General features: G+C 55.7%; 239 protein-coding genes, 10 tRNA genes, 3 rRNA genes, 3 pseudogenes and 2 CRISPR repeat arrays (2 of these 257 running past the window's edge). Of the genes and pseudogenes, 135 read left to right on the top strand and 120 right to left on the bottom strand.

The window, feature by feature from the left end:
- The 10 genes in view from A3L12_RS04520 to A3L12_RS04475 are tightly spaced (at most 4 nt apart) and all read right to left on the bottom strand, a layout consistent with a single transcriptional unit that may run on beyond the window.
- On the bottom strand, positions 1 to 321 hold the 5' portion of the coding sequence (locus tag A3L12_RS04520) for an NADH-quinone oxidoreductase subunit B family protein (RefSeq protein ID WP_088882506.1). The gene continues 192 nt to the left of window position 1, outside the view; 321 of the gene's 513 nt are visible here — the first part of the coding sequence; it begins with the start codon at positions 319 to 321; its stop codon lies off the left edge, out of view.
- A 4-nt stretch (positions 322 to 325) separates the two neighbouring features.
- Positions 326 to 673, bottom strand: a complete 348-nt coding sequence (locus A3L12_RS04515; RefSeq protein ID WP_088882505.1) for a hydrogenase — start codon at positions 671 to 673, stop codon at positions 326 to 328.
- Between the two features lies 1 nt (position 674).
- On the bottom strand, positions 675 to 2,204 hold the full coding sequence (locus A3L12_RS04510; protein WP_088882504.1) for a proton-conducting transporter membrane subunit: 1,530 nt from the start codon (positions 2,202 to 2,204) through the stop codon (positions 675 to 677).
- Positions 2,201 to 2,560, bottom strand: coding sequence for an NADH-quinone oxidoreductase subunit K (locus A3L12_RS04505; protein WP_088882503.1), 360 nt, complete (start codon positions 2,558 to 2,560; stop codon positions 2,201 to 2,203). Before A3L12_RS04505 ends, A3L12_RS04510 begins: the two co-directional genes overlap by 4 nt.
- Complete coding sequence (locus tag A3L12_RS04500; protein ID WP_088882502.1) at positions 2,557 to 3,009, bottom strand: Na(+)/H(+) antiporter subunit B; 453 nt, start codon at positions 3,007 to 3,009, stop codon at positions 2,557 to 2,559. Before A3L12_RS04500 ends, A3L12_RS04505 begins: the two co-directional genes overlap by 4 nt.
- Complete coding sequence (gene mbhE, locus A3L12_RS04495; protein ID WP_088882501.1) at positions 3,002 to 3,301, bottom strand: hydrogen gas-evolving membrane-bound hydrogenase subunit E; 300 nt, start codon at positions 3,299 to 3,301, stop codon at positions 3,002 to 3,004. The genes A3L12_RS04500 and mbhE overlap by 8 nt, the downstream gene beginning before the upstream one ends.
- The gene (locus A3L12_RS04490; protein WP_088882500.1) at positions 3,298 to 3,564 is read right to left on the bottom strand and encodes a DUF4040 domain-containing protein; all 267 of its coding nucleotides are present in this window, start codon (positions 3,562 to 3,564) and stop codon (positions 3,298 to 3,300) included. The genes mbhE and A3L12_RS04490 overlap by 4 nt, the downstream gene beginning before the upstream one ends.
- Positions 3,561 to 3,929, bottom strand: a complete 369-nt coding sequence (gene mnhG / locus A3L12_RS04485) for a monovalent cation/H(+) antiporter subunit G (protein WP_088882499.1) — start codon at positions 3,927 to 3,929, stop codon at positions 3,561 to 3,563. The genes A3L12_RS04490 and mnhG (A3L12_RS04485) overlap by 4 nt, the downstream gene beginning before the upstream one ends.
- A complete protein-coding gene (locus tag A3L12_RS04480; RefSeq protein WP_088882498.1) occupies positions 3,926 to 4,189 on the bottom strand; it encodes a cation:proton antiporter in 264 nt (87 codons plus the stop codon). Before A3L12_RS04480 ends, mnhG (A3L12_RS04485) begins: the two co-directional genes overlap by 4 nt.
- Positions 4,186 to 4,686: a monovalent cation/H+ antiporter subunit E gene (locus tag A3L12_RS04475; RefSeq protein WP_088882497.1), complete on the bottom strand. Its 501-nt coding sequence runs from the start codon at positions 4,684 to 4,686 to the stop codon at positions 4,186 to 4,188. The genes A3L12_RS04480 and A3L12_RS04475 overlap by 4 nt, the downstream gene beginning before the upstream one ends.
- 254 nt (positions 4,687 to 4,940) lie before the next feature.
- Here A3L12_RS04475 and A3L12_RS04470 point away from each other — a divergent pair, with 254 nt between their 5' ends.
- Both A3L12_RS04470 and A3L12_RS04465 read left to right on the top strand, forming a co-directional pair.
- Positions 4,941 to 5,153, top strand: a complete 213-nt coding sequence (locus A3L12_RS04470; protein ID WP_088882496.1) for a TRAM domain-containing protein — start codon at positions 4,941 to 4,943, stop codon at positions 5,151 to 5,153.
- Positions 5,154 to 5,247: 94 nt separating this feature from the next.
- A complete protein-coding gene (locus A3L12_RS04465; protein WP_088882495.1) occupies positions 5,248 to 6,522 on the top strand; it encodes a tRNA (N(6)-L-threonylcarbamoyladenosine(37)-C(2))-methylthiotransferase in 1,275 nt (424 codons plus the stop codon).
- A 48-nt stretch (positions 6,523 to 6,570) separates the two neighbouring features.
- Here the strand turns inward: A3L12_RS04465 and A3L12_RS04460 are convergent, their stop codons facing one another.
- Positions 6,571 to 6,936 carry a cupin domain-containing protein gene (locus A3L12_RS04460; protein WP_088882494.1) on the bottom strand — a complete coding sequence of 122 codons (366 nt, stop codon included), beginning with the start codon at positions 6,934 to 6,936 and terminating at the stop codon, positions 6,571 to 6,573.
- 93 nt (positions 6,937 to 7,029) lie between these two features.
- On the opposite strand from A3L12_RS04460, the gene A3L12_RS04455 reads away from it, so the two are divergent.
- From A3L12_RS04455 to A3L12_RS04445, 3 genes and pseudogenes are all read left to right on the top strand, one after another.
- Positions 7,030 to 8,643, top strand: a complete 1,614-nt coding sequence (locus A3L12_RS04455) for a metallophosphoesterase (protein WP_088882493.1) — start codon at positions 7,030 to 7,032, stop codon at positions 8,641 to 8,643.
- Between the two features lie 99 nt (positions 8,644 to 8,742).
- Positions 8,743 to 9,956, top strand: a pseudogene (locus A3L12_RS04450) (inorganic phosphate transporter).
- Positions 9,957 to 9,960: 4 nt separating this feature from the next.
- A complete protein-coding gene (locus tag A3L12_RS04445; protein ID WP_088882492.1) occupies positions 9,961 to 10,635 on the top strand; it encodes a TIGR00153 family protein in 675 nt (224 codons plus the stop codon).
- Positions 10,636 to 10,676: 41 nt separating this feature from the next.
- Here the strand turns inward: A3L12_RS04445 and A3L12_RS04440 are convergent, their stop codons facing one another.
- Positions 10,677 to 10,904 carry an Lrp/AsnC family transcriptional regulator gene (locus A3L12_RS04440; protein ID WP_088883217.1) on the bottom strand — a complete coding sequence of 76 codons (228 nt, stop codon included), beginning with the start codon at positions 10,902 to 10,904 and terminating at the stop codon, positions 10,677 to 10,679.
- A 52-nt stretch (positions 10,905 to 10,956) separates the two neighbouring features.
- On the opposite strand from A3L12_RS04440, the gene A3L12_RS04435 reads away from it, so the two are divergent.
- Positions 10,957 to 11,604: a phosphotransferase gene (locus A3L12_RS04435; RefSeq protein ID WP_088882491.1), complete on the top strand. Its 648-nt coding sequence runs from the start codon at positions 10,957 to 10,959 to the stop codon at positions 11,602 to 11,604.
- Here A3L12_RS04435 and A3L12_RS04430 read toward each other — a convergent pair.
- Positions 11,569 to 11,898 carry a hypothetical protein gene (locus tag A3L12_RS04430; RefSeq protein WP_088882490.1) on the bottom strand — a complete coding sequence of 110 codons (330 nt, stop codon included), beginning with the start codon at positions 11,896 to 11,898 and terminating at the stop codon, positions 11,569 to 11,571. The two genes, A3L12_RS04435 and A3L12_RS04430, sit on opposite strands and share 36 nt — an antisense overlap.
- A 72-nt stretch (positions 11,899 to 11,970) precedes the next feature.
- Between A3L12_RS04430 and A3L12_RS04425 the strand changes: the two genes are divergently transcribed.
- Complete coding sequence (locus tag A3L12_RS04425; protein WP_088882489.1) at positions 11,971 to 13,860, top strand: S9 family peptidase; 1,890 nt, start codon at positions 11,971 to 11,973, stop codon at positions 13,858 to 13,860.
- Positions 13,861 to 13,869: 9 nt separating this feature from the next.
- On the opposite strand, the gene A3L12_RS04420 is transcribed toward A3L12_RS04425, so the two are convergent.
- Genes A3L12_RS04420 through A3L12_RS04410 form a run of 3 tightly spaced genes read right to left on the bottom strand, consistent with a single transcriptional unit; the run spans position 13,870 to position 16,756 of the window.
- A complete protein-coding gene (locus A3L12_RS04420; RefSeq protein WP_088882488.1) occupies positions 13,870 to 14,718 on the bottom strand; it encodes a methyltransferase domain-containing protein in 849 nt (282 codons plus the stop codon).
- 20 nt (positions 14,719 to 14,738) lie between these two features.
- Positions 14,739 to 15,674 (bottom strand): dipeptidase, encoded by a 936-nt coding sequence (locus A3L12_RS04415; protein WP_088882487.1) that lies wholly within the window; start codon positions 15,672 to 15,674, stop codon positions 14,739 to 14,741.
- Between the two features lie 5 nt (positions 15,675 to 15,679).
- The gene (locus tag A3L12_RS04410; RefSeq protein WP_088882486.1) at positions 15,680 to 16,756 is read right to left on the bottom strand and encodes a hypothetical protein; all 1,077 of its coding nucleotides are present in this window, start codon (positions 16,754 to 16,756) and stop codon (positions 15,680 to 15,682) included.
- Positions 16,757 to 16,811: 55 nt separating this feature from the next.
- On the opposite strand from A3L12_RS04410, the gene A3L12_RS04405 reads away from it, so the two are divergent.
- From A3L12_RS04405 to A3L12_RS04395, 3 genes are read left to right on the top strand one after another with little or no spacing between them, the layout of a single operon-like run.
- The gene (locus A3L12_RS04405; protein ID WP_088882485.1) at positions 16,812 to 17,363 is read left to right on the top strand and encodes a DUF531 domain-containing protein; all 552 of its coding nucleotides are present in this window, start codon (positions 16,812 to 16,814) and stop codon (positions 17,361 to 17,363) included.
- Positions 17,336 to 17,812: a signal peptidase I gene (locus A3L12_RS04400; protein WP_088882484.1), complete on the top strand. Its 477-nt coding sequence runs from the start codon at positions 17,336 to 17,338 to the stop codon at positions 17,810 to 17,812. The genes A3L12_RS04405 and A3L12_RS04400 overlap by 28 nt, the downstream gene beginning before the upstream one ends.
- A gap of 46 nt (positions 17,813 to 17,858) precedes the next feature.
- Complete coding sequence (locus A3L12_RS04395) at positions 17,859 to 18,608, top strand: biotin/lipoate A/B protein ligase family protein (protein ID WP_088882483.1); 750 nt, start codon at positions 17,859 to 17,861, stop codon at positions 18,606 to 18,608.
- On the opposite strand, the gene A3L12_RS04390 is transcribed toward A3L12_RS04395, so the two are convergent.
- Positions 18,605 to 19,228 (bottom strand): hypothetical protein, encoded by a 624-nt coding sequence (locus A3L12_RS04390; RefSeq protein ID WP_088882482.1) that lies wholly within the window; start codon positions 19,226 to 19,228, stop codon positions 18,605 to 18,607. The genes A3L12_RS04395 and A3L12_RS04390 overlap by 4 nt on opposite strands.
- A gap of 138 nt (positions 19,229 to 19,366) precedes the next feature.
- On the opposite strand from A3L12_RS04390, the gene A3L12_RS04385 reads away from it, so the two are divergent.
- The 3 genes from A3L12_RS04385 to A3L12_RS04375 all read left to right on the top strand — a co-directional run bounded on the left by A3L12_RS04385 (position 19,367) and on the right by A3L12_RS04375 (position 20,380).
- A tRNA-His gene (locus A3L12_RS04385) sits at positions 19,367 to 19,443 on the top strand.
- A 72-nt stretch (positions 19,444 to 19,515) separates the two neighbouring features.
- Positions 19,516 to 20,043, top strand: a complete 528-nt coding sequence (gene cobO, locus A3L12_RS04380; protein ID WP_088882481.1) for a cob(I)yrinic acid a,c-diamide adenosyltransferase — start codon at positions 19,516 to 19,518, stop codon at positions 20,041 to 20,043.
- An 85-nt stretch (positions 20,044 to 20,128) separates the two neighbouring features.
- The gene (locus A3L12_RS04375; protein WP_088882480.1) at positions 20,129 to 20,380 is read left to right on the top strand and encodes a UPF0147 family protein; all 252 of its coding nucleotides are present in this window, start codon (positions 20,129 to 20,131) and stop codon (positions 20,378 to 20,380) included.
- 62 nt (positions 20,381 to 20,442) lie between these two features.
- Here the strand turns inward: A3L12_RS04375 and A3L12_RS04370 are convergent, their stop codons facing one another.
- Positions 20,443 to 21,003, bottom strand: coding sequence for an aldolase (locus A3L12_RS04370; RefSeq protein WP_088882479.1), 561 nt, complete (start codon positions 21,001 to 21,003; stop codon positions 20,443 to 20,445).
- Between the two features lie 72 nt (positions 21,004 to 21,075).
- On the opposite strand from A3L12_RS04370, the gene A3L12_RS04365 reads away from it, so the two are divergent.
- The 3 genes from A3L12_RS04365 to A3L12_RS04355 all read left to right on the top strand — a co-directional run bounded on the left by A3L12_RS04365 (position 21,076) and on the right by A3L12_RS04355 (position 23,186).
- Positions 21,076 to 21,153 (top strand) — tRNA-Tyr (locus tag A3L12_RS04365).
- Between the two features lie 118 nt (positions 21,154 to 21,271).
- Positions 21,272 to 21,709 (top strand): Tfx family DNA-binding protein, encoded by a 438-nt coding sequence (locus A3L12_RS04360; RefSeq protein ID WP_088882478.1) that lies wholly within the window; start codon positions 21,272 to 21,274, stop codon positions 21,707 to 21,709.
- A 31-nt stretch (positions 21,710 to 21,740) separates the two neighbouring features.
- Positions 21,741 to 23,186 carry a DUF2139 domain-containing protein gene (locus tag A3L12_RS04355; protein ID WP_088882477.1) on the top strand — a complete coding sequence of 482 codons (1,446 nt, stop codon included), beginning with the start codon at positions 21,741 to 21,743 and terminating at the stop codon, positions 23,184 to 23,186.
- 9 nt (positions 23,187 to 23,195) lie between these two features.
- Here the strand turns inward: A3L12_RS04355 and A3L12_RS04350 are convergent, their stop codons facing one another.
- Positions 23,196 to 23,498, bottom strand: coding sequence for a DUF3213 domain-containing protein (locus tag A3L12_RS04350; protein WP_088882476.1), 303 nt, complete (start codon positions 23,496 to 23,498; stop codon positions 23,196 to 23,198).
- Complete coding sequence (tes-int, locus tag A3L12_RS04345; RefSeq protein ID WP_232462863.1) at positions 23,491 to 26,628, bottom strand: tetraether lipid synthase Tes, intein-containing; 3,138 nt, start codon at positions 26,626 to 26,628, stop codon at positions 23,491 to 23,493. The genes A3L12_RS04350 and tes-int overlap by 8 nt, the downstream gene beginning before the upstream one ends.
- A 166-nt stretch (positions 26,629 to 26,794) precedes the next feature.
- On the opposite strand from tes-int, the gene A3L12_RS04340 reads away from it, so the two are divergent.
- The 10 genes from A3L12_RS04340 (at position 26,795) to A3L12_RS04295 (ending at position 31,753) form a co-directional block, all read left to right on the top strand.
- Positions 26,795 to 27,154, top strand: coding sequence for a hypothetical protein (locus tag A3L12_RS04340; protein ID WP_088882475.1), 360 nt, complete (start codon positions 26,795 to 26,797; stop codon positions 27,152 to 27,154).
- Positions 27,155 to 27,163: 9 nt separating this feature from the next.
- Positions 27,164 to 27,751 carry a type-4 uracil-DNA glycosylase gene (gene udg / locus A3L12_RS04335; RefSeq protein ID WP_088882474.1) on the top strand — a complete coding sequence of 196 codons (588 nt, stop codon included), beginning with the start codon at positions 27,164 to 27,166 and terminating at the stop codon, positions 27,749 to 27,751.
- 156 nt (positions 27,752 to 27,907) lie between these two features.
- Positions 27,908 to 28,513, top strand: a complete 606-nt coding sequence (locus A3L12_RS04330) for a Na+/H+ antiporter subunit E (protein ID WP_088882473.1) — start codon at positions 27,908 to 27,910, stop codon at positions 28,511 to 28,513.
- The gene (locus A3L12_RS04325) at positions 28,489 to 28,764 is read left to right on the top strand and encodes a monovalent cation/H+ antiporter complex subunit F (RefSeq protein WP_088882472.1); all 276 of its coding nucleotides are present in this window, start codon (positions 28,489 to 28,491) and stop codon (positions 28,762 to 28,764) included. The genes A3L12_RS04330 and A3L12_RS04325 overlap by 25 nt, the downstream gene beginning before the upstream one ends.
- The gene (gene mnhG, locus A3L12_RS04320; protein WP_088882471.1) at positions 28,761 to 29,075 is read left to right on the top strand and encodes a monovalent cation/H(+) antiporter subunit G; all 315 of its coding nucleotides are present in this window, start codon (positions 28,761 to 28,763) and stop codon (positions 29,073 to 29,075) included. The genes A3L12_RS04325 and mnhG (A3L12_RS04320) overlap by 4 nt, the downstream gene beginning before the upstream one ends.
- Positions 29,056 to 29,286, top strand: coding sequence for a hydrogenase subunit MbhD domain-containing protein (locus A3L12_RS04315; RefSeq protein WP_088882470.1), 231 nt, complete (start codon positions 29,056 to 29,058; stop codon positions 29,284 to 29,286). The genes mnhG (A3L12_RS04320) and A3L12_RS04315 overlap by 20 nt, the downstream gene beginning before the upstream one ends.
- Positions 29,283 to 29,528 (top strand): hypothetical protein, encoded by a 246-nt coding sequence (locus A3L12_RS04310; RefSeq protein WP_088882469.1) that lies wholly within the window; start codon positions 29,283 to 29,285, stop codon positions 29,526 to 29,528. Before A3L12_RS04315 ends, A3L12_RS04310 begins: the two co-directional genes overlap by 4 nt.
- Positions 29,525 to 29,947, top strand: coding sequence for a Na(+)/H(+) antiporter subunit B (locus A3L12_RS04305; RefSeq protein WP_088882468.1), 423 nt, complete (start codon positions 29,525 to 29,527; stop codon positions 29,945 to 29,947). The genes A3L12_RS04310 and A3L12_RS04305 overlap by 4 nt, the downstream gene beginning before the upstream one ends.
- Entirely contained in the window at positions 29,940 to 30,233 is a 294-nt protein-coding gene (locus A3L12_RS04300) for a cation:proton antiporter subunit C (RefSeq protein ID WP_088882467.1), read from the top strand. Before A3L12_RS04305 ends, A3L12_RS04300 begins: the two co-directional genes overlap by 8 nt.
- Positions 30,230 to 31,753, top strand: coding sequence for a proton-conducting transporter membrane subunit (locus A3L12_RS04295; RefSeq protein ID WP_088882466.1), 1,524 nt, complete (start codon positions 30,230 to 30,232; stop codon positions 31,751 to 31,753). The genes A3L12_RS04300 and A3L12_RS04295 overlap by 4 nt, the downstream gene beginning before the upstream one ends.
- Here the strand turns inward: A3L12_RS04295 and A3L12_RS04290 are convergent.
- Positions 31,736 to 32,143 carry an ACT domain-containing protein gene (locus tag A3L12_RS04290; protein WP_088883215.1) on the bottom strand — a complete coding sequence of 136 codons (408 nt, stop codon included), beginning with the start codon at positions 32,141 to 32,143 and terminating at the stop codon, positions 31,736 to 31,738. The two genes, A3L12_RS04295 and A3L12_RS04290, sit on opposite strands and share 18 nt — an antisense overlap.
- Positions 32,144 to 32,557: 414 nt before the next feature.
- Between A3L12_RS04290 and A3L12_RS04285 the strand changes: the two genes are divergently transcribed.
- The 5 genes from A3L12_RS04285 to A3L12_RS04265 all read left to right on the top strand — a co-directional run bounded on the left by A3L12_RS04285 (position 32,558) and on the right by A3L12_RS04265 (position 38,375).
- On the top strand, positions 32,558 to 34,153 hold the full coding sequence (locus A3L12_RS04285) for a Na+/H+ antiporter NhaC family protein (RefSeq protein WP_088882465.1): 1,596 nt from the start codon (positions 32,558 to 32,560) through the stop codon (positions 34,151 to 34,153).
- A 194-nt stretch (positions 34,154 to 34,347) separates the two neighbouring features.
- Entirely contained in the window at positions 34,348 to 35,040 is a 693-nt protein-coding gene (locus A3L12_RS04280; protein ID WP_157726697.1) for an ABC transporter ATP-binding protein, read from the top strand.
- Positions 35,037 to 35,711, top strand: coding sequence for a hypothetical protein (locus tag A3L12_RS04275; protein ID WP_088882463.1), 675 nt, complete (start codon positions 35,037 to 35,039; stop codon positions 35,709 to 35,711). The genes A3L12_RS04280 and A3L12_RS04275 overlap by 4 nt, the downstream gene beginning before the upstream one ends.
- A gap of 41 nt (positions 35,712 to 35,752) precedes the next feature.
- Positions 35,753 to 36,655 carry a pantoate kinase gene (locus A3L12_RS04270; RefSeq protein ID WP_088882462.1) on the top strand — a complete coding sequence of 301 codons (903 nt, stop codon included), beginning with the start codon at positions 35,753 to 35,755 and terminating at the stop codon, positions 36,653 to 36,655.
- 40 nt (positions 36,656 to 36,695) lie between these two features.
- Complete coding sequence (locus A3L12_RS04265) at positions 36,696 to 38,375, top strand: ATP-dependent DNA ligase (RefSeq protein ID WP_088882461.1); 1,680 nt, start codon at positions 36,696 to 36,698, stop codon at positions 38,373 to 38,375.
- Here the strand turns inward: A3L12_RS04265 and A3L12_RS04260 are convergent.
- Complete coding sequence (locus A3L12_RS04260; RefSeq protein ID WP_088882460.1) at positions 38,359 to 39,054, bottom strand: hypothetical protein; 696 nt, start codon at positions 39,052 to 39,054, stop codon at positions 38,359 to 38,361. The genes A3L12_RS04265 and A3L12_RS04260 overlap by 17 nt on opposite strands.
- Before the next feature lie 82 nt (positions 39,055 to 39,136).
- Between A3L12_RS04260 and pyrE the strand changes: the two genes are divergently transcribed.
- Positions 39,137 to 39,682 carry an orotate phosphoribosyltransferase gene (gene pyrE / locus A3L12_RS04255; protein WP_088882459.1) on the top strand — a complete coding sequence of 182 codons (546 nt, stop codon included), beginning with the start codon at positions 39,137 to 39,139 and terminating at the stop codon, positions 39,680 to 39,682.
- A 32-nt stretch (positions 39,683 to 39,714) separates the two neighbouring features.
- Here the strand turns inward: pyrE and A3L12_RS04250 are convergent, their stop codons facing one another.
- Entirely contained in the window at positions 39,715 to 39,930 is a 216-nt protein-coding gene (locus tag A3L12_RS04250; RefSeq protein ID WP_088882458.1) for an Rrf2 family transcriptional regulator, read from the bottom strand.
- A gap of 105 nt (positions 39,931 to 40,035) precedes the next feature.
- Between A3L12_RS04250 and rlmD the strand changes: the two genes are divergently transcribed.
- Entirely contained in the window at positions 40,036 to 41,289 is a 1,254-nt protein-coding gene (gene rlmD, locus A3L12_RS04245) for a 23S rRNA (uracil(1939)-C(5))-methyltransferase RlmD (protein WP_088882457.1), read from the top strand.
- Between the two features lie 67 nt (positions 41,290 to 41,356).
- Positions 41,357 to 41,782 (top strand): HTH-type transcriptional regulator LrpA, encoded by a 426-nt coding sequence (lrpA, locus tag A3L12_RS04240; RefSeq protein WP_088882456.1) that lies wholly within the window; start codon positions 41,357 to 41,359, stop codon positions 41,780 to 41,782.
- 52 nt (positions 41,783 to 41,834) lie between these two features.
- Here the strand turns inward: lrpA and A3L12_RS04235 are convergent.
- Positions 41,835 to 41,912 (bottom strand) — tRNA-Gly (locus A3L12_RS04235).
- 24 nt (positions 41,913 to 41,936) lie between these two features.
- On the bottom strand, positions 41,937 to 42,554 hold the full coding sequence (locus A3L12_RS04230; RefSeq protein WP_088883214.1) for a class I SAM-dependent methyltransferase: 618 nt from the start codon (positions 42,552 to 42,554) through the stop codon (positions 41,937 to 41,939).
- Positions 42,555 to 42,638: 84 nt separating this feature from the next.
- On the opposite strand from A3L12_RS04230, the gene A3L12_RS04225 reads away from it, so the two are divergent.
- A complete protein-coding gene (locus A3L12_RS04225) occupies positions 42,639 to 43,268 on the top strand; it encodes a hypothetical protein (RefSeq protein WP_088882455.1) in 630 nt (209 codons plus the stop codon).
- On the opposite strand, the gene A3L12_RS04220 is transcribed toward A3L12_RS04225, so the two are convergent.
- Together A3L12_RS04220 and A3L12_RS04215 are read right to left on the bottom strand one after the other, a co-directional pair.
- Entirely contained in the window at positions 43,265 to 43,555 is a 291-nt protein-coding gene (locus tag A3L12_RS04220; RefSeq protein WP_088882454.1) for a DUF2103 domain-containing protein, read from the bottom strand. The genes A3L12_RS04225 and A3L12_RS04220 overlap by 4 nt on opposite strands.
- Before the next feature lie 211 nt (positions 43,556 to 43,766).
- Positions 43,767 to 43,928, bottom strand: a pseudogene (locus A3L12_RS04215) (IS6 family transposase); the annotation flags it as partial.
- Positions 43,929 to 43,996: 68 nt separating this feature from the next.
- Between A3L12_RS04215 and A3L12_RS04210 the strand changes: the two are divergent.
- A pseudogene (locus tag A3L12_RS04210) lies at positions 43,997 to 44,104 on the top strand (Lrp/AsnC ligand binding domain-containing protein); the annotation flags it as partial.
- On the opposite strand, the gene A3L12_RS04205 reads toward A3L12_RS04210, so the two are convergent.
- Positions 44,084 to 45,451: a DUF2079 domain-containing protein gene (locus A3L12_RS04205; RefSeq protein WP_157726696.1), complete on the bottom strand. Its 1,368-nt coding sequence runs from the start codon at positions 45,449 to 45,451 to the stop codon at positions 44,084 to 44,086. The pseudogene A3L12_RS04210 and the gene A3L12_RS04205 sit on opposite strands and share 21 nt — an antisense overlap.
- Before the next feature lie 299 nt (positions 45,452 to 45,750).
- Here A3L12_RS04205 and A3L12_RS04200 point away from each other — a divergent pair, with 299 nt between their 5' ends.
- Genes A3L12_RS04200 through A3L12_RS04175 form a run of 6 tightly spaced genes read left to right on the top strand, consistent with a single transcriptional unit; the run spans position 45,751 to position 50,591 of the window.
- The gene (locus A3L12_RS04200) at positions 45,751 to 46,119 is read left to right on the top strand and encodes a hypothetical protein (protein WP_088882452.1); all 369 of its coding nucleotides are present in this window, start codon (positions 45,751 to 45,753) and stop codon (positions 46,117 to 46,119) included.
- Positions 46,120 to 46,138: 19 nt separating this feature from the next.
- On the top strand, positions 46,139 to 47,167 hold the full coding sequence (locus tag A3L12_RS04195; RefSeq protein ID WP_088882451.1) for a hypothetical protein: 1,029 nt from the start codon (positions 46,139 to 46,141) through the stop codon (positions 47,165 to 47,167).
- Positions 47,160 to 48,728 (top strand): PEGA domain-containing protein, encoded by a 1,569-nt coding sequence (locus A3L12_RS04190; RefSeq protein ID WP_232462862.1) that lies wholly within the window; start codon positions 47,160 to 47,162, stop codon positions 48,726 to 48,728. The genes A3L12_RS04195 and A3L12_RS04190 overlap by 8 nt, the downstream gene beginning before the upstream one ends.
- Positions 48,728 to 49,498, top strand: coding sequence for an ABC transporter permease (locus tag A3L12_RS04185; RefSeq protein WP_088883213.1), 771 nt, complete (start codon positions 48,728 to 48,730; stop codon positions 49,496 to 49,498). The genes A3L12_RS04190 and A3L12_RS04185 overlap by 1 nt, the downstream gene beginning before the upstream one ends.
- The gene (locus A3L12_RS04180) at positions 49,495 to 49,932 is read left to right on the top strand and encodes a hypothetical protein (RefSeq protein WP_088882450.1); all 438 of its coding nucleotides are present in this window, start codon (positions 49,495 to 49,497) and stop codon (positions 49,930 to 49,932) included. Before A3L12_RS04185 ends, A3L12_RS04180 begins: the two co-directional genes overlap by 4 nt.
- The gene (locus A3L12_RS04175; RefSeq protein ID WP_088882449.1) at positions 49,929 to 50,591 is read left to right on the top strand and encodes an ABC transporter ATP-binding protein; all 663 of its coding nucleotides are present in this window, start codon (positions 49,929 to 49,931) and stop codon (positions 50,589 to 50,591) included. Before A3L12_RS04180 ends, A3L12_RS04175 begins: the two co-directional genes overlap by 4 nt.
- A 94-nt stretch (positions 50,592 to 50,685) precedes the next feature.
- Here A3L12_RS04175 and arcS read toward each other — a convergent pair whose 3' ends face one another.
- From arcS to gcvT, 15 genes are all read right to left on the bottom strand, one after another.
- Positions 50,686 to 52,389 carry an archaeosine synthase subunit alpha gene (gene arcS, locus A3L12_RS04170; RefSeq protein WP_088882448.1) on the bottom strand — a complete coding sequence of 568 codons (1,704 nt, stop codon included), beginning with the start codon at positions 52,387 to 52,389 and terminating at the stop codon, positions 50,686 to 50,688.
- Positions 52,390 to 52,398: 9 nt separating this feature from the next.
- Positions 52,399 to 53,301 carry a coiled-coil protein gene (locus tag A3L12_RS04165; protein ID WP_088882447.1) on the bottom strand — a complete coding sequence of 301 codons (903 nt, stop codon included), beginning with the start codon at positions 53,299 to 53,301 and terminating at the stop codon, positions 52,399 to 52,401.
- Between the two features lie 120 nt (positions 53,302 to 53,421).
- Positions 53,422 to 54,258, bottom strand: a complete 837-nt coding sequence (locus A3L12_RS04160; protein ID WP_088882446.1) for an ATP-dependent Clp protease proteolytic subunit — start codon at positions 54,256 to 54,258, stop codon at positions 53,422 to 53,424.
- A 46-nt stretch (positions 54,259 to 54,304) separates the two neighbouring features.
- Positions 54,305 to 55,252: a carbamate kinase gene (gene arcC, locus A3L12_RS04155; RefSeq protein WP_088882445.1), complete on the bottom strand. Its 948-nt coding sequence runs from the start codon at positions 55,250 to 55,252 to the stop codon at positions 54,305 to 54,307.
- A gap of 124 nt (positions 55,253 to 55,376) precedes the next feature.
- Positions 55,377 to 56,639, bottom strand: a complete 1,263-nt coding sequence (locus tag A3L12_RS04150; protein WP_088882444.1) for an NAD(P)/FAD-dependent oxidoreductase — start codon at positions 56,637 to 56,639, stop codon at positions 55,377 to 55,379.
- A gap of 54 nt (positions 56,640 to 56,693) precedes the next feature.
- On the bottom strand, positions 56,694 to 58,652 hold the full coding sequence (gene gor, locus A3L12_RS04145; protein ID WP_088882443.1) for a glyceraldehyde-3-phosphate:ferredoxin oxidoreductase: 1,959 nt from the start codon (positions 58,650 to 58,652) through the stop codon (positions 56,694 to 56,696).
- 71 nt (positions 58,653 to 58,723) lie between these two features.
- Entirely contained in the window at positions 58,724 to 59,086 is a 363-nt protein-coding gene (locus A3L12_RS04140; protein ID WP_088882442.1) for a DUF1667 domain-containing protein, read from the bottom strand.
- Positions 59,079 to 60,329 (bottom strand): NAD(P)/FAD-dependent oxidoreductase, encoded by a 1,251-nt coding sequence (locus A3L12_RS04135; RefSeq protein ID WP_088882441.1) that lies wholly within the window; start codon positions 60,327 to 60,329, stop codon positions 59,079 to 59,081. Before A3L12_RS04135 ends, A3L12_RS04140 begins: the two co-directional genes overlap by 8 nt.
- The gene (locus tag A3L12_RS04130) at positions 60,319 to 61,836 is read right to left on the bottom strand and encodes an NAD(P)/FAD-dependent oxidoreductase (protein ID WP_088882440.1); all 1,518 of its coding nucleotides are present in this window, start codon (positions 61,834 to 61,836) and stop codon (positions 60,319 to 60,321) included. The genes A3L12_RS04135 and A3L12_RS04130 overlap by 11 nt, the downstream gene beginning before the upstream one ends.
- Positions 61,837 to 61,974: 138 nt before the next feature.
- A complete protein-coding gene (gene glpK, locus A3L12_RS04125) occupies positions 61,975 to 63,480 on the bottom strand; it encodes a glycerol kinase GlpK (protein ID WP_088882439.1) in 1,506 nt (501 codons plus the stop codon).
- An 83-nt stretch (positions 63,481 to 63,563) separates the two neighbouring features.
- Complete coding sequence (fbp, locus tag A3L12_RS04120) at positions 63,564 to 64,691, bottom strand: fructose-1,6-bisphosphate aldolase/phosphatase (RefSeq protein WP_088882438.1); 1,128 nt, start codon at positions 64,689 to 64,691, stop codon at positions 63,564 to 63,566.
- An 89-nt stretch (positions 64,692 to 64,780) separates the two neighbouring features.
- Positions 64,781 to 65,017, bottom strand: coding sequence for a hypothetical protein (locus A3L12_RS04115; RefSeq protein WP_088882437.1), 237 nt, complete (start codon positions 65,015 to 65,017; stop codon positions 64,781 to 64,783).
- A gap of 74 nt (positions 65,018 to 65,091) precedes the next feature.
- A tRNA-Trp gene (locus A3L12_RS08290) sits at positions 65,092 to 65,231 on the bottom strand.
- A gap of 38 nt (positions 65,232 to 65,269) precedes the next feature.
- Positions 65,270 to 66,094 (bottom strand): DMT family transporter, encoded by an 825-nt coding sequence (locus A3L12_RS04110; protein WP_088883212.1) that lies wholly within the window; start codon positions 66,092 to 66,094, stop codon positions 65,270 to 65,272.
- Positions 66,095 to 66,135: 41 nt separating this feature from the next.
- Positions 66,136 to 67,332: a glycine cleavage system aminomethyltransferase GcvT gene (gene gcvT, locus A3L12_RS04105; protein WP_088882436.1), complete on the bottom strand. Its 1,197-nt coding sequence runs from the start codon at positions 67,330 to 67,332 to the stop codon at positions 66,136 to 66,138.
- A 102-nt stretch (positions 67,333 to 67,434) separates the two neighbouring features.
- On the opposite strand from gcvT, the gene A3L12_RS04100 reads away from it, so the two are divergent.
- Positions 67,435 to 68,271 carry a universal stress protein gene (locus A3L12_RS04100; protein ID WP_088882435.1) on the top strand — a complete coding sequence of 279 codons (837 nt, stop codon included), beginning with the start codon at positions 67,435 to 67,437 and terminating at the stop codon, positions 68,269 to 68,271.
- A 91-nt stretch (positions 68,272 to 68,362) separates the two neighbouring features.
- Here A3L12_RS04100 and A3L12_RS04095 read toward each other — a convergent pair whose 3' ends face one another.
- A complete protein-coding gene (locus A3L12_RS04095; protein WP_088882434.1) occupies positions 68,363 to 68,950 on the bottom strand; it encodes a DUF99 family protein in 588 nt (195 codons plus the stop codon).
- An 89-nt stretch (positions 68,951 to 69,039) separates the two neighbouring features.
- On the opposite strand from A3L12_RS04095, the gene A3L12_RS04090 reads away from it, so the two are divergent.
- Positions 69,040 to 69,315 carry an acylphosphatase gene (locus tag A3L12_RS04090; RefSeq protein ID WP_088882433.1) on the top strand — a complete coding sequence of 92 codons (276 nt, stop codon included), beginning with the start codon at positions 69,040 to 69,042 and terminating at the stop codon, positions 69,313 to 69,315.
- Here the strand turns inward: A3L12_RS04090 and A3L12_RS04085 are convergent.
- Positions 69,299 to 69,895 carry a regulator of amino acid metabolism, contains ACT domain protein gene (locus A3L12_RS04085; protein WP_088882432.1) on the bottom strand — a complete coding sequence of 199 codons (597 nt, stop codon included), beginning with the start codon at positions 69,893 to 69,895 and terminating at the stop codon, positions 69,299 to 69,301. The genes A3L12_RS04090 and A3L12_RS04085 overlap by 17 nt on opposite strands.
- A gap of 104 nt (positions 69,896 to 69,999) precedes the next feature.
- Between A3L12_RS04085 and A3L12_RS04080 the strand changes: the two genes are divergently transcribed.
- From A3L12_RS04080 to A3L12_RS04065, 4 genes are all read left to right on the top strand, one after another.
- A complete protein-coding gene (locus tag A3L12_RS04080; RefSeq protein WP_088882431.1) occupies positions 70,000 to 70,890 on the top strand; it encodes an ADP-dependent ribose-1-phosphate kinase in 891 nt (296 codons plus the stop codon).
- A gap of 135 nt (positions 70,891 to 71,025) precedes the next feature.
- Positions 71,026 to 71,313, top strand: a complete 288-nt coding sequence (locus tag A3L12_RS04075; RefSeq protein WP_088882430.1) for a hypothetical protein — start codon at positions 71,026 to 71,028, stop codon at positions 71,311 to 71,313.
- Positions 71,314 to 71,445: 132 nt separating this feature from the next.
- Positions 71,446 to 71,967, top strand: a complete 522-nt coding sequence (tfe, locus tag A3L12_RS04070; RefSeq protein ID WP_088882429.1) for a transcription factor E — start codon at positions 71,446 to 71,448, stop codon at positions 71,965 to 71,967.
- Positions 71,968 to 72,005: 38 nt separating this feature from the next.
- Positions 72,006 to 72,740: a DUF2110 family protein gene (locus tag A3L12_RS04065; protein ID WP_088883210.1), complete on the top strand. Its 735-nt coding sequence runs from the start codon at positions 72,006 to 72,008 to the stop codon at positions 72,738 to 72,740.
- Here A3L12_RS04065 and A3L12_RS04060 read toward each other — a convergent pair.
- The 9 genes from A3L12_RS04060 to A3L12_RS04020 all read right to left on the bottom strand — a co-directional run bounded on the left by A3L12_RS04060 (position 72,724) and on the right by A3L12_RS04020 (position 80,748).
- A complete protein-coding gene (locus A3L12_RS04060; RefSeq protein WP_088883211.1) occupies positions 72,724 to 74,079 on the bottom strand; it encodes a hypothetical protein in 1,356 nt (451 codons plus the stop codon). The genes A3L12_RS04065 and A3L12_RS04060 overlap by 17 nt on opposite strands.
- Positions 74,080 to 74,144: 65 nt before the next feature.
- Positions 74,145 to 75,026, bottom strand: a complete 882-nt coding sequence (locus tag A3L12_RS04055) for an Mrp/NBP35 family ATP-binding protein (protein WP_088882428.1) — start codon at positions 75,024 to 75,026, stop codon at positions 74,145 to 74,147.
- 108 nt (positions 75,027 to 75,134) lie between these two features.
- Complete coding sequence (gene porB / locus A3L12_RS04050) at positions 75,135 to 76,130, bottom strand: pyruvate synthase subunit PorB (RefSeq protein ID WP_088882427.1); 996 nt, start codon at positions 76,128 to 76,130, stop codon at positions 75,135 to 75,137.
- Between the two features lie 10 nt (positions 76,131 to 76,140).
- Complete coding sequence (gene porA / locus A3L12_RS04045; RefSeq protein ID WP_088882426.1) at positions 76,141 to 77,325, bottom strand: pyruvate synthase subunit PorA; 1,185 nt, start codon at positions 77,323 to 77,325, stop codon at positions 76,141 to 76,143.
- 10 nt (positions 77,326 to 77,335) lie between these two features.
- On the bottom strand, positions 77,336 to 77,653 hold the full coding sequence (porD, locus tag A3L12_RS04040; protein ID WP_088882425.1) for a pyruvate synthase subunit PorD: 318 nt from the start codon (positions 77,651 to 77,653) through the stop codon (positions 77,336 to 77,338).
- A gap of 48 nt (positions 77,654 to 77,701) precedes the next feature.
- Complete coding sequence (locus A3L12_RS04035) at positions 77,702 to 78,637, bottom strand: 3-methyl-2-oxobutanoate dehydrogenase subunit beta (RefSeq protein WP_088882424.1); 936 nt, start codon at positions 78,635 to 78,637, stop codon at positions 77,702 to 77,704.
- 5 nt (positions 78,638 to 78,642) lie between these two features.
- Positions 78,643 to 79,833, bottom strand: a complete 1,191-nt coding sequence (gene porA / locus A3L12_RS04030; RefSeq protein ID WP_088882423.1) for a pyruvate ferredoxin oxidoreductase — start codon at positions 79,831 to 79,833, stop codon at positions 78,643 to 78,645.
- 1 nt (position 79,834) lies between these two features.
- Positions 79,835 to 80,152: a 3-methyl-2-oxobutanoate dehydrogenase subunit delta gene (locus A3L12_RS04025; RefSeq protein ID WP_088882422.1), complete on the bottom strand. Its 318-nt coding sequence runs from the start codon at positions 80,150 to 80,152 to the stop codon at positions 79,835 to 79,837.
- 38 nt (positions 80,153 to 80,190) lie between these two features.
- Complete coding sequence (locus A3L12_RS04020) at positions 80,191 to 80,748, bottom strand: pyruvate/ketoisovalerate ferredoxin oxidoreductase subunit gamma (RefSeq protein ID WP_088882421.1); 558 nt, start codon at positions 80,746 to 80,748, stop codon at positions 80,191 to 80,193.
- A 219-nt stretch (positions 80,749 to 80,967) separates the two neighbouring features.
- Between A3L12_RS04020 and A3L12_RS04015 the strand changes: the two genes are divergently transcribed.
- Complete coding sequence (locus tag A3L12_RS04015; protein ID WP_088882420.1) at positions 80,968 to 81,930, top strand: inorganic phosphate transporter; 963 nt, start codon at positions 80,968 to 80,970, stop codon at positions 81,928 to 81,930.
- On the opposite strand, the gene hflX is transcribed toward A3L12_RS04015, so the two are convergent.
- Positions 81,868 to 83,196: a GTPase HflX gene (gene hflX / locus A3L12_RS04010; RefSeq protein WP_088882419.1), complete on the bottom strand. Its 1,329-nt coding sequence runs from the start codon at positions 83,194 to 83,196 to the stop codon at positions 81,868 to 81,870. The genes A3L12_RS04015 and hflX overlap by 63 nt on opposite strands.
- Before the next feature lie 146 nt (positions 83,197 to 83,342).
- On the opposite strand from hflX, the gene A3L12_RS04005 reads away from it, so the two are divergent.
- Entirely contained in the window at positions 83,343 to 83,798 is a 456-nt protein-coding gene (locus A3L12_RS04005) for a hypothetical protein (RefSeq protein ID WP_088882418.1), read from the top strand.
- A gap of 8 nt (positions 83,799 to 83,806) precedes the next feature.
- On the opposite strand, the gene A3L12_RS04000 is transcribed toward A3L12_RS04005, so the two are convergent.
- The 3 genes from A3L12_RS04000 to otg are packed head-to-tail and all read right to left on the bottom strand — an operon-like array spanning position 83,807 to position 85,738.
- Positions 83,807 to 84,139 carry a nascent polypeptide-associated complex protein gene (locus tag A3L12_RS04000; protein ID WP_088882417.1) on the bottom strand — a complete coding sequence of 111 codons (333 nt, stop codon included), beginning with the start codon at positions 84,137 to 84,139 and terminating at the stop codon, positions 83,807 to 83,809.
- A gap of 58 nt (positions 84,140 to 84,197) precedes the next feature.
- The gene (locus A3L12_RS03995) at positions 84,198 to 85,226 is read right to left on the bottom strand and encodes an ABC transporter permease (RefSeq protein ID WP_088882416.1); all 1,029 of its coding nucleotides are present in this window, start codon (positions 85,224 to 85,226) and stop codon (positions 84,198 to 84,200) included.
- On the bottom strand, positions 85,202 to 85,738 hold the full coding sequence (gene otg / locus A3L12_RS03990; RefSeq protein WP_088882415.1) for a methylated-DNA--protein-cysteine methyltransferase: 537 nt from the start codon (positions 85,736 to 85,738) through the stop codon (positions 85,202 to 85,204). The genes A3L12_RS03995 and otg overlap by 25 nt, the downstream gene beginning before the upstream one ends.
- A 53-nt stretch (positions 85,739 to 85,791) precedes the next feature.
- Here otg and A3L12_RS03985 point away from each other — a divergent pair, with 53 nt between their 5' ends.
- The 5 genes from A3L12_RS03985 to A3L12_RS03965 all read left to right on the top strand — a co-directional run bounded on the left by A3L12_RS03985 (position 85,792) and on the right by A3L12_RS03965 (position 89,729).
- A complete protein-coding gene (locus tag A3L12_RS03985) occupies positions 85,792 to 86,712 on the top strand; it encodes a 2-dehydropantoate 2-reductase (RefSeq protein WP_088882414.1) in 921 nt (306 codons plus the stop codon).
- 33 nt (positions 86,713 to 86,745) lie between these two features.
- Complete coding sequence (locus tag A3L12_RS03980; RefSeq protein WP_088882413.1) at positions 86,746 to 87,393, top strand: TIGR00153 family protein; 648 nt, start codon at positions 86,746 to 86,748, stop codon at positions 87,391 to 87,393.
- A gap of 11 nt (positions 87,394 to 87,404) precedes the next feature.
- The gene (locus tag A3L12_RS03975) at positions 87,405 to 88,319 is read left to right on the top strand and encodes a D-2-hydroxyacid dehydrogenase (protein WP_088882412.1); all 915 of its coding nucleotides are present in this window, start codon (positions 87,405 to 87,407) and stop codon (positions 88,317 to 88,319) included.
- A gap of 104 nt (positions 88,320 to 88,423) precedes the next feature.
- A tRNA-Ala gene (locus A3L12_RS03970) sits at positions 88,424 to 88,501 on the top strand.
- A gap of 106 nt (positions 88,502 to 88,607) precedes the next feature.
- On the top strand, positions 88,608 to 89,729 hold the full coding sequence (locus A3L12_RS03965; RefSeq protein WP_088882411.1) for a M20 family metallopeptidase: 1,122 nt from the start codon (positions 88,608 to 88,610) through the stop codon (positions 89,727 to 89,729).
- A gap of 5 nt (positions 89,730 to 89,734) precedes the next feature.
- Here the strand turns inward: A3L12_RS03965 and A3L12_RS03960 are convergent, their stop codons facing one another.
- Positions 89,735 to 91,636 carry a S16 family serine protease gene (locus A3L12_RS03960; protein WP_088882410.1) on the bottom strand — a complete coding sequence of 634 codons (1,902 nt, stop codon included), beginning with the start codon at positions 91,634 to 91,636 and terminating at the stop codon, positions 89,735 to 89,737.
- Between the two features lie 106 nt (positions 91,637 to 91,742).
- Here A3L12_RS03960 and A3L12_RS03955 point away from each other — a divergent pair, with 106 nt between their 5' ends.
- From A3L12_RS03955 to A3L12_RS03940, 4 genes are all read left to right on the top strand, one after another.
- Positions 91,743 to 92,294 carry a universal stress protein gene (locus A3L12_RS03955; RefSeq protein WP_232462910.1) on the top strand — a complete coding sequence of 184 codons (552 nt, stop codon included), beginning with the start codon at positions 91,743 to 91,745 and terminating at the stop codon, positions 92,292 to 92,294.
- A gap of 9 nt (positions 92,295 to 92,303) precedes the next feature.
- Positions 92,304 to 93,590 carry an SLC13 family permease gene (locus tag A3L12_RS03950; RefSeq protein ID WP_088882408.1) on the top strand — a complete coding sequence of 429 codons (1,287 nt, stop codon included), beginning with the start codon at positions 92,304 to 92,306 and terminating at the stop codon, positions 93,588 to 93,590.
- A gap of 3 nt (positions 93,591 to 93,593) precedes the next feature.
- The gene (locus tag A3L12_RS03945) at positions 93,594 to 94,043 is read left to right on the top strand and encodes a universal stress protein (RefSeq protein ID WP_088882407.1); all 450 of its coding nucleotides are present in this window, start codon (positions 93,594 to 93,596) and stop codon (positions 94,041 to 94,043) included.
- Between the two features lie 90 nt (positions 94,044 to 94,133).
- Complete coding sequence (locus tag A3L12_RS03940; protein ID WP_232462909.1) at positions 94,134 to 94,799, top strand: DUF257 family protein; 666 nt, start codon at positions 94,134 to 94,136, stop codon at positions 94,797 to 94,799.
- Here A3L12_RS03940 and A3L12_RS03935 read toward each other — a convergent pair.
- From A3L12_RS03935 to A3L12_RS03915, 5 genes are read right to left on the bottom strand one after another with little or no spacing between them, the layout of a single operon-like run.
- Complete coding sequence (locus A3L12_RS03935; protein WP_088882405.1) at positions 94,796 to 95,623, bottom strand: hypothetical protein; 828 nt, start codon at positions 95,621 to 95,623, stop codon at positions 94,796 to 94,798. The genes A3L12_RS03940 and A3L12_RS03935 overlap by 4 nt on opposite strands.
- Positions 95,620 to 96,867, bottom strand: coding sequence for a DUF58 domain-containing protein (locus A3L12_RS03930; RefSeq protein ID WP_088882404.1), 1,248 nt, complete (start codon positions 96,865 to 96,867; stop codon positions 95,620 to 95,622). Before A3L12_RS03930 ends, A3L12_RS03935 begins: the two co-directional genes overlap by 4 nt.
- On the bottom strand, positions 96,864 to 97,835 hold the full coding sequence (locus tag A3L12_RS03925; protein WP_088883209.1) for a MoxR family ATPase: 972 nt from the start codon (positions 97,833 to 97,835) through the stop codon (positions 96,864 to 96,866). The genes A3L12_RS03930 and A3L12_RS03925 overlap by 4 nt, the downstream gene beginning before the upstream one ends.
- On the bottom strand, positions 97,835 to 98,824 hold the full coding sequence (locus A3L12_RS03920) for a hypothetical protein (protein WP_088883208.1): 990 nt from the start codon (positions 98,822 to 98,824) through the stop codon (positions 97,835 to 97,837). The genes A3L12_RS03925 and A3L12_RS03920 overlap by 1 nt, the downstream gene beginning before the upstream one ends.
- On the bottom strand, positions 98,817 to 101,990 hold the full coding sequence (locus tag A3L12_RS03915; RefSeq protein WP_088882403.1) for a transglutaminase domain-containing protein: 3,174 nt from the start codon (positions 101,988 to 101,990) through the stop codon (positions 98,817 to 98,819). The genes A3L12_RS03920 and A3L12_RS03915 overlap by 8 nt, the downstream gene beginning before the upstream one ends.
- Positions 101,991 to 102,103: 113 nt before the next feature.
- Between A3L12_RS03915 and A3L12_RS03910 the strand changes: the two genes are divergently transcribed.
- Both A3L12_RS03910 and glmM read left to right on the top strand, forming a co-directional pair.
- Complete coding sequence (locus tag A3L12_RS03910; RefSeq protein ID WP_088882402.1) at positions 102,104 to 102,889, top strand: BtpA/SgcQ family protein; 786 nt, start codon at positions 102,104 to 102,106, stop codon at positions 102,887 to 102,889.
- Positions 102,890 to 102,940: 51 nt separating this feature from the next.
- Positions 102,941 to 104,290, top strand: coding sequence for a phosphoglucosamine mutase (gene glmM / locus A3L12_RS03905; protein ID WP_088882401.1), 1,350 nt, complete (start codon positions 102,941 to 102,943; stop codon positions 104,288 to 104,290).
- Positions 104,291 to 104,292: 2 nt separating this feature from the next.
- Here glmM and A3L12_RS03900 read toward each other — a convergent pair whose 3' ends face one another.
- From A3L12_RS03900 to A3L12_RS03890, 3 genes are read right to left on the bottom strand one after another with little or no spacing between them, the layout of a single operon-like run.
- On the bottom strand, positions 104,293 to 104,862 hold the full coding sequence (locus tag A3L12_RS03900; protein ID WP_088882400.1) for a hypothetical protein: 570 nt from the start codon (positions 104,860 to 104,862) through the stop codon (positions 104,293 to 104,295).
- Positions 104,863 to 104,867: 5 nt separating this feature from the next.
- Positions 104,868 to 105,446: an AAA family ATPase gene (locus A3L12_RS03895; protein WP_088882399.1), complete on the bottom strand. Its 579-nt coding sequence runs from the start codon at positions 105,444 to 105,446 to the stop codon at positions 104,868 to 104,870.
- A complete protein-coding gene (locus A3L12_RS03890; RefSeq protein ID WP_088882398.1) occupies positions 105,443 to 106,240 on the bottom strand; it encodes a hypothetical protein in 798 nt (265 codons plus the stop codon). The genes A3L12_RS03895 and A3L12_RS03890 overlap by 4 nt, the downstream gene beginning before the upstream one ends.
- A gap of 117 nt (positions 106,241 to 106,357) precedes the next feature.
- Here A3L12_RS03890 and A3L12_RS03885 point away from each other — a divergent pair, with 117 nt between their 5' ends.
- Positions 106,358 to 106,942, top strand: coding sequence for a hypothetical protein (locus A3L12_RS03885; RefSeq protein ID WP_088882397.1), 585 nt, complete (start codon positions 106,358 to 106,360; stop codon positions 106,940 to 106,942).
- A gap of 2 nt (positions 106,943 to 106,944) precedes the next feature.
- Here the strand turns inward: A3L12_RS03885 and pyrI are convergent, their stop codons facing one another.
- Both pyrI and pyrB read right to left on the bottom strand, forming a co-directional pair.
- Positions 106,945 to 107,397, bottom strand: coding sequence for an aspartate carbamoyltransferase regulatory subunit (gene pyrI, locus A3L12_RS03880; protein WP_088882396.1), 453 nt, complete (start codon positions 107,395 to 107,397; stop codon positions 106,945 to 106,947).
- Complete coding sequence (pyrB, locus tag A3L12_RS03875; protein WP_088882395.1) at positions 107,394 to 108,320, bottom strand: aspartate carbamoyltransferase; 927 nt, start codon at positions 108,318 to 108,320, stop codon at positions 107,394 to 107,396. The genes pyrI and pyrB overlap by 4 nt, the downstream gene beginning before the upstream one ends.
- Positions 108,321 to 108,438: 118 nt before the next feature.
- On the opposite strand from pyrB, the gene A3L12_RS03870 reads away from it, so the two are divergent.
- Complete coding sequence (locus tag A3L12_RS03870; RefSeq protein WP_088882394.1) at positions 108,439 to 109,329, top strand: thiamine-phosphate synthase family protein; 891 nt, start codon at positions 108,439 to 108,441, stop codon at positions 109,327 to 109,329.
- 51 nt (positions 109,330 to 109,380) lie between these two features.
- Complete coding sequence (locus A3L12_RS03865; RefSeq protein WP_088882393.1) at positions 109,381 to 109,794, top strand: secondary thiamine-phosphate synthase enzyme YjbQ; 414 nt, start codon at positions 109,381 to 109,383, stop codon at positions 109,792 to 109,794.
- 121 nt (positions 109,795 to 109,915) lie between these two features.
- Here the strand turns inward: A3L12_RS03865 and A3L12_RS03860 are convergent, their stop codons facing one another.
- From A3L12_RS03860 to A3L12_RS03810, 11 genes are all read right to left on the bottom strand, one after another.
- Positions 109,916 to 111,265, bottom strand: a complete 1,350-nt coding sequence (locus tag A3L12_RS03860; RefSeq protein WP_088882392.1) for a cyclic 2,3-diphosphoglycerate synthase — start codon at positions 111,263 to 111,265, stop codon at positions 109,916 to 109,918.
- A gap of 210 nt (positions 111,266 to 111,475) precedes the next feature.
- On the bottom strand, positions 111,476 to 112,267 hold the full coding sequence (locus A3L12_RS03855) for an extradiol dioxygenase (RefSeq protein WP_088882391.1): 792 nt from the start codon (positions 112,265 to 112,267) through the stop codon (positions 111,476 to 111,478).
- A gap of 37 nt (positions 112,268 to 112,304) precedes the next feature.
- On the bottom strand, positions 112,305 to 113,405 hold the full coding sequence (locus A3L12_RS03850) for a hypothetical protein (RefSeq protein WP_088882390.1): 1,101 nt from the start codon (positions 113,403 to 113,405) through the stop codon (positions 112,305 to 112,307).
- 32 nt (positions 113,406 to 113,437) lie between these two features.
- Entirely contained in the window at positions 113,438 to 114,040 is a 603-nt protein-coding gene (psmB, locus tag A3L12_RS03845; protein ID WP_088882389.1) for an archaeal proteasome endopeptidase complex subunit beta, read from the bottom strand.
- 33 nt (positions 114,041 to 114,073) lie between these two features.
- Positions 114,074 to 114,805: an ABC transporter ATP-binding protein gene (locus A3L12_RS03840; RefSeq protein WP_088882388.1), complete on the bottom strand. Its 732-nt coding sequence runs from the start codon at positions 114,803 to 114,805 to the stop codon at positions 114,074 to 114,076.
- Complete coding sequence (locus tag A3L12_RS03835; RefSeq protein ID WP_088883207.1) at positions 114,802 to 115,818, bottom strand: iron ABC transporter permease; 1,017 nt, start codon at positions 115,816 to 115,818, stop codon at positions 114,802 to 114,804. Before A3L12_RS03835 ends, A3L12_RS03840 begins: the two co-directional genes overlap by 4 nt.
- 99 nt (positions 115,819 to 115,917) lie before the next feature.
- Positions 115,918 to 116,334 carry a hypothetical protein gene (locus A3L12_RS03830; RefSeq protein WP_157726695.1) on the bottom strand — a complete coding sequence of 139 codons (417 nt, stop codon included), beginning with the start codon at positions 116,332 to 116,334 and terminating at the stop codon, positions 115,918 to 115,920.
- 114 nt (positions 116,335 to 116,448) lie between these two features.
- A complete protein-coding gene (gene nurA / locus A3L12_RS03825) occupies positions 116,449 to 117,771 on the bottom strand; it encodes a DNA double-strand break repair nuclease NurA (protein ID WP_088882386.1) in 1,323 nt (440 codons plus the stop codon).
- Between the two features lie 2 nt (positions 117,772 to 117,773).
- On the bottom strand, positions 117,774 to 120,431 hold the full coding sequence (rad50, locus tag A3L12_RS03820) for a DNA double-strand break repair ATPase Rad50 (protein ID WP_088882385.1): 2,658 nt from the start codon (positions 120,429 to 120,431) through the stop codon (positions 117,774 to 117,776).
- The gene (mre11, locus tag A3L12_RS03815; RefSeq protein ID WP_088882384.1) at positions 120,421 to 121,725 is read right to left on the bottom strand and encodes a DNA double-strand break repair protein Mre11; all 1,305 of its coding nucleotides are present in this window, start codon (positions 121,723 to 121,725) and stop codon (positions 120,421 to 120,423) included. The genes rad50 and mre11 overlap by 11 nt, the downstream gene beginning before the upstream one ends.
- The gene (locus A3L12_RS03810) at positions 121,725 to 123,476 is read right to left on the bottom strand and encodes an ATP-binding protein (protein WP_088882383.1); all 1,752 of its coding nucleotides are present in this window, start codon (positions 123,474 to 123,476) and stop codon (positions 121,725 to 121,727) included. Before A3L12_RS03810 ends, mre11 begins: the two co-directional genes overlap by 1 nt.
- Before the next feature lie 109 nt (positions 123,477 to 123,585).
- On the opposite strand from A3L12_RS03810, the gene rimI reads away from it, so the two are divergent.
- Together rimI and endA are read left to right on the top strand one after the other, a co-directional pair.
- Complete coding sequence (gene rimI / locus A3L12_RS03805) at positions 123,586 to 124,086, top strand: ribosomal protein S18-alanine N-acetyltransferase (protein WP_088882382.1); 501 nt, start codon at positions 123,586 to 123,588, stop codon at positions 124,084 to 124,086.
- Complete coding sequence (gene endA / locus A3L12_RS03800; protein ID WP_088882381.1) at positions 124,083 to 124,598, top strand: tRNA-intron lyase; 516 nt, start codon at positions 124,083 to 124,085, stop codon at positions 124,596 to 124,598. Before rimI ends, endA begins: the two co-directional genes overlap by 4 nt.
- Positions 124,599 to 124,684: 86 nt before the next feature.
- Here the strand turns inward: endA and A3L12_RS03795 are convergent, their stop codons facing one another.
- From A3L12_RS03795 to A3L12_RS03785, 3 genes are all read right to left on the bottom strand, one after another.
- The gene (locus tag A3L12_RS03795; RefSeq protein WP_232462908.1) at positions 124,685 to 126,619 is read right to left on the bottom strand and encodes a molybdopterin-dependent oxidoreductase; all 1,935 of its coding nucleotides are present in this window, start codon (positions 126,617 to 126,619) and stop codon (positions 124,685 to 124,687) included.
- Between the two features lie 129 nt (positions 126,620 to 126,748).
- Complete coding sequence (locus A3L12_RS03790; RefSeq protein WP_232462907.1) at positions 126,749 to 128,254, bottom strand: hypothetical protein; 1,506 nt, start codon at positions 128,252 to 128,254, stop codon at positions 126,749 to 126,751.
- A 73-nt stretch (positions 128,255 to 128,327) separates the two neighbouring features.
- Positions 128,328 to 129,515: a glycine C-acetyltransferase gene (locus A3L12_RS03785; protein ID WP_088882379.1), complete on the bottom strand. Its 1,188-nt coding sequence runs from the start codon at positions 129,513 to 129,515 to the stop codon at positions 128,328 to 128,330.
- A gap of 98 nt (positions 129,516 to 129,613) precedes the next feature.
- Here A3L12_RS03785 and A3L12_RS03780 point away from each other — a divergent pair, with 98 nt between their 5' ends.
- Positions 129,614 to 130,594 carry a replication factor C small subunit gene (locus A3L12_RS03780; protein ID WP_088882378.1) on the top strand — a complete coding sequence of 327 codons (981 nt, stop codon included), beginning with the start codon at positions 129,614 to 129,616 and terminating at the stop codon, positions 130,592 to 130,594.
- A gap of 5 nt (positions 130,595 to 130,599) precedes the next feature.
- Positions 130,600 to 132,030 carry a replication factor C large subunit gene (locus A3L12_RS03775; protein ID WP_088882377.1) on the top strand — a complete coding sequence of 477 codons (1,431 nt, stop codon included), beginning with the start codon at positions 130,600 to 130,602 and terminating at the stop codon, positions 132,028 to 132,030.
- A gap of 8 nt (positions 132,031 to 132,038) precedes the next feature.
- Here A3L12_RS03775 and A3L12_RS03770 read toward each other — a convergent pair whose 3' ends face one another.
- Both A3L12_RS03770 and moaA read right to left on the bottom strand, forming a co-directional pair.
- On the bottom strand, positions 132,039 to 133,046 hold the full coding sequence (locus tag A3L12_RS03770; RefSeq protein WP_088882376.1) for a class I SAM-dependent methyltransferase family protein: 1,008 nt from the start codon (positions 133,044 to 133,046) through the stop codon (positions 132,039 to 132,041).
- A 39-nt stretch (positions 133,047 to 133,085) separates the two neighbouring features.
- A complete protein-coding gene (gene moaA / locus A3L12_RS03765; protein WP_088882375.1) occupies positions 133,086 to 134,012 on the bottom strand; it encodes a GTP 3',8-cyclase MoaA in 927 nt (308 codons plus the stop codon).
- 124 nt (positions 134,013 to 134,136) lie between these two features.
- On the opposite strand from moaA, the gene A3L12_RS03760 reads away from it, so the two are divergent.
- Entirely contained in the window at positions 134,137 to 134,883 is a 747-nt protein-coding gene (locus tag A3L12_RS03760) for a hypothetical protein (RefSeq protein WP_088882374.1), read from the top strand.
- A complete protein-coding gene (locus A3L12_RS03755; protein WP_088882373.1) occupies positions 134,849 to 136,264 on the top strand; it encodes a ribonuclease E/G in 1,416 nt (471 codons plus the stop codon). Before A3L12_RS03760 ends, A3L12_RS03755 begins: the two co-directional genes overlap by 35 nt.
- Here the strand turns inward: A3L12_RS03755 and radB are convergent.
- Together radB and A3L12_RS03745 are read right to left on the bottom strand one after the other, a co-directional pair.
- A complete protein-coding gene (radB, locus tag A3L12_RS03750) occupies positions 136,249 to 136,926 on the bottom strand; it encodes a DNA repair and recombination protein RadB (RefSeq protein ID WP_088882372.1) in 678 nt (225 codons plus the stop codon). The genes A3L12_RS03755 and radB overlap by 16 nt on opposite strands.
- Positions 136,927 to 136,937: 11 nt before the next feature.
- Entirely contained in the window at positions 136,938 to 137,573 is a 636-nt protein-coding gene (locus tag A3L12_RS03745; RefSeq protein ID WP_088882371.1) for an MBL fold metallo-hydrolase, read from the bottom strand.
- Between the two features lie 169 nt (positions 137,574 to 137,742).
- Between A3L12_RS03745 and A3L12_RS03740 the strand changes: the two genes are divergently transcribed.
- The 12 genes from A3L12_RS03740 to A3L12_RS03685 all read left to right on the top strand — a co-directional run bounded on the left by A3L12_RS03740 (position 137,743) and on the right by A3L12_RS03685 (position 151,684).
- A complete protein-coding gene (locus A3L12_RS03740) occupies positions 137,743 to 138,393 on the top strand; it encodes a DUF1614 domain-containing protein (RefSeq protein WP_198300074.1) in 651 nt (216 codons plus the stop codon).
- 53 nt (positions 138,394 to 138,446) lie between these two features.
- Positions 138,447 to 139,298, top strand: coding sequence for a ribose-phosphate diphosphokinase (locus A3L12_RS03735; protein ID WP_088882369.1), 852 nt, complete (start codon positions 138,447 to 138,449; stop codon positions 139,296 to 139,298).
- A 383-nt stretch (positions 139,299 to 139,681) separates the two neighbouring features.
- Positions 139,682 to 141,164 (top strand): 16S ribosomal RNA (locus A3L12_RS03730).
- A 53-nt stretch (positions 141,165 to 141,217) separates the two neighbouring features.
- Positions 141,218 to 141,294, top strand: a tRNA-Ala gene (locus tag A3L12_RS03725).
- Positions 141,295 to 141,423: 129 nt separating this feature from the next.
- Positions 141,424 to 144,449, top strand: a 23S ribosomal RNA gene (locus A3L12_RS03720).
- A gap of 100 nt (positions 144,450 to 144,549) precedes the next feature.
- Entirely contained in the window at positions 144,550 to 145,113 is a 564-nt protein-coding gene (locus tag A3L12_RS03715; RefSeq protein WP_088882368.1) for a DUF366 family protein, read from the top strand.
- A gap of 115 nt (positions 145,114 to 145,228) precedes the next feature.
- On the top strand, positions 145,229 to 146,809 hold the full coding sequence (gene lysS / locus A3L12_RS03710; protein WP_088882367.1) for a lysine--tRNA ligase: 1,581 nt from the start codon (positions 145,229 to 145,231) through the stop codon (positions 146,807 to 146,809).
- Positions 146,810 to 146,925: 116 nt separating this feature from the next.
- A complete protein-coding gene (locus tag A3L12_RS03705) occupies positions 146,926 to 147,510 on the top strand; it encodes an indolepyruvate oxidoreductase subunit beta (RefSeq protein ID WP_088882366.1) in 585 nt (194 codons plus the stop codon).
- A gap of 81 nt (positions 147,511 to 147,591) precedes the next feature.
- The gene (locus A3L12_RS03700) at positions 147,592 to 148,506 is read left to right on the top strand and encodes a phosphate uptake regulator PhoU (RefSeq protein WP_088882365.1); all 915 of its coding nucleotides are present in this window, start codon (positions 147,592 to 147,594) and stop codon (positions 148,504 to 148,506) included.
- A 123-nt stretch (positions 148,507 to 148,629) separates the two neighbouring features.
- Positions 148,630 to 149,550, top strand: coding sequence for an isoaspartyl peptidase/L-asparaginase family protein (locus A3L12_RS03695; protein WP_088882364.1), 921 nt, complete (start codon positions 148,630 to 148,632; stop codon positions 149,548 to 149,550).
- Positions 149,551 to 149,553: 3 nt separating this feature from the next.
- Entirely contained in the window at positions 149,554 to 150,735 is a 1,182-nt protein-coding gene (locus A3L12_RS03690) for an MFS transporter (protein ID WP_088882363.1), read from the top strand.
- Positions 150,725 to 151,684, top strand: a complete 960-nt coding sequence (locus tag A3L12_RS03685; protein ID WP_088882362.1) for a radical SAM protein — start codon at positions 150,725 to 150,727, stop codon at positions 151,682 to 151,684. The genes A3L12_RS03690 and A3L12_RS03685 overlap by 11 nt, the downstream gene beginning before the upstream one ends.
- On the opposite strand, the gene A3L12_RS03680 is transcribed toward A3L12_RS03685, so the two are convergent.
- The 3 genes from A3L12_RS03680 to A3L12_RS03670 form a co-directional block, all read right to left on the bottom strand.
- On the bottom strand, positions 151,653 to 152,132 hold the full coding sequence (locus A3L12_RS03680; RefSeq protein WP_088882361.1) for a M48 family metallopeptidase: 480 nt from the start codon (positions 152,130 to 152,132) through the stop codon (positions 151,653 to 151,655). The genes A3L12_RS03685 and A3L12_RS03680 overlap by 32 nt on opposite strands.
- Positions 152,119 to 153,057: a serine/threonine-protein kinase RIO2 gene (locus A3L12_RS03675; protein WP_088882360.1), complete on the bottom strand. Its 939-nt coding sequence runs from the start codon at positions 153,055 to 153,057 to the stop codon at positions 152,119 to 152,121. The genes A3L12_RS03680 and A3L12_RS03675 overlap by 14 nt, the downstream gene beginning before the upstream one ends.
- Before the next feature lie 109 nt (positions 153,058 to 153,166).
- Positions 153,167 to 154,363 carry a proteasome-activating nucleotidase gene (locus A3L12_RS03670; protein WP_088882359.1) on the bottom strand — a complete coding sequence of 399 codons (1,197 nt, stop codon included), beginning with the start codon at positions 154,361 to 154,363 and terminating at the stop codon, positions 153,167 to 153,169.
- A 198-nt stretch (positions 154,364 to 154,561) separates the two neighbouring features.
- Here A3L12_RS03670 and cas6 point away from each other — a divergent pair, with 198 nt between their 5' ends.
- A complete protein-coding gene (gene cas6, locus A3L12_RS03665) occupies positions 154,562 to 155,311 on the top strand; it encodes a CRISPR-associated endoribonuclease Cas6 (protein ID WP_088882358.1) in 750 nt (249 codons plus the stop codon).
- Here cas6 and A3L12_RS03660 read toward each other — a convergent pair.
- Complete coding sequence (locus A3L12_RS03660; protein ID WP_088882357.1) at positions 155,268 to 156,176, bottom strand: glycosyltransferase 4 family protein; 909 nt, start codon at positions 156,174 to 156,176, stop codon at positions 155,268 to 155,270. The two genes, cas6 and A3L12_RS03660, sit on opposite strands and share 44 nt — an antisense overlap.
- Positions 156,177 to 156,231: 55 nt before the next feature.
- On the opposite strand from A3L12_RS03660, the gene A3L12_RS03655 reads away from it, so the two are divergent.
- The gene (locus A3L12_RS03655) at positions 156,232 to 157,554 is read left to right on the top strand and encodes a glycosyltransferase (protein WP_088882356.1); all 1,323 of its coding nucleotides are present in this window, start codon (positions 156,232 to 156,234) and stop codon (positions 157,552 to 157,554) included.
- A gap of 5 nt (positions 157,555 to 157,559) precedes the next feature.
- Entirely contained in the window at positions 157,560 to 157,922 is a 363-nt protein-coding gene (locus A3L12_RS03650) for a DUF2304 domain-containing protein (protein ID WP_088882355.1), read from the top strand.
- On the opposite strand, the gene A3L12_RS03645 is transcribed toward A3L12_RS03650, so the two are convergent.
- Genes A3L12_RS03645 through A3L12_RS03635 form a run of 3 tightly spaced genes read right to left on the bottom strand, consistent with a single transcriptional unit; the run spans position 157,919 to position 159,601 of the window.
- The gene (locus A3L12_RS03645; RefSeq protein WP_088882354.1) at positions 157,919 to 158,449 is read right to left on the bottom strand and encodes a cytidine/deoxycytidylate deaminase family protein; all 531 of its coding nucleotides are present in this window, start codon (positions 158,447 to 158,449) and stop codon (positions 157,919 to 157,921) included. The genes A3L12_RS03650 and A3L12_RS03645 overlap by 4 nt on opposite strands.
- A 1-nt stretch (position 158,450) precedes the next feature.
- Positions 158,451 to 159,236 (bottom strand): M48 family metalloprotease, encoded by a 786-nt coding sequence (locus tag A3L12_RS03640; RefSeq protein ID WP_335755179.1) that lies wholly within the window; start codon positions 159,234 to 159,236, stop codon positions 158,451 to 158,453.
- Positions 159,236 to 159,601 (bottom strand): BlaI/MecI/CopY family transcriptional regulator, encoded by a 366-nt coding sequence (locus A3L12_RS03635; RefSeq protein WP_088882352.1) that lies wholly within the window; start codon positions 159,599 to 159,601, stop codon positions 159,236 to 159,238. Before A3L12_RS03635 ends, A3L12_RS03640 begins: the two co-directional genes overlap by 1 nt.
- A gap of 131 nt (positions 159,602 to 159,732) precedes the next feature.
- On the opposite strand from A3L12_RS03635, the gene A3L12_RS03630 reads away from it, so the two are divergent.
- A tRNA-Arg gene (locus tag A3L12_RS03630) sits at positions 159,733 to 159,810 on the top strand.
- 72 nt (positions 159,811 to 159,882) lie between these two features.
- Here the strand turns inward: A3L12_RS03630 and A3L12_RS03625 are convergent.
- Positions 159,883 to 159,970 (bottom strand) — tRNA-Leu (locus A3L12_RS03625).
- An 84-nt stretch (positions 159,971 to 160,054) separates the two neighbouring features.
- Between A3L12_RS03625 and A3L12_RS03620 the strand changes: the two genes are divergently transcribed.
- The 4 genes from A3L12_RS03620 (at position 160,055) to A3L12_RS03610 (ending at position 164,283) form a co-directional block, all read left to right on the top strand.
- Positions 160,055 to 160,813: an ABC transporter ATP-binding protein gene (locus tag A3L12_RS03620; protein ID WP_088882351.1), complete on the top strand. Its 759-nt coding sequence runs from the start codon at positions 160,055 to 160,057 to the stop codon at positions 160,811 to 160,813.
- Complete coding sequence (locus A3L12_RS03615; RefSeq protein WP_088882350.1) at positions 160,810 to 162,084, top strand: ABC transporter permease; 1,275 nt, start codon at positions 160,810 to 160,812, stop codon at positions 162,082 to 162,084. Before A3L12_RS03620 ends, A3L12_RS03615 begins: the two co-directional genes overlap by 4 nt.
- 84 nt (positions 162,085 to 162,168) lie before the next feature.
- A CRISPR array of direct repeats spans positions 162,169 to 163,136; the repeat unit is 30 nt; unit sequence CTTTCAATTCTCTTGGAGTCTTATTGGAAC.
- Positions 163,137 to 163,815: 679 nt separating this feature from the next.
- On the top strand, positions 163,816 to 164,007 hold the full coding sequence (locus tag A3L12_RS08285; RefSeq protein ID WP_198300065.1) for a hypothetical protein: 192 nt from the start codon (positions 163,816 to 163,818) through the stop codon (positions 164,005 to 164,007).
- 96 nt (positions 164,008 to 164,103) lie between these two features.
- Positions 164,104 to 164,283 carry a hypothetical protein gene (locus A3L12_RS03610; RefSeq protein ID WP_088882349.1) on the top strand — a complete coding sequence of 60 codons (180 nt, stop codon included), beginning with the start codon at positions 164,104 to 164,106 and terminating at the stop codon, positions 164,281 to 164,283.
- 31 nt (positions 164,284 to 164,314) lie between these two features.
- Here A3L12_RS03610 and A3L12_RS03605 read toward each other — a convergent pair whose 3' ends face one another.
- From A3L12_RS03605 to A3L12_RS03580, 5 genes are all read right to left on the bottom strand, one after another.
- The gene (locus A3L12_RS03605) at positions 164,315 to 164,638 is read right to left on the bottom strand and encodes a hypothetical protein (RefSeq protein WP_088882348.1); all 324 of its coding nucleotides are present in this window, start codon (positions 164,636 to 164,638) and stop codon (positions 164,315 to 164,317) included.
- A 609-nt stretch (positions 164,639 to 165,247) separates the two neighbouring features.
- Complete coding sequence (locus A3L12_RS03595) at positions 165,248 to 166,984, bottom strand: ABC transporter ATP-binding protein (RefSeq protein WP_088882347.1); 1,737 nt, start codon at positions 166,982 to 166,984, stop codon at positions 165,248 to 165,250.
- Positions 166,974 to 168,710, bottom strand: a complete 1,737-nt coding sequence (locus A3L12_RS03590; RefSeq protein WP_088882346.1) for an ABC transporter ATP-binding protein — start codon at positions 168,708 to 168,710, stop codon at positions 166,974 to 166,976. Before A3L12_RS03590 ends, A3L12_RS03595 begins: the two co-directional genes overlap by 11 nt.
- A gap of 70 nt (positions 168,711 to 168,780) precedes the next feature.
- Positions 168,781 to 169,341 carry a nicotinamide-nucleotide adenylyltransferase gene (locus A3L12_RS03585; RefSeq protein ID WP_088882345.1) on the bottom strand — a complete coding sequence of 187 codons (561 nt, stop codon included), beginning with the start codon at positions 169,339 to 169,341 and terminating at the stop codon, positions 168,781 to 168,783.
- Positions 169,342 to 169,353: 12 nt separating this feature from the next.
- A complete protein-coding gene (locus A3L12_RS03580) occupies positions 169,354 to 170,127 on the bottom strand; it encodes an S-adenosyl-l-methionine hydroxide adenosyltransferase family protein (RefSeq protein WP_088882344.1) in 774 nt (257 codons plus the stop codon).
- Positions 170,128 to 170,176: 49 nt separating this feature from the next.
- Between A3L12_RS03580 and A3L12_RS03575 the strand changes: the two genes are divergently transcribed.
- Genes A3L12_RS03575 through pgsA form a run of 3 tightly spaced genes read left to right on the top strand, consistent with a single transcriptional unit; the run spans position 170,177 to position 172,880 of the window.
- Positions 170,177 to 171,781 (top strand): transglutaminase domain-containing protein, encoded by a 1,605-nt coding sequence (locus tag A3L12_RS03575; RefSeq protein WP_088882343.1) that lies wholly within the window; start codon positions 170,177 to 170,179, stop codon positions 171,779 to 171,781.
- A complete protein-coding gene (locus A3L12_RS03570) occupies positions 171,781 to 172,308 on the top strand; it encodes a tRNA (cytidine(56)-2'-O)-methyltransferase (protein ID WP_088882342.1) in 528 nt (175 codons plus the stop codon). Before A3L12_RS03575 ends, A3L12_RS03570 begins: the two co-directional genes overlap by 1 nt.
- Before the next feature lie 5 nt (positions 172,309 to 172,313).
- A complete protein-coding gene (gene pgsA / locus A3L12_RS03565) occupies positions 172,314 to 172,880 on the top strand; it encodes an archaetidylinositol phosphate synthase (RefSeq protein ID WP_088883205.1) in 567 nt (188 codons plus the stop codon).
- A gap of 21 nt (positions 172,881 to 172,901) precedes the next feature.
- On the opposite strand, the gene A3L12_RS03560 is transcribed toward pgsA, so the two are convergent.
- A complete protein-coding gene (locus tag A3L12_RS03560; RefSeq protein ID WP_088882341.1) occupies positions 172,902 to 173,645 on the bottom strand; it encodes a TIGR02253 family HAD-type hydrolase in 744 nt (247 codons plus the stop codon).
- A gap of 212 nt (positions 173,646 to 173,857) precedes the next feature.
- On the opposite strand from A3L12_RS03560, the gene A3L12_RS03555 reads away from it, so the two are divergent.
- The gene (locus A3L12_RS03555; protein WP_232462906.1) at positions 173,858 to 174,061 is read left to right on the top strand and encodes a hypothetical protein; all 204 of its coding nucleotides are present in this window, start codon (positions 173,858 to 173,860) and stop codon (positions 174,059 to 174,061) included.
- Here A3L12_RS03555 and A3L12_RS03550 read toward each other — a convergent pair.
- Both A3L12_RS03550 and A3L12_RS03545 read right to left on the bottom strand, forming a co-directional pair.
- A complete protein-coding gene (locus A3L12_RS03550) occupies positions 174,042 to 174,611 on the bottom strand; it encodes an ASCH domain-containing protein (protein ID WP_088882339.1) in 570 nt (189 codons plus the stop codon). The two genes, A3L12_RS03555 and A3L12_RS03550, sit on opposite strands and share 20 nt — an antisense overlap.
- On the bottom strand, positions 174,608 to 174,946 hold the full coding sequence (locus tag A3L12_RS03545) for an ASCH domain-containing protein (protein WP_088882338.1): 339 nt from the start codon (positions 174,944 to 174,946) through the stop codon (positions 174,608 to 174,610). The genes A3L12_RS03550 and A3L12_RS03545 overlap by 4 nt, the downstream gene beginning before the upstream one ends.
- Positions 174,947 to 175,033: 87 nt before the next feature.
- Here A3L12_RS03545 and A3L12_RS03540 point away from each other — a divergent pair, with 87 nt between their 5' ends.
- Entirely contained in the window at positions 175,034 to 175,198 is a 165-nt protein-coding gene (locus A3L12_RS03540) for a class III signal peptide-containing protein (RefSeq protein WP_088882337.1), read from the top strand.
- A 9-nt stretch (positions 175,199 to 175,207) separates the two neighbouring features.
- The gene (locus A3L12_RS03535; RefSeq protein WP_088882336.1) at positions 175,208 to 176,404 is read left to right on the top strand and encodes an A24 family peptidase C-terminal domain-containing protein; all 1,197 of its coding nucleotides are present in this window, start codon (positions 175,208 to 175,210) and stop codon (positions 176,402 to 176,404) included.
- Here the strand turns inward: A3L12_RS03535 and A3L12_RS03530 are convergent.
- The 3 genes from A3L12_RS03530 to rrf all read right to left on the bottom strand — a co-directional run bounded on the left by A3L12_RS03530 (position 176,401) and on the right by rrf (position 177,904).
- Positions 176,401 to 177,024 carry an HAD-IB family phosphatase gene (locus A3L12_RS03530; protein WP_088882335.1) on the bottom strand — a complete coding sequence of 208 codons (624 nt, stop codon included), beginning with the start codon at positions 177,022 to 177,024 and terminating at the stop codon, positions 176,401 to 176,403. The two genes, A3L12_RS03535 and A3L12_RS03530, sit on opposite strands and share 4 nt — an antisense overlap.
- Before the next feature lie 39 nt (positions 177,025 to 177,063).
- Complete coding sequence (locus tag A3L12_RS03525; protein WP_394335081.1) at positions 177,064 to 177,735, bottom strand: protein-L-isoaspartate(D-aspartate) O-methyltransferase; 672 nt, start codon at positions 177,733 to 177,735, stop codon at positions 177,064 to 177,066.
- Between the two features lie 47 nt (positions 177,736 to 177,782).
- Positions 177,783 to 177,904: ribosomal RNA gene (rrf, locus tag A3L12_RS03520) — 5S ribosomal RNA — on the bottom strand.
- 104 nt (positions 177,905 to 178,008) lie between these two features.
- On the opposite strand from rrf, the gene A3L12_RS03515 reads away from it, so the two are divergent.
- Positions 178,009 to 178,830, top strand: a complete 822-nt coding sequence (locus A3L12_RS03515) for an MBL fold metallo-hydrolase (protein WP_088882333.1) — start codon at positions 178,009 to 178,011, stop codon at positions 178,828 to 178,830.
- Positions 178,831 to 178,852: 22 nt separating this feature from the next.
- The gene (corA, locus tag A3L12_RS03510; RefSeq protein WP_088882332.1) at positions 178,853 to 179,821 is read left to right on the top strand and encodes a magnesium/cobalt transporter CorA; all 969 of its coding nucleotides are present in this window, start codon (positions 178,853 to 178,855) and stop codon (positions 179,819 to 179,821) included.
- A 91-nt stretch (positions 179,822 to 179,912) separates the two neighbouring features.
- On the opposite strand, the gene A3L12_RS03505 is transcribed toward corA, so the two are convergent.
- Both A3L12_RS03505 and A3L12_RS08280 read right to left on the bottom strand, forming a co-directional pair.
- Positions 179,913 to 181,196, bottom strand: coding sequence for an MFS transporter (locus A3L12_RS03505; protein ID WP_088882331.1), 1,284 nt, complete (start codon positions 181,194 to 181,196; stop codon positions 179,913 to 179,915).
- Positions 181,197 to 181,261: 65 nt separating this feature from the next.
- Complete coding sequence (locus A3L12_RS08280) at positions 181,262 to 181,465, bottom strand: hypothetical protein (RefSeq protein WP_157726693.1); 204 nt, start codon at positions 181,463 to 181,465, stop codon at positions 181,262 to 181,264.
- 183 nt (positions 181,466 to 181,648) lie between these two features.
- Positions 181,649 to 182,415: direct repeats of the CRISPR family, unit length 29 nt; unit sequence TTTCAATTCTCTTAGAGTCTTATTGGAAC.
- Positions 182,416 to 182,665: 250 nt separating this feature from the next.
- Between A3L12_RS08280 and scpB the strand changes: the two genes are divergently transcribed.
- The 4 genes from scpB (at position 182,666) to A3L12_RS03485 (ending at position 185,612) form a co-directional block, all read left to right on the top strand.
- Positions 182,666 to 183,241, top strand: coding sequence for an SMC-Scp complex subunit ScpB (gene scpB / locus A3L12_RS03500; protein WP_088882330.1), 576 nt, complete (start codon positions 182,666 to 182,668; stop codon positions 183,239 to 183,241).
- Between the two features lie 127 nt (positions 183,242 to 183,368).
- Positions 183,369 to 184,433: an OB-fold nucleic acid binding domain-containing protein gene (locus tag A3L12_RS03495; protein ID WP_088882329.1), complete on the top strand. Its 1,065-nt coding sequence runs from the start codon at positions 183,369 to 183,371 to the stop codon at positions 184,431 to 184,433.
- A 10-nt stretch (positions 184,434 to 184,443) separates the two neighbouring features.
- A complete protein-coding gene (locus A3L12_RS03490; RefSeq protein WP_088882328.1) occupies positions 184,444 to 184,818 on the top strand; it encodes a replication protein RepA in 375 nt (124 codons plus the stop codon).
- Positions 184,815 to 185,612, top strand: a complete 798-nt coding sequence (locus A3L12_RS03485; protein WP_088882327.1) for an OB-fold nucleic acid binding domain-containing protein — start codon at positions 184,815 to 184,817, stop codon at positions 185,610 to 185,612. Before A3L12_RS03490 ends, A3L12_RS03485 begins: the two co-directional genes overlap by 4 nt.
- A gap of 4 nt (positions 185,613 to 185,616) precedes the next feature.
- On the opposite strand, the gene A3L12_RS03480 is transcribed toward A3L12_RS03485, so the two are convergent.
- Genes A3L12_RS03480 through A3L12_RS03470 form a run of 3 tightly spaced genes read right to left on the bottom strand, consistent with a single transcriptional unit; the run spans position 185,617 to position 187,945 of the window.
- Complete coding sequence (locus A3L12_RS03480) at positions 185,617 to 185,997, bottom strand: ribonucleoside-triphosphate reductase (protein WP_088882326.1); 381 nt, start codon at positions 185,995 to 185,997, stop codon at positions 185,617 to 185,619.
- Positions 185,998 to 186,009: 12 nt separating this feature from the next.
- Positions 186,010 to 186,840, bottom strand: coding sequence for a geranylgeranylglycerol-phosphate geranylgeranyltransferase (locus A3L12_RS03475; protein ID WP_088882325.1), 831 nt, complete (start codon positions 186,838 to 186,840; stop codon positions 186,010 to 186,012).
- A 46-nt stretch (positions 186,841 to 186,886) separates the two neighbouring features.
- Entirely contained in the window at positions 186,887 to 187,945 is a 1,059-nt protein-coding gene (locus tag A3L12_RS03470; protein ID WP_088882324.1) for a Clp1/GlmU family protein, read from the bottom strand.
- 159 nt (positions 187,946 to 188,104) lie between these two features.
- On the opposite strand from A3L12_RS03470, the gene A3L12_RS03465 reads away from it, so the two are divergent.
- Positions 188,105 to 188,569, top strand: coding sequence for an Lrp/AsnC family transcriptional regulator (locus tag A3L12_RS03465; RefSeq protein WP_088882323.1), 465 nt, complete (start codon positions 188,105 to 188,107; stop codon positions 188,567 to 188,569).
- A 1-nt stretch (position 188,570) separates the two neighbouring features.
- Here A3L12_RS03465 and engB read toward each other — a convergent pair whose 3' ends face one another.
- Positions 188,571 to 189,125, bottom strand: coding sequence for a GTP-binding protein EngB (gene engB / locus A3L12_RS03460; RefSeq protein ID WP_088882322.1), 555 nt, complete (start codon positions 189,123 to 189,125; stop codon positions 188,571 to 188,573).
- 90 nt (positions 189,126 to 189,215) lie between these two features.
- On the opposite strand from engB, the gene A3L12_RS03455 reads away from it, so the two are divergent.
- Entirely contained in the window at positions 189,216 to 189,872 is a 657-nt protein-coding gene (locus A3L12_RS03455) for a hypothetical protein (RefSeq protein WP_088882321.1), read from the top strand.
- Here A3L12_RS03455 and A3L12_RS03450 read toward each other — a convergent pair.
- Positions 189,869 to 190,042, bottom strand: a complete 174-nt coding sequence (locus A3L12_RS03450; protein ID WP_088882320.1) for a preprotein translocase subunit Sec61beta — start codon at positions 190,040 to 190,042, stop codon at positions 189,869 to 189,871. The two genes, A3L12_RS03455 and A3L12_RS03450, sit on opposite strands and share 4 nt — an antisense overlap.
- Positions 190,043 to 190,187: 145 nt before the next feature.
- Between A3L12_RS03450 and A3L12_RS03445 the strand changes: the two genes are divergently transcribed.
- From A3L12_RS03445 to A3L12_RS03400, 9 genes are all read left to right on the top strand, one after another.
- The gene (locus A3L12_RS03445) at positions 190,188 to 190,565 is read left to right on the top strand and encodes a 30S ribosomal protein S6e (protein WP_088882319.1); all 378 of its coding nucleotides are present in this window, start codon (positions 190,188 to 190,190) and stop codon (positions 190,563 to 190,565) included.
- Positions 190,566 to 190,658: 93 nt separating this feature from the next.
- The gene (gene eif2g, locus A3L12_RS03440; protein ID WP_088882318.1) at positions 190,659 to 191,888 is read left to right on the top strand and encodes a translation initiation factor IF-2 subunit gamma; all 1,230 of its coding nucleotides are present in this window, start codon (positions 190,659 to 190,661) and stop codon (positions 191,886 to 191,888) included.
- Positions 191,889 to 191,915: 27 nt separating this feature from the next.
- Positions 191,916 to 192,329: a PIN domain-containing protein gene (locus A3L12_RS03435; RefSeq protein ID WP_088882317.1), complete on the top strand. Its 414-nt coding sequence runs from the start codon at positions 191,916 to 191,918 to the stop codon at positions 192,327 to 192,329.
- Positions 192,330 to 192,368: 39 nt separating this feature from the next.
- On the top strand, positions 192,369 to 193,136 hold the full coding sequence (locus tag A3L12_RS03430; RefSeq protein WP_088882316.1) for an HD domain-containing protein: 768 nt from the start codon (positions 192,369 to 192,371) through the stop codon (positions 193,134 to 193,136).
- A 22-nt stretch (positions 193,137 to 193,158) separates the two neighbouring features.
- A complete protein-coding gene (locus tag A3L12_RS03425; protein WP_088882315.1) occupies positions 193,159 to 193,818 on the top strand; it encodes a DUF434 domain-containing protein in 660 nt (219 codons plus the stop codon).
- A 95-nt stretch (positions 193,819 to 193,913) separates the two neighbouring features.
- Positions 193,914 to 195,086, top strand: coding sequence for a hypothetical protein (locus A3L12_RS08275; RefSeq protein WP_157726692.1), 1,173 nt, complete (start codon positions 193,914 to 193,916; stop codon positions 195,084 to 195,086).
- A gap of 173 nt (positions 195,087 to 195,259) precedes the next feature.
- Positions 195,260 to 196,342: a hypothetical protein gene (locus A3L12_RS03410; protein WP_088882312.1), complete on the top strand. Its 1,083-nt coding sequence runs from the start codon at positions 195,260 to 195,262 to the stop codon at positions 196,340 to 196,342.
- A gap of 35 nt (positions 196,343 to 196,377) precedes the next feature.
- On the top strand, positions 196,378 to 197,019 hold the full coding sequence (locus A3L12_RS03405) for a DUF432 domain-containing protein (protein ID WP_088882311.1): 642 nt from the start codon (positions 196,378 to 196,380) through the stop codon (positions 197,017 to 197,019).
- Positions 197,020 to 197,021: 2 nt separating this feature from the next.
- Positions 197,022 to 198,083, top strand: a complete 1,062-nt coding sequence (locus A3L12_RS03400) for a mechanosensitive ion channel family protein (protein WP_088882310.1) — start codon at positions 197,022 to 197,024, stop codon at positions 198,081 to 198,083.
- Here the strand turns inward: A3L12_RS03400 and A3L12_RS03395 are convergent.
- Positions 198,080 to 198,691, bottom strand: coding sequence for an METTL5 family protein (locus tag A3L12_RS03395; RefSeq protein WP_088882309.1), 612 nt, complete (start codon positions 198,689 to 198,691; stop codon positions 198,080 to 198,082). The genes A3L12_RS03400 and A3L12_RS03395 overlap by 4 nt on opposite strands.
- A gap of 356 nt (positions 198,692 to 199,047) precedes the next feature.
- Between A3L12_RS03395 and A3L12_RS03390 the strand changes: the two genes are divergently transcribed.
- Genes A3L12_RS03390 through A3L12_RS03380 form a run of 3 tightly spaced genes read left to right on the top strand, consistent with a single transcriptional unit; the run spans position 199,048 to position 200,946 of the window.
- The gene (locus A3L12_RS03390; RefSeq protein WP_088882308.1) at positions 199,048 to 200,397 is read left to right on the top strand and encodes an ATPase domain-containing protein; all 1,350 of its coding nucleotides are present in this window, start codon (positions 199,048 to 199,050) and stop codon (positions 200,395 to 200,397) included.
- Positions 200,390 to 200,689 (top strand): NitrOD5 domain-containing protein, encoded by a 300-nt coding sequence (locus A3L12_RS03385; RefSeq protein ID WP_088882307.1) that lies wholly within the window; start codon positions 200,390 to 200,392, stop codon positions 200,687 to 200,689. Before A3L12_RS03390 ends, A3L12_RS03385 begins: the two co-directional genes overlap by 8 nt.
- Positions 200,686 to 200,946, top strand: a complete 261-nt coding sequence (locus tag A3L12_RS03380; RefSeq protein WP_088882306.1) for a hypothetical protein — start codon at positions 200,686 to 200,688, stop codon at positions 200,944 to 200,946. Before A3L12_RS03385 ends, A3L12_RS03380 begins: the two co-directional genes overlap by 4 nt.
- A gap of 3 nt (positions 200,947 to 200,949) precedes the next feature.
- Here A3L12_RS03380 and dph2 read toward each other — a convergent pair whose 3' ends face one another.
- Positions 200,950 to 201,975 (bottom strand): diphthamide biosynthesis enzyme Dph2, encoded by a 1,026-nt coding sequence (gene dph2, locus A3L12_RS03375; protein ID WP_088882305.1) that lies wholly within the window; start codon positions 201,973 to 201,975, stop codon positions 200,950 to 200,952.
- Positions 201,976 to 202,179: 204 nt separating this feature from the next.
- Between dph2 and A3L12_RS03370 the strand changes: the two genes are divergently transcribed.
- Both A3L12_RS03370 and A3L12_RS03365 read left to right on the top strand, forming a co-directional pair.
- Complete coding sequence (locus A3L12_RS03370; RefSeq protein WP_198300064.1) at positions 202,180 to 202,509, top strand: heavy metal-binding domain-containing protein; 330 nt, start codon at positions 202,180 to 202,182, stop codon at positions 202,507 to 202,509.
- Between the two features lie 2 nt (positions 202,510 to 202,511).
- Positions 202,512 to 203,216 (top strand): YhfC family glutamic-type intramembrane protease, encoded by a 705-nt coding sequence (locus A3L12_RS03365; protein ID WP_088882303.1) that lies wholly within the window; start codon positions 202,512 to 202,514, stop codon positions 203,214 to 203,216.
- Positions 203,217 to 203,277: 61 nt separating this feature from the next.
- Here A3L12_RS03365 and A3L12_RS03360 read toward each other — a convergent pair whose 3' ends face one another.
- Complete coding sequence (locus A3L12_RS03360) at positions 203,278 to 204,072, bottom strand: nitrilase (protein ID WP_088882302.1); 795 nt, start codon at positions 204,070 to 204,072, stop codon at positions 203,278 to 203,280.
- A gap of 494 nt (positions 204,073 to 204,566) precedes the next feature.
- On the opposite strand from A3L12_RS03360, the gene A3L12_RS03355 reads away from it, so the two are divergent.
- Both A3L12_RS03355 and A3L12_RS03350 read left to right on the top strand, forming a co-directional pair.
- A complete protein-coding gene (locus A3L12_RS03355; protein ID WP_088882301.1) occupies positions 204,567 to 205,229 on the top strand; it encodes a metallophosphoesterase in 663 nt (220 codons plus the stop codon).
- Positions 205,230 to 205,280: 51 nt separating this feature from the next.
- A complete protein-coding gene (locus A3L12_RS03350; RefSeq protein WP_088882300.1) occupies positions 205,281 to 205,616 on the top strand; it encodes a transcriptional regulator in 336 nt (111 codons plus the stop codon).
- Here the strand turns inward: A3L12_RS03350 and A3L12_RS03345 are convergent.
- The 4 genes from A3L12_RS03345 to A3L12_RS03330 form a co-directional block, all read right to left on the bottom strand.
- Complete coding sequence (locus A3L12_RS03345) at positions 205,613 to 207,292, bottom strand: DUF4910 domain-containing protein (RefSeq protein ID WP_088882299.1); 1,680 nt, start codon at positions 207,290 to 207,292, stop codon at positions 205,613 to 205,615. The two genes, A3L12_RS03350 and A3L12_RS03345, sit on opposite strands and share 4 nt — an antisense overlap.
- 55 nt (positions 207,293 to 207,347) lie before the next feature.
- Positions 207,348 to 207,755, bottom strand: coding sequence for a hypothetical protein (locus tag A3L12_RS03340; RefSeq protein WP_088882298.1), 408 nt, complete (start codon positions 207,753 to 207,755; stop codon positions 207,348 to 207,350).
- A gap of 9 nt (positions 207,756 to 207,764) precedes the next feature.
- A complete protein-coding gene (locus A3L12_RS03335) occupies positions 207,765 to 208,478 on the bottom strand; it encodes an ATPase domain-containing protein (protein ID WP_088882297.1) in 714 nt (237 codons plus the stop codon).
- A gap of 99 nt (positions 208,479 to 208,577) precedes the next feature.
- Entirely contained in the window at positions 208,578 to 209,636 is a 1,059-nt protein-coding gene (locus tag A3L12_RS03330; RefSeq protein ID WP_088882296.1) for a glycosyltransferase, read from the bottom strand.
- A gap of 67 nt (positions 209,637 to 209,703) precedes the next feature.
- On the opposite strand from A3L12_RS03330, the gene A3L12_RS03325 reads away from it, so the two are divergent.
- The 15 genes from A3L12_RS03325 to A3L12_RS03260 all read left to right on the top strand — a co-directional run.
- A tRNA-Pro gene (locus tag A3L12_RS03325) sits at positions 209,704 to 209,781 on the top strand.
- An 80-nt stretch (positions 209,782 to 209,861) separates the two neighbouring features.
- Positions 209,862 to 209,937: transfer RNA gene (locus tag A3L12_RS03320), tRNA-Gln, on the top strand.
- A gap of 209 nt (positions 209,938 to 210,146) precedes the next feature.
- Positions 210,147 to 210,290: a hypothetical protein gene (locus A3L12_RS08270; protein ID WP_157726691.1), complete on the top strand. Its 144-nt coding sequence runs from the start codon at positions 210,147 to 210,149 to the stop codon at positions 210,288 to 210,290.
- A gap of 100 nt (positions 210,291 to 210,390) precedes the next feature.
- The gene (locus tag A3L12_RS03315; RefSeq protein ID WP_088882295.1) at positions 210,391 to 210,825 is read left to right on the top strand and encodes a hypothetical protein; all 435 of its coding nucleotides are present in this window, start codon (positions 210,391 to 210,393) and stop codon (positions 210,823 to 210,825) included.
- Positions 210,826 to 210,964: 139 nt separating this feature from the next.
- Complete coding sequence (locus tag A3L12_RS03310; RefSeq protein WP_088882294.1) at positions 210,965 to 211,597, top strand: DUF1102 domain-containing protein; 633 nt, start codon at positions 210,965 to 210,967, stop codon at positions 211,595 to 211,597.
- Positions 211,598 to 211,599: 2 nt separating this feature from the next.
- A complete protein-coding gene (locus A3L12_RS03305) occupies positions 211,600 to 212,133 on the top strand; it encodes a DUF1102 domain-containing protein (protein ID WP_088882293.1) in 534 nt (177 codons plus the stop codon).
- A gap of 53 nt (positions 212,134 to 212,186) precedes the next feature.
- Positions 212,187 to 212,699, top strand: coding sequence for a DUF1102 domain-containing protein (locus A3L12_RS03300; protein WP_088882292.1), 513 nt, complete (start codon positions 212,187 to 212,189; stop codon positions 212,697 to 212,699).
- Complete coding sequence (locus A3L12_RS03295; protein WP_088882291.1) at positions 212,696 to 213,763, top strand: signal peptidase I; 1,068 nt, start codon at positions 212,696 to 212,698, stop codon at positions 213,761 to 213,763. Before A3L12_RS03300 ends, A3L12_RS03295 begins: the two co-directional genes overlap by 4 nt.
- On the top strand, positions 213,760 to 214,710 hold the full coding sequence (locus tag A3L12_RS03290) for a hypothetical protein (RefSeq protein WP_198300063.1): 951 nt from the start codon (positions 213,760 to 213,762) through the stop codon (positions 214,708 to 214,710). Before A3L12_RS03295 ends, A3L12_RS03290 begins: the two co-directional genes overlap by 4 nt.
- Complete coding sequence (locus A3L12_RS03285) at positions 214,707 to 215,729, top strand: DUF5305 family protein (RefSeq protein ID WP_088882290.1); 1,023 nt, start codon at positions 214,707 to 214,709, stop codon at positions 215,727 to 215,729. Before A3L12_RS03290 ends, A3L12_RS03285 begins: the two co-directional genes overlap by 4 nt.
- An 87-nt stretch (positions 215,730 to 215,816) precedes the next feature.
- Positions 215,817 to 216,353 (top strand): inorganic diphosphatase, encoded by a 537-nt coding sequence (locus A3L12_RS03280; protein WP_088882289.1) that lies wholly within the window; start codon positions 215,817 to 215,819, stop codon positions 216,351 to 216,353.
- Positions 216,354 to 216,391: 38 nt separating this feature from the next.
- Positions 216,392 to 216,952, top strand: coding sequence for a DNA-directed RNA polymerase (locus A3L12_RS03275; RefSeq protein ID WP_088882288.1), 561 nt, complete (start codon positions 216,392 to 216,394; stop codon positions 216,950 to 216,952).
- Positions 216,949 to 217,137, top strand: coding sequence for a transcription elongation factor subunit Spt4 (gene spt4, locus A3L12_RS03270; RefSeq protein WP_088882287.1), 189 nt, complete (start codon positions 216,949 to 216,951; stop codon positions 217,135 to 217,137). The genes A3L12_RS03275 and spt4 overlap by 4 nt, the downstream gene beginning before the upstream one ends.
- A complete protein-coding gene (locus tag A3L12_RS03265) occupies positions 217,137 to 217,667 on the top strand; it encodes a GTP-dependent dephospho-CoA kinase (protein ID WP_088882286.1) in 531 nt (176 codons plus the stop codon). Before spt4 ends, A3L12_RS03265 begins: the two co-directional genes overlap by 1 nt.
- Positions 217,657 to 217,868 carry the 5' portion of a 30S ribosomal protein S24e gene (locus A3L12_RS03260; RefSeq protein WP_088882285.1) on the top strand. 85 nt of this gene lie beyond the right edge of the window, so only the first 212 of its 297 coding nucleotides appear in the window; its start codon is at positions 217,657 to 217,659; the stop codon falls past the right edge of the window. The genes A3L12_RS03265 and A3L12_RS03260 overlap by 11 nt, the downstream gene beginning before the upstream one ends.

Here is a 217,868-nt window from a genome sequence, read left to right as displayed (position 1 = left end):
AACCACCTTCGGGTCGGGCGTCTGCTCGTAGATCAGCTTGACCCTTTCGAGGCTCTGGTTGGTCACGGGGCCGGTGACGAGGAGCAGATCCGCATGCCTCGGAGTCCCGACCAGTTTCACGCCGAAGCGCTCGGCGTCGTATCTCGGCGTCAGGGCCGCTATTATCTCTATATCGCAACCGTTGCAGCTACCGCTGTTAACGTGAAAGGCCCAGGGGGATCGTCCTATGTACCTGCAGAGTTTGGAGATCTCCTTCTCAAGCTTCTCGCGATTGCCAGTATCCTTCTCCTGAACGTTCTCCGGAGGAATCTTTATGGCCATCCTCTCACCCCCACACCACGAGTACCCCGACCACTATGGCGGTGGTGACGAGCAGGTAGCTTACGTAATCGCTCAACAGACCGGTGTGCTCCCTCCGGAAGTAGAGGAAGACCCTTTGAATTCCCCTGATGAGGCCCCACATCACGTGCCTCCCGGTTACGTGGCCCTTCAGGTGTTCGAATTGGGGTACCTCCATGTCCTGATCCTCGCCGCTCAGGAAGATCTTCGTTCCATCCCCTGCCCTTCTCGTCCCCATGCTTGAGCGCTCGGCCCATAGGTAGATGAGGTACGCGATGATCAGGCTTACGGTGAAGACGTAAACGAAGTAGAGGGCATCCCAGTAGCCGAACATTTCAGGCACCTCCAAGCACGGCCGATACGTAATTTCCGGTGTTTTCGAGCATTTTTGCCGCGGGCAGCATCACCCTGTCGCTGATTATCCACGGGAAGAGTCCTGTGAGTACTATAGCGGCCACGAGAATGAGCATCGGAAGCAACATGGCCTTTCCGGGCTCTTGGGCCTGCATAACCCTCTCGCAGGGCCTTCCAAGGAAGGTGAAGACCACCCTTATGTAGGCGGCGAAGCTGAAGGCCGTTCCGATTATCGCTATAACACCCACGAGCGGGTTGAAGAGCGCGGAGCTCTCGTAGATGAGCCACTTGCTCGCGAAACCGTTCATGGGTGGAACGCCGATTATGGCCATCGCGCCCACGAGGAAGGCGAAGCTCGTGATGGGCATCCTCCTGGCTATGCCGCTCAGCTCGTTGAGGTTCCTCGTTCCGAGGTTATGTATAACCGCTCCGGCGATCAGGAAGAGAAGGGCCTTGATGAGGGCGTGGTTGACGGTATGGTATATGGCCCCCGCGAGGGCCACGTTCCCCACTTCGCTTCCGTAGGCTGCGAGACCTATCCCAACCCCCAGCAGGATGTAACCGATCTGACCGACGCTGGAATAGGCCAGCAGTCTCTTCATGTCCGTCTGGACCACTGCCATCGCGTTGCCCACTATCAGGGTGGCGCAGGCGAAGAGTATCACCACCCAGCCCAGCGTTCTGAGGTTCGTTCCCCCGCCGAAAACGCTGAAGGCGAGCCTTGTAATGGCGTAGACCCCGCCCAGTTTGATGACGAGACCGGAGAGCATGGCACTGATGGAGCTGGGCGCCGCCGGATGGGCATCGGCGAGCCACATGTGGACGGGAACGGCACCGCTCTTGAAGAGAAGCCCCCCGATGAGCAGTCCAAGGGCAACCCGGGATGTGAACGTCGGGTTCCCGGTTATCATCTTTGAGAGGTAGGCCATCGTCAGCGTTCCGTACTGGCCGTAGAGGAGGACTACCCCGAGGAGGACGAGGGAGCTCGCGAGAGAGCCGGCGAACATGTACTTTATGCCCGCCTCGATGCCCTCCCATGTGTCGTTCCTGAAGGCGACGAGGGCGTAGCTCGCTATCCCCGTTATCTCAAAGAAGACGTAGAAGTTGAAGAGGTCGCCGGTCATCGCTATGCCGAGCATCCCGACCTCGAGGAGCATGACGAGGGTGTAGTACTTCTCCAATCCGGTATCGTGCTTCATGTACTCGATCGAGTACACCACCACCACGAGGGTTACGAAGGCCACCACGAGGGCCAGCAGGGCTCCCAGCAGGTCGACCTCCCAGACTATCCTCACGGGGAAGTCCACGCCCTTCCCTATCGGGCTCTTTGCCCCGAGGGTGTAAACGAGGATCCCCTTCTTCCAGACGGTGTTGAAAACGTCGATTGAGACTCCGAAGGTCAGGAGCGTAACGATGACCGCCCAGAGCTCCCCGGCCTTTCTTCCGGCGAGGCCCATCAGGGGCATGGCGAAGGCCCCGAGGAGCGGGATTATTATGAGGTACGGGATCATCCTCTCAACCTCCTGAGTTTGTTGATGTCAAGGCTTCCGTAATGCCTGTAGGCGTTTATGGTCAGGGCCATCGCAAGCGAGAGCACGCAGACGCCTATGACGATGCTGGTGAGCGTTAGAGCCTGAGGAAGCGGGCCCACCATGGCCGTTTTTACCGTCTCGTAGCCCGTGTAAATCGGTGCCGTTGGTAAGCTCTTGAGTTCTATCCTGTAGCCGAGGCTTATGAGGAGAAGGTGCACGCCGGAGTCGATTATGTTGAGGGCTAGAATCAGCTTGATGAGGTTCCTCTTGTAAAGGAGCGCGTACGTTCCCATCCCCACCATGAGGAAGGCCGTGATGAACTGGAAGGGTATCATTTACCCCACCTCCTGTAAGAGGCTATGGCAACCATCGCGCTTACCAGTCCCGCGAAGACCTTCAGCCCCACGGCGATGTTCATCACGGGCAGGTACCCGGCGGAAAGCAGTGTTCCGGGCCGACCGTTGAAGATGGGTCCGTTGTGCCAGAGCGTGTTGTAGAAAAAGGCCACGCCAATGCCCAGCATGGCCATGCCGAGGAACGCCAGCCCGCCGAGACCCTCCAGAATGGAGTAGAGGTTTTTATTGTAGTGTTGCTTCATCTCGCCGAGGCCGAAGGCTATGAGGAAGAGTATCCCGGCTCCCGCTATGGTGGCCCCTCCCTGAAAGCCACCCCCCGGGGTGAGGTGACCGTGCGAGACCACGTAAGCTCCGAATATACCTATGAGAGGGATGGTGGCCCTCGCGATGGTTTCCACTATGATACCCATCCCGCGTTCCTCACTCATCCCCATCCCTCCTCCATGGTCTGAGAAGGGCAACGGCCCCCGCTATGGCCGTGAAAAGAACCGTGGCTTCCCCGAGGGTATCGTAACCACGGTAGTCGAAGACTATGTCCGTAACCACGTTCGCCCCGCCGGTTTCTTCGGGACCGTGGTCTATGTAATACTGATCCGTATAGCGGTACTTCATCCACTCGTCCCCGCCGGGACCGAACTTTATCCCCGTTGAGGGGTTCGCAACCGCCAGAAGGACTCCGAGGAGGAACAGCAGTGCGAGGCCTCCAAAGGTCCGGTTCATGGTCCCTCACGCTCCCATCTCTCGGTCTTGGCTATCCCGTAAACCACCACGGCCGTGACGACCCCCGCCCCAACGGCGGCTTCGGCTATGGCAACGTCCGGGGCGTGGAGCATGTAGAACTCGAGGCTGAGGAGCAGGCTCATCGTGGCCGAGGCTATGGCCGCGCTGAGGAGGTCGCGCATGGTTATGGTCACGTAGGTTGCCAGCAGTATCCCGAGGAGTATCCCGAACTGCACCGCCATGTCGAGGGAAAGGGCGTTCATTTCGCACCCCCCATCTTCTCTTCGTAGGCATCGACGACCGCTTTCACCGGTTTGTACCCGCTGAGATGGGCCGCTTTTGCTATGGCATGGGCTCCCGTGGGGTTCGTGATAAGGAGCGCTATCAGAGCAACCAGAGCGTGAAGCGCCATCTGGAGGTACTTGGGGTCGCCGGTGAGGTTTAATCTGTAGGCCCCGTGGAGGACCACCGCCAGAATCGCGAAGATGGTCCCGAAGGTCGTGCACTTCGTGGCCCCGTGGAGTCTCGTGTAAACGTCGGGGAACCTGTGAAGGGCAAAGCTGCCGAGAAGGTTGAAGGCGATGCTTATCCCCAGAAAGGCGTAGATCAGGTACGTAACGGCGTTCACTTCAATCCCCCCTGAAGGTACCTCGCTATGGCCAGCGTTCCAACGTAGCTCAGGAGGGCGTAAACGATGGCTATGTCGATGTATATCGTCCTGTCGTAGGCCGCTCCAAGGAGAACCATGGCGGCGACGATGAGGGTGTTTACCGTGTCAACCCCAACGACCCTGTCGGGCACGCTCGGGCCCAGTAGCACCCTGAAAAGCGCCAGAAATGCGCTTATAACTATGACCACCACCGCGTAAAAGAACTCCGGGGCCATCATCTTCCCAGCCACCTCGCCCATTTCTCAAAGGAGCCCGCCACGACACTGGAATCTTTGGGTTCCCTCTCGGTAACGTTTATCCAGTGAACGTAGAGCGCCTTCTCTTCGGGACAGGCGTCTATCGTCAGGGTTCCGGGGGTCAGGGTTATTGAGTTGCTCAGCAGTGTATACTGGGCGTCGTTTTCCAGCTCAACGGGAACCCGAACTATCCCGGGCTTTATCTTTCCCGTTATGACCCTGTAGGCAACGTCGAAGTTTGCCCTGACCATTCCCCAGAAGAGAGGACCGATCGCGTAGATCACAAAGCCCGCCCACTTCACCGGATTGAGGAAACGACCCGCTTTTTCCCCTATCAGGTTCCTCGTGGCGAACGCCACTACCGCTGAGAACAGAACACCCGCAACGAGCTCCTCCGTGCTCCAGAGCATCCCCTCACTGCCCGCGGTCAGCACCAGCCAGAGGACGTAGCTCCAGAGGAAGGCAACGATGAACGACACCTTAACACCCCCTCTCCGCAAGGAATAATTTTAGGTCTTTGTTTTTTTATTTCCGTTCTTTTATAGATTCTATGCTTTTAAAAGGGTTTTTTAAAGCTTAGAATTTAAAATAAAAGTAGGAAACGGTTCGTTGTCAACCAAAGGTTTAGAAAGTCACCCAAAGCTTTATAAACTCTGGAGGGGACCAGTCAGTGGGACTCTTCTCGGGGTCTCTTCGAGGGAGTTCCAAAAATTCGAAAGAGTTGGTGTCGGAAATGTATGGAGATAGGTTTGGCGGTGGCTACGAAGCCCCCGTTAAGGTTGGAGAAAGGTACAGGGTTAGGATAGAGAGCCTTGGAAAGGGTGGCGATGGTATCGCCAAGATAAAGGGGTTTGTCATCTTCGTCCCGAACACGAAAGTTGGAGACGAGGTTGAAGTGGTTATCAACTCCGTCAAGAGAAGGTTCGCTTTCGCGGAAGTCATCTGATTTTCCTTCCTTTCATTCTTATTCCTCATTCTGAATTCCCCCTATTTGCCTTCTAACCGCACACTTTTTAAGTCAACTTTCCCAGCGGACAGGGATGGTAAGGGTTCACGTCGAGACCTACGGTTGCGCCAGAAACAGGGCCGATGCTGAGATCATGGAGGCCATCCTCCTCGATGCTGGTTACGAGCTCGTGGAGAGCCCCGAGAAGGCCGACTACGTGGTGGTCAACACCTGCGCCGTGAAGGATCCCACTGAAAGGCATATGAGCAAAAGGATAAAGGAACTGCTGAACTCGGGTAAGAAGGTCATCGCCACCGGTTGCCTGCCCCACGTTAACCCAGCTGCCATAGACCCCCGGGTTTCTGCCATTCTCGGAGTGAAGAGCATCGACAGAATAGCCGAAGCGGTGAGCCTTGCCGAGCGCGGTGAGAAACTCGTCAGCGTTGAGGGATGGCGTGAGAGAAACCCCGATAAGCTCCTCTTCCCCCGCCTCTGGAAGGAAAGCGTGGCCTTCACCGTGCCCATAGCGGAGGGCTGTCTCGGAGGGTGCACCTACTGCGCCACCCGCTTTGCGAGGGGCGTTCTGAAGAGTTACAGGCCTGAGCTTGTTGTACGCTGGGTTAAAGAAGCGCTGGCGAGAGGCTACAGGGAGATAAGGCTGTCGGCCGAGGATACGGGCTGTTACGGGTTCGATATAGGGACGAATCTGGCGGAGCTTCTCGATGAGATAACGGCCATCGAAGGCGACTTCAGGATAAGGGTCGGGATGATGAACCCCGATCATGTTCTGGACATGCTCGACGAACTCCTTGAGGCGTACCTCAACCCGAAGGTTTACAGGTTCCTTCACCTTCCGGTCCAGAGCGGGGACGACGGGGTCCTCAGGAGGATGGGGAGAGGCTACACCGTTGAGGAGTTCGAGGAGATAGTGAGGGCCTTCCGCAGGAGGATTCCCCATCTGAACCTCAACACGGACGTTATAGTCGGCTTTCCGGGAGAGGACGATGAGGCCTTTAAGAACACCCTTGAACTCGTGGAGAGGGTGAGGCCGGACAAGGTAAACGTCTCCCGCTACTCGCCGAGGCCGGGAACGGTGGCCGCGAGGTGGAAGCAGTTGCCCGGCTGGAAGGTCAAGGAGCGCTCGAGGACCCTCCACAGGCTCAGGCTCAGGATAGCCCACGAGATAAACGAGACGTACCTCGGCAGGGAGGTTGAGGTCCTCGTCCACGGGGAGGGCAAGAAGGGAGGGGTTGAGGGAAGAACCTTCAACTACAAGGAGATAATCCTCGACTCCGGTGAGCCCGGCGAGTTCCTGAGGGCCCGCGTCGATCAGGCCGGCTCGACCTATCTTAAAGGGACAGCCCTCTAACCGGGACGTAAGGCGATGGAATATCCAAAAGAGTGTTGGAACAAAAAGTCACACATCCCCAGCCCATTCCTCTTCAGGTATGGCCTCCTTTCTGGCGGGGATTATGCAGAGGAATTCGAAGGTCTCGCCCAGAGCTCTGTAACCGTGGGGCTCGTTGGGGGGAACGTAGAGGAAATCCCCGGCCTTCACCCTCACCGTTTTCTCGCCGTTGGTTATGGCTCCTTCCCCTTTGACGATGAATATCTCGTGCTCCCAGTCGTGCTGGTGGATCGGAATCTCGGCATCTTTCCTCAGGGTGAAGTAGCGCATGGCGTAGTTCCTCGCCCCGAGCTTTGGAGAAACGAGCCACCTGATGGTAACGCCCTCAAAACCCGTATCCTTCTCAGGGACGTCCCTGTAATGGCCCACGAACATGGTATCACCCGGAGGTAGTTGGAGCGCCTTTATTTAAACCTGCCGGATTCAAAACGGTTTTAAGCTTTCCACCCCAGTTCCCCCGGTGAAAACATGAGGAAGGTTGCGGTATTCCTGCTGGTCCTTGTCGTTCTCGTGGCCGGATGCATGAGCTCCGAGCGGGTGACGGATACCACGACGGAAACGACCCACTCGAGCGGCATCGACTTCGGGGCCTACGGTAAGGGAGACGTCCTCGCCCACTGGTACGAACTGGCCAACATCTCCAAGGTTTACGTGAGCGAGGGTTACCAGGATCTCGCGGAACACTACTTCCCCAGCGCTCAGATACTTCCAGCAAATCAGTACGACGGCGGGGTGGCGATTCTATCGCCGAAGGACGCGAGGTCGCTCCTCAGGGGAAGGCCGATCCTGATAACGGTCAACGACTACTTCGGCTACATCGCCTACAGGCAGGGCATTAGGTTCGTTGGGGAGGATAAGGGCATCTTCGTGGCCTTCAACGACAACGGTAGGGCAAACTTCGTCTTCACGGGAACGGGCAAGGCCGGCGTCGGGGCGGCCCTCGAGTACGCCATGGAACTGAAGGGGGGCAAAGCTCCGAACGTTAACGACGTTGTGAGGAGCGGCGAGTTCGAGGGGGTTCTCCTGAAGGTCATAGGGGACAACGACTGGGATGGAATCCCCGATAAAGGCGAGTACTGGTACCTGAGCTCCTTTAATGTCAAAGAACCCTTCGTCTACTACTGGCGCGTCGTCGAGGGTGAGAACGTTACCGTCAGGGGCGGTTTCATCAGGCTCGTCAACGGCTCAAAAGTCCACATCCACGCCCTCGGGTTCAACGTGAGCGTGGAGATAAAGAATCCCCGGGGGGTTAAGCTGACCTACGTTATAGAGAACACCAATCCATCCGTGCTCAACCTCCCGACCGGGGCCAGAAGGGGCGAGACGTGGGTCGAGTTCGAAACTTCGGATCCCTCGTTCAGCGTGACCCCGAAGGACATCGGGAACTACACGGTTCTTGTTTTCGGGGACCACAGGCCCGACGGAGGGAAAGAGCTTCCGCCCGTGTTCCTCAGGATCAGGGACGCCATCAACTCCGAGGAAGGGGTTTTCATCGTGGACGGTGGCGACCTCGTCTACTCCGGTAGGGTCGACGAATGGGCCGAACTGCTCAAGGAATGGAAGTGGAACAGGCCCATCTTCATCGCCGCCGGAAACCACGAGTACCGCGTGGAGGGAACGAACGTCTACCACAGGCTCTTCGGGCCGACGGATTATTCCTTCGCCCTCGGGAGTTACTACTACATCTTCATGGACAACGTCAACCACAACTACGGCCTGAGCGATGAGCAGTGGAAGTGGCTCGAGGAGGAGCTCGAGAGGGCCAACGCAACGGGCAGGAAGCCGATAATAGTTATGCACACCCCACCGGTTGACCCGAGGGAGAACGGAGACCACGCCATGAATCCGGCGGACGCGAAGAGGCTCCTCGAACTCATGAGGGACTACGGCGCCTTTGGAATCTTCAGCCACATTCACATGTTCTGGGACGGGGAGATCGATGGCGTCAGGTACGTGATCACGGGAGGCGGAGGGGCTCCCCTCTACGCGGAACCCGACGAGGGCGGCTTCTACCACTACGTCAGGCTTTCCCTGAGCTCTTCGGGGGAGATAAAGGCCGAACCCGTGAAGGTCAGCCCCTGATCCTCTATCTATTTTTGCTATATAGCTCTCGGTAGCTAACTATATTTTATTGCGATAAAGTATTTATTTAGATCCCTTTAGGGGCATCCGGTGGCGATCATGGACGTGTGGCTGATCATAACCCTTATCGTCGGCTTTGCCATGGCCTGGAGCATAGGTGCCAACGACGCGGCCAACTCGATGAGCACCGCCGTTGGGGCGAGGGCCATAACCCCGAGACAGGCCGTGTTGATAGCCGGAATCCTTGAGTTCACGGGGGCTTATTTCTTTGGAAAGAGCGTCACGGAGACCATCAGAAAGGGCATCCTCGACCCGGGCATGATAAAGGACCCGAACGTCCTCATCTACGGTTCCGTGGCTGCGCTGCTGGCGGCTACCGTGTGGCTTGTTTTAGCCAGCAGGATGGGTCTGCCGGTTTCAACCACCCACTCCATCGTGGGGGGAATAGCCGGTTACGGTATCGTTTACGCCGGGACGGCCATATAGTTAACTGGGGCAAGATGGCGCAGGTTGTTTTGAGCTGGATCCTCTCGCCGATAGTCGGTGCTATAATGGCCTACCTCGTGTTCAAGGCCCTCACGAAGAGCGTTTTCGAGAGGAAGGACCCGGTCAGAGGCGCCCGCATCTGGTCCCCCTTCTGGGTGGGACTGGCCTTCGTCGTAATCGGAACCATGTTCTACCTCAAGGTCCTCCACGGGAGCAGCCTTAAGAGGGGCGTCCTGATGTACGGCGTCCCCCTGGGTATAGTGGTTTTCTTCGTGGTTTACTACCTCATAAAACTCCGCTTCCCCGTGGATGACCCCCTCATAGGGGTGGAGTCCATATTCAGGAGGGTTCAGGTCATAACGTCAGGTTACGTTGCCCTGGCCCACGGTGCCAACGACGTGGCCAACGCGGTGGGTCCGGTGGCTGCGGTCTACACGGTGGCGACCATGGGGCTGAGCGGCATGAAGGTTCCGGTTCCGAGGTGGATCCTCGCCCTCGGAGGCCTTGGAATAGCGGTTGGCGTGGCGACCTACGGTTACAGGGTCATGGAGACCGTTGGGAAGAGGATAACCGAACTCACGAACACGCGCGGCTTTACCATCGACTTCTCGGCCGCGACGGTGGTTCTCGTGGCGAGCTGGATGGGTCTGCCGGTTTCAACAACGCACGCTGTAGTTGGTGCCGTCATCGGTGTGGGCCTCGCCCGGGGGGTAAAGGCAATAAACAAGGACGTCGTCAGGGACATAGTGATCTCGTGGTTCGTTACCGTCCCCGTGGTGGGTCTGATAAGCGGGATGATATTCAAGTTGCTCATGATGATGGGGTGATAGCATGCAGGTATGGACGAAGCTGTTCGCGAAAAGTCCCTTCAAGCCCCTCATAAAGCACGCGGAAGCGGTCCTGAGTACGGTCGAGGCCCTCGAAAAGGCCCTCCGCCTCTGGTATGAGGGAGATTACGAGGGCCTGAGGAAGATGGCCGTCGAGGTCGATCGCCTCGAAGACGTTGCCGACAGGCTGAAGGAGGAGATAAGGGACTCCCTCAGCTCAAAGCTCATGATGGCCGTCGCGAGGGAGGACGTTCTTATTTACCTCCACATGCAGGACAAGGTGGCAGATGCCGCGGAAGACACGGCCAAATGGCTGTTCGTCAGGAAACCCGACGGGATTCCCGGGGAGATAAAGGAGCTGATACTTCAGATGGGTACTGAGAGCATCAAAGCTGCCAAGCTCGTCTATGAAGCGATAGTTCAGATGGACCGTGTGGTGGAAAGCGGCTTTTCCGATGGGGAGATAAAAAGGGAGTACGAGATAATCGAGCAGGTAGAGGGTGTTGAGAACGAGATAGACGCCCTCGACACGAAACTCATGGAGGAGGTCTTTAAGAGGGCCGATTCCATGAGCTGGAGCGAGGGGTTTTACATCCTCAACGTGGCCAGAGCCCTCAGCAACATCTCGGACAGGGCGAAGGACTCCGCGGAAAGGATAAGGCTGTTGATGAACAAGTGAACTTTTTTCCTTTTTTAAATGTACCAAAAGGGAAAAGAGGTTCAGATGGCTATCATGGTCGAGGTCATCTGGATCTCCGGCATCTTCCTTATCTTCTCCGTGATGAACTGATCGAGGGCCTTCAGGGTGTCGGTTTCCACCTTTATGACGACGTCGTATTCCCCGTAAACCACGTGAGCCTCCTTAACCTCGGGCATGGCGAGGAGCTTCTCCATAACTTCCCTTTCCTTTCCGGCGGCAGTCACCATCAAAATAAAAGCCGTCACCATGGCTATCACCAAAAGTATTTTATCGGAAAGGTATTTAAGGTTATCGAGACCCATGTTCGACCACCTCATCGATGGGGCTTCACTGGAGCGGTTCTACTCCCACCTGAGGTCACTCGGGTTGGATGGGCTAAGGCCCTACTCTAGAGGAACGACCGGCCTCGTCTTCAGGGGCAGGCTGGGGGAAAGGGAAGTCATCGTTAAGCTCCAGCGACCGGATTCGCCGAGGAGAACCCTGTCCCGGGAAGCTGAGATAATCAAAACCCTTGAGCCCTTCGGGGTAACCCCTCGACTCCTTGCCCAGGGCACCTTCGAGGGCCTCGACTACCTGATAAGGGAATTCGCCGGAGGGGAGATGATTCTCAACGCCATCCCGGATAAAAGGCACCTCTTTGAGATCGTTGAGAAGACGGCTCTTTTGGACGCCATGGGGCTTGACCACGGCCAGATTCAGGGGGGCAAGCACGTGATAATCGGAGAAAGGGTTTACCTCATAGACTTCGAGAAAGCCGGCTGGAGGAAGCCCAAAAACCTTACATCCGCCATGGCCATGCTCTTTCTCAACGACAACCGGATCTCGCGCAGGGTAAGGGCAAAGTTCCGCATCGACGGGGACTTTCTTAAGGAACTCAGGGATGAGGTGAGGGCGTACAAAAAAACCGGGAGGCTATCGGGTCTTCTGGGGGTTCTTTCCACCCTTTAGCCTGTCCGCGTAGGCCGCCAGCAGCGGCACGAGGATCGCCATGGATATCAGCCCTACCCTCGGATCCCAGAGGTAGTCGAAGAGGAGGATGGTCACGATGGCCACGCCTATCATGATGAACAGGTCCCTGTCGTAGAGCCTCGATTTTGCGAGCAGGTTCTGCCTCCTCGATCTGTAGGACAGGTAAGCCGGTATGCCAAGCGCCGCTACCGCAACCCCGAGGTAGGTCCTGAGGACGAGCGAGATCACTATCCCGGCAACGAGAATTCCTGCAACTGCAAGCTCCTCTTTCATTCTCCCCACCTGCTCCCTTAATCTTAAAGCTTAAATACTTTAAAAGCTTGTCATTATATTGGTGATAGCGTTATGAGCAAAATCGAATGGAACCATGAAACCTTTTCTAAGTTCAGCTACCTGGGGGATATACGGATTTCGAAGGACGGGAGGCAAATTGCCTACCTTCTTACAAAGGCGAACATGGAAAACAACAGGTATGAAAACACGGTTGTCGTTGAGGGGCTTGAAAGTGGGGAGAGGAAATACGTGGAGAACGCTTCAATGCCCCGCTTTTCTCCGAGTGGAACAAAGCTAACCTTCGTCAGAGCTAATGAGGGGAGGAGCGAGCTGTGGCTTGTTGACCTGAGAAGTATGAGCACCAAAAAGCTCATGGAGACCAAGAACATCCTCGACGTGAGCTGGAACAAAGACGACAGGCGCCTGCTAATCACGGGCTTCAAGAGGCGCGATGATGAGGACTTCATCTTTGAGAACGACGTTCCCGTGTGGTTTGATGCAAAAGGCTTCTTTGACGGTGAGAAAACAACATTCTGGATTTACGACAGTGAAGGTGAGGAAATTCTGGAGGAGTTTACTGCCGAAAAATTTGCCTCCGCCATCTGGCACGGCGATGAGGTGCTCTATGCACAGCACCACAGGGAGGATGGAAAGCCCTTGATGTTCAAGTTCTATGACATCTTCAGGTATAGGGACGGGGAGAGCGAGAGGGTATTTGAGAAGGTCTCCTACGTTCCCGTGGACTCAAACGGGAAGCTCGTCCTCCTCCGTGGAAAGCCGGAGAAGAAGAAACTCAGCGAGCACGATTACCTTTACATCTGGGATGGCGCAAAGGTTGAGCCCCTGACGAAGCGCTTTGTATACAACAACGGCATGGGAAAGCTCGATGTTAAAGGAAATCTGTACTTCACGATGGCAAAGGAGGGGAAGGTTACATTATACAGGCTCGAAAATGAAGAACTGACCCCAATAGTTGATGAGAAGGCCTGGGTTGTGGGATTCGATGTGAGCGATGATGGAAAGGTTGCCCTTCTAAAGCAGACGGAGGCCATGCCGAGTGAGGTCTTTCTCTGGGATGGGGAGCTCAGGCAGCTCACCGATTACAACGGGCCCGTTTTGAAGGGGCTCAGGAGGAGACCCATAAAGCACTTCCGCTTTAAGAGCCTTGATCTGGAGATTGACGGATGGTACATAAAGCCGGACGTAGAGGAAGGCGAGAAAGCTCCCGTTGTGGTGTTCGTCCATGGCGGCCCCAAAGGCATGTATGGATACTACTTCAAATATGAGATGCAGCTCCTCGCGGATAAAGGCTTTTACGTAGTTTTTGTCAACCCGCGCGGTAGCAACGGTTACAGTGAGGACTTTGCCCTCCGCGTGCTGGAGAGAACGGGTTTAGAGGACTTTGAGGACATAATGGCTGGAATAAAGGAGTTCCTCAAACTCGAGCCTCAGGCGGACGGGGAGCGCGTTGGGATAACGGGCATAAGCTACGGCGGTTTCATGACCAACTGGGCCCTAACGCAGAGCGACCTCTTCAAGGCCGGAATAAGTGAGAACGGCATAAGCTACTGGCTGACGAGCTACGCTTTCTCGGACATCGGCCTCTGGTTCGATAAGGAGGTCATCGGCGAGAATCCGCTCGAAAATGAGAACTACCGTAAATTAAGCCCGCTTTTCTATGCGAAAAATGTTAAAGCGCCCCTGCTGATAATTCACTCCCTCGAAGACTACCGCTGCCCCCTCGATCAGAGCGTGATGTTCTATCACGTGCTCAAGGACCTGGGGAAGGAGGCATACATTGCAATCTTCAAAAAGGGAGCCCATGGACACAGCCTCCGTGGGAGTCCGAGGCACAGGGCAAAGCGCTATAAACTCTTTTTGGAGTTTTTTGAGAGGAAACTCAAGAGGTACGAGGAAGGATTTGACGTTGAGAAGATACTTAAGGGTAAAACAGAGGAATAAGTTATACCCTCATTTTTTCTTTTCCGGCTTCCTCGCTATAACTCCCAAGGCCTCTTCAACGCGCTTGATTCCGGTGAAGCCCACCTTTCTCAGGCGCTCCATAACCCCCTTCTGCAGGTCTTTTTTTCTGTACCTCTTCCCCGGGTTTCCGACGTAGTGGAACAGCCTCCCGCCGGGCTTCAGAATCCGGTAGAGCTCGCGGTAGAAGGATTCCGAGTAGAGCTGGCCCGCCAGAGAAAAGCGCGGGGGGTCGTGGATAACGGCATCGAAACTCCCGTCGCCAAAGCGCTTCACGATTTCATACACGTCCCCCTGAACGACCTGAACCTTCCCGCCCCTGAAGAGCTCCCTGCCCCACGGGTTTACCCGGGCCAGAGCTATAACGTTCGGATCCTTCTCCACGGTTATCACGTACGCTCCCCTCTTTGCGGCCTCTATGGCCGTGTAACCAAGCCCCATGCACGTGTCCAGAACCGTCTCCCCTTCCCCGGGTTTGATGGCGTTCACTTTGTTCCTCGTGTCCTCCAGAGGGTTCGTCCCCTTGGTTCTGTGCATCCTGATCCCGTTTATCTCTATCGTCGGCGGGATCGTTGGAACGAGCTTGTAGAAGTGCTCACCGGCTATGGCGGCTTTGTAAACGCCGTTTCGAACGAGGTAAACGCTCCCCTCATCCCCCGCTATCCTCTCGAGGGTCTCCCTCGAAACTCGCGTTCCGTCCGGAAAGATGAACTCCCCGTTACGCATGGTTACGAGCCACGACCTGTTCGTTTTCCTTAGATCGAGGTTTACCCTTGCCCCTGCCTTTGACAGAAGGAGTATCCTTGCTTCCCTTGCCGTCAGGAGGTATGGCTCTTCCATGGTTCAATCCCCCGGACGGGCTAACCCACGACCGCCCTAAAAACGCGCTCGAAGTTCTCGAAGGTTATCGCCCTTACTTCCTTCTCGCTGAACCTTTCCATCAGCTTCTCGATGAGGGAGGGTATCCTCGACTCGTTCTCAAAACCCTTAACGCCCCTCCCGCTCCAGCCGGACAGGTAGTAGACGAAATCAAAGCCGAGGCCGACGTGTCTGTAACCTGCCAGGTCCACCATGTGGGCTATGTGCTCCACGTATTTTTCCAGCGTCGGTCTCTCGCTGTCAACGAATCCCGGGATCGCAACGGCCCCAATTACGCCGTCCCTCTCCCCTATGGCCTTTATCTGCTCGTCGGTCAGGTTTCTCCTGTGGTCGCACAGGCTTCTCGAGTTGGAGTGCGAAGCTATCACCGGAAAGGCGGTGGTGTCGAGAACGTCCCAGAAGCCGGCTTCGTTGATGTGACTCAGGTCAACCACTATCCCGAGCTCCTCGGCCTTGCCAACCACTTCCAGACCGAAGTTCGTCAATCCGCCGCCGGTTCTCTCGAACACGCCGTCCCCTATGGCGTTCCTCAGGCTCCACGTGAGCGTCAGAACGCGAAGACCGAGGCGGTGGAACACCTCGAGAAGGTCGAGGCTCTCGCCGATGGGCTCGCCACCCTCGAGCCCGAGCCACAGCGCCACCTTCCCCTCCTTGACATTCCGCTCCATGCCCTCAACGTTCGTGACCATCTCGAAGCTCTCGCTCTCTGCAACGTCCTTCAGAAGGGCGTTCAGGACCTCCAGACCGTAGGCGGTCGCGTTGCCCCTCATCCCGGGACGGGTCCAGATGCTCATGACCCGGGCACTTATCCACGGGCCAAAAAACCGCTCGAAGTTCTCCTCCAGAACGCGCGTCTTTCCCGCTTTCCTTTCATCGTACACGAACGTCGGCAGATCGGAATGGGCGTCGAATATCATCTCACTCACCGACCTTCCTCCGTGGAGATCTCCATCAGGACCTCCTCCCTCACCCCGGGATCGGGGATCATCCCTGCTATCTCCTTTGCTTCGTAGAGTTCTTTCCGCCGGGCCAGTTCGATCGCTATGGCCCCAAGTGCCTCGCTCCTCTTTTGAACGTCCTTTATGGTCATCGCGAATTTAAGCGCCCTTCTAAGGTCCCCGAGCTCTGTAAGCAGGCTCGCTATCTTCCCGGCGCTGACCTCGGTGAAACTAAGATCGCCGGACTCCTCAAAGGCCTTCTCCACCAGGTCATCGTATCCCCCGCTGTTCACCTTCTTCATCCAGAGGGCGACCTGAAGTTTTCCTATGAGCTTTCTGGCGCCGGAGTAGTTAATCTCGATGAGGGCGAGGGCGTAGCGGAACCTTCCCTCCAGCAGTGCCCTCCTTATCGAAGGCAGGCCGACGTCCCGAACGGTTCTGCTCAGGTCAATCTTCTTCTCGACTATCGCGGCGCGCTGGTTGACGTGGAGCTTGTCGAATATATCGAAGGCAGTCCGGTAGAATTTCAGGGCTTCCTCGGCCGGCAGCGCATCTCCGGCTTTCTCAAGGAGTCTGCCCATCTCTACTATCCCGTCAACCTTCAGGTTGTAATCCACCTCTGCCCCCATTATCGTGTTGAAGGCCACGTCAAAGACCTCGAGGGCATCTTCGGAATAGCCGGCGATGGCCAGGCGGTAGGCGATTTCCGAGAGAATGGATCCCTTCCTCAGGGGGTCATCTATGCCCATACTCTCCTTTATGGCCCTGTCGAAGAGGTCCATGGCGTCGTCTTCGTAACCCGTTAGGGCCAGGGTGGAGGCTATCGTTGAGTAGGCCACGGCTCTCTCGCCATGCTCTTTGAGCTTCTTTGAGATGTAAAGTGCATCTTCCACTATATCGGGGATCCAGTCCAGAGGCCCCTTCCTCTCGTACACCGCAATCGCGAGGTCCATAAGGGACTGTACCTGTTCGAGGGGATCCCCCAGAGTACCTATTCTGGACATGGCCTCCTCGTACTGGCCCCTCTCGATCAGGGTTTTTATTTCCTCTCGCGTCGTCATCCTAACCTTTCCCTTGGCTCCAAACCCTTATAAGTTTTCCCCGAAGGGTTATAACATGCTGACCCTTGGGCTCTATAACACCTACGACCCCGGAAGGCTTCACGAGGCCCATCTCAGGGCGATAGCCAGAGCCGGCCCGGTAGCGTACGCCTTCGGTTTCCATCTGGCGCTGGTCGGGTTCCCGCTCGAGGGAAAGCCCCTTGAAGTGGCCGAAAGGGTGAGTTCCAGCACGACCATAGGGGAGGGTGGCAGGTACCTCATCGAGCTGGCCGGGGGGAACCGGTTCCACCTCCTTGATTTTCCCGAAAGAGGCTTCCCGCCCCAGTTCGGGAGGGTGGTTGCCACCACGAGCAAACCCCGGGAGGGAAAGGAGATAAGCCCCCTCGAGCTCGCGGAGAGGGCCCTGAAGGGTGAGAGTTTTCTGCTCCTGATCGGTCTCGGCAGGCGCGGTCTTCCAAAGGAAACACTTAAGAGAGCGGACCATCATCTTGAGATCACGGGAAAGAGGGTAAGCCTCGAGACGTGCACAGCCATAGGGGCCGTGGCCGTTAGGATAAGCACCCTCATGGAGGTCCTGAGATGGAGGACTCGTGGAAGAAGGATCTAACGTGGCTGGTAACGGCTTTGCTCCTTGTGTTCGCCCTTCAGTGGGGACTGAAACTGGCCCTCCACACGGATTCACCCCTCGTTATAGTCGTAAGCGGTTCGATGGAGCCCGTGTTCTACAGGGGTGACGTGGTCCTGCTCAAGGGTGTTAGCGAGGAGAACATCGACGAGGTTAAGGTGAACGACGTTATCGTCTACAAGCGCCCCGGTTACGAATATCCGATAATCCACCGCGTTAGGGCGATAGAGACCGTCGAGCTCGGCGGGAAGGTCGAGAAGTGCTTCGTCACATGGGGGGACAACAACTGGGCACCGGATCCGGCCTATCCGACCCCCTACGGAACGGTACCCTGCGTACCGGCCTACGCCGTTGAGGACAGGGCTCTAATCGTCTTCCCGAAGATAGGCCTCATACCCCTCGTGATACGGGAACGCCTCGGTCTGGGATAATCCGAGAACTTAAAAGTCCCGGAGAACCTTTAACTTTGGTGGTGTCATGAGGTTCGTCCCGCTCATAGTTGCGAAACCCGAACTCCAGATGGCCATAGACGAGGCTATACTCCGGGCCAGAATCGAGGGGAAGGTCCCGGACACGGTCCGGCTCTACGCCTTCTCGCCCAGCTCTGTAACCATCGGGCGCTTCCAGAGCGTCAGGCACGACGTGGATCTCGACGAGGCGAGGAAACTCGGAGTTCCGGTTGTCAGGAGGATAACGGGCGGTGGATCCGTCTTCCACGACGAATTCGGAGAGATAACGTACTCCGTGGTGGTTGGGGAGGACTACCATCCGATGCTCGGAAAGATAGAAACGAGCTACCGCTATCTGGCCGGTCCCCTTGTGGATGCCCTGAGGGAGCTCGGCCTCGATGCCGGTTTTTCGGGACTCAACGATGTGGTTGCGAACGGAAGGAAGATAAGCGGTTCGGCCCAGACCCGGAGGAAGGGAACGATCCTGCAGCACGGGACGTTTATGTACTCCACCCGGCTGGAGGTACTCGGAAGGGTTCTGAAGGTCTCGAAGGCAAAGCTCTCTGACAAGGGCATCTCAAGCATCTTTGAGAGGGTGACCACGCTTGAGCGCGAGGGGATAAAACTCAACCGCTGGGATACCTACCGGTTGCTCAAGGAGAGCTTCTTCAACGCCTTTCCTCTGGAGGAGGGCGAGCTGACCGATTATGAGCTCGAACTCGCGGGGAAACTCGTTGAGGAGAAATACGGAAACCCGGAATGGAACCTTATGCGTTAGGTTCTTTCCTTAAACCTCTCCGCCAGCTCGTAGAAAAGCTCATCGCTACCTGCCTCCTCTCTGAGACGTTTGAAGTTCTTCTCAAGGCGGGGGAGCCTTCCCTTTGAACGCTTCAGCATGGAGTTGCCAACTTCGATGGCGAAGCGGAGGTATTCATCGTCCACCATGACCCTTCCGTCCCTCCCGAGCGGCGCCGTTAGGTACTCCGTGGCGTTTATCTCCACCAGATACCGGCGGGATATCACCTTGAAGGTCGTGTACTTGAACCCGCTGGCCAGACCGATCTCGTGGAGCCTCTTCGCCAGTTCCGGATCTTCGGCAACTACATGAAGGATCGGTGGCTGGCTCTTCAGAAATATCAGGCCCCTTTCCGCCCTCTTGAGGGATTCCTTTGCTTCATCGAATCTGATCGGCCTGTGCTCCTTCAGGAGCCACCTGCTCAGGGGTTTAGCACCCAGATCCGGTTCCTCAATTATCCCTATCCTTCCGGAGCACGAACTGGTCGTGTAAACGCCTTTGATCGAGTTAACGAGCAGCAGGAGATCGATTATGTCATCGTCCACCTTTCCCTCCCGGATGGCCGTGAAGAGGCTTTGAAGGGCCTCGCGCTTTGCCTTCATATCCGGACCCCCTGAACTTCTTTCCCTCCGATCTCCCCTTAGCTTTTAGTTATCCCGGGCAAAAGCTCTCAGGGCGCTCTTTCAGGCCCCTCCTTCGAAAACTTTATAAAGTTAACCCGGAAGGTTTAGCCGGAAATGGCCAGGGTGGTGTAGCCTGGTTAGCACAGGGGACTGTGGATCCCCTAGCCCGGGTTCAAATCCCGGCCCTGGCCCCATAATTCTCCCCTTCTGAAGCCTTATCGATACCCTTAAAATCTGCTGGATGTTATGTCCATCCGGTGGGTCCTGTGTCATGGAAGGAGAAGCTTGGGATGGTTCACGTCTACACCGGAAACGGTAAGGGAAAGACGACAGCAGCTTTTGGTCTCGCCGTCAGGATGCTTGGCTCTGGAGGGAGGGTCATCATCCTTCAGTTCATGAAGGCCGGGGACGTTTACGGCGAGCAGAAGAAGATAGCCGAATGCGGCGCGCTTATAGAATCCTTCGGTTTGCCGAAGTTCGTCCACGGTAAGCCCGAGCCGGAGGACATTGAAGCCGCCAGAAGGGCCCTGAAACGCTCGAGGGAGGTCGTCTCGAGCGGTGAGTGGGATCTGGTGATCCTCGACGAGATATGCGTCGCCCTCGGCTTCGGCATGCTCGAGGTTGATGAGGTTATCGAGCTCATCGAGAAGAAAGCCCCCCACACCGAGCTCGTTTTGACGGGGAGGTACTGCCCGGAGGAGCTGTTTGAATACGCCGACTACGTCACCGAGATGAGGGAGGTGAAGCATCCCTACGCGCGCGGCATCCTCGCAAGGAGGGGCGTCGAGTTCTGAGCCGACCGAAAAGTTTTTTAGTCCGGAAGGCGAAGGTAACCCGGGATTGTTTTAGTAACAATTCTTTAGAAAAGGAGGTGGTGGTATGAGCGAGCTCATCGATCAGATCGTTCAGGTTCTCAACGAGCAGGTCGTTCAGGATACGGTTGTTCCGAGGAACATAAGGCGCGCGGCCGAGCGGGCCATAGAGGTGCTTCTCGATAAGAGCAAAGACCCCGTCGTCAGGGCGGCGGATGCGATAGCGATACTCGAGGAGGTAAGCGAGGACCCCAACATGCCCATGCACACGAGGACGATCATATGGGAGGTCCTCGGCGCCCTTGAGCAGATAAAGTGAACCTTTCCCTTTTCCCGGGGCATTTTCTCGCCCTTTCTACCGTGAAATTTGTGGAAAAGACGTCAACGCCTTTCCGCCAGGTACCATAATTTTGCGCTCTCCTCCACGAGTTCCGCCCTGTAGAAGGCCTCCCTCAGGGTTCTTCCGACGGTGACTATGCCGTGACGCTCCATTATCACAGCGTCCGATTCCTTGATCGCTTCCGCCACCTTCTCCGCAAGCTCCCGTGTTCCGGCGGGCCGGAACTCCGCCACGGGAATCCTTCCAAGGTAGAGCTCGGCTTCCGGCGTTATTATGGGCAGTTCTTTTCCGGCCATCGTGGATGCGGCTATCGAGTAGGGCGGATGGAGGTGGACCACGGCTCTAACGTCTTCCCTCTCCCTGTAGATGGCCAGATGCATCCTGTACTCGGAGGAGGGCCTGACCCCTGAGACCTGCCTTCCATCGAGGTCTATCACCGCGATATCGCCGGCGTTGAGCTCGTCCATCACCGCCCCCGTGGATTTTATGAAAACCAGCCCTCCGAACAGGAGACTGAGGTTTCCGCCGAAGGCCGCGGTAAGGCCCCGTTCGTGGGCTTTTCTTGAGTAGTGGATCAGCTGGGACTTCGCAATCCGACTCATGGAACTCCCCCCTCCACTATGGAGAGAAAAATTTATAAACCTACCCAAGCGACTATGGAACGGGCCTTTGGTCCCGCGGTAGCCTAGCCTGGGAGCGGCGGCGGACTGTAGATCCGCAGGTCCCCGGTTCAAATCCGGGCCGCGGGACCACCAGAATTCTCCGGACCTCTTCTGGAATCCCGAGCACCAGAGAGTCAATCCTTCTGATTCGCTTCCACTGGAGTAAGCCTTTTAACCTTTCACGTCCTGTTAAATTATGGTGTTTAATATGTCGGGTAAGAGCTTCTTCACGAAGCACCAGATCAGGATCCTTCAGCTTCGGGCGAGGGGCATGAAGCAGAGCGAGATAGCGGAGCTTCTCGGCACGACGAGGGCCAACGTGAGCATACTTGAGAGAAGGGCCCTTGAAAAGGTGGAAAAGGCCCGGAACACCATCCTGATCTGGGAGCAGATAAACTCCCGGCTTAGCGTCCGGGTGAAAAGGGGAGAGGATATATTCACGGTTCCGGAGCGGCTTTTCAAAAAGGCCGACGAGCTCGGGATTCACGTTCCCTACAGCACGGCCGAGGTTATAGCCTATCTCGTGGAGAACGCCCCGATAGAGGACCGTATAGCCCGGAGGGACTTCATTCTCTTCCTCGACAGCGGAAACAATCTCAGGATCGGCGAGTACCTGCCCGGTGAGGAGGACCCGAAAGGCCCATAAAGTCCCTCTCCGTAGGTTCTCCCGTGATACCATGCTGAGTCATTACAGGTTTCCGGGCAGGTACGGGCCGGAGTGGGGCAGTGGTGGAATATTCGGTCTCAGGTACCATAGAGGGGTGCTCTACTTCACCCTCGCCTTTGAGGCCGAGGCCCGCTTCCTTGATATTAAGGAGGGGGGTGAAAAGGTTTACGACTTCACGCTCCTTGGGAAGGCCCCGACGAGCGGAGGCGATACCTACAACGCGGTGGAGACCGTGGACGAATTCATATACTTTGGGGGATGGGTTCACGCGCCCGCGGTGTATGAAGGGAAGAATGAAAAATCCACGATAAGCTTTGTGAACAAGTACTCCCACGTGCATGCCTACGATACGGACAGCGGTGAGGTACGGCTCCTCTGGAAGGATTCCATACATCATCCAACGGACTGGGCCGGCGAGGTGAGCGATATAATCTACGACCCCTACAACGACAGGCTTCTCCTTGCGAGGGAGGACGGCCACGCGAACCTCGGTGTTTACGCCCTCGACAGAAGGACCGAAAGGGCCGAGGCTTTACTCGGGGAACCCTCGGCCAAGGGCACGCTCCTTCATGACAGCGCCTTCTTCGGCGTTGGGAACAACTTCGCCGGAGGTCTAAGGGAGATAAAGGCCCTCGACCTCATAACGGGGAAGTGGGAATCCTTTAAACCCGGGGAGAGCGTCGATGGAAGGCCCTACGTAAGACCGGAGTACGGTCCGCTCGCGAGCGCTTACAACAGGGCCTTTGCCTTCGTCCGCGGGGGGATCGTAGCGGGCAATCCCCTCATGGGGGAGGACTTCAGGTTCTTCCGGCTCTTCGAGTTCCACACCTTCTACGCCCCCTTCAGGGTGAACGCGATAAACGTCGGCGGCGGTATCGTGACGGCTTACAACTCCTACCACGACGCTGTTTACAGGCCCGAGGACCGGTTTGGATGGACGACCACCAACACCATCGTCGGCCCGAGCGTTCTCCTCTACGTTGCCCCGCCGATGGTGAAGATAATCGGCGCTTTCGGGGCGAGAATAACGAGCATTGAGAAAATGGGAGGACAGATTCTCCTTGGAGCAAACACTGCCCCGAACACCGGCTCTACGGAGGCGACGCCCTTCGACACCGGAAACAGGGACATAGTGGTTCTCGATGAAGACGTGATTCAGAGGAGACCTCCCGCGGTGAGCTTCTCGGTTCCCCTTGCCCTTCAGGGCAGGGAAGCCTTCGGAGGAATCCCCCTCGAGGGCTACCGCGAGCCGAGGATGGTCCTCTACCTGAGCAGGGACAACAGGCTGACCGTTAGGGAGTACGATCTATCCCTTCCCGCGGGCGGTGCCTTCGAGGATACCTTCGACCTCAAAGCCGGCAGAAACATCGTTGAGCTGGATTCCTTCAGCGGCATCGTGAGCTTCGAGCTGGAAAAAGAGGATGGAAAGGGAAAGGCGAGGATAGAACTCCGCTGATTTTTTCTTTTATGCTCCTGCCCTTTTCCGCACGTTGTTCCACGAGTAGCTGGATTCTATCAGTTCCTCAACCGTTATTTCCTTATCTTCGACTATCATGGGTTCCAGTTCCTTCAGGATTTCCATGACCTCCTCCCTCGGAAGGCTTTCCTCGTCGAAAACGATGAAGCCGCTCCTGGCGTAGCCGTTGAGAAAGGCTCTCCACACTCGATCCTCCTTCAGGAGTTCGTACTGCTTCGCGGTGGCTTTCTCCCAGTCTACCTTCCCGAACCGTAATCTGAGCAGGGTTAGTTTTTTGTCCCCCTTAATCATTCCGATCACCCCATAGCCCGAGGTAGTCCTCGATGTCGATGTAGGTCTTCCTGTAGAGCTCGCTCTTCTTCATCCTCTCGACGAACTCCTTGGTCCTGATGTACTTGTCCTTTTTGTAGTCCCAGTCCGGATGCAGGGCCTTCCATTCGTCCCACGAGTAGCTGAACTGGGCCTGCACCTTGTCCCTGTACAGCTCTGGAATGACGTTGAAGGTACAGAAGGGAACGATCCTTCCGTCAGGCATGGCGTAGTGGATAACGCAGCGTTCAACCCTCTCGACGTCGTAGTTGTACTCGTCCATGAAGTGCATCATCCCGAGGAAGAGGGCGTTCGTGTGGAACTTTCCGAGGGCATCGTAGTTGCCGTGGATGAAGGCGTTCTTTATGAGGTCGAGGACTCCAAGTCCCTTGGGGGCGTACTTCTCGTCGTAGAAGCTCCTGAACTTCATGAATATCTCGGCACCGAGCTTGAGCTTGCGGAGTTTGCCCATCTTCTTCCAGCCCTCTATCTCTTCGGCCTTGCTCTCCAGATACTCGACGAAGCCATCAACGTCAAGGAACCTGCTTATCGGCACGACCCTCTTTTTCTCCCTGTCAAGGAATACGTAGGTTGCCGCACCACACGCAAAGTGGGAGGTCATGTAGTATCTGCTTCCCGAGAAGGCCTCGAAGAACCTCGCTATGTGTCCGGCTATGGGAATTGGATACCAGTCTCCCTTTGCTATGGCTCCATGGGTCTGCTCCTCTATCCTCTTTATTGCCCCGGGGATGGTTATCCTGAACCTCTGGCGTTCCTTTTTCGGAACCCTTCCAACGAGGGAAATCGGCTGGAAGTTAACGCCCCTTACGATGTCCAGATTGTTGAGGGCAAAGTTTATTATTGCCCCGAGCTCGTGGTCGTTCACGTTCCTTATGGTCGTTGGAACGAGGACTATGCCCGGCCCTCCAGCTTTTCTAACGTTCTCAAAGATCAGGGGGACCTCCCAGTGGTTCTTCCAGTTGGTCTGGGGCGTCATTCCGTCGTAGCTCATGTAGAGCGTGTTGACTCCAGCCTCCCTTATCTTCTTCACCAGTTCCGGCTCGAAGGCGAGCTTTATGCCATCGGTGTTGAGCTGCACGTGGTCGTAACCCTCTTCCCTGGCGATCTTTATTATCTCAATTAAATCGTCCCTCAGCGTTGGTTCTCCCCCGGTGAACTGGACTGCGTTGGCCCCTATGGGCTCCTCCTTCTTTGCGTTGCGGAGCATCATCCTTATCTGCTCTAACGTGGGCTCGTATATCGGCTGTCCCTCTTTGGCGTAGAAAAAGCAGTTGCTCACCAGGAGACCGTCGGAGGCTACGAACGAGTGCCCGGGGTTCTCAACCTCAACGTCGTAAACGTATCCCGAGTACTCCTCCTCTTCAATACCTTCCACGGGATCGAGGTAGAAGTCGCTGACCTTCGTTATCCTCGCGGGTTTCCTCTCCCCGACATCGCCAAGTCTTTTCCTGTGCCCTTCCCTGAGCTCGACTATTTCAACCAGCCTCTCGAGGTCCTTCCCAGCCACGTATACCCTGTAGAGGTCGTGATTTGCCCCTTTGACCTTTTCCTTTTCAACGGTGTATACCCTTGCGAATATCCCAAAGGATGCCAGTAGATAGAGGATGTCTCTTATGAGGCCGCGGGAGACGCTGGCATAGCCAACGTTTAAATGTCTCTCCCCCCTGACGACGTAGCCATCGCCGTTGAGCAGGCCAGAAAGCAACGCCCTCCTGACTTCCTGCGGATAGCTGAGGAAGTCTCTCGGAAGCCTCTTGTTCTCGGCTTTCTCCGGAATCCCGAGGGCGTACTTAAAGACGAGACGCATCAACCTGCTCCCAATCACGATCTGCTTTGCCTTTCCTTCGGCTTGAAGAATACTGTGGGGAACCCCGAGCTCCTCAAGGATCGAGAGAATGTCCCTTTCAACATCATCATGGCCAACCGTTATGCGAACGTCCTTGTCGGTGTAGTGTCCGTCCGAGACGAAGTAGCCGATGAGTCTGGCAAAGGAGGGCGTGATCTCAAGTTTTGAGGGCAATTCGTGGTCGGTGGCGTCTCTTCCAAGTCTGAAATCGCCGGAAACCTTCAGCCTGTAGAAAGCGCTTAGGGGCATTGAGTCCTGACCTTTCCACGAGTATATCCTATCCCCGTATTCTTCCTTCAGTGGGGAAAGGTCGATTTCCTTTATGCCCCTAACGTAGGTCTTCTCCTTCTCTTCCTCAGGCAGGGCTTTAAATGCTTCGATCAGGTCTATCGTATAGGTACCATCTTTTTCCGGAATCCGCCACGTTGAAATCAACTCGTCACCCGGTTCGAGTTCGTCGGCCCTCTTCTTTACGAGCTTCCCGTCCACGTGGACGAACACCTTGTGCTCGGGCGTAACCCTTAGCGTTCTCCCCGTCTTCGTTCTTATCCTGAGGATCTTGCCCTCGTGTTTCCTTCTGAGGAACTTGGTTAGTCTCGTCCACTTACTCAGTCCATCCTCGAAGGTAAGGACGTAGATGTCATCGGGTGTTGAGTATTCCCCCTTGAACCCGTCGATTTCAACTTTGTTCTCAAAGGAAAACCTTCTGGCAAGGTCTTCGAACTTCAGGATGCTCACTCTGTCCTTAACTTTGAAAACCGCCTCTTCGTCCTTGGGGAAGCAATACCAGCAGCTTAAGTTGCACCTGTTCGTCAGAACTATGTTCAAAAGGCTCGTGTGGGAGCGGTGCCTTGAGCATAATCCACAATCGAGGGGACAGTTGGCACCGGTGTTCTCGACGTTGGAACTCGTGATCTTGAAATCGAACTTCCACTTCTGGAACCAGTAGTACTGCTCAACGTCCTCGTAGTAGAGACCGGTTATCATGCCCTCCGGACAGCGCTTCGTTATCCACACCCTGCCGTCCTTCTCCCATACGAGGGCCGGCACCACCCGTCTTGTCTCTGGACAGAGGGAGTAAGTCCTGTGGGGTAAGGGCCCACCGTAGGCCCTGCTGGCCCGTTTCATCATCTCGTTGAACTCATCCTCGCTTATCTCAGGGAACTCGATTACCTCCCTGATCCTTTTTGTGAGATGCTCAAACTCCTTTTCACCGCTTGGAACTTCACCAGCACTGCCTTCCACATCAAACCCTCCTTACTTTGTCTTCCACTGGGGTTCGTTTCCCCGGGACATATAAAAGCTTTTGCGTAAATATGAAGATTTTCCTGCATATATATGATCAGTTTTGGGCAACACCGGGTGGACGGTAAGGTTAAAAGCGTACCCTCAAAATTGGTCCGGTGGTGAGATGCGAGCCAGGGAAATGAGGATGGAGATGTTCCTCCGCGCTTTGCTGAGGAGGGACTTCAGAGGGGCGAAGAACCACCTCGAGAAGCTTCAAAAAATGGCCGGCTCTGACGAATGGGGTGCGGGCTACTCCAAGGCCGTGAACGGGTTTATGAGCGCCATTAAGGAGAACGTCGGCGATGCCCTGATAGTTCAGCTGCTGGAGGAACACGATCGGGAAAAGGCGGAGAGACTCCTCGAGCACTTTGAGAACATTGTAGGGCACGAGTTCCGGGATGAGTACGAGAAGGGCTACTACACCGCATGGATCGAGTTCCTGAAGGCCTACCTCAGCCAGAAGACCCTTGAATCGGCCAAATGAGGTGTCCCCATGAACAGGGAAAGGGCAATGAGGGAGCTTGAGGAGCGGATAAGGGAATGTCGGAAATGCCCCCTCGGTGAGCTAAGGACGAACGCCGTCCCGGGTGCCGGGAGTTATTACGCTCGCGTTATGTTCGTGGGGGAAGCACCGGGCTACTGGGAGGATCAGAAGGGCCTTCCCTTCGTTGGGAGGGCGGGAAAGGTTCTGGACGAACTCCTCGCCGGTATAGGCCTCAGCCGGGATGACGTTTACATCACCAACGTTGTGAAGTGCCGCCCTCCGAACAACAGGGACCCCACGGAGGAGGAGATCAGAGCGTGCTCGCCCTATCTCGACAGGCAGATAGACCTGATCAGGCCCAAGGTTATAGTGCCCCTCGGGAGGCATTCGATGCGCTACATCCTCGAGAAGTTCGGCTTCGACGTGGAGCCGATAAGCAGGATCCACGGGGAAACCTTCGAGGCAGGAACCCTCTTCGGTAAGATCATCATAATGCCGATGTACCATCCGGCGGTGGCCCTTTACAGATCCCAGCTCAGGGAAGAACTTGAGAGGGACTTTAAAAAGCTTGGAACCCTCCTGAAGGGTTTACTTTAATTTTAATTTTGAAGCCATGGGTGTCCCTGCGGTGCTTCAGAGAATTTTAAAAGACGGCAGTTCACCCTCAAAAATTTCGGAAACTGTATTTTTGGAGTATAAAAAGTTTTGTAGAATTATCAAAATTCTTATAAGTTCCAAAAACTATCATACTACATGAGTAGAGCGCCTTTTTATCTCAGAGAGCGGCTTGATGAAATAAAGCAGAGGCTGTTGTTTGAGAGTTATGAAGCACAAAAACTTCCAAAATGGGAGCAGATAGTTTTAACCTGGATCGCGCTTTTTTCATTTTGGATCATTATAAGTGCGAATACGGTGTTAGAAAACCTGATCGTTGGCGGAGTGGCCACGTTTACAATCTCCCTTTTTATGTACGGAATGCTCACCGACGATATAAGAAGGAGCGGCCACATAGTGGAAAAAATACTGTACATTGCCCTTTTTGTTATTCCGCAATACGTTTTCATCATGGCTTTCAGGCTGATTGAGAGCAACTTTAAGGTGGCAAAGCATGCAATCCTTATGGACATAAACCCGGGTATTGTGAAAATAAAGACAGATTTACACTCGGACACGGGCATAACGATTCTGGCCAATTCCATAACCCTAACCCCGGGTACGCTTACTTTAGATGTGGACAAAAAGCTTGGAGAAACATACCTGTACGTTCACTGGATAGATGTTGAAACCCTCAACAGAGAAAAGGCCGGGGAGAAAATTAAGGGGGATATTGAAGGATGGTTGAAGAAGATCTTCTGGTGAGCCCTTTTGGTTACGGGGCCTTGATACTCCTGATAACTTCCATGATACTGTCCTATAGAGTCCTCTTCGGCCCAACGCTGGCCGACAGGATTGTGGGAATTAACACGGTGACCACGAAGGTGGTGGTGGTTCTGGCCATCCTCGGTTTTATAACGAACCATTACTTCTTTTTGGACCTTGCAATAGTGCTGTTGATGGTAAACGCGGTAGGGGGGTTGATTCTGGCAAAGTACATGGAGGGAGCGAAGTGATAGAGTACCTTTTCCTCCTTCTGGGGGAGTCAATAATGATTTTCGGCACGCTGGGGATACTCCGCTTTCCGGACGTTTACACGAGGCTTCATGCCGCCACCAAGTGTGATACCGGGGGAGCAATGAGTATTTTAATAGCCCTGGCAATTGCCTCCCCCGCATCGCCCTTAATCAGGCTTAAATTCCTTATACTGGCATTTTTAATAGCCTTGATAAACCCCATGGTCTCCCACGCGATCGCAAGGGGGGCCTACAAATACGGGATAAAACCGAAAGTCGTGGTGGACATGTATGCCTGGGACAATCCTTGAACTTCTCCTTATAGTGATGATAATCCTTTCCATCGCGGTCGTCGAGGAAGAGAACCTTGTTAATGCGGTAGTCAAATATGCTTTCTTGAGTCTGGCTTTTGTTCTGGCACTCGTGCTCCTGAAAGCTCCTGACGTTGCCCTGTCTGCAATAGTTGTGGGGGCCCTCGTAATAGGGCTGTTTCTCTTCACCATCAGGGAGGTGGAGAAATGAAAAGAGCACTCGCCCTTTTCATAGTGCTCGGTTTACTGGGCGTCTTCGCGTCCCTCGATTATTCGCGGGCAGATGGGGGGAGTTACACTTACTACATCACCCACTGGGAGGAAGTGGGGGTCCCGAATCTGGTCACGGCAATTCTGGCAGACTGGAGGGCCTACGATAGTCTGGGAGAAGCCACCCTTCTGTTCACGGCAATTGCGGGGTTTTACCTCCTGCTCGGGGGGAAGAAGAAATGAAAATGACCCCCATAGTGAGAACAACCACGAAGCTCGTGAGTCCATTTCTGGTTACCTATTCCGTCTACCTGATGGTATACGGCCACCTGAGTCCGGGTGGAGGATTTCAGGCGGGGGTCATTTTAGCGGTCAGCATTATTCTGTTGATAACCTCCCATGGATACAAACGGGTTAGAAAGACGTTTAAATTCTGGGAAGTCCAGTTCATAGAGGGAATATCGGGGGCTTTTTTAGTTTTTCTGGGGATTCTGGGGACCTTCTTTGGGGGCTTTTTCTACAATTTCCTGAAAGGAGGCGCTACCGGAACTCTACTAAGCGGGGGGATAATCCCTCTTTTTAATGTAGGGGTGGCCCTGAAGGTGGGTGCGGCCTTTACGTTCATGTTCTACATCCTGCTGAGGTGGGTGGAACGTGATTAGTGCGGAAATGGCGGGCATTGTAATAATGCTGATTGGCCTCTATGGCCTCATGACGAAAAGGAACCTGATTAAATTAGTGCTCTCGGTAAACGTGGTTTCCGTGGGTTTAGTTCTCTTTTTCATCGGCGTGGGCTATATCGAAGGGGGAGACGTCCCGATACTCCCCTCTGAAACCATCGTGGATCCCCTGCCGGCCACCCTGATGCTCACCACCCTCGTGGTCGATGTTGCGATTACCTCCCTCGCTCTGGCAATAATCCTGAAGATGAGGGGTGAGGAGGAATGATCCCTCTGCTCGTGGCATTTCCCCTGCTATTTGCTTTCATCTTATCCCTGTTGCCCGCCCTTAAAATGGAGAGGCGTTCCAGATACCTTTTCCTGACCGGGGCCCTTTCCCCGTGGGTATTCGTTCCCTTCATGCGTTCAAAACTGCCCTACGGGGAGGTAGTTGGGGGCTGGGAGAGATCCGCCGGAATAGAGGTGATGATCGACTCTTACAACCTCCCCTTTCTGGCCGCAGAGCTGATCCTTTTCACCGCAGTGGCACTCTACGTTTATAGCGGGTATTACCGGGGAAAAATCGAGAATAAGGCTTATGTGCTACTCCTGCTCCTGCATGCCGGTCTTCTTGGCGCCTTTATAAGCAGGGATGTTTTTAACTACTATATCTACATGGAGATAGCCTCTGTTTCGGGTTTTGCTCTGGTTGCGATTTCGAAGGAAAGGGGCGCCAGAAGAGCTGCGTTTAAGTACGTCCTCTTTTCTCTGCTGGCCTCATACATGTTCATTCTCGCCATGGGTATTCTTTATATGAAGACGGGATATTTGAACCTGGCCCTGATGAAGGAGAACCTGACCGTCTCGAGGGAGCTAAACGTTGCGCTGGGGCTGGCATTCACGTCACTCCTTTTAAAGAGCGGTATCTTTCCCCTCCATTTCTGGCTTCCGGATGCCCATTCAAAGGCCGATGCACCGGTAAGTGCCCTGCTTTCCGGTCTGGTGGTTAAGGCGCCCGCCTATGGAATGGTACTTTTGACGTTGACCTTCCCTCTGGATCCGTTTATACACGATGCTCTGCTTACGCTGGCGTTTGTTTCAATCTTCTTCGGGGTGTTTATGGCCCTGCTCCAGAAAAACTCGGAAAGGTTCCTGGCTTATTCTACAGTATCCCAGATGGGCTACGTGCTCCTTGGCATAGCCCTGTCGAATCCCCTGGCTGCTGCCTATTATGCCATGGCTCACTCGCTCTTTAAAGGGGGACTTTTCCTAGGTGTTGGGACAATAGCGGAACATTACAACACCCGCGATCTATCGAAGCTGTCCTACAGGGATAGCAAACCGTTAATGGTTGCAATAATACTTTTAAGCTTTGCAATTGGAGGGATAAGTCCCTTCATTGGCGCATTTGGAAAGAGCATGCTGCTCGAGGGTCTTAAAGGCACGGAGAAGTACCTGTTGTATTTCGGAACGATCGGTACAATCACCGCCTTCATAAAACTCAATTATTATCTCTCCCGGAAAGGCAGAGGGGGCCGTATTCCACTGAAGAAAGGAGTCCTTTCACTGGTGCTGGGACTGATCACGCTGATCCTTGGGGCATACCTCTATCCCCATTTAAAGCCGTTGAGGGATCTTCTGAGCATTGCCATTGCTATGGTGCTGTTCTATGCCCTTAAGAAAGCTGGAATCTTTGAGCTCCATCCGGTCCCGGCGGTTTTTGAGGGTTCTGAACTTGGCAAAGAAATAAACGCATACATGATGATCTTTGGTGCAACACTGCTGTTCATCTTATTTAATCTCCTTTAAAGATACCTCCATCACTTCGTCTATTGTTTGCAGTTCCACACGAAGCTGGTCTAAAGTAATCTTTGCCTGACTTACATCAACGACGGCAACTATTGCCCCCAATCCAATTTGCTCCATTTCCTCGGCTTCACTAAACAGGATGTTTATCCCCTGCCTTCCCAGTAATCCCGTAATTTTGGCCAGAACTCCCGGCTGATCTTTGACCACAAGCTCGATCTCAACCAGCTGTTTTCCGGGCATGGCTATTCTTTCCAGATGGGCTTCGTTTAGATCGGTATCGATCTCCACCAGGAAATAGGCGCCTTTTACAAGTCCCACTTCATAGGCCCATTCCGGGGGAATGCTTATCCTCCCATCCTCCTCAATTTTTATGATTTCATAGTGTCTCATGAAACAATTAACATACTGATACATAAAAAATCTTCCGGAAGAAGTTGGCTGAAGAGGTGGATAATGTGATAAAAAGGACTCCATCTACTAATTTCGTTCATCTATTGAACACTTTTTTGTATTAAAAAGTTCATACAAAAGTTCTTCGCCTTTTTTAGGTGTGCTAAACTGCTTTTTTGGGGAAAGGTTTTTATGAAATAAATGCACATTAATGACCTTGATAGTGCCATGAATACCATGGACATCCAGTAGGTGCTGAATTCAAACAGTGAAATTTCAATATTTCGGGAACGTTCGTGGAAAAAGTTCTAGGATTGTCAATATAACCTAAAAAATTACGAAAAACTTATATTGCATTCGAAGGGAAAAGAGCCGCGGTTTAACTTAAAGGTTTAAGGTCTGGAGGTGAAACGGATGTCGGATTTCGGATTGCTGTCTCTGCTACCACCGCTGGTGGCCATTATACTGGCCATATGGACGAAGAGGGTTATACTGGCGCTGTTCTCCGGCGTATGGATTGGGGGAGTGATGGTCGCCGGCTGGAACCCGATTACGGGAACCACCCAGACCCTCGACTGGCTGGTGGCGAACGCCATAGACGACTGGAACGTCAAGATACTGCTCTTCGACTTCCTCATAGGTGCCGGCGTTGGATTGATATACAAATCCGGCGGGGCCATGGCCGTGGGTAAAGCCCTTACCGAGAGGGTAAGGAGCAGCCGCGGTGCTTCGCTGATGGGATGGCTCCTCGGCGTACTGGTATTCTTCGACGACTACACCAACACGATAATCGTGGGCAACACCATGAGGCCGATAACGGACAGGACGAGGGTTTCAAGGGAGATGCTCGCGTACATCGACGACTCAACGGCCGCCCCGGTTGCGGGTCTGGCTTTAGTTTCCACATGGATAGGCTACGAGGTTGGCCTTATCGGTGATGCCTTCAAGGACCTCAACGTTGATTACGGTGCCTACACCGCCTGGCTTCACAGCGTTCCCTTCAGGTTCTACTCGATATTCGCCATAATACTGGTGTTCCTCGTTGCCTACACCCACAGGCACTACGGACCGATGCTCAAGGCCGAGCTCCGCGCGAGGAAGGAGGGGAAGGTTCTCCGCGACGGTGCCAAGCCTCTCATGACCACGGAGATTGACCTCGGGATGCCCAAGGAAGATGGCAGCGTCCACATCTTCATCTGGCCGATACTGACGCTCGTATTCGTCACCCTCTACGGCATGTGGTACACCGGTGGTGGAGGCGAGGTTTACGCCACCGATGGGCTTATGGGAGTCCTTGGAAACTCTGATGCCGCCCTCGCCCTGCTCTGGGGAAGCTTTGCGATGGTTGTCCTGGCCTTCTTCCTGGTGCTGGCGATGAAGAAGATGACCGTGGAGGAGGCCGAAGACGCGATGGTTCGCGGAATGAAGCAGATGATAATCGCCAACACCATTCTGCTCCTCGCGTGGAGCATTAAGAGTGCCACGGATGCCGTTGGAACTGCACCCTACGTGGTTGACCTCGCCAAGAGTGCGGGTGTCGGCGGCGGCTGGGTGCCGCTCATAGTGTTCCTGATAGCAATGTTCATCTCCTTCACGACCGGAACGAGCTGGGGAACCTTCAGCATCATGCTGCCCATATCCATACCGCTCGCCTACGGCATCACGGGCAACGTCGGCCCGGAGGTCTTCGCCAGCATCGGTGCCGTCTTTGCCGGCGGTATCTTCGGAGACCACTGCTCACCGATAAGCGATACCACGATCATGAGCTCGATGTTCTCGGGAAGCGATCACATAGACCACGTGAGCACGCAGGTCCCCTATGCCCTGACAGCCGCGAGCGTTGGAATAGTGCTCTACATTCTCTTTGCCATCGGTCTCCGCAACTGGGCGGTCCTGCTCATACTCGGTCTGCTCCTTCTCTTAGGTGCCCACTACTTCCTGAGCGAGTGGTACGGGAAGAAGTACGGGGTTCCGCACGGGAAGGTGCCGATATACGTGGCCGAGGAGTGAGCCCTGTTTTTTCTCTTTTAATGGATTTTGTTCATAATTCACAGTTAAAAACTTAAGGTTATCAAAAGTTTTAAAATAGTGCTGGCCATCTTCCTTATGGCCCCGGCCCTTGAAGAACTCCATCCTGTGGGATCCACGATGATCCTCGTAATTGTTTATTTCATCACGTACAGGCTCGTATTGGGGTGATTCGGGTGAAGGTTATAGAGGTTGAGGGGTTGAAGAAACGTCTTGGTGGTAGGGAGGTCCTTGGGGGAGTTTCCTTTCACGTGGGGAAAGGGGAGATCTACGGCTTCCTCGGGCCCAACGGGGCCGGGAAGACCACGACGATAAGAACCATTCTCGGACTCCTGAGGAAAGACGGGGGAAGCGTGAGGCTGTTTGGAAAGGCACCCACGCGGGATGTTTTCAGACGCATCGGAGTGGTTTTTGAATACGAAACCCTGAATCCAGAGTGGACCGTTCTTGAAAACCTCAGGTTTGTTGCTTATGCTCAGGGGAGGGATATGGGCGAAGTTGAGGACTCCCTTGAGACCGTTGGGTTCCCGCGGGAGCACCGGGACAAAAAATTCAGGGAGCTTTCAAAAGGGATGAAGAGGAAGGTTTCCCTTGCATCGGCCCTCGTCCACGAGCCTGAACTTTTGATCCTCGATGAGCCGACGAGCGGGCTCGATCCCACCGCCCGGATCGAGGTCAGAAAACTTCTTCTGAAGCTGAGAGACGAGGGCAAGACGGTGTTCTTCTCATCCCACAACCTTCCCGAGGTCCAGAAAATAGCCGATAGGGCCGCCATAATCTCCAACGGCATCACGAAAGCTGAGTTCTCACTTCGGGATGTGGAGGACCTTGAGGCGGTGTACCTCAAACTTGTGGGGGGTTCACCATGAAAACGAGAAGGCTGTTGCTCCTTAACTTCCGCACCACCCTTAAGGAGTCCGCGATGGTTTTCGTCGTGATGGCCGCCCTTCTGTTCTACGGACTGTCCTCCTTCTCGGCGGGGTTCCCCGATCTGATATCACGGGACCTTGTTCAGGTTTATTTCCTCACGCTGATGATGATAACCGGTTACACCGTAACGGTATCCCTCTACTTCGCATCCTTTTTGAGGAGGAAGACCTCGAGGTTTTACCACCTGTACCTAATCCTGCCGGAAGAACCGCATCACCTCTTCCTCCTCGAGATGTTGCCAGCCCTCACGATGTCCCTCCTTCTGATGTGGGCGGTTGGGCTGGGGCTCTACGGCAAACTGCCGTCCGCTCCCGCCTCCTGGTTGCTCCTGCCCATGGTCGGTAGCGGGCTCTTCACGCTGGGCTTCGGCCTGCTCTCTTCGGCCCTCATGCTTCAGGTCTCCAACGTACGGGCCCTCAGCGCGGTCCTTTTCCTGCTTATTTTCGTGCTCGTGAGAATACCCCGCTACATAATTCAGGCCGCGGTTAAGGGGGAGCTTCCCCTCGATCTCACAACGGCGATTCTTACCGCCACCTCGTTTATCCTTGCCCTCGTCGGGTTCCTGGCCCTCAAGCGTGTGGATCCCGAAAGGGTTCTTCTGTCATCGTGAGGTTTTTAGGTTTTCTTTCCCAACCCTTCGGGGGTGATCCAATGCTGATCAAGGCGTTTGTTCCATCGCATATAACGGCGTTCTTCGTTCCAAGGTTTCATGAGGATCCCCTTAAAGCGGGCTCCCTCGGTGCGGGCTTGAACCTCGATAAGGGAACCACCGTTCTTCTGAACGTGGAGGAAGGCCCTGAGAGGCACGTCTATGTGGCCTTCAACGGCGAACCCGTGAAAAAAGAGGAGGCGAGGATAAGCTATTCCGTGGCGGAGGAACTGCTTCCCGGGGATTTCATGGGAGAGGTTGAGGTCTGGCAGTACTTCGATTTCCCGAACGGTTACGGCTTTGGCAACAGCGGTGCTGGAGCCCTTGGCACGGCTCTGGCGCTTTCGCATGCTTTTAAAAATAAAACAGTGCTCCAGGCCGCTCAAATAGCGCACAAACACGAGGTCCTTAACAAAGGAGGGCTGGGGGATGTTATAGCCCAGCTCGCCGGTGGAATCGAGGTCAGGATCAAGGAGGGTGCCCCCGGCGTTGGCGTTGCCGACAACCTCTTCTTCGATGACTACCGCGTCCTCGTGGTTCCTCTCGGGAGGCTCTCGACAAAGAAAATCCTCGATAGCGAGGTTGTCAGGGCCATAGAGCTTCATGGAAGGCCCGCACTGGAAAGGCTCCTCAGGGAGCCGACCCCTGAAAGGATGATGGCACTGGCGAGGGAGTTCGCCGAGAAGACGGGACTGCTCTCGGGTGAGCTTCTGGATATTGCGAGGGAGCTCGACGGAATACTGAGGAATCCAGCGTCGATGATAATGCTCGGAAGGGGCCTGTTCGCCCTCGTCCGGGACGATGAGGTGGAGAGGGCCAAGGTCCTGCTCTCGGATATGGACCTCCCCTACGACGTAACCGGAATCTACACCCGGAAGCCCGAGGTAGGGCGGTGGAGGGGCTAACCCTTTTATCCACTTTCCCCAAGTTATCCCGGTGGTGACCGTGAGGTATTCGGAGTTAAGCAATCTTTACACCCGCCTTGAAAAAACCACGCTGAAAACCCTGAAGACCCGCCTCGTGGCCGATTTCCTCAAAAGGACTCCCGATGAGCTTCTTGACGTAGTCCCTTACCTGATCCTCGGAAAGGTGTTCCCGGACTGGGACGAGCGCGAGCTCGGTATCGGTGAGAAGCTTCTCCTGAAGGCCGTCTCCATGGCCACGGGCGTTCCCGAGAGGGAGCTCGAGGGGGCAATCAGGAACACGGGGGACCTCGGCGAGAGCGTGGCCCTGGCACTGAAGAGAAAGAGGCAGAAGAGCTTCTTCTCACAGCCCCTGACGATAAAAAGGGTTTACGAGACGTTTGTTAAAATAGCGGAGGCTACGGGCGAGGGAAGTCAGGACAGGAAGCTGAAGTACCTCGTGAACCTCTTCATGGACGCCTCCCCGGAGGAGGGCAAGTACCTTACGAGAACGGTCCTCGGAACCATGAGGACGGGCGTCGCCGAGGGACTGATGAGGGACGCCATAGCCGAGGCCTTTGAGGTTTCTCCGGAGCTCGTGGAGAGGGCCTACATGCTCACGAGCGATTTTGGCTATGTGGCAAAGATCGCCAGGACTGAGGGGAACGAAGGCCTTTCTAAAGTGAAAATGCAGGTGGGGAAGCCGGTAAGGCCAATGCTGGCCCAGAACGCGGCCAGCGTGGAGGAAGCCCTTAAGGAAATGGGGGGAAAGGCCGCCTTTGAGATAAAGTACGACGGTGCGCGCGTTCAGGTCCACAGGGACGGCGAGAGGGTTCTCATCTATTCGAGGAGGCTCGAGAACGTGACGAAGTCCATCCCCGAGGTGGTGGAGGCCATAAGGGAGAGCGTCAGGGCCCGGAAGGTTATTATCGAGGGGGAGCTCGTTGCCGTCGGAGATGACGGAAGACCCCGCCCCTTCCAGTACGTTCTCCGGAGGTTCAGGAGGAAGTACAACATCGAGGAGATGATAGAGAAGATCCCCCTCGAGCTGAACCTCTTTGACGTGCTCTACGTCGACGGCGATACCCTCATAGACCTGCCCTTCTCCGAGCGCAGGAAGAGGCTTGAGGAAGCGGTTTCCGAAAGCGGGCGGATAAAACTGGCGAGACAGCTGGTTACGGACGACCCGGGTGAGGCTGAGGCGTTCTACAGGGAGGCCCTCGAGCTCGGCCACGAGGGTCTGATGGCCAAAAGGCTCGATTCGGTTTACGAACCCGGGAACAGGGGTAAGAAATGGCTCAAGATAAAGCCGACGATGGAGGATCTGGACCTCGTCATCGTTGGTGCGGAATGGGGGGAGGGGAGAAGGGCCCACCTCCTTGGATCGTTCCTCGTGGCCGCTTTTGACACCAACAGCGGTGAGTTCGTTCCGGTTGGAAAGGTGGGGAGCGGTTTCACGGACGAGGACCTCGCCGAGTTCACGAGAATGCTGAAACCCCTGATAGTCCGGGAGGAGGGCAAATACGTTGAGATAGAGCCCAGGGTGGTTATACAGGTCACCTATCAGGAGATACAGAAGAGTCCAAAATACAAAAGCGGTTTTGCCCTTCGTTTCCCGCGCTACGTCGCCCTGAGGGAGGACAAAAGCCCCGAGGAAGCGGACACCATAGAGCGCATAGCCCAGCTCTACAGACTGCAGGAGAGGTTCAAAGCGGGGAAGTAACTTCCCCGGTCTCTTCCACGGTCCTGCTGCGGACCAGTTCCGTGGCCTTCTTTACCATGAAGGGAAGGGGGATCAGGAACACCATAGAGAGCCCTGTAAGGACTTTCAAGGTGAGCTGGGAATAGCCGTCGACGAATGCCAGTGGTGGGAGGTCGTAGAGGGCGTGGGACGTTATTGAAAAGAGGATCCCCCCGAAGCGCTTCCATCCCGTCTCCCCGAGCAGGAAGCCGGCGCTTACGGCGGCCCATGCCGCGTGCAGTCCTACGAGGACCACTCTGGCGCCGAGGGAGTAGAGGGGAAGGTCAAGGGTGAGGATCGCTGGCGTGTAGAAAGCCCCCTCCAGTATTCCAACGAAGAATCCAGTTCCGGCCACGAGCTTCCACTTCTCCCCTTCGGGCAGAAACCTGAACATTCTCAGGGGTAAGAGCTTTACCGGCTCCTCTATTGTGCCGGCTGCGAAGGCCAGTAACACCCACTTCTCCATGGCCATAAAGGGGAGCTCGAGGAGTGACGCGAGGAAGATGGCCGCGAGCCCCGCGACAAAGGCCCGCCCCTTCCACGGGGTTTTGGGAAGTGAACGCCACCCTCTGAGGATGTACCAGATGGTCGGAAGGAGCACCACCGCTACCGCCGGGATCACGATAAGGCTGTAGTACTCGAGGAACTCCTCCGGTGTCATGTTCTTCCTTCAGGGTGGTTACCTTATTAACATTACCGCCACGTTTTTAAGTTCATCCGGTGTGCCCTCTCAGGGGAGGAAGATGGGCGAGTCCAGAGACAGGCTTATTGAGATGTTCTTTTCCGAAAAGGCCGTGCTCTTCGGCAGGTTCATCCTCACGTCCGGGAGTGAGAGCAACTACTACATAAACGTCAAGAAGCTCAGCACAAACCCCTCTGCCCTGAAGCTCATAGCGAAACTCATGGCCGGGGAAGTCCTGAAGGCGGGTATAAGCTTCGATCGAGTCGCTGGTCCCGAGCTCGGTGCCGTGCCTATAGCCACGGCGCTGGCCCTTGAAACCGGAAAACCCCTCGTCATAGTCAGGAAGAAGCCCAAGGAGCACGGCACCGGGAGGCAGATAGAGGGCGAGGTTAACCCGGGCGACAGGGTGCTCCTCGTTGAGGACGTTACGACAACGGGTGGGAGCGTTTTAAGGGCTGCCCGTGTTCTGGAGGATGCCGGGGCGGAGATAGTTGCGATAAGCGTTGTTGTGGACAGGGAGGAAGGGTCGGAGAACAATCTAAAGGGATACCGGTTCATCCCCCTCCTCAGGGTCTCCGAACTCCTGGCACGGAGGAACCCTGGGTAGCGAAAGGGCCCCTTTCCCCTCTTACCGGCGGATCATATGAGCTCCCCGATGGTCTTTGCCCTGGCCATTATGGCCGCTTTGTCCTGCCCGTAGAAGACCTCCACCAGACCGTCGGATTCAAGCCCTTTGAGGATTTTAAGAACGACGGGCATCGGGGTTTCGAGTTCCGCACTCAGAGCCTGAAGGGCCATGGCCCTTTTCTTGGTGGCAAGAACCTTATAGACGATATCCCTACTCCTGACGGACATCGGGGGCACCGTTGTTAATACGCCGATCATATAGATAAACCTTTCGCGGGCCGGCTTGACGAATCGGGGGCAGGTTTTATAAAGGCGATCCCTTTAAGAACGACCATGCGCGGTGTCGTTGAGGGGCTCGACAACGAGGGCCTTGGGATCGTGAGGCTTGGGAGGAGGGAAATCCACGTCCCGTTCACCGCTCCCGGGGATGTGGTAGAGGTAAAGCGGTGGAGAAGGAAGAAGAGAACCCTCGTGGCGACCGAGTTTGAGGTGGTGGAACCCTCTTCCACAAGAACCGAGCCGAAATGCCCCTACTTTGGAACCTGTGGGGGTTGCCTTCTCCAGCACGTTCCCTACGGGGAGCAGATAAGGTTCAAATCCGAAAAACTGCTGAAGATCCTCGGTTTTGAAGTTGACGTTATCCCCTCACCCCGGATATACGGGCACAGAAACCGCATCGATGTTGTCATTTCGACAGGAGGGATAGGGTTCAGAAGACGTGGCACGTGGTGGGATGTGGTGGACATAACCGGCTGTCCCGTCTTCGGAAGCTCGAGTGAAAGGGTCCTCCGCTCCCTGAGGGAGTTCATCGAGGACTTTAAGCTTTCCCTGTACGGGATACGCGAGAACGAGGGTTTTCTGAGGTACGTGGTTATCAGGGAGGGCAAGTTCACGGGGGAGCTGATGGTAAACCTCGTTACCTCCGAGGGGAGCCTTCCGGAGGAGTTTCCCGGGTACTTTGACTACGCCACCTCCGTTTACTGGAGCGTTAACAGAACCCCGAGCGACGTTTCCTACGGCGACGTGGAGAGGTTCTGGGGGTCCGAGTTCATACGCGAGAGGATAGGCGACGTTACCTACCTCATCCACCCGAACAGCTTCTTCCAGACGAACAGCTACGCCGCTGTGAGGCTGGTCGAGGAGGTGATCGAGCTGGCCGAGGGCGGGAGGGTGCTCGACCTCTATTCCGGTGTCGGAACCTTCGGGGTCTGGCTTGCAAAGAGGGGCTTCACCGTCGAGGGTATCGAGATGAACCCCTTCGCCGTGGAGATGGCCGTCAGAAACGCGGAACTGAACGGCGTTAAGGCCACCTTCAAAACCGGAAGGGACAGGGACGTTGAAAACCTTTCGAAATACGATACCGTGGTTGTGGATCCGCCGAGGGCCGGGTTGCACCCCAAACTCATAGGTAAGATCCTGAGGGATAAGCCCGAAAACCTCATCTACGTCTCGTGCAATCCTAAAACCCTCGCTGGCAACCTTGAGGAGCTTTCAAAGGCCTACGAGATAGAAAAGGCCATTGGACTGGACATGTTTCCCCACACGCCCCACGTCGAAACAGTTGTAAAACTTAAGCTTAGGGTTTAACCCCAAAACCAAAAGGTTCAAAAACTTAATATACATGGTCATTATAACTTGGTATGGAGGGATGGAAATGGTTGACGAAAGGGATAGGATCATAATCGAGATGCTGATCAAGGATGCCCGAACGCCCTTCACGGAGATAGCCAAGGTTCTGGGCATCAGCGAGACGGCGGTAAGGAAACGCGTTAAGGCCCTCGAGGAGGCCGGGGTCATAAAGCAGTACACGGTCGTGATCGACCAGTCGAAGCTCGGCTACAATCTGGTCAGCCTGACGGGTGTCGATACCCTCCCGGAAAAGATATTCGAAGTTGCCAACCGGCTTAAGGAGTTCGATTTCGTCAGGAGCGTCTACCTCACCAGTGGCGACCACATGATAATGGTCGAGATATGGGCCAGAGACGGGGAGGACCTTTCCGACATAATCTCCAACAGGATAGGCAGGATAGACGGTGTAACCCGGGTCTGCCCGGCGATAATCCTCGAGAGGCTGAAGTGATCCTTTTCTTTTTTACGACTTCTCCGTAAGGAATGAAGGTAGAGAAGAATTCTGGTGCGGTGGCCGGGATTCGAACCCGGGTTACCGGCTTGGGAGGCCGGTGTCCTGGACCAGGCTAGACTACCACCGCTCCGCCCAGCCCGTAATATAGGCCTCACCCCACTTTAAAAGTTTTTTCCTTCCTGCCAACGATGAGCCTCAGGATCCCGTGGTAGTGGCTTTCCGCGTGCTCGATTCTGAAGTACCTCTCCACGAGCCTGTGGGTCTCCCGCAGGGTGTTGTCGTTCAGAAGGAACCCGAGGAAAACGTCCAGAGGCTTCAGGAAAAGCCAGTTCAAAAGCCGGGAGTCGCTCTTCGTGTGCTCGAGGAAGATGGCCCTACCCCCGGGCTTGAGGACGCGGTAAAGCTCTTTCATGGCCCTCTCCGGGTTCGGTATGGTGCAGAAGACGAAGGGGCTAACGACGGTATCGAAGCTTTCATCGGGGAACTCGAGCCTTTCGGCGTCCATGACGTAGAATCTGGCGTTAAGACCGAGCTCCCGGGCCCTTTTTCTGGCCGCCTCCACCATCTCGGGAACGGCATCCACGGCGTGAAGCTCCACGTCAGGGGGGTAATAGGGAAGCATCAGACCCGTCCCAACGCCTATCTCGAGGACCTTTCCTGAAACGAAGCTGGTGGCTTTCCTCCTCAGCGGATCGAAGGCCCTCTCCAGCGGGCCGGCAATCCTCTCGTACCTCCATCCCAGTCGCGAGTACCTCTCCCTGAAGCCCATAAAGGGGGTTCCCCTTGGCATTTAAAATCCTACCCCTCCGGCAGACTTTTAAGGTTCCTCCTGAAATGGTGCCGGGTGGTGAGGGTGCCGTATCTGGTTATAGAGCATCTCGAGGAACTGAGCGAGTGGGTTCTGCTGGAGTACGAGCACGCGGCCAGATGGTGGGGCAACGGGCTCATCTTCACCAACGTGAGGCCCCATGAGAGGGAGAGGCTGGCAAAGATCGGAAGCGTTATCACGGAGAGCGTCACGAAGTTTCCCTTCGATAGGTCCAAACTCATAGTCCTCGATCCCTTCGGGGAGGAGGAGCTGAAACCGGAGGATATTGAGGACGACAGCATCATCGTCGTCGGGGGAATCCTCGGGGACCTTGAGTTCACGGGAAGAACGAAGAAGTTCATAACCGACAGGCTGAAGACTTCAAAGGTGAGGCACATAGGCAGCGTGCAGTTCTCCATAGACGGCTCGGCGATAGTTGCCAGACTCATAGCCGAGGGAATGCGCCTGGAGGAGCTGGAATACGAGGAGAACCCGACCATAAAACTCGACGAGTTCAGCGAGATAACGCTCCACTACGCCGTCCCAAAGCTCGACGGAAAGCTCCTACTCACTCCCGGGCTGATCGACCTGCAAAGGAAGGAGCTCGGTTTTGAAGAGGAGGACGTTAGCGACGAGGATCTGGACGATTTTTTCGGGGGAAGGGATGGAGTTTAACCCGTGCCCATTTTCCTCTCGATTTCCCGCCACACTTCCTTCCTGTCCTTCCTGTCCACGACCAGAAATACCTCCTGAACGCTTCCGTCGCTCTTGGCCACGAGCTTTAGGCCGGTCTTTGTCTCCCGCGTTACCTTTATCTCAAAGCCCCTCGAGTCGCTCGCGTATATCCTCCCGGGGATGACCTTTTTGACCCCCGGAATGGCCGCTATCTCCTCAAGCTTCTTCTCAAGCCCGTTGAGAAAGTGGTGTTCCCTCTTAACGCCTTTTTTGAAATGCCTGGGCATGAAAGGGGGTAGAGAAGAGGGTTTTTATGCCTTGCCCTTCTTCCTGACATACTGTTAGGATAACTTGGGTGTTACCTCTTGGAGCCATTCAGCAACATTACTATGTGGTCGACTCGAGAGCGCTAACAAAATTATACCAGAAAGCAAATAGAAAAACAAGCCTGTGAACCTTCTGGTAACAGTAACCTAGACTGCTAAATTTTGAACCTTTCAGTGTTGTGTGACTGATTTCCGGTATTCTTTCAGCTTGCCTGTAACTGAGGTCTCGCAAGTATAATTCTATTGCCCTGATTTTCTTTTCTACTGGGATTTTGTTTCCGCGAAAAGGTTTTAGGGCTGAAACCCCCCAGCAAATAATGGTTTCAGTCTTCATTTTCCCTCTTTTTCTGAAGTAATGTTAGAAACTTAAACCTAACGCCCTACTGCTTATCCTAACAGTATGTAGTAAAGGTTGAGACCGAAACACTGAAGGATCTGGATCAATTAATCACGGAAAGGATAAGGAAAATGACAGAGATACAGATGACATCAACCATGATAGCAATTTGAAGCGCCTTTTCTTTTCGGTATCTCTTTTTCTTCAGATTCGAAGCATTTTAAAAACGTTAAGTCTTTTCTTACATAAACTTCAATGCCCTCTTTTGAGTATGCGAGGATGTAATTCGCTATGGCTTTTCCAAATCGCCTTTTGAACTTTCTGCCATTGTACGTTTTCGTATCAAAGAGCAGTACATCCGCATCGGTAGACCCCAGATAAACATCGAGCCTACCCGCCAGTGGAGGATAGAACTCGGGCTGGGTGTAAATGGAGCAGTTCGAGTTTTTAAGCACGTTTATAATCTTCCATATCGTGGCGTCCCTTTCGTCAGGCCTATCGATGGTGTGTGCATAGACCACATACCTGTTCTGGAGGAGGGGGGATGATGTAATTGGATAAGTCGCCATGGACGTCAGGATACCCGCTATCAGAAGGGGGGTGAGTACGTCCTTTAGATCTCTGCCTTTAACCGTATCCACGGAGGCGATAAAGGATAGGGGGACTATCATGTAGGCGTAATGGAAACCTATCATCGTCTGGGTTCCTCTAACGGAGAGCAGGGACTCCGCCCATGGGAGTGCCAGGAGGACGGTGTTCTCTGGACGTAAAAGGGGGAGCAGGCCGAAGGTTAGGTTCACTACCATGAAGTACAGAAGCTTCCTCGAATCCAGTTTAAAACCATCGTAGAGTCCTGCGTATATGTAGCCCCCTGTTCTGAAGTGGGGAATGAAGAGTTTTATCCCCAGAAAAAGCCAGACGAGGGAAAGGAGGGCTATCCCAATGAGCATTCTATTTTTCTCGAGCCTTTCTTTTATGGTCCCGGTAGAGCGCAGGATTTCGTATGCCGCCAGGCTCAGAACTCCGAGGGCGGTGTCCTCCTTTACCGAGAGAAGGAGGAGGGAAATGAGCAAAAAGCCAAGCTTTCTGCCGCGGCGCCACATTATAACCCCCAGAAGGAGCAGGGGTACCGCCAGTGAAACCGGGTGAAACTCGAAGATCCCTATGCCGAGGAGGGATGAGTTGAGCGCATAGAGAACGGTAAGTGCAAGGGCTCTCTCCTCACCCACCTCGTTCTCCGCCAGTTCAAAGGCAAGGTATATCGAAGATGCCAGTGCGAGAGACTGAACGGTGAGGAGAGTCTTCGGGGAGGGAAAGAGAGCGTAGAGGGGCAGGAGCAGGAAGAGAATCGGCTGGTTGTGGGCCCCAAAGTGGGAGGTAACGCCGTGCCACTGATATTCGACGGTGTTGTAAAAGAAGCGTCCTTTGAGGGTGCTCGCAAGGGACTGGGTGAATATTCCCAGATCCAGACTCCGGTACCCGAACGAATCATAACGTTCCAGGCAGAGCCACGTTAACACCACAAAATAGGCTGAGGATATAACAATCGTTGTTAATTTATAAACGGACAACTCTGGAATATTGTGTTTCATGCATTAATAGTAAAACAATGAGAATTTAAAAAAGTTGCGCTTGACTTTTATGTGTTATAGAAAAATAATGTGTTGTCCTTATTAGGTGTCAAAATACTTTGTAGAATTTTCAATATGAATTATTGACTTTAAATTATAATTTTATAAATTTCAGATCTAAAAAACTCATTAAAAATAAGCGTAAAGAATATAAAGATATCTGCGCTATTACAAATACAGGTGGTATCATGAAGCGCGGGATATTGCTCGGGGCCCTCCTCCTTGGAGGACTGCTGGTCGGCCTTGTGTATGCAGGGGGCAATAGTGCATCCGCCCGGAGCTGTTGGACCCCATGGGACCACAACACTGACGTCAGGGAGTGGAGCGACAACGAATGGGTCTGGGCTGGCATACATGGTCAGGTCCTCGTCTGTGATGGCAGGTTCCAGCAGGTCCTAACCGACACCGTCCACGGAGTGTACACTGCAAAGGGAATGAAGCAATGGTATGGGGGTGTTGTAAAGCGTTCTCAGCGATCGTATGCCTACGTGAGGTACATAAGGTACAATGGTGACCAGGGCACTGCTTTCGCTGACATCCCTCACCTCTTTGGATAAAAACTAAGGGGGGAAAGACGTGAAAAGATCCTTTGCCTTTTTTATTCTCTTCCTCATCGTCTTCACAGGTTCTGTGGGGGCATCCCTTCCAGACTGGTTCAGGGAGGGGGTTTACGTAAAATACGCGATGAAGATGGTTGATAATCCCAGAAAAGACGAGGTAAACATCTTCATGATATGGCCGAGACTCCTTCCGAAGGACACCTATGGGACGCTCAGAAAAGCCTACGAGTCTGACACCCTCAAAATCGATAATCGTTCCATGATATCCCTCTTCGTTAGGGGAGACTCTTACCTCACCTTTGAGGTTCTTAATCTCACCAACGAAACCGCTTTCATCCGGGTTACACTTGAGCTGAACAATGTTAGCACGGATTCTCTGAATAACATTCCCCGTCTTGTTATCTCAAAGGTTCTCCGCCTCAATCTGAGCGATATGATGTATTATGAAAGTGACGGCACCCCCATAGGGGCCCCCGCATTCTTCATAGACCCGGCTCATCCTCCAAAAAAAGGTGATTATATCCTCACGCCGGCTTTTCTGAAAAAGTATGAATTGCTTTCGGATGACATAGTCGTTACCAACGTCTCATTCACCTGGAACGAGGATAAAATCCTCCACACGTATTACAGGGATTTTATCCCTCCCTATCTGTTCGTTGATAGTGAGGGGGCGTACCTCATCCATGACCTGAACACGGGAGAGGGTCACGTACTCATGGCGGGACGCGTCTACGAGCTTGATACCGGCCTCCTCATAACGACGGGGTTTTATGATGTCGGCGCCGAAATCACAAGTCTGGGTGTGATAGGGGCAGTCGCCCTCGACAGGGTAAACAGCCGAAAGTTACATAAGCTCATCGAGGAGGGGAAGGCCGATAAGGAGTGGTGGGCTGTGGGTTTTAACCTCTATGACACGAACGTAAAGCTTCCTGAGTATGGGTGTGGTCGCTCGCCCTCAACGCCGGTTAAATACTTCTTCGCACTCTCACTTGCCATCCTTATCCTGACTTTCCTCTGGAAGAGATGGAGGTGGAAAAATGAATAAGAAAGCGCTTTTCATAGTTTTTCTGCTGGTTGGATTGTTCATTCCCCAAGCATATCCGATCGGGGAAAGTCATGAAAAACCCGGTTACCTGTTCGTTGATGCACCCGCCGGCCTCGTGGCGGACATAAGAGGGGTGGGCTCCTACATCACCCCCGTCGGTCTCGCCCTCCCCCCCGGGAACTACACCCTGCGGATAGGGGGGAACGTCACGGTTGTTGCGAAAGTGTCCATGACATCTGAAACCGTCATTCACGTGAACCCCGGGGCCATTGAGGATGCCGTTTCGGGGGATGGAATCGTTTCGATACGGGCCATCTTAAACGAGAGTGCCAACTACAGCAGGGAGAGGCTTAACCCTCCCTTTAACCCCCTTCAGGAAATACCTGGCTGCGGTTTCGGAGATCTTTATATAAACATCCCCAAACCGGTCCCCATGGGTCTTGTGGAGAGGGGACCGATGGATGTGTACCTTATTCCAAACGGGACGTTTTTGCATCTTGGTGATTCAAAAGGGCAGCCCTGCATTGAGTACGTTAGGGTTAACGCCATATCAACGCATATGGAAAGCGTTAGCAACGCCACCTACGTTGTTCCGTGGGCGCGGCTGGAAATAAATTCCGTTCCCGGGAATCTAACATTCTACGTCAACGGGGGCCACAACAGATACATCTTCTACACTCCGATGGGCCTCTACGTTCCAGCAATTCTACGGGATGTCCATAACGCCACTGCCGTGGCTTTCGGGGGAAAAACCATAAGGGTCCCCTTGATCCGCAGACTCGATGCCCATTGGGTTGGAGTAGCAAGGGATCACTACCTCGTCGAAAGCCTCGTGAAGGTTACCCCAAACGGGACGTACCGCATCAACGTGAACATGGATAAAGTGGAGCTCGCGCTGAGGATCGAGAGAAAGCCCCTGAAGGTTTTACCCCTTAAAGTGGATTCCAGACCGGAAAACGCCTCGATTGTGGTTACCAACGGCGTCCTTAGGGCTTTCTCCACCACCCCGGCAACGTTCTTTCTGCCCCCCGGGAACTACACTGTCATAGCATCAAAGGGTAACCTCTCGGCCTGTGAATCTGTAGTCATGGGTAACGCCTCAAACCTTCTCCTGAAGCTTCACCCAGCAAGCGCGACCCTCGAGATAGTAACCCATCCGGACAACGCAACGGTGCTCCTGAACGGCAAGGAAGTAGAAGTTAGAAACCTCACGCTCAGCCCCGGGCGATACAACATTACCCTGAAAGCCCCGGGTTATCTCAATAGGAGCATGGAGGTAATCCTGGCCCCTAACGAATCCAGGAAAATAGAGATTGAGCTTGAGGAGGAGCCCGCGATGGTCGTGGTCATACACCCCTCCAACGATACCGGCGAGATAGTATCCAACGGGAGCAATGCTTCCGTGGACACCCGGATCCCCATTGATACTCAAACTTCCCCGGCCACTCCCGGCAGCGCCACCCGGGGTTCTCAGAACGGTTCCCTCTGGATCAAGATGGCTCTCCTTGCGGGGAATCGTGGGTGTGTTTTATCTGATGCTGAGGGCCGGGAGGTGAGATGATGAGGAGCCATGTAAAATGGGAGCTTGAGGATCCCTACAACATCGCCGTCTTCATGTTCGGCTTTATCATGCTCGGCATCACCTTCTTCTCCCGCCTGACAGCCAGCGCCGTGGAATTCATGGTCTCCGGGCCCGACCAAGTTGTAGCGGTCAGTTCCACCAACACCCTGGGCATGATCCTCCCGAGGCTGGGCACCGAGGGCTACAGCATATTCGCCCTCACCGGAGCCCTTCTCGTCGCCCTGATGCTCCGATACGACAGGGACACGGGGGTTGCCAAAAGTGTTTACAGCCTGCCCGTTAGGAACCACTTGGTGGTCCTCTCCAAGTGGTTCTCGGCCATAACACTCCTCTTCCTCGCCGCGACTCTGTCGGCCTTCTTAGCCTTTATCTACGTTTACGGGGACGTTCCGGGTTTGATTAAGAGGGCTTTACTCGACGAGGGCTTCCTTGCGGGTTACCTCATCTACTGGGCGATGATGGTGTTCTACGTGCTGTCCCTGTCAGCCCTGGTGGCGATACTCCTTCCGAACACATTCGCCGCCCTTCTGGGAAGCATCACGCTCCTTTACCTACCCCTTGTCCTGAAACTTAGAAGCCTTCCACCGGCGGTAATTGACGACGCGTTCTTCAAGGCCTACACAACCCACTTCTCCCCGGGCGATAGGATAGCGGCTTTCATCAACGGCTCCTTTTACATGGGGCTTCTGCTCCCAGTGGTGATGCTTGGAGCGGCTCTCCTGCTCAGCGAGTGGAGGGATGTCTCATGAGACTCCTGAAGGCAATACTTCTTTCCACGGTCATCCTTACCATCCTCGTTTTCCCCGTGGAGAAGAACGCCCTGTCACAGCCGATTGCCAAGGTTGTCGTTGTGGGGCAGGGATTCGTCGTTCCATCAACCGGAATAGCCATACTGAGCTCCAACGGGAATGATGGGACGGAATACACCGTCAGGGTCTTCGATCCCGAAGCTAGGAGAGCGCTTCTTGAGAAAAACGTTAGCGGTAACTTCAGAGGCAGGGTTTTACTGGGACATTCCGGACCTTATTACTTCTCGGTTCGGATGATGATGCCAGTGACGCTGGCTGTAAGGGTCATCGACAGGCATCCCTCCGTGAAGCTTCTCAACCTGAGGTACGGACTGGGAGGACTGAGCGCCCTCCTGCTGGCCTTCGTCCTGCTGATGGAGGGGAGGAGGAGATGATAACCGCAAGGAAACTCACAAAGCGGTTCGGCAAGCTGGTTGCCCTGAATTCGGTGGACCTTGAAATTGGCGATGGGCTAACCCTCATTCTCGGTCCCAATGGTGGCGGAAAGAGCACCTTCCTTAACCTCTGCGCCGGCCTGTACCGGCCGAGCGAGGGAGAAATAAAAGTGTTTGGAGAAAACCCGTGGAGCAACGATAGGCTGAGGAGAAGGATGGGCTTCTCCTTTGATCCTCCCGCCCTGCCAAAGCACAGAACGGCCAGGGAATGGCTTGGATACCTTGCAGAGGTTAAGGGGCTGGATGAAGACGAGATCCTGAGGGCGGCGGAGCTCTTCTCCGCTGCTGGATACCTTGACAGGAAGATGGGGGAGTACTCAGCAGGCATGCTCAAGAGGGTCAGTCTCGCCCAAGCGTTCCTCGGGAAACCAAGGCTGGTGCTCCTGGACGAGCCTCTGGCAAACCTCGACCTCTCGGGGATCTGCGAAGTGGCAAAGATCATAGGCGAGCAAGCGGAGAGGGGAACCAACATGCTCGTGGTCTCCCACATCTGGCGACCGCTGGTTGAATTTGCAGATAGACTGGTGGTCATAGCCGCTGGGAGGGTGGCGCTAACCGGAACCCCTGAGGAGGTGATCCCTCAGATCGAGGGGATCTAACTCTCGACCCCGTCAACAACTCGGAAGAAGAATTCATGGATAAAAGCTCCTAAGGCCTTGAAAAAGCGAACTGTGGAGGCACAGGGCCCTAAGCTTAAGCTTTTTTTCTAACTTTTACCGCAACGCCCCTCTTTGCCCTCATCATCTCCTCGCCGTTGAGGACGGCCCTGCCGACGCCTACGACCTTTTCGTCCCTCACAACGCCCACGATGTCACCAGGCCTTATCCTCTCGTCGGCCTCCTCAACGCCCACCGCAAACACGTCACCGCGAAGTTCGAAGTCAATCCTCACGTAGTAAGCTTTGAGCCTTTCGTATATCCTCTCCATTCCAAAGGGGGTGACGCTTATCACGCCCTCCCTAAAGGTTCCGGTCTGTTTCCCATTCACGAAGAGGCGGAGCATCTTTGAGCCCTTTACCTGCCCCTCATCCGGAAGGATGGCCTTTCCGGCTCCCGGGCCAAAGTAGAAGTCAAACACCTTCCTCAGGTTCTCGAAGTGGCGGTACCTCCTATCCTCCCCGCTCCCCTCGAGCTCGAAGTTCCCCAGCGTCTCCCTGAGGGACTCAAGGCTCTCCCCGCTGGTGGTTCCGTTCCTGACTTCCGTGAAGATTATCTCCCTCCCGGCAATATCGCCCGCTCTCCGGGCTATTTCAACGTACGCCTCATCGAGGTGTGCAACAACGGGCAGATCGGGATACTTTTCGAGAGTCCTTGCTAAAAGCTCCGCCGCGGAGTTTATCTCCTCCTCGCTCCAGTGGCCTGTAACCACGATATCGTATCTGGCCAGCCACTCCCACTCCCTCGGGACCACGCCGAAGGGTGAGGTCAGGATAAGCTCGTGCACCCTGCTCGCTCCCGGGCCGAGGGCTTCCTTAATGGCCTTCCGGTAAAGGATGTGGGAGCGTGAGGAGGAGTAGGGCTTTTTGGCGGAGCACGGCAGCAGGAGGACCAGTTCCGTGTTCTCCGGCGGTTCGAACCTCTCCAGAACCCTCTCATGCCACCTCCTTACCTCGGGCCTTCTGACGGAGGCGTCGCTTATGAAATAGATCGTCTCCGTTTGAATTGGGGTGTACTTCTCGAGGTAATCGGGGTTTTCAACGTCCGCTATTCTCAATATGCCCGCGTGGTACTGGGTTGAGAAGTAGTTCTCAACGAGATAGCGGAGTTTCCCCTCTTTCAGGGATTTTCTTATCAGGAGGATCGTCTCACGGGCGAAGTCGAGGGAGTTACCGCCCTCCCCCCAGACTACGGGGGCGTATGGGTTGAAGCCCTTCCCCTCGAAGTCGTACAACCTGAGGGAGCGGGTGTCGAAGGCGTCAACGCCGAGGTAAACCGCCAGCGGATAGAAAAAGGGCTCCAGATCGGTTATTATCATGGTGTTCGGAAACCTCTCCCGGAGCTCCCTGAGGGTCTTCACAAAGTAGCGGTATTCCCTGACGAGGATCTTCGAGTTGCCGAGGTAGATGGCGTCGAAGTTATTGGCCTCTATTATCTCGAAGAGCTCCTTCAGGTATTCCGTTCTCCTCAGGGCTGGAAAGTAGAAGGCGTTAAAATCCCTGTAGTTCACACCCCGGAGTCTCTCCAGGGCCTTCTCTATGACCTCTCCCGGTGTGTAGAAGCCAAGGGGTATGGAAGGGGCGAGGTTGAAGTCGTAATCACCGGGTTCGGAGGGATGGAAGAAGGAGTTGAACCGGGACAGAGTGAAGTCTACCCCGGCCAGGGCGGGGGTTGAGAACGTGCGCTCCCCGATCCTTACGAGGCCCAGCCTCCCGGGCCCCTCGTGCCTGATAACTTCCATGGGGAGACCTCAGACGAGGTTGTACCTCTGGAGGAGGAGCAGCTCATCCAGCGTAAGCTTTTCACCGCGCTTGAACTTCTCGAGGGCTTCAACGGCCTTCTCGAAGCTGCCGCCTTTCTGGGAGCGCATTCTGGCAACGAGCTGGTAGGCTATGAGCTCCTTGTGCCTGTTGTTGTAATCCTCTATCTTCCTCTCAACTTCCCTGAGTTCCTTTCTGATACCCCTCAGTTTCTCGTAGAGTTCGACGACCTTGGCGTGGTACTCGTCCGCCTCCTTCTTGACCTCGTCGGCTCCCTTGAAGGCCTTTATCATCTGTTCGTGGAACTGCTGGCTCTGGTTGGCAAGCTTCCGGATCTCCATGTTTATGCCCCTTCTGGCCTTCTTGAGCTGGTCTATCTTCTTCCTCGTCTCCACTAGTTTGTTGTGGAACTTCTGGGCCTGCTGGATTATCTCAAGTTCCGTGGCCAGAACCTGAATCTGATCGACTATCTGCTTCTCCCTATCGGGCTTTATCGTCGGGTTGGTCTGAAGCTCCCATTCCAGCTTCTCTATCCTTTCCTTTATCTTATCCGCGGGGATCTTGAGGCGCCTGAGCTGGTTGTACTCGTCCCTCTTCGTCCTGTATTCGAGTATCTCCTGGTAGAGAAGGTCGAGCTTGGCGTTTATCTCCTCGCGGTTCTTCTTGAGCTCCTGTATCTGCCTGTTTATCCCGTCCCTCTTGTCCCTGTATTCACGTCCCTTCTGGCGCAGCTCCTTGACCTCGTTGTTCTTTTCATTCCTCCTCTGGGTCCAGATTTGAAGCTCCTTCTCCACCTCCTCCAGTTTGGCCCTTATCTCGTTTCTCTCCTTTTCAAGGGCCTCCAGCTCCCTTTTGATCCTCTTAATTTCCTCTGGATCTACCTTAACCTGCATCTCTCTTCCCCTTCCCTATTTTTAGAACAGCATCCTGCTTGACCATCTGAACTGGAAAGGTGGGGACTAAATAAAAACTTTTTGGCTTAATCCATGATGAAAAGAAGGGATAATCAAACCTCAGGGGCTCTTGCCCCTTCCGGCGTAGGGTACGAACTCGATCGTCTCCCTCTGCTTTATCGGTTGCCTGTAGAGATCCATGAGGGAGTAGACCTCGGTGGGAACGTCCGTACTCACGGGGAGACCGAGCTCAAGGGCGTGTTCATAGGTTATCGGGTAATCGTGGGTCCACCGTCCTTCGGTTAGGGTTCTGGCCAGTTCCCGGCCCTTTTCGTCCCCATATCTATCCTTCAGGAGGTTGTAAATGAAATCCCGGACCTGTGCTATTGCCTTTTCAGCCACATCCGCCAGTATAAGCGTTTCGTCGTCCACCTTGTCAACTCCTTTCCTCTCGACGGCCTTCACTATGCTCGGCGCCGGATACTTGTCGAGTTGCGGGTCCACCGGCCCCAAGACAGCGTGGGGGTCCATTATTATTTTGTCCGCCGCCAGGGCTATCAGCGTCCCACCGCTCATGGCGTAGTGGGGAACTATGACCCGGGTTTCGGCGGGATGATCGTGGAGGGCTTTGGCTATCTGTGTGGCCGCTAAAACGAGCCCGCCCGGTGTGTGTATTATGAGATCTATCGGTTTATCCTTGGGTGCCGATCGGATCGCCCTCAAAACCTCCTCGCTGTCCTCGATGCTTATGAACTTGTAGAAGGGTATACCGAAAAGACCTATCTTCTCCTGTCTGTGGATCATGGTTACTACCGTTGATCCGCGCTTTTCCGAGAGCCTTCTCAGGAGTCTCATTCTGGCGGCCTGCAGTCCCCTGTACTGCATCTGTGGCCACAGCAGGATGTAGATGAAGAGGAGCATCCACAGCAACGAACCGAAAAACCCTTCGTAGGCCATGTTATCACCAAGGGTGTAAGGAAAAGAAAGTATTTAATCCTTTCGATTAGCCCTTCACGACCTGCGTTCCGGTTTTTCCTTCGAGGGCCTCGACGGCCCTATCGAGGGAGGCTATAACCGCTCTCTCGCCGCCCCATTCCACGAACCTTATGGCCGCGAGGACCTTGGGCCCCATGCTGCCCTTCTTGAAGTGGCCTTCCTTGTGGTACCTTCTCAGCTCATCCACGGTAACCCTTCCAAGCCACCTCTCGTCGGGCTTCCCGTAGTTCAAAGCCGCTCCGTTGACGTCGGTGAGGATCATAAGGACGTCGGCGTTTACCTCTTCCGCCAGTTTCTCCCCGGCGAGGTCCTTGTCTATGACCGCCTCCACGCCCCTGAGCTGGCCGTTCCCCTCCACGACGGGAACCCCGCCTCCACCGCTTGCTATGACTATAAAGCCGTTCCTGACGAGATTGACTATAACGGGAGTTTCCACGTGTCCCTTTGGATCCGGGCTTGGAACGACCCTCCTCCAGCCCCTGCCGGAATCCTCTATTATCGTCCAGCCCTTCTCCTTTGCAAGCTTTCTGGCTGTTTCCTCGTCGTAGAAAGGCCCAACGGGCTTGCTCGGGTTCTGGAAGGCAGGATCTTTTGCGTCCACAATCGTCTGGGTCACTATGGTTGCCACCGGTTTTTCTATTCCTCTTTTCCTCAGTTCGTTGATTATAGCCTGCCCTATCATGTAGCCTATCTGACCCTGCGTCATCGCACCCGCAACGTCCATGGGCTGTGCCGGAATTCCGTGAACCTGCTGGCCGGCTTCCATCTGCAGCAGCAGGGCTCCAACCTGTGGGCCGTTTCCGTGGGTTACCACAACCTCGTAATCCCCGCTCAGGATTATATCGACTATCTGCCTTGCCGTTTTGGTGACGTTGGCCATCTGCTCCTCGTAAGTTCCTTTCTGCCCCCTCTGGAGGATGGCGTTGCCTCCAAGGGCTATGACGAGCCTCTTCATGATCATCACCCCGGGATGTATGGATACGCTCCCGGGAATAAAAACGTTCGTTAGGGTAACGAAGAGTTCACTGGAAAAAGGTTCGGAAAAGGCGGAAATAATTTGATAAAGGTAAAGTTTCCGTCTAAAGGTACCATTCACCGAAGTTCCCGAGGCCGAGTCTCTCAAGCGTCCTCATAACGCCGAGGGCTATCCCCTCGACCTCTATTCCCCCGGGGAGTTTGTAGGCGTCGCCAACGACGTAGACACCCTCCATGGGGAAGTCTTCAACCGTCTGCCCGCTGGCGACCCTGTTGACGGGGTTTCCGTCGAGGTAACTCTGGATCAGCAGTATCTCACCCTCCCGGTCGAGGTCGGGAAGGATGCGGTGGATGTCTTCGATGCCCTTTTCCCTCTCCCTTTTGAGGTTCCTTCCCCTGAGGGCGTGGTGGAACATCAGGAGGGTGTACCCTTCCCTCGCCAGCTCCGGCGAGAGGCTCGAGGGTTCGTTGTAGCCGTTTATGCGCTCCGCATCCAGTGTGAACACAACCGTGTTTCCGATCCTCGTTTTTCCCCTGAGCGCGACGTTGTATTTTATCCCCTCACCCGGCTTTAAGGAATCGACCCTCCTCAGGTAGTCGGCCTCGAAGTTCTCCCTACCGATCAGCTCCACGGTTTCCTTTATCCCGGCGTTCGATATCAGCGTATCGTAGGGGAACTCCTCGCCGTCAGACGTTAGAACCCTCCGAGAATCGACGTCTATCTCGGCCACGTTCTTCCGCGTGAGGATTCTCCCACCGTTTGACCGGACTATTCTCGCCAGCTCGTCCGTTACGGCCCTGCAGCCGCCTTTTATCAGCCCGGGCCCACCCCATCTCAGAGTCGCCTTTATCTCCCTCGCCAGTTCCCCCGCCGGGACGTCCAGAACGCTGTCCGCCCATCCGAGAAAGCTCTCTATGAAGAGGTCAACGAACTCGTTGTCCCCAACCTTTTCCCTTATCCACTCCCTTCCGCTCATCTCGGCCTCTTCTCCCTTAGGAAGCCTGTTCCGCTTTATCTCTGCCATAAGCTTCATGGCCCGGGCCTTCTCCCTGAGGCTTAGGTGCTTCCACCCCTCCCTGTAGTGGAAGGTCCTTCCCCCGTAGAGGATCATCCCCTTCGGGCTGGAGTTGACTATCCGGACGTTCGCACCGAGGAGTCCGAGGAGATGGGCAAGCGGGCCGTTCTCACCGTGGGGGACCATGTGAAAGGCTCCCGTTGAGAGACCGAAGCCCCTGTAGCTCAGGTTCGTGAAGCGACCGCCGATGTAGGGCGCCCTCTCGAGAACCGTAACCTCATGCCCCCCTCTTGCGAGGAAGGAAGCCGTTAGCAATCCCCCTATTCCAGAGCCCACAACCACAGCCTTCATTCCGTCCACCTGAGAGCGTGTAGAAAAGAGGGATATAAGGGTTTGGCCGGAGGCTTAGATCCTCCAGTCCACGTCGAGGGACCTGCTGTAGGCCTCGAGAACCCTCTCGAGGTACTCCTTCGCGGTGCCGACCTTGTCGATCCTGAACTTTTCGGCCCAGTGCTCGTTCCCGAACTCCTCGCTTCCGGCGGCTATCAGGTCTATGACCCTCATGGAGTCCCAGAAGGCCGGGGTGTAGCCGGCTTTTCTGGCATAGTCGATGAGCCTCTTGATCTGTTCCCTTGCGTGTCCTTCCATGTCGACGTTTTCACCGTAGGCCTCCATGAAGAGGGCCTTGAGAACGGGCTTCATCCATCCCCTGTGGAACCGGCACCAGCCGACGTTATCGTACCAGAACTCCCAGAGGGCCGAGGCGATTATCTTATGGGCGAGCTCCTCGGGCTCTAAAAAGACTCCAAACTGGTAGAACGTCCAGTAGCGCCCCTGAATCGGGAGGGGGATGTAGTTCCCAATGGCCCAGTACATCGTCGGGGTCATCTCTCCGTCCTCGCCGAGCGGCGTGAAAACGGCGTAGTCCTTGAAGCTCTCTCCGTAGTCAAGCCTGTCCTTGAACCTCTCGTCAAGGATTATGGAAGCCTTCCTCTTTCCGAGGCCGATTATCCTCGCTATCTCGTTCTCGGCGAAGGCCACCCTGCGGGCAAGCTCGGCCACGAGTCTGGCGTTAACCTCGCTCGCTTCAACCGGCCTTTCAATGAGCGCCTCCTTCGTGAACTCCGGCTTACCGCTTAGGCCAACCTCCTCCGGCCTGAGCAGGCCGCGGTGGAGCAGTTCCAAAACCCACGCCGCGGTCCCACCGAACTCTATGGCATCGAAGCCCATCGCGTCAACCGCATGCACGCTTATGTCGCTGGCCCTCAGGCTTATGCTTCCGCTCAGGGGTCCGTTGGCCTCGTAGGGCTCGTACTCGACGTGGTGGCCCCTGCGGTGCTTCTTGCACACCACGGGACAGGGTTCTCCACAGGTGGTCCAGTTCCTTGGTTTTATGGCCTCCTCGTTGAATTCCTCCCAGTAGTGCTTCATAATGTTCTCGTGGATCTTAATGCGCTCCTCCTTTGGAATGTAGGGCATCTGCCAGTTCAGGATTGGAACAAAGTCACCCTCGGCCGGGTAGTTGCCGCCGAAGGTTCCACCGCTGTTGAGTTTGGGATTAAAGCGGTATTTAACGGTTTTCTCGCTAACCACCTCGTTGTAGGGCTTCTTGTGGACGCCCTCGACGATGGCCTTCGCGTTCTTGAAGCTGCCGATGTTCTCTCCCGGGAAGTTCCTTCTTCCGGGCTTTCCGCCGAAGATTATCCCCACGACGTTGTGGGCCCTCAGGAGAACCGAGCCGGAGCCTCCACGGGCGGCCCAGTCCTCGCTTCCAACGAGCCTCTTCCCCTTTCTCAGCGCCTGGGAGAATATTCCCCCGTAGTTGGTGTTGAGCGAGGCCGGACCGACGACGGCTATCCTGTACTCGAAATCGAACCTCCCGCCGAAGGTGTCTATGAGGTACTGGGTGAGCGCGTAGACGCCTTCTTCACCCTTGTAACCCCTCCATATCTCGAGGACCTTCTCGAGTTCTATCTCCTGAAGCTCAACGTTCACCTTCTCGCCGTCGTTGTAGAGGAGAACCACCACGGGCTTCTCTGCCTTTCCCTCGAAGGTGACGAAGTCCACCCCCACGTTCTTAAAGGCGTAGGCCGCTCCGCCCATGGTCGAGGGGAAGAGGGTGCCGTAGAGGGGTGAGCGGAAGAAGAAGACTAACCTGTGGGCGCCGGGAAGGGCCGAACCCGAGAAGGGCCCCATTCCCATTACGGTAACGTTCCTCCCGTCGTAGGGGTCTATGCTGTGGGTTCCGAGTCTCTCGTGGAGCTCTATGCCGTAGTCGATTACCCCGTAGACTCCCTCCTTTTCGAACTCCTCGCCCTCGACCTTTCCCTCGTTGAGGTTGATCCGTAAAACCGTGAACTTCATTTTCACCACCCCGTATCACTCGCAGTGTTATAGTTTTAGGTATTTAAGGCTTTTGAAAGTTAAAAAGGGGGCTACGCCTCCCTCGTGGCCACTATGTTTGCCCCGGTTCCAAGGACGTTCTCCACCACTATCTCCCCGACCTTAACCGGTGCCTCGAGTTCCACACCGGCGAGCTCGCGCATTATCTTCGGTATCAGCTCCTTTGGAACGGGTCTGTCGCTTTTCACGGCAACCGTCGGGAACTTCCCTCCCTTAACTGGCACGACGCTCATGACCGTACGCTTGGGTTCCGTTACCTCCTGGATAGCATAATCCCTTCCCCGGGGACACCTGCAACCCTCAACCTTCGTTATCCTGCCATCCTCCATCGTCACCTCCACCTCGCAGCCGAGGGGACAGACGATGCAGGTGAGTTTGAACTTCCTTTCACTCATCCCGAACGACCTCCATCGTGATAGTTCCTTTCGCTCGGGCTATCTCCTCGGCCTTTAGCTTCACCCGTATCATCTCCGAGGGTTTGACGAAGGGTAGGCGTATCTCCTTCCCGATCTCGGGGAAGCGGACCTTAACCTTCTCCTCGGGCTTGGAGACCCTCGCGTAGATCACGGTATCTTTCGTGTCGGTAAGGTAGTGCGGGACGGCAAGTCTAACGTTCCTTCCCTTCACGAGCTTCCTCCACCTGAGGGCGGGCAGACCGTCGTTTTTGACGAACTCGTAGGCCCCTCTGGCGGCTTCCTCTCCCTGCTCGACCACGTAGTCAACAAGATCGTTGATAATCAGCGCGTTTCCGGCCACGAAGATACCCGGAATGCTCGTTTCGAGGTAGCTGTTGACGACCGGTCCTCCCGTGGCCGGGTCCACCTCGACTCCGGCTTTCTCCAGCACCTTCAGGTAGGGAACCAGACCCGCCGCGAGTATCACCGTATCGCACTCTATCTTCTCCTCCGTTCCGGGTATGGGCTTCAGGTTTTTGTCCACACGGGCTACGGTTACGCTCTCGACCCTCTTTCTTCCATCGACCCTTATCACGGCGTGGTTGAGATGGATCGGAATTCCGAAATCCTCGAGGCACTGAACGACGTTCCTCGTGAGACCGCCGGGGTAGGGCAGTATCTCTATCACAGCCTTAACGCGGGCGCCCTCGAGGGCGAAGCGCCTCGCCATTATCAGCCCCACGTCCCCCGAACCTACTATGACCACCTCCTTTCCGGGCATTATCCCGTCGATGTCCATCATGGTCTGGGCTTCCCCGGCGGTGTAGATTCCAACGTCCCTGCGGCCGGTTATTCCGATCTCGAACATGTGCCTCTCCCGGGCTCCCGCCGCGTAGATTATCGTCTTCGCCATCACGGTGAAGAGTCCGTCCTCCGTTACGATCTTGAGGGTCCTGTGCCTGTAGGAGTGCGGAATCACCTCGAGGACGTGGGCGTTCGTGCGGTACTCCACCCCGGCCTTCCTGAACCTCTCGATGAGCCGGTGCGCGAACTCCGTTCCGGTCAGGTCCTCCCCGAAGTAGTGGACCCCGAAGCCCGGATGGACGCACTGGACGGGTATTCCGCCGAGGTAGTCCCTGCTCTCTATCAGCAGAACGTCCATTCCGAGTTCCTTCGCCTTCGTGGCCGCTGCGAGACCGGCCGGCCCGCCACCGATCACCACCGCATCGTACTCACTCTTCATCCTTCTCCCCCCTGAGGAGGACCTTCACGTCGCCGATTCCGTACTCCGTTCCCTCCCCCCTATGGGTGACCTTCCAGAGGGGCTCCCCCGTTTCCCTCGCTATTATCCTCGCTATCCTCACCCGGCAGAAACTTCCCTGACAGGTTCCGCCCATGGCTCCCGTTCTGAGTTTTATCCCCTCGAGGCTAACGGTCCTGACCCCCATCCGCTTCATTCTGTTTATCGCGTGCAGTACGTCCCCCTCGGTTATCGTCCGGCACATGCAGACTACCCTTCCGTAGGCCGGGTTTTCCCTTATGAGCTCGGCCCGCTTTTCCTCCGGAAGGGCCTTGAGCCAGAGGGCTTTCCCGTAGGGATTCCACCGGGATTTTGGGGTTAGCTTCACGTCAAGCTCTTTCCCGATCAGCTCGTCGACGACGTAGTGGGCTATTGCAGGGGCGGCCGTGAGTCCCGGGGAGCGTATTCCCGCCACGTTTATGAAACCCGCAGGATCGTCGTAGGCCTCTATTATCCACCTGCCGTCCGGTGGTTCGGGTCTTAGACCTGCGAAGGTTCTTATAACCCTGCTCCTCGGGGGAAGGTCCTTAACGAGCTTTTTGGCCATCCTCCAGACGAACTCCAGTCCCTCCCGGGTCGTGGAGGTGTCCTCCTTCGCCTCCTCCGGCAGATCCTCAGCCGTGGGTCCGATCATCACACCGCCGTTGTTCTCGGTTATGACGTAGACGCCCTTCGTGGTCGGCGTGGGCGTCTGGTGAACTATTCTCCTGACCTTGGGTCCCGCATCGTCGTCAAAGATGTAGTACTGCCCCCTCCTTGGGCGTATCCTGATGGGGGTTCCGTCCTTTGAGTGTTCCACCCCCGCCATTCGGGAGATCCTGTCGGCGTAGAGACCCGCCGCGTTTATCACGATATCCGCCTCTATGAAGCCCGCGCTGGTCTCAACACCCTTCACCTCTCCCCCCTCAACGGCTATTCCCCTTACCTCCGTCTCCGGATGAAATCTGACCCCGTTGTCCACAGCGTTCTCCGCGATAGATACTGCAGCTGTTGGTGATGACATCATGCCGGCCGTGGGTGCCCACAGCGCCCCGGCGGCGTTCGGGTTGGCGTTGGGCTCGAGTTTCAGGAGCTCGTCTCCCTCAACGAGCCTTACACCCGGAACCCCGTTCTTCCGGGCGAGTTCCAGATAGTACTCCGCGACCTTCAGGTCCTCCTCCTCGAGGGCTATCATAAGCTCGCCCGGCCATCTGATGGGTATCCTGAGTTCTCTCGTCCAGTCGTACCACAGCCTGTTTCCCTTCACGCAGAGCTTCGCCCTCAGCGGATATTTTTCGGGATCGTCCTCGTGACCCGGGTGGATTATGCCCGTGTTGGCCTTGCTTACACCCATGCCAGCGTCAACGTTCTTCTCGATGAGGTGGACCTCGAGGTTCTCGTACATGCTGAGAACCCGGGCTATGGAGGATCCGACCACGCCCGCACCTATAACGGCAATCCTCGTCTTCATGCTTCACCCTCCTAACTAACACGGAAAATCGTGTTTCCTGTTTTAAAGCTTTCTGAAACCTTAAGTTTGGCAAAAAAAGGAGGAAAGAACCCTTCTGGGCATTGAAAGATAGGACAGGATTGAACAGCATTTCAGTGTTCACATATGTTCATCAGGTTGGCCTTCAACAACCTTTGCCCATCCGAGGGCCCTCTTCACGGCCTCCTTCCATCTGTGGTAGAGCCTTTCCCTCGTTTCTTCGTCCATTTCCGGCTCAAAAACCCTCTCGGCCTTCCAGAGACCCCTTATCTCATCAACGCCCTCCCAGTAATCCACCGCAAGGCCGGCCAGATAGGCCGCCCCCAGTGCCGTCGTCTCCTTCACCACCGGCCTCACGACGCGCCTCCCCAGTACGTCCGCCTGAAACTGCAGGAGGAAGTCGTTGGAAGTTGCCCCTCCGTCGACCTTCAGCTCCTTTATGCCAACGAGCTTTCTCATCTCCTCTATGACGTCCCTCGTCAGGTAGGCTATGGCTTCAAGGGTTGCCCTTGCGAGGTGCTCCCTGCCCGTTCCGCGAGTTATTCCGATTATCATACCCCTCGCGAACTGGTCCCAGTAGGGTGCCCCCAGCCCGACGAAGGCCGGAACGAAGTAAACGCCCTCGTTGCTCTCCAGCCGTCTGGCGAGTTCCTCTGTCTCGGAAGCTCGCTTGATTATCTTTATCCCGTCGCGGAGCCACTGAACGGCGGCACCGGTTACGAAAACGCTCCCCTCGAGGGCGTAGCTGACCCTTCCGTTGAGGCCCCACGCGATGGTCGTTAACAGGTTGTCGGAATAGCGGACGGTCTTGCCGGTGTTGGCGAGGATGAAGCTTCCTGTTCCGTAGGTTGCCTTCACCATACCCGAATCGAAGGCCGCCTGACCGAAGAGCGCCGCCTGCTGGTCTCCAGCGTCCCCGCTGACCGGAATTTCCCTTCCGAGGAGTTCCCGTCTGGTGTAACCGTAAACCTCGCTCGATTCCCTTACCTCGGGCAAAACCTCCTGAGGAACGTCGAAGATCTCGAGTAGATCCCCGTCCCACTCGAGCCTTTTGATGTTGAACAGCATCGTCCGGGAGGCGTTGGAGTAGTCCGTAACGTGCTCCCCCGTGAGGCGGTAGATGAGGAAGGAATCAACCGTTCCGAAGAGAACCTCTCCCCTACGGGCCCGTTCCCTGAGGCCCGGAACGTTGTCGAGGAGCCATTTCAGTTTTGAGGCAGAGAAGTAGGCATCCGGAACCAGACCGGTTTTCTCCTTTATAACGTCGCCGTACTCCCGCTTTATCTCCTCTATCATTTCGGCCGTTCTCCTGCACTGCCAGACTATGGCCCTGTGGAGGGGTCTCCCGTTCTTTTCCCATACTACGGTCGTCTCGCGCTGGTTGGTGATGCCCATGGCCTCGATGTTGCCGGCTCCGGCTTTTGCCCGCTCCATGGCGGTCCTTATGGCCCTCAGCTGTGCCTCCCATATCTCCTCCGGGTCGTGCTCGACCCAGCCGGGTCTGGGGTAGTACTGCGGGAACTCGTACTGACCCATCCCGCGGACGTTCCCTTCGGCGTCGAAGATTATCGCCCTTGCCGAGGTGGTTCCCTCGTCGAGAGAAAGAATGAACTTCTCTTCATCCATTGTGACCACCCTGCGGTTCCGTAGATATCGGATAATGCACGCCGGGGCTTTAATGTTTTGTGTTCGAAAGGGGAAGAAGAAAATCACTCGATGGGTTCGAACCTGTCGCCGAGTCTCTCGAGAACCCCCGGAAGGGTGGTGTACTCCATGTCCTCCATCGGGAGCCTGTGGGGTTCGAAGGGCCCGTGTCTGCGCATGTAGTCCGCTATCTCGAGGGCCTTCCGCCGGGCCTCGTCGAAGGCCGGGTCGTCGAACAGATCCACGGGGCCGACGAGCGTTCCCTCCGGGCTTATCTGCCAGCCGAGGGCAACGACCCTCGGTGGACCGTCGAAGCGGGTCGGGTTGGCCATCCTCATCGGAACGGGCATTATCGGACCGTTGTGGCTCCCGCGCATCCACCCGCTGACGAGGTGCGGGAAGGCGAAGGGCTCAAGGACCTCTCCAAGGGCCGGAAGACCGCTCTGGGCCCTCACTATGGCCACGGGATCGTCCTTCCCAACGTACTCGCCGGCTATCTGGTAGAGCTTTTCCGTGCTTACAACGGCGACCGGTTCGTCCTTCGCTATTCTGTGCCCCTCCTTCGGGAAAACCCTCTTGATGACGTAACGGCTCTTCGCCCCTATGAGGGCCAGAAGGTCGTAGAGCTCCTCGGGGGCCCTCAGAATTACCCTCCTGTGCTCCATTATGTCCCAGACCTCAAAGCGGAAGCCCATGTGCATGGCTGGATCTATCACGAGCCCGGCCGTGTTAAAGGGATCGGCGAACATCCTGAACAAGGGGAGGTTGAAGGCCCCCGGTTCGGTCTTGTCCATGTGGAAGGTAACGACGGGCTCGCTCTTCCTCAGGGTTATCTCCATCTCCGCCACTCCGGGTCCCATTCCCCTTATGTTGCCGCTGAAGGCGTCCTTCAGGAGATCCTGACCCGCACCGTAGAGGCCGAGCTCCTTGGCTACTCCCGTTGCCTCTTCAAAGGTTTCCCACGCCAGCCCGTGGACCTCTGGACTGTCGGTTCCCTTATCGTGGGTCGTTATGAGCTGAAGGTCGTCGCCGCACGTGGCCACGTAGAAGTCTATTATCCTCCCCTCCTTCCGGGCCCTTCCGAGAACCTCCTCAGCAACCTCAACGAGCTGGGGGTGGACCCTCGAATGCCCGGGCCAGCCGCCGATATCGGCCTTTATAACGCTGATGGTTATCCTGTCCCCAGCAGCCATCGCCATCCCCGAGTAACTCAACACTTTTATGTTTATAAAACGTTAATATCACCATCGATGATACGCATTAAGAAGGCAAAAAGGAGAAATCACTCGCAGATATCACTCCATCCGAAGTCCTCTTTGGCCACCTGAATCAGCTTCTTGAGCTCCTCCTTCTTTATGTTGACGCTCGAACTGGCGCCCACGAGCGCTATAATCCCGTGAACCTCCTCCTGAACCTGTATCACATCATCGCTTACCTTAACAACCCGGAGCTCCCTTCTGGCAGTTTCTCCCTCCCCTATAAGGAACCGGTCATGTCCGATCCTAACGGGCTCCTCCACGGGTATCACCCGCTAATTTTTGTAAACCGAAGTTAATAAGACTTCCGTTTTTGAGTCGCGTTAGAAGAGCGTTCTGGTGGGGGCGCGGGGATTTGAACCCCGGTCCGCGGGTTTCTCCGGGTCAGAGCTCCAAAGGCTCATCCCCAATCAGCAAACCCGCAAGTCCTCATACCTCTGGAGCCCGCGATGATGGACCAGGCTACACCACGCCCCCATCCGGCTTAACCTATCGTGACAGGTTTATAAGTTTTGCTATCCCCTGCCGATGATTATGCCCGCTATTATCATCGCCAGACCGAGGACCGTTGTGGGCTCGATGCTCTCCCCCACGATGAGGGCTATGAAGAGCAAACTGAGGAAGGGCACGAGGTAGGCGAGGTTCGACGCAAAGGTCGTATCGTCCTCGAGGGCCCTGTACCAGAGGAGGAAGGTAACGCCCATCTCGAAGAGGCCGACGTAGACGGCTCCGAGGAGGCCCTCAACGGGAGGAAGGGTAAAACCCACGATGTACAGTCCCGCTGAGACGTAGGCGAAGCCGAAGAGGAAGTTCCAGAACATCTTCTCGACGAGGGGCCTCCCGTCGCGCAGGTTGAGGATCCAGTAGGATGCCCAGATCACGGCACTTCCGAGGCCGAGGGCCACGCCGGCTGGATCCGCGAAGTTCAGGCCGGTGACGTTGCCTCCGGTTGCCACCACGAGGGCCCCGCTGAAACCCACGAGTGAACCGAGGATTCCCCTCGCGCCGGGTTTCCCGCCGGTAAGGGGGATCGATAGGAGGATTAGGATCAGGGGCCATGTGTAGTTGAGAGCCTGAGCCTCCTGAGCGGGCAGCCTGTCGTAGGCCGAGAAGAGGACGAGGTAGTAAAGCAGAGGGTTTATAAGGCCCAGATAGGCCGAGCGAAGGTTGTCCCTTCTGAGCGAGAAATCGCGGATGTAGAGCGTCCCGAAGAGGATCAGGGAAGTCAGGGAAGCGTAGAAGAGGAGCTGGATTGGACTTAGATAGCGCAGCGATACCTTAAAAGCGCTCGCCACGGTCGACCAGAGCAGTATCGCACCCAAGGCGTGTTTTCTCGCCATGATCGAGGGGATGAGGGGAAGAATAAAAATTTTCTGGTGGATCACTCCTCCCTGAAGGCCCCGTACTTTTTGGGGTCGTAGAAGGGCGGAGCCACCGTTAGGGCCTTCTTTCTCTGTCCTCTCACCTCTATCTCGATTTCCAGCCCCGGTTTTGCGTACTCGGGTTTGACGAAGGCTATTCCTATCCCGATCCCGAGCAGGGGGGACATCGTTCCGCTCGTAACCTCTCCGATTTCCCTTCCTTCCGCGTACACCCGGTAGCCGGCCCTCGGGATTCCCCTGTCGACCATCCTGAAGTGCACCATCCTGCTCGGCAGTCCCCTCCCCCTCTGCTTCAGGAGGGCTTCCTTTCCTATGAACTCCTTGTCCCAGAAGAGGGCGAAGTCGAGGTTGGCCTGGAGCGGCGTTACCTCGTCCACGTCCGTGCTCAGAAGCTGGAGTTCCTTCGTCTCGTTGCCGTAGAGGGTGTAACCCGCCTCCAGTCTGAGGGTGTCCCTCGCACCCAGCCCGGCGGGCTTTATCCCGTACTCTTCGCCGGCCTCGAGGATCGTCTTCCAGACGTGCAGGGCTTTCTCAGGTTTTCCCCTTTTAGCCGGGTCCGGGTGGTGGGGATTCACGTCCTCAAAATAGACCTCGAAGCCGTTCTCTCCCGTGTAACCGCTCCTTGAGAGGAGCATCTTAATTCCATCGAGCTCGACCTCCTTCGCCTGGAACCACCAGAGTTCGTTTATATCTATGCCGAAGAGGTCTTTTGCCAGATCCCTCGCCTTCGGCCCCTGTATCGAGAACATGGCCATGTCGTAGGTTTTGTTCTCTATCTCAAGGTCGAGCTCACCGAACCTCTCAATTCCACCCTTTATGGCTTTGAACCACGCCTCGAGCTTCTCGAAGGCGTCGCTGTCGCAGACCATCATGTAGGTGTCGTCGCCCATGTTGAAGACGAGGGTTTCGTCCTTTACCGCTCCCCTCTCGTTGAGGACGAGCGTGTAGGTCCCGCTTATCGCCGGGGGTTTCGAAACGTCGTTGGTCGTGACGTACTGAAGGAACTCGAGCGCGTCCTTTCCCCTGAATATGAACTCCCCCATGTGAGAAACGTCGAAGATTCCGACACCGTTTCTAACGGCCATATGCTCCTCCTTTATGCTCGAATACCAGATGGGCATCTCCCAGCCCGCGAACTCCTCAACCTTCCGGGCGTTCTCCCTGTGCCAGTCGAAGATGTGAACCCTCTTGACCATGGCCATCACCGTTGGGACTTTGTCCCTCCCGTTATAATCCTTTCCAATCGAGGGGGTAGCTTTAATAACATTGATGCCCAGATTAATACTGAGGTGTTCAGAATGTTTGAGAAGGTGCTCTATCCGACCGACTTTTCGGAGGTTTCCCTCCATGCCCTGCGCACGTGTGTTCCGAAGCTAATTCCCGCGGGAGTCAGGGAGGTATACCTCGTTCACGTCATTGACATAACCATCGCCGAGTTCGAGGCCTTCGAGCTTGAGGAAGTGTACCGCGAGAAACTCGAGAAGCTCGCCGGGGAGATCGGCGGTGAGGGCGTTAAAGTCGTTCCCATCGTTAGGATAGGCGTCCCCTCCATGGAGATAGCCGAGGTGACGGAGGAGAAGAAGGTCGACCTCGTGGTCGTTCCAAGCGTTGGTGAGAACATCTGGAGGACCATGTTTATGGGAAGCACCGCCTCCAACCTCGCCCGGGCCACCAGGAAGCCGGTGCTTTTCCTGAAGTACAGGAAGAAGGATGACGGATTTGAGCCATCGGCCGACTGCTCCGGGATTCTAAAACGTCCGCTGGTTGCCCTGGACTTCTCGAAGTGCTCTATAAAGATAATAAAGACCTTGAAGATGTTTGAGGACCGTATAGAGGGGGGAATACTCCTCCATTCCGTGGACTACGGCAAAATTGAGGAGCTCGAGCACAACATAAAGCTCGCGAAGGCTAACCTCGAGAAGTCCGCAAAGGGCTTGAAGGCCCCCTTTGACGCTGAGGTTTTCGTGGGCAGCGCGAGTCAGTCCATAATAGGAACCGCCCTTGCGAAGAACGCCACGCTGATAGTCATCGGCAAGAAGGGCAGAAGCTTCCTGAAGGACCTGCTCCTCGGAAGCACCGCGGAAAGAGTGATGCGGGACTCAACGGTACCAGTACTGCTGGTGCCCTGCGAGTGACCTCAGACTGGAACGGCCTCCACATCAAGTTCGGTAGCTACCCTGTTGCCATCATCGGTCTTTCTTCAATTTTCTCCCGGGGCTTATAAACCTACTCCTTCGTGCTCTCGCCCGTCATGACGGCGCTGGCTATCATGTGGGCCAGCCTCAGGGGTTCGGGAATCAGTCCGGTTCTGGTTGTGGTCCTCACCACCTCGGAAGCCTTCCCGGTCTCTATTCCGACCGCCTGAATGTAGAGTCTTTCCGGAAGGAGCTCAATCAGGGGCGGTGCCTTTTTCAGGAGCGCTATCCTCTCCCCGGCATCCCTGAAGTGTTTCCTCAGTGCCCTTTCCATGGCCCCGATGTTGGGTCTCTTCCTCACCACGACCACCACGGGCAGACCCGTCTCGGAATGGAGCCTCTCCAGATCCACGACGTTGAAACCCGCGTAGGTTATGCCCTTCAGGAGTATCACCCTCAGATCCCTGAAGCGGGAGTACTTCACCGCCTCGATTATCCTGTCCGTGGCGTCCCTTCCGTCAACAGTTATCCAGCGCGAGAGGACCCCAACAACCTCCCGGGAGCCCTTCATAACGACCCCAATAAGGATTGTCTTTTCTCCCCTCAGTTTGGAGGAAAAGGAGAACGTCCCGTCGTCGAAACCGACCGTTCTGATCTCGGGCTTGACCTTCCTTATCATGGGAGCACCTCTCGAGCCACGGGTGTAGTTCCCTCTGAATTCGGGGATAAGCTTAAATCGGTTGCGGGTTACAATCAACGGGATGGCCCATGGAACGGATAAGGGTTCACCTCAGGATATACGGTCGCGTTCAGGGGGTTGGTTTCAGGTGGAGCATGCAGAGGGAGGCGAGAAAGCTCGGTCTGGCCGGCTGGGTTAGAAACCTGCCCGACGGAACGGTGGAAGCGGTGGTTGAGGGGGATCCCGAAAGGGTTGAGGCGCTGATCGGCTGGGCCCATCAGGGACCGATCTCCGCCAGAGTGACGAAGGTTGAGGTGAAAATGGAAGAGCCCGAGGGCCTGGAGGGCTTCAGGGTGATCGGTTAGCCATCCTCTCGAGGAGGATCCTCTTCGGGCAGTATTTGACCTCGCAGTAGTTGCAGACGAACTTTTGCTTGTCCCTTTCGGGGGTGTGCAGTATGAGCCTCCTGAAACCCTCTATCTCCTTGATGCGCACGAAAACATCAACCGGTAGGGTTCCGTCTATGATCACGTAGAGCTTCGATGGCTCCTCGCGAAGGTTTCTGCTGAAGACCTCCATCACCGGAACGTCGTTTTCAGACAGGAGGGAGATTATCTGGGAGAATCCCTTCAGGTAGTTCTCCTTTTCCAGCTCCACCTCCAGAACCTCCCACCCCATCAGGGGGGCAAGGCTCACAAGGCTCGGCAGGGGTTTGAGCTTCTCGAAGACGAGTTTCAGGGGGTAGGTCTTTTCGATGTACTCTATGGTGTGATAGATTATCTTCCTGTTGACGCCTATGACCCTCGCAAGCCCGCTTATCGGAATCTCAACACTCCTGAGGCATATCTTACCGTCCCTTACGCTCAGGCCGTTCTCAAACAGGAACTCCGCAACCTTCCTTCTGGCGGGGTAGTCCTTGAAGTACTCCTCGAGTATGAGCATCATTTCTGTTCACCTCTTACTCATATGTGGGTAGAAATGAATATTTAAATCTTTTCCCGCCCGTAAGGTTATTAACGACCACCCCCATCTTTCAGGGGGTGGGATCGATGGGCGAATTCGATGTTGTAGGCGTTGGGAACCTCAACTACGACATAATCCTCCTGCTCGACCGTTTTCCCGAGTTTCACGAGAAGATCAACGCCAGAGAGGCTTTTTTCGGTCTGGGCGGTGCGGCGGCGAACACGATAAGCTGGCTCGCAACCTTTGGACTGAAGACGGGTTACGTAGGCGCGGTGGGCAGGGACGAGATCGGCGAGGCCCATCTGGCGTACTTCAAAAAACTCGGGGTTGACGTTAGGGGCATAAAATCCGTTGAGGTTCCATCCGGCGTGGCCGTGGTCATGGTAAGCGGTGAGGACAAGAGGGTTGTGAAGTACCCCGGGGCCAACCTCATGAAGGAGGTGGATTTTGAATACCTCTCGAAGGCGAGGCACGTTCACCTCTCCTCGAATCCCTCCGGGACCATAAGGGAGGTGGTGAACTTCGCGAGGGACAACGGCATAACCGTTTCTCTGGATATAGGGGAGGCAGAGCTTCCAGGGGAGGTGGAAAGGAACGTGGATTACCTCATGATGAACGAGGACGAATACAGGAGGAAGTTCGGCTCCCTCGACCCATCGCTCTCAGGGGCCAGAAACCTCGTGGTGACGCTCAACGGTGGGGGAGCCATCGTGAGGGACGGAAGGGGAAGGGTGCGGGAGATCAGGGGGCTGAGCGCCCGCGTTGTGGATTCCACAGGAGCGGGGGATTCCTTCGATGCAGGCGTGATATACGGAGTTCTCAACGGCTGGTCCCTCGAGGATGCCGCGAGGCTGGGCATGGCGCTGGCTTACATCACTGTCCAGAAGGTGGGCGCCCGGAGCGCCATAGTCCCGCTTGAGAAGGTCATCGAACTGGCCCGGGAGAAGGGCATGGAGCTACCCTTTGAGGGGTCCTGAGATCCGCCGGCAGGGTTTTCCTTCACAACGCTTAAATAGTGGTAGGTATTACCTTACGCTGGATCCAGAAACCCTTAAAAATCCCCGGCCCAACTTTCAAAAAGGTCAAAGGCTCCCGAGCTGGAGGTGAAACGTTTGGAGATCGTAATCGAGGACTTCAAACCCAAGATCACCCGTCCCTTCAAAAGAAAGAACGAGTACTGGGTTAAGCTGATTCTTCCCGATGGTGGAGAGTACGTGATGAAGTTTAAGACCCCGCTCGAGGCGGAGGATGCCATCTACGGTATGCTCGACGACCTTCAGGTTTACGGTGGAAAGGTTAAGCTTCACCTCAGGGAGGGCAACGTCATCGAGAAGATCGAGGTTCTGGAGATCCACAAACCTTCGGCGAAGGATCTCGTCAACGAGTACTTTGCCGATTAGTCCGTTTAATGTCCTTTTCTGTCCATTAACGTTGGAAATGTGACGAAAACATATATATATCATAAGTGGCATACTGCTATATTGGACTGTATTCCAAACCAGCGACTTAACGTTCTTAGGGAGGTCGTAGCGGTGGCAAAGAAGAAGAACAGGGAACTCCTCGAGCTGGCGATGGACATCGGCGGAGAGGAAGCGATTGAGGTAGTCAAGGCTCTCAAAAAGAAGAGGGACGTAACCGACGAGGAACTTGCCGAGGCCACGGGCATCAGGGTCAACACCGTCAGGAAGGTCCTCTACATGCTCTACGATCAGGGACTGGCGGAGTTCAAGCGCATCCGCGATAAGGAAACAGGCTGGTATTACTACTACTGGCGCCTTGAGGTCAAGCGCCTACCCGAGATAATCCGGGCCAGAAAGATGGCCGAACTGAAGAAGCTCAGGGAGATGCTCAGGGAGGAGACCGAGAACACCTACTACCACTGCGGTACCCCCGGACATCCGAAACTGACCTTTGACGAGGCCATGGAGTACGAGTTCCAGTGCCCGATATGCGGCAGGATGCTCATGCAGTACGACAACACGGCCGTCGTTGAGGACCTGAAAAGGCGCATCAAAGAACTCGAGACCGAACTGGGCCTTAGAAAGAAGGCATGATTTCAGCGGTCCTTTAATGAACTTCGGGGATGATGATAATGAGGGAAGTTGTTATTCTGGAGAAAGTTTACGGTGACAGGAGCGGTTTTCTTAAGCTCGAGGGGAAGCTGAAAACCCTCCTTGGAGAGCTGGAGGTTGAGTGGAAGCTCTCGGCTGTGAAAAAGAACTGGGTTAGGGTTTCCCTGAGCGGGGAGGACGAGGAGATAAGCGCGAACCTCGTCCGTGAGGAGTTCGGCGAGGTTCCCTACAGGCTGAGCGCGGTTGAGGAGGGAAAAAGTTACCGTGGCAGGTTCATCGACCTCGGTAGAGTTGGCTACGGTGTCTACGTTGACATCGGAATATTCTCCCCTCGGCCGAAGGATGCTCTCCTGCCGCTTTACTACCTGAAGGAGACCTTCGGGGAGATGCCGGTCAGGAGGATGATAAGGGCCTTCGGCTGGGTGGACAACCTTCCGGTTGAGGTTACGGTTACCGGCCTCGAGTTCGGTGCAAGGGAGATCGAGGTGAACTTCAGCGACGCCCAGCTGAACCGCATAAAGGGATGGCTGAGCGACGGTCACGATAAGGTCTTCATCGCCGGAACTACGAGCGAGAGGGTAGAGGATGCCCTCATAAAAACGGGCCACGGAAGGGACGTGAAACGGGTGGAGGAGCTGGGCCTCATGGAGACCCTCCTGATCCTCAAGAGGGGGACACAGGCACCGGGCATAATCAAGGAGATAGGGCCCCACGTTAGGGGGGCCATCATGGGTGCCCTTAAGTTCGGGGAGTGAAGCTATGGATCATCCTGACGGCGAGTGCCGTTAGAAGGATGAGGCAGTAGGGGAACAGTGAGGGCACAAAGAGGGCCAGGGGGAGGTAAACCATCATCATCAGAAGCAGGAAGGCCGTCTGGCCCTTCATCCTTATCCTCTTTCTGTCTTCCACCGCCACGTAGGTTATTAAGGCGAGGGGAAGGATACCATTGAGGAGGAACCTCCCGAGGTAAAGCAACCCGTGGGGGTCAACGTGTGAGGGTATCGGGAGACCGAACTTCAGGCAGGTTAAGATCACACCGGTGCCCGTTATGATGAGATAGGCGTAGTTCCTCAGGTGCCTTTTCGGAAACGTCAGAACGAAGATCACCGGGATGAGGAAGAGGTAGGGGTTTACCCACACCGTTAGGAGCGTGAAGGCAGAGAGAACGACCGTCTGGAGCAGGGCCTTCCATCTCTCCGGGGAGAAGGTCACGTTGTTTACGATGGCAAGGGTTATCGTGAAGACCGTTAAACCGAGGGTGTTTTCGTTGATGCCGTTGAGGCTTTCCCTGAAGAAGGGGGAGGCAAGGAGGATACCGAAGACGATGAAGCCGAGTTCACGGGCCCTTTTTGGAGCAAGGTAGAAGAAGAAGGACGCCATCAGGAGTACAAGAATCCAGTGGAGGAACACCATGTTCTCCTCCAGAGGGGGAACGAACCCTATGATTGTGCCTATTACAACGGCCAGCGGTGAATCGGGCGGACCCCCGGCGGCGAACTTCAGAGCCTCCATGAAGCGGTGCAGAAAGCTTTCCGTCAGGGCGGGTCTCGAGGCGGTTAGGTACCAGAGGCCGAGGAGGGATGAGCTCAGGAGGTAGAAACTTCCGGCGTGACCTTCATCACGCCTCAGGAGGATGAGGAAGGAAAGGAATATTGCCAGAACGATCATCAGGGAGCCGATGACCGAGCTATCCGGGGGGTTCCAGAGCCCTTCGAAGGCCCTCTCCGTGAGGTACACGTTATCCTCGGAGCCCGTTATGAGAACGGTGTCGTTGAGAACCACAATGGACGGGAGGAGGGAGGCGTTCTCCGGAAGGCCCGTTCTGTTCCAGATCTCCTTCATCCGGGGGTTGTTGAGGACGTTGCCCACGAGGACGGTGGTATCCCCTCCATGGGGCTTTATCGTGTGGAGCCTCGCATCCACGTACCGCCCCCAGCCCTTCGCCCAGTCCTCGTTACCGGCAACAACCGTGTAGGAGGAGTTCGAATTTAGAAAAGCCTGAAAGGCACCTTGATCGGGATAGTAGGTTACCCCTGCGGAGACGGAAGGAAGGAGCAGAAGTGCGATCGGGATTAGAAGGAGGAGCCTCTTCATGATCTCCCTCAGGGGCGGATAGAAGAGGGGAGTTAAAAAGTTAATGGGACCGGGCCTTCGGTCCTTCAACCCTCTTCGCCCTTCATCTCCTCGAGCTTCTTAACGAGCTTCTCCGCGATATCCATGAAGGCCTTTGCCGCAACCGTGTCCCCGTAGAGAACCACAGGAATACCTGCATCTCCCGCCTCACGGGCCTTGAGGTCTATGGGCACCTCCCCGAGGAAGTTCACCCCTTCCTTCTCGGCGAGTTTTTTACCACCGCCCTTTCCGAAGACGTCTATCTCGTTGCCACAGTGGGGGCAGATGAGGTAGCTCATGTTCTCCACGACCGTTATGTAGGGCACTTCCATCTTTTTCATCATGTTGACGGCCTTGCCCGTGTCAAGGAGGGCAACATCCTGCGGCGTTGTTACCACTATAGCAGCGTCGAGCTTTACGCTTTGCGTGACGGTGAGTATCTGATCACCTGTTCCGGGCGGGAAGTCGATTATCATGAAGTCGAGCTCGCCCCATCTGACATCGCCCAAAAGCTGTTTAATCGCCTTGGTGACAAGTGGACCGCGCCATATAACTGGCTGATCCTCACCCACCAAGAAGCCCATGCTCATGACTTTTATGGGTGTCGTTTGCCCCATGAAGTCGTTCATCGGCGGTATCATCTCGAATCTTCCGTCTTCGAGCCTCTCGGCGAGAACCTCCGCTTTGTCCACACCGAGCATCTTCGCCACGTTGGGGCCGTGAACGTCGGCATCGAGGACTCCGACGAAGTAGCCCTTCTTGGCGAGGGCAGCGGCAAGGTTAACGGCAACGGTGCTCTTACCAACTCCCCCCTTACCGCTCAGAACCGCTATCTTATACTTCCACTTCTCCTGCTTCTCGTTTATCCGCTGGGCGACTGGATCGGCACCCATTCCGGCCACGTTAAGAGTTGGAGATTTAATGGTCATTTCCGTGCACCTCCGGATGGGGTTGGTTCGGATACTTAAAAACTTTGTCCCAGAATAACCCATTACTGGACAGAAATGGGTAAAAGATTTCAAAAGAAGGGAAGGGGGTCACTCCTCCGGTTTTGGCAGCGTAACCTCAACACCGAGGACCTTCCACATAGCCTTTATCTGCTCGCGGAGCTGGTCTATGGCCTCGGGCTTCCTGAAGAGGTGCTTGAACCTTCCCTGCAGTTTGAGGTACTCCTCAATGGGCTTCTTGAACTCAATGGCCACGACTCTCCCGCCCTCGCGCTTTACCTTGGCACCTCCTCCCGGCGGCTGTATCTTGATGTTGTGGAAGTCACCGTTCTCTATCTCGAAGAGCGGCCATACGCCCGTCTCAGCTGCGAGCCTTGCTATCTCCACAGTCTTCTCGAGCGGGGATTTCCAGCCGGTTGGGCACGTTGCTAGAACCTGAATAAACGCGGGACCGTCAACCTTTGCCGCCTTCTTCACCTTCGTTATCACGTCGAAGGCGTTTCCTATGGTTGCAGTGGCAACGTAGGGTATCTGGTGGGCGGCCGCTATGAGGGCGACCCACTTCTTGGGCTTGTCCTCACCGATTGAGTACTTTCCGGGCGGTGACGTCGTAGTCCAGGCTCCGTAGGGAGTGGACGAGGAGCGCTGAATTCCGGTGTTCATGTAGGCCTCGTTGTCGTACATGATGTAAACGGCGTTGTGCCTCCTTTCGAGCATGCCGCTCAGTGCCTGGAGACCTATGTCAGCGGTTCCTCCGTCTCCACCGAATACGAGGATCTTGCCCTTCCTTCCGAGCTTCTTCCACGCGGCATCCACTCCGCTTGCAGCCGCAGCGGCGTTCTCGAAGGCCACGTGGATCCACGGAGCCTTCCATGCAGTGTAGGGGAAGACGGCTGAAACGACCTCCATACATCCCGTTGCATGCGCTATGGCGAAGGCGTTCGGGTCTCCGTACTTCTCCTCCATGGCCTCGCTAAATGCCTTTGTTGCGAGCTTCATAAGGATGGCCGGACCGCAACCGGCACAGGCCGCGTGACCCGGTGCCCAGTACTCGCGAGTGGTGATGGGGGGTTTCCTAACGGCCATTTTCCTCACCTCACAGTATCTCCTTCCTGAGTCCTATCCAGTTAACCTCATCAACCTTCTCCCCGTCGAGGGCCTTCTTTGAGATGCTGAGAACTTCATCGAGGTTCTCGAAGGTGACGTCCCTGCCTCCAAGGCCCAGTATGAAGTCTATCACCTTCGGCTTCTCCTCCTCGTTTATCAGGGTCCTGCTTACGTCCTGGAAGAGGGCTCCACCGACGCTGAAGGTGACGTCCTTCTCGAGGATGGCAAGAACCTTGGCCTTCCCTGCTATCTCCCTGATCTCGTCCATCGGGAACGGTCTGTAGACGGTGATCTTTGCGGCGCCGACCTTTACTCCCTTCTCACGGAGTGCATCGACGTACTCCTTCACGGTTCCGGCGAGGGAACCCATCGTGATGAGGATTATATCGGCATCGTCCGTTCTGTACTCTTCGATCTTGCTGTACTTCCTTCCGAACTTCTTCTCGAACTCGGCGAAGACCTCGTCGATGACCTTTCTGGCGTTCTCGTTGGCCTCCCATACGGTGTACCTCGCCTCCATGTAGTGGGCCGGGAAGGCGAGGGTACCCTGAGTTATCGGCCTGCTCGGGTCGAGGTAAGCGTGCTTTGGTTCATACTCGCCGAGGAACTCGTCCACCGCTTCCTGATCCGGAATCTCAACGGGTTCGACCGTGTGGGTTAGTATGAAGGCATCGAAGCCCACCATGGCCGGAAGGAGAACGCGTTCATCCTCTGCAACCTTGAAGGCTGCCAGGATGAGGTCGAGGGCCTCCTGGTTGTTCTCGGCGTAGAACTGCAGCCATCCGGTGTCGCGCTCGCTTATGCTGTCCTGCCAGTCGTTCCATATGTTGATCGGGGCGGATAAGGCGCGGTTTCCAACGGCAATGACAATTGGAAGCCTCATTCCTGCGGCTATGAAGAGGACCTCGTGCATAAGCGCCAGACCCTGCGAAGCGGTCGCGGTGAAGGTTCTCACTCCGGCCGCTGAAGCACCAACGCAGGCGGATATGGCCGAGTGCTCGCTCTCGACCTTGATGAACTCCGCATCGAGCTCCCCGTTCGCAACGAACTCACTGATCTTCTCGGGAACGAGTGTTGAGGGCGTAATCGGAAACGCGGCTATAACCTTCGGCTTTGCGAGTTTGGCCGCCCATGCGGCGGCTTCGTTGGCCTTCATAACCTTCCTAACGGGCATCTCCACCACCTCACTTGCTCTCCCTAACCATCGTTATGGCATCGACGGGGCATTCGTTGGCGCATATGCCGCAGCCCTTACAGTAGTCGTAGTCGAACACCGGGTAGTTCTCCTCGTCGAGGTATATGGCCGGCTCGGGGCAGTAGAGGTAGCAGAGGTAGCACCTTACGCACTTGTCCCTGTTGAATTCCGGCACGAAAACACGCCATGAGCCGGTCTTGTTCACGACGCTGCTTCCGGGTATCTTTGCTATTGCTCCGGGGGTCATCTTTTCGCTATACTCCTTCTCAACCCTCTCAATATCGGCCTTAAACGGGCTTTCGGCCATTCCTATCACCTCGGTAAATCATTACCTTGAACCTTAAATGTAAAGGGCTCAACCGAACACCTCGGCGAGCTTCTTAAGGGTCTCCCACTCTTTGAGGACCCACTGCTGGAGTACCTCGATGTCTCCCCTGTTCATGTACTTGAACCTGCCCTGATACTTGAGGAACTCCTCGATGGGCTTCGGTTCCCTCTTTGTGGAGGGCATGTTTATCCTGTACTTTCCGTTCTCGTACTCGAAGAGCGGGAAGTAGGCCGTCTGAACTGCCAGACGGGCGATCTCGATGCTCTTGTCGGTCGGCGAACGCCAGCCCGTGGGGCACGGTGCGAAGAGCTGGATGAAGCTCGGTCCCGGGATCTTCTGCGCCTTTTTGAGCTTTCTTATGAAATCCTCTGGGTAGGCAACGCTCGCGGTTGCCGCGTAGGGGATCTTGTGGGCGATGACTATGTCTATGACCTTCTTCTTGTGCCTCTTCTCGAGGAAGTGCTTCTTCCCGCCGGGCGTGTTGGTTGTCCACGCCCCGTAGGGCGTTGATCCAGATCTCTGTATTCCGGTGTTCATGTAAGCCTCGTTGTCGTACATGATGTAAACGGCATCGTGGCCCCTTTCAATGAAGCCGGAGAGCGCCTGAAGGCCTATGTCAGCGGTTCCTCCGTCACCGGCCCATCCGACGACCATTATACCGTCCTCGCCCTTTACCTTAAAGCCCCTCGCCTTCAGCGCGGCTTCGATACCGCCGATAACGGCTCCGGTCGTTTCGAAGGCGGTGTGGAAGAGGTTGGCGTCGAGTGTGTTGTAGGGCCACGGGCCGGCTATGATGGTTGAACAGCACGCCGGAATCGTCACTATCGTTTCCCTTCCATAAGCTTTGAGGACGTATCTAAGTCCAAGAGCCGCTCCACAGCCCTGACAGGCGGTGTGGCCCGCGTAAAAGTGCTCCTCGGCCGGGATGGTCAACTTTTTCTTAATGCTCTCGGGAATCTCCATCATCCTCACCTCTTAAGGTGATACCAGTCCACCTCTACATCGGGTTCTCCTCTCTCCACCACTGCCTTCATGTTCTCGGCGATCTTCCTGATGTCGTTGACCGTAACGTCCCTTCCTCCGAGTCCCACGATGTAGTCCTTCATCAGGGGCCTTGCCTTCGAGTTGTAGAGGGCTCCCTTGGCTTCGGTGAAGAGTATCCCCTCCATACCGAAGGAGTAGTTCCTGTCGAGGACGGCTATTCCCTCAACGTTCTTTGCGAGTTCCCTGATTTCCTCCTTCGGGAAGGGCCTGAACCAGCGCACCTTGGCCGCTCCCACCCTGTAGCCTTCCTCGCGTAGCAGATCAACGGCCTGTTTAACGGTACCCATGAGGGAACCCAGTCCCATGAAGACGAAGTCGGCATCTTCGGTGCGGTAAAGGTCTATCATGCTGCTGTAGTCCCTTCCAAAGCGCTCTCCGAACTCTCCACCAACTTCCCTGATGACTTTCTCGGCCTTCTCCATGGCCTTCTGGAGCTTGTAGCGGAACTCGTAGTAGTCTGCCGGGGTCCCAAGTGCACCAACCGAGAAGGGCCTCTCGAAGTTGGTCAGATCGTAGAGCGGTTCCCTCGGCGGGAGGAACTCGTCAACGAGCTCCTGCGGTATCATGTCAACGACATCGTAGGTGTGGCTCAGGATGAAGGCGCTCTCAACGACCATTGCCGGCAGGTTGACGGTTTCGGCGATTTTAAACGCCATCAGAACCCCGTCGTAAACCTCCTGATTGTTCTCGGCGTAGAACTGCATCCAGCCCGTGTCCCTCTGGGCCAGAGAATCGGTCTGGTCATCCCAGACGCTCCATGGTGGAGCCATGGCACGGTTGACATCAACCATGACTATCGGTAGCCTCGCCCCGGAAGCCCAGTGGAGCATCTCGTGCATCAATGCCAGACCCTGAGCTGAGGTCGCTGTAAAGGCCCTTGCTCCGGCTGCGGATGCGCCTATGCTGGCCGCCATGGCCGAGTGCTCGCTTTCAACCGGAACGTACTGAAGGTTCTCCACCTCGCCGTTTGCTATGAACTCGGCTATCTTCTCGATGATGCTCGTCTGGGGAGTGATCGGGTAGGCTGCCACAACCTGAACGCGGGCGTGCTTTACCGCGTAAGCCGCGGCGTAGTTACCGCTAACGACCTTTCTAATGGGCTTATATCCAGCCATATCACTTCTCCTCCTTCTCCATCGTTATGGCATTGACGGGGCATTCGTTGGCACATATGCCGCAGCCCTTACAGTAGTCGTAGTCCACTCCAACGTAACCGTCCTCGCGTATGTATATGGCCGGCTCGGGGCAGAACTTCCAGCATATGTAACACTTAACGCACTTGTCATCGTCGATGACGGGCATGAAGGTTCTCCAGTCACCGGTGAAGTTGCTGAGCGTCGTGCCCAGCGTTATGGGGGCTTCCGGGTACTCGTCCACGGACTTCGGGACGATCTTGGTTGCCCCCTCCTTCTTTTCACCGAACAGCGTGTTCACACCGTTTCCCTCCTCTAAGGATTTACAAAGAAAGAGAATCAGAGCTCGTGGATGGTCGTCTTGTTGAAGGCCTCTTCCGCAGCCTTGGCGTTCTTCTCACCGAGGCTTCCCGAGAACGCCTCCTTGATGGCCTTCTGGACGTGCTCGAGGGTGACCACACCCGTGGCTTTGGAGACCGCACCGAGGATTGCGGTGTTGGTGATCGGCAGACCGAGAACGTCGAGGGCTATGGTGGTGGCGTCAACGATGGCCAGTTTTCCCGGCTTTTTCTTGAGGCTGGCGAGCACCTCTTCCTTGCTCTTTTCGGTGTTGATGATCACCGTTCCGCCTTCCTTCAGGCCGGCGGTAACGTCCACCGTATCGAGAAGGCTCGGGTCGAGAACGACCACTATGTCGGGCTCGTAGATCTGGGTCTTTATCCTGATCGGCTTTTCGTCGATTCTTGTGAAGGCCGTGACCGGTGCTCCACGCCTTTCAACGCCGAAAAACGGGAAGGCCTGCACGTACTTGCCCTCAAGGAAAGCCGCTGAGGCCAGTATGTTGGCTGCCGTAACGGCGCCCTGTCCACCCCTACCGTGAAAACGAATCTCGATCATTTCTCTGCCTCCTTAATTCTGTCATATGTTGTTTGACCATTGCATTTATTTATGTTTCGGTATTGGCTTGGACTCCCTTCGTCAAGTGTCTTTGGGTACCTATGAACGTTGCCACTCGTTACTGGCTGTATCGGGGCATAATTTCCCAAAACTTCACCCGCTAGGTTTTTAAGTGCATAAACTACATGGTGGTATATAGACTATATACGGGTGGTTCACGTGGACGGGCTGATGGTGGCAGTGATCGCGGTGGCCTTCTACATCGCATGGAACATAGGCTCGAACGACTCGGCCAACGCCATGGGCACGGCCGTTGGAGCGGGCATACTCACCTTTCATCAGGCCACGCTGACCATAGCGATATTCACCATCATGGGGGCCTACCTCAGGGGCTACAGGGTCATGAAAACCGTCGGGAAGGGTATAGTCCCCGAGGGATACCTTACGATGGAGATGGCAGTTATAGCACTCCTCGCAGCAGGAGTCTGGGTAACGATAGCCACCGTGAAGGGTCTGCCAGTGTCCACGACTCAGGCCATCGTGGGGGGAGTTATAGGGGTTGGACTGGCCACCCGTGCGCCCGTGAACTGGTACACCCTTGGAAAGATAGCCGCCGCGTGGGTTGTTTCGCCCGTTCTTTCCGGGATACTTGCGATATTCCTGTACAGGTTCTACTCCTTTGTGGTCTCAAAAATCAGGAGCATATCCACGGTTGAGGTTCTCTACAAGGTTCTGGCAATCCTCGGGGGCTCTTATATGGCCTTCAACTTCGGGACCAACGAGGTCGCCAACGCCTCCGGGCCGATAGTGGGTGCCGGCTTTCTCGAGCCGAAGACGGCCGGAGTGCTCGTGGCCCTCAGCCTTGCAATCGGTTCGCTCACCTTCAGCTACGCCGTGATCCACACCGTTGGAAAGAAGATAACGGCCCTCGGTCCCATATCGGCCTTCGCCGCCCAGTTCGGTTCCGCCATGGCAGTGAGCCTTGCGAACGTCTTCGGACTTCCCGTTAGCTCCAGTCAGTCCATAGTGGGCGGTGTCGTCGGGGTCGGCCTCCTCGCGGGCAAGGGGGTTGAGAAGTCGGTGATCAGGGACATCCTCTTCGGCTGGGTCGCCACCCCCTTAACGGCCATCCTCATCTCCCTCGTCATCTTCAGGCTCTTCGCTCTGGTGGGGATGGTTTAACCTCCTTATCTCCACGTTGAGCTTTGCGAGTTCCTTTATCATTCCCGTCTGGATGCGGGCCCTTATCCTCGTCTTCTCCCGGTATTCAACCTCCATAACATCTCCGATGGAGTTTATCAGGGCCATAAGCCGGGGCACCTCTTCGGGATCCATAGCGGTTATCTCGAAGGGGGCGTACTTCGGCAGTTTGGGCACGATCCCCTCGAGGCTCCTGTAGAGCTCCTCCATCCGTTTAAGCTTCGCAGATATCGCGACCACATCGAAAGCCCCGACATCGCGCTCCTCGAGCAGCTCCCTTATCTTCTCCGCCTTGTCCATAACGTCCTCCGGGGTGGTGAGGTCTGTCTTGTTAAGAACTACCACCATCGGCCTGTCGAGGGTCTTGAGTTCCCTTAGAACGTTGAGAGACGCCAGCAGTTTCCTTCTCACCTCTCTCCACGGCTCGCTGACGTCTACAACGAGGAGTATCACGTCGGCCTCGACTATCTCCTCGAGCGTCGAGTGGAAGGCCTCCACTATGAAGGGCGGAAGCCCGTCTATGAAGCCGACCGTGTCCGTAACGAGGATCCTCTTGTTGCCGAGCTCGAAGCGTCGCGTGGTTGTATCGAGGGTCGTGAACATCGCATCCTTGGCCTCCTTCTCCTCACCCGCGAGGGCGTTGAGGAGCGTTGACTTGCCGGCGTTCGTGTAGCCCGCGAGGGCCACGAGTATGAAACCGAGCTTCTCGCGCCTTTTTCTCCTGACCTCTCTGTCCCTCCTGACCTTTTCAAGCTCCTTCCTTATGCGGTTTATCCTGTAGCGGATGTGCTTGAGGTACTGCCGGGTCTGGTAATCGCCCATTCCCTTGAAACCGGCCCTGTCACCGAGTTTTACCCGTCTTATGGCCTCCTTCACGAGCGGAACCTCGTAGTGAAGGCCCGCGAGTTCGACCTGAAGCTTCGCCTCCTTCGAGTGGGCCCTCCTTTCGAATATCTCCAGAACGAGCTGCCACCTGTCGATGACCTCAACCTTCAGCTCCTTCCAGAGGTTGTACGCCTGACTTGGAGTCAGCCGGTTGGCGAAGACGACCTTATCGGGCTTGAGCTCCTCAACGAGTCTTTTTATCTCTTCAAGCTTTCCTCTGCCAATGTTGTAGCGGGGGCTTTCTTCCCTGACCTGCTCCACGATTTCCAGAACTTCATAGCCAGCACTGGTTAAGAGCTCCTCGAATTCCTCCCTGTTCACCCTTCTCCTCGGGGAGTGCCTGATCACACCTATGACCTTCATCGTTCATGGGATTCCCCCAGGGATATTTAGGTCTTCGGGTTCATAAGGTATTGGTGTTTGCATGATTATATCATTGATATACGTAATGGGAGAACTAACGGTTAAAGTTTTAAAGATTTAGGGTTACATTGAAAGGGGGAAATCCGATGAAAGGTAACCATAAGCGGATCTTCCTTTTATCCCTTTTAGTTTTGACGTTTTGCGGGTTATTCTTTTTGAAAATACATTCTTCACCATCAAAGCCCACCCCCGATCCAATAGCACTGGCCATGGATAAGGTCCTGCTTTACGATAATAACCTCAATGAGATCGAGCCGCAGATCACCCTGTGGGTCTCCGGTGATTGTCCGGACTGCAGGGTCCTCCGGGCCGAGGCCATAGTGCGAAAGGGAAACACCACATACCTCGCCTTCTTCGACCTCCAGAATGGAAACCTGAACCTCACTCCCGCAGACAATGCCAGAATTGAGGAGTATTTGGCCTTCTTTGAGAAGAACGGTGGAGAGGTACTCCCCTGCAATTCGACGGTTAAATCCGCTATGAATGGGAAGACATGGAACGAAAGGGGAACCTGTACGGTCCCTGCAGTTGTTAAAATTTAAATCAAGGGTCACTCCTGAAGTTTCAGGATGGCCTCCGCAAGGTCCCCCTTTGTTTCTTCCAGCGCTTTTCTGGCGGTGTCGTAGTCAACGCCCGCCTGCTCCATGACGAGCTTTATGTCTTCCTCGGAGATGTTCAGCGTTTGCCTTACCTCCTCGCTCCCGGGAACTATCTGGTAGCTCTTCTCCCCTTGAGCGGTTATCACCGTAACGGCCGGGTCCCTCAGTATTATCTCCCTGTTTTCAAGGCGTATCACCACTTCCCTTACGCCTTCCAGTTCTTCCATCTTAATGCCCATCTGGCGCATGAGCTTCTTCATCTGCCTTGGATTCATCCCCATCATCCTTACCACCCCGGGAAGGTTCCCCCCGGATTTTAAAAAGGTTGGGAAGAGAAGATGCTCAACCTCCGTCCTTCCCCGGGAAGCTGGACGTTTCCTCGCTGGTTTCGGTTATCTTCCTCCGGTATTCTTCGTACCTCTTTCTGACCTCTTCGGCCTTCTCCTTCTCGCCGAGGTATTCGTATGCCTCCGCAACGTGCTTCCACCACATGGGGTCCTCTTCCGCCTCCTTCAGGCAGTATTCGAGGAATTTCCCGTAGGCATCACGGGCGAGCTCTTCCCTGCCGAGTCTCCTCGCTATGTTTCCAACGTCCTCCCAGAAGACGCCCTCTTCCTGGGCCTCCTTCCGGTAGTACTCAAGGGCCCTCTCCCACGCCTCTCTGGCCTTTTCCTCTTCCTTAAGCTCCTCGTAGAGTTTTGCCACGTCCTCCCAGAACCACGGTTCCTCTTCGGCGTACTTTTCGAGGGCCTTTGCGGCCCTTTCCATGTTCCCGGCCTTCTTCCAGTACTCGTGGGCTTCCTTGAGATAATACGTATCCTTCTCCTTCTCGTAGAGCTTTTCGTAAATTTCGGCGGCTTTCTCGTACTTTCCGGCCTTCTCGTAGGCCCATGCGGCGCTCTCCATCCACCCGAGCTTCATGTACATCTCGGCGGCTTTCTCGTAATTCCCGGCCTTCTCGTACTTCCGGGCCGCGGCCTTGTACTTGCCGGCCCTCTCAAGGCTCTCCGCACTTTTGAACCTGTCCACCAGCCCCAGATCCGGCTCGCTGATGTACCATACGCCGAAGACCACCGCCAGCACGAAGAGGACTATCATCCCCGCGATGACGTCGAGCCTCTGCCACGTGACGCTTAAGTAAAGCCCGTAGCCGCTTATCAGGGTGAACAGTCCCAGCAAAGCCCCGTACTTCCAGCTCCCGGCGTAGAGCGTCAACCCTGTGAAGAACAGGAGCACGAGGGTAACCGCGAGGAAACCGAGACCCAGCACAACCTGGAGCAACAGCTTCCAGCCACCGTACAGGACTATTCCGGCCGCGACTCCAGCCACCACGAGAAGGAAGGCTATCATGTACGCCTTGAGTTTGTCCATCCTTTCACCCCCTCTATTTCGAGCAGGAAGACCTTTTCATCAAGTCGAGGAGTGTAGTAACCGATGCCATTCGCGGAAACGACCCTGTGACAGGGAACCACTATGGGATAGGGATTCCTCTTCATGGCACCGCCTATGGCCCTCGGGGACGTTTTCAGGCGTCTGGCGAGGCCACCGTAGGTTATAACGCTCCCCCTTTTAACGTTTTTTGTGAGCCATTCGTAAACCCTTTTCTCAAAAGGTGTAACGCCCTCGAAGGAGAGCACCGCCAGTGCCTCCGGGTTCTCAACCCGGCCGAGCATAACCTCCCTCACGAGCTCCGGGTAATCGGAACCTTCCGGTGTTGCATCGATCTCGACCTTCCTTTTCCTAAGGAAGTTCTCAAGACGTTTCAGGCCGGCCTCGAAAGGTTCCCGCTCCGTGGAAAAGGTTATCCCCTGAATCTTCTCCTCCCAGAAGACGCCGATCCAGATTTTCCTTCCCCCCATACTGAAGGTCTCAACGCTCAGCATCTCCCATCGGCAGGGCTTTAAGGATGACCCTTTAAACCCTTTGGGGTGATGGGATGAGGATTTACGTGCTCGGAGCTGGGAGCATAGGTTCGCTCTTCGGTGCCCTCCTGACGAGGGCCGGGAACGATGTAACGCTGATCGGCAGGGAGGAACAGGTAAGGGCCGTGAGGGAGAATGGATTACACGTTTCCGGGGTGGAGGAGTTCACGGTTCGTCCGAAGGCGAGCGTTAGTGCCCCCGAGGAACCTCCCGAGCTTTTGATACTCTCCACGAAGTCCTACTCCACTAAAACGGCCCTTGAGTGCGCACGTAACTGCATCGGGCCGGAAACGTGGATACTGAGCGTGCAGAACGGTCTTGGAAACGAGGACCTTGCCCTGAAGTTCACGCCCAACGTCATCGGTGGGATAACGACCAACGGTGCGATGCTCGTTGAGTGGGGCCACGTTCTGTGGGCCGGTAAGGGGGTAACCGTCATAGGGAAGTATCCCGATGGAACGGATCCCTTTGTAGTGGAGGTCGCGGAGGTTTTCAACTCCTCCGGTCTGGAGACCCGCCTCACCGAAAACGCCCGGGGCTGGAAGTGGGCCAAGGCGATAGTGAACTCGGTCATCAACGGCCTTGGAACGGTTCTCGAGGTCAAAAACGGTTTTCTGAAGGATGATCCTTACCTTGAGGCCATCTCGGTGGAAATCGCCAGAGAGGGCTGTCTCGTGGCCGAAGGGCTCGGCATCGAGTTCGAGGTTCATCCCCTCGAGCTTCTCTGGGATACGGTCGAGCGCACGAGGGAGAACTACAACTCAACACTGCAGGACATAAGACGGGGCAGGAGGACGGAGGTTGACTACATCCACGGAAAGATCGTCGAACACGCCCGTTCCATAGGTCTGGAAGCCCCGAGGAACGAGCTACTGTGGGCGCTCATCAAAGCCAAGGAGAACATCCTTCGGGATCGCCAGAAGAAAAGTAAATAAACCCTCCGGTCTATAAGGTATTGAGGGAGTAAGATGGCCATCTTCGGAGGCAAGGAGGGTAACGTTTTTGAAATGATCGAGAATCACCTTGAAGTCGTTGGCGAAACGCTGGTGGCCTTCAGGGAGCTGATGGACGCTTACCTCGACGGGGATCTTGAAAGGGCAAAGGCCTTCGAGGGGGAGGTCGCGAAGCTTGAAAGCAAGGCCGATAACCTGAGAAGAGAAATCGAGACCATGCTCTACGAGGGTGCCTTCCTTCCCGCAAGCAGAGGTGACTACGTGCGGCTGAGCGAGCTCATCGATCAGGTGGCCGACGCGGCCGAGAGCGCTTCGCACACGTTGATACTGGCGAGGCCGAAGGTTCCGGAGGAGCTGAAGGGCGAGTTCATGAGGCTCGTTGAGTCGGCCATCGAAACCTACACGCTCCTGAAGGATGCCGTCAGGGCCCTTAACTCGGACTTTGGCAGGGCCATAGAGCTCGCCAAAGCTGTCGAGGATGCGGAGGAAAAAGCCGATTCCGTGGAGTACGACGTTAAGGGCAAGGTTTTTGAAAGCGAAACCGTAACGACCTACGCCAAACTCGTGTGGAACCAGATACTGACGAAGGTGGGTGACATCGCGGATCGTGCGGAGGACGCTTCCGATCAGGTCCTGCTCATGGCCATAAAGAGGAGTGGATGAGGTGAACGAAGATGAAGGTTCTCGTTGCGGCACCGCTGCACGAAAAGGCTTTCGAGGTCCTTAGGGGGGCCGGTTTAGAGGTGGTCTACTCGGAATACCCCGATGAGGAGAAGCTCGTCGAACTCGTTGGGGACGTTGACGCCCTGATCGTCAGGAGCAAGCCGAAGGTTACGGCAAGGGTCATAGAGGCCGCCCCAAGGCTCAGGGTCATCGGAAGGGCCGGCGTCGGGCTGGACAACATAGACCTCGATGCGGCAAAGAAGCGCGGGATAGAGGTGGTCAACAGCCCCGGGGCGAGTTCAAGGAGCGTTGCGGAGCTCGTTCTGGCCCTGATGTTCAACGTCGCCAGAAAGGTGGCCTTCGCCGACAGGAAGATGAGGGAAGGCATCTGGGCCAAGAAGCAGTGCATGGGAATCGAGCTTGAGGGTAAGACGGTTGGAATAGTCGGCTTCGGAAGGATCGGCTATCAGGTGGGGAAGATCGCCAAGGCACTGGGGATGAAGGTCCTGCTCTACGACCCCTATCCGAACGAGGAAAGGGCAAAGGAAGTTGGCGGAAGGTTCGTCGACCTCGATACCCTCCTGAGGGAGAGCGACGTGGTGACCCTCCACGTTCCCCTGCTGGATTCGACGTACCACCTGATCAACGAGGAAAGGTTGAGGCTCATGAAGAACACCGCCATACTCATAAACGCCTCGAGGGGGCCGGTGGTTGACACGGAGGCTCTCGTAAAGGCCCTGAAGGAGGGCTGGATCGCCGGTGCCGGTCTGGACGTTTACGAGGAGGAGCCCCTTCCGAAGGACCACCCGCTCACGAAGCTCGACAACGTGGTTCTAACGCCCCACATAGGCGCTTCGACCGTTGAGGCCCAGATGAGGGCGGGCGTTGAGGTCGCTGAAAAGGTCGTTAAAGTTTTGAAGGGGTGACCCCTTTCCAATTTTCCAATTTTGATTTTTTAATTTCTGGTTTGGGTTTTTTCAGACGAAGCACCATAAACTTTATAAGCGCTTTTTGGATTTGCCACTATCGGGGGCCGGTAGCTCAGCCTGGTACGAGCGCCGCCCTCGCAAGGCGGAGGCCGCGGGTTCAAATCCCGCCCGGTCCACCATTCTCCGGTTTCCAATACCCGCTCCGGGGCTTTTTTTAGGGCTCAAAGGGGTTGTTGATGGCAAAACCCTTAAATGACCGGATCGTAAACCCTAAAGGTGGTGGGTTTGGAGGTAGAACTCCTTAAAAAGCTCGTCTCGATCCGCTCTCCCTTCGGCGAGGAGGGGGAGATCTCGCGTTTTGTGGCGTCCTTTCTTGAGGAGCACGGCTTCAGGGTGGAACTCGTCCCGGTCGAGGGGTTTGGGGACGATGTGGTCGCCTACCTCCCGGGGCGGAAGACGACGGTGGTTCTCAACGGGCACATGGATACCGTGAACGTTTCTCCCGGCTGGACCCGGAACCCGTGGGGAGAGCTCGATGGGGACCGTTTCTACGGGGTCGGCAGCGCCGATATGAAGGCCGGTCTTTCAGCGTTGATGGCCGCCTTCGTTGAGATCGGGAACCTTCCGAAGCGGGAAAGGCCGAACGTCATATTCACGGCCGTGAGCGACGAGGAGGGCTACTCGAGGGGAGCCTGGGAGCTGATAAGGAGCGGGAAACTCGATCACTCGGACCTCGTCCTTCTGGGGGAGCCAACCAACGAGAGGCTCATGCTCGGTGCGAGGGGCAGGTTCGTGGTTGAGGTCGAGTTCTTCGGCAAAAAGGCCCACGCAGCGAGGCCTTACCTTGGAATAAACGCCGTTGAGGATCTTGGAAGGTTCGTGGGGAGCCTCGAAAGGATAAGGCTCAGGGGTCACGGGAAGCTGGGCAGGGGTTCCTACTGCACGCTTCACGTCGAGGGTTCCGCCGACGGGCTGAGCGTCCCCGATTACGCAAGGGCGGTAATAGACAGGCACGTTGTGGTCGGTGAGGACTGGGAGCGCGTTAAGGGAGAGCTCATGGCCCTCGCTGGAAAGCTCGACCTGAGGAGCGATGTCGTGATAAAAAAGTTCGACCGCCCGACGCCCGACATGCTTCCCTACACCGTCAGGGCTAACAACAGGTTCGTGAGGGCTTTTTTGAGGGCCCATGAGAGGGTCTTCGGTGTTAGGCCGGAGGTAACCTACGGTAAGAGCGTGGGCGATTTCAACTACTTCGCAACCTACCTCGGCAAACCGACGCTCGTCTACGGGCCCGTGGGGGGGAACTGGCACTCCGCGGACGAGTGGGTCAGCGTCGAGTCGGTAAGGAGGGTGAAGAAGCTTTACGTTGAGTTCCTCAGGGGGCTGGTTCAGAAGAAAAGGAGATGAGGACTTCAAAGCCTTTTGCCCACCGCCAGGCCCGCGAGCAACCCCACGAGGGCCGTCAGGGCCATCCCCGCCCAAGAGGGGTTTTTCCTTTCTTCCGGCGCTGGAGCCGGTGGAGATGTCGTCGCCGTGGGAACGATGATCTGGGGAACGTCCGTGGTGGTGCCGGTCTCCACCGTGGTGTGCCGGGCGGGGCTGAGGAACAGGTTGGCAGTCTCCCGGGCGTACTGGTAGAATATCATGGCCGTCTGCAGGTCCTCCATGCTACCAGTCTTCTCTGCGCTCTTCTCGTAGCTCTTGGCGAACTCGTAGTAGGCTATCGCCAGAACGGGGGTAACACCACTGCTCTGGGCCGTCGCGATGGCCACCTTTGCCCCCTCTTCCATCCCCGTCAGCTTGTCCTTTAAAACCGTCCGGTTGTCTATTCCAAGCGTGTCCAGAAAGACCTGCGCCCTAACGCGGGCTTCCATGGCCGTGAAGAGCGCCGCGGAATACTTTCCCTTCTCGTAGTAGGTTTCAGCCTCCTGAATGCTCTGGCTCAGATCGCCCGTGGTGCTTCCGTACATCGACTCTATGTAGGTGACTATGAGGCTGGACTCGTCTATGTACTCCCTTGCGGTGGTTTTGATGACGTCCCTATCTATAACGTCCCCGGCCGCGAACCTCTCCCCGAGGCGTGCCCAGAAAACCGCCGTCTGAGCCCTCTCGTAAGCGTAGGCCGCCTGCCCTATCGCATCCCACCTGTCGTTGTTGTAGTAGTACTTCCAGGCCTCTTCGAGCAGGCTCTTCGCCTGTTCGATCCTCTCTTCTGCGGCCGCGATCGCCTGAAGCATCGTCGTGCCCCTGATCGTTACCCCTGAGACCTCGCTCTCGGAGGCGTTTATCATGGAGCCGACTTTTTTCAGAAGGCCTTCAACGTCCGTGGTGTCTATGTACCACTCCACGTGCCTTATTATTATCCTCGCCTGAAAGTCCTTGCTCAGGGTCGTGTAGTACATCCCCTCGTCGAGGCTCTCCTTCGACTGGTTCAGTATGGCCTCGGCTTCCCCCATTGCCTCCTTCAGGGTGGTGTAGGTGGCGTAATCGACGTCGCTCGCTTTGAGTTTCTCCAGCGTTGACCCGTAATAGGCCGTGGTGTTGTCGTAGTCCTTCTGGGCATCCTCCCTCAGGAAGGTCGTGTCCACGTTGACGTACTCCGGTGCCTTCGGGCGGGGTATCCTGTGGCCGGTGAAGTAGTAAACCGCATCGTAGATGTCCTTTATCTCGATCACCGTCAGTCCCCAGCGCTCCCTCGCGTAGTCGACGACGTCAACCCTTTTCGTCCGGGTGCTTATCTCCACTATTCCTCCGATCTCCTTTTTCTGGCTTTCCTGAACGTACTGGATGCGCTGGCCCTGGGGTATCAGGAAGAGCTCCATTCCAGCCTGATGCGCCGCGGAGGCCTTCTCGAGTATTCCCCCCACCGGCCCTATGGTTCCATCGGGGTTTATCATGCCCGTCATCATGACCTTCGGGTTTACCGCCCAGCCTTCGAGGGCGGCTATTATTCCAACCGTCATCGTCCCGCCGGCGGAGGGACCGCCTATGATTGGAGAATCCGCCTTTATCTGGATGAACACATCATAACGGTCCATGTCAACTCCGAGGATCTTTCCAGCGGTTTGCGCCGCCAGTCTGGCACTCGCCTGCATGTCCACCTCCGCGAGGGGCCACGTCTCTACGTAAACGTGCCCCGTTCCCGGTGTTACCGTGATGACGAAGTCGGTGGCCACTCCTATGAGCTCCCCATCGGAGGTTCTGGAAACCGCCGGAGCCTTTAAAACGACCGTGTGTCCCTCCCCGCATGGCACGGCTGACGAGAGGGGCATGAAGGCCAGCATGAGTAAAAGAAGCACGGACGCCCTTTTCATACCCATCACCCCCGTTTCGGCTCTCCATGCCTTAATAAATCCTTTTCGGTTCCAACCTTTAAGGGCGAAAGCTTTAAATAAGGCTCTCCTCCCCCCATGGTGGGGGATGCGAATGGACCTCTTCAGCAGGCTCATCACGAGGAAGTTCAGGGACATCAACGAGGGCAGGTACGAGGAGATAATCCGTCACTACCGTGAGTTTCTCCTTCTCCCGGAAGAGCTCGTTCTCCCCGAGATATCGTCGATCCTTCTTGCGGTGGACAGGTTTTCCCGCGATATCCCCGAGGAACTCTACGACACCCTCGGGGCTTACGCCGGGGCATCCGTGCAGATCGTTTACGTGGCCGACAGCACGGTCTTTCGTATGATAGAGCAGAGCCTCGGAAAAACGGAAGCAGAAAGGCTCAAAAGGACCGAAGCGGAGCTCGGCGAGAGGGTCCTCTCCCGAACGCTTGAGAAGCTCCGGGAAATCGGGCTGAGGGCGAGCGGGAGGTATTTCTTCGGTAACAAGAGCGACGATGTTATCAACATCGCGCGCGATTTCGACCTGCTCGTGATATCCCGGAGCTACGGTTCCGAGCTGGGAAAAACCCCGTCCGTCAGTCCGGTGGTTCTCAAGATAGTCCAGCACGTTGAAAAACCGGCGATAATCTATTAGGTGATGCCCATGACCCCCAGCGAAGAGATGATCATAGCCCTCTCGGTGTTCGCCTTTACCTACGCCCTGATAATAACCGAGAAGGTTCATAGAACGGTTGCCGCACTGTTCGGCGCTTCACTGGTGCTTTTTGCCGGTGTGGTCCCGTGGGAAAAGGTGCCGGAATACCTGGATCTGGGAACCCTGCTCCTGCTCGTGGGCATGATGATGATAGTCAACACCGCCAGAGAAAGTGGTCTCTTTGAGTTCATAGCCATCAAAACCGCGAAGCTTGCAAAGGGAAGCCCCATGAGGGTCCTCCTCCTCTTCTCGGTGGTTACTGCCGTAGTCAGTTCGGTTCTCGATAACGTTACGACGGTCCTCCTGCTCACGCCGATGCTCCTCTACATAGCCCGCCTCATGGAAGTCAACCCCGTTCCCTACCTTCTGGCGGAGATCTTCTCCTCCAACATCGGTGGAACGGCCACCCTCATCGGCGATCCCCCGAATATAATGATAGGCTCGGCCGCGGGGCTCAGCTTCAACGAGTTCCTCGTTAACATGGGCCCCATAGCGGCGGTGGATCTCATCCTGACGGTCGGTGTGATATACCTTGCCTACAGGAACGTGATGAGGATAAGCCCGGAGGGAAGGGAGCGGATCCGGTCCACCATCGAGAACCTCAGGGAGGAGGAGGCGGTAAGGGATTACTCCCTCTTCCGGAAGTCGCTTACCGTTATAATCGCCGTCGTGCTGCTCTTCTTTGTCCATGACAGGCTCGGGCTCCATCCCGCGGTGGTTGCCCTCACCGGCGCTTCGGTTCTCCTGATCTGGAGCAGAATGGAGCCCACGGAGGTCCTTGAGAAGGTGGAGTGGACGGCCATATTCTTCTTCATGGGGCTCTTCATCATAGTCGGCTCCCTCGTCCAGACGGGGGTTATAAAGGACGTTGCGAGCTGGCTTTTAACGTACCTCCACACGACGGGTGAGGCAGTGGTGGTGATAACGTGGTTCTCGGCCGTAGCCTCGTCCATAGTGGACAACATCCCCCTGACCGCCACCATGATACCCCTGATAAAGTCGATGGGCGTTTCTCTGAACGTTTATCCCCTCTGGTGGGCGCTCTCACTCGGAGCCTGCCTCGGCGGGAACGGAACGGCCATAGGTGCAAGCGCCAACGTCGTGGTTCTGGGTATCGCCGCTAGAGAGCGCGTTAAAATAACCTTCATGGACTTCCTCAAGATTGGCCTCGTGATAATGCTACTTACGGTCGGCGTGGGCACCTTGATAATCTGGGTGAAGTACGTGGGGGTGTGATGAATGAGGATACTCGTGCTCATTGACGGTTCAAAGTGGAGCCAGAAGGCGGCACTGCACGCGATAGCGATAGCGAAAAGGAAGGGCTGGAAGATCACACTCTTCTCGGCCATGGACTGGCGGGAAGCCAAGGTGCTGGCCTTCAACGTGGGGATGAGGATTCAGGACCTCGAGGACGTCCGAAAGTTCGAGGAAGAGGTGTGGCACGAGATGAAGAAGGACATAAGGGAGACCATGACGAACCTCCTTGAGTTCTGTCATGAGGAGGGGGTGAACTGCTCGATAAGGATAGTTGAGGGTGTTGCCAGAAAGGCGGTGCTCGAGGAGGCTAACTCCGGAAAGTACGGACTCGTCGTCATGGGGGCCTACGGAAGGAGCGGGAAGACGAGGATAGGCAGTCTGCTCGAGGAGGTCATAGGTCAGATAAAACCCCCGACGATGGTTGTCCGCTGAAAGTCGAGCTTTTAGTAAAACCGGGTGCGGGATAACTTTTTTATAGTTTCCCCTCCCAGACCCTTTATGGGATGAACGATGATCAAGAGAATGGATAACGTACTTTCTGGAATCCGTCCCGGAGAGAGTGTTCTCGTTGAGCATTCCCCGGTAGCGTCCCCCGAGATTCTGCTGTACGTTCTCATGGAAGAGTACCTGAAGGCCGGTAATTACATCATCATCGATGACATTGCAGATACCTTCCGGGAGTACGTAACCCGTCTCGAGCTCATGGGACTGAACACCGGACACCTGATGGAGATCCCCGTGATAAAGATAGGCGGGAGGCACAATTTCGGCAACGTCGTGGGCAGGGTCGATGTGGAGAAGTACTCCCTCAACTTTGACTACTACCGCGAGGCTTATGAGAAAGTTGCGCCGGAGACGGTCGTTTTCAATCCGGTTCTTGGCATTCACAGGCTCTTCATGGCCTTTGGAAGAAACGAATCGATAAGGCTCATCCGGACCATCTCCAATTTCGTTGGGGATAAAAGCCGCCTTGCCTTCTACTTCATAAACGGGGAGGTTGTGGAGAGGAGAAGCCCGGATCTCCTGCCCCTGCTGGAGGAAATCTTCACCACCGTGCTCAGGTGGGAGCTGATCGAGGGGGAGTACCGGGTGAAGGTGGTGAAATCGACGAGTCCCGCCACCCTCGGTTCCGTGATCTCCGTGGACTTCAAAGATCTGGTGGCTTTGAAAAGCATGCAAAGGGATTAAATCTCCTTCCGGTAGAGCAGGAAGAGGGTTTTCCCGTCCACGCTTTCCATTAACGGCGTCAGGACTTCCACCCTCTCTCCGATCTTCAGGAGAACCCGCGTGGGCCTCTTTTTCAGCTCCTTCTTCACCCTGATGGCCTCCCATTCAGAGGCCATGGAGCGACTCAGGGGCACGGCTTCCACACCTTCGGGGGTTTCTATCAGTACCTCCCCGTTCACGGGTGGAAGCTCTGTGGCAACCACAACCCGCCTGTAGCTTCCCGTCTCCCTCGAAAGGTAACCGCTCACCGCCCCGAGGAGGAGGATGAGAACCGGCAGCAGGATTCCGGTTGTTGAGAAGTTCAGGACCCTTCCAAGCCACAGTATGCCGAGTGAAAGGGCGAAGGCCAGCAGGAGAACCGGAGCACCGTACGTCAGGATCCCTGTCCCTCTGCCCTTCCATCCAAGTCCACTCAGGATGTTATCCCACCCCTCGGCCCTCTCGATGTAATCGCTCAGTATGCTGAGGACCATTAGGGTGAACACCGACAGGGGGCTGGAGAAATAGGGGTTTCTCATTATGGCCCCCGCAAGGTCCTCGTAGGCCCGGGGGAAGGCTATGGGCAGGAACTGGGACAGGACTATGGAGTAGGGAACGGAGTAGAGTACCGTTGAGACGAAAACCGTCCCGCTGGCGGAACCGGTGGAGATGAAGACCCCAAGGAGGATTATCCCGATGGCAGCTTTCAGGAGGTACCCTCCGGGTTGAAAGACCTCCGAACAGGCAAACGACACGAGGATTATCGCGGGCAGAAGGACGGCCAGTTTTAACGCCCGGAAGTTCATCCTATCTCCCCCAGCAACCTGCTCAGCACCCTACCGGTATCCTCCTGTTCCGGAAGCCAGCGGACGACGTAGGCACCGGCCTTTTCGAGCTCCTCCGCTATGACCCTCTTCTCTATCTCGATCAAAGTGCCCGCCTCCGCCTCGAGGGGCGGAGAAACATCGACGATGACCGGTTTGGAGCTTCCCCTGTGAAGGGACGTTACCTTCAGGATTCCCCTTCTGGTTTCCATGAGGGTTCCCTCGAGCACGTTGGAGACGTACACCACGAGGGGTCTGTACTGAAGGAGGATCCTCTTCAGCCTCTCGATGGAATCGTCGAAGCCCTCTTCAGCCGTTTGAACCCTCTCGAATTCCATCATGGTCCGCACCATCGCGTGAAGCTGCCTCTGTCCCGTTGCGGGGGGCAGGAACTTCCCGGTTCCGAGCAGGTAGAGGCCCACGTGGTAGTCCTTTCTCAGAAAGCGGTGGGCCATCGAAGAGACGAGGTTCATGGCGTGCTCGTAGGGGCTCTCGCTTCCGGCCCCCACCTTCATCCCCTCCCTTGCGTCGACCACGAAGAGAACCGTCTTCTTGCCCTCCCTTTCGAACTCGTTTGTCATAACCCTCCCGATCCGGGCGGTGGCCTTCCAGTTTATGAGCTTCACCGGATCGCCGGTTTGGTATTCCCTTATCTCCCTGAAGTCCGTGGAGAGGGACCCGGTTATCGAGAAGCTCGTTTCGGGGACGCTTATCCTCGCCTTTCTGCTCGTTTGTGCCATTGGAACCGCCCTGATGATACGGGGGATCGCCCTGAGTTCCAGTTCTTCGCCGTAAAGCCCCCAGAGGTACCTTACCCCGAGGGGGTTCCTCGTCGTCACCTCACTCTCCGGCAGCCTGTAGGATCCCCTGCGGAGGGGCCTTATCCTGTAGGAGTACTCAGCCCTCAGCGGTTTGAGCCCCTTGAAGAAAACCCCGACGTTGTTTCCCGAGGTCAGGGCGACGCTCTTCGGGAGGGGATCCCTGATGACGACCAGCCCGATTCCCCTTTCCACCTCAACCTCTACCCGGATCTCCACCTCCTCCCCCAGCCACACTTCGGACTTTGAGAGCCTTCGTCTTACCCCTATTCCACCCGGTGGGTCAATGAGCACCGCGAGGGCGAGGACCGAGAGGGGCACCACCGCGAGTGCTATCATCCCGGGCGAGAGGAAGATCGTTCCGATGAGTACGGCCCAGAGGGCGTAGCCGATAAGACTCTTCCTCATCTACCCTCAGCCCCTTTGGGAACGGACGTTCTCCTCAGGGTCTCCCTGATGATCTCCTCCCCGGTAACCCCTTCGAAGGCGTACTCCGGCCTGACGACAACCCTGTGGGCCAGTGCGTCGATGGCGTAGGCCTTTACATCATCCGGCAGGACGAAATCCCGTCCCTCGAGGAGGGCGTTTGCCTTGGCAACTTTCATAAGCGCTATGCCTCCCCGGGGACTCGGTCCCGCCTCGACCCTCTCATCGGAACGCGCGTTCCTGATCAGTTCGGCTATGTACTCAAGCAGGGCCCTTTCTATGAAGATCCGCCTCTCTACGAGCTCCTGCATTTCCACGAAAGTCTCGCGATCGATCAGAGGCTTTAGGTCGGCCGTTGGGTCGTCCTTTCTCCAAGATAGACGCGCTTCGAGGATCTCAACCTCGTCCCTCAGGGTTTTTGGGTAGCCGAGCCTGAGGCGCACCAGAAAGCGGTCGAGCTGGGCCTCAGGGAGGGGGTAGGTCCCCTCGAGCTCTATCGGGTTCTGGGTGGCTATCACGAAAAAAGGCCTCTCGAGGGGGAAGGTTTCGCCCTCGATGGTCACCTGCCTCTCCTGCATCGCCTCGAGCAAAGCGCTCTGGGTCTTCGGGGGTGCCCTGTTGATCTCGTCCGCGAGGAGAACGTTCGTGAATACCGGGCCTTTTATGAGCTCGAAAGTTCCGAGGTTCTGCCTCCAGACCTTGGTTCCCAGAATGTCCGCCGGAAGAAGATCCGGTGTGAACTGGACCCGCGTGTACTTCAGTCCCAGAACCCTTCCAAGGGCCTTCGCCAGTAGCGTTTTACCCAGTCCGGGGTAGTCCTCGAAAAGAACGTTCCCGTTCACGAGCGCTGCGGCCAGAGTTTTCCTGATGACGGCCTCGTTCCCTATGTAAACGCTTGAAATCCTGTCAACTATCTCACCAAGGGTTTCAAAGGCCTCTTTTAACTCCATCACGACTCCCATCCCATGAGCTTTCTCAGTTCTCCAAAAACCTCCTCAACGATCCCGGCCCTTCTTTCCAGCTCCCTCCTCTCGTAGGCGCGCCTTATCCAGAGGGGCGTTAGTCTTGAGACCTCCCTCGCCCTGTAATCGGCTATCTTTCCGATAAGAGCCTCAAAGCGTCTCCTCTCGTCGAAGAGCCGGGAGCCGTAGTAGGCTATGAAAGCCAGAAGGGGACCCTTCCTGCCCCGCACGACGAAGTCCTCGACAGCTTTCCTCGTCTCGCGCATTTCCGGACCGAGCTTTCTCATGGTTTCCGCCTCGTGCCTTTTCCACTGGGAGAGCAAGTAGCCCTCGGGATCCTTCTCGCCCACGTAGGAATGCACCATGCTTCCGGCAACGATGACCCCGAGCAGGAGGGCCAGCCATTCGCCGTAGAACACCATACTTGGATGGCTCTCGATCAGGCTTTCCCTCACGGTTGCATAGAGGCCGAGGATCCCGCCGAGGATGCCCATCCCGAGCAGGTTCCTCTCGATCGGTTCGGCCCAGGGATGCCCTTCACCGAGCTCTGCAGCAGCGTAGCCGAGGAACAGGAAAACGCCCGCGTAACTGAAGACGCTTCCAGCCGGCCCGAGGGGAGGAAGCCTTGAGATGCCGTAGAAGGCTATGACGAGCCCCGTTCCCCGGATGAGCCGGGAATGATCCCTGAGTCTTGGCGCCAGAGCGGCCGTTCCGGCTCCGAGAGCGATCAGCGCCACTGAAAAGCTCCACTCCCAGGGCAGGAGGATAGCTGAAAAGCTAACCCCGAGGGTCCTGACGATGAAAGCCGCGTTCCTTCCCCTTGCCCTCTCCGCAACGTCGCCCCCCACCAGAAAGAGAACGAGAACCCCCGCAGGGACCATCAGAACCCTTAGGGGACCTATCACCCCGGAGAGGACGTAGAGGAGGATTAGAAGCCCCGTGTAAAGGGCCGTTCTTCCCCAGTTGAACTCAGACACCACAGCCACCTCCCACAACCTCAAGAACGGAACGGTAGAAGCGTATGAATTCCTCCCTTCCAACGGATCCTCCGCTGTAGCGGGCCCTCTCGAATACGTCCGTCAGGGCATCTATCGGTTCCCACGGATACATCATGTCCGTAAGGGTTTCGGCTATCTCCCGCGGGGTCATCTCTTCAACCTCCACACCTTCCCCTCTGGCCCACGGAAGGAAGCACCGCTCGTAGTACTCCACCACCGCCTCGTTGTAGCTCTTCACCACCCTTACCCGGGCTTTCTCCACCATGCCGTTGCACCTCGCCTCCACCTCATGCTCTCCGGGGGGAAGGATGAGCCTGAAGTCCCGTTCCTTCCCGAAGGGCCTTCCGTTCACGTAAAGTTCGGGCTCGCCATCGCATTCTATGCTTATATCCAGCGCTTCCCCCTCCCGGAAGAGGGGTATTCCGTTGTTGAATATTATCTTCAGCATTCTCTCCTTTGTCCGCTCCTCCCCTTCCTCCTTTCTCCTGAGCCTGAGGATTAAAATGCCCATCAGAACCATCAGGCCGATGTAGGGCCACGGGATACTCCGCTTTTTGCCTATTAAGACGTGGAAGCTCTCCCTCGCTGGCAGGTAGTGGCCGGAACCTTCAAAGGTTACGGTGACCGTGGCGTTGACTTCCCTCTCCCCCACGGGGACTTCGATAACCGCTATACCCGATCCGTTGGTCGTGGCGTGAAACGCGAGATCCCCCAGGCTCACGTTGAGTGGCAGACCCCCCACAGGATCGCCCTTGAAGTCCACCACCCTGAACTTCACCCTGGCGATTTTCCCGCCCCTTGCCTCCCCCGTCAGGAGCTCTATTCTGACCGGAGAGACCACGGCAATGGTTATCCTCTTCAGGACCCTGCCCCCCTGCCTGAATTCGAGGGACCTCTCACCGACGCTGTTGAAGGGCTCGAGGGTGAGGTTAAACCGCCCGTTGACGATTTTGAGGTCGTAGGTCTTCCCCGGGAACAGGTACGCCTTGAGGGTGGCGTTTTTGATCCCGAGGACCCTCCCGGATATCACCACTGGTTTTCCGGCTTTGACCTTCACCTCCTCCTCAACCTCGAACTTAACGGCCGCCACCCTAACCTTCGCGGTGGCAGGGGAGTAGTCATCGCTTCCACCGTATTCGAGCGTCAGGCTGTGGCCCCCTAGCCAGGGGATGCTGAGCCTTATGGGAAACCTCCCGTCCGTTAGGGTTGTTGAGCTACCCGTAAGGTTCCCGTCGAGGTGGTAGGTTACCCCCGCATCTGGCACGGGGTCCCCGGCACCGTCGATCAGGGCCCCAACGAGGGTAACGTTCCCGGGGTTCACGAGGATGAGCTCCGGCAGGGAGAACCTCGCGAGACCCCTTACCCTGAGCTCCCTAACGGCTTTCGAGGGAAGGTATCCACAGCCGGGGGGAGGGTTGTAACTCACCTCCACCGGGTAGACCCCCGGTTTCAGGTATTCGGGTATTCTGACGGGAACGGAAAAGCTCCCGTTGGAGAGGTTGCCGTAGCCTATCAGAACGTCCCTCCTACCGTCGTTCAGGAACACCGGGACCTTCCCCTTCTCCGGTGGGCTCACGACCCCGCTTACGGTGCCGTTGATTGAGAGGAAATCGCCGGCCGTTGGAGTGGCGGGCAGGGAAAAGTCGATCGCTGTGGGTTCCCTGAGCAGCACTGGAATGCGGATGCTGTATTCTTCGGAACCCGTTACGGCCTTAAAGTCAACGATGTAAAGACCGTTCGGGTAATCCGGTGGGGCGTTCAGTGTAACCTCAAACCCTCCGCTGAAGGCTTCGATCCTCTCGACCAGCGGGGAGGTCGTTTCCAGCCCGAGGTTCCGGGCGGTACCGTTTACGTGGAGTTTCAGGACTGCCCCCTTGCCCCGGGTGAGGTTAACGGCCGGAGGATCGGGGATTACCGTCAGGTTTCCGGGAACGGTGACGAAGCCGAAGGCAGCCTGCGATGCTTCATCTGCCGTCGCAATCGCCGTTACGGGGTAATGTCCGGGTTCCCTTAGCTTGATGGTCAGGTCGTGTATCCCGGATCCGTTGGCAAGGAACACCCCGATGGAAGGGGCTTCCACGGTGAGGCTCGAGTTCGCCCCGGTGACCCTCTCGAACTTTACGGTAACGTTTCCGGAAGAACCCGGAGCAAGGGCCGTTCTGGAGGGAACCACGCTGAGCTCGAAGGGGACGTGGACGTTTGGGTCCCTGTGGAGGGGATCGAATATCAGCCAGCCGGCTTTTTCGAAGTAAACCTCAGCCCAGAAGTGTCTGTTCCTCTCCGTCACCACCTGTTCCTGCGGGACGGCTTCCACGTAGAGCCCTTCCACGAGCCTCGCCGGAAGGCCCTCCAGCCTCGCGAGAACCACGAAGGCAGAGGCGAAGTCGTAAGCGTTCCCCTCCCCCGATTCGAAGAGGAACCACGTTAACCTGTCCGTTCCGTTTGGAGGCTCCGCATTTCCAACCCGGTAGTGGGTCCTCAGGTATTCCGCTATGGCAAGGGCCTTTTCGTAGTCCGATCCGCCTGATTCGATCCTTCCGGCGAGGTTAACGAGCCGGGGATCCTTCGGGGCCTGCAGGTATTCGGTCAGGTTCCCGGCGGTGAGGTTCCTCAGGTAGGGCGAATCGAAGGTGTAGATCACGGAAGAGAAGGAGTAAGAGGTAACGTTGAAGGCCGTTCGGAAGAGGTTGTAGCCGGGAATGGCTTCGACGCCTGTGGCATCAACGCGGGTGGTGTAGAGGGACGTGAAGAGGTTGCCGGTTATCGGCTGGAAGGAGAACACGGTTATCCTGTCCCGCTCCGTGTGGTGGGGAACGTCCACCTCCGGCGGCGCGATGACGTTGCTCGGAATCCTCGTGGCGTTTCTGGTGGTCCAGACCCCGTTCACGTAATCGGTGTAAACGTTGAGCCTTAGGTAGTGGGTGTGGGCGGCGCCGGTTATCAGGAGGCGGCGTGAGACCGGGATCCCGGTGACCGGTCCGGTTTCGTTGCTTCCGTTTCCGGGTGGAAGCCTTGAAAGGAGCAGCCCCTCGAGGCTTCTCGTTTCCGGGGGGACCTCTATCATGGCCGGACCAAGAACCACGGACGTTATCACCAGTGATATGAGGATCAGGGTGAGAAAGGCGATGTACTTCCGTCCTACCATGATGTCAACATCTCTCGACATTTTTATATAAGGGTTTTCGTCGATGTAAATTTCTGTACATTAGCGATGGAAAAAGCCTTAACCCTTCCCGGCCCCTTTTCTCCGGTGGTATCATGGATTTCGAAAGGAAGCCCCTCATCGGGATGGTTCACCTCAAACCTCTGCCCGGTTCCTACCTCTACGACGGGGACTTTGAGGGGGTGGTGGATTCGGCCCTGAGGGACGCGAGGGCCCTTGAGAGGGCGGGCTTCGATGCCGTGATGGTGGAGAACTTCGGTGACGTCCCCTTCCCAAAGTACGCGGATAAGACCACTGTTGCGGCCTTCACGGCCGTTGCAAAGGCCGTAAGGGATGAGATCCATCTTCCCCTCGGGATAAACGTTCTCAGAAACGACGGGATGGCAGCCTATTCCATAGCCTACGCCGTAAGGGCCGACTTCATAAGGGTCAACGTTCTGAGCGGCGTTGCCTTCACGGATCAGGGCGTTGTGGAGGGAATCGCCCACGGGCTGGCCAGACTCAGAAAACTCCTTCCCTCGAGGATCGAGGTCTTCGCCGATGTGCACGTCAAGCACGCCGTTCATCTCTCCGATTTCGAGGATGCCCTGCTGGACACGGTCGAAAGGGGTCTGGCAGATGCCGTCGTGGTCAGCGGAAGGGCCACGGGCAGGCCGGTGGATGTGGAGAAGCTGGCGCTGGCAAAGGAAATCTCGCCGGTTCCCGTCCTTGTGGGTTCCGGAACGACTTACGATAACCTTCCTGACCTCTGGAGGTACGCGGACGGCTTCATCGTCGGGACGTGGATAAAGCGCGGTGGGAGGGTTGAAAGGGAGGTTTCCATCGAGAGGGCGGTCAGGCTCGTTGAACTCGCCGGAAAACTCCGGAAGGGTTCGCCCTGACGAAACCGTTATAGCCATCCTGAAGGGTCCTTCGTTCGTGGGGTGATGCTCATGGGAAGGTACTTCGGAACCAGTGGGATCAGGGAGGTAGTGAACGAAAAACTAACACCCGAACTGGCGCTTAACGTCGGGAAGGCGATAGGCACCTACCTCGGTGGCGGGACGGTGGTCGTTGGAATGGACACCCGCACGAGCGGCGAGATGCTCAGGAATGCCCTGATAAGCGGTCTCCTCTCAACGGGGGTTGATGTGGTGGACATAGGCCTCGCCCCAACCCCCCTCACGGGCTTCGCCATCGGGCTCTACGGTGCCGACGCAGGGGTTACCATAACTGCCTCCCACAACCCGCCGCAGTACAACGGCATAAAGGTCTGGCAGCCGAACGGCATGGCCTACACGCCCGAGATGGAAGCTGAAATCGAGGCAATCCTTGAATCTGGAAACTTCAGAAGGGCCGGCTGGAACGAGATCGGGAGCCTGAGAAGGGCCGACCCAAGGAGGGAGTACGTGGAAAGGGCCCTCGAGATGGTCGAGCTTGAGGGTTCCTACACCGTGGTCGTGGATTCCGGCAACGGTGCCGGGAGCATCGTCTCCCCCTACCTGCAGCGCGAGCTCGGTAACAGGGTCTTAAGCCTGAACTCCCATCCGAGCGGTTTCTTCGTCAGGGAGCTCGAGCCCAACGCGAAAAGTCTGGAGGCCCTTTCCAGAGCCGTTGCCTCGTTGAAGGCCGACGTCGGAATAGCCCACGACGGCGATGCCGACAGGATAGGGGTGGTTGACGACGGCGGCAACTTCGTTGAGTACGAGGTTATCCTCTCCCTCATGGCGGGCTACATGCTACGGAAGTTCGGGAGGGGACAGGTCATAACCACCGTCGATGCTGGCCTCGCCCTCGACGATTACGTCAGGTCATTCGGCGGGGAGGTCGTCAGAACGCGCGTTGGTGACGTCGCCGTTGCCGAGGAGCTGGCCAGATCCGGGGGCATCTTCGGGGGTGAGCCGAGCGGGACGTGGATAATCCCCCAGTGGAACCTTACTCCCGACGGGATCTTCGCCGGGGCCCTCGTACTTGAGATGATCGACAGACTCGGCCCGTTGAGCGAGCTGGTGAAGGAGGTTCCGCGCTACGTTACCCTGAGGGCCAAGATACCCTGTCCCAACGATAAGAAGGCCGGGGCAATGAGGATCATAGAGAGAGAAGTCCCGGGGATCTTCTACTACGACAGGCTTATAGACATAGACGGGATCAGGATCGAGACCGCTGACTGGTGGATCCTCTTCCGTCCGAGCGGGACCGAACCCATAATGCGCATAACCCTCGAGGCCCGGGACGAGAAGACGGCCAGAGCCCTGATGGAGAGGGCTGAAAGGCTCGTCAGGGAGGCCATAGGGAGGGCCTGAGCTCAGCCAAGGGCTCTTTCGATCCACTCCACGCTTTCGTCTACGTTATCCTTGTCGAACTCCACGTACCTCCCCTCCGGAAACCTCGCCATCAGCACCTCGAAGAGTATCCCGGGAAGCTTTGCCTCCCTGAAGTTTCCCCCGGTTATCTCCTTCGAGCGTCCCAGCCTCTCCTCCTTTTTGAGGTAACGGAACTCCCCCATGGCGGAATATGGGTAACGCCCGGGATCGCCCGAGGTGGTGGAGAACACACCGCAGGTGGGGGAACCCTTTACGCCGACGAAAACAACCTTCTCGGGCTTTTCCTCGGTCAGAACGCGCCCTATGAATTCCGCCGTTACTTTAACCCTCTCGCGCATGCCCAGCCTCTCGTAGACTTCCCTGCTGGCCGGGGCCCTTGGCCAGCCGACCAGCTCGTACTCCGGACACGGGTAGGCGAAGACCTGCCAGTCATCGTCGAGCTTCCCGATGAGCCTTCTCATACGCCGGGCCGTCTCGTACTCCTTCTCCTTCGGCCCGCGGTAGACGTAAAAGGGGCTCAAGAGGCATGGGGCTACGATGAGGAGCTTCATTGGCACTACCCCCTACCTTTTATCTTCGCCATTATTGCTTCCACCTTCCGTCTTAGCTCTTCCATACTCCCTTCGTTCACCACAACGTAATCCACAACCCCTTTAAGCTCGCTCGTCCTGTAGAGCCTCTCCTCAGCATCGTCCATGGCCTTAAAGTCCTCGAAGCTCTTTATGGTTCTGTCCTTCCCTGCCCTCCGCAGCATGAGGCGTTCGAACCTCGTCTTTGGATCAGCTTCCACGTAGATGACCACCCCGCCGAGGCGTTTTATGGCCTCCACTTCCTCCCTCGAGCGAACGCCGTCTATAACGATGTTCTCGCAGTGCCTCATCCTGTCTATTGCCAGCCTTATGAGAACGTCCCCCCCGTAGGTTTCCTTCAGGTACCTCCCGAACTCTATCAGGTTCTCCCTCGTTGGTTCCCTCTTTTGAGGCAGCTCCGGGATCCACGAGTAGGCCGAGACGTTGTGCGTCAGCAGGTCCACCAGAGGATCGCTGCATGAGACCCTGCAGAAACCCCTTTCCTCGAAGAGCTTTGCCACCGTGGTCTTTCCGGCCGCGATCTTCCCAACCACACCGACTATCATCTCTTCCACATCCTCCAGATCAGGTTGGCGCCGTCCGTTGATTCCATAAGTCCCTCGTAGGTAAGTTCCGCAACGAACCGGATTAAAGCCTTTTTGTCGTAGATCACCGGCCTCTCGAAGCCGAAGAGGTACTTCAGTTCAAAGAACCCTATGTGGAGCAACCGAAAGGGGTTGAGGAGCGCCTTACCCTCGAACTTAAGCCCGAAGGGAAAGTCGGCCATAACGAGCTCCGCTCCCCTTTCATCCGCGATTCTCAGGAGTTTTTCCACCTCGGGGAAGAAGATCTCCTTGGGTTTTCCTTCCATGGGCTCGTATTTCAACCCCGGGAAGGAGTACCTTAGCCCCACGGCGTCGTGTGGAAGCCCAAGCCTCTCCGCAAAGCCGAGGAGGGCCCTCGCGTTGAAGCTCATGAAGACGAGGGTTCTTAAGTTCCCCCTGATTTCCGGCCACTTCCTCGGTGGAAACCTCTTCTCGGCCTCTATTATCGGAAGAAGGAACTCGAGTTTCGTCCCTCTGACGAGTTTTTCGGCTTCCTCGAGCTTTCTCCTCTTTATCTCGAGGTCGAGGTTTGAGTAAACGGTTACCTGCCCAACCCCGAGCCTTTCGCGGAGCCTGCCTATTACGAAGCTGTTGCCTATTATGACGCTCTTGTCCGTCCTGTCGTGGGCGATTATGAAGAGTTTGTCGCCCTCTTCATCGTAACGAACCTCGTCTATCCTGAAGGGACTATCTGGAAAGCCGTTTTTCCTTCTTATCTCCCTTACGAGGGATTCCACTTCCGTGACCGTGAACATTCTCCTCCCTCCCCCTTTCCGCTCTGCCTTTTTAAGGATTCTTTCGAAGGGAACCATGTTCTAAAATTGGAACAAATATTTATAAATTGTGGAACAAACGCCGGCACGGTGGTGAGGATGAACTCAAGGGAGGTATCGATAATAGGGATGATGCTGGCCCTCTCGCTCATGCTGGAGGTCATCCCCGTGGAGATGCCCATGGTCTGGGGAATGAAGATAGACCTCGTGGCGGTTCCGGTGATAATGGCCTACCTTCTCACGGGCTTTGCCGGTGGCCTCGTGGCGGTGGTTCTGCTCTTCCTCGGACTCTCGCTCGTCTCTCCAGCGAGCTGGATCGGGGGCATGATGAAGTCCACCGCAACCTTCAGTGTTCTCCTGGGCCTTGAAGCGGCAAGAAGGATCACCCGCTTCGACTTCGAGAAGGCCGATGGAAGGAGAACCGCCGTCTTTGCGGTTCTGGCCTTCCTCATAGGCATAGCCATCAGGGTCCCGCTGATGGTTGCCCTCAACTACTACGTGGCCCTCGAGTTCTTTCTCGACATTCCAAGGGAGCGGGTCATCGAGACCGTTGAGGCGTGGACGGGGGTTCCCTTCTGGATTGCCATAGGCCTTCCCAACGTCATCCAGAGCGCTATAGACGTCTTCCTCGGTCTGGGATCCACGATACCCGTGCTGAGGCGCGTTCCCCACCTGCTGGGGTAGGCCTACAGGTTGTTCGTTATCTCCTCCCCTTCCATCGTTCTCTCGCAGTAGTGACAGCGCACCTTCAACGGGTTCCTCGACAGGACGTGGAACCTCGGGACGGTGTACTCGTGGTTGCTGACGCAGTTCGGGTTGGCACAGCGGAGGATGCCGGTTATCTCATCCGGGATCCGGACCTTGAACTTCTCCACCACCCTGTAGTCCTTCACTATGTTGACGGTGGCACTCGGGGCTATTAGGGCTATCCTGTTGACCTCGTCTTCATCCAGAAACCTGTCCTCGACCTTAACGATGTCCTTTCTTCCGAGCTTTCCGCTCTCGACGTTCGAGGCGAGGAGAAGAACACCGTTTGACCTGTTAAGGTGGAGTATGTCGATGACCTTCAGCCCCTTTCCCGCGGGTATGTGGTCTATGACCGTTCCGTCCTTAATGGCCTTAACCTTGAGCTCGCTCATCTGACCACCCCCAGAGTCAGGCCGAGAAGGGCCATTCTAACAGGAACGCCCGAGAAGACCTGCCTGAAGTAGAGGGCGTGCTCCGTGCCATCGACCTCGGGGCTTATCTCGTCCACCCTCGGGAGAGGATGCATAACCCTGAGGCCTTCCTTGGCCTTCCTGAGGAGGGAAAGATCCACCCTGTAGCTTCCCTTGACCTTCAGGTACTCCTCCTCGTCCGGGAAGCGCTCCCTCTGGATTCTGGTCACGTAGAGAACGTCAAGGTCCGGAAGGACCCCCTCCAGATCCGTCGTTTCGTTTACTCTCACCCTTTCCCTGAGTTCCTCCACGATGTGCTCCGGCATCCTGAGAAGCTCGGGCGAGATCAGGTAAAGCTCCACTTCGTAGTGTGCCAGAGCCTCGGCGAGGCTGTGGACCGTTCTTCCGTACTTCAGGTCCCCGAGTAGACCTATCCTCAGGCCGTCTATCCTCCCGAAGGCCCTCTTTATCGTGTAGAGATCGAGGAGGGTCTGGGTGGGATGCTGGTTGCTCCCGTCCCCGGCGTTTATAACGGGGATATCGGCCACCTCAGCGGCAAGCCTTGCGGCCCCTTCCATCGAATGCCTTATCACGATAACGTCGCTGTACTGTTCCACCGTCTTCACCGTGTCCCTGAGGCTCTCCCCCTTTTTGACGCTCGTGCTTGAGGCGGAGGAGAAGCCTATGACCGAACCTCCGAGACGGTGCATTGCACTTTCGAAGCTCAGGCGCGTTCTGGTAGAGGGCTCGAAGAAGAGCGTCGCCAGAATCCGGCCCCTCGCGTAGTCGAGGGAACCCTTCTCTTCAAGCTCCCTTTCGAGCCTTTCGGCAACTTTCAGAACGAACTCGATATCCTCCTTCGAAAAGTCGCGGATGCTTATTACGTCCCTACCTTTCCAGTCCATACAAGCCCTTCCAGTGTAAAAATGGATTGGTTTTTAAACGTTATTTGACATATAGATGTTAACGGTAAGGCTTTAAGCATCGTTTCAAAAATCCAATAACCGGGTTTTGGGTGGTGCTATGAGGACCCCGAGCGTGTACGTGGCGGAGGAACTGATGCCCTTCCTTCGGGCGAAGATAGCGGAGAGGCTCTACCGGGAAGGCATGAGGCAGTCCGGGATAGCCGGTTACATGGGCATAACTCAGGCCATGGTCAGCAAGTACCTCGCCGGAAAGTACAAAACCCCTCCCGAAGAGGTCTCGAGGAAGCTTGAGGAGATAGCGGAGGAGGTCTCCGGTTTCATCCTCTCCGGCGGGAGCAGGGAAGACTCTCTGTTTCTCGTGGCGAGGCGCTTGATGGAGCTCTTCCAGAACGGATTCCTGTGCAGATTTTACTCGGAATACGCAGGTGTAAGGGAAGAGATCTGCCGTTCGCTCTTCTCCCCTGATCCATCCCGTAGCGAGGTTCTCAAAGTCCTTGGCGTGGCCCTCAGGGAGCTCCTCGAGGAGGAGAGGTTTCCCTCCCTCATCCCGGAGGTAAGGAGCAACTTCGCTTATGCGATTCCATCTCCGAGGGACGTCGATGAAATAGCCGCGGTTCCGGGCAGGATAACCACCGTGAAGGGAAAGCCCTTCGCCCTTCCACCGGAGTTCGGGGCGAGCCACTTCACCGCCCGACTGCTCGTGGAGCTTGCCGGAATAAGGCCCGAGGTAAGGAGCGTCCTTAACGTACGCTACGGACGGGACGTGGAGACGGCCCTCGAATCGAGTGGCCTCAGGGTGGCGAGGGTGAAAACCGGGGGATTGAGCGAGGATGAGGCCGTTACAACCATAGTCAGTCCCTTCAGGGAGGGCCTCTACGATGCGGTCATCGACGAAGGAGGCCTTGGCGTGGAGCCCCTCGTTTACCTCTTCGGAAGGAACCCGATGGAGGTCGTGGATAAGCTCAGGAGAATCATGAAGAACCTCTGAGGTCCTCCGTAAACCTTAATATCATCCTTTACTATCGCTTCCGGTGGTGTTATGAGGGTCTTCACGAGGGAACTGAGGTTCCGGACGAAGGGGGAGATCGATCTGATTGACCTGACACAGGATATCGAGGACCTCGTAAGGGAATCCGGAATAGAGAACGGGCAGGTTCTAATCTTCGTTCCCGGGGCCACCGGGGCGGTAATAACGATAGAGCACGAAAGAGGCCTTTTGGAGGACCTGAAAAACACGCTGAGGGAACTCATCCCGAAGGGTAAGGGCTACCTCCACGACAGGATAGACAACAACGCCCACAGCCACCTGAGGGCCACCCTCCTCGGTGCGAGCGAGTGCCTTCCCGTCGTGAACGGAAGGCTCGTGAGGGGGACGTGGCAGCAGATCTTCTTCGTCGAGCTCGACGTTAGACCGAGGAACAGGCGGGTTCTGGTTCAGATCATAGGGGAGTAAAAGGGTAACAACCCGCCCAGGTTCATCGGCTCCGCCTTCGGCGGCACTCCCCGGGCAATGACAGTTCTTGGTTCTTCCTAAAAGCTTTCCGGTTTGATGGAAAACAAAAGGGGGAGAAAAATCACTCCTTCTTGAGCTTCTCGCACTTCTCGACGAACTCCTTAAGGACGTCCCTGAGCTTCGGCTCGCCTATCTCCTCGAGTTCGTACCTCACTCTAACGGCCGGCTTGTTGAGCTTCATGACCCTTCTGAGGTCTATCGGGGTGCCCATGATGACAACGTCCGCATCGGCCCTGTTTATGGTCTCCTCGAGCTCCTTTATCTGCTTGGCCCCGTAACCCATGGCCGGCAGGATCACGTCAAGGTGGTTGTACTTCCTGTAGGTGTCGATGATCGAGCCGACGGCGTAGGGCCTCGGATCGACTATCTCGGCGGCACCGTACTTCTTAGCCGCTATGTAACCCGCTCCGTACTTCATTCCACCGTGGGTGAGCGTCGGACCGTCCTCGACGACCAGAACGCGCTTGCCCTTGATGAGCTCGGGTTTGTCAACGTAGAGCGGCGAGGCGCCGTCGATGACGATGGCTTTGGGGTTGATCCTCTCGATGTCCTCACGGACCTTCTGGATGTCGTCCCTGTTGGCCGTGTCGATCTTGTTGATGATTATGACGTCCGCCGAGCGGAAGTTCGTCTCACCCGGGTGGTACTTCAGCTCGTGTCCCGGCCTGTGGGGGTCGGTAACGACTATCCAGAGGTCGGGCACGTAGAACGGGAAGTCGTTGTTCCCCCCGTCCCAGAGGATTATGTCCGCCTCCTTCTCGGCCTCTCTGAGGATCTTCTCGTAGTCAACGCCCGCATAAACCACCATTCCCCTGTCGATGTAGGGCTCGTACTCCTCGCGCTCCTCGATGGTGCACTCGTACCTGTCGAGATCCTCGTAACTGGCGAAGCGCTGAACGACCTGCTTCCTCAGGTCGCCGTAGGGCATCGGGTGTCTTATGGCAACCACCCTGTAACCCATCTCCTGAAGAAGCTGGGCCACCTTTCTGCTGGTCTGGCTCTTTCCACAGCCCGTTCTTACAGCGGTGACGGCTATGACCGGCTTGCTCGACTTTATCATCGTCGATTTCGGTCCGAGGAGCCAGAAGTCGGCCCCGGCTGAATGGGCCCTGCTCGCGAGGTGCATCACGTGCTCGTGAGGAACGTCCGAGTAGGCGAAAACCACCACGTCCACATCGTGCTCCTTGATTATCTTCTCAAGGTCGTCCTCGCTCCATATCGGGATTCCGTTGGGGTAGAGCTCTCCTGCAAGCTCCGGCGGGTAAACCCTGCCCTCTATATCGGGGATCTGAGTTGCCGTAAAGGCGACTACCTCGTACTCCGGGTTGTCGCGGAAGAAGGTGTTGAAGTTGTGGAAGTCCCTCCCAGCCGCTCCAAGAATAACCACCCTTTTCCTCTTCTTTTCGGCCATTCCAACCACCTCAAAAGTTGTATCAGGCATTGACCTATTGTTTTTGGCATTTATAACCGTTTTTGTTTAATAATGAAAGCATTTTACGTGATTTGTTCTGTTATACTTCCATCCCACTGAAAACTCTTCAGTTATTGCTGACAATCTTCCGGTCCCCCTCAGGGGTTCACCCCGGAGTTCCCGGAAAAGGGATAAGGTTGAAGGAATTCGCTACCCTTTCCTGAGCCATAACGCCCCTACCATGCCGAAGTACGTTGGACGGGCGTAGGCACTCGCCTTTAACTCGAATTCGAACCTTCTCATGGCCCCGAACATTACGAGCATCTGCCAGTAGCTGTCCACGAGGGCCCTTTCCACGAGCTCCTCCGGGATGTGGAGAAGCTCCTCGAGCCCCTTCCTCCTTATTATGTCCATAATACGGCTGTCGTACTCCTCGCTCTCCTTCCTGAGCCCGTAGGGTCCCTTCTCGTCGTGGGCATGGCCGTGATCGGCGCTCACTATGAGTGCAATCCTCTTTTTGCTTTCCTCAATCACCTCCCCGAGGATCTCGCCGAACCTCACGAGCTTTTCCCTGCTCAGGCTTCTGGCGGGCGTTAGCAACACGAGGGGCTTCCTCTCGAGAAAGTGAAGGGGTATCAGCTCCCCCCAGCTAAGGGGCCACCTTGAGTACTTTCCTTTTAGTGAGGCGAAGTTCAGGTCAACCACGGGCATTCCGGCCCCTTTCTCGGTCCGGTATATTTCCTCCGCCAGATCCCTGTCCGTCTTCCATTCACCCGGAAGTTCCTTCCCCTCGAATCCGAGCCACGAGATGAGGTTTTCCGCCATTACAACGCCGAGGTGGTCGCTCATCCGGACGTTGTGCGGGCTTATCAGGACGTAGGCATCGACCCCTGCGAGGCTCCTTCCAACCTCCTTCAGGACCCCGGCGAGTTCTGCGGTTTCTCGATCCGGTGGTTCCAGAACGGGGTTTCCGTGGGGCATTAAGGCCGTTCCAACGAGCATATCATCACCCCGGAAATTCCTTTATCCACCACCTTCTTCAGGGCGTGGTTCGTCCCGTTCTCCTCTCGGCCCTCAGGAGAACCGAATATTTCTCGACCGTTATACTGTAGGTTGCATAGTCGTTCCCCTCCGCAAGCCGGGAGAGGGTTTCCCCGAAGGTTTTTGCCGCCCTTTCGTTCGAGAAGACGACCTTCCACATCAACAGGTAGCCGGTCGAGTCACCGCTCAGGACGAGCCTGTCCCCCCGCCAGGCGCTCGAAACGTTCAGGGCTTCCTTTTCCCCCATCTTCGCAACGTCCCTCAGGAGGAGGTAGACGTAGTACTCGCCGAGCCTGTCCTCCCTGAGAACCCGGGATTCCGGCACGTCGAGGTCAACCTCCAGGGGCGTGACGTTCCCGAGGTAGAGGTCAGGGTGCATGACCTGCTGGGCCGATAGGGGGTAACGCCCGTAAGCTTCGTTAACGAGCTTCCAGCCGCCTTTCTCGTAGAGGTAGCTCACGAACCTATCGCCAAAGACGTAGGGGAATATGTGCAGGTCCGTCAGAGGGTCACCGCTCAGCGAGCTTATCTTGTGTATCGGTATCCCGTTCCTGCGGCAGTATAAGTCCGCCACGAGGTCGGCGTCGCCTTCGATGAGGGCCTGAACGGCTATAGTCCCGTCGTAGGTGTCCGCGCCGTACCTCGCATCGAACCACTGTTTTTGAAGGACGTGAACGCTCTCGTGGGCAAGAGTTCTCTTGGCGACGTCGGGATTCCGGGCGAAGTTCTCCCGGATGATGTATACCCTGTTCCCCACCGTCGCGGCTATCCAGCCCGCTTTCCTCTCGCTTTCGCCTTTGACGTATTCGTAGTCCGGCGGGAGGAGAAGGGTCATCTTGTAGGTCAGCTCCTCTATCCTCATCCTCTCGACGTCGGCCTTTCCGGGCCTCCACATGGCAAGGGCTTCGGCCTTCGTCAGAACAACGATCTCCGGGCTCTCCCTGAAGGTGAGGTTCCTTATCTCCTGGACCTCCTCCAGTATCTCGTTTGCTTCATCAAGAACCGCATCAGGACTGGCCGTGAACCTATCCGCGGTGTAGAGGGTTACGATCAGAAGGGCCATCAGCCCGAGAACGACCGGCTTTTTTGGGAGCCCCATGCTACCAACCCGAAGGAGAAATTAAAAGGGACTCATTCCTTGAACTCGACGAACTCTTCCTTCATGCCCTCTTCAGTTATCACGACGACCTGAACCTTCCTGTCACCCGTGTAGACGTCCCTCTTTCCCGCGGTCCTTACGGCCCTGACGGCGAGCTCTCTGGCCTCCTCAACGCTCATCCCTTCCCTGAAACCGTCCTCGAGGACTGCTATGGCGAAGGGACTTCCGGATCCGGTTGCGGTGTAGCTGTCGAAGACGAGTCCGCCCATGGCGTCGAGGCTTGCGAGGGTCGGCTCATTGACGTAACCGCCTATGATTATCTGAACGAGGTAGGGGAACCATTTGTTCTGGTTCAGGATGTTGCTGAGCAGGTTCGCCATCGCCTTCGTGCTCATCGGCCTCTTCCACGTGAAGGCGTAGTACCTCGCCTCTGCCTCGAGGGTCCTCGCCAGTGCCTGAACGTCCCCAACGTTTCCCGCTGTCGTTATCGCTATCCTGTCGGTGATGGGAACTATCTTCCTTATGTTGAGGGTCTCGACCATGTGATCGAGGGATGCCTGTGTGTCCGCGGCCAGAACAACTCCATCCCTGGCCTTTATTCCGACGGTTGTTGTTCCGGTTTTTTTGGTCTCCATCCTCTCACCCATCAAATCTTTTCCCGTTGGGTTTTAAACCTTTGTGAGTTCGGGCAGGATGATCCGGTGGTCGTCGAGGGTGACCATCCTCGCCTTTATCCCGTAAACCCTTTCTATGATATCCGGTTTTAGCTCCCCGGGTTTTCCTTCCCACTCCTTCCTTCCTTTGTTGAGAAGGACTATCCTGTCGGCGTACCTCAGGGCCATGTTGAGGTCGTGGAGGACGACGATCATCACCCTCTCCCGGCTCAGCTCCCTCAGGAGTTCCATCACCATCAGGGCGTGGTTGATGTCGAGGTGGCTCGTCGGCTCGTCGAGGAGGATAACCCTGCTCCCCTGCGCCAGAGCCCTCGCTATAAGGGCCAGCTGGTATTCTCCACCGCTCAGGCCGGTTATCTCCTCCCCCCTGCGCTCCCAGAGGCCGACCACCCTGAGGGCATCCTCCACGTTTCCGTGGGTTGCGTAGGTTCCGAGTTCGACGAACTCCTCTATGGTAAAGGCAAACTCCGGAAAGGAGCTCTGGGGCACGTAGGTTATCAGTCTGGCCCTTTCCCGGGGTTTGAGCCTGAGAAGGTTCTTTCCCCCAAAGCTCACCCTCCCCTTCGGCTTAAGGATCCCCACCATGCATTTGAGCAGCGTGGATTTCCCGGCACCGTTGGGGCCGATCACCCCGAGGAGCTCCCCTCTCTCTGCGGTAAAGCGCACGTCCCTGAGAACTTCTCTATCCCCGTAGGAGAAGGAAACCTCGACCTCAAGCCGGCTCATGAGTACAGCTCACCTCTCTTATGCTTGATCAGAAGGTAGAGGAAGAAGGGTCCCCCCATCAGCGCGGTCACTATTCCGACGGGCAGTTCCGTGGGTCTTGACACCGTTCTCGCCAGCAGATCGGCCAGCACCAGAAGGGAACCGCCGAAGAGGGCACTCGCGGGGGTTAGATCTCTGTGGTTCGGGCCGAGGATGAGGCGCATTACGTGGGGGCTCACGAGACCAATGAAGCCTATTATCCCGGCGGTTGAGACGGCGAATGCCGTTAGGAAGGCTATGGCCCCCACGAAGAGCTTCCTGTAAAGGTCAACGTCGAGGCCGAGGGCAACGCTCTCCTCGCCGAATAGGATCAGGTTGAGCTCCCGCCACTTCAACAGGAGGAACCCGACGCCCATGAGGGATATGAAGAACATCCTGCCCACTTCGTCCCAGCTTGACCCGTTGAAGCTCCCCATCATCCACATCCACGTTAAGTGGGCCCTTTCGCCCTGACTCAGGATGATGTACCACGTCACGGCGCTCGCAATGAAGCCGTAGGCTATCCCGGCCAGGAGCAGGGTATCCACGGGAACGTGGCCGTCCACCCTCGAGACCGCGTAGACGATGAACACGGAGAGGAGCGCCGAGATCAGGGCGAGGGTTCCCATCTGGGAGGGAGCGTAGATCGCGCCCAGGGCCGCACCTATTCCCGCCCCGGCGCTGACGCCTATTATGTAGGGCTCCGCCAGAGGGTTTCTGAAGACCGCCTGACTGGCAACGCCGGCGCTCGCGAGGGAGAGGCCGACGAGGTACGCCAGAAGCACCCTCGGAAGGCGGAGCTTCCAGACTATGATAAAAGCCCGGGGCCTTTCCCCGGGGTTCACCGAAGGGAAGATCCTTGAGAGGGTCAGCTTCAGGCCGTAGGAGACGCTGGCGGTTACGTCCGAGGGGGATAAACTAACGGAACCGACGTAGACCCCAAGGAAGCCGGCCAGCAGCGACAGCGCTATCAGCGTCGGGAGCCACTTTCTCATGGTCATGGATTATTTGTCCAGTCGTTTAAACCTTTCGGGTTGAGGGATTTAAAAAGGAAAAACCCCTTCAGCTTTCGGATTTCTCTTCGGAGGTTGTGCTCAGGTTTCATTTTTTAGATCGAGAGCTGGCTGCTCGCCGAGTTCTACCCTGCTCGCGCTCAGGCTTGTGATTCCGAATCTTCCGTCCTCGGTAACGTAGAGCATCATTGGAGTCGGCGCTGCAAAGAGGCCATCTCCCCCCGCCACTTTCTCCCATTCCTCTTCGGGTACCTTCACGAACACCGGGAAGAAGCCGACTTTCCCCCTTTTGAGGACTTTAACGCTTCCGTTGGGCAGGGGGTAGTAGATGGTGTAGTTACCGGATCCGTGTATTTTGTACACGTTGTAGCCAAAGATTTTGACTACCTCTTCGTCGTTGTCCGCCACGTAGTTCAGAGCTCCCAGTACGGCCCCTCCTATGAGGGCCAGCGTTAGGACCACCATCAGGGGTTTTTTAAATTTCATAGCTATCCCCATATTAATTCCGTTGAATAGTTTATAAAATTTACTATTGAAGATTGATAAATCGTGGGCCCTTCCGGTTTACCTGAACTCCTGAGGTTAAAAAGAGGAAAGGCTTCTCTCCCGGGGTCACTCCAGCGGGCTTCTCCCGTACTTCAGGAAAACCCTGAGCTCCGGGTTCTCTGCCTTTATCGTGTTGAGCAGTGCCCCAAGTTCAGCCTCAAAGGTTTTCCTCTCGATCTTCACACCCTCGTGGGCCCTCTGGAGGGGCCTGAAATAGCCGTTTCTCTCGTGCCACAGGAGAGCCGACAGGAGGTCGTCGTCTATCTCGCGGTTGCTCTGTAGGAGGTATATGACGCCCCCCTTCATCGTCCGGATGTAGGCCATGGGAACGCCCCTTTCCATGGTGTTCTTAACGGCCGGGAACCGTTTCCTGAGGACCCTTGGCATTCTGTGGCTTATCTTCGTTCCCTGCGTTATCACGTAGTAGCCGGGCCTTTCCTCGCCGTAGGCCTTCCTCAGGTAAGCGTCCAGATAGGGCACGTCAACGATGTCCAGGCCGAGTTTCTGGGTCAGCTTCCTGTTGTAGAAGCTCTTGGCGACGTAGACGAGATCGAACTCCCCGTTCCCGAGGAGCCTCTCGAGGGAGTAGAGGTACTCCAGATAACCGAGGACGACGTGGACGGCGTTCCTCGCGTCATCGAGGCCCAGCTCCCGCCCTTCCCCGTACTCGCTCAACAGCTTTTCGATCATCTCCCCCGCGCTCATCCCGCTATCCCTGTAGCTTTCGAGGGTCTTCCTATCGATCCTGATGCTCCCCGAAAAATCCCTTACGGTGGACCCTTCCATGGCTTCGTAGAACCCGGAAAACTCCTCGAGCTTTTCGTCAGCCAGAACGACCCCGTTGTTCACCCGCTCCCCCTTTCGGAGTCTTTCTTCAAGTTCCCTGTAATGCTCGTCGAGCATCCCGACGAACCTCTCCACGAGCTCCTCAAGGGCTTCACTTCCCAGAACCGTCTCTATGGTGGTCAGTCCCTTCACGCTCTCCGGATACACGGGTGGCCTCGTGAGCGAGCCGGTAAGGGTTCCGTCCATCATCACGTAATCCACTTTCCCGATCTTTCCGGCCAGAAAGCCGAGTTTGTTTTCGAGGGTCTCCATCTGGAGGCGGATTATCTGGTCGGATATGCCCTGATTGTAGAGCATGGCGTTGGTGTGGACCAGTCTGTAGGGTGCCCCGTTGCCGAAGGCGTAGCTCGAGACCGCGTAAATAATCGTTCCGCTGAGCCTCTGCTTTCCCTGACTCCCGTCGATGGCGTAGACCCTGCTCTTCCTCCTTTCCGGAAGTTCCCTCCACTCTATGGCCTTTAGACTCTCCCGAGCCATGTTGTAGCCCTTCAGGAGCATCCTCTTTATCCTGTCAACGCTCCCCCTGTCCATGAGCCTGTACATCCTCACACCTCCATCCTTACCTCTTCGACCCTTGATACGCCGTTCTCGAGGCTAACCCTTATCACCCTGTCCGCAGCGTCCTTCAGTTCTTCGTCGTGGGAAACGACTATCACCTGAGGGATCTTCCTTAAATAGCGCTGCATTATGTCAACGAGCCTTCTCCTCCTCTCCTCGTCGAGGTAGGGCGTCGGTTCGTCCAGAATCAGCAGGCTTATCTCCCCCGCCAGATAGAGGGACAGTGCGAGCCTGAAGGCCAGACCAAGGGCTATCCTCTCCCCACCGCTGAGGAAACCGAGGCCGTACTCTCTGCCGTCGTACACCACCCCGAGTCTTACCTTCTTCTCCTCGGCCCTGACGGTTATCCCCGAATACTTCTCCTCCGTGAGTTCCTCGAATATCTCGCTTGCCAGCTCGCCGACCTTTGAGAGGGCGTTCTCCCTCAGCATGGCCTTGTAGCGCTTTAGCTTTTCCCTCAGCTTCTGAACATCTTCGCGGGCTTTCCTGAGACCTTCCAGTTCCTTCCTCTTTCTGATCCTGAGTTCCTTCTCCTCCCTGAGTCTACCGAGGTTGTTCGTGAGTTCATCGCGCTCCTTTGAAAGGGCTTTTAGATTCGCCCTCATCCCTGCCAGCTCTTCACCCAGTGAATAGACGAGTTCTTCGGTTCTTTTATGCTCTTCCTCGCTGTAAAGTGCTTCCTTCTCTTTTAGTTCCTCCTTAAGCGCCTTCAGATTTTCTTCCTCTGCTTTGAGGTTTCTTTCCGTCTCCTCGCGCTCCCCCCGGAGCCCCTCCAGTTTCTCCCGCTCCCTTTTGAGCTCCTCTTCCGAACCCTTCAGCTGGAGGTACCTCTCGTAGAACGGTTTGAGCTCTTCGAGCTTCGCATCGAGCTCCCCGACGCTCGAGAAACCCCTCTCCCGGAGCTCTTTATCGAGTTCCTTCAGCCGGAGCTCCACGGACCTGAGCTTCTCCTCGAGGTCTTTTTTCCTGTTTTCGAGCTCTTCCCTCTTTTTAAGCTCATTTTCCATGCTCTTTAGCTCGCCCTCAAGCCTGTTCAGGTCTTCCCTGCTCTTCTCGTATTCCTTCCCTTTTCTACGCAGTTCTTCGACGTTGTATTTCTTCAGCTCCCCCTCGAGCCTTTTGATATCCTCGAGTATCGTCTTCTGCTCCGTGAGTTCCCGCTCCCCCTTCAGAATCTCTGTTATTTCCCGGAGTTCTCTGTTCAGGTCTTCTTTCCTCTCCTTGAGCCTCTTAACTTCCCCGGAGGCTTCTAAAACCTCCCTTCTGTACCTTTCGATTATCTCATTCCGGTGTTCCTCCGTCAGCTCCCTGCCGCAGACGGGACACCTGCCCGTTGCCCCCTCCAGCTCCTTTATCGCCCTGTTCCTCTCACCTATGAGGTTCTTGAGCCCGCCGAGTTCCCCCTGTATCTTCTGAAGTTCCTCCAGAATCTCCTCCCTCCGGGCTTTTGCTTCCTCGATTCTGGAGGAAAGATTCGCTATTTCTTCCTCGGAGTACTTCAGGCGATTTCTCTGGTCTTTTAGCTGTTTCAGCAGGGTTTTAACCTTCTCATACCTTTTGGCTTCCTCCTCCAGCTCCCTCAACTTTTTCCTGAGCTCGTCGGCCTTCTTCTTCATCCCGGCGAGCTGCTTTTCAACCTTCTCCAGCTCGGCGAGGCGTTTTTCGATCTCCTCTATTCCCGTCCTGTATTTCCCGGCCAGCCCTTCGTTTTTTCCCCTCTCCTCCACGTAGTACCCTCTGAATTTCAATAGATTTAGGTACTGCTCGCTCCGTTCCTTAAGTCCCTTTAGCTCCTTAACCTTCTCCTCCAGCTCTTTCACCTTTTTCTCGCCCTCGGAGATGCGTTTCTCGAGTTCGGCCAGCTTGCTCTTGAGGGCTTCCTTCCTTCCTTCACTTTCCTTGATCTCGAGCCTGAGGCTATCGATCTTTCCCTTAAGCTCCTTGAGGTGGTTGAGCTTTTCTCTCGCCTCCTTCAGCTCTTTCTCCAGCTCCGGAATCCTTCTGGAGAGTTCCTTTATCTCCTTGAGGGTCTTCTCGAGTTTTTTCTCCATATCCCTGATGAGTTCGTCGATGTTCTCCGTCCTTTTCAGGAACTCCTCCGTCGATTTTATCCTTCTGTCTATCTCCTTCCTCACTTCGAGGAGGTTGTTGTAGGCGTTTTCGTACCTGTCAAGGCCGAGAACCTGCCTCACCACCTTCTCCCTGCTCTCGTCGCTCTCGAGGATCGCATCGATTTCGCCCTGCCTTATGTAAATGGCGTTGAGAAAAACATCGTACGGGATGAGCTTTTCCATCCAGTCCCTTACGGTCTTATGGCTGGTCTCGGAAACGTGCTTCCACGACGTTCCGTCGTGATACTTCGCAAAGGCCACGCCCTTCGTTATTTTTCTATGGACCTGATACCTAACGCCTTCCTTCTCGAAGTAGACGGTTATCTCCGTGGAGTTCCCTCCTATCCTGAGAAAGTCCCCCTTCCTCAGGTCCTTCGGTCTGCTGGGCCAGTAGAGGCCGATGAGGAGCGCGTCGAGGAGGGAGCTCTTACCGCTTCCGTTCTGGCCGATTATCAGGTTTATCCCGTCCTTGAACTCGACCTGAGTTAACCGGTGAGATCGGAAATCGGCCACGATGAGCTTCTCAATCTTCATCTCCACCACCGATCCACGCGAGAATGTTTGAGGGCTTTTTGGGTTTTGGTCCCTCCGGTTTTACCCTCTCCACTGGCTCTACTTTTATAGCCGATTTTTCATCCGTAAGCGTTGGTTCCGTCTCCTCTTCGCCCTTCAGGAAGAGCTCGATCACGGCATCGACCTCGTTGAAGTCCTTTTCTCCTGCCAGCCTTATCGTCTTCAGTTCCACGGGGGTGAAGTACTTCCCGGGTTCAGGTAGGCCTCCACTCCCGGGCACTCCCTTCTTGCCCTCAAAGCGTGCTCTTACGTAGAGGTGTTCCACCTCGAGTATCCTCCGGAAACCCGAAACGTCGTAGGGTTTTTCCCAGCTTATATCAAGCCTCACGAAGGCCTCGCGCGGTATCTTCTCCCTCAGGCGCTGCAGTTCCCTTATGGCGGTCTCCTCGTCGGCTTTGAGTTTGATGTCCACGAAGGGCCTCACCTTAAGCTCGACGAACCTCGGTTTGAAATCTTCGACGATGTAGAAACCCTTTCTTGTGCCGGCCTCCGGAATAAAGCTCCTCCCGTTCCAGCGGTAGCGAACCTCGTAGTCCCCGAAGTCCCAGCGCTGGAGCGAGCCCGGATAGACCAGCGTTCCGATGTCGTAGCTCGTGACGAACTCCCTGTGGATGTGGCCGAGGGCGTAGTAGCGGTACCCCTTGGGAAGGTCCTTCATCCTCAGTTCGAAGTAGTCGCGCTGGCTATCGGGGATGATCCCGGCCATCTTCTCCACGAGCTCCTTTATCCCCTGATGGAGCATCAGGATGGCGTCTCCTTCCGGTTTGAATATTTCCGTTAGTTTGTTCTTCTCGAACCACGCGGCGCTCATGTATTTTATTCCGTGGATTTCAACGCTTCTCCTTCCGGTCTCGACGGTTCCCCTGACGAGGTATTTGCTTCCAAGTCTCTCGCTCGTCAGGAAGTCGTTCTCCACCCTTTCATCCCTCAGGCCGATTAGGTGGAGGAGGCCGAGCCTCTCGAGGAGGTTGTAGGCGGACACCTTCCTCTGGGTCCTGTCGTGGTTTCCCTCTATGGCGAAGACGGGTATCCCTGCCTTCTTCGGCTTTTCAAGCACCTCTAAGGCCTCCTGTATCGTCCCGGGACTGGGCCTGCTCGAGTGGAAGAGGTCACCGACTATGAGTATAAAGTCCACCCCTTCCTCTATGGACCTGTCAACGGCCTCCTCGAAGGATCTGGCGAACTCCCGGGCCCTGTAGGGGAGGCGGTACTGCTCGAAGCCGAGGTGAACGTCTGCGATGTGGGCGAACTTCATCAGAAGTCTACCTCCACTCCGGCCTCTTCGTAGAGCTCTCTCTTTTCCCTTTCGGTCCTTTCGCGCTCCAGCCTCGCCTTCCAGCGCTTCACGACGCCTATGTCCTCTCCACCGTAGTTGCCTCCCAGTGCCTTGAAGTCGTGGATCTTCACCAGTGCCGGAAGGCTTATCGCCTGCCCCACCACGACGGCCTCGCCCTTTCCAAGGCCCGCGATGTCCTCCATCAGTTCACCGCTCAGCTGTTCGCTGGCCGCTATGACGTAGTTCTGATCCCTCGGGTTGACTATGCGCATGATTATCTTCGTGTTCGTCTGGCTGAGGACGTCTTCGCTGAGCCTGCTCGGCCTCTGGGACACGAGACCAAGTCCGACGCCGAACTTCCTCCCTTCCCTCGCTATCCTGCCGAGGACCCTGACGACCTCGCCCCCCTCATTGTTGGGTGCGAATATGTGGGCCTCCTCAACCACCACAAGTAATGGCTCGGAAAGGGCTGGATAGGATGCCTCCACCGAGCGGATGACCTCCTCGAGTTCCTTCACCTCTTCCGGATTTCCGGGTCTGTTCCTCAGGTGTTCGAGCCTCTTCTTTGCCTTCTCGTAGTCCATCCTTTTTTCGAAGATCTTTTCAAGGAGCTTCGATGCGACGAGCTTCATCTGGTTCTCGTCCAGCGGTCCGAGGTCTATGACGTTCACCTTTCCGGCCTCGATCGATGCCACCATGTCCTCGCTTGAGAGCAGGTGGCCGTAGTTCCTCATGAAGCGGGATATCCTCATCGTCAGCCTCATTATGGTCTTTTTCTCGTCCGCCTTTATCTCTTCCACCTCGGAGTATTCATTGGAGTGCGGGTCCCAGTACCTGCCCTCGCCTTTGGAGATCCAGTCTCGAAGGACCTTCAGGGTGGCATTTATGGCTTCCCTCCCGCCTAAACCGGGGTTCTCGTGAAGGACGGTGTCCCATGCACGTATGAGGTAGGAGCGCTGTATGGGGGCGTTCTTTCCTATTCCCATGAGGTCGGCCAGTTCCTCGCCGTCCATATCTTCCGGCCGGATCTTTGCCTCTATGAGGTTAACGTAATCGGTGCCTGTCTCCGGGAGGCTCAGGTTCACGTAATCGCCGTGGGGATCGAGCACCACCACGGTTCCCCTCAGCTTCTCTATCAGCCCCCCGAGCATAACGGAGACGGTGTTGCTCTTGCCGGCTCCTGTAACCGCCAGAATTGCGAAGTGCCTCGAAATCAGCTCGTCAACGTTCAGGTATACGGGCACGTCTTCCCGCAGGAGGAGCGTCCCCAGCTCAATGAACCCCTCGCCTCCGCGGTAGAGGGCCCTGAGGAGTTCCGTGCTGGCTCTGTAGACGCCGTTCCCGTTCGGAACGGGCACGCGGCTGGGGACTATCTCAACGTTCTTTCCGAAGCTTATCCGCCCCAGAATATGAACGGTAACTATCAAAGCCTCGTTCTCTCCTATGCTCTCCCCGTACTCCCTCAGATCCAGATCAAGGCTCCCGAAGGTGCTCTTTCCCTCGCTGAGGAGCCAGTTGATGTTCTTTATGCCCCTGATGGTTCCAAGAACCCACTCCGCGTTCTCTCCAAGCCTGCACCCCCTATCCCGGGTCTCCCTGCATAGCTTTGCAACCACAAAATCCCCGAACCTGAGGTCGGCATCGGGACGGGCGTAGAACTGGAAGGAGTTCACGGTCGCTTCACCGGTCACGATCCCGACCGGCTCGTCGGGTCTCTCTGCTATACGCATGATATCACCTGATGGTTGTTATCCCCGGGGATTTTAAACTTTACTCAGCGGAGTGGGGTTATCGCGGTCCTCCCTCAATCCTTAAAAGCCCTTGGGGGTAGTTTAAAACATGAGCACGTCCCTCAGGAAACCTTCCCGGATTCCACTGGCGATGGTCGTTATAAGGCCGGCAAAACTCTTCGATATCCCGGAAGTCGTGAGGATCGAGAGGCAATCCTTCCGTGAGGAGTACCCCCGTGGAGTGTTCCTCGTTTTCCTCGAGAACAACCCGGACACCTTTCTCGTGGCCGAGTACTCCGGTAAGATAATCGGCTACGTGATGGGCTACCTGCGGCCCGACCTCGAGGGGCACATAATGAGCATCGCCGTTGATCCCGCCTACAGGGGAAACGGCGTGGGTTCGGCCCTGCTCGAGGAGGCCATCGAAAGGCTCATAAAGAAGGGTGCCCGCTACATAGGTCTTGAGGTCAGGGTGAGCAACGAGGGTGCCATAAAGCTCTACGAACGCTTCGGCTTCAGGAAGATAAAGCGTATAGTCGGCTACTATCTTGACGGTGAGGACGCTTACTACATGCTTCTGCCGGCCGAAGAATGGGGTGGGATGGATTGAAGGAACCCGTAACCTTTCAGCTGAGCGGTGACAGGGTCTTCAGCGAGGGGGAGAAGGCCATAAACAGGTTTTACAACAAACGCTACTTCGGTGAGGTGATAAACGGTAGGCTCTTCCTCTCGCTCATCGAGGCGGCCTACCTTCTGAAAAAGGGAAGGATAAGGGTTTTTAGGGGGAAGAAGGAGCTTTCCTTCGAGGAACTGGTGGAGCTCGGGAGGAAGAGGGACGATCAGTTCGACATAAAGCTCCTCGTTTACACGGACCTGAGGGATCGTGGCTACACCGTCAAGTCGGCCCTCAAGTTCGGTTCGCACTTCCGGGTTTACAGGCGCGGGATGGAGGAGCACTCCCAGTGGCTGGTCTGGGTCGTCCCCGAGAACGCCCGCATATCCCCCAACGACATCACCGCAAGGGTGAGGGTGGCCCACGGCGTCAGGAAGAACATGGTGATGGCGGTTGTTGACGAGGACAACGACGTGGTCTATTATCAGGTTAACTGGGTGAAGTTTTAGGGAAAACGTAAAAAGCCCAGAAAAGTGATGCACTCCTCTATGGAATCACGTTCCGGTTTGCCCCCAAGGAATCAAAACCAATGGGTTTATTTTTCCCGGCCTGCTTTTCTAACCTCCACCCATGTGGAGTGATATGCGGATGAGTTCCCGTATCCTTCATCAACCTCATCGGTCGTGAGGAAGTTGACGTTCCAGCCCAGGATTTTTGGCCAAAATGCTTTGTACAGCACGACGACTCCCCGGGGAACGTCCTCTGTAAGTTTAACCTTTGTTTCAATGGCTCCCCTTTCGTTGTAAACCTGGACCCTCTCCCCATCGCCAATTCCTCTAACCGCGCCATCCTCGGGGTTCATATGGAGGTCCGGATCAATCATTCCATAGGTGTTGTGATACTGGCTCGTTATGGTCATCCTGTGGGTAGGACTTAAAAGCTGAAGCCCCTTTCCCTTCATGGGCTTGTATTCAGGAAAAGGTTTTAAACCCCTCCCAAGGGCTCTTTGGGAGAAGAATTCAATTTTTCCGCTTGGTGTGCTGTATCCACGGGGGCCTTCAGAGACCCGGATGAACCCCTTTTTCTTAAGCTCCTCAAAGCTCAGGCCATTTTTCTCAAGGATTTTGCGTATTATCTCCTCCTCGGGCTCGTACAGATAGGGATTTTTAATCCCAAGGGCACTCGCCAGCATTTTTGTAACCTCATAGTTGCTCTTTCCATGCAATCGCCCCACAGGCTCGTTTAGGGCAACGTAGCGGTGGTAATAGGAATCGGCAATATCCAGGCGCTCGAAGAATGTGTTGGCCGGGAGAACAACATCCGCGAATAGAGCGGTATCCGTTAGGAATATATCGTGAACCACAACAAAGACATCGCTTTCCTCAAATGCTTTTCTGAGCCGGTTTTGATTTGGAAGAGAAGCCAGAGGGTTCGCATTGTAAATGTAGAGGAACTTGATATCCCCTTTTTCTATGTACTCCGCAAGTTTCATCTGGGGAATCCGCTTAATCTTTCCCTTCCTTAGAAATGCCCCCTCGGCATAGCTCTTGTCAATGGATTTCATATCATATATAAAGCCGAATCTGTGCCCTACGAGGGCTGGCAGGAGGGAGATTGCTCTCACGGCTTCACCTCCGGCAAGGGAGCGCTGCATACCGTAACCTATATGGATCACTCCCCTCTTCTCGGAGTATTCAAAGGCGAACTCCTCAATCTCGCTCTTTTTAATCCCTGTTTCACTCGCCACGAACTCCAGTTCAATCTTTGACACATAATCCCTGAATTTCTCAAACCCGAAGGTAGTCTGCCGGATGAATTCTTCGTCATAAAGCTCATTCTTTATTATAAGCTTTGCAATCCCGAGGGCAAAGAGAACATCGGTGCCGGGTTTTATTTGAAAGAATTTATCGCTTCTCTTGGCAGTTTCACTTTTCACAGCGTCTACCGTCCATCTCTCAAGCCCAAGCTTTTCGGCAAGCACAAATCCATGGAGGTTGGTCCAAAATGCGTTTATGCCCCAGTAAACAATTAATTTTTGATCCCTGAGTGCCTCCGGGTCGGCTCCAACAGCAGTGCCATAAACATCCTTTAGAGCCTCTTGGCCCGCCCTGTCACAAATCCCATAGTCAAGCATGGATGCGTTCAGATAATGGAACAATCGTAGCGGAAAGGAATAATTTATTATGCCCCTGTCCCCCGAATACTGGTACACCAAAACGCTCTCACTTCCATGTTCCCTAATCGTTTCCCTGAGCCTATCCGCCACCATTGAAATGGCCTCTTCCCAGGAAGTTTCCCTGAAATTTTGTTCCCCTCTTTTTCCCGCCCTTATTAGAGGGACCTTGAGTCTATCTCCGCTGTGAAACCACTTTGGAAGGAGTGCTCCTTTCGGGCAGAGAAATCCTCCTGTAATCGGGTGCTCTGGGTTTCCCTTTACTACAAGCTTCCCATCTTTAAACCTGCTTATCAATGAACATGTGTCATAACAATCCCTCATACACACGCTGAACATTGGCTCACCTGTGGGCATGTAACGAGGAAAGTTTAAAACGTTTATTTCCCTTTATCCAAACCTTTCCCGGGGGTTTGGAGAATCAAAAATTTTAATGGTAGAAAACCAGGAACCAATTCCTGAGAACACGACGGTTCTTGTAGCCCTTCAACCTTCTGCCGTCTCTTCGGAGGTTGTGCAGGTACCGGTCCTCGGATCGCAGGGTGGGGACGAAACTTTACCATCCGTTACAACGCTGAAAACCATCGGCACACTAACCTCCGGCCCGGTCAACTCCCAATTAACCCCAAAAACACTGTACATCCCATAACAATCCTTCTTGGGCTTAACATAAACGCTGTATTTTGCATATGAAAATGCACCCGTGTAAGTGTGGAATCCGACCGTTAGACTGAGGGTGTTGGCCACTCTTGAGAGGGTTGGGCTCAAACTCGCGAGGTACTTCCCACCCGCATAACCAATCGGAATGCTCAGACTGGTGCTTGAAGAGAAACTACTGCCCTGGGTTTGGTAAATGTCAACAACAGTTTCCCAGCTTCCGGCGTTTAACCATTTCCTCTTCCAATCGGCATCATTCGGGATTCTCCACATGCTGGGGGTGGTGGTTATTCTCGGAGCGTTGTCCCCGTCTGCCTCCGTGAAGTAAGTGCCCTTTGTAGGGGACTCACGTATCCTATACTTTCCGGTGCTGTGGATTTTCATGGGGTACACTTTAGCCACGTCTATGTCCACGTAGTCACCCCTCAACTTGTCGTAAGCGGAAACCTTGGCGTGAGCTACAATGTACTCCACCTTAATGTTTAGATACCTCCCCCAGTTATCAGAATTAACCGTCAGGTAAGGGAACGATTGATAGTCTACATAAAGTGTCCAGCCGTCGAATTGTTTTCCTTTGGACACGCTGAGGACCGTGAAGGGCCCCACCCCAATTCCAACCGTCCAGTAACTGTAAGTGCTCCTGGTGAGGTAGAGTATCCAGTCAAAATCCACTTCTTCTGCGGCGTTGTTCTCCACCTTCAAGCCCGCAACTGAAATCCATTCGTTGAAGGTTTTTGCTTTTGCAGTACTGTCGAACTGGAGGTCCCACTGGGGGTTGAGACAGTACCTTCCCCCCAAGTCTATCCATTGGTTTGGACACGAGTGGCTCGTTTGAACTCCGGCTTCTTTTCCGCTTACGGTTTTTAATTCAGTGGTTTGAATTCCACCTTTCAGGTCGAGGGCGTTCTCCCCGTCGAGTTCCACCCTGCTCGTGCTCAGGCTTTTGACTCCGAGTTTTCCGTCTTCAGTAACGTAGAGTATTAGGGGGGTTGGTGGAGCATAGAGGGCTTTTTCTCCGGTTGAGAGGGCTTTAACCCATTCCTCTTCGGGTACCTTGACGAAGGTCGGGAAGAAGCCGGCTTTCCCCCTTTTGAGGATTTTAACGCTTCCGTTGGGCAGGGGGTAGTAAATAACGTAACGCCCTGAACCGTGTATTCTGTAAGCGTTGTAGCCGAAGATTTTGACTACCGTTTCGTTGTTGTTTGTGGTGTAGTTTAAAGCCCCCACCATGGTTCCTCCAATGAGGATCAACGTTAGAAGAACCAGCAGGGGTTTTTTGATTTTCATGGCAACACCCATATCAATTGCTTCATAATTCCTTATAAACTTTACCATTAAGAATTAAAAATCGTGAACCCTTCCCGTTTACTTAAATTTTTGATGGTAACCAAAAAAAAGAGGGAGGGCATCACTTCAAAAAGCCCGTCTTCTTCCCGAGGTCTTCGAAGGAGTCCAGCACGTACTGAAGGTCCTCTTTGCTGTGAGCTGCCGACGGCTCGAGCCTTATTCTGGCAGTTCCGAGCGGAACCGTCGGATAGACTATGGCCTGCGCGTAGATGTTGTACTCCTCGTAAAGGCGCTTCGAGAACTCCTGAGCCCTCTTCTCATCGTAGAGCATAACCGGCGTAATCGGGTGCTTCGTGTTGCCGAGGTCGTAGCCGAGGTCCCTGAGACCCTTCTGGAGGAATCTGGTGTTGTCCCAGAGCTTTTTAACGAGTTCATCGCTCTTCTGGAGTATCTCAACTGAGGCTATGGCGGCGGCAACGTCCGGCGGATTCGGTGCGCTCGAGAAGAGGAAGGGCCTTCCCCTCTGCCTGAGGTAGTCTATCGCCTCCTCCGGCCCGGCAACGTAACCGCCGATGACACCGAAGGCCTTGCTGAGCGTTCCCATCTCGAAGTCCACCCTGTCGTGGAGCTTGAAGTGGTCCACTATACCCCTGCCGCTCTCTCCGAGGACACCCTCACCGTGGGCGTCGTCTATGTACACCATGGCATCGTACTGCTCCGCGAGTTCCACCATCTCCGGAACGGGGGCGAGGTCACCGTCCATTGAGAACACGCCATCGCTCACTATGAGCTTCTTCTTTTTGTCTTTGACCTCTTCGAGCTTCTTCTTCAGGTCCTCCATGTCGAGGTGCTTGTAGATGACCTTGGGTGCACCGCTGAGGCGCATTCCGTCTATGATGCTTGCGTGGTTTAGCTCCTCGCTGATGAACACGCCGTCGTCCTTCTTGGTCAGGAGGGCGCTCAGGGCACCGAGGTTCGCGTTGTAGCCGCTCTGGAAGAGGATGGCTGCCTCCCTCTTCTTGAACTTGGCGAGCTTCTCCTCGAGCTCAACATGCAACTCCATCGTCCCGGCTATGGTCCTAACGGCTCCGGCACCGACGCCGTAGTCGAGAATGGCCCTTATGGCGGCCTCTTTTATCTTCGGATGCGCCGCGAGGCCGAGGTAGTTGTTGGAGCACATGTTGAGAACTTTCTTCCCATCGACCACAATCCACGGCCCCTGGGAGCTTTCAAGCTTTCTTATGGTCACGTAAAGGCCCTTCTCCTTGAGCTCTTCCAGTTCTTCACGAATCCAGTCAAGCTTCCCCATGAGAACCACCGCTGGTTCTTGGACATTAAAGTATAAAAGTTTTTCACATACAAAAGACTTAATACCCCCGGGTCGATGGTCTCACGGAAGTGGTAACCATGCCGGAGGAGGTAAAGGAGGTTAAGATTCTCGAAAAGCCGTGGGTCGAGAAGTACAGACCTCAGAGGCTCGACGACATGGTCGGTCAGGATCACATAGTCAGGAGGCTTAAACACTACGTTAAAACCGGTTCCATGCCCCACCTTTTGTTCGCCGGACCACCGGGCGTTGGAAAGACGACCGCCGCGCTGTGCCTCGCGCGGGAGCTTTTCGGAGAAAGCTGGAGGCACAACTTTCTCGAACTGAACGCGAGCGACGAGCGCGGCATCAACGTCATTCGCGAGAAGGTGAAGGAGTTTGCCAGAACGAAGCCCATAGGGGGTGCGAGCTTCAAGATAATCTTCCTCGATGAAGCCGACGCTTTAACTCAGGATGCCCAGCAGGCCCTCAGGAGAACGATGGAGATGTTCTCCAACAACGTTCGCTTCATACTCAGCTGCAACTACTCCTCGAAGATCATCGAGCCGATACAGTCGAGGTGTGCCATCTTCCGCTTCAGGCCACTTAACGATGAGGACATAGCGAGGCGCATAGAGCTCATAGCCGAAAACGAGGGACTTGAACTGACCCCTGACGGCCTCGAAGCACTTCTCTACGTGGCCGAAGGAGACCTCAGGAGGGCCATAAACGTTCTTCAGGCAGCCGCGGCTCTCGACACGAGGATAACCGACGAGAACGTCTTCCTCGTGGCGAGCAGGGCGAGACCGGAGGACGTCAGGGAGATAATGAAGCTGGCTCTGGAGGGCAACTTCCTCAAGGCGAGGGAGAAGCTCAGGGACGTGCTCCTGAAACAGGGCCTGAGCGGGGAGGATATACTCATTCAGATGCACAGGGAGGTCTTCAGCCTCCCCATACCGGAGGACAGGAAGGTGGCTCTGGCCGACAGGATAGGGGAGTACAACTTCCGCCTCGTCGAGGGGGCCAACGAGATGATACAGCTGGAGGCCCTTCTGGCGCAGTTCACCATAATGGGCAAGTGATGACCATGCCGGAGGTCCCGTGGGTCGAGAAGTACCGTCCGAGGAGCCTCAGGGAGATCATAAACCAGACCCGGGCGGTGGAGCAGGTCAGGGCGTGGGTAGAGGAATGGCTTGGGGGCAAACCCCCTAAGAAGAAGGCCTTAATCCTGGCCGGCCCCCCGGGAACGGGCAAAACCGCTACAGTATACGCCCTGGCGAGGGAATACGGCTTTGAGGTAATCGAGCTCAACGCGAGTGACGAGAGGACCTACGAAAAGGTGGAGCGCTACGTTCAGGCCGCTTACACCCTCGACATCCTTGGAAAGAGGAGGAAGCTCGTGTTCCTTGACGAGGCCGATAACATCGAGCCCGGCGGGGCGAGGGAGATAGCGAAGCTCATAGACAGGGCCCGGAACCCGATAGTCATGGCGGCCAACCACTACTGGGAGGTTCCGGTTGAGATAAGGCGGAAGGCCCAGATAGTTGAATACAAACGCCTTACGCAGAGGGACGTCATAAAGGGGCTCGTCCGGATACTCCACGCCGAAGGCCTGACCGTTCCGAAGGAGCTCCTCTACGAGATAGCGAAGAGGTCAAGCGGTGACCTCAGGGCCGCTATAAACGACCTTCAGACGGTCGTTTCCTCCAGTCTGGAGGATGCGACGGAAGTCCTCGCCTACCGCGATACTGAGAAAAGCGTTTTTCGGGCTCTGGCAGGGCTGTTCGCGACGGACAACGCATGGAAGGCCAAGATGGCCGTTCTCGGTGTTGACATGTTCCCGCACGAGCTCCTTCAGTGGATATCCGAGAATCTGCCCTACGTCTACTCCCGGCCTGAGGACATAGCCCACGCCTACGATGCCCTGAGCAGGGCGGACATATACCTCGGCCGGGCCCAGAGAACCGGAAACTACGGTCTCTGGAAGTACGCAAACGACATGATGACCGCAGGGGTTGCGGTTGCGGGGGTTAAGAGGAAGGGCTTTGTAAGGATCTACCCGCCGAGGACGATAAAGCTCCTCACCGAGAGCAAGGGGGAGCGCTCGTTAAGGGACTCGGTCCTCAGGAAGATCATGAAGGAAATGCACATGGCGAGGGTTGAGGCGCTCGAAACCCTGAACCTGCTGAGGGTGGTCTTCAGGCACAACCCTGACATGGCGGCCCACTTCGTGGTCTACCTCGATCTCGACCTTAAGGAGGTTGAGTTCATAGCCGGGGATGGAGAGAAGGCCAGGACGATATGGGGAAAGAGCATGAACATCGAGAAAAAACTGAGGGAGAGGTCGGAACTCGAGGAGCACGTCAGAGCTGCAACCCGGGAGTCCGTGGAGATAAGCGAGGAGGAGCTCAGGAAGGCGGAAGAGGAGATGGAACCTCTGGAAAAGAAGGAAAAGCAGGAGAAGAAGGAGAAGAAGGGCAAGCAGGCGAGCCTCTTCGACTTCATGAAGAAGGGCTGACTTTCCCTTTATCCTTTGATGTGAACGTCGGCACAGACCTTGAAGGTGTGCGGCTTGAAGTCGCTGACCTTCTTTATTCTCACATCGCAGTCCCTTCCGGTTTTCCGGCAGTGCTCAATTATCCTCCCCCTGAATTCTCCCATCTTTGCCTCGTGGACGAAGTCGTAGTAGTGGAGGAACCTCCCGGCCTTTGAGAGGGTCAGGCTCAGGGCATCGACACCCCTCGGGGTCGGGCTTATCACCCTGTCGTAGGTCGGAAGCTCCGGAAGGATCCTGAAGGCATCCCCGTGTATGAACTCCACCTCTCCCCTCAACCTCTTTCTGTTGAGCTCGAGGTTCTCGAGGCCGAGCCTGTAAGCCTCCTCGTTCAGCTCGACGGCCGTTATTTTGACCCTTTTACGGCGGGCTATAACGAGGGCATAGGGCAGAACACCGGCGAAGGGTATGAGGATCTTCTCGCCGTCGCGGACGAGCCGGGCGAGCCTGTAGCGCTCACCCTTCATCCGGGGGTTGAAGAACACCCTGCCGAGGTCAACCTTTATCTCAACGCCGTTCTCCCTGTGAACGGTTTCGAGCCTGTTCTCGCCCCAGATTACGGAGTATTCCCCCACCCTGAAGGGACCGCTGTGGAAGCCCTTCCTCGCTATCACCTTCAGAAAGGGGTGAACCTTCCTGAGGCCCCCGATGATATCCTCAACGCGGTGCTCGAGCTCAGGGGCTATCCGAACCACGGCTATGTCCCCTATCACGTCGTACCTCATGAGGTGCCTCAGTTCCTCTTCGCTCAGCTTTTCCCTGAGAACGTCCTCGAGGGTCACGTATATCTGCCTTTCAGGCCTCAGGGGGAGGTCTATGGGGAGCACCTCGAGTCCCTCTATTCCCGGGTCTTCTATAACCGGGAGGAGAACGGAATCACCATCGCGCCTTGGGCGTCTCTTACCATCGTAAAGGCCCAGTTTTTTCAGCCTTTCTTTAAGGGATTCGGCCCTCTCCTTCGGAACCCTCACCGCGGGCAACCTCTCACCGGGTGGGGTTCGGGGGAAACCTTAAAACGCTTACCTCCAGTAGGGCTCCCGCATGAGGACGGCCTTTCTCAGGATCTCGAGCAGCTCACCATCGCTCGCCCCGTTTCTGAGGGCCGTCGCAAAGTCTATCAGGTCGTTGCTCCTCAGGAGGCAGGTCTTGAACTTCCCATCGGAGGTTACCCTGAGTCTCGTGCAGTTGGCACAGAAAACCGTGTTGTGCATGGCCCTTACCACCTCAACCTCCGCGGTTCCGTAGTCCGTTGGGATGAAGTACTTCTTCCGCCTATGCATCCGCCTCTCGCGGGTTTCAACGGCCATTTGCTCGAGTTTTTTCTCAACGGGTTTCAGCGGGTAGAAGTACCTCCGGAAAAAGCCCGTCTCAGTGAGCTCTCTCGGGGCCTCGAGCTCTATCAGCTGGAGAATAACACCGTTTCTCGCCGCAAAATCCACCATATCCCATATCTCGTCATCGTTGAGGCCCCTCATAACCGTCATGTTGAGCTTTACGGGGGAGAGGTGTTTGGTTGCCTCCCTTATCCCTTTGAGGACGGTGTCCAGCATGTCAACGCCCGTGATCCTTCTGTAAACATCGGGTTTGAGGCTGTGGAGGGAAACGTTGACCCTGTCGAGGCCCGCTTCGGCCAGCGGTTTCGCCAGCTCCTTTAGCCTGCTCCCGTTGGTCGTCATGGAGAGGTCCACGAGGTAGGGTTTTATCCGCCTCACGATCTCGATCAGGTCTTTCCTCACGGTGGGCTCCCCGCCCGTTAGCTTGACCTTCCGTATTCCAGCCCTCGACGCCACTCTAACGATTCTCTCTATCTCTTCGGGGGTGAGCTCGAGCTGGGCGATGAAGTGCTGGCCCTCCCTGTGGCAGAAGAAGCAGCGGTAGTTGCACTTCTGGGTCAGGGAGATCCTCAGGTTCGTTACCGGCCTGCCGAAGCGGTCGTAAAAGGTCATTAAACCACCGTGATAATGAGCGTTTTGACTTAAAAAAAGATTGTGGGTAAGCTATTGTGTTTAACACGCCCCATCGAAAACTACAAGTAGGGGGAGCCTGAGATTATCACAGGGGAGGTTCCTCATGAAGGTTGAGGAGTTTCGGGAGATGCTTTTAAAACTTAAGACGCTTCACTCCAGTTTTGAAAAGAGGTTCTCCGGGATCTACGGTGAGATGGAATGGGAAGCCCTCGCCGAGAAGGTTAAGGACCTTTACGCCCTCTCCGGTGAGATGCTCGAGGTTGCCTCGTCCCTTTACCGGGAGGCAGGTGGTTTCGGCGGTCGAATCGAGGAGCAGACGAAGGAGCTCTACCGCAACGAGCACCAGATGAAGTTCCGTCTCGAGGAGGTCCTCCACGTTCTCGCCAGGGGGAAGGATTACGAGACGAGGTTAAAGCTCTCCACGGCCCTCGACAGGCTCATGCAGTTCCACAAGGTTTACGACTACGCCGTTTGGAAGGCGCTCAGCGAGATCATGAAAGAGGTCGAGGAGCTGGGCCCGTTTCTGGAGGGCGAAAAGGAGAAAAAGGTGCCTTCGGGTATAATGGGAGAACTCGAAAAGATTAAGAAACTCCAGAGCGAGTTCGAAACCCTGAGGGGTTTCCTGTTCAGGCTCTACACCCATCCCGGTGACGTTCATAAGGTTGAGAGGGCTTTGATGGACTGGCACTCCAGAGGACTGCTCTGGGTTGAGGCGAGGAACGTTGAAAAGCTAAGCGGCGTCGAGAAGGCCGGCGAGATACTCGAGGGCCTGACTCTCATAGGAGTGGTGGAAAAGAAAATGAGGGGTGGTGAAGGTGTCTACAGACACAGGAGTTTCGGTTCGGGTTAGGGGCATCTACTCGACGGCCCTGACAAAGCTCTTCCTCGACAGGGGCTTCGGAATTGCCCAGCCAAGCAACAGGATAGTCGAGCGCTTTAACCTTGAGAAGACCTACGACGAGTTTGACGTCGATGTTTACGACAAAAAAGACCACCACGGGGTAATCCTCGTCGGTAGAAAGGTTGAGGACGTTAAAAGCGTTCTTGAGGAGGAGTTCATAGACGTTTTCTTCAGGAAGCTTCCCTACCAGCTCTACGGCATCTACAGGGGTATGGTGGTTAAGAAGGACGAGCGCTACGTCTACGTGGACATTGGAAGCGCCATTGGAACGGTTCCGGTGAAGGAGCTTCCCGAGGCGGTTGAGGGCGATGAATTTGTCGTGCAGGTCAGAAAGCACGACGTCCTGCCGAGGCTGAGCATTACCCCCACGCTTCCCGGGGATTACGCCGTCCTGATACCCAAGCCAGTGGGTGCTCAGAGGCACGTCAAGATATCCCGGAAGATAAGGGATCAGAGCGAACGTGAAAGGCTCAGGATCCTTGGATTGAGTATCGATCTCGGCGAATGGGGCGTTCTCTGGAGAACTGCGGCGGCCTACAAGGACTGGAACACCCTCAGGGACGAGATAATAAAACTCTCCAGACTGGCGGACAGGCTCAAGGAGGCCGACTCCTACCCGGCTCCGTCCCTTATCGTTGAGGGGAGGGACATATACGAGGTGGAGTTCGGAGGGGGCGCGAAGGGAAAGCTTGACGGTATAAGGAACGAGGTTATCCCTACGATCGAGGGCCACCACCGGCTGAAGGCCTACGATGTGGAGCTGAGCTTTGCCGTGGAGATAGCGGAGGGAATCCTTTCGAAGGTTCCCGGCCACAGGGATAAGGTAAACGCGGCCTTCTGGGAGACCTTGGTGGCCAGCAGGGGGCCCAGAAAGGGATGGCTCTTCAGCCTTGAGCACTGCAAGCCCGACGGCCAGAGGATAAAGATCGGGCCCGGCGAGGTGGTTGAGGTATCAACCGATCCGCTGAAGGTAACCTTCAGGCGCCATCTCAAGGCGGGAAAATTCTACGACGGTCTGGACGTTCCTATAGAGTTCGGGGACTACGTGATAACGGAGATAGAGGCGGGTAAATGGTGGTTCGTGCATAGATACTACGACAGAAACGGCAACCTGAAGGGAGAGTACTACAACATCAACACTCCCGTGGAGGTGTACCCCGATAGGGCAAGGTACGTTGATCTCGAGGTGGACATCGTCAGGTGGCCGGACGGCAGGAAGGAGATAATAGACAGGGACAAACTCACGGCGCACTACGAGGAGGGCATCATCACCGAGAAACTCTACCGCTCGGCCCTGAGGATAGCTCAGGAAGTCTACGACAGGATCTGAGGTCCATTATCCTCTTCCACTCCCTTTTCCGTTATTCTGAGGTAGGCCACACCGCCCTCCGGCCGGAAGCGGTGCCTTTCGAGTACCGCGATCCTTCGACCGGTGCTCAGCCTCTCCATCCTGAGGATGTCCTTGGTGCGGTAGCCGAGGGTGTGCTCCGCAACTGCTCGCATCCCCCCGGTGCCACTGTCAAAGTGGACCTGATTTATGACGATAACAGGAATGTTGTTCCTCCTCGCTATGAAGAGAAGAACCTGCAACTGTCTCGCCAGTTCGTTCGTCAGGCCTTTCCTCCGCTCCTCCGCGCGATAGTGGGCGGTTATTGAATCAACGACTATCAGAGAAAAGGAGCCGTCAACGACCCTCTTGAGACCGCCTATGACCCGCCCCTGCTCCCTGAAATCCCACGGTGTGAAGAGTACGAACCTCTGGAGGGCTCGATCCGGCTCGAGTTTTCTCGCCTCCGCCATTCCCCTCAACCTCTCCGGGGAAAAGCCCCCCTCGGTATCAACGTAGGCGACCTTTCCGGGGCTGAGGAGTCCAACCTGCACTGCCAGCGTGGTCTTACCCGCGGCAAAGCTCCCGTAGATCTGGGTTAGAACGCCCTCGGCTATGCCGCCCCCGAGAAGTTTATCCAGTGATTTTACCCCGGTGGTGAGCATTCCCCTCACCGCTAAAGGGTGAGCTCCTCGTAGGGCTCCATCGGGCGAAGCAAAGTCCAGACGCGCCTCTTCTTCAGTTCTTCCCGAAGCTTCTCGACGTTTCCCTCACCGTAAACCCCGTAGTGCATGGGGATAACTATTCTGGGCCTTATGTCCTCGACAATCTGGGCCGCCTCGCGCTCGTTTGCAGTCGAACGCCCGCTTATGGGAACCATGAGGACGTCGACCTTTCCCCTGAGCCTCTGGAAGGCCGGTGCTGGGTAGGTGTCGCCCGTGTGGAATACCCTTACCTCCCCCTCTATCAGGTATCCCAGGGGGTACTGGCTCGAGGGGTGTTCCACATAAACCGCCGTAACCTTAACCCCGTTCTCGAGTTCTAAGGTCTGTCCACCTTCTATTTCCCTGACCTTCGTTACACCGTCACTTATCGCCATCACGTAAACCTGCTTGGGCCCTATCACCGTCGCGTCCCTCAGCCTCGAGAGCAGCTCGACCTTGCCGTAGTGGTCAGCGTGTTCGTGGGTTATCAGTATGTAGTCCACCCCTCCGATTCTGTCGTCGTCAACCTCGGGATAAGGGTCGATGAGCAGTCTCACACCCCTCGTCTCGACCCAAAAGCACGCGTGTCCGTACCAGATGATCCTCATGTTAATACCTCCTTCTGTGGTTTCGGCGAAGTTGACTTAAAGTTTTTCGTTGGGCATAGATTTTTAATACCCCTGTTGAGTAAGCTACATAAAATCCTTCAGGACGGTGGTTGTGGTGAGAGGAAGGCACTTCCTGATACCCCCCGTTTCGCTCCCCCTTCTGCTCATCATGTTCATCCTCTTCATGGTCGTTTTTTTCGTGTTTTCGAGTATGGTCACGACCGCCTTCGCGAGGCTCGGCATTCCCCCCGGGGTTGCCTACACCCTCTTTCTCTTCTCGCTCTTCGGCAGTTTCATAAACATCCCCGTGGCGGAGGAGACCACCTACGAGCCTATCATCGGCCTGAGGGAAGTCCGCTTCCTCGGTATCCCCTACCCGGTTCCCTACTTCGACTGGGCCGAGAGGAAGGTGGTCATAGCGGTGAACGTCGGCGGGGCACTGGTTCCGCTCAGCGTTGTCCTCTACGAGGTCACGAGGTTGATCCTTCTCGGCAGGTTCTCCACCCTCTTCAACGTGCTTCTGGCAACCCTTATAGCGGCCCTCTTCAGCCACGCACTGGCAAGGCCCGTCAGGGGCCTCGGGATAGCGATGCCCATGTTCCTGCCCCCGCTCATAGCGGTGCTCCTCGGCTGGACCCTCGGAGGGGACAACCCCACGCTGGTGGCCTACGTTAGCGGAACGATGGGCGTTCTCATAGGAGCGGATCTGATGAACTGGGGGAAGCTCAAAAGGCTCGGTGCCCCGATGGTCAGCATAGGGGGTGCGGGAACCTTTGACGGGGTATTCCTCGCGGGGGTTATTGCCGTTCTTCTGGTATAACGGTGGCTTTATAAGTTCATGATTTAACACCCAACCGGCAAAGGGTGATGGCGATGTTCGTTATCGGAAGCGGTGGCAGGCACCTTGAAGGCCCATTAAAGGCCATGGGTGGTAGGATCCTTGAGGTTGAGATAAGAAAGTTCCCGGATGGGGAGAAGTACGTCCGGGTCGCAGACTTTCCGGATGAGGTTACCGTCGTTCAGTCGACCTTTGCCCCGCAGGATGAGAAACTTATCGAGTCCCTCCTCATCGCGGACGCACTTCGTGAGGGAGGGGTTCGGAGACTCAGGGCCGTCATCCCGTACATGGCCTACTCCCGTCAGGACAGGGCAAGCAGGGAAGGGGAGCCCGTGAGCATCAGGGCCGTGCTCAGAGCCCTCGGCCTTTACTACGACGAGCTCTACGTTTTCGACATCCACAATCCGGGAACGCTGAGTTTCTTTCCGGGAAAGGCCGTTAACCTTTCGCCCGCCCGGGCCGTGGCCGAGTACTTCGGGGAGAAGCTCGGTGAGGGAACGGTCCTCGCTCCCGATAAAGGGGCTCTGGAGAGGGCTAAAGCCGTTGCCGAAAGGCTGGGGCTGGATTACGGCCATTTCCAAAAGGTCCGCATCTCTCCAACCGAGGTTCGCATGACCCCGGGTGACGTTGAGGTCAGGGGGAGGAACGTCCTCATAGTGGATGACATCATAAGCACCGGAGGAACGATGATCCGCGCCGCGAACCTGCTGAGGGACATGGGTGCGAGGAAGGTCTTCGTCGCGGCCACCCACGGGATTTTCGCGGAGGGGGCGATAGAGAGGGTGAGCAGCGCGGTGGACGAGCTCGCGGTCACGAACACCATACCCACCCCGGTTTCGAGGATAGACCTGACCCCCGACATAATGAGGCTTTCGAGCGGCCCATGAGGGAACGCCGGTTTTTAGCATTTTTATGTTTATTATAGTGAGTTCTTATGGAGCTTTTTGACAGCTTACTTTTTTAGAAAGGTCCCCGGAAATACGTTTTGCAAAAATTTTTCACTATGGGGGTCTCGAGCTATAGGGTGGAGCGCCCGAATAGGGCGCGACAAACCCGGGCGCCAAGACGGCGGCGTCGGGGGGATGAGGTGCAAAGCACCCGCTCATGAACCCCGCCCTCCAGCCCGGGTCACAAAAGGTGCGCTCCCGAGGAAACCCCGAAAGGGGGACCCCTCGGGGGTAAGGCAGGCCCGACATCCCGACTAAACCCCGGACGGATATTTTGGTACTTCCCCTTCGAGGGAAGTCCCACCGGCCGTACTCCTTGCTCAATTCCGGTTGATCCTGCCGGAGGCCACTGCTATGGGGGTCCGACTAAGCCATGCGAGTCAAGGGGCGCCTCGTGCGCACCGGCGGACGGCTCAGTAACACGTCGGTAACCTACCCTCGGGTGGGGGATAACCCCGGGAAACTGGGGCTAATCCCCCATAGGCCTGAGGTACTGGAAGGTCCTCAGGCCGAAAGCGTTTAGCGCCCGAGGATGGGCCGGCGGCCGATTAGGTAGTTGGTGGGGTAACGGCCCACCAAGCCGAAGATCGGTACGGGCCATGAGAGTGGGAGCCCGGAGATGGACACTGAGACACGGGTCCAGGCCCTACGGGGCGCAGCAGGCGCGAAACCTCCGCAATGCGGGAAACCGCGACGGGGGGACCCCCAGTGCCGTGGCAAAGCCACGGCTTTTCCGGAGTGTAAAAAGCTCCGGGAATAAGGGCTGGGCAAGGCCGGTGGCAGCCGCCGCGGTAATACCGGCGGCCCGAGTGGTGGCCGCTATTATTGGGCCTAAAGCGTCCGTAGCCGGGCCCGTAAGTCCCTGGCGAAATCCCACGGCTCAACCGTGGGGCTTGCTGGGGATACTGCGGGCCTTGGGACCGGGAGAGGCCGGGGGTACTCCTGGGGTAGGGGTGAAATCCTATAATCCCAGGAGGACCGCCAGTGGCGAAGGCGCCCGGCTGGAACGGGTCCGACGGTGAGGGACGAAGGCCAGGGGAGCGAACCGGATTAGATACCCGGGTAGTCCTGGCTGTAAAGGATGCGGGCTAGGTGTCGGGTGAGCTTCGTGCTCGCCCGGTGCCGAAGGGAAGCCGTTAAGCCCGCCGCCTGGGGAGTACGGCCGCAAGGCTGAAACTTAAAGGAATTGGCGGGGGAGCACTACAAGGGGTGGAGCGTGCGGTTTAATTGGATTCAACGCCGGGAACCTCACCGGGGGCGACGGCAGGATGAAGGCCAGGCTGAAGGTCTTGCCGGACACGCCGAGAGGAGGTGCATGGCCGCCGTCAGCTCGTACCGTGAGGCGTCCACTTAAGTGTGGTAACGAGCGAGACCCGCGCCCCCAGTTGCCAGTCCTCCCCGCCGGGGAGGAGGCACTCTGGGGGGACTGCCGGCGATAAGCCGGAGGAAGGAGCGGGCGACGGTAGGTCAGTATGCCCCGAAACCCCCGGGCTACACGCGCGCTACAATGGGCGGGACAATGGGATCCGACCCCGAAAGGGGAAGGGAATCCCCTAAACCCGCCCCCAGTTCGGATCGCGGGCTGCAACTCGCCCGCGTGAAGCTGGAATCCCTAGTACCCGCGTGTCATCATCGCGCGGCGAATACGTCCCTGCTCCTTGCACACACCGCCCGTCACTCCACCCGAGCGGGGTCTGGATGAGGCCTGATCTCCCTTCGGGGAGGTCGGGTCGAGTCCGGGCTCCGTGAGGGGGGAGAAGTCGTAACAAGGTAGCCGTAGGGGAACCTACGGCTCGATCACCTCCTATCGCCGGAAAGTCCGTCCGGGGGGTTTAAGGGATGTCGGGCCTGCCATCCGTGGGCCGGTAGCTCAGCCTGGGAGAGCGTCGGCTTTGCAAGCCGAAGGCCCCGGGTTCGAATCCCGGCCGGTCCACCACGAAGAGATGGAGAAGGTGCACATCCCGAGCCACGCTCGGGGTGGAAGGGTCCTAGGCCCCGAACAGGGGTCACGATGAGGACCGTGCACAGGCCGATTGACCCAAAAAATGCCCAGCCCCCTGAGTAGGGGGCAGAAAACCTAAGCCGCCTGGTGGATGGCTCGGCTCGGGGCGCCGACGAAGGGCGTGGCAAGCTGCGATAAGCCCCGGCGAGGCGCAGGCAGCCGTCGAACCGGGGATTCCCGAATGGGACCTCCTGCGGCTTTGCCGCACTCCCAGTCGGGAGGGGGAACGCGGGGAATTGAAACATCTTAGTACCCGCAGGAAAAGAAAGCAAAAGCGATGCCGTGAGTAGGGGCGACCGAAAGCGGCACAGGGCAAACTGAACCCTTCGGGGAAACCCGGAGGGGATGTGGTGTTGCAGGGCCCTGCGCCGGAGCCTCGAGGGTGAAGCCGAAGTCCGCTGGAACGCGGTGCCGTAGAGGGTGAAAGCCCCGTAGGCGTAAGCCCTCAGGCTCCTGCAGGGTTCCTGAGTACCGTCGGTTGGATATCCGGCGGGAAGCTGGGAGGCATCGGCTCCCAACCCTAAATACGTCCCGAGACCGATAGCGAACTAGTACCGTGAGGGAAAGCTGAAAAGCACCCCTGGCGGGGGGTGAAAAGAGCCTGAAACCAGGCGGTGATAGGTGGGTGCGGCCCGAAAGGGTTGACCCTCCCCGAAGGAAATCCCGGCGACGGGTGAGTACGAGGGGAGGCGACCGGGGTTGCACCGTCCGTCTTGGATCACGGGGCAGGGAGTTCATCCGAGCGGCGAGGTTAAGGGGGTAAACCCCGAAGCCGCAGGGAAACCGACAGGTCCGCAGCGTCTGCGAGGGACGGGGTGTGAAAGCGCCCGGAGTCGCTCGGATGAGACCCGAAGCCGGCCGATCTAGCCCGGGGCAGGGTGAAGTCCCTCAACAGAGGGATGGAGGCCCGTTAGGGGTGCTGACGTGCAATTCGCTCCCGTGACCTCGGGCTAGGGGTGAAAGGCCAATCGAGGTCGGCGATAGCTGGTTCCCGCCGAATTATCCCTCAGGATAGCCCGGCCGGAGGTAGGCGGTGGGGTAGAGCACTGATTGGGGGTTTAGGGGGAGAAATCCCCCGGCTCCCTGTCAAACTCCGAACCCACTGCCGCCGTAGATGGCCGGAGTAGGGTGGCGGTGTAAGCCGTCAACCGAGAGGGGAACAACCCAGACCGGGGTTAAGGCCCCTAAATGCCGGCTAAGTGTTACTCCAAAGGGTGTCCCTGGCCTTAGACAGCGGGGAGGTAGGCTTAGAAGCAGCCATCCTTTAAAGAGTGCGTAACAGCTCACCCGTCGAGGTCAGGGGCCCCGAAAATGGACGGGGCTCAAGCCGGCTGCCGAGACCCCGGCGCACGGAGTGGTTGCTCCGTGATCGGGTAGGCGGGCGTGCCGATGGGGCGGAAGCCCGGGCGTGAGCTCGGGTGGACCCGTCGGTATTGTGGATCCTGCCGGGAGTAGCAGCATAGCCGGGTGAGAATCCCGGCCGCCGAAGGGGCCAGGGTTCCACGGCAATGTTCGTCAGCCGTGGGTTAGTCGGTCCTAAGCCAGCCCGTAACTCGGCGCTGGCGAAAGGGAAACGGGTTTATATTCCCGTACCGCGGTGGTAGGTGCGGCAACGCAAGCCCGGAGGGTGACGCCTCGGGGTAGGCGGACCGGTCCACAAGGCCGGCTAAGCGTATAAGTCCGGGGAGTGCCGTAATGGCGAGAACCGGATGAAAGCGCGAATGGCCTCCCGTAAGGGGGGTTCCGTCGATCTCCGGGGCCCGTGAAAAGCCCTCCGGGAACGATCCACCGCGACCGTACCGAGAACCGACACCGGTGCCCCTGGGTGAGAAGCCTAAGGCGTGTCGGGGGAAACCCAGCCGAGGGAACTCGGCAAATTGGCCCCGTAACTTCGGGAGAAGGGGTGCCTGCGGTTGAGTAAACCGCAGGTCGCAGTGACCAGGGGGGCCCGACTGTTTAGTAAAAACACAGGTCCCAGCTAGCCCGAAAGGGTTTGTACTGGGGCCGACGCCTGCCCAGTGCCGGTATGTGAAGCCCGGGTCCAACCGGGTGAAGCACCGGTAAACGGCGGGGGTAACTATAACCCTCTTAAGGTAGCGAAATTCCTTGTCGGTTAAATGCCGACCTGCATGAATGGCGTAACGAGGTCCCCACTGTCCCCGGCTGGGGCCCGGCGAAACCACTGCCAGGCGCATATGCCTGGGACCTCCGGTGGGAAGCGAAGACCCCATGGAGCTTTACTGCAGCCTGCCGTTGCCGTACGGCGGGGGATGCGCAGCGTAGGCGGGAGGCGTCGAAGCCCGCCCTCCGGGGCGGGTGGAGCCGCCCATGAGACACCGCCCATCCTCTGCTGTACGGCTAACCCGCAAAAGCGGGGACAGCGGTAGGTGGGCAGTTTGGCTGGGGCGGCACACCCTCGAAAAGGTATCGAGGGTGCCCTAAGGTCGGCTCAGGCGGGTCAGGAATCCGCCGTAGAGTGCAAGGGCAAAAGCCGGCCTGACTGGACCCGTAACAGAGGCGGGTCCAGCCGCGAAAGCGTGGCCTAGCGAACCCCTGTGCCTCCCCGGTGGGGGCCAGGGATGACAGAAAAGCTACCCTGGGGATAACAGAGTCGTCTCGGGCGAGAGCCCATATCGACCCCGAGGCTTGCTACCTCGCTGTCGGCTCTTCCCATCCTGGCCCTGCAGCAGGGGCCAAGGGTGGGGGTGTTCACCCATTAAAGGGGAACGTGAGCTGGGTTTAGACCGTCGTGAGACAGGTCGGATGCTATCTACCGGAGGTGCTGGCCGCCTGAGGGGAAGGCTCCCCCAGTACGAGAGGAACAGGGAGCCGCGGCCTCTGGTCTACCGGTTGTCCTACAGGGCACAGCCGGGCAGCTACGCCGCGTCCGATAAGGCCTGAAAGCATCTAAGGCCGAAGCGGTCCCCGAAAATAGGCGGCCACTCCCAGGCGCAGGGGGTCGGGCGACCGGTCCTTTGCCTGGGACGAGGGCTCGGGAAGAAGACCCGTTTGATGGGGCGGGGATGTAAGCGGGAAGGGAAACCGACCCGTTCAGTCTGCCGCTCCCAACAGCCCGAGGTTTCTGCCTCTGAAAGGGGGGCTGGGCATTTGACAGGTCAATCGGCCTGTGCACGGTCCAACCTCATTACGTTTCTGTTCATGCCTTTTGAGGATCTCCGGGGGATGCTTATGGAACTGCTCATCCTTGAGGAACGTGTTGACTACGACGGTTCCGCCATAGGGAGTCACTGGGCCTACCGGAAATTCGGAGTTCTGGGCGATTCGCTCGTCGTCTTCAGGGGAAAGTGCGACGTTAAGATCGAGGAGATGGTCGACATCGAGGACCTCCGCGCCGGCAGGGAGATAAAAAGCGACGACATGGTTCACTACATCGTTGAGGTCTTTGATCTGGTAAACGCGCTCTTCGCCTCTACCCTGCAGAAGCTCTTCATCGCAAAACTCTGTGAGGTTCTCGGGGAGTACGGCGTGAGGACCACCCGCAGGGGCGATGATATCTACGTCAACGGCAGGAAGCTCAGCGTATCAATAGCGACGGTTTCTCCGGTAAGCGTCAAGATCCACATCGGGATAAACGTGGAAGCAAAGGGCGTTCCGGAGGGAGTCTCCGCCATAGGCCTGAGGGAGATAGGGATAGATGATGTAAAGGGGTTCATGGAGAAAACCGGGAGGGCCCTCGTCGGGGAGTTCGAGAAGGTGAGGAAGGACAGCCTCAAGGTTCGGTGGGCCCGGTAGACTGAAGCCCTTTCTTCTTGGACGGTGACTCCCCTTATCCTTGATTCCATCGCTGACGGCCGTCTGAAAGCTTAAGCTTAAAAGCCTTCGGAATCAGGTATGCCCGGTGGTGAAAATGGTTCACTGGGCGGATTACATGGCGGAGAAGATCATCAGGGAGCACGGCGATAAGGAGGAGTACGTCGTTGAGAGTGGAATAACCCCGAGCGGTTACGTTCACATAGGGAACTTCCGGGAGTTCTTTACCGCTTACATAGTCGGCCACGCCCTGAGGGATAGGGGAAAGAGGGTGAGGCACATACACATGTGGGACGATTACGACCGCTTCCGAAAGGTTCCGAAGAACGTTCCCCCGGAGTGGAGGGAGCACCTCACAAAGCCCGTCAGAGAGGTCCCGGATCCGTGGGGCTGTCACGACAGCTACGCCGAACATTTTATGGCCCTCTTCGAGGAGGAAGTCCGGAGGCTCGAGATAGAGGTGGATTTCCTCCACGCCTACGAGCTCTACAGGTCGGGTGAGTACGCGGAGGAGGTGAGGCTGGCCCTCCAGAAGCGCGACGTCATAAAGGCCATACTCGACGGTTATCGTGAGAGGGCAAAGCAACCGCCCCTCGATGAGAACTGGCAGCCGGTTATGGTGTACTGCCCGAAATGCCGGAAGGAGGCTGAGTTCGTCTCGTGGGACGGTGAATGGAAGGTTTCCTACCGCTGCCCCCACTGTGGAAGCGAGGGCGAGACGGACATAAGGGAGGGCAACGTGAAGCTCAGGTGGAGGGTTGACTGGCCGATGCGCTGGAGCCACTTCAGGGTGGACTTCGAGCCGGCGGGGAAGGACCATCTGGCAGCGGGCGGTTCCTACGATACCGGAAAGGAGATAGTGGAGAAGGTCTTCGGCCGGCTGGCGCCTCTGACTCTGATGTACGAGTTCGTGGGTATCAAGGGGCAGAGGGGCAAGATGTCCGGAAGTAAGGGCAACGTCATACTCCTGAGCGACCTCTACGAGGTCCTTGAGCCGGGGATAATACGCTTCATCTACGCCCGGTCGAGGCCGAACAAGGAGCTCAGGTTGGATCTGGGCCTCGGTCTTCTCAACCTTTACGACGAGTTCGACAGGGTTGAGAGGATCTACTTCGGGCTGGAAAGTCCGGGTAACCCCGAGGAGGAGAAGGAACTCCGCAGAACCTACGAACTCTCGATGCCCCGGGTCCCGAAGAGGCTGAGGGCACAGGCCCCCTTCAGGTTTCTGGTTACACTCGTCCAGATGCCCCACCTTGACGATGAGGGCATAATCCGCGTCCTTCAGGAGCAGGGACACCTGCCGGAGAACCTCGAGGAGGAAGACCTTGAGAGAACAAACCTCCGGATAAAGCTCGCCAGAAACTGGGTCGAGAAGTACGCCCCGGACAACGTGAAGTTCACCCTGCTGGATAACCCCCCCGAATTGGAACTTGGGGAGAAGGTAAGGGAGGCCATGCTGGAGCTGGCGGGGTGGTTTGAGAACCACCGGAACTTCACGGTCGAGGAGCTGAACAACGTCCTCTATTCCATTGCAAAGGAACGCGGGATCCAGAGCAGGGAGTGGTTTAGGGTTCTTTACAGGGTTTTCATTGGGAGGGACCGCGGACCGAGGCTCGCACCCTTCCTGGCTTCCATCGACAGGGGGTTCGTCGTAAAGCGCCTCCGCATGGAGGGTTGAACCTTTCAGCCTCTTCCTCCCTTTTCGGCTTATCTTTCGGTATTTCAAAGAATTCACTGAATTTTCTTTGCCAGCAGGTTTTTAGGTCCCCGTTCCAAGCTCCCCCGGTGGTGCTCGTGGAGTTCAACCTGATAATCACGGGTGTTGGCGGACAGGGTGGTTTAACCCTCTCGAGGATAGTCGGGAACGCCGCCATGCACGAGGGCTACAACGTCAGGATAGGCGAGACCCTCGGTATGAGCCAGCGTTACGGGAGTGTTCTCAGCTACCTTCGTTTCGGGGAGGCGGTTTATTCGCCCCTCATCGAGGAGGGGAAGGCCAACCTGATGATAGCCCTTGAACCCGCCGAGGCCCTGAGAAACGCCCGCTTCCTTGGAAAGGACAGCGTGGCTGTGGTCAACGCCTATCCGGTTCACACGGCAACGACCCTCGTGGGGAAGGAGACGTATCCGGAGCTCGACGAGATAAGAAGGGCCCTAAAGCGAATATGCCCCGTGCAGGTGCTGGACTTCCAGCGGGAGGCCGATGGAATAAACCCCAGAACCCTCGGCGTACTGATGCTCGGCTACGCCCACGGTAAGGGCCTCATTCCACTGAGGAAGGAGTCCCTGATGGAGGGAATAAGGCTCACGCTCAGGGAAAGGCTCTGGGAGGTTAACTTCAGGGCCCTCGAGAGGGGCATCGAGCTCGCAGGGGACTGATGCCTTCACCGCCCTACTTCAGGAAGATCGAACCTAAAACCTTTTATAACTCCCGGACTCTATATATCGACGGTGGCATCTATGGAGTTCCGGAAGATTCAGTTCACGGGTAGGAGTTCCTACATAATCTCACTCCCGAAGAAGTGGGTGAAGGAGCACGGTCTCAAACAGGGCGATAGCGTTCCCCTCCTCCTCAACCCTGACGGTAGCCTAACGGTATTCCCGAGGGAGTTTAGGGAGGCGAGTGAGAAGAAAGTCCTCGAGGTCTCCGGTGAGTACTCCCCGGAAATGGCGGTGAGGCTCGTGATTTCTGCTTATATTCAGGGTTACGACGTTCTGGAGATCCGGCTCAAGGACGAGATGCCCGTTTACAAGGTCAAAATGCGAAAGATCCTCCAGAGTCTCCCCGGCGTTGAGATAATACTCGATGAACCCCAGCGCATCGTCGCGAAGAGCCTCCTCGATGAGGACGAGATCAACCTTGCCGAGATCCTCAACAGGATTCGCTCTCTGGTTCTCTCGATGTTCGGCGACCTCGAGCTGCTCGTGAGCTCACCGGGGGAGAGGGAGATACTGAGGGACATAAACGATCTGGAAAACGAGCTGGACAGGTTTTACTTCCTCATCATCCGGGCGGTAAACAGGCTCCTCAACAAGAGGGAGGTCACCGAGGGGAGCGGCATAATCAGGAGGACCTTTGATCTGCTCGGCATACTCTTCATAGTAAGGAACATCGAGCGCATAGGGGACCACGTAATGAGAATCGCCGAGAACCCCGAGGAGGTTAACGTGCCCCATCTGAGGGAGAAATTCGACCAGATGATAGCGCAGATCGAGGAAAGGGACCTGAGCAGGATAGACAACCTCATGCTCGAGCTCAGGAGGGAGATAGACTCCATAGACTACCGCCGGTCCATAGCCCTTGAGAGCTACCGCAGGATACTGGAGTACCTCGAGAACATAGGGGAGACCATAATAAATATGGCAGTTGGATAACCACCGAATAGAACGAATGTTGTCACATTCGTCAGAACAGAATGGCCCCATTGAATAAGCTTACCATCTTCTCGTTTCCATAATGTTTTTAACCTTTTGATTTTTTTGAACAACGGTGGTTCCATGCGGGCGATAATAGTTCACGGTGGTGCGGGCACAATAAAGAAGGATGAGCGCATTCCGAAGGTAATCGAGGGCGTCAGGGAGGCCGTTCTTGCTGGCTGGAAGGAGCTCGGGAACGGTTCGGCCCTCGATGCCGTGGAGGAGGCTGTTAAGGTTCTGGAGGACAATCCCCTCTTCAACGCGGGCACCGGAAGCGTTCTGACCCTTGACGGCAGGGTCGAGATGGACGCGGCCATAATGCGCGGGAGAACGCTGGAAGCTGGCGCCGTTGCAGGTATACAGGGGGTCAAAAACCCGATAAGCGTTGCGAGAAAGGTGATGGAGGAAACCGATCACGTCCTGCTCAGCGGTGAAGGGGCGGTGAGGTTCGCGAGGATCATGGGCTTCGAAGAGTACGATCCCGTAACCGAGGAGAGGCGGAGGCAGTGGGAGGAGCTCAGGAAAAAGCTGCTCGAAAAGGGAGAGGTTAAGCACTGGAAGAAGCTCAACGATCTGGTTAAGCGCTACCCCGAGGTCCTCAGGAGCACCGTTGGTGCCGTGGCCTTCGATGGGGAGGAGGTGGTCGCGGGAACCTCCACCGGTGGCGTGTTCCTCAAGGTCTTCGGCAGGGTGGGCGATACGCCGATGATCGGCGGCGGAACCTACGCCAACGAGGTGGCCGGGGCCTCCTGCACGGGTCTTGGAGAGGTCGCCATGAGGCTCGTTCTGGCGAAAAGCGCCACAGATTTCGTAAGACTCGGGATGGATGCTCAGGCGGCCAGTGAAGCTGCCATAAGCCTCGCGACCCGGTATTTCGGAAGGGACACCATGGGCATCATCATGGTTGATCACAGGGGTAACGTCGGTTTTGCAAAGAACACGAAGCACATGAGCCACGCCTTCATGAAGGAGGGCATGAAGGAACCCGTAGCGGGGGTTTGAGCCATCGGAAGTTCCTTCAGGGACATCTGGCTCCTGAACCTCTCAACCCTCTTCTTCTTCCTCGGGATAAGCCTAGTCAACCCCATAATCTCTCCCTTTGCGATAACCCTGGGGGCAGGTCCCTTCCTCGTCGGCCTGATCGCCGGTGCCGCCTCGGTGGTATCGCTCTTCTCGAAGCCCATCGGGGGCCTCATGGGGGACAGGGGCTACCGGATTCAGGCCATGATTCTGGGCAACGTCCTCGGAATACTGGCCGGTGCCCTTTACGTGGCCTCTGCATTCCTCGGAAATCTGCCTCTGTTCGGGTTCGGTAGGGTTATTCACGGCTTCTCCATGGGAGTGTTCTTTCCCTCAAGCCTTGCTACAGCTGTTGATCTGGCTCCTGAAGGCCGCGTCGGTGAAACACTCGGATGGCGTGGCATGATGTTCTCGCTGGGCAACATAATCGGCCCGGCCCTCGGGGGATACCTTTCAGACGTCCTTGGCTTTACCGGAACCTTCTCCTTCACCATCCTCTTTTCCCTCGCTGGCGGTCTTTTGATTCTTCCCGTATGGATGGAATTCAAGAACGCTGGCAGGAAGGAAACCCACATGGGTACCGAAAGGGACTACTCGGGTCTTTTGAGGGTCACCTTCGTGGCGGCGTCCCTGTCCCTTTTCTTCTTCTCCTTCTCCTACGCGGGAGTAGTGACCTATCTGCCGGCGCTCTACAAGGTGCTCGGAATGCCCCAGCGGGTCTTCGGTTTCTACATGATGGTCGTGGGTGCGGCGAGCTTCGTTATGAGGCTCTTTGGCGGTAGGGGTGCCGACAGGATGGGCCCGATCCCGGTGATAAGGATTGGCATGTTGCTCGTCATAGCCGGTTACGTTTCCCTTCTCTTTGAGGAGCTTCCTCCTTACTCCTACCTCAGCGCGGCCCTCGTGGGTGCCGGGTTCGGCCTCGCGGTTCCCGCAATGCAGCTGATGGCACTGGGCAACCTCCCTGCCCGGGTTAGAACCATGGGTTCGAGCGTCTACACGATGTTCTTCGATCTCGGAATGCTCGGGGGACAGATATCCCTTGGCTACGTCGCCGATCTTAGAGGCTACTCCGGGGTCTTTCCACTCTTACCCTTCATAGCGATCGTATCGCTTATAATCATCCACGCCCCCCTTGCAATCGGAGGCAGGGAGGATGAAGGTTAGGGTTTCTTACGGAACGGCGATAGCCATGGGGCTCGTAAGGGGCCGGATGATGGTCAAACCCACCACGGCGTACCTGATGACCCACCACAACGGTCGCTGCAGGAACAACTGCGCCTTCTGTCCGCAGGCGAGGGAAAGCCGGGCCGATCTGAGGAGGCTCTCGAGGGTAACGTGGCCCTCCTTTGAGGTGGATGAAGTTGTGGAGGCCCTTCCCTCGGGCAGGTTCGCGAGGATATGCCTTCAGACCGTGGATTATCCCGGGCTCGTGGATGACGTTTTCGAGCTCCTCGAGGCCTTCCAGCCGCTGGGAATTCCGGTGTCCCTTTCGATAACCCCCGTGGAACGTCGTATCCTCGAGGAGTTTAAATCGAGGAACGTTGACTACATAGGGGTGGGTCTGGACGTTGCCAGCGAGCGTCTCTATCCGCTCATTAAGGACTCCCTCTACTCGTGGGAGGACATGTGGCGCTTCACCCGGGACGTCGTTGAGGTTTTTGGGGAGGGCAGGGCCTTCGTCCACCTCATAATCGGCCTCGGGGAGACGGACAGGGAAGCGGTGGAAACAATCTGGAGGGCCTATTCTACGGGCGCTGAGGTTTCCCTCTTCGCCTTCACGCCCGTGAAGGGAACCCGCCTTGAAAATAGAAAACCACCTGATGTTCTCCGGTACAGGAGGATTCAGGTGGCCCATCATCTCATAAGGGAGGGATTCTCTCCCGATGACTTCGAGTTCGAGGGCGACGACCTCGTTGGGTTCGGGATGGGCGTTGAAGAACTCGCCCCCCTGATCCCCCCCGGAACTTTCGCCACCTATGGCTGTCCGGGGTGCAACAGGCCTTACTACAATGAGAGGCCATCAAAAGAGCCCTACAACTTCCCCAGGAGCCCGGGAAGGGGGTACGTTATGGAGGTTCTCTCTACCCTCTTAGGCTCTCGAGGATCTCATTGAACTCCTTTAGATTGAACTCCTCCGCGACCTCTTCTCCCCCTGCCATCTTCAGGAGCGTCAGCACGAAGCGGTGGAGTTCCTCCTCGTCCTCCACAAGCTTCAGGGTTACCTCCATGCCCTCCGAGAGGTCCTTTAGCCGTCCTTCCCTTTTCATTATGAAAAGAATGTCTCCGAGCCTCTTTACGCCTATTCTGTAGAACTCTTCATTCGGGGCGCTGTGGATACCCCTGATGGCGCACTTAACGGCTCCCCTGTAGTTCTCCTCCTGAAGGAATATTTCAGCGAGCCTGAAACAGGCCTCGAAGTAAATCACGGGTTCTCTCTCCCGGCTCAGCTCCATTATCCTGTCAAGCTTCCTCTTTGCCTCGCTTAAGTTACCCGCGTTCTCGGCCGTCAGGGCCTCCCGGAAGAGCCCCATGATCTCCTCCATCTCCTCACGTTTCATCATGTTTCTCACCCCTGCTCTCGAGCCATGCCCTCTCAAACTCCGGCCACACCTCTTCAAACCTCTTTTCCACGCCCCATCTTCTCCTGAAGGCGTTCAGCAGAACGGTTACGTCCCTCCTGAGGAGATCGTAGCTTTCGGGATCGATCGTTGAAGTGTACTGGGCCCAGTCTATTATAAGGATATCGCCCTCCCCCGTCAGGACGATGTTGAACTCGCTCATATCCGAGTGAACTATGCCGAAGCGGACCGCCTTGAGGTAATCCTTCAGGACCTCCTCGAGTATCTTCCCAGCCTCTCTCGTGGAGAGCTCACCCTCGCGGAGCTCCGACAGTTCGGTTCCCTCTATGAACTCCATCACCAGAACGTGCCTGTTCCACGCTATCGGCCTCGGGACTCTAACGATCGGGCTTAGCAACACGAGGGCGTCGTACTCCTTTTTGGCTATCAATCTGGAAACGTAGAGCCAGCTCGTGTGATGCTTGTCGTTGAAAACGTCCCCGTGGTAGCCGGCTTTCCTCGAGGCCACCCTTCCGCCTATCCTGTTGAACTTCACAGCCACCCTTTCGCCGGTCGGGGTTACTCCCGGGTAAACGTCGGCGTCCTTTCCCACCCCAATCTGGGTCGTGCCTATGGAAGCTATGATCCCCTTTCTGGCCAGCGCCCTTATTGCGAGCGCATCGTAGCCGTGGATCGTTAGCTGGTAGCCGATGTAGCCGATATCGCTCCTCCTCCTGACGAGGGACAGCTCGTCCAGTTTGCCCAGTCTGAAGGAAGCCGTTTCAACGTCAACCCTCGCGAACCTCGCCACGTCCTCCAGTGGAACCCACCTGTGGTGTTTCATGTTCAGCTCTACTCCCCTGAGTATCCTGAAATCGAGATCCTTCAGCTCGGGATACGCCTCGAGTGCCAGCAGCTTGCTTACCATTACCCGCCTCCCGGGTTCATCTTCAACGGGGATTTATAAACATAGCCCATTGGTTTGGCCGGACGCCTTCATGCTGATGATCCGGTGGAAGAAAAGGTGGGGAAGAAAATCAGCCGTACATGACCTCGTGAAGGGCCATCTTCTGGGCGAGCTTCTGCTCACTCCCGAGCACCTTCTCCACGGCCTTCAGGAAATCCTCGTGGGTTATCTCTTCCCGCCTGTTCCTTATGGCGAACATCCCTGCCTCCGTCACTATGGCCTTTAGATCGGCCCCGCTCGCTCCCTCCGTCATCTCCGCTATGGCGTTCAGGTCAACGTTCCGGAGGTTCATCTTCCTCGTGTGGACTTTGAGTATCTCCAGCCTTCCGCGGAAGTCCGGGAGCGGAACCTCTATTATCCTGTCGAACCTTCCGGGCCTGAGTAGAGCCGGATCGAGGATGTCCGGCCTGTTGGTTGCCGCTATGATCTTCACGTTGCCCCTCGGGTCGAAGCCGTCCATCTCGGCCAGAAGTTGCATGAGCGTTCTATTGACCTCCCTCTCGCCGCCGGTTGTCTCGTCCATCCTTTTGGCGCCTATGGCGTCTATCTCGTCGATGAAGACTATCGTAGGTGCCTTCTCCTTGGCGAGTTCAAAAAGCTCGTGAACCAGACGGGCACCCTCGCCGATGAACTTCCTCACCAGCTCGCTGCCAACGACCCTTATGAACGTGCCTTCAACCTCGTGTGCCAGGGCCTTTGCCATGAGGGTCTTCCCGCATCCGGGTGGCCCGTAGAGGAGAACCCCCTTGGGCGGTTCGATCCCAACCTTCTCGAAGAGCTCTGGGTGTTTCAGGGGCAGTTCTATCGCTTCCCTTAACTCCCGAAGCTGTTCTTCGAGGCCTCCGATGTCCTTGTAGCTGATCTCGGGTCTTTCGATGACCTCGAAGCCGAGGACACTCGGGTCCTTTTCGTTCGGAAGGAGTTCCACCACCGCCATCGTCCTCTGGTCGAGGGCCACCCTCGCTCCGGGTTTCAGGTTTTCCCTCTCTATCCACGGCGCTATCCTTACCACGAACCTCGGCCCGTTGTGGTTCTGAACTATCGCCCTGTCCTCATCGAGGAGTTCTATGAGGGTTCCGGCGAAGGCCGGCGGCTGCCTCAGTCTGGACATCTCCATCCTGAGGCGGGAGAGTTCCTTCTCAAGCCTCTCCTTATCGGCCTCAAGCGTTCTCACCTGTAGTTCAAGCTGCCTTATGCGCCTTTTCAGGTAAGTGACGTAATCATCGTACTCGTTCGGTCTTTCAACATCAAAGTCTTCGACACCCATAATCCTCACCTCTCCCGCTTTAAACTATGAAGAAGGGCCTTTTAACTCTACCTACTATATTTTCTCTCCCCCCACTTATATACCTTTTGATATCTTCCGATTCGTCCTTTGGTGTTAAGTCAACGTGGTTGATTCATCTGCGAAATCCTTATTAACTTTGGGTGTTAATAGCACCCTGTTGCAGAGGGGTGGGTTATAATGAGGGTTCAGTTAAAATTCAGGCCTCTGGAAGAGGGCACGGTTCTCCCTTTCAATTACAACTACGACGTTTACACACAGATACTCGAGAAGATGGCGATCGTCTCCCCCGAGCTCGCCCATCAGGTCGAGGTGAGTAACGTTGATTACTTCACCTTCTCAAGGGTCATGGTCCGGGAGCGCCAGCTGATTCCCGACAGGGGAATAAAGGTCCTCTCCGACGAGGTTTCCCTCTACGTTTCCTCCTCATCGGCCGAGCTGATGAAGGCGATTGTTGAGGGCTTCATACAGGCTCCAGCTCTACGGCTGGGCGATAGTTCCTTCATGGCCGAGGACGTTAAGATCCTCAAGGAACCTCCCATAAAGGATGGGGCGCTCTTCTCAACGCTCAGTCCGGTGGTGGTGAGGACGGTTAAGCTCGTCAGGGATCGGATGAAGGTCTGGGACCTCTACCCGGACGACGATGCCTTCTTCGACAAGCTCCGCAAGGTGATGCTGAGGAGGTATTCTGCCATAAACGGCTCCATGCCCGAGGACAGGGACTTCTCAATCGACGTTATCAAGTTCAAGCCCGTCAGGATCATGATCAGGGAGGGCTACTACCGCGGTTCCCTCATGATATTCCGTTATCACGGCTCCCGGGAGATAGCCCGTTTTGGGTACGAGAACGGTTTTGGGGAGAAAACACGCTACGGTTTTGGAATGGTCAAGTTAATAGATGAAGGGCCAGAAGGAGGAGGCCAAGGCTGAGTTCTATCGTCCAGACAACGGCCACCAGCTGAGGTTCCGTGACCCTGATTCTTCTCATTATAAAGCCCAGAAAGCTCGGGTAGGGCGGGGCCTGAAGCCTTCCATCGGGGAGAAGGACCGTCCTCCCGTACCTTCTGACGCCAAATCGAACGCCCCATGCCTTTACGAGGAAGTCGAGGAAATGCGGCAGGAGGAGGACGGCCGTGTAGACCTCGACCTTTCCGGTTATCCCCACCAGTCCTATGAGAGCACCCATCCCGAGGGTTCCGGTATCGCCCGGAAAGACCCTCGCCGGATAGCGGTTCCACCAGAGGAAGCCGAGGGCCACCCCCATTCCCGTCAGGGCCATGATTCTGGCCTCCCCCTCCGTTAAGGCCCCAAGGATACCGAGGATTATCGCCGACGTTCCGATCTCAAGCCCGTTGAAGCCGGCGAGCATGTTGACGAGGTTGGCGGAACCGGTGACGAAGAGCACTGCGAAGAGGGGATAAAGGAGGCCCAGCTTTAAGGTGTGGCCAAAGAAGTCCAGCGAGGGGGAGACGTCAAAGAAGGCCACCGGAAGGGACACCATCAGGGAGAGGAGGACCTTGTGGGACTGTCTCAGACCGGTGAGGTCATCGAGTATCCCAACGATCCCGAAGAGCAGAAAAACCGTGAGAACCTCCGGGCCGGACTTCCCGAGGAAGGGTGCGAGAGCCAGCGGGAGGGCTATGAGAATCGCCACTCCCCCCATTTCGGGTACTTGGGGGAGATCCTTCTTATGGATGTCCCTTCCCGTGATTCCAGCCCTCCTCATCCTTCCGGCCACGTAGGGGGTGAGCAGGAGACCGAGGGTTAAACCTATAAGCGGTGCAACCGTTATCATATCCGAACACCGGATCACCTTCGGATCCTTCAAAAATAAACCCTTCGGTGAGAGCATGGACGTAAGACTTGTGGTCTTTGACCTCGACGGTACCCTCGTGGGTGCACCGGGATCCTTCTCGGAGATCAAGAAGGAACTAAGATCCCGGCTCATCGAGTCAGGCTTATCCGGGGATACGATAGGTGACCTTACACCGATGTACGAGGGCCTCCTGAGGATCTCCCGCGAAACCGGCAGGGACTTCAATGAACTGCACTCCATCCTCGTGGAGCTTGAGACGGAAAGGCTGAACAACAGCTTCCTCTTTGACGGAACTCTGGAGGTGCTGAACTTCCTGAGGGAGAAAAATGTCAGGATGGCGATAATGACGAGGAGCTCCCGGAGGGCAGCTCTCAGGGCCCTTGAAATCCATGGAATAAAGGATTACTTCGATGTTATCTCAACGAGGGACGACGTTCCACCGGAGGAGCTCAAGCCCAGCCCGGGACAGCTCAGGAGGATAATCGAGGCCTCTGGAGTTGAGCCGGCGAAGGTTCTCGTGGTTGGAGATCACGGCTACGACGTGATCCCCGCCCGTGAGCTCGGTGCGTTGAGCGTAATGGTGACGGGGCACTCCTCGGGCAGGATGAGCTTCTCGGTGGATTCCAGCCCGGATTTTGAGGTTGAAACCATGGAAGACCTCCTGGAGCTCCTTAAAAACCTCCTCAGCACCTGCGTTGTGGTTCCGGCCTACAACGAGGAACCGACCATCGGGAGGGTTCTCGATGACCTCCTCCTCCACTTCAAACCCGAGGAGATGGTGGTCGTCAACGACGGTTCCAGCGATAGAACCCCCGATATAGCCCGTTCCAGAGGCGTTCACGTTCTTACCCATCTCGTCAACAGGGGCCTCGGTGGTGCCCTTGGAACCGGCATCGCCTACGCCCTCAGGAAGGGCGCCCGGCTCATCCTCACCTTTGACGCCGACGGCCAGCACCTCGTGAGCGATGCTCTCAGGGTGATGAAGCCGGTTGCCGAGGGGAGGGCGGACTTCGCCGTTGGCTCGAGGCTTAAGGGGGACGTCAGCCAGATGCCCCCCGTTAAGCGCCTTGGGAACTTTGTTCTTGATGCCATAACTGCCCTCTTTGCACGCAGATACGTGAGCGACAGCCAGAGCGGGCTCAGGTGCCTTAACGGAGACTGCGCCTCCCGGATAAGGATAACCTGCGACCGTTACGCCGTTTCGAGCGAGATAATAATCGAGGCGGCAAAGAACGGATGCAGGATAGTTGAGGTCCCCATAAGTGCGGTTTATACGGATTACTCGATGAAGAAGGGGACGAACGTTCTTGAGGGCATGAAGATAGCCCTTAATCTACTGCTCGACAAGATGAGGTGATGAGGATGTATGCGGTTCAGTACATGGCCATAACCGTTGTGCTGGCCCTTATGCTTTACGTGCTCGGGAAGTACGGAAGGAAGGAACTTGAATGGGGCGATTTTCTCTTCTGGGAGGCCATCCTCGTAGGCCTTCTGATCGTCTCGGTTTTTCCTGTGGAGATAGCCATGACCATACGGCGACTGCTCGGCCTCGGCAGGGGTCTTGACTCGCTCTTCGTCGTGGCCATAGGGCTGGCCTACCTCATGATCTTTAAGGTCTACCTCGCCGTTGACAGGACCGAGAGGGAGATAACCGAACTGACGAGGAAGATGGCCATAGAGCTGGAGGAAATAAGGGAACTCCTTAGGGAGAAGGAAAAGCCTTAGAACCCTTCGAACAGCTCTTCCAGAAACGCCCTGACCCTTTCCTTTGAAAGTTTGAACTGCCTTATCTTTACTATCCCCTTCTCCTGCGCTTCCCTGAGCAGTATCTCCGTTGCCTCGTTCGGGTACATCTCCTCGTAGACTATCTCCGTTATGCCGGCGTTTATGACTATCTTGAAGCAGGTGTCGCAGGGGAAGTGGGTAACGTAAAGCGTCGCCCCCTCGAGGCTTATGCCCTTTCTGGCCGCCATGGCTATGACGTTCTGTTCCGCATGCACCGCCCTGTGGCAGTGGCCGTCGACGATGAGGCATCCCACGTCTACGCAGTGGTCCATGCCCCTCGGGGCGCCGTTGTAACCCGTGGCAAGGATGTAGCCGTCCTTTACCGCTACCGCACCGACCCGGAGGCGCGGGCACGTGGCCCTGAGGGAGACGAGCTTGGCTATCAGCATGAAGTACTCGTCCTTGGTTGGGCGCAGGCGCTTTATCCTCTCCGCCTTCTCCCCATCGAGGATTATCTCAACGGGCATATCACTGCACCTTCTGGTTGAACATGTTGCTGTTAAGCTCCATGAGTATTCTGAGTATCCTCTCGTCGTAGCTCGGATGGGTGTTCACCACCGGCTTCTTCTGTTTCCTCTCTATGGAGGGTTCTATGCTCGGCAGTGCGCTCTGTTTGACCTTCACGCGCAGGTCTTCGTAGTACTTGAGCTCTTCGAGGGCCCTCTTGAGGCTCATGGGTGCATCGAGAAGCCTGAGGGCTGTCTCGTCGGCTTTGAACTCCCTGTCCTTGAGGAAGTCCGCCCTGGCGACCTCGTAGAGGGCGTAGAGTGAGATGGCTCCCAGCGTAACGATCCAGCTGTCGGCCAGAATGATGAGCGCAGCGGTGAATATCATCGTCAGGTACCTGCCGTAGGCCAGCATCGGAAACATCCTCGTGTCCCCGTTCTTTATGTGGCCTATCTCGTGGGCCGCCACCGCCAGTATTTCCCCCTCCTCGAGCACCTCGAAGAGTCCCATGGAGAGTACCACGGTGTTCTTGAAGGAGTAGGCGTTGGGTATATAGTCGTCCAGAATGAGCACCCTGGGCATTGGAATTCCCGCCTTTCTGGCCATTCTTGCTATTCCATCGTAAAGCCAGGGGGCCTCCTTCCTTTCGAGGTTTATGTAGCTGCCCTTAACGTCCCTCGTTGAGACCCATAGGTTCAGCAGTACTATGAACCCCAGTGATGCCATGACCATTTCGAGACCCAGTTCCTTCAGGGCCATCAAGGCCAGCATGACCTCGAGGACCAGGACAACGAGGAGCATCGCCATCACTTCTTGATCCTTGAGAGGTAGGCGTAGGTCGCCTCCTTGAAGTTCGTCATCAGCGCATCGAGGATACTCTCAACAACCTTCTTCTCGAACTCCTCCCGGGTTGAGGTTATCGAATAAACGTACCTCATTCCGCCCCTGCCCCTTTCGATGCTCCTCCTCAGGAGTCCACGCTCGCACAGGCGGTTCATGAGGATGCTTACGGTGGAGCGCCTCAGGTCCGGGTGTTTCTCCTTCATGTGCCTGTAGACCTCCCCTGCCGTGGCGACCCTGACCTCCCACATGTGCTCCATTATCTCGGCCTCGAGAGGTGGAAGAACCGCTTTTATACCCTCTTCGGTGAGTTTGAACTCCTGTGGTTCCATGCTATCACTCCCCCTACCCCTGAAACGATTAAGTTGCAGGAGCTAAAAAGCTTTGCTGAACCCTTATGAACATCTTGATCCCCAGCGAGCGGTTAGATTTTTAAAGCCTCCCGTGAAACAACCACGGGTGTGGGCCGGTGGCCTAGCCAGGACGGGGCGTCGGCCTCCGGAGCCGAAGGTCGCGGGTTCAAATCCCGCCCGGCCCGCCAGAAAATTCTTCGAGCTTGAAACCTGATTTAAAGACAAGAAGAAGCTCCCTTCGACTTTTCTCCGGTGTTTACTGGTGCGGGGGCGGGGATTCGAACCCCGGAACCCCTGCGGGACGGGACCCTAAATCCCGCGCCTTTGGCCAGGCTCGGCAACCCCCGCACGGATTCAGTTCCCCGCTCCATTTAAAAACTTTGAGGGAGAAGGTTATAAGATGAAGGAGCGATCGAGTGTCGGGAGGTATCCATGCCCATCGTCGAGGTTACGAACCTTGAAAAGGAATACAGAAAGGTTAAGGCCCTCAGGGGGATAAGCTTCTCCATCAACGAGGGGGAGATCTTCGGTCTCATCGGTCCCAACGGGGCCGGGAAGAGCACGACGCTGAAGATACTGTCGACCCTACTGAAGCCCACCGGTGGAAGGGCGACGATAGACGGCCACGATGTGGTGAGGGAAGCCGACAGGGTGAGGGAGGTCATCAGTTACCTTCCCGAGGAGGCCGGGGCCTACAGGAACCTCACGGGCTACGAGTACCTCGAGTTCATGGCGAAGCTATACGCCAAGGACCGGGAAAGAGCCTCGGAGATGCTGGAGCTCGGCGTGAAGCTTTCGGACCTTGGTGAGAGGCTCTACGACAGGGTCTCTACCTACTCCAAGGGCATGACGAGGAAGCTCCTTATAGCGAGGGCCCTGATGGTGAGGCCAAAGCTGGCCGTACTCGACGAGCCTGCGAGCGGTCTGGACATAGTCAACGCCTACACCATAAGGAGGACAATAAGGCGCTTTTCGGAGGAGGAAGGGATTACCTTCCTTATTTCGAGCCACAACATGCTCGAAGTGGAGTTCCTGTGCGACAGGGTTGCGCTCATAGACCGTGGCAGGATAATCGAGGTGGGAACGCCATCCGAGCTTAAGGAGCGTTACGGTGCCAGAAACCTCGAGGAGGTCTTCATGAGGGCCCTTGGAGTTGAAGCGGACGAGCCGATCGGGGGTGAAGGATCTTGAGTGACTTCTGGGTTATGGCAAAGAAGGAGCTCCGGAACCTGTTCAGGGACAGGAAGCTCGTTTTTGGACTCGTGGTCCTGCCGCTCATCCTCCTTCCGGCGATGGGCAAGGCGATTAGCGTTGGCATGGAACACGCTCAGGGCGAGACCCGCGTTGCGATAGTCAGCTTCGACGACGGTCCGTACGGAAGGGCGTTGATAAAGTCCCTTGAAGTGGCTCCAAACGTAACGGTAAGTGTGGTCAACGCCACGAGCCTCGATGAGGCCGTAACAAAGGCCCTTCTGATGAAGCAGAACGTCCTCGTTGTCGTTCCCCCGGACTTCTCGGCCAGACTGACGTCCAACGAGACGGCCACGGTTGAGTTATACGGCATCTTCACCAGCGTGGGCACGGGGATAAAGGAGAGCGTCAGCGAGGGCAGGATAAACGCCGTTCTCGAGATACTCAGCGAGGAGATAGCGAGGATAAAGGTGGAGAAGCTCGGGGCGGGCAACCCGGATGCGGTGCTCCATCCGATACGGGTCGAGAGCAGGTCCGTGATCAACGGCAGGGTGGTTGACGTTTCCCCGGCGATGGTTTCGAGCGTTGTGGCCGCCCAGGCCTTCACGATACCCCTCATAGTCTTCATAATGATCATGGTAACGTCCCAGATGGCCGCCGGGGCGATAGCCAGCGAGAAGGAGAACAAAACCCTTGAGACGCTCCTCACCCTCCCAGTGGCAAGGACGAAGATAGTTGCGGCCAAGATATTTGGCACCGCCGTGATGGGTCTGGTGGCGGCGATAGCCTACATGGTGGGCATGAGGTACTATCTGGGATCCTTCGGTCTGGGCTCGACCGGCGTAACCCTCGAGGACCTCGGGCTGAGCATTACCCCCCTCGGGGCGCTGATGTTCTCGCTCGTCGTCTTCCTGACGATAATAATCGCCCTGAGCCTTGCCATGATAGTGGCCACCTTCGCGGAGGACGTCCAGACCGCCACAAGCCTCGTCAGTGCCGTTGTGCTCCCGCTCGCCTTCCCGGCCTTCCTGCTGATGTACACCGACATCAACGACCTTCCGGTGGCCTTCAGGTACCTGCTGCTGGCGATACCCTTCACGCATCCGGTTGTTGATTACAGGCACGTGCTCCTGAGCGATTACGGTTCCATGGGGGCGAGCATCCTGTATCTGGGCCTTATCGCGGTTGCGATACTCTACGCGACGGCCCGGCTCTTCTCCACGGAGAGGGTCCTCACGGCGAACGTCCGCTGGGGGAGGAGATCCCCCTGAGAACATCACCCAGAGCACCGGAAACTTCAACCGCTATGAAAGAAGCTTTGGGCGGGGGATACCAGTCCACTCCCCCCTTAGGGTTCTTATGTTCTCTTGGAGTCTTATTGGAACTAAATACCCCGAGGCCCATCCACCGGGAGGAGGCCTACCTTTCAATTCTCTTGGAGTCTTATTGGAACGCTCAAGTAAGTGTTATACGTCTTTGACGTGTCAACTTTCAATTCTCTTGGAGTCTTATTGGAACCGCACTTTCACCACAACATGTTAAACGGTGTTGCGATCTTTCAATTCTCTTGGAGTCTTATTGGAACCTGTTTATATAGTTTGTCGTGTAGAAGAGGAGATAAAAACTTTCAATTCTCTTGGAGTCTTATTGGAACCCCTTATTATAGTCTCAATAGTTCAGGTGGTGATAGCACTTTCAATTCTCTTGGAGTCTTATTGGAACACACCCTGCTCTATAACATCACAATCGATATTAAGAACTTTCAATTCTCTTGGAGTCTTATTGGAACACTGTAAAGCACTGTTATTAAAGTTTTTACGCTCTTTCTTTCAATTCTCTTGGAGTCTTATTGGAACTGGTGAACACTACCATACCGCGGTCTATGTAAACGACTTTCAATTCTCTTGGAGTCTTATTGGAACGGGGTTCAATTAAGCCCCGAAATTGAAGAAGAAGTTACTTTCAATTCTCTTGGAGTCTTATTGGAACAGGTGAACTGTTACATGCTTGACCCTCCCGAGCAGGCTTTCAATTCTCTTGGAGTCTTATTGGAACCTCAGGAGTTGACCTTAACGCTATCGTTTACATCGACCTTTCAATTCTCTTGGAGTCTTATTGGAACTATCCTCATACGTCGAGGCATCGTAGACCTTAATGATCTTTCAATTCTCTTGGAGTCTTATTGGAACTCGGCGGAGAAGTTCAGGGGCACATCCACGCCCGGCTCACTTTCAATTCTCTTGGAGTCTTATTGGAACCCCCCCAAACCCCTGGTGCTTCAGGGGTGGCTTTTCTTTCAATTCTCTTGGAGTCTTATTGGAACCGGCGGGAATTTTGTCCTGTTTATCCAGCAATACCCTGTTAACCCTCGAATTATAAAAGCCTTTCGGTGAGGGGTCAATAAAAACTCCCCAAAAAGCCCCTGATTCAAGCTATCTTGTAGTCCTTCAGAACCCTTGAACCCCTCAAAAAGCCCGAATTTCACCATGCACAAAAACGTCCACGAGACTTCCCAAGCTTTCCGAGAGGAGTAAAACAAAAACAAAGCTTTTAAACATCTCGAAAATCTAAAAGACACGCTTTCCACGGGGAGAATGCATAAAAGCTCCCTCGAAAGCCCCCCTCCCAGAACTTCGAAAAAAATTCGTAACAAAAACTCAAGTTTTTATAACTTTCTGTTAGATGATAACTTTTCATTACTAAAGACTTCCAAAAGCTCCAAAAACCCCAAAACCAAAAAAGAACCCCCTCCAAAACCCCAAACCCGATAAGAACCTCTCAAAGCGAGTAACGAAAAACCTTCAGCATCATGTTTTTATAAGAATCTCCAAAATTGAGCGGAATGTCGCCTGCCACCTTGTCCGGCTATTTTAACAGTTAAGGTATGAAATAATATGCTTTTTATTTTGTGGCACCCTTATAGGATGCTCTGTTGATTTGATGCTTGTTTTGGAGGGTCCAAAAACCTTATGTACGATGTGGCAGTATACCTGCTGTGTGGTGTGAGCGTGAAAGGGGTGATTGCTATGGGAGATGTTATAATTCAGACAAAGTATGGCACGAGATTTATGTACGACAAAAACCTTCCAGAGGATAAGATCAAAGTAATTATCGTTAAAGACCACTCGATAGAAGTTGGTGAAATACCATCACCGGAAAAGATTCTAGAGCACTTTCTGAAGGACAGAAAGTGATTGTTGGAGTTCAAACAAGCCTCAACGAGAATTGAAAGTTACTGTCTTTTCAGTTTGGAGTTCGGAATATAAAGAAAAACCCGTGAGGTGGATAATATGAATAAAAAGAAAGATGATTGGATCAAGAGAATGCAGATTTACGGCCTCCACACCGACGATTACGCTGAAGTTACGGTTGCTGAGATCAAGATTCTAAGACAGATAAAACCCGTGGATGAGGCTTTAAAAGACGTTGAACTGGCTATAAGACAGCTTGGTCTGGAAGACCTGTTTTAAGGGTGTGTAATATTCCATAAGACTCTTCAATCTACTCATTCTTCACACCTCCATCTTTTATCAGCTTCCATAACGCAAACTTTTCCTCTGCTTTCTCAAAATACGGTGAATACAAATTATCTAACCTATACAATGCATACAGCATCACAAAGAACCCAATAAGCAATGGCGAATACCCCAAAATCATCACTATGAACCAAAACCACGCCTCTGACTTTGCTCTCTCCTTAATCTCTTCAGCCATTTCTTTCAAAAACTGCTCCTCTTCACTACCATCCTTAACAAAATACTTGGCCTTCATGTACTCAACCCATTCATCCACCTTATGTTTAGTATTTTCTTTTGACGAACCCATACATCACACCCCCATAACACTTTCACCAAACACTCTAATGTGCAACCTATCCGAATAATTAACACCCAGCTCCCTCGCCAGCTCCCCCACTTCTTCTTTTTTGATCCCCTTCTCGTAAGCGTCACGGTAGAACTCGAAAACTCGTGGTTTTATACAAGTCCCGGTAATTACGTCTCAGAATCACGAACCGCTCGGCGTGATTCTTTGGCTCAAGTCCTAAGTTCCTCTTAATGATGTAATCGCATATTCCAACTAAAGCTTTGAAATACATAATAAGAGCTGAATTATGCTAGCTCCCCCACATCTATGTATTCCTGAACGTTGGCTTTTAAATCGTCCAAATTTATCGGCATATCATCACCTTTTCAGTCATAAGAACAACAAAGGATTACAAAAGGTTTTCTGTTATCATAAGAACAAAAAGGTGTTAACTAATGCTTTTGTGAACTCTATCCAGGAGAATGATGTTTTTCTAAGTCTTCCTCTTGCGGGCCACATCAATACAGAACTCTGGATCTGTTTCTCTATCGAGTACTCTTGCCCTCCACCATCTTTACTTGCCCTTACTAATTTTGCCGTTCTTATTTTCCCTGGGGTCCTGGAGTAGAACTAACCCTCCTGCATTTGAGAGGTATAGAGCCTGTGGAAGTATCCTCCCCTCTCGAGAAGCTCTTCGAGGGCTCCTTTTTCCACTATCTCTCCGTTTTCAACGACTACAATCTCATCCACGAAGCGGGTTATAGAAAGCCTGTGGGCTATTATTATGCTCGTTCTCCCTTCCATAAGCCTTATCATGGCGTCCTGCACGAGCCTTTCGGTCTTTGGATCGACACTCGAGAGGGCCTCGTCGAGTATGACGATATCCGGATCCTTGAGAAGGGCCCTTGCGAGGGATATGAGCTGTCTCTCTCCAACGGAAAGGAGCTTTCCAGCCTCCCCGGCCGAAGTTTCGTAGCCCTCTGGAAGCCGGGTTATGAAATCGTGAACTCCAAGGTTCCTGCAAACCCTTACAACATCCTCCTCCGTGGCCTCGGGGTTCGCCATCAGTATGTTTTCCATTATGGTTCCCGGGAAGAGGTAGGTTTCCTGCGGTACGTAGCCGATCCTCCTCCTGAGGCTCTTCCTGCTTATCCTCCTTCCGTCTATACCATCGTAGAGGAGGCTCCCTTCGGTGGGATCGTAGAAGCGCATTATCAGGTTCGCGATGGTCGTTTTTCCAGCCCCGGTTCTCCCCACTATCGCCACCTTCGATCCGGGAGGTATGTGGAGGTTTATGCCTTTGAGAACGGGTCTTCCCTCCTCGTAGGCGAACCAGACGTCGCGGAACTCGAGTTCGCCCTTTAAGCGATCAACGTCCATCCCGCCGTAGTCTTCCACGTTCTCATCGTCGAGTACCTCATATATCCTCTCCAGCGCGGCGAGGGCCGATTGCAGGCTGTCGTACATGCTCACCACGTTGTTTATGGGCCCCCTGAACCTCTGGGCGTATTGAATAAACGCAACCACAACCCCAATGCTCACCTCCCCGGCGTGGGCCAGATAACCACCGTAGCCTATTACCAGTATCACCGACAGCAGGCTGGTTATGTTCATGAGAGGCCAGAAGAAGCCCATGTAAACCGCCACTTTTAGATAGGCTTTGATGGTCTCCGTTGAGACTCTGGAGAATTCCCTCTCGGCTTTTTCTTCGGTTCCAAAAGCCTTTATGGTCTCGATCCCGGCGACGCTCTCCTCGACCACGCTCGAGATCTTCGCTATCTTCTGCCTCGTCTCCCTGTAGGCCCTCCTCATCCTTGTGCCGAAGTAAAGGGCCACAAAGACCATCAGCGGAACGCTGCCGAGGGTTACAAGGGTTAGTTTAACGTCCAGAAGGAACATGGCGATGATTATACCGACAAGGCTCAGGATGCTTCCCAGACCTCCCAAAAGCCCCGAGACCAGAACGTCGTTGACCACGCTCGTGTCGTTGATTATTCTTGATACCAGATCGCCCGCCGATTGCTCCTTGAAGAAATCGAGGTTTGAAGCAAGTATCTTTTCGTGGAGCCTGTCGCGAAGGTTCCTCAAGACCCTCTGTCCAAAAACCTCGGTGTAAAACGTTTGGAGCGTTGCGAAGAACCACTGGGCGACGAGGGATAGGAGGTAGAGGAAGACCACTAAGCCGAGTTTCTCGTACCTTCCCGGAACTATGTAGCGGTCTATGACGATGCTGAGGATGTAGGGGGAAACGAGGGTGGCGAGGGCGGAACCGACTATGCTTACCACGACTATCACGAGGGTCTTCCTTTCGGAAAGCGCCTCTCCGATGAACCTCCTGAGGAGTGAAAGGGAAGATTTATTCTCCATGGGCTCCACCCGCTTCAAGCATCTTTGCGAAAACTCCACCCTTCCTGATGAGCTCTTCCGGCCGTCCGTCCTCGACTATCGAGCCGTTCTCCATAACGATTACCCTGTCTGAGATCTTTACAGGAGAAAGCCTCTGGGAGACCAGTATGGCTGTCCTGTCCCGGAGGATTTCCTGAAGGTCGTTAAGGATCTCCTTCTCGGTTTCGGCATCGAGGTTCGAAAACGGGTCGTCGAGGAGTATTATCTTCGGGTTCAGGAGGAGGGCTCTGGCAAGGGCTATCCTCTGCCTCTGGCCGCCCGAGAGCGTTATTCCCTTCTCACCCACGACCGTGTCGTATCCGCTGGGAAGGGAGGCTATGAAGTCGTGTATTTTCGCCATCTTCGCGGCCCTTATCACCTCTTCCATCGTGGCATCGGGCTTTGCGAGTGCTATGTTCTCCCTCAAACTCCTGTTGAAGATGAAGGGCTCCTGGGGAACGTACGCCACGATCTTCCTCAGGCTCTTCGTTTTTATCTTCCTCACATCGATTCCGTCTATGAGAACCTCTCCACCCTCAGGCTCGTAGAACCTTGCGATCAGCTTAATCAACGTACTCTTTCCGGATCCTGGGGGACCTGTTACGAGGACCCTCTCACCGGGGGAGATCCTGAAGCTCACACCCCTGAGCACGGTTCTTCCCGTGTGGTAGGTGAAGTGAACATCCCTGAACTCCACCTCGCCCCTCGGGTTCTCAATCTCAACGGCATCCGGGGCATCGACTTCAGGAGCGGAGTCTATGACCTCGAAGAGCCTCGAAGCAGCGGCCAAACTTCTCTGGATGTCGCCTATCGTGAAACCCAATGCTCTCAGGGGCCACATAAGGGTCAGCATGTAGGTTAAGAAGGCCACGAGCTCGCCCACGGTGAGGGTCTTCCCTATGATGGCCCTTCCGCCGTAGTAGAGCATAGCGCTCATCGCCAGCCCGAGGATGAGAAACGAGGCGTTTCCGTAGAGGGCCGTTATCTTCGTCGCCTCAACGTTCATGGAGTAGAGCTCCTCGTTCTCCGTGGAGAACTTTTTCTGGATATTTTCCTCCACGGAGAGGGCCTTCACCGTTTTTACCCCGGAGATGGTTCCCGTCGCAAGTGACGCCACAACACCGGTCTGGTGCCTTATTTTATCGTAGATGGGTCTGATCTTCATCGCGTAGGTCGCGTTTATCGAAACCGCCACGGCTATCGTGAGCAGGGCCACGAGGGAAAGGAGGATGTTCATTCTGATCATGTAATACAGCGACACCAGTATCAAAAAGATGGAATAGACGAACATCCTCAGCCTGAAAGAGAGGAAACGGGTTATCCTTTCCGTGTCGTTGGTTATCCTGCTTATCAGCTGGCCCGAGAAGGTCCTGTCAAAGAACTCCATCTTCTGCCTCCCGATGGCCCTGAAGGCGTCCATCCTGAGGTTGTAAACGGCGTGCTGGGCGGATTTCACGAGGAGGTATCTTCCGGCAAAACTGAAGGCGCCGTTCAGAACTGCAGCAAAAAGCACAAGTAAACCGTAACGTATCCCAAGCATGTAGTTTCCTGTGGTTATGCCCCTATCGACGGCTTCCCTTATCAGGACGGGGATTACGCCGTTGGTGTAGGACATCAGGATAACCATGACTATTCCGGCCGAGAAGTACAGGCTATGCTCCCTGAGGTAACCCATCAACCTCGTTAGTTGTTTCAACGATCCACCCATGGCGGTTTTCCTTGGGTGCACTACTATAAATATTTGTCGGTTAAGATGGACATCTAAAAAGGGTTAAAGCTCAAAACTCCGGGATTCTTATCGGGGCCTGCAGCTCCTTCTCGTTCTTCTCGAGGTTCGTGGCGAGCATCTTTATTCGCTCAACGCCCTTAATCTCCCTGATGTATTCCACAACGCTCTCTGGAACCAGCTCCTCCCATGGCTCTCCCTCGATCATGCGCTTCCTTATCTCCGTGGCCGAGAGTATGTCCTTCCTGAATATGGGCTGGACCACCACCTCGTAACCCTTCTCCCGGAAGAGCTGTGCGACAAGTGAGTTGCCCGTGAAGACCACGTCAAAGCGTGGAATCATGCTTACCACGTAGGTCGCCCAGATGGCGTTGAAGTTGATGTCCGGGAGGGGGATCAGGTAGTAGCGCTTGTCAAGTCCCGCCTCGTCCAGCGCCCTGATGAGCATCTCCATCCTCTCGCTCGTCGTGAATGGGTTCTTCAGCGTGTGGCTTGCCTGAGCGCTTCCGATTCCGATGATGACCTCGTCAACCTGCGAAAAAACGAACTCGAGGGCCTTTATGTGGCCTTTGTGAACGGGCTGAAAGCGCCCGACGAAGAGACCGCGTCTCATCCAACCACCCCCTTACCGAATCAGCCTAACCCTGACCCTGTCTCCGATCTTCAGGCCGAGCCTCTCGCTCGCGCTTCCCCTGTTGACCGCTATCTCGAGGTAGCCGTGGCTTCCCCTGAGGGCCAGAAGTTCGCCGGTTTTAACCATCCCGTAGGTTCTGAGGTAGGGAACCCTGAGGTTAAGGTCTATCAGTTCAACCGCCCGCGGTTCTCCAAAGTCCTCGAGGTTCAGCACCACGTTGCCGAAGTCGTCCACGTAGATAACCCTGAGGTCCCAGAGGTTCCCCCGCCGGACTGGTTCGACGTCCAGTTTGATCAAACTATCCAGAGGAATCTCCCTCCCGAGTTCCCCGGGTTCGATGCCGGAATCGAGCAGAACGCCCACGGGCCCGAAGACGTCCCTTCCGTGGAAGGTCGGGCTGACCTCCCGTCCGGTGAAGAGCTTTACCCTCTCGGGGTCTATTTCCCACGCCCTCTTCGCCCCAATGTGCCTCAGGGGAAGCGTCGCCAGACCGTTGTCCGGAAGGACGAGGAACTGGTTACCCTCCACCACGATCGCCCGCCTTTCGGTTCCAACGCCCGGATCGATGACTCCAACGTGGACCGTGCCTTCAGGAGAGTACTTCACCGCGCTCTCCATCACGAAAGACCCCTCGAGGACCGAATGTCGCTCCACCGAGTGACTCACGTCGACGATAACGGCCTTCCGATTGAGCCGTAGCATGGCTATCTTCATCTCTCCCACGTAGGGGCTTCTGAGACCGAAGTCGGTTGTCAGCGTGATCATACCCAACACCTAAAGCTTATTAACGGTCATGCTTTAAAGGGTTTGGACGATGGCCATGAGAAAGCCAACCCCCCTCCTGCTGATTCTCATGGTTATGGTTGTGGCCTCGGGCTGCCTCTTCAGGCCACCGGCCGAGGTAAGGTTCTCGGTCGATAGGACCGTCGTGGGCCCGGGGGAAAAGGTTCACGTTATCGTAACCGTCAACAACACCGGAAAGGTCGGCCTCACCGGGGCCACCCTCGTTCTCAGCGGAGGGGATTTTCAGATACTTCAGGAGCCGAAGTTTCCGGACGTTCTTCCAGTGGGGGAAACGGTGCAGCTCGTCTGGATTCTGAGGGCACCGGCCAGGCCCGGCGTCTACGACCTGAAGCTGTCACTGGAGCTTACCGACGAGTTAAGACGCTCATGGACCGGTTTCTACGGTCAGTTCAGGATAAGGGTATCCATGGAGGAGATCCCCCCCGAGGGGGTGGAACTGGAGGTCGAAGCGCCCGATTCCGTCACCGGCGGGAATACCACGAGACTGACCGTCATCATAAAGAACAGGCTCGACGTTCCCGTGGAGCTCCGGGGAGTCGACCTCGAGCTGCTGGAGGGCATGGAGATCGTGGGAAGCAGCGCCCTCCCTGAGAGCGTTGAAGGAAAGGGGGAGGTCAGGGTTAGCTACCTCATAAAAACCCCCTACGCGCATCGCGAGGGCTACGCTTCAACCATCGTGAGGTACGCGGTGAACGGAAGGGAATACCGCTCCATAAAGAGCTTCCCGATGGAAGTACTGTGGCGCCCGTGGGAAAGGGGGGAGAACGCGCTAAAGGACGCCTACGGGCTGAAGTACCACTGGATAACCGACGGCTATCTGGTTGATGCCTACTGGATGGAGCTTTACAACTCAACCCCCATCTTCAACCGGACGGAGCTGAGGGAAGTGGCGCTGAAGATAATCGGAAACTCAACTTCCGAAGCCGAGGCGGCCAGAAGGATATACAACTGGACGATGGAGAGGTATTCGTTGGGCGACACGACCTCAAGCCTCAAAGTCCGGGATATACTCCCGCAGGACAGGATAAGCTACGCCGAGGGACAGATACTCTTCACGGCCATGCTCCGCTCATTGAACGTTCCGGCGAGGATTATAACGCTCTCAAACGGCACGGACTGCACCTTCAGACCGATGACGGAGTTCTACACCGTCGACGGCTGGTACGTTGTGGACCTCAGACACGGCTTCGTCGGTCCGGTTGATGAGTACATAGCGAGCCCCTACTTTCCCCGGATCTACCAGCTCGTGACGGTGGAGGGGTACAGGATAGTGGCGCAGGCACCGACGGAGCTGAAGGGCCACGAACACATAGACGTAACGGCCGACTTCCTTTCGAACCTTGAGGACAGGCTCCTGAGGGTGATCACCGGAAGGCTTGACCCGGGGCTTCGCTCAAAGCTCATGGTGGTCATGAACGACCTCAACGAGAAGGAGAGGCTCTACGCCCTCTTCCTCTTCGCCTCGGCACCCGGTGACGATCTCAACAGGGTGCTCGGTGAATACAGCACGGACAGGATAGAGGAATACGTAAAAACCCTGTACGATTTCTATAAGAACTTGACGTGGAGGGACGACTTCACCAGATACTGGAGGATCTTCGCGGGGGAGGTATGATGATAGCCGTTCTGAGACTCGGACACAGACCTGAGAGGGACAAGAGGATAACCACCCACGTGGCGCTAACGGCGAGGGCCTTCGGGGCCGATAAAATAATAATAGCGGCCGAAGAGGACGAGCACGTAAGGGAAAGCGTTGAGGACGTGGTCAGAAGATGGGGAGGACCCTTCGAGATAACCTTCGACCCGGCGTGGAGGAAGATCCTGAAGGAGTGGAAGGGGGTAATCGTCCATCTCACCATGTACGGGATTCACATCGACGACGCGATGCCCCCGATCAGGGAAAGGCTCAGGGAGGGACTGGACATCCTCATCGTGGTCGGCGCCGAGAAGGTTCCGAGGGAGGTCTACGAAATCGCCGATTACAACGTGGGCGTTGGAAACCAGCCCCACAGCGAGGTCGCCGCTCTGGCGGTCTTCCTTGACAGGCTCCTCGATGGTGAAGGCCTTAGAAGGGAATTTGAGAACGCAAAGCTCAGGATAGTCCCGCAGGAGAGGGGCAAGAGGATAATCGAACTGGAGTGATGGGAATGGTCCTCAACCGCTACCGGGAGAACGTGAGGGTTTACCTTGAGGCGATCGTAAGGCCCCTCGCGAAGGCCGGCCTTACTCCAAACCAGATAACAGTAATCGGCCTTCTCCTGAGCCTCCTCGGGGCCTACCTCTTCTACCGGGGCGAGCAGGTTACCGCTGCACTCGTTCTGCTCCTCGGCTCGCTCGTGGATGCCCTCGACGGAACCCTCGCAAGGCTCACGGGGAGGACGAGCAGGTTCGGGGCCTTCCTCGACTCAACGCTCGACAGGATAAGCGACGGGGCGGTGCTCTTCGGAATAGCCCTCGGGAACCTCGTGGACTGGAGCGTGGCCTTTGTGACCTTCATGGGGAGCTATCTGGTGAGCTACGAGAGGTGCAGAGCCGAGCTGGCGGGCTCGGGAAGAATGGCCGTGGGCATCGGCGAGAGGGCCGAGAGGCTGCTGGTAATAATCATAGCCGCGCTCTTCAATCACGTTGACTACGGCGTTTACACGGTGGCGGTTCTGGCATGGGTGACCGTTCTCCAGAGGTTCTACGTGGCCTACCTGAGGCTCAGGGATTGAGGGGGGATGACGAGAATTTCGCTAAACGAGGCCTTCCCGATGAAGAGCCCTGCCGTTGCCGACCCCCAGTCCCTTCACGATCTCAACAACCTCCACCAACTTTGAAACCACGAAATCGCAGTTTTCCCAGAGGCGTCTCTTCTCCCCCTTAGGGTCGAGGAGAACCGCCATCATGCCGACGTTCCTGGCACCGACGCAGTCCTTTGCCGGGTTATCGCCGACATAAATCGCCTCCCCGGGTTCAACGTTCGCCTTTTCGAGGGCCAGCCTGAAGGGTCTCTCATGGGGTTTGTAGAAGCCCGCCTCCTCGCTGGTGGTTATGGAATCGAAGAGATCGTGTATACCAAGGGCCCTCAGGTGGGCCTCTATGTAGTCGTTATCGGAGTCCGTTACGATTCCAACGTGCAGGCCGAGTTCCTTCAGGGCCTTAATTGTCTCAACGGCTCCCTCAAAGAGACGGCCGTACCGTCCGTGCATGGCTATGCTTATCTCCCAGAAGTCCTCCGGAAGGCCAAACCCGTGGCGCTCGCCAACCCGCCTCATGGCTTCAGCATCAACGTCCCTGATCTTCACGTAGGGCCCTCCGGCGAGCTCTTTAAACATGGCGGAGTTCTCTTCCTCGTACTCCCTCCATATTTCGATGGGATCGAGGTCGGACCTCCCTGCCCTCTTCAGGACTTCCCTCACGATGTTCTGGTGGGTGACGTTCTCGCCCTCCTTGGTTATGAGCGTGCCCACGAAGTCGAAGAAAACCGCCCTGACCATCGCTATCACCGGAAACAGTTGGGGGAGAGGTTTAAAACGTTGACTGGAAGAACGACGAAACTCGTAGAAGAATTTTTTAAAAAGTTGCTTTTTTGACGGAAAAATGTTAGAAAAACTTTTCTTTAGGGTCGAAAAGCGGTCCCGGGTGATGGGAAATCGAGGCCATACTCCTCGTCTGGGGCGTCCGCGACGAGGTTCTGGAGAAACTTCCCGTGGAGGGATACTGGCTTTACGGAGAGTACGATTTCATAGCAAGGCTCGAATTCAGGGACGAGTTTGAGATGGAAGATTTCTCAAGGGAGTTGAGGAGAACAATAAACGGCGGAACCTTCAAGCTCATTCCGATCCTCGTTTCAGGGGTCAAGAACGGAAAGGAAACGAGCGTGCTTGAAGGCGTCAAACTTTCGGCCCCATAAGGCCCCTCTTTTTCAGCTCTTTATAGGCCCTCCTCAGGGCGTTTCTGATAAGGTACCTCCTGTTGAGGCCCCCAAGCCTGTAGGCTGCCCTCCTCAGGCTCCCGGTCTTCAGGAAGAGCTCTATGAGTTCCCTGTCCTCCTCCGGAAGGTCGAGGTACCTGAGGGCCTTCTCCCCTATCTCCAGCGGTGAGTTGCCCTCGTAGGCATGCTCGGAACTCGTAACGGGCCTCTCAAAGCGTTCAACGAGGCGAAACACCACGACATGGGCCATGGAATCGTCGCTGACGTGCTTATAATGGGATCTGAGGGCCTCGATTAGCTCCTCCCTGCTTGAGAACCCGTCGAGAAAAGCATCCTCGTCCGTCAGCTCTCCAACGCGCCTTTCCTCCACCCGCTCCACGATGGCCTTTCCGAGGACGTAACCACCCGCGTGAATCAGAACTTCCTCCCCGGGTTTCAGTCTTGGCCTCCTTCCGAGCCTTACCGTGGCCCTCTTCCTTCCGCTCAGTATGGCCTCCGCGTAGCGCCCATCGAACTCCAGATGCTTCATCGCTCCCCACCGAGGAGCCTGAACTTTATGGCCACGACGCCGTAACGGTTCTCCTTCCACCGCGAGTACATGTCGTGGAACCTCCTAACGGCCCTCTCAAAACCCGGCCTGTCGGGGAATATCTTCTCTATGGGTTCTTCCCTCAGAACCTGCCGGAAGGTCTCGTAGCGCTTCACCTCCGTGACCACCGCCGGTATTGAACCGTTGAAGACGATTCTGTCCCCGGGTTTAATGCCCCTGAACCTCGGGTAGGCTATTCTAACCTCTATCCTCTTCTCGCCCGACTTTATGTGATTCAGGTATTCCTCGCGAACCCTCAGGTGGTGCACCCTCATTTCAAGCCCCCTAAGCCCGGGCGTTTAAAAGCCTACCGATGGAAACTTTTAAATCCTTCAGTGCCCTACCCGATTCGGGTGTGATGGATGAGAAGGGCTCAGGCAGCGATTGAGTACCTCTTCATGCTGGCGGCGGTTCTCGTGCTGGTGCTCGTGGCCACCAGGGTGGTCCTCAACGGCACCAGAAACCTAAACGTGGAGATATCGAACTACACAACCCAGATGAGGAAGAAGATCCTCGAGAACCTATGAGGTGACACCATGGACCTCCTCCTTCTTCTGGGTCTGATAATGGGAGTCCTCACCTCCTACACCGACGCCAGAACTGGGTTCATTTTCGACAACCACGTGTTCCCAACGCTTACTCTCATAGGTAAACTCCTTGGATGGGAGGAAGAGGACGGGGGGTGGCTTCCGAAGCTCGTCGTGCCGGCCGTTGAGGGGGGAATACTCTACCACCTCTACCTCGGAATTCGGGAGGGGAACATCCTTTTAGCCCTCTCGGGCATCCTCGCCTTCCTGCTTGGCCTTTTCCTCGGCATGATGCTCTATTACGTGGGTGCATGGGCGAGCGGTGACGCCCTCATACTCGCGGGCTTTTCGGCCCTCCTGCCCTACGCTCCCCCGGCGGCAAGGGTTGTTCCTCCCTACGCCGTTGATTACCCTCTCTATCCGGTGAGCATACTTCTCAACAGCCTCATCGCGGTGTTCCCCTTCATATTCATCTACGCCCTCATCGTGCTCCTCCTCAGAAGGAAGTTCTGGGAGTTGAAGGAGGTCTTCACGGGAGGGGCGAAGCTCACGCTGGAGGCTTCCCTATGGATAATGGGGGCCCTCGGCCTCAGGCTGGTAATCTACGACGTAACCGGGATCCTCTTCGGGGGGCTCTACGCCTGGCTATTCACCCTCATCGTGATAACCCTGTTCGGAAAGTTCAGAAGAGTAGGAGATGTTCTGGGTTTCGTAACGGTCGCCTACCTCATCTACCGGGATCCCACGACGGTACCGGTGTTCCTGAAGCTCCTAACTGTACTTTACCTCTTCAAGGTCTTCTTCTCCCTCGTGAAGTTCATGCGCAGGGAGGTTCTGATGGAGGAGGTAACCGTTGAAGACCTCAGGGAGTGGGACATCCTCGGGGAGACCATCTTCGAGAAGGATGGCAGAATCCTCAGGGACCGGACGGATTCCTTCACGAGGATAAAGAAGGCCATCTCGAGTGCGGATCTGAACGCTCTCAAACCGGACTACGGACGCGTTATAGTCTCCCCGACGGCCGAGGGATTGACGGCCGGGCAGATTGAGGAACTGAAGCGCCTCGTTGAGGAGGGCAAGCTCGAAAACAGGTTTTTGAGGAAGAAGTCGATGCCCTTCGCCCCGGCTCTCTTCCTCGGCTTCCTGATAAGCTACTTCTGGGGGGACATCTTCTGGTGGATCGAGCTCAAGCTCGCGGGCCTTTAACTCAGGAGTTCCCTTATTATCTCCATGACCTCGTAGAGGCTCCCTGCATTGTGGTCCCCCTCAACGCCCTCGTGGGGGTTTATGGCTATGCTCACGTCCGCCTCCCGGAACATGCTCAGGTCGTTGTAGCAGTCGCCCACCGCCACGGTCAGCTCGGGTTTGAGCTTCTCCTTCAGCTCCCTCAGGATCTTACCCTTGCTTCTGAAGTCCACCACAGGGTTTACCCTCCCGGTTACGGTGCCGGTTTCATCGAAGATCAGTTCGTTGGCGAAGAAGTAATCGACGTCAAGCTCCTTTGCGATCCTCTCGGTCAGGCATCGGAGACCGCTCGAGAGTATGGCGATCCTGAAGTCGTTCTCCCTTAGGAATTCCACGAGTTCCTTCGCTCCATCCATGTACTCAACCGAGTTCGCCCACTCCATTATCTCCTCGCGCCTCCGGCCCTTCCACAGGGACGCGTCCAGTTCGGCCCACTTTACGTAGTCTATCCTTCCGGAGAAGAAGAGCTCGGCGTATTCCTTTCCCTTCTTCCACGTCCCAAAACGTTTGTGGAGTTCAACCCAGCTCGACACGGACCTTACGAGTGTTCCCTCAAGGTCAAAGGCCGCCAGCCTTACCATGATACCACCAGGGGAGCGAAGGGAAGAGAGCTTAAAAGCCTACCCCCTCCAGCCGTGCTCGCCTATCAGGGGCACGAAGGCAACCCCTCCCCAGCGCTTCTTCCTTAATTTTCCCTCGGGGGTTTTCTCGATAACGTAGAGATCCTGCCACAGGTGGTAGCCTCCGACCGGGATCAGGAGCTTCCCCCCGGGCTTCAACTGTTCCACGAGGGGTTCCGGAACCTTCGGGGCCCCGGCGGTGACGATTATCCTGTCGTAAGGGGCCTTCGGGGGAAAGCCCTTCGTCCCATCCCCGGGGATCACGTGGACGTTTTCAACACCCGCTTCTTCGAGGTTCCTTCTGGCGAATTCCACCAGCTCTGGGATGCGCTCAACAGTGTAAACATCGGTCCTTACGAGTTCCGAGATCAAAGCGGCGTTCCAGCCACTCCCCGTCCCGATCTCAAGGACGTTAAGGCCCTCCCGGAGTTCGGCCAGCTCAAGCATTATCGCCACCATGTGGAGGGCACTTACGGTTTGACCGTGGGGAATGGGGAGCGGTTCGTCAATATGAGCGTATTCCCTGTAACGCTCCTCGACGAAGAGGTAGCGGGGATACCTGAGAAAAGCCCGCCTAACGGCCTCGCTCTTAATGATGCCTTCCATGAAAAGTCTTTCAACCGTTTTCTCCCATCTCTTCCTGAGTTCCTCAGGGGAAACCATGAGATCCATCGGAAGAAGTAACCCCTCGAGGATTTAAGGTTTACGAGAAGTTTAATGGCCGGCGGCGTCCCCGGGTTCCCGCTCCCTCCCGGAGGGCAGTACAACCGGGATCGCTGGCGGGCTTAACTTCCGGGGTCGAAACGAGACCGGGTGTGACCCCGCCGCTATGACCGCCGTACCGGTACGAACCTACTGGTGAGGGTTTATAAATCTTACGGTATACCTTCGGATCCCCATGGAAAAGCATAATTACCAGAAACGTCAAGTTTTACCGGTGGTTCCATGAGGGTATACACGCTGGTCGAGGATTATTCCGGTTATGAGAGCCCCTTTCTGGCCCAGCACGGGGTCAGCTTCCTCATAGAGTACAGGGGCAAAAGGCTCCTCTTCGATACCGGACAGAGCGAAAAGCCGGTTCTCCACAACATGGCCCTCCTCGGGCTCGATCCAAAGGATATAGACTACATCTTCCTCTCCCACTGCCACTACGACCACACGGGAGGACTGCCGGGGATCCTGAAGGCGATTGGGAGAGATGTTCCGGTGATAGCCCACCCCACCCTGTTCAGGAGGCACTTCGTTATCAGGCCGTACCTCAGGGAGGTGGGCGTTCCCTTCAGCAGGGAGGACGTTAAAGGGCTCTTTTTAACCGCGGAGCCCTTTCAGATAGTTGAGAACCTCTACTCAACGGGCGAGATCAGGGAGAGGGAGGATTTTGAAAGGACCCCTCTGGAGGTCTACACCCTCAAAAACGGGAGCATTGTAAGGGACGAGCTTCTGGATGACATGAGCGTTGTCGTGAAAACGTCTCAGGGGCTCGTGGTAGTGAGCGGATGCTCGCACGCGGGAATAGTGAGCATCGTCAAGAGGGCCATTAAAATCACGGGAGAGAAGAGGGTCAAAGCGGTTATCGGCGGCTTCCATCTCATAGGGGCGAGCGAAGAGAGGATAAGGAGAACGGTCGAGGAATTCAAGAAGCTTGGGGTGGAGGAGGTCTACACCGGGCACTGCACGGGATTGAGGGCCGAAGCTGCGTTTCTTGAGGCCTACGGGGAAAGCTTTCACAGGCTCCATTCAGGGATGGTAATGGAGTTCAGGGATTAGGGATAGAGATTAGGTGTTGAGCATGGAAAAACCGGGGATCACGGTTTTTGCGTATTCACCGGGGGAGTTCGAGGAAAGGAGAATAGAAAGCCTGCGGGAGGCTCTGGAATTTAAAGAATACCGCGTCGTCTGGGTTAACGTGGACGGCATCGCCTACATCGACGAGCTCAGGGAGATCTTCGGCTTTCACGAAGCATCGATTAAGGCCCTCCTGAGGTCGAGGAGCAGGGCGAGGGTGAGCCTCCGTGAGGATTACCTCTTCCTCCTTCTTTATCAGATCTACGAGGTAAAGGAGGGGTTGAAGAAGGAAAGGATCGGGATATTCCTCAGGGGTAACTTCGTGATAACCCTTCAGGAGCGTCCGGGGGATGTTTTCAACCCGGTGAGGGAGGCGATAAGAACCGGGGAGGGACTCTTCCGGGAAAAGGGTGCGGAGTATCTGGTTTTTGCCCTTCTGGATGCCATAGTCGAGAATTACCTCCCGATCCTCGAAAGGATAAGCGCTCGGATGGAGGAACTTGAGAGCAGGATACTCAAGGACGGCGACAGGGAAATCCTCCGCAGGGTTCACGGGATAAGGAGGAGGGTCCTGTTCATAAGGCGGACCATATTTTCCCTGCTCGAGGTTTTCAGGAGGCTGCAGCTTGAAGGGGGCGGATTCTTTGAGGGGGAGACGCGGGGCTACATAGAGGAGCTCCACAGCCATGTTATGGAGGTTCTGGACATAATCGAGAGCCAGAGGGACATGGCAAACGGACTCGTGGAAATGTACTACTCAACGCTCTCCCTCAGGATAAACGACATAATGAGGATTTTAACGGTTGTCTCGACGATATTCATACCCCTGACGTTTATAACGGGACTCTACGGAATGAATTTCCGCTACATGCCCGAGCTTGGGTGGCGCTACGGCTACCCGGCGGTTCTCCTGACGATGCTCATCATAGCGCTGGGTATGCTGTACTACTTCAGGAGAAAGGGATGGCTGTAGCAGGTGCTTGATGCCCTCTTAACGTTTTTACCCGTGGGCTTCCCTGCCCTGATTACCCCTTCAGCCGTAACATCGAAATCGCCGTCTGGATTCACTCCCCTCGACTTTTAAATTTCTCCCCGATGAGCGGGATTACGGAGAGGGCAACAAGCAGGGAAGCCAGCGAAAAGTCCGCGAAGAACCCAAAGGACTGAGCTACGAAGCCACTGGCGAAGTTCCCGAGGATCGCACCCACCGAGCTTATCATGTTGTAGGCCCCTATGAGGGCACCCCTCTCCCTCGCCTTCGCCTTCCGGGAGATTATGGACGTCGTTGATATCCCTATGAAGGCCCACGTGTAGCCGGCGAGCAGGTATGAAAGGAAGGTAAGGGGGGTGAAGGTCCAATTCAGGTATATAGCCACAGGCACAAGGGCGAAGGCGAGGGCGCGCAGGAGGAGGCCCCTGATGAGGACCCCGTAGCCGCTCCTATTCCTCAGCTTTTTCCCCACCCGGGTGTACATGAAGGCCGAGATGGCTGAATTACCGATGCTCATCAGATAAATCCCGGAGGTGGTAAAACCCTTCTCCTTTAGCAGGACCGGGAACTGGGTGAAGTAGAGCATTGCACCTACCCAGAAGAGCAGGGAAGAGAGGTACAGGGCTCCGAAACCCTTCGTGGAAAAGCGGGGGAGATGGGTTATCATGTTCGGTATGTAACGGAACTTCTCCACCACGTAACCGGCGTAAACACCGAGTTTCTCCCTGTTGAGATGGAGGGGAACTTCCCTGATGGTGTTTAGGCCATGGGGAACAGAGAGCAGTCCAATTAACCCGAAAACGATGAGCATCCCCCTCAAACTCAGGAACTGGCCGAGGAGAAGACCTATTACCATCCCCGCAACCCACGCCCATCCACCTATCTCGTTGAAGCGGCCTATCGCCCAATCCCAGTCCTCCAGCCGGAACGCCTTCGTAATGATCAGGATGGGTATAGGAATCGTTGCTGCTATGAAGAAGGTGTACACCGCGTTGATGACCATTACCTGATACACACTTCTAGCAAGGGGAAACAGAATGGTCGAGATGGCGGTTCCCAGGAAGCCGACTATGAGAAACACCTTCCTCCTGTTGAGCTTATCGCTGAGCTTCCCCCAGAAGAGGCCGCCGAGCATTGAAGCTGTACTCCCAATGGCGTTTACGATCCCAACCTCGGAAGGACCCCCTCCGAGGGCCATCGTGAGCAGGGGTATCAGCGGAGCGGCTCCACCCGTTGAGACCTTGAAGGGGATAAATGAAGAGAACCATCTGGCAGGATCGTACCTGTGGCGCATCTGTTTGCTTTTTTCGATGCTTTTTAGCGTTGCCTTCTTTCTCTTCCGGGGGCGCTGTCTCAAGGCTCCCACCTTCCAGAAGAAGGGAAGAAAAGGGGCAAGAGAGAGAGTGTAAGGAGGAAGAGGAGTCACTCCTCGTCATCATCTATGTCCCAGTCTTCCTCATCCTCGTCGAGGTCCCAGTCCTCTTCCTCTTCTTCCCAGTCCTCTTCCCATTCCTCGTCTTCTTCCCACTCGTTCTCATAGGCTTCCTCGACTTCTCTGAGTGGGTCGAACTCCTCCTCTTCCTCAACTCTGGGCCTTACCTTCTTCTTTGGGGGGTACATATCCATCACCGCCCCGCTCTGGGGCTTCCCATGTTTGAATGATTGGTTTAAAAACTTTTTCTCCAGAAATCCGCTAAGAAGCCCGTAAATAACCCGAAGCTACGGGATAACAGTCCGGGAAACGATGTCCGCGGGCCCCAGAGGTCCCCACCAGAAGCGGGTTTGCTGACCCGGGGATGAACCGGAGGGGTTTCAATTCTCTTAGAGTCTTATTGGAACACAAGGGAATTACAGTTTATTTAGAATACTTCTCGTTCTTTCAATTCTCTTAGAGTCTTATTGGAACACTGAACCGGCGTTTAAGCTTGATAAGAAGCTTCTAACTTTCAATTCTCTTAGAGTCTTACTGGAACCTTAATCGACCAGCCCCGCTCTCCAATCCTTCCAGACTTTCAATTCTCTTAGAGTCTTATTGGAACGCGCTGGGCCTCACACCCTCGTGGGCCCCATAGTGATCTTTCAATTCTCTTAGAGTCTTATTGGAACATCCCAATCCCTCATCTCTTTCCACCCCCTATCTTCCTTTCAATTCTCTTAGAGTCTTATTGGAACTACAATAATGAACAATCCCGAACACCAATGAACAGCCCTTTCAATTCTCTTAGAGTCTTATTGGAACAAAAATGCGCCGTGAACGGATAGATTTAAAAACAGCTTTCAATTCTCTTAGAGTCTTATTGGAACATAGACTCGGCAGGTTGGATACAAAAAACATTTACGTCCTTTCAATTCTCTTAGAGTCTTATTGGAACCGAAGCGTGGGGATTACCAATATTTGAAACCTTAGCCAGTTTCAATTCTCTTAGAGTCTTATTGGAACTAGGTCTCGAAAAAATTCTTGAAATTGAAATAGTTACCTTTCAATTCTCCTAGAGTCTTATTGGAACGATAATAATCGACGAGGGCGCCTTTGATTTTTCGGTTTTCTTTCAATTCTCCTAGAGTCTTATTGGAACAGGAGGGAATTTTGCTTTGTTTCCTCAGTAATACTCTAATGAACCCCGAATTATAAAAGCCTTTCGGTGAGGAGTCAATAAAAACTCCCTAAAAAGCCCTCGATTCGGGCCGTTCTGTAATTTTTCGGAATCCAAAAAAGAACCTCCTTCAAAACCCCAAACCCGATAAAAGTCCTCCACAACGAGTAAAGAAAAACCTTCGGGGGGTAAACCCTATAAGAACCTGTGTGAACCTACGGTGGTGATTGCCATGGGACTCATTGAGGACAAGGCGCTCGTCGAGGCCGCGCTCTTCGTTTCCGGAAGACCGCTCAGCCTGAAGGAGCTTTCAAAGGCCCTCGGGATAAGGTCCCTCGATTACCTTGAGAAGCTGATAGAACTAATAGCCGCGGAGTACGAGGAGAGGAAGAGCGCCGTGGAAGTTGTCAGGGTCCTTGGGGATAAGTACGTTATGCAGGTGAAGGCAGAATACAGCCAGCGCGTCGTCCACCTGATGCCCCAGCCCGAACTGAGGACCGGCGAGCTGAAAACCCTCGCCCTGATAGCCTACCTCCAGCCTATAGAGCAGAGCAAGATCGTGAAGCTCAGGGGGAGCCACGTCTACGAGCACATTAAGAAGCTCCGCGAGATGGGGCTCGTCTACGCAGAACCCTACGAGAGAACGGTGCTCCTCGGGACCACGCCGAAGTTCGCCGAGCTCTACGGCTTCCCCGAGAACGATCCGGCTATCATAAAGGAGGCCTTCGGAAAGGTCGTCCACGCCGAGTACCGTGACCTCATAGCGAAACTCGAAGGGGAACCCGGTGATCAGACCGAGGCGGAGTGATCCGGACCTCTCGAATATCCTTTTCACCCGAAGGATAGGACGGCGCCTTTTCCGGAAGCATGGCTTCCAGAAAGCCCGGAGAAAGGTTTAAATAGTATCCGGAGTTATTACTATCAAGGTGAGTGTTATGGGAGTTCTGACGAAGGAGCAGATCATCGAGATGATACGGGAGCGTGGGGGCCTCTCAAAGAATGAGGTCGAGAGGAGAATACGGGAGATAGCCTCCAGAGAGGGCATCTCAGAGCACGCCGCGGCCCTTATCCTTGCCGAGGAACTCGGGGTAAACCTTGAGACCGAGGGAGAGACCCTCCACATAGCGGATCTCGTTCCGGGGATGAGGGGAGTCAACGTAGTAGCCGGAGTTCTGAGGAAGTACCCGCCGAGGGAATACACGAAGAAGGACGGTTCAAAGGGACTGGTGGCCAACGTAATACTGTACGATTCAACGGGAAAGACGAGGCTCGTTCTCTGGGACGGGCTCGTGACCAAGTACTACAACGAGCTCGACCGGGGGAGCGTGGTTAAGATCATAGACCCGGTGGTTAAAGAGGGCAGGAACGGGGTGGAGCTCCACGCCAACTTCAGGACGAGGATAATCATCGATCCCGATGACCCGCGCGTTGCTGAGATACCTCCCATCGAGGAGGTACGGAGCTACAGTTATCAGAGGAAGAGCATAGGGGATCTCGTGGACGGTGACAGGTTCGTGGAAGTGCGCGGAACCATAGTGAGGCTCTACCGTGTGACCGCTTACGATGCCTGCCCGCAGTGCAGGAAGAAGGTCGATTACGACCCCTCGACCGATGCGTGGATCTGTCCCGAGCACGGCGAGGTTCAGCCCGTGAAGGTGGTCATATTCGACTTCGGAATCGACGATTCCACGGGTTACATAAGGGTCACGCTCTTCGGGGACGCTGCGGCCGAGCTGATCGGAGAGAACCCCGAGGAGATAGCCGGGAAGCTTAAGAAACTCGTTGAGGATGGGCTGACCCTGAGGGAAGCCGGAAGGAAGATGGCCGAGGAGGAGTACTACCACCTTCTTGGAAAGGAGATAGTGGTCAGGGGAAACGTTCTGGAGGACAAGTTTCTGGGACTCATGCTCAGGGCTTCAGGCTGGGACGAGGTCGATCCCCGGCGGGAGATAAGCAGGGTCAGGGCCGAGCTGAAGGGGATCCTCAGGGAGCTTGTGTGAGGTGGTTGAAGTGGAGGAAGTAAGGTTCAGGCGCAGAAAGCCCGCCGTTGAAAGGAAGATCTCCGAGATAAGGGAGGACGATACGAGGGTTTCCCTCATAGGAAAGGCCTTCAAGGTCGATAAGATGGACTACACCTTCTGGCTCGACGACGGGACGGGGGTCATACTCGTAGAGAGCGAGGAGAACGTTCTTCCCGCGGAAGGGCAGACGGTCCGTGTTATCGGAAGGCTCATCAGGAACGAGGAGATCCACGTCTACGGAGAGGTCGTTCAGGATTTCAGCTCCGCGGACCTCGAGGCGCTGGAGGAGATCAGGGAGCTCGAGAGGAAGGTTATCCCGAAGGTCGAGGGTGTCATCGAGTTCTTCGGAGGTGAGGAGCCATGAGAAAGCGACTCCCGGCAAGCAGGGTTTACATCAAAGACCTTCTGGAGGGCTACTACGTCAGGAGCGAGGGCGACTTCGAGCCCAACTACCTGATAACCCGGGACGCGAGGAAGATCCACAGGGCCAAGGTTGTGGCAACCGTCGTCAGGGACCCCATCATGAGCGAGGACGAAACCTACGGGAGGTTCCAGATAGACGATGGCACCGGAACCCTCTGGGTCTTCGGTTTCAGGGAGGACACGCGTTTCGTGAAGCTCGTGAAGAAGGGCGACCTCGTTCAGATAGTGGGAAAGATCTCCGAGTGGCGCGACGACAGGCAGATACTCGTCGAGGGGGTATCGAAAGTCGAACCCAACATGTGGATACTCCACCGCTTTGAGACCCTCAAGGAGAAGGCGGAACACGCGCTAAAGGCCAGAACGGCCTTCGAGATATACGACAGGTACGGAATAACCGCCAAGGCAAGGGTAATAGCCAAGAACAAGGGGATAAGCGAGGACCTTCTCATGACCATAGACGAGCTCTACACCCTGATGCTCGAACAGAAGAACGCCGAGGAGGAGATCTTCGAGGAGGAGCTCCCGGAAGAGTCCGAGGAAAATCCCGAGCTTGAGAAGGCCAAGAAAGCCGTCCTTGAGCTGCTCAGGGAAAAGGGTAGGGCCCTCTCCCGCAAGTTCATAGTAAAGAAGCTCTCCGGGGAACTGGACGAGGAACTGATCGAGGAAGCCATAACCCGGCTCCTTGCTGAGGGGGAGATATACGAGCCCGAGATAGGCTACTACGAGCCCCTTTGATTTTTTAATACTGTTCCCTCATGGTCCTTATGACCGGGTCGTGTATGAGCGTGGAAGTTATCCCGTCCACGAGGCGGAAGAACTCCTCCTTTCCCGTCTCGAGGGGCATGTTCTCCACCCCTATGAGCTCGTACCTCCGGCCGAGTATCCACCTTCCCAGCAGTATCTTTTCCCTCCCATCCTTCCGGAGGTCGAGCCTTGCGATGCCGTAGGGGACGTCAGCAGTCCACCAGTTGGCCTTAAAGGTGACCCTCCAGCCGGAGTCCTTCAGGATCCCGATGAGCTTTTCAAGGGTTTTGGTCGGCCCATCGGGCGTTTTAAACGTAACGATCGTCCAGAGCTCCTCGGATTCGAGATTCTTCAGGATTTCCTTTTCAAACTCCATAGGACCACCTCCTCAAACTATGGCGGCAACCATGAAGGCGATCACCGCAAGGAATATACTCAATTTAAGGATTAACTGCGACCTGTGCGCCGATTCCCTGTCCTGATTCCTAAGTACGAGGTAACCCGCGTAGAGGATCATCAGGTCAACGGGAAGCATCGCGTAGTAGCCGGGGCCCACACCAGCCTTCACGGGCAGGAAAGATGCCACGACGGTCAGGAAGGCGAAGAAGGCCCCGAGGTAGGACGCTTTTTTCTTCCCCCAGACTATGGGTAGGGTTCTGGCGCCTTTGATGAGATCGCCCTCAACGTCCTCAACGTCCTTGATGATCTCCCGGGCAACGTTCACAAGGAAGGCACAGATGGCCAGATAGCCTGCCAGTCCGATGCGTCCAACTGCAAGGGCACCGTAGAGCGGTGTGGCCGCGGTCAGGGCCGCCACCACGAGGTTTCCCAGGAGGGGAAGGGGTTTGAGCTTCCATGCGTAGACAACCATCATCACGTAGGCCAGAGCCGCCAGCAAAAAGGACGGGAGGTTTATGAAGCCAGCGAGTAGGAGTCCGGTACCGAAGAGGAACAGGGAGTAGTGGCGGGCCGTCCTCCTCTCGATCGCACCCCTCGGAATCGGTCGCTCCGGCCTGTTGATCCTGTCTATCTCGTAGTCGAAGTAGTCGTTTATCGTGTTGCCCCCGCCACAGCCGAGTGTAACCACGAGGAACACGAGAAGGGCCGTAACGGGATCCGGAAAGTGACCCACGGCAACGACGGAACCGAGAAGACCCACTATTCCGGCAAGAAGGCAGTTATGGGGTCTGGTTATTTCCACGAAGGCCCTGAGCTCCATTAGGGTCACCTAACTCATTTGGTTCGTCCTCTTAAAAATCTTTGGTTTAGATCTCGTTTCTCCTGAGGAGGCCGAGCTCCTCTCCCCCTTCGAGCACCCTGATCCTTCCAAAGCGAAGCTCAACGGTTCTCTCAAGTTCTTCTGCGGAAAGGGGCGTTAGAACCTGCGCTTTCATCTCCGAGAAGTTTATCCACTTTATTATTCCCACACCGGGACACAGGCCCTCGCCGTCGATGAACCCCACGAGGAGGTTGCTGAGTTTCTCGAAGTCGACCGCATGGACGGTGGAAGGGTGACCCTCTCCGCCGAACCCGGCCGTTACGACGTAGTACTTTTCGTCCTTCCATCCGGCCACGACTAACCATCGGAAAATGGCCGCCAGTAGCTCCCGTTCTTCCGGGATGAGGGGTCTGCCCCTGAAAAGCCCCGTCCCCGATGGCGTTACCTTCGAGAGGTCAACCTCGACCGTTGAAGCCCCGGAGAAGTACTCCCGCCACTTCTCCCTTCTAAGGGCTTTGCGTTCTTCCGGGGAGTGTTCCCTCGCCCCCTCGCTGACTCGGAGAACCGTGGTTTCGCCATAGGCCGAGAGGAGTCTCCTGAGGTGGGATAGTTCACCGGCCCTTTCAAGGAAGACCATCAGGTCCGGCCTCAGGAGTTCGGCCTTGAGGCGCTTCATCTCGGCCCCCTGAGCCGTGACGAAGCCCGTGGTATCCACGAGAACGATGTCGGCCTTTTCAACGGCAATATCCACCAGCCTCTTAACCCCAACGGCCATCTCACCGACGTAGCCGGCCGGGGAGATCGTGCCCACGAAGTAGTGGGCATAAGCTTCAAGCTCGCCGATAGACACGAAGGGTCTCTCGGGAAAGGCGAGGCTTAAAGTGGCCGGGGGAAGGATGCCCTTCTGACCGACGTCGCCGTCAACGACCGCAACCCGAAGGCCCTCTTTGAGGAGCCCGTTGGCCAGAAAGGTTAAAAGCGTGGTCTTTCCGCTGTCGGTTGAACCGATCAGCATAACCGTGGCAGGCTTCTCCATTCTTAGGAGTTTTTCAAGAAGTTCCGGCCTGTCAGGAGGAACATCCTCGGTGTAGGTCGCCTTGTTCATGGTACCGGGTTGGGGCGATAACTTTAAAATCTAACGGAAATTGGGGAAAGGAATCCGGACAAAATTTATAAAGTCCTGCCTTCAGATAGGGGCGTCCGGAAAGAAAATTTTACATAGTCCACGGAATCTTTGTCAAAGGAGCATAAAGGAGGAGTGAAAATGGCGAAAGAACGGGACGTCACTCCGAGGCAGATAAAACTGCTCAGGAAGTTCTACGAGGAGGGAAGGACCATAGAGGTGCACACCGTTGAGAAGACACAGGATGAACTCGCGAAAGAGCTTGGAATCACCAGACAGGCCCTCAGTAACCATCTTAAGGCCCTCAAGGAGCTCGGCTACATAAGGACGGGACGGGGCTTTATAGACCTTACGGAGAAGGCCCTCACCCTCCTCGGCGAGAAGAAGGGAGACGTGTTCGTTTTCGTGAAGATAGACCCCACGAAAAGGAAGACCGTTTACGAGCGCATAAGGGAGCTCAGGATAAGGAGGATATACAGAGTTACCGGGGACATAGACCTCATAATAGAGACCGACAAATCCCGGCTCGACGAGATACTCGAGGAGATAGCCTCACTCGACGGCGTCAGGGAGACCATCACCCACATCGTCCTCGAGGTTATCTGATTCACCTTTCCCTTTTGAGTTTCTCCTCCATCAGTTTTCTCAGCTCGAGGAGGTTCTTCCCGAACTTCGCCGAAATTGGAACGAAAGTACTTTCAATCTCCCCGGGAGGGACCCCGAACTTTTCGGCGAGGAAGTTTATCGTTTTCCCCACGTTCCTTATTCTGTCCATCTTGTTGACGGCCACCACCACGGGTATCCCGAGCTCCCTCAGGAACCCGTAGAACTCCACGTCTATGGGTATCTCACCGCGCTTCTCCCACCGCTCGATTATCTCCGGAGCGGCCTTTCCGTCCACCACGAGAACGGCGAGCTCGATTCCCTCGGCGTTGTCCTCGATGAAGTGCACTATCTCGTCCTTTATGCGCTCCTGAACGTGCCTTGGAACACCGCTCATGAACCCGAAGCCCGGCATGTCCACGATAACCTTCCCGCGCCAGTTCACCTCAACGGGTCTCCTCGTTACCCCGGGTCTTTTTCCCCGTTTAACCCACTTCCCGGTAAGGCGGAATATGAGGGTACTCTTTCCAACGTTGGAACGTCCCACGAATATTATCATCCTCTCACCGCCGGGAGTTGGAGGGTCGATTTATAAGCCTTGGCGGAAAGGTTAAGTAGAGTAAGGGATAAATCCCTCAGGTGGTGTTCCATGGCAGAGGGTGGTCAGGCCAGGGCCAACCAGCTCGTTAACAAGTTCGTGGTGTCACTGACGGGCGGGAAGATACTCGGCTACGTGACGGACATAAACGTCGAAGTCGAGGAGGATCAGTTCTACTTCATCCTGAAGATGAGGGAAATTGAAAACCTCGGCAAGGGGCAGAGCATGTTCTCGAGCGAGAAAAAGCTCAAGATAAAGCCGGACGATATAGTCAACGTGGGGAGGGACGTTATAATCCTCGGGGACGGCAAGGTCCCACCTTTAAGGGAGATAGAGCGACTCAACCAGATAGCAACGGAGTACAACTCCCTCGTAAGGGAACTCGAGAAGAAGGAGAAGGAGATAGAGAGGCTCAGGGAGGAGAACTACAAGCTCACCAGAAAGCTCGAAGAACTGCAGGGGGAAATCAGAAAGCTTCAGGTGATGAAGGAGGACTTTTCGCACCTCAAGGAACAGCTGCTGAAACAGGAGGGGGAGCTTGAGATGGCCAGGGATTACATAAAACTGCTCGAGGGACTCAGACACGACATCGATAAGATAAAAGGGGACGTGGAGGGGCTCATCGGCAGGCAGCTGGAAGACGTCGTAAGGAGCATAATAAACGAGGAACTGAACGCGAGGGGATTGAAAAGAACGGGCTTTATTTAAACGCCGAAAATCTGCGAACCGAAGGCGTGGAGGAGTATCTCAAAGGCGATAAGGATAAGCGTGATCGCTATAACTCCCCTCGGGGTTACCTTTATTGCCCTCGTGTCCTCGTCGAAGAAGCGCATTAAACCGGCACCCGTTGGTGGAAGCGTTGTTTTCTCCTTTGCCATTTACCTCACCCACTGAGTTCGTGCCTTTGAGGTATAAAAAAGTTTTGGGTTCGGGAGGAAACGTTTTTAAAGGCCATATCACAGCGCTCACTGGATAAGGGGTTTACCCAATGAATCCCGCTAATGACAGAGGAGGTGGGAGGAAATGGCGACCTTTAAGCTCGTTATATCCAACCCGAAGACCGGGGTTGCAAGGCAGGTTGAGGTAAGCGGAGAAAGTGCCGAAAAACTGATAGGAAAGCGCATAGGTGAGGAAATACCGGCGGGCGAGCTCGGACTCAACCTCTCCGAGATATTCGGCGAGGAGGTACCGGGCAACGTCAGGCTCAGGATAACGGGAGGAACCGACAGGGACGGCTTCCCCATGCGTCCGGACGTTCACGGTCCGAGGAGGGTCAAGATCCTCGTCTCCCGTGGTCCCGGCTTCAGGCCGAAGGAGAAGGGAGAGAGGAGAAAGAAAACCGTCAGGGGCAACACCATCAGTCCCGAGATCGTTCAGGTCAACATGAAGCTCGTCTTCTGACCTCTTCCTCCCTTAACTTACGCTTTTCTTTGGGGCATCTTCGAGGTAACCTTAATAAACCGCCCGTCCCTTTAGGGTTAGAGGTGAGAGAAGATGGCGAAAGAGAAATTTAAGCAGGCTGAGGTCAACATCGGGATGGTGGGTCACGTTGATCATGGTAAAACGACGCTCACGAGGGCTCTGACGGGGATATGGACGGACACCCACAGCGAGGAGCTTAGAAGGGGGATCACCATCAAGATAGGCTTCGCCGATGCCGAGGTAAGGAAGTGCCCCGAGTGTGGAAGGTACTCCACCTCGCCCGTATGTCCCTACTGCGGAGCCAAGACAGATTTCGAAAGGCGCGTTTCTTTCATAGATGCCCCCGGTCACGAGGCCCTCATGACGACGATGCTCGCCGGGGCCGCCCTGATGGACGGCGCGGTTCTCGTTATAGCTGCCAACGAGGGGGTAATGCCCCAGACCCGGGAGCACCTGATGGCCCTCCAGATAGTGGGCAACAAAAACGTTGTGATAGCCCTTAACAAGATAGAGCTCGTGGACAGGGAGAAGGTTCTGGAACGCTACCGCGAGGTAAAGGAGTTCGTTAAGGGCACCGTGGCTGAGAATGCTCCTATAATCCCCATCTCGGCCCTTCACGGGGCCAACGTCGACGTTCTCCTCAAGGCAATAGAGGAGTTTATTCCAACGCCGAAACGAAACCCGGACCTGCCTCCGAAAATGCTGGTTCTGAGGAGCTTCGACGTCAACAAGCCCGGAACCAGACCCGAAAAGCTCGTGGGCGGTGTCATCGGGGGTTCGATAGTACAGGGAAAGCTGAAGGTGGGGGACGAGATCGAGATAAGGCCGGGCGTTCCCTACGAGGAGCACGGCAGGATAAAGTACGAACCGATAAGCACCGAGATAGTCTCCCTCCAGGCGGGTGGAAAGTTCGTGGAGGAAGCCTACCCCGGCGGGCTCGTGGGGGTGGGGACCCTGCTCGATCCATACCTCACCAAGGGCGACATCATGGCCGGAAACGTCGTCGGAAAACCCGGGGAGCTGCCGCCCGTGTGGAACGATTTAAGGCTCGAGGTTCACCTTCTCGAGCGCGTTGTCGGTACGGAGAAAGAGCTCAGGGTCGAGCCGATAAAGAGGAGGGAAGTGCTCCTTCTCAACGTCGGAACGGCCAGAACCATGGGGCTCGTGACCGGCCTCGGGAAGGACGAGGTGGAGCTCAAACTTCAGGTGCCGGTATGTGCTGAAGCCGGCGACAGGGTGGCCATAAGCCGGCAGGTCGGCAGCAGGTGGCGCCTCATCGGCTACGGGTTCATAAAGGACTGAACTCTCTTTCCCTTTTCGGTGGGAGCAATGATAAAGGAGGAATGGCTCGTCATTCCGGACACCAACTTCCTCCTCGTGCCCGGACAGTTCGGCGTTGACGTGATCTCCGAGCTGAACAGGATCCTGGACGTGAAGTTCAGGGTGGCCGTCCCCAACGTCGTTCTACAGGAGCTCGAGCTCATAGAGAGGAAGTCGAGGGGAAGGGACCTGATGGCCATCAGGATGGCTAGAAAGCTCGCCGAAAGGTTTGAGGTGGTTGACGTTGGTCGCTTCGGCGACGGACCCACGGACGACCAGATCCTCGAGTTTGCCGTGAAGAGGGGGCGCACCATCGTCTGCACCAACGACCGAAAGCTCAGGAAGCGGCTAAGGGAGAAGGGCGTCCCCGTGGTTTACCTGCGTTCGAAGAAGATCCTCGAGCTCGAGGGGATGGTCGGATAAGCCTTAAAATCCCGTTGCCTTTGGATAGGGGGTGAAAGCATGTACACGGAAGAAGAGCTTCTCGGGGAGATAAAGGAGCTCATCGATGACGGGGAACTCTACGAACTCTACGAGAGGACCTTCAGGAAGTACCACCGGTACTTCGATACCACCAATTACATAGTCCTGAACGTTTACGGCTTCAACGATCACGGACCGATTCACGTCCTGCTCACCACCCGGAGGGCGCTCGAACTGCTCGGCATAATCAAGAGGTTCGGAATGGAAACCACCGCTGAAAAGCTCGGCAAACCCCTACGCTGGAGCAAGTTCATAGTGGCCTTCGGGGCGCTGTTGCACGACATCGGGAACATGATACACAGGCAGAACCACTACGAATTCAGCGTTTTCCTTGCGGAGCCTATAGTTGATGAGCTCGTGAGGGAATTCACGGATGACCATCTTCTCCTCAAGGCCCTGACGCTTAACGCCATCTATACCCATGACGAAGCCGTTCCGTGCACCACCATTGAGGGCTCGCTCGTCACCATAGCGGATGGCTGCGATATGGAGGCCGGAAGGAGCAGGCTCGTTTACAGGAAGGACAGGGTGGACATACACTCTGTATCCGCTCTGGCCATCGAGAGGGTGGAGATAAGGGAAGGAAACGAGGAACAGCCCATAGAGATTGAGATATGGATGAAGCATCCCGCAGGGATCTTTCAGGTGGACGAGGTGCTCACGAAAAAGGTCAAGAGTTCCCTGCTTGCCGGGAAGATCAGACTGAGGATACACAGTGATGGCGAGATCATGGAGAAGGTTATTTAACCCCCGGGTTCTTTCCTGTTATATGCTCCACGATGCCTACATGGACGTGAAGTACCTGCTCAACAGGGGCTACCGGAAGAAGTACGCACTGGAATTCGTGGCCAACCACTACAGGCTGACCGCGGGAGAGAGGCACCTGCTCGCGAGGTGCGTTTTTCCGGACGCATGGATAGAGAAGGTAAGGAAAAAGCTCCTCGAACCGGGGGATCTCAGGGGAAGGGTTCTGGCGGTTGATGGGTTCAACGTCCTGATAACCCTCGAATCCCTCCTCGATGGGGAGGCCATACTCTGCGAGGACGGACTCGTAAGAGACCTCAAGTACTTAGGAAGGTACCGGCTAAAGGAAAGAACAGGGGACCTGTTGAAGGAGATGGCCCTCTCTCTGACCGATGTCGGTCCTGAAAAAGTGGTCTTTTTCTACGGTAAGAACGTTCCAAAGAGCGGTATCGTGAAGAAACTCACCGAAAAAGCGCTCGGCTCGAGGGTTCCCTGTGAGGTGGCCCTCGTCAGGAGCCCCGACTTCGAACTCAAGACCTACGATACGGTGGCAACGGCCGACGCTGGTATAATCCAGAAGGTCCCCCACGTCTTCGATCTTGCCGCTTACACGGCCCTCAGGCTGGGAATAAAGGCCAGACCCTTTTCCGATTTCCTGTTTCCAGAAAACTTCAGTTCTGTTTGAAGCGTTGAAAAGGTTTAAGTAGATGGAAGGCATAATGATCTTAGGATAATGCCTTTACAACCCGCTTTCTTCTTTGCGGGTCTGGAGGGGTCTCTATGAAACGTATCCTGACTGCCACGCTGGTGTTGTTGCTCCTCGGGATGGTCGTTGCGAGCGGCTGTCTTGGTGGAGAGGGCTCGAGTTCTTCCATCTCAACCTCTGGAAGCTCCACAGCCGGAACCTCAACAACCGGAAGTTCCACCACCTACACCTCGATCCCAACCGAAACCACCTCCACGACGGAAACCTCAACAGCCACCACAACCACTTCAACCACAACAACCACATCCTCAACACCTTCGACTACAACGACCACCACTACCACTACGACACAAACTCCAGCGGAGGAAGCCTACTGGACGAACCCGTGGGAGTACGCCCCCGTCGAGATTGATGGGGACAGATACATCATCACATATTACAAATATGATTATAGAGTTCAGCCCAACCAGAGCGCACCCACCTATGAGTATGTAGTTGAGAAGAGCGTCGGAAAGGAGAAGATCCACGTATACGGAATGGACATGCAGGGCAACAGGGTTGATGCGGGTGAGCACGAGGTTTACGCCTACAAGACCGTGGTGACGCCCGTCAAAGCGGCAGGACTTGAGGATACCCTGACCGTAACGGTCTGGTACGTTTCCAACGAGAGCAGGGCCTTCTTGTACCCGTGGGACGTGATGTGGCTCTCCTACGCCTCACCCACAGGAACCACCAGCGACGTCTTCGTTGGGATAAAACTCGAGTACGGCGGAAAGAGCTTCACGGTTACGAACCCGAATCCCTTCCAGAGCGGCCTCTTCCCCTACTTCGAGGGAGATCAGGAGGTTTTCAACGATATCAACGAGGATCTCGGTTACCTCTACATGGGATGGGTCGCCGTCATCAACCTCGGACTCTGGTATGAATGGAGCGATGTTAACGTCCTTGTTCCCCAGAGCGGGGCGTGGACGGACATGGAAGGACACAGCTATGAGTGGAGCACGAGTCCAGATGGAAGCGCGACCTACGGCGGCCACTCCTTTAAGCTCGTCGATTTCTCGTGGAAGTACGAGGGGACGGTTGAGGGCGTCCAGCTTCAGGGAAAAGGGAAGTTCTCCCCGGATCTGCCCCTGGCGGTTGAGAGCGAAGGCCACTACGCCTACAAGGATTCCAGCACGGGCGAGACAACGGTCATCTACGGCTACATAAAACTCGAGGATCTCAAACTCGAGAAGGTGAACCCATGAAGCGTTTCTTTTCTATTTCTTTCGGTTGTTGCGTTCCCGGCGGCCCGCATTGGATCCGGAAACTCCGCTTCTCCTTCATCTTCTCCCCATACCTCCTCAACTGAGGTAGGCCAATGCTTAAATATATCCAGTCCGTAGTACATATAAATTAATGCAAAGGGGAGTTGGAAACTATGAGAAGGTCCAGATTTGTATTTGCAATTTTCCTGACACTTCTGGTTTTTGTAAGCGCAAGCGGATGCATCGGAACGGAGACGATCAAGGAAAAGGCGAGCAGTGCCATTGAGAGCTACAGCGAAAGCCAGACCTCATCACAGACCCCATCGTACACCGAAAGCGAAACAGGTACGGAGAGCGAAACGGAGACCTCAACTTCGGCCTATTCAACGTGGGAAGAACCCTGGGACGCTTACCATCCCGTGGAGATAGACGGGGAGAGGTACCTCATAACCTACATAAAGTACCACCTCCGCGTAAGAACCGAAGAGGGCGGTCCCATATACGAGTACGAAGTGGAGAAAAGGCGCGGGAGTAAGAAGATACACGTCTATGGAAAGAAGGTGAACATGGAAACAGGGGAGCAGGAGACGGCTGATCTGGGTGAATTCGAGGTCTACGAGTACTACGGGAAGATAACCCCCGTCAAGGGCGAGAACATGAACGCGACGCTCGAATACAGGGTCTGGATGAAGGAGAGGACCGAGGACAGCGATACGTTCTTCCTCTTCCCATCGCTGGACTTCATGACCCTTTACATGTCCGTCTACGGGGGAAGCGGGGACGTGGTGGGGATATCAATAACCTACGGGGATCAAAAGTTCCTCTACTACAACCCCGCCGCCGTCGGTGATATGAGCGCGATGCCCTATCAGGAGGGGGACGTTGAAATAGTGAACAAAGTTCCGGACATAGGGAACATCTACACGAGCTGGTACGGGTTCTACACCTTCGGAATATGGGAGGTGATTTCGGGAGAAGACCTTTATGAAGCCAAGAAGGACTCATGGGGCTCTATGGGTTACCAGTACAACTACGAGATCGACCCGGATGGAACCATGAACCTCGGTGGAAAAAGCTTCAGGGTCTCAAACGTCAAGTGGACTTACACGTTCGGCAACATGCAGGGTCAGGGTGAGGCCACACTAACCGCAAACCTCCCGGTGCCCATCGAAGCCCAGGGGGTATTCATCGAGCAAAGCGGTACGAACATATTCACCCACATGAAGATCGAGGATATAGGGTTTGAAAAGGCCTGAGCAAAGTTTATATCCTTTTTCTCCCATCTTTCCACATGTTTGGGGAGCATGAACTCAAGACAAAGTTCATTAAAATCGGGGATAAACGCATTCACCTTCTCGAGGAGGGAGATGATACTGTGAGATACCGCCGGGATGACGTCGAAGTTCTCATCAAGAAGGGCGATGGAAAGCTCGGCGTCTTCCCCGCTCCAGCTGTGGGCTACGGCGTCCGGTTCCTGATGGTAAAGTTCAAAGCCCCGGTGGTCGTGCCCCCGCGGGATTCCATAAGGGGTTTTGTGGAGGCTCCCGTTGAGGTGGAGGTTAAGCTCGGCAGGGTGAGGGTTGACAGGTTCCCCGCGGGCAGGGAAAAGTACGCCCTCTACGGGACCCTTGAGGCCGGGTTCATAGCGCGCTACCACCCCAGTCCCTTCTACACGGAGGAGCCCCCTTCCCATGGCGTGGCGGGATTGATCATCGTGAACCCATCGGAGGAATGGAAGCGCCTTGAGAGGGTCGTCTTCCCCATAGCCAGCTCCACGATGTATTATTCCCCTGAAAAAGGCTACTACCCGCTCCTCATCGTTACGATGAAGAGCCACATTCCGGAGGTAAACAACACTGGAAGGCCTCCGAAGGAGGGACTCAACGCAACCGGAGAGGCCAGATCTCTGCCCAACGTCCCCATGAGGTGGTGAAGATGCTTTCAAACTCCACGTCTTCGTTGCTCGGTGGAGAACTGGTATGGAAGATAACGATCGGCGGGGCGGTTAAGGCGCTTCTAATCCTGTTTTTTGGATACTTAATCGCCAGATTCATCCGCCGCTACATCGTAAAACTATCGGGAACCACGAAGTACGTGTGGATAGTGAACGAGGATACCGCCGACACTCTCCACAACCTGATCGTGATAACCTCGCTCGTTTATGCCCTCGACACGATCGGTTTACTGTCGTACAGAATCGCCGGGACGAGCATTAGCAACATTATAAGCGCCGTTCTCGTGTTCTACTTCTCCTACCTGCTCGCCAGACGTTCTAAGGACTACATGATAATGCGCACCCCTCAAAAGAAGCTCCCGGAGGTTCAGGTTAAGGCCAAGCTCTTCTATTACACCGTGGTCACCCTTGCCTTTTTCATAGCCCTTAACATCGCCGGCTTCAGCGGAAAGCTAACGACCCTTCTGGCGGCGGCGGGCATAACGGGTATCGTCCTCGGTTTCGCCTCGCAGACGGTGGTGGCCAACTTCATCTCGGGCATATTCATGTATTTTGACAGACCCCTGAAGATAGGCGATCCCGTGGAGGTTGCCGGCTACTCGGGGGTAGTCCACGACATAAGGATCCTTTCAACGCGCATAAGAACGTGGGATGGAACCCTCGTCAGGATTCCAAACGAGAAGCTCTTCAACAGCGAGATAAAGAACCTGCAGAGGTATCCAGCGAGGAGGGTCGATGTTCTTGTTGGAATAGCCTATAAAGAAGATGCCCAGAGGGCGGTGGAAGTTATAAAAGAGGTGCTCGATGAGATGCCCTACGTTCTTGCGGAGCCCGAGCCGGTTGTATTCGTGGACAACCTCGGGGATAACAGTGTGAACATAGCGGTTAGGGCGTGGGCGCCGAGCGAGAAGTGGTTCGACGTGAGGATGGGGATGGTTCAGAAGATCAAGGAAGCCCTTGACGAGGCAGGTATAGAGATACCCTTCCCGCAGAGGGTGAACTGGTTCGCGGAGGAGCTCAGAGTTAAGGTCGAGAAGGACTAAACTCTGGAGAATCGGTATATGTCCACCTTTATTCTTTCCAGCTTTTTCCTGTGGAAGAAGAACTGGGCCGGAATCTCAAATGGAACCGTTATTTTGTGCGTTATTGAAAAGCTGAAGTCCCCGGCGAACCTTTCGATGAAGCGCCTGACCTCGGGTTTGGCGAGGTGGATTGAATAAACCACGTCGCTTATCTCAAAGGCCTTTAAAAGGAACTTTCTGTCCGCCTTTGGATTCTGACTGCCAAAGGGCGGGTTCATTATAACGCTATCCACCCCCTCCGAAAATTCCGAGACGTCCGATTGAATTACCTCGACGCGATCCTCAAAACCGTAAAGCCCCACGTTTCTCTCAAGAACCTTGAGAGCGGGCCTATCAACCTCAACGGCGTAAACTTTCTTTGCCCCCAGAAGGCACGCACCGACCGTCAAAATTCCAGTACCTGCACCGAGATCGGCAATCACCCTACCCTCTAAGTCCCCCATCGAGAGGGCCAGCCACAGCATTTCCGCGGCAACATCCCCGGGCGTTCTATACTGCTCAAGCTCCGGTTTGGGGTCCTTAAACCCCTCCAGTTTTGAGAGAATCATCGCAAGATGCTTCTTTTTCATTTTATCACCTGGGATGGTTGCCATGTATCGGAAGAGCTCTTCCCATGTCATGTTGAATTCCAACCCCTCTATACCAGATGCAGTGCCAGCGGTTGTTAATATAAACATTACCACAACCAATCCAGGAATAAATCCAAACTCTACTGCGAATGCCACCTCAAAACCTTGGAGGCGTAGTTTATGTGGTTCATCGCTATGGGGTGGCCTTTTTGTTCCCTTAAGAGATTTACAGTCTTTTCATCGTAGAGTGAGGTTGATGGATGCCCGATTGCCAATTCATCTATCACGCCCCCCCCCAAAATCTTACGAAAAGTATTTATATCTTTGAGAGAAAACCCATGAAACGGGGGGGATCCATGGAACTCATACCAACAGGCATTTCGGGTCTGGATAGGGCATTATCCGGGGGCTTTTCTAGGGGTACGAGTGTCCTGATAGCCGGGAACCCCGGAACTGGAAAGACTCACCTGGCAATACACGTTCTTTACAACAACATGAAAAGGGGTCTCAAAGGAGCTTACGTTTCCTTTGCCGAGGGCAAAAACCATTTCTACCAGAACGCCCTCGAGAGCGGGGTGGATCTCGAGGAGATGGAGAAGAAGGGCCTCTTCAGGTTCTACGATATGCTGACCCTTCCTAAAGAGGAGATCAAAGGTTTCATAGATTTCCTCATTGAGGACATCGTCGAGTGGAAACCTGATGTGATCGTTTTTGACTCGATCACGGTTCTCGGTCAGGTTCTGGGCAGGGTTATGCTCAGGTTGTTTCTGCACTCCATAGTGGGCAGGCTGGTGAATGCCCTGAATAGTGTTGCGATACTTATCGGTGAAATACCATACGGAGAGAAAAAGGTAGGCTTCGGTATGGAGGAGTTCGTTGTTGACGGGGTGATACTCCTCGAGATGGAGAGAAAGGGTGAGGTTATAAAGAGGTACCTGACGATCCCGAAGATGAGGGGCCGCGGGATAACGAAAAGCGCTTACGAGTACGTGATAACCAATAGCGGAATCGAAGTACTACCAATACCGGAGTTGAAGTTCACGAAAAAACTCCTCAATAGCTCGGAGAGGATATCGACAGGAATCAAAGAACTGGATGACCTGCTCGGAGGCGGCATTTACAGGGGCAGCCTAACAATGATAACCGGTCCCACGGGGAGCGGCAAGACGATACTGGCCTTCACCATAGCATCGGCCGTTGCGGAAAGCGGGAAGAACGTCCTTTACGTAACCTTCGAGGAAAGCAGGGGAGCACTGCTGGAAACCATGAGAAAACTCGATCTCAAGGGTGCTGTTGACGTTGTGGCACTCGTACCGGAAGCGAGAACTCCCCTCCAGTATTACGTCAATATCATGAACCTTGTGAAGGAGAGGAATGCTGAGGTTCTCGTCATAGACTCCATATCTGCCATGAAATGGCACATGGAAGAGGCGGATTTTGTGAAAACATTAAGGTACCTCCAGCTTATAGCGAAGGATACCGGTTTAACCCTGCTGTTAACGCACATAGGTTCGAATGCAATGGAGATGGCGTCAACGGGCTTCAGCACATTGGTGGATGGTATTATAGTACTTAACTACTCCCTCCCCCGGAATGTGGGCGAATCGATGAGAAGACACATCCTCGTCCTGAAGTCGAGGCACTCTGAACATAAAACCACACTCCGGGAGTTCAGAATAGGGAAGGGGGGGATCCTAATTGAATAAATTCAACGCGAAGAGTGCCATAGTAGTGGCCACCGCCGAAGAGGTTCTCAAAACCCTCGGGCCATATTTCGAAATCACCATACGTACTTACCTTGAATCCAAGTACGGGAAGGGTATAGAGTACGTTGGAGAGGATCCCCGCAGGTTCTACGAAGCCATCAGAGATCTCTTCGGGGAGTTCGCAGCCAAGATGTTTATCTACAACCTTGTGAGGGAACTGGGTATTCCGGTTAGATCACGCGAGACGGAGCAACTTCTAAAAGGTCTGGAGGAGTATCTCGGTGGTGAATGATGGGCGAAGAGATCCTGACTATCCTTAAGGGTAGGTACAGGTTTCTCAGGAGCGTGATGGATGCTATAGAGCTGACCATCAATCGAATGGGAGAGGAAAGTGATCCCGAGAAAGTATACGAAATCATGAAAAACTTCCTCGGGGAGTTCCCAACGAGAAGGATGCTACAGGAGATAGCGGACGAGAAAGGACTAAAGATAAAGGTCAGGACCGAGGAAGACGCTATTGCAATCATCAGGCACTTACAGGGCCTTTAAGCCCTATCGCTTAACGCTGATTCCAAAGGGCTCCTCTCCCTTCCTCTCTCCCCCCGGAATCTCGTCAAACTCATATTCTTCTCTCAATCCCAGCAAAAGTTCAACTTCTTTTGGGGTTAAAACGGGTTTCCTCCAGTTTTCAGCGTCGTCTATGGGCACCCTCGGACAGGCAACGACGACGTAGGCATCGAAGTCAAAACCTTCAAGGGAGGCATAGTTTATGTGGTTCATAGCTATGAGCCTTGCGTACCTTCCGTGCTCGCGGAGGAGTTTAAGGGTTTTTCTCGCCTCAGCAAGGCGGAGCTGTCCCTTCTTCGTGCTAACTACTATACCGAACCTCTGGGCATCCATCGCCTTCGCTATCTGCGCCCATCGCTTCCTTATAAGGCGCTCCGCTTCCTCGTCCATCCACGTCGCGTCACCCGAGTAGGGGTTTACCGCCAGAGTCCGCTTTCCCGTGGCGAGGGCAACGCCCAGCGGATGGAAGTAGCCCGCACCAACGAAGAGAACCCCTTCGGCGTCCACCTTTGCAGCTGAGAAGTTGCACCCGAGGACCTGTCCGGGCCAGCTCACCCTTGAATCGCCCTCGCCAACGAGTGCAACGAAGCCTTTCTCTCTGAGGAACTCCCTGATATCTTCGAGGCGGTGGATGTGCTGTGCGGTCGTGACGAGGGCTATCCTCTTCCCGAGCTTCCGGATCTCGTCGAGGTTCTTCTCAAGGGCCGGAAGGGGATCGACCTTGGCGAAGGCCGGAACGAATATCGTCGGAACCTCAAGGTTGAGTTGCATGTAGGAGTGGCCGAGATGGATTAAAGCGTCGCATCCGAGCATTTTTGCTTCCCTATCTGCCGGATCGCAGGCACCGTAATTTACCTCGCCGCTTATTATGGCATCTATTCCGTTCTCCTCAAGAAAATCTGCAAGGAATTGAGCTTCCCTCTTCAGTCCCTCGGGGGTCTGGATGAGAACGCGTTCGGCTTTAAGCTCCCTGAGGGCCTCCCGTATCTCGCGATCCGGAATTTCGTGCATCGAACCCACCGGGAAGGGATGGGATATACCCTTTAAAGCATCATCGGTTTGACCCTATCTACCGCACCGCAGGAGGTATAAGACGACGATGACACCTACGTGATATACTACCACTCTTCCTGACTTTTCCATTATTCTCTTTTCCAGAGTTTCAAACCCGGAAACCCTTAAATACTTCCTGAAGAAGGATAATGGGGTGGGATTATGGACGTTATCCTAACGACAACCGAGGGGATTCCGGGCTACCGGGTGGTGGAGATTAAAGGCCTCGCCCGGGGTGGCATCGTGAAGGCGACCCACATAGGGAGGGACATAATGGCCTTCTTCAAGAACCTCAAGGGAGGAGAGGTTCAGGAGTACACGCAGATGCTGGCCGAGGCGAGGGAGGAGGCCCTCAGGAGGATGATGCTCCACGCCAAGGAGATGGGTGCAAACGCCGTTGTGGGAGTTCGTTTTATGACTTCCTCCGTTGCATCGGGCATGGCGGAGATATACGCCTACGGAACCGCGGTGGTCGTCGAGAAGGAGGAGTGAACATGTATCTACTTCCCTTCCCGGTGCTGGGGGGCCTTCTCGCGTGGGCAACGATTTACTTCATGGGGTTTAAGAGGCAGAGGTGGGGGGAGCTACTCCTCGGTCTGGCGGCTTTCTTCATCGCGATGATCCTCCAGAACCCCCTCCAGCAGTTGCCCCTTCTGGGAATGGGAATAAAGTCCAACGCGGATGTGATTGCCAGAGGAACGGCCTTCGTCGCCGGTGTTTCCCTGTGGCTCGGGCTCGTTGCGGGGGTCGTGCAGGAGGGGGTGAAGTACCTTCTGGTGAAGGGAAAAAGCCTCAACGCCGGTCTTTTCATGGGGCTTGGCTTCGGTATAACGGAGGTCTTCTTCATAGTTGCTATGAGCGTTGTGGGTTCCCTGACGACGGGGGAGGCGCTGGAAGTACAGCCCGGCACGGCTCTGCTTTCGATGGTTGAGCGCTACTTTGCAGTTCTCTTCCACGTTGGAACAGGGATTTACCTCGCTCACTCCTACACGAAAGGGCGGGGAAGAACGGGGCTTGTGGCTATGATAGGGCTTCACACGCTCATCGATTCCCTTTCGGCCTATTACCAGCTAACGAAAAGCGCGGCCATCCTGTACGGGGTTGAGGTTGTGGTGGCCCTCTCGGCACTGGGACTGCTCTACCTCACCGTTCCGAAGGTGAAGGCGGAACCCCCGGAGGAGGAGAGGGTTCTCTGGTGACCCCTTTAATTTTCCAGCGTTATCCCGGTTTTAAGGCACGAAAATGTAAAGTTCGGGGAAGTTAGAGCGAGTAGAACTCGGGCCTTCTGTCCCGGAAGATGTGGTTGATGTCGTTGAGCCGTTTATCCCTCGCGACGCTCAGGTCAACGTCAACGACCCCCACCTCTTCGCTGTCCTCGCTCCCCATTGCGAGAACTTCCGCCCGGGGGGAGGCTATCGTGCTCTTACCTATGAAGCGCAACCCCCTCTCCTCGCCCACCCTGTTGGCGGTTATCGTGTAAACACGGTTCTCGAGGGCTCTTATGGGCATAGCCCTTGGAGCGTAGGGCATCACGAGGTTGCTCGGGTGGGCTATTACTTCGGCCCCCTTTAGGGCGAGGGTTCTCGCCGATTCGGGGAAGAACCAGTCGAAGCATATCATGACCCCGATCTTGGCAGTACCCGTGTTGAAGACCCGAAAGCCGAGGTCACCGGGGCTGAAGAAGAGCCTCTCGCGATGGAAGAGGTGAACCTTGCGGTATTTGCCAATGTAGCTGCTTCCAATCGGACCCGTTACCACGGCCGAATTGTAGAGCCTGCCCTTCTCGTCCTTCTCCGCCGTTCCCGCCACCAGAAACACCCCGAGCTCCCTTGAAAGCTCCATCAGAAACTCGGTCGTCGGGCCGTCAGGGATCTCACCTGCGACCTCCTCCACCTCCTCCCGGCTCTCGAAGTTATAACCTGTGTCGAAGAGCTCCGGCAGGACGATTAGTTCTGCCCCCCTATCGGCCGCTTCCCGTATCAGCTCCTCCGCTCTGGAGTAGTTCCTCTCGGGCTCGAGGAAAAGGGGTTCCATCTGAACGTAGGCTATCTTCATGCCACCACCAGCACCGGTTGTCGGTGAGGTAAATAAGGTTAGCGGAAGGTTTTCCACTTCTCAAATCGGCTAAATTCAGGTTTTAAAACGTTTGAAAAGGTTTTTAGGTTATTGCTATGGTATAAACAACGCATTGAATCTCAAGGTTTCTTCTGGTCGGTTGAAAGCCACAAAAGACGGGCTAAAACGCGAGAAATTTTGAAGGCCGAAACTCAAAGTTGAAGGGCCTTTGGGGTTGAAGGGATGAGCGGGAGGGCCTTTCAGGTTTTTTAAGGTCTCGAACTCCATATGGAAAGGTTTAAAAAGGAACCGCTGGAGCTGATGCCATGGAGAAAATCAGGGGTGATGAGGATGAAGCGTAGGCCGAGGAAGTGGAAGAAGAAGGGACGGATGAGGTGGAAGTGGATCAAGAAGAGGATAAGGCGGATCAAGAAGCAGCGCAGGAAGGAGCGCGGGCTTATCTGACCCATTCTTCTTTTTTATACGGTGGTCCCATGGATTCCTTCGAGGCCCTGTCCCTCGAGCTCGAAACCCCCCGCGGGAGGACCCTTTTGATAGCCGATCCCCACATCGGCTTTGAGTTCTCGAGGGGGCTAAGGCTGAGGACCCGCTTCGAGGAGAGACTCGCGGAGTTCGTCGTCGAAAGGGACCCGGACCTTCTCGTCATCCTCGGAGACGTTAAGGAACCAATAGGTTTGAGCTTCTCAACGAAAAGACTTCTGAAGGACTTCTTTTCGGATCTCAGGGGAATACCTGTCGTTATCACAAAGGGCAACCACGACGGAAGGATAGAGGAGGTGGCCAGAGGGTTCCCCAACGTCGAGGTGGTCGAGCATTTCCTCACGGGGGATGCCCTGTTCATCCACGGCCACAGGAACCTGCCGGACCTCGAGTTTGCCGAGGCCTACCTCGGCCACATACACCCCGCTTACACCCTGAGGAACGGGGGGACGGTGAGAAAGGTTAAGGTCTTTCTCAGGGTGGAGAGGTTCCTCGTTCTACCGACGATCAATCCCTACATAGAGGGCTTCGACGTTGAGAAGGGGATAAGAATGGTGCCCTTTTTGAAGGACGCGAAGGAAGGAGAGCTCTTCCTGCCGGAGGGCATTCACCTTGGCTCCCTTCGGTTCCGAACCCCTGCGGGCAAAGCTTATTAAGGTATGAAGAATAAAGTTCATAGGTACGTAAAGCGGGATGGGTGGCTCGGAATGGGGGAGATTTACGAGAGGTTCGAGGCACTGCTCCGTTCGCTGGGCGTTAAAAGGACCGGGCTGAGAATATACCGCCTCCTGCTCGAGAGAAACGAGCCTATGAGGATAGCCGAGATAAGGCAAGAGCTCGGGATAAGCGAGCGTTCCGTCAGGGAGCACGTTATGAACCTTTACAGAAGGGGACTGCTCAAAAGGAAGCTCATCCAGAGGGGATGGCTGGGCTACGTTTATACCGCCGCCTCCCCGGGTGAAGTACTCGAAAGGATAAAGGAGAACCTGATAACGAGGATAAACGAACTCCAAAGGGAACTCGACGAGGGATCCCTGGACTAAAGCCTTTCCACGATCCCCATCCCCTCCAGAAGGTTCAGGAGTTTTTTGAGCTTCTCAGTGTCAACCTCTCCGAACTCCTCTTTCAGGGCTTCCATGGCCTCCTTCTCCGGGAGGAGCTCGCCGAGCATGAGAAGCTCATGGAGGTGCAGGAGCGTTTTCCTGTCCCTGGTGAGTTCCCTGAATTCCCCGTAGGCCTTTTCATCAACGCTCCTCACGAGTTCACCGGAGATCAGTCCCTTCTCTACCCACCTTATCCACGGCCTCCGCTCGAAGGGGTGGCCCATTTCAATCCCCAGGAATCTGGAATCCCTCGCGAGGCCCATCATTACGAGTTTTTCAGCCTCCTCCGTGTCTCTATCGAGGGAAAGCTCCCCGAGGTACCTCATAGCGTAGCCCCGTGCAAAGCGCCTTAGCTCCCCTTCCCCGGCCTTCGCAAGGGCCAGAGCGGTAGCCAGAACTGCCCGGCCTATAACCTCCAGAGAGGTCCTGCTCACCTTTTCGATGCTGTCTTCACTGGAGTGGTAAAAGCGGTCGGGCCACGTTATCGGCATCGTAGCCGGAACCCCGAAGAAGTTGAAAACATCGTGGTCGCTTCCCATCTCGTAGGGGTAGGCCTTCAGCTTCATCTTAGGAATCCCGCTCAACCCCTCTCCACCGTTCGCCAGCTCGAGGAAGTACTCGAGGAGACCCGAGATTATCGAGAACCTCGATAGCGGTGTCCTAACGAGCATTATCGTGGAGCCGGCCCTGTCCTCACTTCCCCCGACCATGTCGAGGTTTATGACCGCGTAGTACCTCTCAAGTCTGGCGTGCCTCTCCACGAAGGCCTGACTGCCGTAGTATTCAGGCACCCACAGGAATGCAAAGCCGAAGCGGAATGACTCCTCGTAGAGCTGCCCGAGAACCCTCGCCAGTTCGATGAGCATGGCACTTCCGCTGGCGTTGTCGTTGGCGCCGGGCCTTGGATGGCAGACGTGGGCCGTAAAGAGGATGAAGGGCTCCTTCCCGATCTCAGCATAGAGAATTGGAAGAACCTGACGCTCTCTTACCTCTGCCTCGACCTCGATAAAAGCTTCAACCTCCTCGCCGGAGTTCAGTTTTTCAATAACCTTCATCGCCAGACTCTCCGGAACGGCGACCGCAGGTATCTTCGCCCGCTCGAGGTCTTCCTTCGTGAGGAATAGCCCGATGTAGGGGATTGCATCTCCCGTGCCCCTCCGATACGCGATGAAGCCGGCCGCTCCGTTCTCGACAGCCTTCCGGTAGGCGTCGCGCCAGTCCCTGTCCACGAGGACGATCTTTCCACGCACGTTTTTCCAGTCCTCATCGCTGCTCACGTGAACCACTCTCGCCCTCGCTTTCCCGGCCGGTGAATGGGCCATCACAACGAGAGGGGTCAGGGATGTGGTGAGGGTTTCTCCCATGAGCTCCACCCTTCCACCTATAAGGTCCCATGCTATCGGAGATTTCAGGGTTAGGAAGCGACTTTTTCCATCGTAAAACTCCTCGTAGAGCTCGGTCTTAATTCCAAGTATTCTCAGCTCCTCCCTGATGAAGCGAACCGCCTCGAGAAGCTCCTTCGAGCCCTGTATCCTGTGGAACCTGCCTATCCCGGCTATGTTATCAAGAACCCGCGAGGGATCAAAAACTCTGGCATCCTCCAGAAAGTGCCTCATGGTTATCCCCGGGAAAACTCATTCCGGGGATATTTAAGCCCTCCGTGGAAAAACATCAACGCCCGAGGCGGAGCATCTTTGGGGTCTCAAGGTTCTTAAGGGTGTTCAGTAGCTCCGGTGGGAGGAGGATTTTCGTTGTCCCGAGGAAGTCCATGAACTCCTCCTCGAACTCCTCTTCAGCTTCCCCGGCCTCCCCGGCTTTCTCCCTGCCTCCGGGGTGCTTTTCAACCGCGACCGTCTCCCCAAGGCCTTCGTTTATCTCCTCAGCCCTCTTCTTGGCCCCGTCCAGTTTTCCACGGGCGTAGGCCTCTTTCACGAGATCGTAAATCCCGAGCTCAGAGGCTCTGGAGTAAAGCTCCTCCCTGCGCTCCCTTACCCATCCTGCCCAGTCGGTGTGTCCTTTGTAGCCCACGAAGTAGCCGAATTCGTAAGCCCGGCGGAGGATCTTCTCCTTCTCATCCATGGTCCCACCTCAGAAGGGTGCCTCCGGGTAGACCTTCAGACCCTCCACCGTGAAGCGGAGCTTCTTGAGGTTGGTATCATGGTCAACTCCGTGCATCTTCAGGACCTGCAGGGCCCTTACCATTTTGTAGTTTTTCATGAAGTGATGAAGTATTATGACCCCATCGGCGAGATAGTGATGCTCCGTGTACTTCTCAGAGCTCATCATCTCGGAGGCCATAAGACAGGTTATCTCCATCTCGTGAAGCCTTCGTATGAACCTTCCAAGGGCCATCCTCTCGTGATCCGGGTCGAGGGCGGAGTACTCAAGCGAGGTGAAGGAATCTATGAAGACCCTCTTAACGTCCTGCGCCTCTATGATGCGGAGGATGTTCTCGAGCATCTCCATCCACGTAAACCTCCTCCCGGCCCTGAAGATGCTCTCCCCCATATCGTAGAACATTATCCTCCCGGACTTGACGTGGTCGAGAAGACCGAAGCTGTACCGCATCATATCCTGGACTATTATCCGGGGGTGATGGAGGAGGGATATGAACAGTCCCTTATCGCCATTCCGGGCTCCTTCCACAAGGAACTGAACTCCAAAGGTCGTCTTACCGCTTCCGGGAGGACCTATCACTATGTAAACCCTGCCCGGGATGAACCCGCCTCCGATGATATCGTCCAGTCCGGGAATTCCCGTTGAAACCCTGTCGAGATTTTTGAGGAGCTCACCCGCGTACATCTCAACCCCTCCATACCGCTGGAACCTGAGGTATATAAACATTGAGGGACCATGTATGTTCGCCCGAGTGACCAGAATGTATAAAATCCGACGTGAGGGTTAACCCCACGTTACATGCCTGTTGAAAAGGAAACGCACGACGAAGGAGACGACTATTCCGAGCAGGTTTGCGATCAGGTAATGGATTCCAAGGAACATCAGGGCAACGTAGACGATCCACTGGAAGATCGCCCCCGTGAGGGCTGCCACGTGGAAGCTGGCGATTCTACTCCAGAAGGGCTTTCTTTTAAGGTCCCTGAACGTCCAGAGGTCGTTCCAGATGAAGTTGTTCAGGATCGCCAGCTCGGTCGCCGGAACGTTGGCCAGAACCTTGTCCCATCCAAACGTGCTGACGAAGAGCCACAGGAAGCCCTCGTTGACCAGAACCCCCGAGAGACCGACGAGGGTGAACTTAATCAGCCTGTCCATTTCTCCTTCCCAGCGCATGAGCCTGTAGATGTGCCTGAGGTAGTTAAAGATCGTTCCGGTCCCGAGCTTGCTCTCGCCGGCCTTTCTAAGCCCGAAGGTGAAGGGGACCTCGGCAACTTTCCCGTAGTTCCCCTTGATCAGGATCTCCAGCAGGATCTTGAACCCGACGGGGTTCAGGTCAACGTTCTCGACGACCTCCCTTCTGAGGGCGAAGAAACCGCTTACCGGGTCCCTGACGTTCCTTATCTTGGGCAGGGCGAGGCGACCTATCATTATGGCCCCTCTGGAGATGAGCCTTCTGTACCAGTACCAGTTCTTAACGCCGCCCCCGGGAACGTACCTGCTCGCCACCGCAATGTCAGCGCCCCCTTCAATGGCCCTCAGGAGTTCGGGTATCACCTCGGGGGGATGCTGAAGGTCTGCATCCATCACCACGAAAACGTCCCCTTCGGCTTCCCTGAAACCCCTTATAACCGCCGAGGAGAGTCCCTTCTCCCGGGTGCGTCTTATCACTTTAACGGGATACCTATCCGAAAGCCCGGTTGCGAACTTCCACGTTCCGTCGGGGGAATCATCGTCCACCACAACGATCTCGTAATCGTAACCTCTCAAAGCCCGATCGATCCTCTCAAAAAGCTCCTCGAGGTTCTCGCGTTCGTTGTAAGTGGGAACTATGACGCTGATCTTCACGGCACTCCCTCCACCTTCGCTGCTCCGTAAACTTTATAAGTTCTGCGAAGAGCCTTAAGCCGGGCATGGGGCCGTGGGGTAGCTTGGCCTATCCTTCCGGCTTCGGGAGCCGGGGACCCGAGTTCGAATCTCGGCGGCCCCACCAGATTCTGGGCGGGGTTCTCTTGGTCTTTTGCGTTCGAGGATAAAATTTATAAATCCATCCCCCAAGCTATCAGCGGGCACAGCCCCGTGGTGTAGCGGCCAATCATGCGGGACTCTGGATCCCGCGACCGGGGTTCGAATCCCCGCGGGGCTACCATTAACTGGGCTCCAGACCCTCGAACCCCTTCTTTATACCCCCGTTTTTCGAACCTCGAATTACACTTTATCACGTAACCCCGAGCCCCTTTCGGATGTTCAACGGTTGACCGTTCGGCTGTCTAATCCACAAGGAGGTGGAAAACGTCCCCGGTTTCTGGATGCTTTTCCCAGAACTCCGCCTGATGTTCAAAACCGGCCAGGGATGGTATGGACAAGAAGGAACGAAAGGCCTCTTTTTTGGGTTTTTCTGGAGAATTTAAGGTTAGAGAAGGATGGAACGTTTACAAGCCTCCAAAAATCGAAAATCGGACTTTTCAGGTAGCCTTAAATAGTATGCCCCCAATCCTTTAGTGGTGAATTAATGATGATACTGAAAAGCGAGACCGAAGAGAGAACCCCCGGGGAAGCCAGAGGGAACGGAAGAGAACACTGCGGGTTGAGGTGAGAGAGGATGGGAGCAACGACCTTGATACTCGGGAACGAAAGAAGGACGCTTATGGTGGAGTACCTCAAGGATACGAACGGCCGGGCGGACCTGCGGGATCTGGTGGAGTACATTGCCGAGAAGGAAGGGAAGAGCGATAGCAGGCACAGGAAGAGCGTCTACGTCAGCCTCGTTCAGACGCACATCCCCACCCTTAGGAGGGAGGGGGTCATAACCTTCGACCACGGCGTGGTCACGCTCCTGAAGGTCCCGGAGAACGTCACGGTCTACATGGAAACCGTCGGCAGGCACGACATAAGCTGGAGCTCCTTCTACATCGGGACGTCCGTGGTGTTCATACTCGCGGGCTGGTATTTTGGTAGCACGCACCTGCTTCTGGCGGCCTTTGTGTACTTGGCCATGGGCCTGATCCACCACTGGAAGGTCAAGAAGCTCTTTTGAACCCCCATCCGCTGGTAACGTGGGGTTACCCTTTGGTAAGCTGGAATTTACTATATAGGAGAACCCCTCAAGTTGTGAACGAGGCATCTTATGATGGTTCCGCCGAGGATGTCTGATTGAAAAAATGGAGGAATGTACCATGAAGAAAATTTTTGCCCTTGGTATGCTGGGGCTGGTGTTTGCGGCGGCCTTCGCACTGGGCACGAGCGCAACCTTCAGGGACTACAGGGTCCAGAGGAGCGTTCACATCGCCGTCGTTCCAGACGACAGCGAGCTCATAGATCTGACGCCGGTTCAGCCCTACGCTTACCTGAACGATGGAGGGCAACTCGTTATTGACTTCTCAATGAACAACCCCAACTGGCCAGGGCACGAGAACGAAAGCTGGGCCACATACCAGGGCGAGCTTGACGGCTACACCGGAAGGGGAATCGGCCTCAGCCCGCAGAGCAGGTACAACTTCGACGAGGTTTTCAACGTCAGCAACCACCTGTGGGAGGGGGAGCCGATAGTTGTTGAGGTAACGTCCTCAAACGCGGGAATGGTCTCCTTCTACAACCCCGACGGAATGATGTACAACACAAACGGTGGCGGCGTTCCCTACAACTCGGACACCGCGGTTGGAGATGTCTGCTTCTACCTTGCACCCGGGGAAGCCCTCGGTGTTGGCATGGAACTCGCGGCACCCAACACACTGGGAAGCTATGATGTGGACATAAACGTCCAGGCGTGGCCCGCATCGGACGCACCGTTTACCTGCGGAGGTGGCTGATCATGAGAAAGATAATGGGCCTTTTCGCACTTATCATAGGCCTCCTCGTTGCGGTCACCGCCAGTAGCGCCCACTTCGCCTACTTCACGGCAGACAGGGGCGTTCATATTGAGGTCGTCCCCGACGACAACGAACTCATAGACCTGAGACCGATGCAGCCCTACGCGTACATCACGGACAACGGAATGCTGGTCATCGACCTCAGCCAGAACAACCCGAACTATCAGGACGGCTTCGGTGAGGGCATCAGCCCGAACAGCACCTACGTGTTCAGGGAAGTGCTGGGCGTCAGCAACGACCTCTGGGAAGGAACGCCCATCTGTATGCACATAACCTACAGCGGCCCCACCGGGGTAAAGCTCTTTGCCGGAGACTACACAGGTCAGCCGGGTGAGACGACCCTCGACGTTACGGTAATGCCGGGAGAAGTTGTCCCCATTGGCCTGATTCTGAACGGCACCGACTACGTGGCTGGAGACAGCATAAACGGACAGGTCCAGTTCTACGCCGTCTCAGGCTACTGCGGAAGCCCGTGATTTAGTTCTGGAGCCTTTGCTCCCTTTATCTTGTGTGATGGAAGGTAAGAAAGATGGTAAGAAATGCAACTTTGATTATCGGTTTTGGAATACTCCTGATAATTCTCACCGGGATAAGGGGCTTGAGCTCCCCGGATACTCTGAATGTGGTTTACGTGTACGGTCTTAACGGTACCTTTTCTCCCGATCATCCTTCACCTCCTTACGTACGTTCAAATAATGAAGGATCCCTCTCCATCGACGTCTCCCCCGATGGTCCTTTCTATCCCTCTAACGGCAGCGGCCTTGGGGTGAACGCCACCTTCGTTTTTGAGGACGTGTTCACCATAAGGAACAACCTGAGCCAGACCGGCTACGAGGAGGTATGCATCGACATCGCCTCAAACTCCCCAAAAGTGGGGCTCTTTACCGGAAGATTCGAGGGGAACTGGAGCGACGCACTTGAGGTAACCCTCGGGGAGAACGAGAGCCTGACCGTTGGAATGATGATAGACACCCACGACACCCCGCCCGGGGATTACCGGGAGTGGATAACCATAGGAGCATCGGGAGGAGGGTGCGGATGAAGGCCCTGGCAGGCTACGCTCTGATGGTCATCGTCGGTGTTCTCGTCGTTGGTTCCCTCGTGGGGATGCTGCTCGACAGACCGGTGTTCATATCCTACGCCTACTCAGGGAGCATGAGCCCGACGATAAACAGGGGGGACGTGTTCTTCATCAACCCCTTCGCCGGGAACCCGGTGGTGGGCGATATCATAGTCTTCCAGACGGGAAGCGTGTGGACGGTTCACAGGGTTTACGCGGAAACGGAAGGCGGGTACATCACGAAGGGCGACAACAACATAGCGACCGACCAGCAGAGCCATGGCATCCCCCCCGTTCCGGGGAGCAGGATAGCGGGGACGGTGATCACCGCGGGCGGAAGGCCGGTGAAGATACCCCTGATAGGTAACTACCTCGGAGAGGGCCTTTCGGAGGGAAACAGGGTATTGTTCGCGGGGGCCCTTATGATACTCGGGATCCTCGTCTTCGCCGGAGAAGGAACTCCGAAAGCCCGGAGAAAAGGGAAAAGATACCTGACGGTTAAGTTCAGGGCCCTCTACCTTCTGGCCTCGGTGTTCCTCCTTCTAATGGTGGCCGTCTCAACCTTTGCTTCATGGGAGGAAATTCCCGTAACCTACTCGGTAACGTCCGCCGGGGAGATGAGGGATGAGTGGCACCTTCCGGGCGAGGAGTTCCAGAGGAAGCTAACGATTGAGAACGGGAACATCTACCCGATGCTCTACTACATCTCCCCCGGGGCAACGATCACCGGAGTGTCCGAGGGGGAGTTCAGGCTGGGTGGAGGCGGAGAAAAGGGCATCATACTGGACATCAAAGCTCCCCTATCAACGGCCCTTTACTCACCCAAACTGCGGGTCAACGCTTACCCGCCCCTCTTACCGGCCTCCCTCATGGGCCGTCTCCACGGGATCCACCCGATGGTGCCCCTTATGGCCATCCTGCTGGAGGTGTCCCTCTTTCTGGCGGTTCTCTACTGGATTTCGGGCGTCGGAGATGAGAACCTCCTTAGAATCAGGAAAAGGAGAGGTTCACTCCTTGAAAGAGCATCGGAGGTGTTTGGAACATGAAAGCTCTATTTTCGATTATCCTGACGCTCTCACTGGCATCGCTTATTCTCGTGGGCTCCAGCGGGACGTTCGTGAGTTTTGATGCATCACGGGAGGTTAAAGTTGACGTGGTTCCCGGGGACAACGGTTACCTCGGCCTTGAATGCGTCGATCTGGTTGAGAGCCAGAACACGGGGAGCGACTTCGAGCTAACGGTGAGAAACCACCTGAGCGGGATGGAGTCTATAGAGGTGTCACTCGATCCGGACTACTCCCGCCTTCCGGCTGGCATAATCGTGTTCATAGAGACGGAAGACGGGGCCCGGAGGACCCTATCCTATGGAGAAGAGTACACCTTCACGGGTCACGTGGAAACCGGCAACGCCCCGCCGGGGGAGTACTTCGTCCCGATCACGATGTACGCCCACTGGGAGGACGGGGATGCGGTTGTGGAAACCTGCCAGATAAAGCTCGTCGTAAGGGGTAGCCCCACCATAGAGAAGGTACTCCTCAGCGGTAACACGAGCGGAATACCGATGAAGACGTATCAGGAATGGACCTTTCAGATACTGGTGACCAATCCAACCGATAACGAACTCAGCTTTACGGTTAAAGACACCATACCCGCTGAACTCAACGTCAGTTCGGGAGGAACCGCGGCAAGCGCCGGCACCTATACCTTCTCCGAAGCCGGCCATAGCGGTAGATCCGCCACCAAAATGGAATGGAACGTGACCGTTCCGGCAGGTGGGAGCGCCCACGTAAACGTGACCGTGTTCACAAGGGTAAACCACGGAGGACAGCAGGAGTTTACCTCGTGCGGTAGCTACAACCTGAACGATGGGGCTATCCTCGTGGGATACGGCATAACGAGCAACTCCCTCGTCGTAACGGTCGATTGCCCTTCGGAAAGGCGTGGTAACCGATGTTTTAATCATGAAAACCAGACTGGAGAAATGGAAAAATGAAAAGGAAAAAGTTGAACGGATTTTTCAGAAGGAAGGAAACATTGGGTGTATTCCTGATACTGTTCGTGGTCTTCGCCTTTTATTCCCTGAAGTTCATGAGCGCAAACCCCTACGTGGTTAACACCGAAAGAACCGGAACCTTCAGGGAAGCCGGCGAGCTGAGGCAGACCGCCTACCTGAAGCCCAACGAGCTCTACGGAACCGTGGTTTCCAGAGGGGAGTACCCGATATCCCTCGTCAGGGGGTTCCGGCTGGAGTACACCTACAGCTCGGATCCGGCCCTTGAGGAGGGCACCTACGAGGTCACCGGAAGGGCCGTCTACTACGTTAACAGGGGGAGCGAGGAGGCCGTCCTCTGGGAGGAGACCCTCTTTGAAGAGAGGGGAGAACTTCAGGACGGAGGGTTTACCGTTGAAAAAACTCTGGACATGGAGAAACTCGACGGGATTAGCTCCAACGTCTCGGAGGAACTCGGGATCAAACGGCTGAACAGGAGGATAACCGTAACGGCCAGGGTCTCCGGATCGGGAGAGGCCGGCGGAGAGAGAATAACCGAAAAATTTGACCATACGGCGGAGCTCGTCAGGGACGGTGGAGCGGGGCTTTACTACTTCACGAACACGAACAGTACAGTTAGGAAAACCCTGACGTCGAGCAGCAGGGAGAAGGTCAGTGCGAGCCTTCTGGGAATCACGATGGACCTCGGCACGGCCCGGATCGTAACGCCACTCGTGGCCATGCTGATGCTGATACCCCCCATCGGCTACCTCTACACCTCAAGACCGGAAAAGGACGAACTGGGCAGGATAAGGGGGTACGTAGTTGAGGGCAAGCCCGGGGAGGTTCGCGAGAGGATCACGGTCAAAACCCCAGGGGATCTGGAGAAGGTCTTCGAGCTCGTTGACAGGCCGGTACTCCACTACGTGGATGGTGATGACGAGGTCTTCGCCATAATAGACGGGGGAACGTCCTACGAGTACAGAAAACCGCCGGATTTGAAGAAGAACTCAAAGGATTGATGGCCCTCTCCTTTTCTTTAACCAACAACTTTAAAAGTCCTACCCAAAAGCTAACGTGTGGTTCTAAAAGGTAAGAGGTGGTTATGGATGAACCCGTTCCACGAACTTGAGCCCGGGCCGGACGTTCCAGAGGTTGTTTACGCCCTCATAGAGATCCCCAAGGGAAGCAGAAACAAGTACGAGCTCGACAAGAAGACAGGACTCATCAAACTCGATAGAGTCCTCTACAGTCCCTTCTTCTACCCGGTGGACTACGGAATAATCCCCCGGACATGGTACGACGACGGGGATCCCTTCGACATCATGGTCATCATGCGCGAGCCGGTTTACCCGCTCACGCTCATTGAGGCAAGGCCGGTGGGCATAATGAAGATGAACGATTCCGGAGACAGGGACTGGAAGGTTCTGGCCGTTCCCGTCGAGGACCCCTACTTCAAGGACTGGAAGGACATAGGGGACGTTCCAAAGGCGTTCCTCGACGAGATTGCCCACTTCTTCCAGCGCTACAAGGAACTCCAGGGCAAGACCACCACCGTCGAGGGCTGGGGTAACGCCGAGGAGGCCAAGAAGGAGATACTCCGGGCCATCGAGCTGTACAGGGAGAAGTTCGGCGGGAAGGAGTGACCTTCCATTTCTATTTCCACCCCGGAGGAGGTAAAGGCATGTACAAGCTCCTTAAGGTCCAGGACGTTGTGAGAATCCCGCCCAGAATGTTCACGATGGACCCGAAGGATGCCGCAAAGCTCGTCCTTCGCGAAACCTACGAGGGCATATACGACCGTGACGAGGGCGTTGTGCTCGGGATCATGGACGTCGAGAAGATCGGGAAGGGCATCGTGGTGCCGGGGGACGGTGCAACCTACCACGAGGTGGTCTTCACGGTTCTCGTCTGGAAGCCCGAGATGCACGAAATCGTTGAGGGCGAGGTCATCGACGTGGCCCCCTACGGCGCCTTCATCAGGATCGGTCCGGTGGACGGTCTCGTTCACATAAGCCAGCTCATGGACGATTACGTCGTCTTCGACGAGAAGAACAAGCAGTTCCTCGGAAAGGAGACGAAGAGGATTCTAAAGCTCGGCGACGAGGTCAGGGCGAGGATCATCGCCATAAGCGTCAAGAGCCGCGTTATAAGGGAGAACAAGATAGGCCTGACCATGCGTCAGCCCGGTCTCGGAAAGAAGGACTGGATTGAGAAGGAAAAGCGTAAGGAGGCCGAAAAATGACGAAAGAGAGGGCCTGCAGGCACTGCCATTATCTGACCACGGAAGACAGGTGCCCGAACTGCGGTAGCAGGGACCTGAGCGACGAGTGGTTCGGTCTCGTTATCATCCTGGACCCGGAGAAGTCGATGATGGCCCAAAAACTGGGCGTCACCAAGCCGGGAAAATACGCCATAAGGGTTAGATGATGCTGTTCCGACTCACCCCACAGCTCAGAAGGGAATTAAAGGCCCCCCTCGGCGAGCTCGTCAGAGGGGAGATTCCGGAACCCTACGAGAGGATCCGGGGAGAACTTGAGGGGGCGGATTACCTGATAACAGTAGGGGACATTGTCACCGAAAACGTCCTCAAGCTTGGGATAAAGCCCGACGTGGCGGTGTACGACTACAGAACCAAACGCCGCGAGTACAAGCCGGATATCGATATGGATGCCGTTGTGATGACCGTCCGGAATCCGTCCGGAACCATAACGAAAGCTTTATTAAACGCAGTCAGAAAGGGCCTTGAACTGGCCAGGAGGGGCAGGAGGGTTTGCATAAAGGTAGCTGGTGAGGAAGATCTGGCGGCTATACCAGCCGTGCTCTATGCCCCGACCGGCTCCATCGTGCTCTACGGCCAGCCCGGTGAGGGAGTAGTGCTTATAAAGGTAACACCCGAATGCAGGCTCAGATGCGGGAAAATCATGTCAAGAATGGAGGTGGTTAGGGATGGAGATTAAGGTTACGGAGATAAGGGAGAACAAACTCCTGGGAAGGAAGGAGATATACTTCGACGTCATCCACGAGGGCGAGGCCACGCCAAGCAGAAAGGACGTCAAGGGAAAGCTCGTCGCAATGCTCGACCTCAACCCCGAAACGGTCGTCATCCAGTACGTAAGGAGCTACTTCGGTAGCAGGGTTTCGAAGGGCTACGCCAAGGC

Source organism: Thermococcus sp. P6 (assembly GCF_002214525.1).
Classification (GTDB): Archaea; Methanobacteriota_B; Thermococci; order Thermococcales; family Thermococcaceae; genus Thermococcus.
Note: the sequence above shows the minus strand (reverse complement) of the source record. Positions and strands in the feature narration are given on the sequence as shown.

Coding starts and splice junctions, on each gene's coding strand:
- A3L12_RS04515 (WP_088882505.1), bottom strand. CDS start 673: ATGTTCGGCTACTGGGATGCCCTCTACTTCGTTTACGTCTTCACCGTA.
- A3L12_RS04510 (WP_088882504.1), bottom strand. CDS start 2,204: ATGATCCCGTACCTCATAATAATCCCGCTCCTCGGGGCCTTCGCCATG.
- A3L12_RS04505 (WP_088882503.1), bottom strand. CDS start 2,560: ATGATACCCTTCCAGTTCATCACGGCCTTCCTCATGGTGGGGATGGGA.
- A3L12_RS04500 (WP_088882502.1), bottom strand. CDS start 3,009: ATGAGTGAGGAACGCGGGATGGGTATCATAGTGGAAACCATCGCGAGG.
- mbhE (WP_088882501.1), bottom strand. CDS start 3,301: ATGAACCGGACCTTTGGAGGCCTCGCACTGCTGTTCCTCCTCGGAGTC.
- A3L12_RS04490 (WP_088882500.1), bottom strand. CDS start 3,564: ATGAACGCCCTTTCCCTCGACATGGCGGTGCAGTTCGGGATACTCCTC.
- A3L12_RS04480 (WP_088882498.1), bottom strand. CDS start 4,189: ATGATGGCCCCGGAGTTCTTTTACGCGGTGGTGGTCATAGTTATAAGC.
- A3L12_RS04470 (WP_088882496.1), top strand. CDS start 4,941: ATGTATGGAGATAGGTTTGGCGGTGGCTACGAAGCCCCCGTTAAGGTT.
- A3L12_RS04465 (WP_088882495.1), top strand. CDS start 5,248: ATGGTAAGGGTTCACGTCGAGACCTACGGTTGCGCCAGAAACAGGGCC.
- A3L12_RS04460 (WP_088882494.1), bottom strand. CDS start 6,936: ATGTTCGTGGGCCATTACAGGGACGTCCCTGAGAAGGATACGGGTTTT.
- A3L12_RS04455 (WP_088882493.1), top strand. CDS start 7,030: ATGAGGAAGGTTGCGGTATTCCTGCTGGTCCTTGTCGTTCTCGTGGCC.
- A3L12_RS04445 (WP_088882492.1), top strand. CDS start 9,961: ATGCAGGTATGGACGAAGCTGTTCGCGAAAAGTCCCTTCAAGCCCCTC.
- A3L12_RS04440 (WP_088883217.1), bottom strand. CDS start 10,904: ATGGTGACGGCTTTTATTTTGATGGTGACTGCCGCCGGAAAGGAAAGG.
- A3L12_RS04435 (WP_088882491.1), top strand. CDS start 10,957: ATGTTCGACCACCTCATCGATGGGGCTTCACTGGAGCGGTTCTACTCC.
- A3L12_RS04430 (WP_088882490.1), bottom strand. CDS start 11,898: ATGAAAGAGGAGCTTGCAGTTGCAGGAATTCTCGTTGCCGGGATAGTG.
- A3L12_RS04425 (WP_088882489.1), top strand. CDS start 11,971: ATGAGCAAAATCGAATGGAACCATGAAACCTTTTCTAAGTTCAGCTAC.
- A3L12_RS04420 (WP_088882488.1), bottom strand. CDS start 14,718: ATGGAAGAGCCATACCTCCTGACGGCAAGGGAAGCAAGGATACTCCTT.
- A3L12_RS04415 (WP_088882487.1), bottom strand. CDS start 15,674: ATGATATTCGACGCCCATTCCGATCTGCCGACGTTCGTGTACGATGAA.
- A3L12_RS04410 (WP_088882486.1), bottom strand. CDS start 16,756: ATGACGACGCGAGAGGAAATAAAAACCCTGATCGAGAGGGGCCAGTAC.
- A3L12_RS04405 (WP_088882485.1), top strand. CDS start 16,812: ATGCTGACCCTTGGGCTCTATAACACCTACGACCCCGGAAGGCTTCAC.
- A3L12_RS04400 (WP_088882484.1), top strand. CDS start 17,336: ATGGAGGACTCGTGGAAGAAGGATCTAACGTGGCTGGTAACGGCTTTG.
- A3L12_RS04395 (WP_088882483.1), top strand. CDS start 17,859: ATGAGGTTCGTCCCGCTCATAGTTGCGAAACCCGAACTCCAGATGGCC.
- A3L12_RS04390 (WP_088882482.1), bottom strand. CDS start 19,228: ATGAAGGCAAAGCGCGAGGCCCTTCAAAGCCTCTTCACGGCCATCCGG.
- A3L12_RS04375 (WP_088882480.1), top strand. CDS start 20,129: ATGAGCGAGCTCATCGATCAGATCGTTCAGGTTCTCAACGAGCAGGTC.
- A3L12_RS04370 (WP_088882479.1), bottom strand. CDS start 21,003: ATGAGTCGGATTGCGAAGTCCCAGCTGATCCACTACTCAAGAAAAGCC.
- A3L12_RS04360 (WP_088882478.1), top strand. CDS start 21,272: ATGTCGGGTAAGAGCTTCTTCACGAAGCACCAGATCAGGATCCTTCAG.
- A3L12_RS04355 (WP_088882477.1), top strand. CDS start 21,741: ATGCTGAGTCATTACAGGTTTCCGGGCAGGTACGGGCCGGAGTGGGGC.
- A3L12_RS04350 (WP_088882476.1), bottom strand. CDS start 23,498: ATGATTAAGGGGGACAAAAAACTAACCCTGCTCAGATTACGGTTCGGG.
- A3L12_RS04340 (WP_088882475.1), top strand. CDS start 26,795: ATGCGAGCCAGGGAAATGAGGATGGAGATGTTCCTCCGCGCTTTGCTG.
- udg (WP_088882474.1), top strand. CDS start 27,164: ATGAACAGGGAAAGGGCAATGAGGGAGCTTGAGGAGCGGATAAGGGAA.
- A3L12_RS04330 (WP_088882473.1), top strand. CDS start 27,908: ATGAGTAGAGCGCCTTTTTATCTCAGAGAGCGGCTTGATGAAATAAAG.
- A3L12_RS04325 (WP_088882472.1), top strand. CDS start 28,489: ATGGTTGAAGAAGATCTTCTGGTGAGCCCTTTTGGTTACGGGGCCTTG.
- A3L12_RS04315 (WP_088882470.1), top strand. CDS start 29,056: ATGCCTGGGACAATCCTTGAACTTCTCCTTATAGTGATGATAATCCTT.
- A3L12_RS04310 (WP_088882469.1), top strand. CDS start 29,283: ATGAAAAGAGCACTCGCCCTTTTCATAGTGCTCGGTTTACTGGGCGTC.
- A3L12_RS04305 (WP_088882468.1), top strand. CDS start 29,525: ATGAAAATGACCCCCATAGTGAGAACAACCACGAAGCTCGTGAGTCCA.
- A3L12_RS04295 (WP_088882466.1), top strand. CDS start 30,230: ATGATCCCTCTGCTCGTGGCATTTCCCCTGCTATTTGCTTTCATCTTA.
- A3L12_RS04290 (WP_088883215.1), bottom strand. CDS start 32,143: ATGAGACACTATGAAATCATAAAAATTGAGGAGGATGGGAGGATAAGC.
- A3L12_RS04285 (WP_088882465.1), top strand. CDS start 32,558: ATGTCGGATTTCGGATTGCTGTCTCTGCTACCACCGCTGGTGGCCATT.
- A3L12_RS04275 (WP_088882463.1), top strand. CDS start 35,037: ATGAAAACGAGAAGGCTGTTGCTCCTTAACTTCCGCACCACCCTTAAG.
- A3L12_RS04270 (WP_088882462.1), top strand. CDS start 35,753: ATGCTGATCAAGGCGTTTGTTCCATCGCATATAACGGCGTTCTTCGTT.
- A3L12_RS04260 (WP_088882460.1), bottom strand. CDS start 39,054: ATGACACCGGAGGAGTTCCTCGAGTACTACAGCCTTATCGTGATCCCG.
- pyrE (WP_088882459.1), top strand. CDS start 39,137: ATGGGCGAGTCCAGAGACAGGCTTATTGAGATGTTCTTTTCCGAAAAG.
- A3L12_RS04250 (WP_088882458.1), bottom strand. CDS start 39,930: ATGTCCGTCAGGAGTAGGGATATCGTCTATAAGGTTCTTGCCACCAAG.
- rlmD (WP_088882457.1), top strand. CDS start 40,036: ATGCGCGGTGTCGTTGAGGGGCTCGACAACGAGGGCCTTGGGATCGTG.
- lrpA (WP_088882456.1), top strand. CDS start 41,357: ATGGTTGACGAAAGGGATAGGATCATAATCGAGATGCTGATCAAGGAT.
- A3L12_RS04230 (WP_088883214.1), bottom strand. CDS start 42,554: ATGGGCTTCAGGGAGAGGTACTCGCGACTGGGATGGAGGTACGAGAGG.
- A3L12_RS04220 (WP_088882454.1), bottom strand. CDS start 43,555: ATGCCCAGGCATTTCAAAAAAGGCGTTAAGAGGGAACACCACTTTCTC.
- A3L12_RS04200 (WP_088882452.1), top strand. CDS start 45,751: ATGAAGCGCGGGATATTGCTCGGGGCCCTCCTCCTTGGAGGACTGCTG.
- A3L12_RS04190 (WP_232462862.1), top strand. CDS start 47,160: ATGAATAAGAAAGCGCTTTTCATAGTTTTTCTGCTGGTTGGATTGTTC.
- A3L12_RS04185 (WP_088883213.1), top strand. CDS start 48,728: ATGAGGAGCCATGTAAAATGGGAGCTTGAGGATCCCTACAACATCGCC.
- A3L12_RS04180 (WP_088882450.1), top strand. CDS start 49,495: ATGAGACTCCTGAAGGCAATACTTCTTTCCACGGTCATCCTTACCATC.
- A3L12_RS04175 (WP_088882449.1), top strand. CDS start 49,929: ATGATAACCGCAAGGAAACTCACAAAGCGGTTCGGCAAGCTGGTTGCC.
- arcS (WP_088882448.1), bottom strand. CDS start 52,389: ATGGAAGTTATCAGGCACGAGGGGCCCGGGAGGCTGGGCCTCGTAAGG.
- A3L12_RS04165 (WP_088882447.1), bottom strand. CDS start 53,301: ATGCAGGTTAAGGTAGATCCAGAGGAAATTAAGAGGATCAAAAGGGAG.
- A3L12_RS04160 (WP_088882446.1), bottom strand. CDS start 54,258: ATGGCCTACGAAGGGTTTTTCGGTTCGTTGCTGTGGATGCTCCTCTTC.
- arcC (WP_088882445.1), bottom strand. CDS start 55,252: ATGAAGAGGCTCGTCATAGCCCTTGGAGGCAACGCCATCCTCCAGAGG.
- A3L12_RS04150 (WP_088882444.1), bottom strand. CDS start 56,639: ATGAAGGCTGTGGTTGTGGGCTCTGGAATAGGGGGATTGCTAACGGCT.
- gor (WP_088882443.1), bottom strand. CDS start 58,652: ATGAAGTTCACGGTTTTACGGATCAACCTCAACGAGGGAAAGGTCGAG.
- A3L12_RS04140 (WP_088882442.1), bottom strand. CDS start 59,086: ATGAGTGAAAGGAAGTTCAAACTCACCTGCATCGTCTGTCCCCTCGGC.
- A3L12_RS04135 (WP_088882441.1), bottom strand. CDS start 60,329: ATGAAGAGTGAGTACGATGCGGTGGTGATCGGTGGCGGGCCGGCCGGT.
- A3L12_RS04130 (WP_088882440.1), bottom strand. CDS start 61,836: ATGAAGACGAGGATTGCCGTTATAGGTGCGGGCGTGGTCGGATCCTCC.
- glpK (WP_088882439.1), bottom strand. CDS start 63,480: ATGGATGAAGAGAAGTTCATTCTTTCTCTCGACGAGGGAACCACCTCG.
- fbp (WP_088882438.1), bottom strand. CDS start 64,691: ATGGCTGCTGGGGACAGGATAACCATCAGCGTTATAAAGGCCGATATC.
- A3L12_RS04110 (WP_088883212.1), bottom strand. CDS start 66,094: ATGGCGAGAAAACACGCCTTGGGTGCGATACTGCTCTGGTCGACCGTG.
- gcvT (WP_088882436.1), bottom strand. CDS start 67,332: ATGGTCAAGAGGGTTCACATCTTCGACTGGCACAGGGAGAACGCCCGG.
- A3L12_RS04100 (WP_088882435.1), top strand. CDS start 67,435: ATGTTTGAGAAGGTGCTCTATCCGACCGACTTTTCGGAGGTTTCCCTC.
- A3L12_RS04095 (WP_088882434.1), bottom strand. CDS start 68,950: ATGATAAGGAAGGTCAAGCCCGAGATCAGAACGGTCGGTTTCGACGAC.
- A3L12_RS04090 (WP_088882433.1), top strand. CDS start 69,040: ATGGAACGGATAAGGGTTCACCTCAGGATATACGGTCGCGTTCAGGGG.
- A3L12_RS04085 (WP_088882432.1), bottom strand. CDS start 69,895: ATGATGCTCATACTCGAGGAGTACTTCAAGGACTACCCCGCCAGAAGG.
- A3L12_RS04080 (WP_088882431.1), top strand. CDS start 70,000: ATGGGCGAATTCGATGTTGTAGGCGTTGGGAACCTCAACTACGACATA.
- A3L12_RS04065 (WP_088883210.1), top strand. CDS start 72,006: ATGAGGGAAGTTGTTATTCTGGAGAAAGTTTACGGTGACAGGAGCGGT.
- A3L12_RS04060 (WP_088883211.1), bottom strand. CDS start 74,079: ATGAAGAGGCTCCTCCTTCTAATCCCGATCGCACTTCTGCTCCTTCCT.
- A3L12_RS04055 (WP_088882428.1), bottom strand. CDS start 75,026: ATGACCATTAAATCTCCAACTCTTAACGTGGCCGGAATGGGTGCCGAT.
- porB (WP_088882427.1), bottom strand. CDS start 76,130: ATGGCCGTTAGGAAACCCCCCATCACCACTCGCGAGTACTGGGCACCG.
- porA (WP_088882426.1), bottom strand. CDS start 77,325: ATGCCCGTTAGGAAGGTTATGAAGGCCAACGAAGCCGCCGCATGGGCG.
- porD (WP_088882425.1), bottom strand. CDS start 77,653: ATGGCCGAAAGCCCGTTTAAGGCCGATATTGAGAGGGTTGAGAAGGAG.
- A3L12_RS04035 (WP_088882424.1), bottom strand. CDS start 78,637: ATGGAGATTCCCGAGAGCATTAAGAAAAAGTTGACCATCCCGGCCGAG.
- porA (WP_088882423.1), bottom strand. CDS start 79,833: ATGGCTGGATATAAGCCCATTAGAAAGGTCGTTAGCGGTAACTACGCC.
- A3L12_RS04020 (WP_088882421.1), bottom strand. CDS start 80,748: ATGATCGAGATTCGTTTTCACGGTAGGGGTGGACAGGGCGCCGTTACG.
- hflX (WP_088882419.1), bottom strand. CDS start 83,196: ATGAAGGTCATAGGTGTGATCAGGCACTCCCCGAGGAGAAGGGTGAAC.
- A3L12_RS04005 (WP_088882418.1), top strand. CDS start 83,343: ATGAAAGGTAACCATAAGCGGATCTTCCTTTTATCCCTTTTAGTTTTG.
- A3L12_RS04000 (WP_088882417.1), bottom strand. CDS start 84,139: ATGATGGGGATGAATCCAAGGCAGATGAAGAAGCTCATGCGCCAGATG.
- A3L12_RS03995 (WP_088882416.1), bottom strand. CDS start 85,226: ATGGACAAACTCAAGGCGTACATGATAGCCTTCCTTCTCGTGGTGGCT.
- otg (WP_088882415.1), bottom strand. CDS start 85,738: ATGCTGAGCGTTGAGACCTTCAGTATGGGGGGAAGGAAAATCTGGATC.
- A3L12_RS03985 (WP_088882414.1), top strand. CDS start 85,792: ATGAGGATTTACGTGCTCGGAGCTGGGAGCATAGGTTCGCTCTTCGGT.
- A3L12_RS03980 (WP_088882413.1), top strand. CDS start 86,746: ATGGCCATCTTCGGAGGCAAGGAGGGTAACGTTTTTGAAATGATCGAG.
- A3L12_RS03975 (WP_088882412.1), top strand. CDS start 87,405: ATGAAGGTTCTCGTTGCGGCACCGCTGCACGAAAAGGCTTTCGAGGTC.
- A3L12_RS03960 (WP_088882410.1), bottom strand. CDS start 91,636: ATGAAAAGGGCGTCCGTGCTTCTTTTACTCATGCTGGCCTTCATGCCC.
- A3L12_RS03955 (WP_232462910.1), top strand. CDS start 91,743: ATGCGAATGGACCTCTTCAGCAGGCTCATCACGAGGAAGTTCAGGGAC.
- A3L12_RS03950 (WP_088882408.1), top strand. CDS start 92,304: ATGACCCCCAGCGAAGAGATGATCATAGCCCTCTCGGTGTTCGCCTTT.
- A3L12_RS03945 (WP_088882407.1), top strand. CDS start 93,594: ATGAGGATACTCGTGCTCATTGACGGTTCAAAGTGGAGCCAGAAGGCG.
- A3L12_RS03940 (WP_232462909.1), top strand. CDS start 94,134: ATGGATAACGTACTTTCTGGAATCCGTCCCGGAGAGAGTGTTCTCGTT.
- A3L12_RS03935 (WP_088882405.1), bottom strand. CDS start 95,623: ATGAACTTCCGGGCGTTAAAACTGGCCGTCCTTCTGCCCGCGATAATC.
- A3L12_RS03930 (WP_088882404.1), bottom strand. CDS start 96,867: ATGAGGAAGAGTCTTATCGGCTACGCCCTCTGGGCCGTACTCATCGGA.
- A3L12_RS03925 (WP_088883209.1), bottom strand. CDS start 97,835: ATGGAGTTAAAAGAGGCCTTTGAAACCCTTGGTGAGATAGTTGACAGG.
- A3L12_RS03915 (WP_088882403.1), bottom strand. CDS start 101,990: ATGGTAGGACGGAAGTACATCGCCTTTCTCACCCTGATCCTCATATCA.
- A3L12_RS03910 (WP_088882402.1), top strand. CDS start 102,104: ATGGATTTCGAAAGGAAGCCCCTCATCGGGATGGTTCACCTCAAACCT.
- glmM (WP_088882401.1), top strand. CDS start 102,941: ATGGGAAGGTACTTCGGAACCAGTGGGATCAGGGAGGTAGTGAACGAA.
- A3L12_RS03900 (WP_088882400.1), bottom strand. CDS start 104,862: ATGAAGCTCCTCATCGTAGCCCCATGCCTCTTGAGCCCCTTTTACGTC.
- A3L12_RS03895 (WP_088882399.1), bottom strand. CDS start 105,446: ATGATAGTCGGTGTGGTTGGGAAGATCGCGGCCGGAAAGACCACGGTG.
- A3L12_RS03890 (WP_088882398.1), bottom strand. CDS start 106,240: ATGTTCACGGTCACGGAAGTGGAATCCCTCGTAAGGGAGATAAGAAGG.
- A3L12_RS03885 (WP_088882397.1), top strand. CDS start 106,358: ATGAACTCAAGGGAGGTATCGATAATAGGGATGATGCTGGCCCTCTCG.
- pyrI (WP_088882396.1), bottom strand. CDS start 107,397: ATGAGCGAGCTCAAGGTTAAGGCCATTAAGGACGGAACGGTCATAGAC.
- pyrB (WP_088882395.1), bottom strand. CDS start 108,320: ATGGACTGGAAAGGTAGGGACGTAATAAGCATCCGCGACTTTTCGAAG.
- A3L12_RS03870 (WP_088882394.1), top strand. CDS start 108,439: ATGAGGACCCCGAGCGTGTACGTGGCGGAGGAACTGATGCCCTTCCTT.
- A3L12_RS03865 (WP_088882393.1), top strand. CDS start 109,381: ATGAGGGTCTTCACGAGGGAACTGAGGTTCCGGACGAAGGGGGAGATC.
- A3L12_RS03860 (WP_088882392.1), bottom strand. CDS start 111,265: ATGGCCGAAAAGAAGAGGAAAAGGGTGGTTATTCTTGGAGCGGCTGGG.
- A3L12_RS03855 (WP_088882391.1), bottom strand. CDS start 112,267: ATGCTCGTTGGAACGGCCTTAATGCCCCACGGAAACCCCGTTCTGGAA.
- A3L12_RS03850 (WP_088882390.1), bottom strand. CDS start 113,405: ATGGGGCTCCCAAAAAAGCCGGTCGTTCTCGGGCTGATGGCCCTTCTG.
- psmB (WP_088882389.1), bottom strand. CDS start 114,040: ATGGAGACCAAAAAAACCGGAACAACAACCGTCGGAATAAAGGCCAGG.
- A3L12_RS03840 (WP_088882388.1), bottom strand. CDS start 114,805: ATGAGCCGGCTTGAGGTCGAGGTTTCCTTCTCCTACGGGGATAGAGAA.
- A3L12_RS03835 (WP_088883207.1), bottom strand. CDS start 115,818: ATGAGAAAGTGGCTCCCGACGCTGATAGCGCTGTCGCTGCTGGCCGGC.
- A3L12_RS03830 (WP_157726695.1), bottom strand. CDS start 116,334: ATGGGGATAGCTATGAAATTTAAAAAACCCCTGATGGTGGTCCTAACG.
- nurA (WP_088882386.1), bottom strand. CDS start 117,771: ATGTACAGGCTCATGGACAGGGGGAGCGTTGACAGGATAAAGAGGATG.
- rad50 (WP_088882385.1), bottom strand. CDS start 120,431: ATGAAGATTGAGAAGCTCATCGTGGCCGATTTCCGATCTCACCGGTTA.
- mre11 (WP_088882384.1), bottom strand. CDS start 121,725: ATGAAGTTCGCCCACATCGCAGACGTTCACCTCGGCTTCGAGCAGTAC.
- A3L12_RS03810 (WP_088882383.1), bottom strand. CDS start 123,476: ATGCGTATAGCAGAGAGACCCGACGAGCCGGTCGGGATCGTGACCGGT.
- rimI (WP_088882382.1), top strand. CDS start 123,586: ATGAGCACGTCCCTCAGGAAACCTTCCCGGATTCCACTGGCGATGGTC.
- A3L12_RS03795 (WP_232462908.1), bottom strand. CDS start 126,619: ATGCCCACAGGTGAGCCAATGTTCAGCGTGTGTATGAGGGATTGTTAT.
- A3L12_RS03790 (WP_232462907.1), bottom strand. CDS start 128,254: ATGGTAAAGTTTATAAGGAATTATGAAGCAATTGATATGGGTGTTGCC.
- A3L12_RS03785 (WP_088882379.1), bottom strand. CDS start 129,515: ATGGGGAAGCTTGACTGGATTCGTGAAGAACTGGAAGAGCTCAAGGAG.
- A3L12_RS03780 (WP_088882378.1), top strand. CDS start 129,614: ATGCCGGAGGAGGTAAAGGAGGTTAAGATTCTCGAAAAGCCGTGGGTC.
- A3L12_RS03775 (WP_088882377.1), top strand. CDS start 130,600: ATGCCGGAGGTCCCGTGGGTCGAGAAGTACCGTCCGAGGAGCCTCAGG.
- moaA (WP_088882375.1), bottom strand. CDS start 134,012: ATGACCTTTTACGACCGCTTCGGCAGGCCGGTAACGAACCTGAGGATC.
- A3L12_RS03760 (WP_088882374.1), top strand. CDS start 134,137: ATGAAGGTTGAGGAGTTTCGGGAGATGCTTTTAAAACTTAAGACGCTT.
- radB (WP_088882372.1), bottom strand. CDS start 136,926: ATGCTCACCACCGGGGTAAAATCACTGGATAAACTTCTCGGGGGCGGC.
- A3L12_RS03745 (WP_088882371.1), bottom strand. CDS start 137,573: ATGAGGATCATCTGGTACGGACACGCGTGCTTTTGGGTCGAGACGAGG.
- A3L12_RS03740 (WP_198300074.1), top strand. CDS start 137,743: ATGTTCATCCTCTTCATGGTCGTTTTTTTCGTGTTTTCGAGTATGGTC.
- A3L12_RS03735 (WP_088882369.1), top strand. CDS start 138,447: ATGTTCGTTATCGGAAGCGGTGGCAGGCACCTTGAAGGCCCATTAAAG.
- A3L12_RS03715 (WP_088882368.1), top strand. CDS start 144,550: ATGGAACTGCTCATCCTTGAGGAACGTGTTGACTACGACGGTTCCGCC.
- lysS (WP_088882367.1), top strand. CDS start 145,229: ATGGTTCACTGGGCGGATTACATGGCGGAGAAGATCATCAGGGAGCAC.
- A3L12_RS03700 (WP_088882365.1), top strand. CDS start 147,592: ATGGAGTTCCGGAAGATTCAGTTCACGGGTAGGAGTTCCTACATAATC.
- A3L12_RS03695 (WP_088882364.1), top strand. CDS start 148,630: ATGCGGGCGATAATAGTTCACGGTGGTGCGGGCACAATAAAGAAGGAT.
- A3L12_RS03685 (WP_088882362.1), top strand. CDS start 150,725: ATGAAGGTTAGGGTTTCTTACGGAACGGCGATAGCCATGGGGCTCGTA.
- A3L12_RS03680 (WP_088882361.1), bottom strand. CDS start 152,132: ATGATGAAACGTGAGGAGATGGAGGAGATCATGGGGCTCTTCCGGGAG.
- A3L12_RS03675 (WP_088882360.1), bottom strand. CDS start 153,057: ATGGTAAGCAAGCTGCTGGCACTCGAGGCGTATCCCGAGCTGAAGGAT.
- A3L12_RS03670 (WP_088882359.1), bottom strand. CDS start 154,363: ATGGGTGTCGAAGACTTTGATGTTGAAAGACCGAACGAGTACGATGAT.
- cas6 (WP_088882358.1), top strand. CDS start 154,562: ATGAGGGTTCAGTTAAAATTCAGGCCTCTGGAAGAGGGCACGGTTCTC.
- A3L12_RS03660 (WP_088882357.1), bottom strand. CDS start 156,176: ATGATAACGGTTGCACCGCTTATAGGTTTAACCCTCGGTCTCCTGCTC.
- A3L12_RS03655 (WP_088882356.1), top strand. CDS start 156,232: ATGGACGTAAGACTTGTGGTCTTTGACCTCGACGGTACCCTCGTGGGT.
- A3L12_RS03650 (WP_088882355.1), top strand. CDS start 157,560: ATGTATGCGGTTCAGTACATGGCCATAACCGTTGTGCTGGCCCTTATG.
- A3L12_RS03645 (WP_088882354.1), bottom strand. CDS start 158,449: ATGCCCGTTGAGATAATCCTCGATGGGGAGAAGGCGGAGAGGATAAAG.
- A3L12_RS03640 (WP_335755179.1), bottom strand. CDS start 159,236: ATGGCGATGCTCCTCGTTGTCCTGGTCCTCGAGGTCATGCTGGCCTTG.
- A3L12_RS03635 (WP_088882352.1), bottom strand. CDS start 159,601: ATGGAACCACAGGAGTTCAAACTCACCGAAGAGGGTATAAAAGCGGTT.
- A3L12_RS03620 (WP_088882351.1), top strand. CDS start 160,055: ATGCCCATCGTCGAGGTTACGAACCTTGAAAAGGAATACAGAAAGGTT.
- A3L12_RS03610 (WP_088882349.1), top strand. CDS start 164,104: ATGAATAAAAAGAAAGATGATTGGATCAAGAGAATGCAGATTTACGGC.
- A3L12_RS03605 (WP_088882348.1), bottom strand. CDS start 164,638: ATGGGTTCGTCAAAAGAAAATACTAAACATAAGGTGGATGAATGGGTT.
- A3L12_RS03595 (WP_088882347.1), bottom strand. CDS start 166,984: ATGGAGAATAAATCTTCCCTTTCACTCCTCAGGAGGTTCATCGGAGAG.
- A3L12_RS03590 (WP_088882346.1), bottom strand. CDS start 168,710: ATGGGTGGATCGTTGAAACAACTAACGAGGTTGATGGGTTACCTCAGG.
- A3L12_RS03585 (WP_088882345.1), bottom strand. CDS start 169,341: ATGAGACGCGGTCTCTTCGTCGGGCGCTTTCAGCCCGTTCACAAAGGC.
- A3L12_RS03580 (WP_088882344.1), bottom strand. CDS start 170,127: ATGATCACGCTGACAACCGACTTCGGTCTCAGAAGCCCCTACGTGGGA.
- A3L12_RS03575 (WP_088882343.1), top strand. CDS start 170,177: ATGGCCATGAGAAAGCCAACCCCCCTCCTGCTGATTCTCATGGTTATG.
- A3L12_RS03570 (WP_088882342.1), top strand. CDS start 171,781: ATGATAGCCGTTCTGAGACTCGGACACAGACCTGAGAGGGACAAGAGG.
- pgsA (WP_088883205.1), top strand. CDS start 172,314: ATGGTCCTCAACCGCTACCGGGAGAACGTGAGGGTTTACCTTGAGGCG.
- A3L12_RS03560 (WP_088882341.1), bottom strand. CDS start 173,645: ATGGTCAGGGCGGTTTTCTTCGACTTCGTGGGCACGCTCATAACCAAG.
- A3L12_RS03550 (WP_088882339.1), bottom strand. CDS start 174,611: ATGAAGCATCTGGAGTTCGATGGGCGCTACGCGGAGGCCATACTGAGC.
- A3L12_RS03545 (WP_088882338.1), bottom strand. CDS start 174,946: ATGAGGGTGCACCACCTGAGGGTTCGCGAGGAATACCTGAATCACATA.
- A3L12_RS03540 (WP_088882337.1), top strand. CDS start 175,034: ATGAGAAGGGCTCAGGCAGCGATTGAGTACCTCTTCATGCTGGCGGCG.
- A3L12_RS03535 (WP_088882336.1), top strand. CDS start 175,208: ATGGACCTCCTCCTTCTTCTGGGTCTGATAATGGGAGTCCTCACCTCC.
- A3L12_RS03530 (WP_088882335.1), bottom strand. CDS start 177,024: ATGGTAAGGCTGGCGGCCTTTGACCTTGAGGGAACACTCGTAAGGTCC.
- A3L12_RS03525 (WP_394335081.1), bottom strand. CDS start 177,735: ATGGATCTCATGGTTTCCCCTGAGGAACTCAGGAAGAGATGGGAGAAA.
- A3L12_RS03515 (WP_088882333.1), top strand. CDS start 178,009: ATGAGGGTATACACGCTGGTCGAGGATTATTCCGGTTATGAGAGCCCC.
- corA (WP_088882332.1), top strand. CDS start 178,853: ATGGAAAAACCGGGGATCACGGTTTTTGCGTATTCACCGGGGGAGTTC.
- A3L12_RS08280 (WP_157726693.1), bottom strand. CDS start 181,465: ATGGATATGTACCCCCCAAAGAAGAAGGTAAGGCCCAGAGTTGAGGAA.
- scpB (WP_088882330.1), top strand. CDS start 182,666: ATGGGACTCATTGAGGACAAGGCGCTCGTCGAGGCCGCGCTCTTCGTT.
- A3L12_RS03495 (WP_088882329.1), top strand. CDS start 183,369: ATGGGAGTTCTGACGAAGGAGCAGATCATCGAGATGATACGGGAGCGT.
- A3L12_RS03485 (WP_088882327.1), top strand. CDS start 184,815: ATGAGAAAGCGACTCCCGGCAAGCAGGGTTTACATCAAAGACCTTCTG.
- A3L12_RS03480 (WP_088882326.1), bottom strand. CDS start 185,997: ATGGAGTTTGAAAAGGAAATCCTGAAGAATCTCGAATCCGAGGAGCTC.
- A3L12_RS03475 (WP_088882325.1), bottom strand. CDS start 186,840: ATGGAGCTCAGGGCCTTCGTGGAAATAACCAGACCCCATAACTGCCTT.
- A3L12_RS03470 (WP_088882324.1), bottom strand. CDS start 187,945: ATGAACAAGGCGACCTACACCGAGGATGTTCCTCCTGACAGGCCGGAA.
- A3L12_RS03465 (WP_088882323.1), top strand. CDS start 188,105: ATGGCGAAAGAACGGGACGTCACTCCGAGGCAGATAAAACTGCTCAGG.
- engB (WP_088882322.1), bottom strand. CDS start 189,125: ATGATAATATTCGTGGGACGTTCCAACGTTGGAAAGAGTACCCTCATA.
- A3L12_RS03455 (WP_088882321.1), top strand. CDS start 189,216: ATGGCAGAGGGTGGTCAGGCCAGGGCCAACCAGCTCGTTAACAAGTTC.
- A3L12_RS03450 (WP_088882320.1), bottom strand. CDS start 190,042: ATGGCAAAGGAGAAAACAACGCTTCCACCAACGGGTGCCGGTTTAATG.
- A3L12_RS03445 (WP_088882319.1), top strand. CDS start 190,188: ATGGCGACCTTTAAGCTCGTTATATCCAACCCGAAGACCGGGGTTGCA.
- eif2g (WP_088882318.1), top strand. CDS start 190,659: ATGGCGAAAGAGAAATTTAAGCAGGCTGAGGTCAACATCGGGATGGTG.
- A3L12_RS03435 (WP_088882317.1), top strand. CDS start 191,916: ATGATAAAGGAGGAATGGCTCGTCATTCCGGACACCAACTTCCTCCTC.
- A3L12_RS03430 (WP_088882316.1), top strand. CDS start 192,369: ATGTACACGGAAGAAGAGCTTCTCGGGGAGATAAAGGAGCTCATCGAT.
- A3L12_RS03425 (WP_088882315.1), top strand. CDS start 193,159: ATGCTCCACGATGCCTACATGGACGTGAAGTACCTGCTCAACAGGGGC.
- A3L12_RS08275 (WP_157726692.1), top strand. CDS start 193,914: ATGAAACGTATCCTGACTGCCACGCTGGTGTTGTTGCTCCTCGGGATG.
- A3L12_RS03410 (WP_088882312.1), top strand. CDS start 195,260: ATGAGAAGGTCCAGATTTGTATTTGCAATTTTCCTGACACTTCTGGTT.
- A3L12_RS03405 (WP_088882311.1), top strand. CDS start 196,378: ATGTTTGGGGAGCATGAACTCAAGACAAAGTTCATTAAAATCGGGGAT.
- A3L12_RS03400 (WP_088882310.1), top strand. CDS start 197,022: ATGCTTTCAAACTCCACGTCTTCGTTGCTCGGTGGAGAACTGGTATGG.
- A3L12_RS03395 (WP_088882309.1), bottom strand. CDS start 198,691: ATGAAAAAGAAGCATCTTGCGATGATTCTCTCAAAACTGGAGGGGTTT.
- A3L12_RS03390 (WP_088882308.1), top strand. CDS start 199,048: ATGGAACTCATACCAACAGGCATTTCGGGTCTGGATAGGGCATTATCC.
- A3L12_RS03380 (WP_088882306.1), top strand. CDS start 200,686: ATGATGGGCGAAGAGATCCTGACTATCCTTAAGGGTAGGTACAGGTTT.
- dph2 (WP_088882305.1), bottom strand. CDS start 201,975: ATGCACGAAATTCCGGATCGCGAGATACGGGAGGCCCTCAGGGAGCTT.
- A3L12_RS03370 (WP_198300064.1), top strand. CDS start 202,180: ATGGACGTTATCCTAACGACAACCGAGGGGATTCCGGGCTACCGGGTG.
- A3L12_RS03365 (WP_088882303.1), top strand. CDS start 202,512: ATGTATCTACTTCCCTTCCCGGTGCTGGGGGGCCTTCTCGCGTGGGCA.
- A3L12_RS03360 (WP_088882302.1), bottom strand. CDS start 204,072: ATGAAGATAGCCTACGTTCAGATGGAACCCCTTTTCCTCGAGCCCGAG.
- A3L12_RS03355 (WP_088882301.1), top strand. CDS start 204,567: ATGGATTCCTTCGAGGCCCTGTCCCTCGAGCTCGAAACCCCCCGCGGG.
- A3L12_RS03350 (WP_088882300.1), top strand. CDS start 205,281: ATGGGGGAGATTTACGAGAGGTTCGAGGCACTGCTCCGTTCGCTGGGC.
- A3L12_RS03345 (WP_088882299.1), bottom strand. CDS start 207,292: ATGAGGCACTTTCTGGAGGATGCCAGAGTTTTTGATCCCTCGCGGGTT.
- A3L12_RS03340 (WP_088882298.1), bottom strand. CDS start 207,755: ATGGATGAGAAGGAGAAGATCCTCCGCCGGGCTTACGAATTCGGCTAC.
- A3L12_RS03335 (WP_088882297.1), bottom strand. CDS start 208,478: ATGTACGCGGGTGAGCTCCTCAAAAATCTCGACAGGGTTTCAACGGGA.
- A3L12_RS08270 (WP_157726691.1), top strand. CDS start 210,147: ATGGACAAGAAGGAACGAAAGGCCTCTTTTTTGGGTTTTTCTGGAGAA.
- A3L12_RS03315 (WP_088882295.1), top strand. CDS start 210,391: ATGGGAGCAACGACCTTGATACTCGGGAACGAAAGAAGGACGCTTATG.
- A3L12_RS03310 (WP_088882294.1), top strand. CDS start 210,965: ATGAAGAAAATTTTTGCCCTTGGTATGCTGGGGCTGGTGTTTGCGGCG.
- A3L12_RS03305 (WP_088882293.1), top strand. CDS start 211,600: ATGAGAAAGATAATGGGCCTTTTCGCACTTATCATAGGCCTCCTCGTT.
- A3L12_RS03300 (WP_088882292.1), top strand. CDS start 212,187: ATGGTAAGAAATGCAACTTTGATTATCGGTTTTGGAATACTCCTGATA.
- A3L12_RS03295 (WP_088882291.1), top strand. CDS start 212,696: ATGAAGGCCCTGGCAGGCTACGCTCTGATGGTCATCGTCGGTGTTCTC.
- A3L12_RS03290 (WP_198300063.1), top strand. CDS start 213,760: ATGAAAGCTCTATTTTCGATTATCCTGACGCTCTCACTGGCATCGCTT.
- A3L12_RS03285 (WP_088882290.1), top strand. CDS start 214,707: ATGAAAAGGAAAAAGTTGAACGGATTTTTCAGAAGGAAGGAAACATTG.
- A3L12_RS03280 (WP_088882289.1), top strand. CDS start 215,817: ATGAACCCGTTCCACGAACTTGAGCCCGGGCCGGACGTTCCAGAGGTT.
- A3L12_RS03275 (WP_088882288.1), top strand. CDS start 216,392: ATGTACAAGCTCCTTAAGGTCCAGGACGTTGTGAGAATCCCGCCCAGA.
- spt4 (WP_088882287.1), top strand. CDS start 216,949: ATGACGAAAGAGAGGGCCTGCAGGCACTGCCATTATCTGACCACGGAA.
- A3L12_RS03265 (WP_088882286.1), top strand. CDS start 217,137: ATGCTGTTCCGACTCACCCCACAGCTCAGAAGGGAATTAAAGGCCCCC.